Source organism: Mycolicibacterium sp. MU0053 (assembly GCF_963378095.1).
Taxonomy (GTDB): Bacteria; Actinomycetota; Actinomycetes; order Mycobacteriales; family Mycobacteriaceae; genus Mycobacterium; species Mycobacterium burgundiense.
In genome coordinates, this window is sequence record NZ_OY726397.1 from 4,607,966 (window position 1) to 4,834,352 (window position 226,387).

The following is a 226,387-nucleotide window of genomic DNA, read 5'->3' on the forward strand; positions in this document are numbered from 1 at the left end:
TTCCAATCCGGGAAGGCGTTGGTCCACTTGCGCCATGCCGACGAGTCCAACGGCTGCAGGGCGTCGAGGCGGTCCCGCGCCGACACTGCAGCAAGGAACCTGCGAGCCGCAGCCACCGCGGGAGCGCAGTCGAAGCCGTTGTCCTCGAGCGAGTAGAGACCGGGTATCGCGTGTCCATCGGTGGTTATTCCCACCCAAGGCTCTTCGGCGTTGTCGACCACCGGCGGCAGCGAGTGATCGCCAATGAGTTGGGCTAGAGCTGTGAGGTCACCGGACACGTCCAGCCGTCCGTCACGGAGCGGAATCAACCCCGTCTGCCGAGGCAGGTAGTGCCGCAGACGGTTTCGTGGACCTGACGACGTTCGACGGGGATCAGGGCGACCGGCGTCGCCTTCGACCGGGTCCAAACTCATAATGCTGCGCCCTTCGTGATGGCGTGTTGTGAAACGACCCCGATCCGCGGGGTCGCCAGGAGCTTTCTGCGCGGCCATCTCGATGAATCAGCAATGGGCAGCCGAGCGCGAGGACGATCGTTGGACGTCGCCAACCAACCTGAGGACTTAGCGAATCGCCACGCCTCTATTGCAGGCGAAGGGCCGCAACCGGGCAAGCCAGCACCGCGCTTTCCAGGACTGCTTCATCGCCGTCCGAAACCTCGGTAGCAAGAACCGTCAAATTTCCATCGTCGTCGACCGAGAAGTAGTCGGGTGCGGTCGCCTCGCACATACCGTGACCTTCACAGCGATCGCGGTCCAGCTCAATTCTCATCAGTCCTCCCGACCCGTAAGGAGCACGGGGACTGATCTGACTCTTCTGATCAGCGGGCCTTCGCATTTCGTCCATCGGGCGCCCGGTGCCAGCGTCATATCGGGGTAGGCGTCGAGCAAGGCAGCCACCGCAGCGTGCGCCTCGAGACGTGCCAACGGCGCTCCGATGCAGGCATGAATTCCCCTTCCGAACGCAAGGTGTCCAGCTGCGCCGGGGCGATCGATTCGAAACGTTCTCGAATCGCCGCCCCATCTGCGCTCATCATGGTTAGCCGACTGGATATTGAGGTATATCTTCTTGCCCGCCGGGATTGGGCACGATGCGACGGTGACGTCTTCGACGACTGAGCGCACCATGAACTGAGCCGGGGAATCGCGGCGCAGCGACTCCTCGATGGCATTTGACAATATCGACCGGTCAGCCAGCACCTGCTCCCACAAGTCACGATGCTCGAGTAGCCGGTACAGCAGGTTTGCGATAAGTCCGCGAGTGGTGTCAGTCGCAGCGACCACCAGCTGCATAAGGTGCATGATGACTTCAAGGGTCGACATCTCCGCTTCATCGGTGCCGGCAAAGCAAAGGTTGTCCAACACGTCCTCATGGCGGTCATCGGGTCGTGCCCGCCGGTCCTCGACCAGTTGGCTCAAGTAGCCCGTCAACGCGCCGAACTCGGGAAGGTCTTCTGACCGTCCCGCGAGCCCGCTGACCAGAACGTCCGACCATTCTTGAACGTCGGTCCATGCGGACTGAGGAACACCGATCAGCGAGAACAGGACCGCGGCTGGGATGAAGTGGACGTAGTCCGCGTACAGATCCGCCCGGCCCGACGACGGCAGCGCATCAATCGCTCGGCCCACCACATCATCGACTCGAGGTGCCAATCTGCGTAACCGCGCAGGCGCAAGGTCTTTCAGGAGCCGCCGTCGAAGCACAGTGTGCCCCGGAGGATCAGCCATGGTGACCGCGATGACGGGAATAGTTCGGTCCTCGGCCGTGAGGGAGAAGTTTCCGCGGTTGGAGAAGTGAGCCGCGTCGTCGAAGACCTCCCGGACCGCCGCGTCCGTGTTGGCTGTGAAAAGGAAATCGTTGACCTGCCCTACCGGGCAAGCTGATCGGGACGCATGCATATAGTCATCGGGATCAGCGATACACTCCGGATCCAGGGGATCGAATAGCCGATGAGACTTGGACAATATCGCCACGACGTGTTACCTCTCAGAAGCTGAATCTGTGCTGTGCTCTCGAAATCAGTCGCGCACATTGGCAGAATAGGCTTGCGTCGCACATCAAGTGAAGCAATGTCTATCGATAGCAACTATCGGTTTCGTCAATGCAGTGGAGTGCAGCGGCGAGTTTTCCACGATGAGGGGTCCACCTTCTGACCCATCAAACGGCGTCTGGAGGCGAGAAGTGGTCGATCTCAATAACGTTGACCTCAATCTGCTGGTGGCTTTCGATGCCCTCATGACCGAGCGCAGTGTCACCCGGGCCGCCGATCGTCTACATATTGGCCAGTCCGCGATGAGTTCGACTCTCGGACGATTGCGCAAACTCCTCGATGACCCCATTCTGGTACGCGAAGGCCGCGGCATGATGTCTACTCCTCTGGCCGATACCCTGGTGGGCCCGGTCCGAGATGCCTTGTCAGGAATCGAAGCTGCGCTGTCTCATCATGGCTTCCACCCCGAGTCGGACCATCGGACGTTCTCGATTATCGCCACTGACCGAACAACACTCACATTCTTGGGGCCTCTCATCAACGGCATCGACACCGAAGCGCCCCATGTCCAGCTGGAGATCATGCCACCCACTGAGGACTACGCGGCGCGCCTGCACAGCGGACAGGCCGATGTGTTGATAATCCCGCGAGAAGTCTTCTCGGATCATCGCAACTTTCCCCACGAGGTGTTGTACCGCGACCGATTGGTGTGTGCAGTCGACAGCGCCAACACCGCGGTCGGTGACACCCTGACTGTTGAACAGTTCAATACAGCGCCATTTCTCGCAACCAATATCGTTGGCACTCCATCACTGTCGGAGATGCAGTTGGACTTTCTCGGCATCGGCCGCAACACCAGGGTCATCGCCGGCTTCGGCTTGGCCCACCTACTCATTCGCCGCGGTCCGTTCCTCGCGCTGATTCATGAGCGACTGGCACGAGCCCTCAACTTCGATGATGGACTCAGACTGCTGGAGCCGCCATTTGAACTTGCCCCGATCACGGAGATAATGGTGTGGTCGCCACGATCCGAGCGCGACCCGGCCAACAACTGGCTGCGCGAGCGACTACGCCGTTTGGCGGCAGATATGCCACCGTTGATTCACCCGTCAAAGGGATTCTCGGGCGTTCATCCCTCATCGCGCTCGAGGTCGACGCAGTCGCCCACCAGCGACGAAGCGAAGATCGTTTGAACACACCGCTTCTGGCGGCACGCGACAATGTGTTACGGAACGGCTGAAAATAGAGCTTGCGGCAGCACACCCAATGAGGCAGTGTTACACCGCCGCAGGACCCGTCAGGCCGAAGCGCCGGAACACGTCGTTGAGAGTGGCACCGCGGCGTAACACCGCATGGCAGTCCCGGAGGAGGTCACCATGACCACACGACGCCGCGCCGTGAAATGCGGAACCGTCGGTGAAAAGCGCAACAAAGTCGCCGTCTAGGTGGCCGTCGATCACGAGTACTTCATCCCCCGGATACCTACTCCCACAACAGCTGTACTGCCGGCCATACTGAGTAGTCGAGACGTACGGCAGGTGTCTGAACGGCACTCGCTCGTTGCGCGCCAGGTTACGGGCAACATGACGGCCGTGCTCGACGGCACCAGCCCAATGCCGGCTGAGGTTGCCAGCACTTCGGACCGCGTCACCCGCGGCGAACACCTTCGACACCGATGTTGCGCCTGCTGCATCACACACAATCCCTCGATCGATGGCCACGCCTGATCTTGAAAGCCAATCCGTGTCTGGCTCAGCACCGACGGCCGCGAGGACGTAGGCGGCCCGATAGCCACGACCATCACCGGTGACGATGCGGTAGGAACCCGGCCCACCGCGTACTTCAACTACCGGACTGCTCATCTGCATAACCACGCCGCGATGCCTGTGTAGCTTCAGCGAAGTAGCCGCGACTTCGGGCCCAAAAGTCTCCACTAGCGGCAAGGGCTGGGCTCCGAAAACCGTTACCTGCACCCCACTCTCTTGGAGGACCGCGGCGACTTCAAGCCCGATGAAACCCGCCCCGATGATCGCGATGTCATCGCAGGTCGCCGCTATGGCTCGCAGCGCCACCAGGTCATTCGTTGTGCGCAGAACAGGCAGCGGCGAACCTCCGGACGTTCGGACCACACGCGCACGAGCGCCGGTCGTAACGATCGCCGCGTCATAAGGAATTGGTTCGCCGTTGGTGGTGATCACGTTCTGGCGATCGATGTCCAGCGCTGTGGCGGCCTCCCCCAGCCGCAGGTCAATTTCTTGGCTGGCAAAGTGCTCGCTCGTACGCAAGGGCGGGGGGTGTTGATCGCCTACCGCGGCAAGTAGGTTGTTCGACAACGAGTGCCGCGCGTAGGGCGGAACGTCCTCCCCCGAAAGGATGGTAATTCGGCCCTCGAAGCCCGCGTCACGTAGACCATCCGCAGCCGAGATTCCGGCCGCGGATGCGCCGATCACTGCTACGTGTTGTAGCGCGCTCATTGCCTATTGGCGGCAGTGCCGGTGGGATGATTCGCCAATGCACTGTGGTTCGATCGAATCACGCGCACTCTTTCTTCCGCTCACAAAAATACGCCCAAATTCGGTGTCGCCAAAACCGTCTCGGTCAGGATGACCTCACGCCAAACCAGTTGTGGGCTGGGCGTCAGTTGGATCTTGTCGTACCGACGGGCCGGGATAAGGTGAAAATGCGGATCTATACCGCGTTGACGGTAAAGCAGCAGTGCGCTACTTACGTCAACAACGTCGCCATCGAAGCCGGTCACCTCAATGCTCCCCACGACCCGAAGAGTGCGTGACGGTGGAACTTCCGCATAGGCGAAGCCCGTGTTGAGGCGTTCCACGCGTTTGGCGATGGTGGCCTTGTTCTCTCGCAATCGAAAGGACGTTTTGCTGATCTCGTTAGAGCGCGGCTCCGTGGCTTGCCGGACCGGCACCACGTATTGCAGCTGCTCACCTAGCAGGTCCAGCCACTCCTCTTCGCGACCCTCGTCAAGTAGTCGTGCCTCAAGACCGAGAAACTGTGTGGCAGTTGCCAACAACGCTTCCAAGCGCACCTTATCCTCAGCAAGGGTCCCAGTCATTCGGATGCCTCCACTCTCGTTCGCTCGGCGCCGTGAGCGCAGATGATCGCCGCACCGCTACTTCGTCGAACATGCTGGCGCAGACCACTTCTGCACGCGCAAATGTCTCGCGAGTGCAGCAGCCGCCCGAGCACGTAGCGGGTCGCCGATCAGACGACGGTAACTTTCAGGCCTCATCATCGGAAGTGAATATCGTCGATCTTTGGCATTGATTACATCGATGTCGCGGAAGCCTTTACACATCGACACGATCAATATTAGAGATCGAAAAACATCACTGGTCACGATGCCAAACTGTTCGTAACGTCGGGGCAGCACAAACCGGCGATTTGGAGGACTGATGACGGACATCCTGGCACCGCAACTGCCTAGCCGCCTCGATGACATCCTGAACCGGGTCGAGGCCGGGCTCGGCCAAGACCTCGTGCCGGTTGACATCTTTAATGACCCTGGCGTCTTCGCTGCCGAAATGGAGCGTATCTTCCTCAGGACTTGGGTATACGTGGCTCACGAGACCGAGATTCCGAATCCCGGCGACTTCGTTCAGCGGCGTATCGGAGTGGACCCCGTGATCGTCACCCGAGACGGCGACGGCGACATCCACGTCCTGTCAAACTACTGCCGCCACCGTGGAACCCAAGTCTGCCAGACTGATCAGGGTAACTCGCGCTTCTTCAAGTGCCCCTATCACGGCTGGACGTACTCCAACAACGGCGACCTCATCGGCACGCCATTCATGAAGCGTGCCTACGGGGTTCGCCTGGACAAGTCGGAGTGGGGCCTCTTGAAGGCCCCACGCGTCGAGTCCCGCCATGGCTTGATTTTCGCCTCCCTATCGCCCGACGTGGGCTCGCTAGAGGATTACCTCGGCGGTGCCGGCTGGATGCTCGACACACTCCTCACCTTGCACCCCGACGGAGTACGCGTCGTAGGGCCGCCCGACCGTTATCGCGTCCAGGCAGACTGGAAGACTGCCGCAGAGAACTTCTGCGGCGATGTGTATCACGTCCCGACACTCCACAAGAGCGGGCCAGAGATCGGGTTGTCCGGACCTATTGACTTCGTGTGTGAAGCCGCTCGCCCGTATGAGTTCGAAAACGGTCACTCATTCCTCGGAATCGCCTGGACGACAATTGACCCGAACATGACGCTGTGGGGCTATCCGCCTCACATCAAAGATGCGTTCGAGCTATCCCACCTCGACGAGTCACAGCTTTATGTGGCGACTAACGATGGCCCGATTGTCGGCACGATCTTCCCCAACCTGAGCTTCGTTCGATCCGCGTCCGGAGATGGTGCCGGCTCGATGTCGATCTCCACCTCATTTCGACAATGGCAGCCGATTGGGCCCGGCGAACTCGAAGTATGGAGCTGGCAGATCGTGTGGAAATTTCAGAACGACGATTCCTCGAAAGAGGATGCAAGGCTGGGCCAGATGGCGTTTGGCTCGGGAGGCGTGATTGAACAGGACGACACGGTCGCATGGGAAGGAGTCGCACGGGCCGCCTCCAGCCCTTGGGCTAGGCAACGCCAGATGCAACTCCATTTTCAGCAGGGCAATGACTCACCGGTCGATCAGTCTCCTGACCCCGACTGGAACGGCCCCGGTATCCGACGGCGGACCGGCTACGGTGAACACCTCCAGCTGAGCTTCTATCGGCAATGGCTGCAAGCTATGCGGGGCTGATCGCTGTCAGCGGGCCTACGTGGTGCGGCCGGGCGGATCGATCGTGGGATCAAAACTCATGGGGTGGCGCAACGGGCGTCGATCGAATCGATCAATCCGCATTGCTCAAAAAGGCTGCAGCAGTACAGAAATTAAATATTCAAGGCCGGGCTCTCCATCGCAATCGCGACCGGCAGACTCGCTTCTCGAGCGCCCCAGATGTCACGTCGTGGCGGGCGGCCGAAGCAGGGAGAATCTCCGCGCAATACCGCAACGCAGGCTGCTTGGTACAGGAAAGGACGCGTTCATGAAAATGCTCGATGGAGACGTTGCATTGATCCTCGGTGGCGGATCAGGTCTAGGCCTAGGCATCGCTCGGCACTTCCTCAGCGAGGGCGCTGAGGTCGCAATTTTCGAAGTGTCGGAACAGAAGCTACGTGACCTCGAGGACGAATTCGGCGACAAAGTGTTGCTGGTCCGCGGAGATGTCACCAATGTGGATGACCTAACCGAGTGCCGGGAAAGAATCGTGCATCGCTGGGGGAAACTGAATTGTCTCATCGGTGCGCAAGGAATCTTCGACGGCAACATTCCGTTGCGAGACGTACCGGTCGAACTGGTCGGCGGCCTCTTCGATGAGCTGTTTCACGTCAATGTTCTGGGTTACTTCCTAGCCAGCAGGGTGTTCTTGGAGTTACTGGAAGCCGAGTTGGGAGCGATCGTATTGACATCCTCCGTAGCCGCCTACGCGGCCGATGGCGGTGGATTGATGTACACCGCGTCCAAAGGCGCTGTCGTGAGCGCCGTGCGGCAGTTGGCCTTCGAGTTCGCGCCGAAAGTGCGAGTTAACGGTGTCGCGCCCGGCGCCATCGCTGACAGCCAACTGCGGGGGCCCGCGACTTTGGGTCTCCAAGACGCAAAGCAATCGGACATCCCCAAGGAGGCAATGGAAGCCAGCTTCGAAAGCATGTCGCTGATGCGGCGGCTTCCAACACCTTCCGACTATGCCTATGTGTATTCGCTGTTGGCGTCACGACACAACGCTGTGACGACAGGCCAGACCGTGCTCCTGGAGCAAGGCGGCCTCAATCGCGCGATTCTGAGCGACCCGCACGTATCAGGCGGAATAGGCGTGTAGCTCACTGCCCTTACCAACGGCACACACCCCCGCGTTGCGACTCTTCCGTCCGATGAGTTGCGGTAGCCCCCAGAACACGAGAGCAGGTAAGCATGACCGTGGTCAACACTTCGACCGGGCCCGAGAAACAAACACTGGAAGGCGCCAAAGAGTGGCTTCGAAACCACCTTGAACTTCGGCGATATCCAATGAATTTCGACGACGTTGAGGCTGCCAGCCGCACCATAGATGAGTTGGCTGGGATCGATCCTGTGTCGTGGAGTAGGGGCTGGCTTGCCACTGCGTCGGCGTTTTCTTCGGAGGCGCAAGCCGCAGCTGATGCAGGTGACATCACGGCTGCCCGCGCCGCATGGTGGAAGGCGTACCAGTTCGCGTTCCTAGGCCGCTACCCGGTGCCGAACCATCCCGCGAAGGCCGATGCATACGACAGGGCCCGCGAATACTTCTTCCGCGCTAGGTCGCTGGATGACCCACCCCTCGAACGGGTCGAGGTTCCGTTCGCGGGCAGAGAGGGCGAAGGTGACACTGTCGCGTTCTACGTAGTCCGGCCGAAGGCGGTGAACAACCCCCCAGTACTGATCTACTGGGCGGGAATCGATGGCTGGAAGGAAGAATCACTCATCGGCTGTGAGCGGTTCTGGAGCCTGGGTATCGCCACAATACACACCGACATGCCCGGGGTTGGGGAGTCGCCAGTCCTTGCCGGAATCGACGCCGAGCGGATGTGGGATCCCATTTTTGAATGGATCACCAACAGTGATTTGGACGCGAAGCGTGTGGCGGTGATGGGTGGATCGTTTGGCGGGTATTGGGCTACGAAACTGGCGCACACTCACCGCGATCGGCTTGTCGCGGCCGTCAACTGGGGAGGCGGAATCCACCTGACGTTCCAACCATCGTGGCAAAAGAAGTCCCGCAACGCCTCGTCGTATCTGATGGACTTGATGGCCGCGCGGGCGCGGATCTTCGGCGGCTCGACGTTCGAAGACTACGTCGCGCGTTGTCCCGAGTTATCGCTTCTTGACCAAGGCGTGCTCGATACGCCGTGCTGCCCACTGCTGCTGGCGAACGGAAAGGATGACCTCCAGAACTCGTCGGCAGATATCACGCTGGCGCTCGAGCATGGTGATCCTAAAACGGCTCGGTTGTACCCGGGGGGCCACATGGGGGCCGACATGAAATCGATCCGAGATGTCATCGCCAACTGGCTTGGCGGACACCTCATCGGGACCGGCAAAGGAGTTCACGAATGAATACGTCGCCCATCACGCACCTACGGCATGTCGACCTTGCGATGCCCGAGCTCGAAAGACAACTCGTCTTCTACCGCGATGTCTGGGGACTGACAGAGGTCGCCAATGATTCCGGCGTTCACTTCCTGGCTGCGGAGGGCTCACCTGAGCACTACATCCTGCGGCTCCGACAGGACGATTTGAAGAGGCTCGACCTGATGTCCTTCGGGGCTGAGTCAGCTGCTGACATCGACCGGTTGACGAATTACCTTGTCGGACAAGACGTAAACCTCGTACATGAGCCGCGCGCACTGGACACCCCGGGAGGCGGGTACGGCGTGCGATTCTTCGACTGCGAGGGGCGGGTGATCGAGGTGTCTGCTGACGTCGCCGTGCGAGACCATCGGAAGATCGAGGCTCGCGAGTCTATTCCTGTACGTCTGTCACATTTCGTAGTCAACTCTCCGACGCCCGAGACAACCGTCGACTGGTACCAGAAGCACCTGGGCTTCCGACTCTCGGACACCATGGCGCTGCCGAACGTAGGGGGCTTCATGTGGTTTCTGCGTTGCAACCAATGGCACCACAGCATCGCAATAGCCCGCGGCCCTCACGTAGCGAACAACCATATTTCATTTGAGATGCGCGGGCTCGACGAGTACATGCGCGGTACCGGCCGCCTCTTACGGGCGGGTGTGGAGAAAGTGTGGGGCCCGGGGCGACACAAGGCCGGCGACAACACCTTCAGCTACTTCCTGGATCCAGTCGGCAACGTTGCCGAATACACCACCGAACTTACCGTGATCGACGAAGACAGCTGGCACCCATCGACGTTCAACGCGGCCGAGCCAGATGTTTCCGATCAGTGGGGCACAGCGAACCCGGCCGACGAGCTCGTCGCCGCAAAGTCGTTCAACGATCCGGACAAAGGACTCTTTATTGCGCCGCCAATTTGACACCTAAGGAAGAAATGGCAAACCTCTCTTACGACTTCTCGGGTCAAACGGTCATTGTCAGTGGCGGGGCACGTGGCATCGGCTTGGAGCTGGGGCGACGCTTCGTGAAAGCCGGTGCGGATGTGTTCCTTGTTGACCATGACCACGTCGAACTGGGCTGTGCCGCAGCCGAAGTAGGCGCGATAGCGGCTTCTGTCGACGTCACCAATACCGATGCGGTCACCTCCATCGTTGGGCAAGTGATCGCCGAAACCGGTCGGATCGACGTAGTGGTCGACAACGCCGGAATCCTTCGGGACAAGACGCTCTGGAAGATCAGCGACGAGGACTGGGATCAAGTTCTTGCCACGCACCTCGGTGGAACGTTCAAGCTGACGCGTGCGTGTGTGCCACACTTCCGAGCTCGAGGCTTTGGTCGCGTCGTCAACGTCACTTCGTTCACCGGCCTACACGGCAACATCGGTCAAGCAAACTATGCCGCTGCCAAGGCAGGGATTGTCGGGTTCACCAAGACCGCGGCCAAGGAGCTTGCTCATTTCGGCGTGACCGTGAATGCGATATCGCCCAACGCTGAAACGCGCATGATCGCGTCCATACCGGACGACAAGAAAGCTGAGCTGGCCGCCCAGATCCCGATGGGCCGATTCGCCGAGCCGGCTGAAATGTTCTCTGCGGTAGCCTTTCTGGCCTCGCGAGAAGCCGGCTACGTCACGGGTGTGGTACTGCCGGTCGACGGCGGAATGTCGATGTAACGACCCGTCAGAAGAATGCCACTACAACACTTGAGTTCGGGTGATTCGTCATGACCAATATGTCTGATTTCGCCGCGGTCGACGCTGGTCAGGATAGCCCCGGACCGCTGGCCGGCCTTGTGGTCGTTGACTTGAGCCGGGCGCTGGCCGGCCCCCACGCGGCAATGATGCTCGGTGACCTCGGGGCGGAGGTGCTCAAGGTGGAAAGCACTATTGGTGGTGATGACACGCGGAACTGGGGACCACCGTTCATCGAGCCGAAGGGTGCAGATCGAGAATCCACATACTTCCTCTGCGCGAACCGCAACAAGAGATCTGTCACCCTCAATCTGAAGGCGCAGTCGGACCGTGAGGCCTTGCACACGTTGCTGGGTAGTGCGGACGTTCTCATCGAGAACTTCCGACCGGGAACCATGGACCGACTCGGCCTCGGCGAAGCGACTCTAAAGAAACTCAACGAGCGCCTGATCACATTGTCCATCAGTGGTTTCGGCCATGACGGTCCAGAAGGCGGTCGCGCCGGGTACGACCAGATCGCTCAGGGCGAAGCCGGTCTCATGGCGGTGACCGGTGCCGGACGGCACGATCCCCAACGCGTCGGGGTTCCTATCGCAGATCTGCTTGCCGGCATGTACGGCGCCTTCGGCGTCCTAGCGGCGCTACACGAACGCGAGCGCACGGGCTGCGGCAAGATGGTCCGCACATCACTGCTATCGGCTGTGGTCGGGGTGCACGCCTTCCAAGGTACGAAATGGACCGTGGCCGGACTGCCGGCAGAGCCTTCAGGCAACCACCATCCCTCGATCTGCCCGTACGGAATGTTTGATACCGCAGACGGCAAGATCCAGATCGCAATAGGCAGCGACGGCCTGTGGAGACGATTCTGTGAAAGATTCGGACTCGACCCGTCGGCAGAAGGAATGGCGTCCAACCCGGAACGTGTTGCGAATCGAGACCGGGTGAACGACGTGGTCCAGCGTAAGTTCGCCTACTGCCCGACCGATCGACTGCTCGCTACCCTCGATCGAATCGGTGTTCCCGCCGGAAGGATCCGCAGTATTCGTGAGGTTTACGAGTGGGAGCAGACGCGATCACAGGGGTTACTCGTGGACGTTGAACATGCGACGCTCGGCACGATCACTCTACCTGGCCCACCAATTCGATTTTTCGATGTTGCCGGTCCAGAACGAACGCGGCGCACGCACACTGCGCCCCCGACGCTCGGATCGGACAATAGCCTCATAAGCGAACTCCGAGCGGGTCGTCGATGGTTGCCGTGACCGCACCCGAACTGATCATCGCTGTTCGCAGACCGCCTGCGCAATCCAGGCATCACGACACCGCCACGCCTCAACACCGGCCGGCCCGGCCTGGTCCGCGTCCCAACCCTCGTGGCGGTCGACTTTCACCGCACGATGGCCGATGGCCGGGGCAATCTGTGCGGGTCAGCGGACTACTAGCCGCAGGTAGATGCTCGCTCCATGCTCCGCTCGACTCGCCTATTGGGGCGTCGACTGAGTACTATGCATAATGTTGATACGGTGGTGAGAACTGCGAGGGAACCGGTGAACACAACATGGCCCAATTATTGCGATGGCATTCATTAGTACAACGGTGTTTCCAACCCCCCAGACCCGCAAGAAAGACTCAAGCGCATGAGTGACGTGATTCTGCCACGGACCATGTCGAACATGATCGCCGAGGCGCTCCGAGATCAGATACTTTCCGGTGAAATCCCCACCGGTACGCGCCTACAACAGAACGATATTGCCGCGCGATTCCGAGTAAGCAGCACCCCCGTGCGCGAGGCGTTCGCTGAGCTACGCCGACAGGGCCTGGTTTCGGGGCACGAGCACCGCGGGGTGCGCGTCGCTCGCCCCACGCTCCACGATGTAATCAACACCTCAGATGTACTCGAGTTACTCGAGAAGCCGTGCATTGTGGCCTCGGTACCGCATCTCACCGATGAGGATCTAGCCAAAGCGCGAGATCTTATGAGCGCGCACCGAAGCGTCCCGGCGAACGAGTGGCGCCGCCGACTCGACCTTGACACAGCCTTTCATACCGCGCTTCTCGTCCGGTGTCCTAACACCAAACTCAAAGAACTGTCAGCGGAATGCCACCGAGAATCTGCCGCGCACAAGCTGATGACCTCCGCCCTCGAAGGCGAGGACCTGATGGAAACGGTGTACGCCCAGCACGAGGCCATCATGGAGGCCTGCGAGGCACGGAACGCCAGACAGGCGGGTGCTCGTACTGTCGATCACATCCGTTGGGGCCGTGAGGCTGTTCGCATGGGGCTCAAGTAGCAGGGCAGCACTGACTGAAACGCTCATTTCATCTCGGAACTCGCCGGTGTCGCAGGATCGCTCTGTGACACCGGATCGCACCCAGCCTTGATGGAGTGACCTCTCTGGCTGCCGTCCCGCACCTCGACGCCCACCGTGGCCGATCAACTATTCAGGCTCAACCGCCGGACGGTGTGGTTTCTTGCTGTAGTCGTCGGCATGCGAAATCGACGTACCAGTCTACGATTTCGGGGTTGTCGGTCGCGCTCGGATCGACGACCGACGCAGGGATCGCACCTTGCATGAGTCGTTTGACAGGGACTTCTAGTTTCTTTCCGGTGCGCGTGTGCGGGATGCCAGGTGCAGCGATGATTTCGTCCGGTATATGCCGTGGTGATGCATCGCGACGTATCGCATCGATGATGCGCTCGCGCATCGGTCCATCAAGCTGGCTCCCAGGGGTCGGAACAATGAACAGTGGCATCCAATAGCTGCCGTCGCTGTTCTCAACTCCCAAGACCAGAGCCTCTTGGACCCCGGGCAGGACTTCCACCGCGTCGTAGATGTCGGCGCTGCCCATCCGCACACCGCGGCGGTTCAGCGTGGCATCAGACCTGCCGTGCATGATCACCCCGCCGGTGTCGGTGACAGTGATCCAGTCTCCCTGTCGCCACACCCCCGGGAACGTCGCAAAATAGGTGTCTCGGTAGCGTTTGCCGTCGGGATCACGCCACAACCTCAGGGGCATGGACGGCATCGGCGACGTGACGACAAGCTCTCCTACCGCCCCACGGACGGACTGGCCGTCGTCATCAAAGGCGTCGACAGCGACCGCAAGGCACGGAGCAGAGATTTCTCCAGCCCGGGTCGGCAAATTCGGCGCGCTGCCGACGAGTCCGCTGACAACATCGGTTCCGCCGCTTACCGAAGAGACGCGCACATCTGGCCCCAGCGCTTCTGCTAGCCACCGAGCGGTATCCGGGGGAAGCGGGGCACCCGTGACGCCTACACTTCTCAAGCCCGAAAGCGGTCGACCGTCATCACGCAGCGTGCTACCACTCTTCTGACACCTCATCAGGTGTCCCGGACTCAGCCCCAACACCGTCACACCCAGTTGGTCCGCGAGATCCCAGAGCCCTCCCTCAGCCGGGAATCCCGGACTGCCGTCGTAGCAAACAATGCGGGCTCCGACCAGAAGACCACCTACGACGGTGTTCCACAGCATCCAACTCGGCGTCGTAAACCAGAAGAAGGTGTCCGCAGCCCCGATGTCAAAATGAAGTCCAAGGGACTTGAACTGCTCGAGCAGCACGCCGCCGTGCCCGTGGACCATTCCTTTCGGGACACCGGTGCTTCCGGATGAGAAGACCACCCATAAGGGGTGATCGAACGGTACGGCGACAGGATCAACTGCGACGTCCCCCTCCGTCGCTTGAGACCATGACATCGCGCCGGGAACGCCGCATCCGAGTCTCTCGATGGCAATTGTCAGACGGACGCTGGGCATCGCGGATGCCAGCGAAGCAACCGCTTCCGACCGATCCTGTGCCACGCCGTTGAATCCATAGCCATCGGCGACTATGAGTACCGCAGGTTCTAGCTGTCCAAGCCGCGCCAGCGCTGCCGTGGCAGCGTAGTCTTGGCCGCACCCGGCCCAGATGGCCCCGATGCTGGCAGTAGCCAAGAAGGCTATGACGGCCTCCGGCACATTCGGGACATAACCAACTACACAGTCCCCGGATCCGACGCCATGGTCCGTAAGGGTATGTGCGAGGGCGCCAACCTGTCGACGTAGTTCGCGCCAGGTAACAGTCTGATGCGCCGTTCCAGGTTCGCCACCGCCGACTATTGCGATGTCGTCATCATTTCCGTGCCGGAGCACATGATCCACGTAGTTCAAACGGGCATGAGGGAACCACGACGTCGACGGCATTCGCAGGTCGGCGATTGGCGGACCCGGCTCACTTGTCGATGACACTGAGAAGAAGTCCCAGACCGCCTGCCAGAACTCATCCAGTTGCGTAACGGACCACCTGTGCAGATCGCGATAGGTGGGAAGTTCAATGTGATGGCGGTCCTCGACGAACTTCGTAAAGTGCGCAATTCGCGATTCGGACATCGCCTCCGGGTCGGGTTGCCAAATGATGTCGGTCATGACCGACCTCCTTGCGGTTGGGTGGGGACCAAGGGTGTGCTCGAAGCTATTGAGACGAGCGGGATTTGAAGAGACGCTGGCTTCACCGGTCTAGAACCAGCGCTCTTCCATCTCCACAGTCGTTCGATCAAGCTGTTCTAGTAGGTCAAGCTGTGCAGCGGTTCTGGGCAGTTCATACTTGAAGAAGTATCGCGCAGCTTGCCTCTTGCCAGCGTAGAAGTCACCCTCGCCTCGATCGGCAACATTCCTTTGTTGCAGCCAGACCCACGCGACAATGATGTGCCCGAAGGCCTCCAGATACAACGAACTGTTGGCCAGCGCTACGCCCCGGTTATCGCAAGACACCAAGACCTGACTAACCGCCGCCAGCCTTTCCCAATGAGCCGCCAGCTCAGTAGCCATTTCTGCCGCCTCGCCTCCGGTCGCAATGGCACTCACGATCGTTTCAGTGACAACCGATGTGAGCCTTTCGAACAGCGCCCCGCGGTCCTCAGACACTTTGCGACCGAGGAGATCCAGACCTTGAATCCCGTGTGTACCTTCATGAATCGAGTTCAGCCGGTTGTCGCGAAAGTGCTGCTCCACGTCATACTCGCGGGTGTACCCACATCCCCCGTGCACTTGAATCGCCAGATTGTTGGCCTCCAGGCACCACTGCGAGGGCCAACTTTTGGCAATCGGTGTGAGAATGCTCAACAGCTGGTTGGCGGCAGCGGCTTCCGCATCACCGCGTGGGCTAGCCGCGATATCTACCAATCGCGCACAGTAGAGCAGCAGACCAAGAGCGCCCTCAGCGTATGCTTTCTGCGCCAGCAGCATTCGTTTCACGTCCGGATGTCCGATGATGGGCATCTGGGCGCTCGCCGGCCCAGGGCGATCCAGCGGACGACCCTGTGGGCGTTCACGTGCATACTGAATTGATTTGAGGTACCCGGTGTAACCCAGTGCCGTAGCACCCATACCCACAGCGAGGCGTGCCTCGTTCATCATGTGGAACATGTAGCGCAAGCCATAATGGCGCTCCCCCACCAGGTAGCCGATTGCGCCGGCGCCACCCTCTGGCGTGAACCGACCTTCGCCGAAGTTCAGTACGGTGTTGACGGTCCCGCGGTATCCCATCTTGTGATTGACACCCGCGAGAACAACGTCGTTGCGATCCCCGAGAGCACCATCCCTGTTGACAAGATATTTCGGTACGACGAAGAGCGAGAGACCGCGAGTACCTCCGGGCCCGCCTGGAATCCTGGCCAATACGAGATGGATTATGTTCTCGCTGAGGTCATGATCACCGCCTGAGATCCACATCTTGGACCCATAGAGCTTGTAGCTCCCGTCGTCTTGGGGTTCAGCCCTGGTAGTGATGTCCGCAAGTGACGATCCGGCATCTGGTTCTGAGAGGCACATCGTTCCCAGGGCCCGTCCCGCCAGCATCGGCTTGACGAACAGGTTGACCTGGTCTCGTGAGCCAAATCTGGAGATCAGATTGGCGTTGGCGAGAGTCAGCAGCAGGTAGCCAAAGGTGCTTACATTCGCCGCTGCGAAATACGCGAAAGCAGCCTGCGATACCACCCGAGGTAGCTGCGATCCACCAACACTGGAGTCCATGCCTACACCGAGAAGTTCCGAGCGGTTGAACGCGTCAATCGCTTCTTTGACCTCGCTTATCACTTGCACTGACTCACCATCGAAATGCGGGTCGTGGATGTCACTCTTCTTGTTGTGCGGCGCAAAGCGTTGTTCAGCGAGTCGCTCGCACAGGTCCAAGGTCGCCTCGAAAGTGGAGCGGTCGTGCTCGGCATAGCGAGCGCGGTCGGTGAGCGCGTCCACCTTGAGCCATTCGAAGAGGAGGAAGTCGAGATCCCTCCTGGACAACAAGGTTGACTTCATCGGTGGTCTTCAGGTGTCCATTGGACCCGCGGCCGCACATCGTCATCCAATGTTACTTCCCGACAACAGATTCGACCGATGTCCCAGTAAACCTCGGAAACGGTCATGTAGAAAGAGGTCCCGTGGCTCGGATCGGCAGTCCATCATGATTGACGCCGTTGACTGCGAAGTCGACGCCGATGTCCCACGGTTGCCCCTCCTCGGGGACCGGCGTAAGGATCGCAAGATGCTTCTCCGTGACGGCGCCTTCGTTGTACTGGCGATGTGGAACTCCGGCCGGCAGAACCACGAGGGTGTTCGCCGCCACCGTTTGGCGTTTCATCGCAACCTCGACGGTCAGCTCACCTTCGAGGACGAAGTAGTATTGATCGAATTCATGGATATGCGTACCGGGTCCGCTCTTACCGGCATCCACCTCGGCCAAACTGATCACGATATGGTCAGAGCCCGAAGCCGGCGAGGCGAGTGGTGTCATCCTGAATCCTGGCATTGGTTCGCTTGTTTCGACATCCTGGGCCGACACGACGTAGCCTCGACGCTCCGTCCGGTCCTCGACCGGCACGTCCGCGACATTGTCGACAAAGTGGACGATGGGCTGTACCGGGGAAGGCGCCGGCACAATGATCTCGAAGTGGGTCTCGGCACCTGGCCCATCGTTCCAGTTGCAGTGCGGCAGCCCAGCCGGAATGAATACCAGCGAGCCGGGCCCCGCGACATACTCCTCGTCACCGAGACGCACATTGGTGGAACCGCTCACCATGTAGTAGATCTGGTCGACGCGGTGATAGTGCAGGCCCGGGCCACAGCCCCCTTCGCCGATATGGCTAGCCAACATGAGCGCGCTCTCGAGATTGGACAAGATCTGAGCGTGATACTTGGGGAAGCCCGTGTCGTATGTCTTTGTCGCGTCGAGGCGACGAACGTATTCCATCACAGCCATTTGATTACCTCCTGTTTGTTTCTGCTATTGGTACCGCGCGCCAGCCATCCTCAGTTGGCCTTTCCTCCAATCATCCACGCGTTCAGTGAGACTCAAGTGATTGTGAGCCCGCCGTCGACAACGATGGTTTGGCCAACCACATAACCGGCCGCTGGAGATGCCAGCCAAACCGCGGTCGCCGCGAGTTCTGTTGGATCACCCATTCGGCCAAGCACCGTGCGCTGCTGCTGACTGTCCAGGTAGCCCTGCTGATACGCGCCGGTCATCTCTGAGTGAAAGAATCCCGGGGCCAGAGCGTTGACACGGATGCCTTTACGAAGGCCCCATTGCTGGGCCAGGTCTCGGGTCAAGCCCATGAGGCCGGCCTTGCTGGCGCTATAGGCGGCTTGCGGAAGCCCACCAGTCGTGATGCCTAAGATGCTGGCAATGTTGATGATCGAGCTTCCCGTCCGCATCACGCGCCCGCATGCTTGAGCCATCCAGTAGGCGCCGTTGAGGTTCACATCGATGACGGAACGAAACTGCTCCGGCGTCTCACGGGTAGCGGGATGTGCGGATCCGACGCCAGCATTGTTGATCAACACGTCAACGGCGCCGAACGCAGCGATGGCTTCGCTCACCACTCGATCGCATTGACCGGGGTCTGCCACATCAGTTACTACGCAAAGCGCGCCGCGCCCGGTCGCCTCGATCGAGACGGCGGTCTCATTCAGTCCGTCAGCACGTCGAGCGGCCAGAACGACATCGGCCCCTGCTTCGGCCAGGGCTTGCGCAAAGGCGACTCCCAATCCAGATGACGCGCCTGTGACCAGCGCGACCTTGCCGTCGAGCCTGAAGGAGTCGAGAACTTGATGAGTCGTCGTCGGCGCCGGCAGACGGCCGTTCGTCCCATGCGTCAGCGGTAACTCGCTATCGACACCCCAGACGTAGTCGTGTATCTGTTCGACTTGACGGAGGCGCCTCCTTGGGGGTTCGGGGCGCTCCCCGTGCTCCCCGCCTGGGACTACTTTCCGCCTGAGCGGGTGGTGAGCACTCGTCATCACACTTCCTCTGACATCTCTTGCGCGGACGTTCTACCGATTATGCATAATGGGTTGTCGTTAGTACATTGGCAAGTTAGTATGAGTATGAAAGCGAAAGGAAGCCAGCATGGAAATCGGGATCTTTGGAGGCGCGGACTATCAGAGCCCTGCGATGCCTCACGGCTGGCCGCGGCGGCCCCGCTTCTACGAGCCAGAGCTCGCGCGCAAGGCACACGAGGACTCAATGATGCTGTACGAGTTGGCGGACGACATCGGCTTGGACTTCGTGACCGTCTCCGAACATCATTACGGCGGACCGGGGCTCGAGCCGAACTGTCACATTACGGCCGCCGTTCTCGGCGAGCGGATGAAGAACGCCAGAATTGCCCTTCTCGGACCCAACCTCCCAATGAACAATCCCGTACGGCTCGCAGAGGAAATTGCTCAACTTGATCTCCTGAGCGGCGGGAAGATCTACGGAGTTGCGTTGCTGCGTGGGACACCGAACGAGGTCATCACCTACTTCAACAATCCTGCTGAGTCGCGTGATGTTTGGGAGGAGAGCGTCCAGCTGATTTTGCGTGCGTGGAAGGAGCCCGAGCCCTTCGGTTGGGAAGGCGTTCACCACCGCTTCCGCACTATTGCCGTATGGCCGAAATTCCTGGACGCGGCACCCCCACGAGTCATGCTCTCGGGCAACAGTCTGGAATCGGTCGACTTCGCTTTGAAGATGGGCAGCGATATCGCCATCAGCTACGGCACTCCCGAAGCAACGGGTCGTTCCATCGAACGGTTCCACGATGGGGCCGCCGCGCTCGGTCGTGAGGTGGGACATGGGAACGTTCTCTACCGCAACTTTGTGTACGTCGCGGAGACCGAGGAACGCGCACGCCAAGAATGCGCTGAGCACGGCTTCGGATCAATGACGTTCTTCCGCCCGCCAACTGCCGCAGCCGCTGCGGTCTTTCAAGAATCGGTGAAAGGCTCGTACGGCGATTCTGCCGGAGTCACGCGGGAGTCCCTCGAAAAGCCGCTAGGCACCTGGGGCGCTCCGCGTTTCGTGGGCACTCCGGACCAGGTTTTCGAGGCCATCCGCGAGTACCACCAGCTCGGCGTTGGAGCGATGGATTTCAGCTTCGGCGGATTCGGCCTGCCGACGGAACTCGCGAAGAAGAACCTCGAGATGTTCGCTCGGCACGTCCTGCCTGAGGTTCACAAATTGCCAAACAGCGTTAACACCAAGGCCAATGCAAACGCCTGACCAAAGACCAGGCTTTAAGGAGACAACGTGACACATGGCCATCCCAAGCTGAGGGGTTTCACAGAGCACTCGGTAACCGCCAACGGATTCGAAATCCGATACTGGGAGCGTGGCGACAGTGACCAGCTACCCCTCGTTGCGGTTCACGGCGCTGGCGGACCCGATGGTCACGCCACCGGGCCGGCATTCGAGATACTGGCTCAACGTCGACGCGTAATTGCGCTCGAACTGCCCGGATTCGGTGGCTCTCCCGCTAACAACCGGACAACCAGTGGCCGCGAGATGGCGGCGACATTGGCCGCAGCGGTTGCCGCGGTGGGCATCGAAAAGTACGCCTTGACCGGGACGTCGATGGGTGCCATCGTAGCCCTGTGGTGGGCCGTCGATTTCGCGGACAACGTGGCGTCGGTCTCGGTGGAAGCGCCTGCGGCGTTCCGCTGCTGTACAACCCGTCCGGCCAATCTTCTGACCGACCGCGATGTGTTCATACGAGCGTTCAACGCACGGCCCGAACGAAAGCCATGGCTATCCGACTACAGTCCTCCGGCACTCCCGGAGATCTATCCGAGAATAATGGGCCCTGATGTCGATGAGTCTCTGGTTGACGCTCTGCGCTCACTCGAGATCCCGGTTCTGGTCCTGTTCGGAAGCGATGACGGAGTCATTTCTCCAGACGAAGCACATCATTACAAGGAAACAATTCGGGACTGCTGGACGATGATCGTCTACGACGCCGCCCACGATTTGAAGGGTGACCGCCCGGAGGCATTCGCCGAGGTGGTAGACGATTTCCTCACGTACGGCTCAAAGTTCCTTGTCAACCACCACAGTACGGTCCTAACACCCTAGGTGTGACGTCCATGTCACGAATTTCAGCCCAGACCACCGACGACGCCCCTGCGGTCGGCTGTCGATGCGCGCAAATGGTGTGCAGTGCCGGTTCAGCAGGGAAGCGTTGTCGTTACGGGCGGTGGCGAGAGCCATGACATCGGTACCACCTCTAATCGTGTGGCCCTCGTTGCGCATAGCTGCCCGCTGCGGGAAAGGGAGCCTCCGCGAACGACTTAAGAGCCTCTGCTTCACTGACTCTGGAGGTGACATGTCACATCGAATTCCCAATGGCGCCGCCCGCCCGACCGCGCTGCAAGCAGACTTCCGCAGGATGATGGCTTCGGTCTGTACGCCCGTCTCGGTCGTCACCACGATGGCGGGCGAGCGTCCCCACGGAACAACCGTCAGTGCCTTCGCATCCCTGTCCATGGCGCCACCAATGGTCCTGGTGTCTTTGGATCGCGAGTCCGAACTTCTCGAAATGGTGCGGAGAACTGGCGTCTTTGGACTCAACGTTTTGAGCAGCACACAATCTGGACTCGCCTTAGCCTTCGCGCGCAAGGGTGGCGCAAGCAAGTTTGCCGATGTCAGCTGGGACGACGATTCAGGGATCCCACGCCTTGCCGGCTCCGCTGCATTTCTCGTCAGCGATCTAGCCGATGTCGTCGATGGAGGCGACCACGTCGTTCTACTGGGGTCCGTCCGGGCGGTTGAGCACAGCGAAAGGCCACCGCTTACCTACCATCAACGCACTTTTGGTACCCATGCGGCACTCACGGACAATCCGCCATGACGCGAAACACACCCGCTGAGGCGGTCGGCGCAGCTATCGACGGTCTGCTCGCGGGCCGAATGATCATCGTGACCGATGATGCGGAACGCGAAAACGAGGGCGATTTGGTAGTTGCCGCTGAGTTCGTCACCGAGGCACAAATGGCGTTCGTCGTTCGCCACACGACTGGAATAGTCTGCGCGCCAATGCCGGCCGCCAGAGCGGACGAATTGCGCCTTCCACCGATGGTCAACACAAATTCTGACACCCACAGTACCGCCTTCACTGTCACCGTTGATCTGACCGGAACAGGTAGCGGCGTGTCGGCGGCGGCACGTACCGCAACGGTTCGGGCCCTCTCAGACCCTGGCCTGCGACCAGACCGACTCAACCGTCCCGGCCATATCTTCCCTCTTCGCGCGCGAGGGGGCGGAGTTCTGGAGCGAGCCGGTCACACTGAGGCCGCGGTTGACCTATTGACTCTTGCCGGGCTGTCGGGCGTCGGGGTCATCGGTGAGCTGGTCAATGACGACGGCACTATGAGAACCGGCGCGGAACTCGCTGACTTCGCTGCTGAGCACGGCCTCCCGGTGCTTGCCATCGCGGATCTCATTCGGTATCGCGGCGCCACCGAGCGGATGGTCGAGCCAATCGCAAGCTCCTCGATGCCAACGGAATTCGGGGACTTCCGCGCGGTGGCGTATCGAAACCGCGTCGACGGCACCGAGCATCTCGCGTTGACAATCGGTGACATCACTTCGGCAGGTGCCAGCAGCAGCGGAGCACTCGTGCGGGTGCACAGTGAATGTCTCACCGGTGACATCCTAGGTTCTCTCCGGTGTGATTGCGGTGCCCAACTAGAGCTCGCACTCCAGACGATTGCAGCCGAGGGCTGTGGTGCACTGGTATACCTACGCGGGCATGAAGGGCGCGGCATCGGCCTGGCCCACAAAATTCGTGCATACGCCCTTCAGGACGCCGGGATGGACACCGTCGAGGCCAACAGCGCCCAAGGGCTCCCGGTTGATTCACGCAGCTACGGTATCGGAGCCCAGATCCTTGCCGACTTGGGGATTCGGCGTATCCGCTTGATCACCAATAATCCGGCGAAGTACCGGGGACTCGACGGGCACGAGGTCGAATTGGTTGGCCGAGTGGCACTTCCAACGGTGCCCACCCCCCACAATGTCCGGTACCTTCGAACCAAGCGGGACCGCATGAGCCACCAACTTGGCGCCCTGACCGCCCAGACTTTCCCAAGAGTCGCGGCCGCTGACAGCTAGTTGTCGCGCCAGGCAACGACCCACGATCGTCACGTCGCAAACGGTGCGGATCTAGGTCTCGACCGTTTCGGTTCCTACCATGTTGAGCTCTAGGTGCTTTCAGGAAGTCGGCGGCAAGATCAGCGACTGCCACGTTTGGCCATCACGCGCATGTGCGTCCAGATTGCTCTGGGTGTAGGTCTTCCCGTCAGGGCCGATGTAGCGGCCGGTTTCCGGATCGTATTCGGCCGCGGCCACCGGTACCGGCGCATCGCCGACATGGCCCTGGGACGGCATACCCGGCGCCAACTGCGGCACATCTTGACCCGACATTGTTGCGTTCGGGTCGCCTTTCCAGTTGAAGCCGTCGTTCAAAGGCACATAGTTCTCGTTGCTTTCGCACATTTTTGCCGTCGGTGCCCGCTTACCTGGCCGGCCGGCGCACGGGATATTTCGCGCGCCACGGACACCGAACATCGAGTCTTGCGGTATCCGGCAATAAAGATCGCCCTCGGGACGGTCCGGGTGATCGACTTCGCTGACGGACCGCATCTGCTCGGCAGGCAGGTAGCCCGTCATGCATGGCGGTGGCAGATTGAAGTTGAGATTGAAGTCGATGTTGATGCCACGATAAGGCGAATCAATCTGAGAGTCAGCAAGTGTCGCTGCCTGGACCATCTCCACTGCTTTGGGAAGTAGCACCAACATCTGCTCCACGTTCGGCTGATAGGTGAGCAGTACGGGAGCCACGGTTGCGAGGTTGGCGAGCAGAATCGGCAGCGTAGGCCGGAGACGATCAAGCAGCGCTCGGCCTTCTTCGAGCGCTGCGGGACCGTTGATCAGCACACCGGCCAGGTCATCGTTTCTGGCTTGTAGCTGTCCGGTGATCTCCGCCGTGTGTGCGGCCCACGCCCGTACCGAGTCTGAGGTTTCAGTCTGAGTATCAAGGATGGGCGCGGCATTATCCACCAGGTTTGTCAGATCACTTAGATGTCGTTGCGCGCCTTTGATCAGCGTCGTGGAACCCCTCACGAAGCGGGAAAGTTCCGGCCCCAGGCCGCCGAACGCGATGGCCGATTCGTCGATGACTGTCTTCAGACTGTCCCCCGGAATAGCCGTCAGCCCCCGGTTGGTCGCGTCGAGTAACGAGTTGATGTCTGGCGGAACCGATGCCCGGTCTTGTGGGATGATGTCACCATCGCGCAGCGGCGATGAGGTGTTGTCGCGCGGCGACAGCTCGACGTACTGCTCCCCCACGGCGGTTTGGCTGTGTACTGACGCGTCAAGATCGGACGGGATGGGAACATCCGACTTGAGCGACAGAATCGCTTGCACTCCGTCGTCGGTCAAGTGAACCCGCTTGACCTTGCCGACCTCAACCCCCCGGTAGTTGACGACGGCGCGCTCGTAGAGGCCTGCCGAGTTCGAGAGGTCAAGCGCTACGTCGTAATGGTTCGCGTTGAAGAGAAGCCACGGCAACCGCATATAGCTCAGCGCCATGACGCTCGTCGCGACTATCGTTATGACCGAGAAGACGGCCAGCTGGACTACGACCCTTCTCCGAAGGTGCAGTGTCGGCATCACGGCTCCTGGTGGTAGGGGGCGAGAAGCGGATTCCCCGAGGTATACGGACTGGGAAGCTGCCCGATGGTGCGGCCCCACTGAAGTTCCAGCTTGGTGAGTGCGCCTTCAAAGCGTGTGCCGGTGAATAGCCCCTGGTCAATCCGGCTCAGAGTGAAATCGAAAACAGTCACTGCGTTGGCCAGATCGCCTCTGAACCAGTTCGGAATATTCTCTTTCACCCACGGGAATGTCGTCAGGACACTGAGCGATCGCGTGAGCGCTGGCCCCGAGTCGGCCAGTGATCTCAGTACAGGCCCGAGCTGATTGAGCTCGCTGACCAAGCTCTGCTTGGTCTGATTTACGGAATCGGCTGTGAGCGCCGCGAATTGAGCAGCCGTGTCGATAGCGCTAGCCAAGTTCTCTCTATGGTCTTTCAATACCCGCAGCGCCGTAGGTATCGTTTGGAGAGCTCTATCAAGCGCCGGCTTCTGATCGGCGACCTGGCCGACCAGCCTATCCAGACTCTCAGTGGCAGCGATGATCTCATCAATCTGGTCGTTGAGGGACGCGACGAACATGTCAACCTGTCTCATCAGCGAACGTAGGTCGTTTTCGCGGCCCGCTAGCGCCCCGCTCAACGTCTCGGTGATGTCTTGAATCTGGCCGATACCACCACCGTTGAGCAGCAGCGAAACTGCCGCCAGCGTCTGCTCAGTTGTCGGGTAGGCAGCTGCGGCATCCAGCGGAATGAGCGATCCGTCGTGCAACCTACCTTCTGGCCTGTCACTCGATGGTGGTGCGAGCTCGATATGCCTCGACCCGAGCAGGCTCGTCTGACCCACGGTGGCGGTGGCGTTGGCAGGCAGCCTGACTTCGCCGTTGATCGTCATGGTGAGCAGAGCGTGCCAACCCTGACGCTCGATCCGCGCGACGGTACCGACGGTGACGTCGCCGACCCGTACTCGTGAGTTGGGAGCGATATTGTCGACATCCGGGATCTCAGCCTGGATGGTGTAGGCGCCCGCCCCTCGTCCTTGGGTGCCGGGAAGAGGTAACGATTCAGGTCCCCGCCAGCCGCACGACGACGCTGCCATGGTGACGGCAAGTCCGATAACAGCTGCTCCGATGCGATGCGCAAGGGTCATGATCCGGTACCGCCGGGAATCATCAAGCCGGGGAGTCCGGCTGCTGGGTCTGGGCGTGTCGGCTCAGTCGGCACGGGCGCCGACTCTGGTGCCGGACTGGCTCCCGCCTCCTTTGACAGCGCCCCTTCCGCTACTGGAGGGGGACCCGGGGTACTTGGCTGCGAGGCCGACGGTTGAGGAGGCACATAGTCGGGGCGCATCCAATCTTCGCTGTAGCTAATCTCGTTGGGGCGGGCGATCTGTCCGACGACCGGATTGACCCCGACGGGCGGGAAGTTGATCTGACGATTCTTGACGATCGGCGCCAAGTACTGCACGCACAGTTTGGCTGATTGTTCTGCGTTGAGTCGCGATGCGGCCTGGATCGCCCCACAGACGAACGTAATCGGATTCTGTAGTGGATTGAGCACCATAGCGCCAGAAATCGCGCCCTTCGATGGGCGGTAGATGTTGGTGAAGTTCTGAAACGTGTTGGGCCCGATGTGCAAGGTTTGCTTGAGATCGTCGAGACTTTCCGCTACGGCAGCACTGATGGAAGCGAGTTTGTCTGATGTCGTGGCCACTGTGTCTCGGTTCTGACTTACGAACTGCTGCACGTCGGCAACGATGGAGTTGATGTCGTGTACGGCGTCGCCCACTTCCTCGGGATCGTTTGCCAGCACACCTGTTGCGGCCGCCAGATTTTGGTTCAGCTCACGAACTGCGTTGGTACTGTCGCCGAGCGCTGATACCAGCACCGAAAGACTGTGGACGGTACCGAAGATGTCGTTGCTGTGGTCGCCAAGTGCCGCGAATGCCCGCGAGAGTCCGATCAGGGTCCTTCGCAGATTCGCCCCTTGGCCCCGCATGTTGTCTGCCGCTGTATTGACCAGTGCGCCGAGCGTGCTCACACCCCCCGGCTGAGTAGGCTGCAGCGTCGCGCTAAGTCGTTCGAGCTGGATGCGCATATCGTCCCACTCGACCGGCACGGCCGTTCGCTCCAGCGGGATCACCGCATTGTCGGCCATCAACGGACCGCTCCGATAGGCGGGCGTCAATTGAAGTGCTCGTGCAGGCACTAGCGTCGGCGACACGATGACGGCCTTTGCGTCAGCGGGCACCTGGTATTTGGCGTCATACCAGAAGCTGATCTTGACCTGTGTGCCTTGGGGTTCGATCCTGTCAATCTTGCCGACCGGGATGCCGAGGATGCGTACCTCGTCGCCCTGGTAAACGCCTGTGCTGCTGGTGAAATAAGCCACCATCCGAATTCGAGCCGCTACCTCCTCGCTGCGCAATCCAGCCACCAACCCGCCGGTGATCGCCACGGCCAAAGCGGCAGCGACGAATATGCGCAGCCGATGGCGTGTCATTGTGCAGGCCCTTCGTGTATGGGTGCGCTTCCAAGGTCGTGCGTCTGGGCAGACGGTTGGCCGGCATCTGGACGTGGCAGGTCAGAACCGGTGGGCGTGATCGCCGGGGGCCCTGGTGGTGGCCCACCGGGAGCCGGTGCCGGCATTGGAGCTCGATATGGGTAACGGGGATCACCGGGTGTGCCGGTGATCGCGTCTGGCAGCGACAGGTTCGGAGGGCCTCCCTGACCTGTACGCGGGTACGGGACGGGCAGGCCCGGTGTTGCCCGTTGGCCGACCTGAGGATCCGTACGCTGCGAAGGCAGTAACACGTTGGGGTCAAGTCCGAGGTCGGAAAACGCTGCATCAATGAACGGCTGCAAAAACTGGCCAGGGATAAGATTGCCGATATACGCCTTGAAGAATGGTCCTGACGACACCGACTCACCGAGTGTCATCAGGTAGGCGTTGAGTTTCGTAATCGAAGACTGCACCTCCTTTTTGCGCGTGTCTATGATCGCCAGAAGGCCGTTGAGCTTCTCCAGAGCCGGCTTGAAGGTGTTCCGGCTCTCCTCGATGAACCCTCCGATTTGCTTGGCCAACGCCGATACACTTACCGACACCTGGTCCAGCGCCGCTCCCTGTTCCACTAGCGCAGCCAATACTGCGTCGGTGTCATGAACGAGCTGCACGATCTGGTCGCTTCGTTCTCCCAACACTGTGGCTGCCTTATTGGCGTTAGCCAGCAGCGTGCGCAGACGCTCATCCCGTGCGTTGAGCGTCTCGGAGAATCGCGAAACTCCCTGCAGCGCCGCGCTCAACGCCGGCGGCGTGTCCTTGAACGTTTCGGACAACACTGTCAGCGAGCGCGACAATTGGTCCGTATCAAGGCCACTGATAGTCAACGTCAGATCCCCGAGCGCGTCCGGTAGCTGATAGGCGGACTGCGTCCGCTCAACGGGTATCGGACTGGTGAGTCTGTTCTCCCCTCTAGGCGTCAGTTCCAAGATCTTCGCGCCTAGAACGGTTTTGGTCTTGACTGCTGCCTCGCTTCTGTCACCGACCATCACGCCCCTATCGACGTTGAACCTAACGAGCACCTGCGGGCCGTCCAGGTTGAGGGCCTCGACTTTACCGACCCGAAGTCCGGACACCTGGACTGCTGCACCTGGATTGAGCCCTCCGGCTTCGGCCAGGTAGGCGGTGTACGACGTGGTGTCATCGACAAGCGGCAATCGGTCGTAGTTCAGCGAGGCCAAGGTGATAATCGCCGTCATCCCGACGCCGACGGCACCTATCACGACAGGATTTCGCTCGGAGAATGATTTCACTTTGGCGCACACCGTCCTGTCGACTGACCGGCTATCTTGATAAAGACCGGCTGGCCACCCTTGCCGTTGACTTTGAACAGCAGGTCACAGATATAGAACGCAAAGAAATCCCCGTAAAGACTTTGCCTACCGAGCATTTGGTATGCCTCCGGGAGGGTAGCCAGGAGGTCATCGACATAGTCGTGATCAGCTACCACAATTCCCGCCGCTCGGTCTCCCTCGTGCAGGACGGTTTTCAGTGGTTCTCGGCCCTGAGCTAGCAGATCGGCAACCGATCCTGCCGCGCTGTTGGCGGACGCCACTGCGTCGCTCAGCCCAGCTTTATGGTCGGTCAGCGTTGCCATGAGCTGACTGAATGAGTCAACGGCTTCGGCGAATTGAGCGTTCTGATCACCGAGCGACGTTAGGACGGCATTGAGATTGCCGATGACATCTCCGATGAGCTGATCGCGGTCCGCGAGCATGCTGGTCAGCGAGGCGACGTGGGTGAAGAAGGAGTTGATCGTGGCGCCCTGCCCTTGGAATGCGTCGATGAGCTGGCTCGACAACGCGTTGACCTGGTCAGGGTCGAGCGCACGAAATAGCGGTTTGAATCCACCGATTAGCGCATCAAGGTCCAGGGCTGGTGAGGTATTCGCGAGGGGGATGGTCTCACCAGGCCGCAAAACCGTGCCGTTGCCCGCTCCCTCTTCAAGGCTCAAGTAGCGGCCACCGACCAGATCGGCGTAGCGGATGACGGCTCTGGTGCCGTGGGTTACCACAACCGACTCTTCAGTGCTGAAAAGGACGGTCACCGTCGCATCGCGATGAAGTGAAATGTCCTTGATCTTGCCCACTTCCACGCCAGCGATGCGGACGTGCTGTCCTTCCTCAAGCCCCGAAACGCTGGTGAAATCAGCCGCATAGGTGTCCTCGGAGTTGAACCGGATTTGCGCAAACACCACGAACATCGCAGCGACGAAGAACAGCGCCACGACCATGAACACCGTGAGGCGCCAAAGAATGCCTCTCAACCCCGTTCTCATCCGTGAGGCCCGCCCGCTATCTGCGGCTGCGACTGTTGAACAGCGGAAGTGCCCGCGGCAGGTGGCGTTGGCGGCATCTCCGGGGGTGCGGCCGGCTCAGCACCCGGCGGCAGGTGCGCCGGGTCCGGTGGTGGTGTGTCGAAGGGCCTACCTGGCGGCAGCCCGGGAAACAGCGGCGTTCCGTCGGGCGCATACCACGGTGCACCGTATGGCGGACCCCCGGGGGTGGCCGGCGCCGGACCTGGGGCCGGCCCTCCCGGATGACGGATGCTCGGCGGCTCAGGAACCCCACGGGTCACCGGAAAGTAGTTAGCCCAGCCCGGAAAGCCGATCCCGGGGTTCGGGCGTATGTCCAAGCCGGTTCCCCAGCCGGTATTAGTGATGAGCATCTTGGCGGGCCATTTTTTAGAGACGTCCGGTAGCGAACCACAGCCTGGTTTGCCGTCCGGACCACCCTTGGCGCCGATAATCGGCAGGTGCTCGGGGTACTTGTAAGGGTCGTCACCCCACTGGAAGGCGCCTGAAATAGTGCCGGCGTAGCCGTTAGCAGCGTTGGGCCCGGCAAGCCCGTACTTCGTCAGGGCCAGGTGGGCGCCCACAATTGAACAGGTCAATGATGGGTTGTATCTCAGCAACAGAGCGGTCGTTGGCTCGAGGTCGTTCACCGTGCGGACGAAGTCGGCACGTGCGGGACCGAGGGTCTCAACTCCACTGCGTGTGAAACCGATTGTGCTGAGTAGCAATTGGTCGAGTTGCTTTGCGTTGCCACCGATAGTTTCGCTCGTCGTGCTGGCGGCGGTAAGAGTATTCATGATGTTCTGTGCGGCATCACTGTAGGTATCGCTGAAGTTCTTCAGCGATTGCCAGTCGCGGCCGAGATTGTCGACGCGCCCATTGAGCTCGAGCACTACGTTGTTGGCGTCCGTTATTGACTCGCCGATACTTGGGCCCTGCCCTCGGAGTCCTTCCGCGAACGCGGAGAGCACGCCGTTGAGTTTGGCGGGGTCTATGTGGTTGAGCAGGTCGACCAAGTTTTGGAATACGGTATCGACCTCGGTTGCAACATTCTGCGATGCGATGACCGCTCCGCCGCTGAGTCGCCTTTCGCTGGGGTGGTCTGGGTAGACCAGTTCGACGTACTTGGCACCGAATGCTGTTGACGCCCTTATCCTGGCTGCGACATTGGCTGGTATGTAACGGAGTTGATCGGGATCGATCGCGAGATTCAACGTTGCCGCGTCGGGGCGCAAGCCGATGTCATCCACCTGGCCGATTTGAACGCCGCGCATCTTGACCTTCGCGCCGGGTTCCATGACCAGACCGGATCTTTCCGATGTCACCACCACTGGAACACCGGACGCGAACGTGCCCGTGAAGCGCGACATGGTCAAAAACACCAGGCCGCTGATGACCCCGACAAAAGCGAGGGCCCACCAAGCGGGCTGCAATCTACGGCGTCGGTTCAGCATGGCCTATCCCGAGAAGTTGAAGTTGCCGGAGGGGCCGTAGACAGCCAGTGACGCAAGAAGCAATACGGCGACCAACACCACTAGTGAGGATCGGACGGCCCGTCCGACGGCCTCACCGACACCCGCTGGACCGCCGGCCGCGGTGAACCCGTAATAGGTATGGAGGAGCATCACAACGACACCGACCACAACCACCTGCAGGAACGACCACAACAGGTCAATCGGGTTGAGAAACGTGTTGAAGTAGTGGTCATAGACCCCCGACGACTGGCCATACACCGTGGTCATGCCCACCCGGGTGGAGGTGTAGGCCATCAACGCCGCGACAGTGTAGAGGGGGATCACCACGATCACTCCCGCCACAAGCCTTGTCGAACAAAGGTAAGCGATGACGCGGATTCCCATTGCCTCGAGCGCGTCGATCTCCTCACTGATCCGCATGGCACCCAGTTGCGCAGTTGCACCGGCACCGATCGTTGCGGCCAGTCCGATACCCGCCACCAACGGCGCCAGGAAACGTGTGTTCAGAAGCGCAGAGATGAAACCCGATAGAGCATCGACGCCGACCTCTTCCAGCTGCGGATAGAGCTGGATGGCCACGATCGATCCAGTCGACATCGTGAGGAATGCGACGATGACCACTCCACCGCCAATGAGCGCCAGCGCCCCCACACCCAGACTCATTTCGGCTATCAGCTTCAACAGTTCACTCGGATAACGGACCACGGCGTATCCGCAACCTGCGATCGTGTCGGCGCAGAACTCGATCTGGCGTCCGAGGCGGTTCCACGCGTCCACGGTCGTTTGAGCCCTACGGCGCAACGCCGGGTACATCGTGCTCGGCGCGGATACAGTCATAACGTTGCCTTCACGCCGATGGCGGTCACGAACACGTCGATCACGAATAACGCCAAGAAGGTATAGACGACAGTCTCGTTGACGGCGTTGCCCACCCCGGCCGGTCCACCACCAACCGAAATGCCCTTATAACAACCGATGAGCCCTCCGGCGACGCCGAAGAGAGCAGCCTTCACTAGACAGATCACGACCTCCGGCAGCCCGACGAGCAACGGTAAACCGGCCACGAAGGCGCCGGGGGTGATGTGCTGTAGAAAAACCGAGAAAAAGTACGCCGCCGTAATACCAGTGATGGTCACTATCGCTGAAAGCAGGACCGAAACAAGTGTTGTGGCGAGTATCCGAGGAACCACAAGTGCCTGGATTGGGTTGATGCCCAACACCCTTAGCGCGTCGACTTCTTCCCTTATGACGCGAGACCCGAGGTCTGCGCACATTGCCGTGGCTGCGGCACCTGAAATGACGAGTACCGAAACAATCGGGCCGCCCTGGGTGACTACGCCAAGTGCGACGCCTGCACCCGAGAGGTCAGCCGCACCGAATTCGACAAACAGGATGTTCAGCGTGTAGCTGGCGAGCACGACGAACGGGATAGCCATGAAGATCGTGGGCCAGATTGACACGCGTACGACGAACCATGTTTGGGAGAGGAACTCCCTCCACGCCCATGGCGGACGGAAGCTAAGCACCAGAGCGTCTAGGGCCATCGCAAAAAAACCGCCCACGGCCCCCACAGGTGCCGCAATTCGTCCCGCGATTGTCATGTTGTTTCCTCGGGTACGCCCGAGTCGCAGCTGTCTGCCATCTCGCAAACCTCCCTGCGTGACCCGGGCGATGCAGCCCTGCGATTGTGATGTCCGCCTCAGGCTAGCCGATCGAATCGATTATGCACAAGGCATTGACGACTATGGTTGCTGATGATTTGATGGGTCGCTGTAAGAAACGGTGCTCTCAGTTCGTGCCGCTAGCCGGATGCCGTTATCACGAGCAGCGAGTACAGGTCCCGCGACGGGCAGGGTTGCGACCCCTGATCGCGTCGTCTAACGACGAACTGCAAGGAGACACAGAATGTCAGCGAAACCAGAGGTTCTACACGCCGAGGTCGTTGGTTCGTTACATCGACCCCAAGAGCTGGTCGATGCCCGCACGCAGTTCCGCGCTGGGCTGCTTGGTGCGCAGGAGTATCAAGCAATAGAAGATTCGGCGGTCAATGACGCCCTAGCACTGCAAGAAGACGTCGGGCTAGAGGTTCTCACTGACGGTGAGATACGCAGAGATTCGTTCATGGACTTCTTCGTTAGTGGTATGAGCGGGCTAACCCCCGCACCAAGCTCCACGATGACCTTCCACAACGCCGAGGTCGACACAACAGAGGTCGTGTTTCCGTTCTCCGTTACCGAGAGGGTGCAACCAGGGGCATGCCCAGGTGTCGAAGAATTCCGCTATGCGGCACAACGCACGGACAAACTGATCAAGGTCACACTTCCCAGTCCCATGCTGGCGCTTTCGTTCTACGGGCCCGCGTCCCGCGATGCGTACCCAAACCCGTTCGACTTCGCTGCAGACTCAGCCGAAGCCATTAAGGGCTGGATGCGCCAACTGGCCGATGCAGGATGTCGCTACATGCAAATTGACGCACCGGAAATGTGTGGCGTCTATGTGGACCAGCGAATGCGAGATGCATACCGAGAGAACGGTATTCCCGCAGAAGACTTCATTGCAGTAGGCACGGAGCTTCTTGCCGATATTTCAACGATTCGGCTTCCCGGTGTACGCAAAGCGATGCATGTCTGCAGGGGCAACGGCGTGCAATCCTGGCTCGCTGAGGGCGGCTACGGGGATTTCACGAAGCACGTTTTTCGGCGCCTTGAGGGATTCGATGTGTTCCACATGGAGTACGACGACGAACGCTCGGGGGATTTCGCACCCCTTTCCCATCTTCCCGACGACAAGGTTGCGGTGTTGGGCCTGGTGTCCACCAAGTGGTCAAAGCTCGAGGATCCAGATGACCTCGTCGCGCGCATTGGCGATGCGGCGCAGTACCACCCGCAGGAACACCTGGCGATCGCGCCGCAGTGCGGCTTCGCCAGTGGGCCAGATACCGCCGAAAGTCGAAAAGTTCTCCCCACAACCCAGCGGGACAAATTGCAGCTAATCACGTCGGTCGCACGACGAGTCTGGGCCTAGCTCCGCGGACTGCCGTTGCTCCTCAAAGGATGGGGGTCGTGCGGGCAGCACGTACGCCGTCGAGGAAATCGCCGCACCCTGGATGCAGAGCTTGCCGACCTCTGCATCCAGGGCATCGCAGATGAACCAGGGTCGTTCCGTACCGACTGGGCGGGGCCCTCGATGAATTCGGCGCCGATGCGCAGACACCGTCTACCCGGACGAAATGACCCGCATCAAGTGCTAGTCGCGAAGTGACGCAAGCACCAGAGTGAAACCCGACACGGCAACACACCATCTCGGCAGTTCCGCACACCCATTGGTGCGTAACCTTTTTCATTTCTCAGCATTGGGGCCGCCACAGCGCCTATCGGGCAATCCTGGGCATCAGCTAACGCAGCGTGCCCGCATCCGCGGTATTGCGCAACAACATCGCGATCGTCATCGGGCCGACCCCGCCGGGGACCGGCGTGAGCACGCCCGCGACAGCGCGAACGGCACCGTTGACGTCGCCACACAGCCCGTTGGCTGTTCGATGGATGCCGACGTCGATCACCGTCGCACCGGACTTGACGAAATCAGCGCCGATGAGCCCCGGCACTCCCGCAGCGGCCACGAGGACATCGGCCTCACGGCAGACGTCCGCTAGGTTTCTCGTGCGCGAGTGGCACACCGTGACCGTGCAATCGCGTTGTAACAGCATTTGTGCCACGGGCTTCCCGACCAGGTTTGAGCGGCCTACAACCACCGCGTGTGCACCGGCTAACGAGGTGCCGATCGAGTCCAGAAGCGCCAGGATGCCCGCCGGAGTACACGGGCGCAGCCCGGGTCGCCCGAGCGTGAGCCGTCCTGCGCTGGCCTCCGTCAGCCCGTCGACATCCTTGTGGGCCGGGATGCGGTCGATCAGCGCGGCTGCGTCGAGGTGCGGCGGCAACGGAAGCTGCAGCAGGATTCCGGTGACTCGCGAATCCGCGGCGAGTTCGTCTAGGACCTCGGCGGCCTGGATCTGGGACACGTCCACGGGCAAGTGCCGGTGGAGATCACGCATTCCCACCTCGATACAGCGTTTCCGTTTGTTGCGCACATAGATCGCTGACGCGGGGTCATCACCAACGAGTACCGTGGCCAGCCCGGGCGGTTCGTCCAGAACCCCGACCGCAGCTGCGACCTGCTTGTGGACTGTGCTCGCCTCTGCCGCGCCGTCGATGAGGATCGCGGTCAATCTGAGCCCACTAGATCCCGGCGCAACACTGGCGCGATGCGTTCCGAGGCATGCTCACCGTAAGTGCCTTCCAGTCGACCGAGCGCCGCATCGATGTCCAGATGCCACTGCTGGGTACCGGAGGTCTCCAACACCAGCGTTGCAATAAGCGAACCGAGCTGTGCCGCGTGAACACGCTCGAGGCCGCTGCTCACACCGGTGAGAAAGCCCGCACGGAACGCATCACCGACGCCGGTGGGATCCACGATGACCCGGGCGGGGACGGCACCGACATGATTCTCGCCCCCGTGACGGTCGGCGAGCACGCAACCATTGCCCGACAGGGTGGTGATCCGCAGCCCAACACGCTCGGTGATCTCGCCGGCGCTCCACCCGGTCTTACGGGTAAGCAGCTCCCATTCGTACTCGTTGGTGAACAGGTACTCGGCACCGTCTATCAACGCACGGCAGTTGTCGCGGTCCAACATCGGCAGCTGCTGTGACGGGTCGGCGGCAAACGCTATCCCCAGGCGCCGAGCATCTTGGGTGTGAACCAGCATCGCGTCGGGGTCATTGGCGCCCACAAGCACCAGCGCAATATCGTGTGTACCAGCCACTGGATCGAGGCTGATGCGGGCGGCCTCGCTCATGGCACCCGGGTAGAACGACGCCAGCTGGCACTGGTCGTCATCGGTGGTGCAGGTAAAACGCGCGGTGTGCGCGGTCTCCGAAAAGTGCAGGTGGGTGCAGTTCACCCCGGCGCCTTCCAGCCAGCGCAGGTAATCGTCGAAGTCGCTGCCGACCGCGCCGACCAGCAGCGGACGCTGACCCAGCACACCCAAGGCGAAGGCGATGTTGGCGCCCACTCCCCCTCGCCGTATGACCAGGTCGTTGACGAGAAAGCTCAGGGATAGGCGGTCCAGGTGAGTATCGACGAAATGCTCAGCGAACCGGCCCGGAAACCTCATCAGGTGGTCGGTGGCGATAGAGCCGGTCACGGCTATTGATCCTGTTGACATTGCCAGCCTTTCTAGAAGACGACGGTGGTCCGGCCATTGACGAGAACCCGGTCCTCGCAATGCCATCCGACGGCGCGCGCCAGCACGGTGCGTTCGATGTCGGCGCCACGCCGCATCAGTTCACTAGTGCTGGCGCGGTGCGATACGCGCTCGACGTCCTGTTCGATGATGGGACCCTCGTCGAGGTCCTCTGTCGCGTAATGGGCGGTGGCGCCGATGAGTTTCACCCCACGTTCCTTGGCCCGCTCGTAAGGTCCCGCACCGGCGAATGCCGGTAGGAACGAGTGGTGGATATTGATAACCGGTACCCCGATGAGGTCGAGGAAATCACCAGACAGAATCTGCATATACCGAGCCAGCACCACCAAATCGACGCGGTCCCTGAGGAGTTCGAGCTGCCGTTGCTCTGCCTCCGCTTTGGTCTGCCGTGCCACTGGAATGACCTCGAACGGAACCCCGAAACTAGTGACATCATCGGCTAGATCCGGGTGATTCGACACCACCTGAACGATGTCCATGCGAAGTTCGCCACGGCGGGCTCGCCATAGGAGATCGAGCAGACAGTGGTCGTAGCGGGACACGAATACCGCCACCCGTGTCGTCGCTGCGGCGTCGCGGAAGCGGAAGGTGCCACCCAGCTCGGCGCCGATCTCGGCACCGAAAACGGTCTCGAGTTCCGGCAATCGCGATGCCAGGTTGGGCAGATGAAACTCCACTCGCAAAAAGAAGCGACCGCCGACAGATCCGGTCGAGTACTGATCGGACTGAATGATGTTGGCGCCATGACGATGTAGAAAGGTGCTGATCCGCGCCACGATTCCAGGACCGTCCAGACAGGACACCAGAAGTCGCCCGATGTCGGCGCTGCGCTCGTCGCGCGCGATGCCCACGGAGCGGGGCAGCGTGCCGGTGTTTGACATCATCCATCCTCAGTACCGGTAGTGATCCGGCTTGTACGGGCCTTCGACGTCGACGCCGATGTACTCGGCCTGCTCCTTGGAGAGCTTGGTCAGCGTCCCACCGAGAGCCTCGACGTGGATCTTGGCGACCTTCTCATCGAGGTGCTTGGCCAGCCGGTAGACCTCGTTGTCGTATTCATCGTTCTTGGTCCACAACTCGATCTGGGCGATCACCTGGTTGGAGAAGCTGTTGCTCATCACGAACGACGGGTGACCGGTGGCGTTGCCGAGGTTGAGCAGCCGGCCCTCGGACAGCACGATGATCGCCTTGCCGGTGTCACCGAAGGTCCACTCGTCGACCTGGGGCTTGATGTTGATCCGGGTGGCACCCGAGCGCTCCAGACCGGCCATGTCGATCTCGTTGTCGAAGTGACCGATGTTGCCCAGGATCGCCTGGTTCTTCATCGCCTTCATGTGATCCAGGGTGATGATGTCCTTGTTGCCGGTCGAGGTGATCACGATGTCGGCGTTGCCGATGGCCTCCTCGACGGTCACCACGTCGAAGCCGTCCATCAGCGCCTGCAGCGCGTTGATCGGGTCGATCTCGGTGACCTGGACCCGGGCACCCTGGCCGGCCAGCGACTCCGCGCACCCCTTGCCGACATCGCCGTAACCGCAGATCAGCACCTTCTTGCCGCCGATCAACACGTCCGTGCCGCGGTTGATCCCGTCGATCAGCGAGTGCCGGGTGCCGTACTTGTTGTCGAACTTGGACTTGGTCACCGAGTCGTTGACGTTGATCGCCGGGAACACCAGCGTGCCGGCGGCCGCGAACTGATACAGCCGCAGCACGCCGGTGGTGGTCTCCTCGGTGACGCCCTTGACCGACTCGGCGATCTTCGTCCACTTGGACTTGTCGGTCTCGAACCGCTCCCGCAGCAGGCTCAGGAACACCTTCCACTCGGCGGGATCGTCATCCTCGGCGGGCGGCACGACGCCGGCCTGCTCGAACTCGGCGCCACGCAGCACCAACATGGTGGCGTCCCCGCCGTCATCGAGAATCATGTTCGCCGGCTCACCCTCCCAGGTCAGCATCTGCTCAGCGGCCCACCAATACTCCTCGAGCGTCTCGCCCTTCCAAGCGAACACCGGCACACCCTGGGGCTCCTCGGGCGTCCCGTGCGGCCCGACCACGGTCGCGGCCGCGGCATGATCCTGGGTCGAGAAGATGTTGCACGACGCCCACCGGACTTCAGCACCGAGGGCAACCAGCGTCTCGATCAGCACCGCGGTCTGCACGGTCATGTGCAGCGAGCCGGAGATGCGGGCACCCTTGAGCGGCGCAACCTCGGCATACTCCCGACGCAGCGACATCAGACCGGGCATCTCGTGCTCGGCCAGGCGGATCTCCTTGCGGCCGAACTCGGCCAGGGAAAGGTCAGCGACCTTGTAATCGATGCCGTTGCGGACGTCGGCCCGAGGTTCGGCGACCGACACTTGGTTGGTCGCGCTGTTCATCAGTGTTGTCATCTGTATTCCTCCTGCTAGATCAGTGCGTCGGTGAAGAGGCCGGCCTGCTCGGCCAGGAAGCTGGCCCGATCGGTGCGCTCCCAGGGCAGGTCGACGTCGGTGCGTCCAAAATGCCCGTAGGCCGCCGTCGGTGAATAGATGGGCCGGTGAAGGTCGAGGTATGCGCGAAACGCTGCGGGCCGAAGATCGAAGTGTTCGTCGACAAGTGCTTCGATCGTGCGGCGTTCAACGCGCTCTGTGCCGAAGGTGTCGACCAATACCGAGACGGGACGAGCAACACCAATGGCATATGCCACCTGGACTTCGGCACGAGTAGCCAGCCCGGCCGCTACTAGGTTCTTCGCTACGTAGCGCGCCGCGTACGCAGCCGAGCGGTCCACCTTTGACGGATCCTTACCTGAGAATGCGCCACCACCGTGACGCGCAAAGCCGCCGTAGGTGTCGACGATGATCTTTCTGCCCGTCAGTCCGGCATCCCCGACCGGTCCGCCGATGACGAATCGACCGGTCGGATTGACCAGCAAATCCTTTCGCAGCCGATCGGCATCGTAGAAGTCGTCGTCCAGCTCGGCCTGAACGACGTGTTGCCACATGTCTTCGCGGATCTGCTCGGTGGTCACATTCTCGGCATGCTGTGTCGAAATGAGCACTCGTTCGACGGCGACCGGCACACCGTCGATGTAGCGCACCGATACCTGTGTCTTGCCGTCTGGCCGCAGGTACGGCAGTGTCCCATCCTTGCGCACGGTCGATAGCCGGCGAGAAAGGCGATGTGCCAAAGCAATCGGCATCGGCATGAATTCGGGGGTTTCGTTGGTGGCGTAGCCGAACATCATGCCCTGGTCACCCGCGCCGGCGAAGTCCAAGTCGTCGCCCGAGGCGCCAGTACGTGTCTCATGCGCTCGGTCGACGCCCTGGGCGATATCCGGCGACTGCTTGTCCAGTGCCACCAGGACCGCGCAGCTATGCCCATCGAAGCCGTAGTCGCCGTTGTCGTAACCGATACGGTTGACCGTGTCGCGAACGATCTGGGTGTAGTCGAATGTCTGCGGGCAGGTGATTTCGCCCGCGAGGACCACCATTCCCGTCGTAATCAAGCTCTCGCAGGCGACACGCGAGTACGGATCGGCGGCCAACGCGGCATCCAGCACAGCATCGGAGATCGCATCGGCGATCTTGTCGGGGTGCCCTTCGGTGACAGACTCGGAGGTGAACAAGAATTCGTGCGAATCGGACTGGGTCATCTCATGCTCCTTGAGTAATGGGATCTGGCGCTACTTCGTCGGTAACGACTGGCAACTGATCAACAACGGGCGTTTGGTCTACCAGGCGTCGTGCGGCAACGGCACCTTCCACCATGGCCCCCAACTTGGCTCGAGCCACGGCTCCGGACAGGTTGCGCAAGCCACAATCGGGGTTGATGACCAACTGTTCGGCGGGCACAAGTTCAAGCGCCGCACGTATGCGGTTGGTGACCACGTCGGCAGTTTCTACTTGCTGGGATTTCACATCAATGACACCCAGGCCGATCTTGCGGTCCCACCCGAACTTCTCGATCACGGGCAGATCCGCATAACCCTTGCGCGCGAACTCGAGTACCAGCTGATCCACATTGGCATCGAGCACCGCGGGAAACAGGAAGTCATAGTGCCCCTCCCACAACGGGCGTGCATACCGGTTGCCGTAACAGACGTGCAGTGCCCAGCTGACATTCACTCCCGCGGTGACGACGTTGATGGCGGCAACTGCGTCCACGACTTCGCTGGGCTGCCCAGCCAGGAAAGGCTCGTCGATCTGCAAGAGGGTGGCACCGCGGGCAGCCAACGCATGAGCGGCGGCGTTGAGCCGGTGTGCGATCGCCTCCATGAGCGCGCGTCGATCGAGCCCTGATGTGTTGGTAATTCGACAAGCGAGTGAGAATGGTCCGGTGAACGAGAACTTGATGGGCTTGCCGGTATGCGAGGCCGTGAACGCATAATCGTCTGCAAGCCAACTGAACTCCTGCCCCGACTGCGGGGGTAGCGGCTTATCGAGAGCCACGTCGTAGTAATCGAAGTAGAAGTCTTTGGCCCGTTGAGCGATACACAGTCCGGGAAGCTTTGCCAGGAAGTAATCAATGTCGTTGTCGCGTCGCAACTCGCCGTCCGACACGATGTCGACGCCTGCCAGCTCCTGATCCCGTAGCGCTGCCTTGATCGCCATCTCGTGGATGTCGGCCAGTTGCACTGAACTCAACCGCCCACGCAGACAATCCGTCTTTAGACGCTCCATCCACTCCGGAACAGGATAGGAGCCCACAACCGCGGTGGGCAGGATAGGCAGTTGCTCGTGCATCTCAATCCCTGACCTGAGCTGTCAACGTGACGATGCTGCCGCCGCCACCGTGCCGAAATGGTTGATGATGAACGTCAAATCCCCGGCGGCGACCGACGTGCGACAGCAGGGGTCCGTTGACCCAATTGACGACCGAACCGTCGTACTTCCCCGGACCACGAAACGCGCTGTGGTAGCCCGCGATATCGGTGACGAACAGGTCGTGACATACCAGCTTGCCGTAGGGATGAAGCAACGCGAGAGTGTCATCGAAACTGGCGACTGCCCCATTGCTGACATGCATACGAACGTCGGCACCCGACTCCAAAAGTGGCCTCAGCGCCTCCCCCGTCACCGTGTCGGTGATTCGATAGCTGTCCAGCCCGCTCACCGGCACATATCGCTCTTCTAGGCGCAGCGCAGACCACGTGCCTTGCCAGAATCGCACCGCCGTCTCGACATCGGGGAAGTGAGTAGGGCAGGCGTCGACGAGCAGCCCGGGCGCCAGCCGCAACAGCTTGTCCACCAACCCGGGTAGGTGATCAATGTCCGCCGTGATCGACTCAGCCAAGTCCTTCGCTTCTTGGCCGGGCAAGTAAGCGCGGGTCTGAACCTGATAGGTGCGCCCACCCAGTTGTGCGATCTCGTCGGTCGGCAGGTTGTCGTACACGTTGGAGATGTAGACAAGAAATACCTTCTGCCGCAGGAAGCTCAGTGCGGTACGGGGCTTGGTCGCGTCGAGGGCTAGCGAGCTGATCCGCTCGCTGTGCTCACTGACCGTCTCACGTGCTAGATCCAAGACGTGCAACGAGTAGTCGCACATCAGGTAGTGCAGCCGGCCGTAATATCCCTTGCCGTGTCGACGGTCCAGTTCACGGAACTCGTCAAGGAACACCTTGGCCTGGTTGCCATTACCCACCCCGAGTTCGACGACATAGAGCTCCTCCGGGAGTGCGTTCACCTGATCGAGCCGGTCCCACACGGCCATTAGTTCACCGACGAGGTCCGCCGCGGCAGCACGGTTGCGCGCGTCGCTTTCCCCGCCGGGTAATGCCTGCTCGTAGTTGCGGCCAGTCGCCTTCTCCCACAACTCAAGTGCCGACCAGTAGAGCGAGTTGAACCGCCAGATACAGCTTTGGCTGCCGTCTACCCAGTCTTCGAGGAATACGCGCGCAGTACTTTCGCGTAGCAGCGAGGTGGTCATCTCGCTCAGCGACATACCGGGGGCACGCCGGACATCGACTGCCACTTCCATGCCGCCCCCCAGCGCATCCAGTGCCGCCGGCACTGCGCCCGAGGCGGCGCTGCACAGGATTGGGCGGATATCGACCGCCTCGCGAAAGTTGCTGCGGTACTGGACCCAATCGCATACCACCCGGACCCGTGACAGATCGGCGGTGCTGTCGCTGAGAGCACTGACCACAGGCAGCACTGCAGCACCTAGGTCAGCGGGACGCTCGGCCCGCAGTCGCGCGTGCGGCCGGAAGTCGATCAGCATTCGAGTTCCGCAGCCTCGAGCAGGCCTTGATGCAACCGTGGCGTCAAACCGGCCCGGGTGAGAATCTCGGGAACTCCGTGCTCAAATCCGAACGCCATGACATGCACGCCCGCGACGCCGGGAATCTGCGTGAGCTGCTCGATCGTCTCCGCGCACACGCGCATACCCTCTTCGGCCACTCGATCGGAGGGCACACCGCGCAACCGCTGCTCGATCCCGCCCGAAACATTTACGCCTGGAACTTCGCAACGCAGATACTCCAGCACTCGAAGCGATCGGATTGGACCGACCCCGGCCAGCACGGCGCACTTCTCAGTGACACCCATGTCTTGCAAACGCGAGATCCACTGGGCGAACACATCCACGTCGAAGACGTACTGGGTTTGGGCGAACTCGGCACCTGCTGCGACCTTCTTGGCCAGACGTTCGGCGCGCAGGGATAGCGGTGGCGCGAAGGGGTTTTCAACCGTCCCGATCATCCATTGCGGCGACACCGAGAGGGCCTCGCCGGACATCAGCACGCCATCTTCACGGAGCGTACGGGCGAGCCAGGTCAGCTGCACGCCGTCCAGGTCGAAGACAGGCTTGGCTTGGGGATGGTCACCCGCCCGTGGGTGGTCACCCGTCAGCAAGAGTACGTGCGGGATCTCCAGCGCACCGGCGGCAAGCAGATCGGCCTGCAACGCCATGCGGTTGCGGTCTCGGCACGTCAATTGCATCACTGGTGAAAGCCCGGCACGCTGGGCGATCACTGCTGCGCCCAAGCTCGACATCCGCACGCGGGCACCTTGATTGTCGGTCACATTGACCGCGTCCACCCAGCCGCGGAGGTGGGCGGCCTTCCGTATCAACGCATCTGCGTCAGCGCCGCGGGGTGGACCGAGCTCGGCGGTAACCGCGAACCGGCCTTCGGACAGGGCGGCTTGCAGCCCGCCGCCAGGATGTGCTTCGGCGCTCACGACGACACCGCTCCGCCGGTTGCCGACAAGGGTATCTGCACGCCCGCGTCTACTGCCATCGTCGCATCTCGACCCTGCCAATAATTGATCCAGGAACTTCGCCCCTGTTCCCGGTGATCAACAGGCTGCTGCAGCAACGCGAAATCGCCACGGCGGCCCGCGGCCTCGGCGCGCTCGTAGGCGAGGACCCAGACGCAACGAACATCGGGATGCACCTCGCAGCGGCCATCGGAGGAGACACCGCCGCAAGGACCGTTGCGTAATTGCTTCGGACATGTCATGGGACATGCGTAACCCGCGGTCGGCAGCTCACATTGGCCGCACATCTGGCACCCGTAAAGCCGTTCCTTGGACGCCTTCTCGACCGCCGAGAACGCGGCGTACATTGCCGGCCTGGCCTCCAGAAACGCTGCCATCCACCGATAGAAACGGTTCTCGCCAAGTAGCGGGTGGAGCCGGTAGGACTGTCGGGCGGATAGCCGTGGCCGAAATGGCTTTGGCCATCGGCTCGAGTGGTCCACCGTCATTGCTTCTCCCGATTCCGTTGGCGGAGCGCTTATTACGCCTATGAACGCTACGGGGATTCGGCTGATGCGTCTTCAGTCTCGAGAACGGACAATGCGACCGCTAGATTGTGCTCGCAGGCCGAGCCGACAGCAGAACGACGGACTCCCACGAGGTGATCTTGTGCTCGCGCACATTCCATCAGCCTGCGGGACACACGGCTCAGCCGCGTGCCGCCGCGAGAAGTTGTTGTGCGACTCCGAAATCATCGTCGACGACGATGACGATGCCGTCAGCCAGCGAAGGCCCATGATTCACGACGTAGGTCACGAGATATGTGGCGATTCGTGCACCGACCTCGCGGTCGAACGCGCCTGCAGCGGCCAGCTCCGCGAGGGTCTCGGGCGGAATATTCACATCGGGGACTTCATACGCGAGGTACTCGGCCTCGCTATACCCGCTCAGCGCAGAGAGCGTGATCAGAATCGGCACGCGTTGCCGCCCGAGTCCGCCCACCAAGCGGCGAAACCCTTCGAGTTCGTAGACAGGCCGGGTGACTAAGAATTGCGCTCCTGCTGCGATCTTTGCTCGCGTGCGGTTGATCTCCGCGTCGAGGTCGTCGGCACCCGGGTTGCAGCGAGCACCTATCTGAAACGACGTCGTGGTGGCCAGTCCCAGTCCGTTGCAATCCTTGCCTACATTGAGTCCGGCGAGTATCTCGATGAGATCGACGGAGTCGAAGTCCCAGTGGCCGTCCGCAACTGGATAGTCGCCGACAACGGTGGGATTCCCCGTCTCGCACAACACCCTTCGGGTGCCCAACGCGTGCGCTCCCAGCAGGTCAGCCTGTAACGACATTATCGTTTTATCCCAGGTGGTGAAGGTCGCAATAGTTTCGACACCGACTTGTTGCTGTAGCTGCAGCGCCACGCTGGCGAGGGACAGATGTGCACCGGCGCTCGATGGGGGGGACACCAGTACCAGGTCAATGCCCGGTGCCCGCAGCGCGGTCGCGATCTCGGCGGAGGTGTCGGCGACTCGGGCGGCCGGCGTGATCTCGGTGCCGACGACGAACCCGCCTCCGGTGAGGAGGTCGGCAACGTTGTCTGGGACTGGTCGTACAGATGGGTGGACAGGAGCGGGCCCGACCGATCGCTGCACAGCAGCGGTCAGCGCTCGGATATGGGTGGGAGTGGTGCCGCAGCATCCCCCAACGATGGTCGCACCTGCAGCGATGCATCGGCGGGCATACCTGACGAAATAGTCATGGTGGAGTGGGTATTCGAAGCGTTTGCCAACTGTGCGCCGCGGCAAACCTGCGTTCGGTTGGGCGCTGATCGGCAGTGTGGTGCTGCGCCGCATCTCCTTGACGATGTCATGCATGCGCTGCGGCCCGACCGTACAGTTGGCTCCGAGCGCGACGATCTTCAGTTCCGAAAGCGCTGCGGCAACCTCGTACGGAGTGTCCCCACCCAGAGTGTGCCCGTCGGGCGTGAACGTCGCTTGGGCAACGATCGGCAGATCGGTGATCTCAGCGGCTACTTGTACGGCCTCAACGAGCTCCTCCAGGTAGCCGAAGGTTTCGAAAGCGAGGAGATCCACCTCTGCCGCGGCAAGTGCCGCGATCTGTTCGGCCACCGCCTCGACACGCGCGGCGGCGGTTACCTGAGGGCGTTGGGAGGCGCTGGCCGCCGGTGCGACCGATCCTCCGACAAAGACCGTCCTGTCGGCGGCATTTGCCGCCTGCCGGGCGAGACGCACACCGGCGGAATTAATTTCTGCAACGTCGTCCGCGCAACCATGCTCGGCCAACCGTAGCCGCCCCGCGCCGAAGGTGTTAGTGAAGATTATGTCGACGCCGGCAGCCACGTAACTGTCATGGATCGTGCGCACGGAATCGGGTTGGGACAAGTTCAGCTCGGGCAACGCCCGGTCCAGCGAGTTGCCTGCCGCGTGGAGCATTGTGCCCATCGCGCCGTCGCATACCAAGAGTCGCTCGCCGAGCGCTTCGATGAAGGCCGTCATGAGGTCGCCGCCATTACATCCATCATGTCGAGGATCTCTAGTGCAACCTGGGCCATCAGTCGGTCGCGGTAAGCGTGGAAGTCCAGCCCCGTCAATTCCTCTACCCGACGTATCCGGTACGTAACCGTGTTGCGGTGCATGTGGAGTTCTTCGGCGGCCCGCTGCGGACTGTTGTTCACCCGAAAATAGCTGGCCAGCGTCGACAGATACTCCATCGCGGTGTCATTGCCTTGGGCAAGGAGCTTGCCGAACACCTCCTGCGCGAAGTTGCGCAATTCCACGATATCGGGCACCTGCAGCAACAACCGGTGAATCCCTAGATCTTCGACGGCGACTGTGGTGCCGATCCGACCGAGCCGGCTGGAGATCTCCGCGGTACGGCGCGCGTCCTCGTAGGAACGTGCGACGTCTAGCGCTGAGTGGCACATCCCGCCTATTCCGGCGTTGATCGGGGCGTGACCGAATGACTCGGCGATCCGCTTGATGCACTGTGTGGTCAGCTGCGCGGTTCGCGCTCTCGCCGGATTCGGTTCCGGCATCACAATGACGACCTCCCGCTCGCGCTGCGTTGTGATGGCGTCGGGGGCCTGCGTCGTGAAGAATCTCTCCACGGCTGCGGGTACGCGCTTTCTGTCCTCGCTGTCATACCCATCAAGGAGCACCACGGTGACGACCCGGTGGTGGTGGCGTTCGTCGTAGCCGAGATGAACGGCCCAGCGCCGTATTTCGTCATTGTTGCTGCCCCTGCCGGAAAGTAGTCCTTCAACCAGGTTCTGGCGGGCCCTTGTTGCCGCTGCCGCCACTACTCGCTCACGGCCGAGGATGACACCGCACACCGTCGCCGCGTGCTCGGTGAGCAGCAGCCTCATTTCTCCGCCCGCCTGTTCGTCACCGTCGTCGAGAGTTAGCAGAAACGCGGGGATGTCCTCGCCAACGGGGATGGGCGCCACGATCATCGGAGCAACCCGGGCGATCGCGGGGATGCGCAGGGCGCGGCGAGTGGGACCGACGACGCCAAGCACCTGCGCCAATCGCGGATGATTGAGTTGCTCGCCAAAGAATCGTGCCGCCTCGGATCGCGCACCGCCGGACGCCACTAGCACCGCCAGTCGCTCGTCCACGACGGCGGCAGCGGTATCGGCCCGGTCGGCGACGAACTCGACAACGGATTCGAGGCCGGCGTCTTGGACAGCAAGGCTGGACAGGTGTTGCAGCGCCGCCACCAGTTGGCGAAGCTCGGCGTTCTCTCTTCCGATGGCATCGGTCGCTGCGCTTTTCGACACTGAGACTTAGTTCCTCGGATACGAATTCACAGGACGCAGCTCGACCGATCTCAACTGGAGCGAGTGTTGTGATGAAAGGCAGCACGAGGCATTGACGTCGTCAATTAGTATGACCCGGTGGCTGACAAACACGTCGATCTGCGCCGGATCGACCTGAATCTGTTGGTTGCCTTTGAAGTATTGGTCACGGAACGCAGCGTGACCCGAGCGGCTACGCGTCTCAGCGTCGGCCAGTCGGCCATGAGCTCCACCTTGGCGCGGCTGCGCAAACTGTTGGGAGACCCTGTGTTGGTCAAGGACGGCCGCGGACTGGTCGCCACACCCTTGGCGGAGTCTCTGCTCACGCCCGTCAGAGACATCCTGGGCAATATCGAGCAGGTGCTTTCCCAGCGCGACAACTTTGACCCGACGACCGATGCGCGAACGTTCTCGGTGTTGGTCACGAACTATCACCTGACCTATACCTTCTTGCTTCCGCTGCTCGCTCGCTTGGACGTCGAGGCGCCGCGAGTTCGGCTGCACATCGAGCCGACTGGTGACGACTTCGCTGACCGACTTCGCCGTCACGAAGTCGACCTGTTGATCACCCCCCGAGAGCTCTTCCCGGATCACCGCGATCTGCCACACCGCGCCCTTTTCAGCGACGGGCTTGTGGTTGCCGTCGACCGAGACCATCCCGAAATCGGTGACGAGATCACCTACGAGCAGTTCTGTAGCTTGCCGTACATTGCAACCTGGATGGGGCAGCATCCGTCGCTGTCGGAATTGCAACTCGACCACCTTGGAGTGCCCCGGAATGTAGAGGTCACCACCGAATTCGGCATTGCCTGCTTTCTCCTTCAGGGCACGCGGCTCATTACCGTGGTTCATGAGCGACTCGCGAACATGGTGGCCGACACGGCCAACCTGAGGCTGCTGAGGCCGCCCATCGAAGGCCTGCAACCCGTCACCGAGATCATGGTGTGGACGAACCGAACCGACGGCGATGCCGCGCATCGCTGGCTACGCCAACGCCTGTTGGAGCTGGCCGCAGAAGTTATGTAGTGCCGGCGGACGGGACGCGTCGACTCCACCCCCTGAGGTCCTGTGCAAGATGGTCGCCATGTCGTTTACCTCCGCGGCGTAGCAATTCTCGTCTACCGAAGGCTATGAAACCCAAGACATTATGGGAAGCGATGATTATCGTTTCGTAGTACCGATCAAAGCCATGTGTAGGCGATGCCGGGCCTTAACTCTTCGGGAAGAGCGAATCGACCTCGCCGGCCTTGAACTGAGCCATCCGCTCGCGCGCCCAATCCGCAGTCCAATAGAGTTCCGTGTAAGAGCCGACCTGCTCCCGTGTGTCCCAGTAGGACCATCCGCACACACCGTCGGCCAGACCGGCCATGGCTTTGACCAGTCCACGTCCGGCGTATACCTCACACGCCTCCTCGTACTGGTCCGGGTCATCCAGCAAGAAACCGATGTGATGCGGTCCGCGTTGCCCCTCTGCGAGCCAGTCGCCATAGAGACTCGGCCCCTGCTGATGCACCGCGAGTTCGACCATGACGTTGCCGCAGGCGCCGTACGCGCACGAGTAGCCAAAGTCGGCAGGCTGGCCCCAGTATTCCTTGTTTACCAGCCGATCCGATATGCCTTCGACATAATCCCAGACTCTGACTCCATTGACGCGAGTCCAGTAATCCATCGCCTTTTCGAGATCATCGACCACGTAACACACTTGATCAAAATTTTTGCCGATGAAGTATGGCACTTCCGTGTTGTTCATTGCGTGGCCTCTCGGTCGGATTCTTCGCTACTTACAATTCTTTGGCGTTCGCCCCGTGGTTCGCCAGAACTTCGGGCAGCAGCTCAGGGTCAAGCCGGCCGAAACCGCAGACCGAACCGATTCCGAAATCGGCGAGATGTTTGCGCGCGAGATCACGGCGCCGACGGAATTCCTCGACGCCGTCCGTGTGGTGCACAATCCCGAGAAATACGCGGGTGTCGCCGACGGCGAGGCGATCGAGCGGCGCGAAGAACGCGTCGTCGGCCTCGGCCGCGACTGGCATGTGGACGTAGTCGAGTCGACGACCCGCGCGCTTCTTGGCTTCGTTGGACATTCGCACGCACAGGTCCAGATCGGTCATCGCGGTCATCGGCCATCCACCCCAGGTGCCGTAGCACCAGTGATAGCCGAGCAATGCCTCCTCAGGGATGCCCTTCCAAAGCTCATCGAGCTGCTCCACGTGGCGCGCGAACTTTTCCTCCAGCGGCAACGTCGGCCACGAAGCGAAATACCTTCGGTTGTCACCGAGACCCATGTCGATGAATTCCAGCGCCAGGTCCCACTGGAAGACCAGGTCCGCGGCAGGTACCACTTCGAGTATCTTGCCGATTTCGCGGCGAATGCCCTCCAGGTAAGCCGCGTAGAGCTCGGGCCACTGGCCAGGGTCTTCGAAGGCCGAGTCGATCGCGCTGTGCGGCGAAGGCAAGCACACCTGAAAGCGCATGTGCTCGGGAATGACTCCCTCGTCGCGAAGCCTGGAGAACGTCGACCATGATTCCAGCGCGAACGTTCCGTACGCCAAATCCTCGAAGTGTGCATCGTGCCCCTCGCGCAGCTTCCAGGTCCAGACCGCCGGCAGGTCCTCGGCGGGAGGCGTGCCCGCCTCGGTCTCGGGTTGTTCGAAGGTGTCCGGCGCCTTGGTCTCCACCACGCAGGGCGTGTTGGGAAAAACGACCAGCGGCAGCATCGCCACCCATCCGGCACGGGGGCCGACTTCGCCGTCGGTGACCCAACCAAGGTGTTGGCCCAGGTTGCCGGCGGCGGCACGCATGGCTTCTTCGGCGGTTCCGAATGGCATTGAGCCAACTAGCAGGACATCGGTCTCAGAAACAGGTTGCGATCCTTTGGACATTTCTCGATCCTTTTCACGTTGGCCGATTTATCGGCGGGTATAACCGAGCTTGTCGAACGTGGCGGCTTCCACATAGCCGAAAATGGTTTCAGCGGGGGTCTCACCGGACACGCGAAGGCCAGACCACGTGCCGGCTGGAATGTGCAGCAGTGTTCCTTCGGACACCTCGCGTTCGCCGTCTTCCGACAGTGCCGTCGCGGTGCCCGAGAGTAGATAGACGAACTCGTCGACCTCAATCTTGTGGAGCTTGTGAAGCCCACCGTTCGCCCGAAATTGCGTGTGGCCCACCAGCAAGTTCTGTGATTCGACGATTCCGGCCATCACAAGAGGCTTGGAGACGACGTTGTAGATGCCCATCGCGTCATCGTTTGCATCCATCCCGGCTACATCGTCGATCGCTGTCACCGAGATAGTGGATCCGTCCGTCCGGCGCTGCGCCTGCTCCAGTTCGTCGGGCGAGGAGACGCCTGCGAAGATCTGCAGGAACCGCACGTGCTGCGGCACCGTCAACCGGTATCCGGAAGCACGCGGAACGAAGACGATATCGCGGGCCCCGACCGTATGCGCCGCATCACCTTCGAGTGTCATCTCCCCCGACAGGACCAGAATCGCTTGCTCCACATCGGCGTAACCGACTACGTCATCTGCATACCCGGCGTCTATCTCGACGCAGGCGATCAGCCCGCCACGGAGTCCTCCACGATCGGAAGACGTGAGCCACCACGCTCGGCGATCAGGGGCAGAGACGTCAGGCTCAACGCCGTCAATTATGTTGGTGTTCATTACAATCCCTCTTCGGCGCCGTCCATCGCGGCGCAGTCGGGATCGAATTTAACAGCGACAATCAATCACGGGAAACGATTATTAATGATTCGTCGCATCGATCAAGTCGATACACCCGCCGCCGAACACCGAGGCGGCTCGCCAACACCGCTCCGAGATCGATTGGTTCGCAGCCGCGCGCAGGCGCGCGCTCAGTTCGCGGCCCGCGGCTGGAAAGTCCCGGCGCCGGAAGCCCTGTCGCCACCCTCGCCCCCGGCCGTCACCTCGTCGGGTTCCGCGGTGATCACCGGACCGGGGTCGGTTTCCATTGCGGCCGCTTGCCGCTCGGTTTCGGCCTCCGGATCCCGGGCCAGCAACACCCGAATCGCGCTGTTGAGGAACGCGATGATCGGAACTGCCAGCAGCGCGCCGATGATGCCGGCCAGCACACCACCGGCGGCGATGCCCAGCACCACCCCGAGCGGGTGAATCGAGACCGCCCGCCCCATCACCAACGGTTGCAGCACATGGGCTTCCAACTGCTGCACCGCCAGGATCAGCCCCAGCGTGATCAACGCATAGATGAAGCCTTTGGCGAGCAACGCCACCACGACGGCCAGGAAGCCGGTCACCACCGCGCCGATCAACGGGATGAACGCACCGAGGAACACCAGCGAGGCCAGCGGCAACGCCAACGGGACACCCATGATGGCCAGGCCGGCACCGATTCCCACGGCGTCGACGAGGGCCACCAGGAACGTCGCGCGGACGTAGCCGATCAGCGAACCGAAGCCGGCCGCGCCGGCCTCGCGGACCCGCTCCCGGTAGTCGATGGGGAACGCCTTGGTGACGAACGCGAAGATGTTGCGCCCGCCGTGCAGGAAGAAGATCAGGGTGAACAACACCAGCAGCGCGCCGGTGACGATCTCGGTGAGCGTCGCCGCGGTCGACAGCGCCCCGCTGGTCACCCGGGACTGGTTGTTCTGCAACGCCTCGATGGCGGCGTCCCCGGCATGGTCGATCTGCTCGCGGCTCAGGTGGATCGGCCCCTGGATGAGCCAGTCCGTGAACGAGTCGATGCTGCGGGTCACCTGTTCGACCAGATCGGGCAGGCCCTCGATGAACTGGGTGACGACGAAGGCCATGATCCCGCCGAGGATCGCCAGCCCGCCCAACAACACCGCGGCCACCGCGCCGCCGCGGTGGAAGTCGTGCTTGTCCAGCCAGTCCACCGCGGGCAGCAGCAGCGCGGTCAGGATGGTGGCGATCAGCACCGGCACCACGATCAGACTGACCTTGGCGAGCACCCACACCACGGCCACCACCGCGGCGAGGATCACCAGCATTCGCCACGACCAGGCCGCCGCCTTGCGCACCAACGGGCTGACGGCTTCGTCGGCGACATCCGACCGGATTGGCATGGCGCCAGCGTAATCGCCGGTGGCGGCATTCATGGCCCGCAGCGCATAACCCGACCCGCGAACTTCCCGACCGTGATTGGATCGGCCCATGCCGCCCCGTGTGCTGTCCCGCCTGCTCCCGCTCGCCGCGTCCTTGGTGGCGGCGGCGACCGTCGCGGCCTGCGGGTCCGCGCCACCCACCGAACCCGAGGCCACCACCCCGAGTGTGCCGCCGGCCGTACCCACCCCGCTGGTGGGTTCGGCGATCGCGGACCCCATCCCGGTGCCGGCCACCGACGGCCGCACCCACCTGGTCTATGAGCTGCTGCTGACGAACTCGCTGTCGGGCAACGCCACGTTGAACGCGCTGACCGCGCGCGCCGACGACCGCAACCTGCTGACGCTGTCGGGCGACAGCCTCAAGTACTGGACCCGCACCCTGGGCGACAACGCCGTCGGTACCAATGTGCTGGCACCGGGCCAGAGTGCGGTCATCTGGCTCGACGTCGTCATCGACGGTGGCGCGGCCCCGCCCACCGAGATCACCCATTCGGTCGACTTGTCCGTCAGCAGGCCCTTCCCGGGGGTGGTGCCACCGCGGCTGACCCAGGAGGTGGCACCGGTCACGGTGTCGGACGCCAAGCCCGTCGCGATCTCCCCGCCCCTGGACGGTCCGAATTGGTTGAGCGCCAACAGTTGCTGCGATATGACAGCGCACCGAATGGCGGTCAATCCGCTCGACGGGCAACTGTGGCTCGCGGAGCGATTCGCGGTCGACTACCTCCAGCTCACCGAGGACTTCCGGTTGTTCTCCGGCGATCCGACCAAGTTGGCCGCCTACGCGTACTTCGGCGCGCCCGTCCATGCGGTCAAGGCCGGCAAGGTCGTCACGGTCGTCGACAATCTGCCCGAGCAGGTCCCGACCAGGACGCCGGTCGGGCTTCCGCTGGACCAGTACGGCGGCAACCACGTGGTGCAGGACATCGGCGACGGCAACTACGCGTTCTATGCGCACCTCAAACCCGGCAGCATCACCGTCAAGGAGGGCGACGAACTGACCGCCGGGCAGCAGATCGGCGAACTGGGCAACTCGGGCAACTCGGACGCCCCGCATCTGCACTTCCACGTGATGGACAATCCGCATCCGCTGGCCTCCAACGGATTACCGTTCGTCTTTGATTCGTTCCGGCTCGATCAACGGGTGGCCGCCACCGAGGGCCTGGAACGGCTGTTCACCGGCCAGCCCGCCCCGCTGCAGCCCGGTTTCGCCGCCCGGGACGAATCCGGGGTCACCCCGTTGGTGCGCGACATCATGAATTATGCTGTCGGACAGTGAATCACGATAGGACGAATCGACGCGCGGTGGCCGGTGCGGTGGCCGCCGACACCGTGGCCGTGCTGGTGTTCTGCGCCCTCGGCAGACGCAGCCACGACGAGGGTGTGGACATCTCCGGTGTCGCCGCCACCGCCTGGCCGTTTCTGAGCGGCACCGCGATCGGTTGGCTGCTGTCGCGGGGCTGGCGGGCACCCAGCGCGCTGCGGAGCACGGGGCTGACGGTGTGGTTGTCGACGGTGGTCGTCGGGATGTTGATTCGATGGGCCACCTCCGCGAGTGTGGCCCTGCCGTTCGTCGCGGTGGCCTCGTCGGTGACGGCGGTGCTGCTGCTGGGTTGGCGCGCCGTGGTGGGCCGCGGCCGCCTTACTGGGGCTCGATAGCCACGGTCAGGGTGACCCGCAGACCACCCAGCGGGCCGTCGGCCAGGTCGACCTGACCACCGTGCAGCGCGGCCTGCTGCGCCACCAGCGCCAACCCCAGCCCCGAACCGCCCTGGGTTGCGGTGCTGCCGCGGACGAAGCGACCGAGCACCGTGCGATGTTCCTCGACGGGCAGGCCGCGGCCGTTGTCGTCGACGACGATCTCGATCCGCGTGCCCACTCGCCTGGCCGCCAGCACGATGCGGGTGGCGCGGCCGTGCACGATCGCGTTGCGCACCAGGTTGTCGACCGCGAGCCGCAGCCCGCCCGGCCAGGCCATCACGACCCCCTCTGCGGGCGTGCCGAATTCGGTGCGCACCTCGAACTCGGGACCGTCGGGCCGGTCGTTCTCCCGGACCACCCGGTCCAGCAGTTCCTCGATGTCGACCAGTTCGCGGTCCTCGGCCTGGGCCAGCTGCCCCGAGGCCAGTTGGCCCAGCGCGGTGATCGTCGCCTCGACCCGCCGCTGCGCGCGGGCCAGATCGGCCACCACCTCGGCGCGCTCCGCCGCGGGCAGGTCATGGATCCGCAACGTGTCCAGGTCGGCCCGCATCGCGGTCAACGGCGTGCGTAATTCGTGCGCGGCGTTGGCCGCGAAATCCTGGGCCGCCTGCAATGAGCGGGTGGTGGCCTCCTGCGCCGTGGCCAGCCGGTGCAGCATCACGATCATGGCCTCGGACAGGTCCTCGGCCTCCTTGACCCCGTGCACCGGTTCGATCTCGTCGGCCCCGCCCTGGCCGAGCCGACGGGTCTGCTCGGTGAGCCTGCGCAGCGGCCGGGTCGCGGCGCCGCCGAGCAGCCAGCCCAGGCCCAGCGCTATCAGCAGCGCCAGCACGCCCACCGCGATGTACAGCGGCATCCGGGCGCGGCTGAGCAGGATGCTGTCGGCACGGATCCCGACCGACATGTTGACGCCCTGGCCCTCCAGCGTGATGGTGCGGACCCGGTAGTCGATGCCGTTGACCCGCACCGTCTCGGTGCCCACCGGCAGTTTCGGAAGTTGCAGTCCCCGCTGGAAGAGCACCTCACCGGTGCTCACCGATCGACCGGTGGACAGCACCGAGTGGGTGGGGGTGCGATCCTGGCCGGGCTCGGTGCTGGCGTCGATGATGGCGTCGAGCCGACGGTCGAGTTGCTCGGCGTCGTTGCCCGCCAACGCGATCGAGGCCAGCACCATCAACGCCGCGACGACGGCGGCGGCCGCGACGGCCGCCGCGATCGCCACCCGCACCCGCAGCGACGCCCGCACCTGGGGCCACCATCGGGCGAACCGCGCACGCATCAGGGGCCGGTCCGGAGCACGTATCCGATCCCGCGCACGGTGTGGATCACCCGCGGCACGCCGTCGCGTTCGAGTTTGCGGCGCAGATAGCTGACGAAGACGTCGGCCACATTGGTGTCGACGTCGAAGTCGTAACCCCAGACCAGTTCCAGCAGTTGCTGCCGAGACAGCACCACGCCCGCGTGCTCGGCGAGCACCGCCAGCAGATCGAATTCGCGCTTGGTCAAATCGGCCCGCTGCCCGGCGACGAACACCAGCCGGCGGGTGGTGTCGATGGTCAACGGCCCCACCGTCATCGATTCGGAGGGTTCGGGGCGCTGGCTGGCCCGGCGCAGCAGCGCGTGCAGGCGCGCCACCAACTCGCCGAGATCAAACGGCTTGGTCAGGTAGTCGTCGGCGCCGGCCTCGAGCCCCGCGATGCGGTCGTTGACCGTGTCGCGGGCCGACAGCACGCAGATCGGGATGTCGTTGCCCAGCGCGCGCAGTGCGGTCACCACCGCGACACCGTCCAACTCGGGCATCTGGACGTCCAGCACCACGGCGTCGTGGGTCTCGCTGGACAGCAGCCGCAGGGCCTCCTTGCCGCTGGCGGCGACCCGGACGTCGAACCCGGAGTGCCGCAATCCGCGCGAAACCGAGGTGCGAACGTCTGGGTCGTCATCGACCATCAGCACCGTTCGACCCGTCTCCCGCGCGGGCTCACCGGCCCCCGCGGGCACTATTCGTTGACCAGCGCCGGGTCGTCGTGATGCCCGCAGCGGTTCTTCAGGTCCATCAGCGGCTGGCGGATCCCGGTGAGCTCGGCCTTCACCTGCGGGTTGGCGTCCATGTACGCGCGCACCTCGGTCTTGATGGCGTCGCGGTCCTTGCCCTCGAGGCTGGTGAAGAACCCGTTGACCTCGGGATGGGTGAACAGGTACGCCGAGGTCGAGGCCGACACTCCGGAGGCGACGCCGGCCAGGTCTGCCGCGGTGCAGTTCGGCGGCGGCGCGGCCACCGCCGAGGATGCACCGAACAACATCGCACCGGTCAACGCACCGGCGCCCAACGCGCCGACAACCATGCGACGGGCGGAAAGCATCATGGACGGACTCCTTCAGGTGGGGTGAAGAGGCTGTCGGGACCACGAAGAGCGGCCGACACCGCCAATCCAATCAGATCGGCGGCACTCTTACTTGCCCAGTGGTCAGGCAATTCCGAAATTGCCCCGACGGATCCGGTGTGCCCGGAGCCGTGGGATTACTGGGCCGAGGCCGCCGCGGCGGGCTTCGGGACCGGTTTCGGGGCGGCGGGACCCGGTGCCGGGCCGGTACCGGCGGCGCCGGTGGCCGCTCCCGAGACGGCCTGCGCGGCCCCGGGCAGGTCGGCGCCCTGGGCGGCCTGCATCAGGCCCATCACCTGCGGCAGCGAAATGGGCAGATCGCACTTGTTGGCCAGCGTGGTCAGCGGCTTCTGGATGTCCTGCATGTCCTTGGCGGCATCAGGGTTGCCGTCGAAGTAGGTCTTGAGGGCCACCAGCGACTGCGGGCCGGCGGGCTGGCGCGAGATCCGGGTCAGCGCCGAATTGGTCTCCGGATGCGTGTCGAGGTAGACACCGGTGTTGTTGGCCACGGTGCCGATGGTGCGCGCCACCGAGCTGGCCGCACACGGATCGGGCGCCGCCGACGCCGAGGGGCCCAGCAGCAGGACGGCGGCGACGCCGCCCACCGCGGTCGCCGTGAGCGCCGCGCCGACCGCGCGGGCCGGGCGAGGGATCGAGTGTTCGGTGTTACCCATGGGGAATCAAACTCCTTACGGTTCGCGAACATATCGGTCCGCACACCGCCGACGTTTCACTGCCGGGTCTGGCGGAAGTCCCCGACCAAGTAGCGGCCGCCGGCCATTTTGCCACCGTGGGCGGGGCGCTGGCGAATTCCGCAACGCACCGACCTGGTGATTTGGCGGTTATGCCCGCACCCGCCCACGCCGGCGAAGACCCGACCCGGTTGTGCCGTATCTAACAGGTCCATGCAGCTCAGGAGGCCGGAACCCGGCAGCGGTGGCATCGCTGCGGTAGGCTCGAAACCACCCAATTCAGCTCAAGGATCGGGGAGCCCACCATCCAGCAATTCATGATGCGTCTGAGCAGCACGCTGCGCAGGTTTCGCTGGCTGGTGCTCACCGCGTGGTTGCTGGCCCTGGTCCCGTCGGTGTATCTCGCACTGACGAACTCGAGCAATCTCACCGGCGGCGGCTTCGAGGTCGCCGGTTCGCAGTCGCTGCACGTGCAGTACCAGCTCGAGGACCACTTCCCCGGTGAGGGCGCGTCCCCGCTGGCGTTGGTCGCCGCCCCGCGCGCCGACGCGACCTATGCGGACATGACCGACGCCGTCGCGACGCTCGAGCGCATCGCCGCCGAGGTGCCCAGCGTGCAACTCGTCCCCAACCCCGCGCAGTCGGCGCCCCGCCCGGACCGCCCCTTCGTCGTGTCCCTGCAGCTGGACTTCGAGAACAGCGGGGCCGTCGACGTCGCCAAGCAGTTGCGCGAGCGGGTCGGTGTCGCCGATGAGGAACCCGGCGAACTCCGGGACGGGCGGGTGCGGGTGTACGTCATCGGCCAGGGCGCGCTCGGGGCCGCGGCCGCCGAGGCGACCAAGAGCGACGTCGCCGACGCCGAGAAGTGGAACCTGCCGATCGTCCTGATCGTGCTGCTGGCCGTGTTCGGCTCGTTGGCCGCCGCCGCCGTCCCGCTGATGGTCGGGCTGTGCACCGTGGTGGTGACCATGGGGGTCGTCTACCTGCTGTCCACGGTCATGACGATGTCGGTGTTCGCCACCTCCACGGTGTCGATGTTCGGGATCGCGCTGGCGATCGACTACTCACTGTTCATCCTGATGCGGTTCCGCGAGGAACTGCGCGCCGGGCGCGACGTCCAGCAGGCCACCGACGCGGCGATGGCGACCTCCGGGCTGGCGGTGGTGCTCTCCGGCATGACGGTGATCGCGTCGGTGACCGGGATCTATCTGATCGACACCCCGGTGCTGAACTCGATGGCCACCGGGGCGATCCTCGCGGTGGCCATGGCCGTGCTCACCTCGGCCACCCTGACGCCCGCGGTGCTCGCGACGTTCGGCCGGTCGGTGGCCAGACGGTCGCGGCTGCTGCATTGGGGCCGCGGCTCCGAGGCCACCCAGTCGCGGTTCTGGACGCGCTGGGTGGGCGGGGTGATGAAACGGCCGTGGGTCTCGGCGACGGCCGCCACGGTGTTCCTGGTGTTGATGGCCGCACCGGCCTTCTCGATGGTGCTCGGCAACAGCATGCTGCGGCAGTTCGACTCCACCCACGAGATCCGCGGCGGCGTCGGCGCCGCGGCCGAGGCCCTGGGCCCGGGTGCGCTGGGCCCGCTGCGGGTGCTGGCGACCTTCCCCGAGGGCAACGCGTCGGCCCCGGCGAACACCGCCGTCGTCGACGCGTTGGCCCGCCGGATGGACGAGTCGACACACATCGTCTCGGTCGCGCCGCCGGTCTTCTCCGACGACAACCGCAGCGCACTGCTGTCCGGCGTGCTCGCCGTCGACCCCGAGGACCTGGCCGCCCGCACCACCGTGGACTGGCTGCGCGCCGAACTCCCCCGCACCCCCGGTGCCGAGAACGTCAGCATCGACGTCGGCGGGCCGACCGCCCTGATCAAGGACTTCGACGATCGGGTGGCCCACACCGAACCCTGGGTGTTCCTCTTCGTCGCGACCATCGCGTTCGTGATGCTGCTGATCGCGATCCGGTCGCCGGTGCTGGCCCTCAAGGGCGTCATCATGACCGTGCTTTCGGTGATGGCCGCCTACGGCAGCCTGGTCATGGTCTTCCAGTGGGGCTGGCTGGAAGCGCTCGGTTTCCAGCGGATCAGCTCGATCGACAGCACCATCCCGCCGCTGGTGTTGGCGCTCGCGTTCAGGCTGTCGATGGATTACGAGATCTTTCTGCTCACCCGGATCCGAGAGCGCTTCCTGCAGACCGGTGACACCCGCGACTCGGTGGCCTACGGCGTGAGCACCAGCGCCCGCACCATCACCAGCGCGGCGCTGATCATGATCGCGGTGTTCATCGGGTTCGCGTTTGCCGGCATGCCGCTGGTGGCCCAACTCGGGGTGGCCTGCGCGGTCGCGATCGCCGTCGACGCCACCGTGGTGCGGCTGGTCCTGGTGCCCGCGCTGATGGCGATGTTCGACAAGTGGAACTGGTGGCTGCCGCCCTGGCTGGCGCGGGTCCTGCCGGCGGTGGACTTCGAAAAGCCGCTGCCCAAGCTGGATCTGGGTGACCTGGTGATCATTCCCGACGACATCTCGACGTTGACGGCGCCGGGCTCGGACCTGCGGATGGTGATCAAGTCCGCGGCCCGGCTCAAGGAGATGGCCCCGGACGCGATTTCGGTGGCCGATCCGCTGGCGTTCTCGGGCTGCGGCCACCTCACCGGGAAGGTCAAGGGCGGCGACGACGCGCGCACGTCGCGGCTGGCCCGCAACGGTGGCCGGGCGGCAAGGCCGGTACATCCGGTCACCCGCTGGCGGGGTCGGCTCGAGGTGGCCCTCGATGCCCTGGAAACCGTGGCCGACGTGGCCTACGACGACGTCGAGTTGCTGCATCGCGAGGTTCCGATGGAGACCACCACGGTGCAGTTGTCCACCGGGGACCGGTTGCAGATCCCTACCGGCGCCGAGACCCTGCGCCTCAAGGGCTATCTGATCATGGCCCGCAACAGCAGCCACGATTTCGCGGAATTCGCCGACCTCGTCGATGTGATGAACCCGGAGACCGCGGCGCTGGTGCTGGCGAGTATGGACAGGTATTACTGTGGGCAGACGTCCGAGCGACATTGGGTCGCCACTCAACTTGTCCGTCGCCTCGCCGATCCCCGACCGCATGACGCGGACGATGAACAGTGGTCGGGACCCGACGGCGCGGAGCGGTGGGACGTCGTCCGGCAGCGCTGCCTGTCGGTGGCCGTGGCGATGCTGGAGGAGGCGAGGTGACTTTGGCCGCGAGAGAGACGGGCAATCCACGCCCGAACCGCGTGCGCGAATCCCCCGCACGCGTCCATCGGCCGGAGGACCGCCCGGTGGAGTTCTGGCCTACCTCGGCGATCCGCTCGGCGTTGCAGTCCGGGGACATCGCGGTGTGGCAGCGCATTGTCGTGGCGATCAAGCGTGATCCGTTCGGCCGGACCGCCCGTCAGGTCGAGGAGGTGCTCTCGCGCCGCGAGCCGGTGGGGGTCTCCAAGGCGCTGGAAGAAGTCATCGTCCGCAGCCGCGAACACCTCGAGGCCAACGAGCGCGCCGAGGCCGCGCGCCACATCCGGATGCTGCTGGACCGCTCCGGGCTCTCCGAGCAGGAGTTCGCCTCCCGGATCGGGGTGCCGACCGAAGATTTGGGGCGGTATGTGAGCGGCGAGGTCAGCCCGCCCGCGTCGCTGATGATCCGCATGCGCCGGCTCTCGGAACGGTTCGCCAAGAGCCGCACGCCACGGCCGGGGGGCTGACATGGAGCTGACCCGGATCCTGCGGGACACCAAGACCATCGCGGTCGTGGGCGCCTCGGCGAACCCGTCGCGACCGAGCAACGAGGTGTACCGCTATCTGCGGGCCACCGGCGACTACACGCTGTATCCGGTCAATCCGACGATCACCGAACTCGACGGCGACCCGGCCTACGCGAGCCTGGCCGAGCTGCCGGTCGTCCCCGATCTGGTGGACGTGTTCCGGCGGAGCGAGGAGTTGCCGGCGGTGCTGGCCGAGGTGCTGGCGCTGCCGACCCGGCCGAAGACGCTTTGGCTGCAGCTGGGCCTGATCGACGAGCAGGTCGCCCGCGAGGCCCGCGCGGCCGGGATCGAAGTGGTGATGGACCGCTGTCTGAAGGTCGATCACCAGCGATTGCGGTAGTCGCCGGGGCCACCACGGCGTCAGATTGCAGTGGTGCGCCTGAGATTGCAACCCGGGCGGGATTTGCACCCGATTCCCGCCACCAGGGCAACCTGAACGCCACCAAGGCAATCTGGCCGCCCGGCCGCCCGCCCGAAAGTGCTACGCCGCCGGGGCGTTGATCGGCGCCACATCGACCACCAGCCACCGGTCGTCGGGCTTGGCCAGCGCCACGCGCAGGGCGAGGACGGCGCGGCCGGTCTGCTGCCCGGGCGAATGTTGGGTGGACCGCAGCACCACCGCCACGCTGGCGGCATCGGGCCCCAGCACCTCCACCCCCGCCGAGATGGTCTGGGCCTGCGCCGAGATGTTCTTGCGCGCCAGGTCTTCGGTGGACTTGCCGAAGTTGGCCTTGAATGCCTCGGCCTGCTCGGGGGCCATCAGTTCGGCGGCCCGGTTGATCGAGGACGTCGGGTCCTGCGGCGAGAACGTCGCGGTGGCCTCCGAGACCGCACTGGCCAGCCGGACCACCTCGTCCGCGTCCCGGTTGAGCCGCTCATCCGGCAACGTCAGCCCGGTGTAGCCGACCAGCACGGCCGCGGCCAGCGCCGCCGTCGTCAACCCGACGGTGGTCAACCGCAACCCGGCACCGTCGTCGTCGGTACCCACGGTGACCTTGTCGCGCCGCCACAGCACGACGTTGACGATCATGGCCTGCACGATCAGCAGACACAGGATCGAGCACACCGAGACCCACCACCGCGGCCAGCCGAGGAAGACGCCGATCATCAGCAGCGCCGCGATCGCGGTCAGCGGCGCGACGACGTCGAACGCGACGACCCGCAACAGGTTCCTCATCGCAACGACTCCAACTGCGAGATCAACAGCGTGTCGTCCACCTCGGAGACCCCCAGCCGCAGATTCCAGCGCACCGTCTGCGGTTTGCCGCCGACGTTCTCACTGACCGACGACGCGACCACCAGCACGGTATCGGTGCGCGCCGACATCTCCGCCGGCAGCGCGGGCGGCGGCGGTGCGCTGCCCGGCTCACGGTCGAGGTCGTTGTGCAGCGATTCGAACGCCACCGATTCGATCTGCCCGGCGGTGCGCGACTGCAGGGTCTGCACCACCTCGCGGTACGGCCGCACCGCGGCATCGAAGTCGACGTTGAGCTGGCCGACGGTGCCGTCCTGCAGCGTCTGCAGGCTGGCATCGACGTTGCCGGCGTTCATGTTGATCAGCACGTTGGTCCAGTCCACCGCGGCCTGCATGACGCGGGTGCGGTGCTCGAGTTCGGCGGATTGCTCTCGGTGGCCGGACCAGATCAGCGCGACGAGCACGACCGCGCAGACCGCGACCACGGCCAGTACCGCCGAGGCGATGCCGTAGACGGAGATGGTCCCGTCCGCGGCGTCGTCGGGGCGGGCGTCGTCAGCGTCGTCGCTGTTGGGCATGGCCGTGAGGGTACCTGCCGGACCCGGCCGCACACGCATCACAAATCGTCGGGTCCGGGTTTTCTGGTAAGGATGGCAGGGTGACGGTAGAAGCTATTCGCTCGGGCCTGGACCTGAGCCATGTCGACGAACAAGCCCGCCCGCAGGACGATCTGTTCGGCCACGTCAACGGCCGCTGGCTGACCGACTACGTCATCCCCGCCGACCGGGCCACCGACGGCGCCTTCCGGTCGCTGTACGACCGCGCCGAGGAACAGGTCCGCGATCTGATCTTCGAGGTCGCCGCCGCGAACGCCGCCAAGAACACCGACCAGCAGCGCATCGGCGATCTGTACGCGAGTTTCCTCGACGAGCAGACCGTCGAGAGTCGCGGCGTGCAACCCCTGCGCGACGAGTTGGTGCCGATCGACACCGCGGCCGACGCCGACGCGCTCGCGGCGGTGCTGGGGAGCCTGCAGCGCACCGGTGTCGGGGGCGGCGCCGGCGTGTACGTCGACACCGATTCGAAGGACTCGACCCGCTACCTGCTGCACGTCAGCCAGTCCGGGCTCGGGTTGCCCGACGAGTCCTACTACCGCGACGACGCGCACGCCGAGATCCGCGCCGCCTACCCGGCGCATATCGCCGCGATGTTCGCGCTGACCTACGGCGGCACGGCCGACGACTACGCGGAGACCGCCGCCCAGATCGTCGCTTTGGAAACCAAGCTGGCGGCCGCGCACTGGGATGTGGTCAAGCGTCGCGACGCCGACCTGAGCTACAACCTGCGGCGCTTCGCCGAGTTGGCGCAGGAGGCCCCCGGCTTCGACTGGGCCGGTTGGGTCACCGCGCTGGGCAGCACGCCCGAGCGCGCCGCCGAGGTGATCGTGCGCCAGCCGGACTATCTGAGCGCGTTCGCCGCACTGTGGGCCTCCGAACCCCTTGAGCTCTGGAAGAATTGGGCCCGCTGGCGGCTGATCCACGCCCGCGCCGGACTGCTCACCGACGACGTCATCGCCGAAGACTTCTCGTTCTACGGCCGCACGCTCAGCGGCACCGAGGCGATCCGCGAACGGTGGAAGCGCGGGGTGTCGCTGGTGGAGAACCTGATGGGCGATGCGCTGGGCAAGCTCTACGTGGAACGGCATTTCCCGCCCGACCACAAGGCCCGGATGGACGTCCTGGTGGCCAACCTGCGGGAGGCCTACCGCGTCAGCATCAGCGACCTGGACTGGATGACCCCGGAGACCCGGCAGCGTGCGCTGGCCAAGTTGGACAAGTTCACCGCGAAGATCGGTTATCCGAAGCGTTGGCGCGACTATTCGGCGTTGGTGGTCGACCGCACCGACCTGTACGGCAACTACCGCCGCGGCTACGAGGTGGGCTACGACCGCGAGTTGGCCAAGCTCGGCGGGCCGGTGGACCGCGACGAGTGGTTCATGACCCCGCAGACGGTCAACGCCTACTACAACCCGGGCATGAACGAAATCGTGTTCCCCGCAGCCATTCTGCAGCCGCCGTTCTTCGACGCCGAGGCCGACGACGCCGCCAACTACGGCGGCATCGGGGCGGTGATCGGCCACGAGATCGGCCACGGCTTCGACGATCAGGGCGCCAAGTACGACGGCGACGGCAACCTGGTCGACTGGTGGACCGATGCCGACCGGGCCGAATTCGGCGTGCGCACCAAGGCTCTCATCGAGCAGTACGACGAGTTCGTGCCGCGGGAACTCGCCGGCGACCACCGCGTCAACGGGGCATTCACCGTCGGCGAGAACATCGGCGACCTCGGCGGGCTCTCGATCGCCCTGCTGGCCTACCAGCTTTCGCTGGGCGGCGCGGAGGCCCCGGTCATCGACGGCCTCACCGGCGTGCAGCGGGTGTTCTTCGGCTGGGCCCAGGTGTGGCGCACCAAATCCCGTGACGCCGAGTCGATTCGGCGTCTTGCGGTGGACCCGCACTCGCCGCCGGAGTTCCGCTGCAACGGCGTGATCCGCAACATGGATGCGTTCCACGATGCGTTCGACGTGGGCCCCGACGACGCGCTGTACCTGGAACCCGAGCAGCGGGTCCGCATCTGGAGCTGATGCGAGAACTCGCGCCAGCAGACGCAAAATCGCCCGAAATCATGTGATTTCGGGCGATTTTGTGTCTGCTCGCGGTAGGGGTTAGAACATCTGCCAGTCGGACGCACCGTCGGGCAGGTCGTAGAGCGCACCCTGGGTGTTCTTGATGACCACGGGGTCACCGCTGCCGAAGTTGTCGAAGAACCACTTGGCGTTGGCCGGACTCAGGTTGATGCAGCCGTGGCTGACGTTGCGCTTGCCCTGATCCCCCACCGACCACGGGGCGCCGTGCACGAAGATGCCGCTGTTGTCGATGCGGACGGCGTGTTCCACGTCGACCTTGTAGCCCTCGGAAGAGCTGACCGGGACCCCGTAGGTGGAGGAGTCCATCACCATCTCGTCGAACTTCTCCAACACGTAGTAGGTGCCGTTGCGGGTTTCGTGCTTGCCGTCGTGCTTGCCCATCGACACCGGGAAGGTCTTCTCCAGCTTCCCGTCGCGCCGGATCTCCATCTGCTTGGTGCTGTCGTCGATGGTGGCCACCAGGTAGTCGCCGGTGCGGAAGCTGGACTTGGTGCCCGCGGCGTCGATGTTGACGACGGTGTTGGCCGGCCAGAAGTCCTGCGGCCGCCAGCGCAGCTGCGTGTCGGTGACCCAGTAGAAGCGGCCGGGCACCGGCGGATTCGACGAGATCCTGATGGCGTCCTGGGCCATCTGCCGATCGGCGATCGGCACCGCGAAGTTGATGTAGATCGGCTTGGCCACGCCCACCATCGAACCGTTGACCGGGTTGAAGCTCGGCGGCCGGAACGGCGGGGTGCCCTCGAACGGGACCGTGCTCTGCCCGGCGACGGGGCCGGTCGTCGGCGTCGCGGAGACGCCGTAGTTGTTCACCGGTTCGGGCGCCGCGACCGGGGTTGCCGGCGCCGGGGGCGCGAACGGATCGAACGGCGCGGGTGGGGCCGGCGGCGCGGGAATGGGCGGCGCCGGGGGCGGGGGTACCGGGTCGGCGGCGGCGGGCGTCACCGCGAACGGCAGCACCGCGACGGCACCGGCCAGGGCGACCCACGTCCGGACGGATCGACGCCGGGAATGGTTCGCCAAACGGCTGGGCATATACAACCTCCAAGTCATTTGCTCGTCCCAGTGTCGCACAGCCGGCACATCAGCTACCCGATCACGCCTTCGGTCCGACGGCTCGGGCCGCCGCTCACGGGACGGGCGGAACTGTCGAAGGTATCGATATGACCTCGGGTTTTGTTACCGCACGACGCGGTCTTGCGGCACGTCGAACAGCCCGCGGCTGGCCGCCACCCCGACCGAAGCTCCCATCACCAGCAACGCGGAAATGCCGATCATCGCGGCAATTCCCGCGGCGTTGTAGAGGAATCCGCCCGCCAGCGAACCCGCCATGATCCCGGCCTGGAACGCTGCGACATACAGCCCGGAGGCGGCATCGGGATCGGCCGGGGCCACCCGCATCGCGGCGGACTGCAGCATCGGGGGCAGCGCGGTGGCCATCGCACCCCATAGCGTGATCGCCACCGCCCCGATCACCAACACCACCGTGCCCTGCGAGCCCGGCGCCACCCACGTCGCCAGTCCCGTGAGCGTGATCAGCGCGGCCGACATGCCGCACAGCCCGGCCAGCATCGTCGTCTTCGGGCGGCGATCCAGCGGCTGGGCCATCAGGGCCATGGCCGCCAGCCCCGCCACCCCATACGCCACCAGCAACCACGCCAGCCGCGCCCCGTGCACGCCGAGCACGTCGCGGATGATCACCACGATGAAGGTGTAGGCGATGAAATGGGCGGTGACGCCGACGACGGTGAGCCCGCACAACGTGTGCAGCCGGCGGTTGGGACGACGCCGACGACGGGATTCGGCCACCGCGCCGGGTGCGGTGGGCATCAGCGGGATCAGCAGCCGCGCCGCCACGGTGACCGCGGCGGCCGCGACGGCAATCACCGCGAAGGCGGGCCGCCAGCCCCACAGCTGGCTCATCGCCGCGGTCAGCGGGCTGCCCACCACCAGCGCCAGCGCCGAGCCGACATAGACCGCCGTCGTCGCGCGTCCGGCGTGGCTCGGCGGCACCAACCGCACCCCGATCGGCGCGATCACCGACCACATCAGCCCGTGGGTCAGCGCGGCCGACACCCGACCGGCCCCCAGCACCAGGAAGTCCGGCGCCACCGCCGAGACGGTCTGCGCCACCGTCAGTGTGGTCAGGGTGACCAGCAGGACCCGTCGCCGCGGCCAGTGCGCGGTCCAGCGCACCAGCGGCACCGTCATGACCGCCGCGACCAGGGCGTAGCCGGCCACCAGGGTGCCGACCAGGGCCACGCTGACGTCCAGATCGTCGGCGATGGCCGGTAACGCCCCGACCGGTGCGAGTTCGGCAGTGACGTAAATGAACGCGGCTGCCGCCAACACGGCCAGCTGCACCGCGACACGCGGTGTCCACGGGTTTACGGCCGTGCTGCGGGTGGTGCCAGTCATCTGCTGGCCACGGTAACGCCTCCGGCGTGCTTTACCCGGTCAGGACCGCACGAGCCGCGCGATCGCGGCGGAGGCCTCCGCGAGCTTCGCCTCGGCGTCCGAGCCCCCGGCGGCCACGGCGTCGCTGACGCAGTGCCCGAGATGCTCGTCGAGCAACGCCAGCGCCACCGACTGCAAGGCGCTGTTGACGGCGCTGATCTGGGTCAGCACGTCGATGCAGTACTTGTCGTCGTCGATCATCTTGGCGATCCCGCGGACCTGGCCCTCGATGCGCCGCAACCGCTTGGCGTAGTTCTCCTTGTTCGGGGAGTAGCCGTGCGGCCCCGACGGCGCGGTCATGACCCTTCCAGCATGGATTTCATCTGGGCGATCTCGGCCTGCTGGCCATCGATGATGGTCTGCGCCAGCGCCTTGGCGTCCACGTTGGAGCCGTTGGCCAACTCGTCCTCGGCCATCTGGACCGCACCCTCGTGGTGGGCGATCATCGACTGCAGCCACAGCGTGTCGAACTCGGGACCGCTCAGCGTCGCCAGCCGCGTCATCGTGGCCTCGTCGACCATGCCGGCCATGCCCGCGTGGTCCCCGTGACCGCCCTCGCCGGTCGCGTCGTCGGGGTTTTCCTTCCACTGCACCAGGAACGCCTTCATGGTGTTGATCTCCGGGTCCTGCGCCGCGGCGATCTGGACCGCCAGTTCGCGAAGCTCGGGGTTGGAGCTGCGGTCCGGGACCAGCTCGGTGAGCTCGATGGCCTGCTGGTGGTGTGGAATCATGTTGTCCGCGAAGCTGATATCGGCCGCGTTGAAGCCGGCCGGCTCGCCGGTGACGGTGATGGTCTCCTCGGCGTGGCTGTGATCGGTGTGTCCGTCGTGCGCCTCGTCCGAGGACGTATTCGAACACGCGGACATGAACACGGCGGTCGCCAACGCGGCCAGGATGGCGATCAGTCGGGTACGAGTCATGTTCCCCACCGTACCGCATACCCCTGGAGGGTATGCGGAAATTATTTTGGTCGACCCTACCCAGCGGGCCATACTTGCAGGCATGCCCTCAGATTCGCAGCCTGACATCAAGCCCAGAAGTCGCGACGTCACCGACGGCCTCGAGAAGACCGCAGCCCGCGGGATGCTGCGGGCCGTCGGCATGGGTGACGACGACTGGGTCAAACCGCAGATCGGCGTCGCCTCGTCGTGGAACGAGATCACGCCCTGCAACCTGTCGCTGGACCGGTTGGCGAAGGAAGTCAAGAAGGGTGTGCACGAGGCCGGCGGTTTCCCGATGGAGTTCGGCACCATCTCGGTGTCCGACGGCATCTCGATGGGCCATGAGGGCATGCACTTCTCCCTGGTCAGCCGCGAGATCATCGCCGACTCGGTGGAGACCGTCATGCAGGCCGAACGCCTCGACGGGTCGGTGCTGCTGGCCGGTTGCGACAAGTCGCTGCCCGGCATGCTGATGGCCGCCGCGCGGCTGGATCTGGCCAGCGTGTTCCTCTACGCCGGGTCGATCATGCCGGGCCGCGCCAAGCTGTCCGACGGCACCGAGCGCGACGTCACGATCATCGACGCGTTCGAGGCCGTCGGCGCGTGCTCCCGGGGCCTGATGAGCCGCGAGGACGTCGACGCCATCGAGCGCGCGATCTGCCCGGGCGAGGGCGCGTGCGGCGGCATGTACACGGCCAACACCATGGCCAGCGCCGCCGAGGCGCTGGGGATGTCGCTGCCCGGATCGGCGGCACCGCCGGCGCCCGACCGTCGTCGCGACGGTTTCGCGCGCCAGAGCGGGATCGCCGTCGTCGACTTGCTGCGTCGCGGCATCACCGCGCGCGACATCCTGACCAAGGAGGCGTTCGAGAACGCGATCGCGGTGGTGATGGCCTTCGGCGGATCCACCAACGCGGTGCTGCACCTGCTGGCCATCGCGTTCGAGGCCGGCGTCAAGCTGACGCTGGAGGACTTCACCCGGGTCGGCGAGAAGGTGCCGCACCTGGCCGACGTGAAGCCGTTCGGCGCCTACGTGATGAACGACGTCGACCGCATCGGCGGGGTGCCCGTGGTGATGAAAGCACTGTTGGACGCTGGCCTCCTCCATGGGGATTGCCTGACGGTCACCGGAAAGACCATGGCCGAGAACCTCGCTCACATCGCGCCACCGGATCCCGACGGCAAGGTGCTGCGCGCGCTGTCGAAGCCGATCCACCCGACCGGCGGCATCACGATCCTGCACGGGTCGCTGGCACCGGAGGGCGCGGTGGTCAAGTCGGCCGGCTTCGACTCTGACGTGTTCGAAGGCACCGCACGGGTTTTCGAGCGCGAGCGGGCCGCCCTCGACGCGCTCGAGGACGGCACCATCACCGCCGGCGACGTCGTCGTCATCCGCTACGAGGGCCCCAAGGGCGGGCCGGGCATGCGCGAGATGCTGGCCATCACCGGCGCGATCAAGGGTGCTGGGCTGGGCAAGGACGTGCTGTTGATGACCGACGGCCGGTTCTCCGGCGGCACCACCGGATTGTGTGTGGGCCACGTGGCGCCCGAGGCCGTCGACGCCGGACCCATCGCGTTCGTGCGCGACGGCGACCGGATCCGGCTGGACGTCGGCAAGGGCACGCTCGATGTGCTGGTGGACGCGGATGAGTTCGAGTCCCGCAAGGCCGATTTCGAGCCGTTGCCGCCCCGCTACACCACGGGCGTGCTGGCCAAGTACACCAAGCTGGTCGGCTCGGCCGCCGTGGGCGCGGTCTGCACCTAGCCCCTACGCGCGGCCCCACCGTCCCCGCGAGCGGGCGCGTCCCCGGCCGACACGCCGCGACATTTCCGTGGTCTGCGCACCCTCGCGCTGGCTAATCGGTGCCGCGGCCCGGTCGCACGATACGCGCCGGCGCGGGTTCGCTCGGCGCTTCGGTTGGCACCTTCCCCGGCACGACGATCGCCGGAGCGGGTCGCTCGGGGTCCGCGGCGGGCGCGGCAGCGGGCACGGGTGCCGGTCTTTGAACCCGCGCGACCTTGACGGGTCGTGCCCGGCGCCGCGGTGCCAGGACCGCGATCACCAACGCCACCAAGGCCAGTACTGCCAGCGTCACGTCGAAGGTGCTGGTGATCTGCTGGGCCAGGGCGTTCCCGAACACCTCGCTGGCCTCGCCGGGTCCCAGCGGTTGCACGTGCGGCACCAGCACCACCCCGACGACCAGCCGGCACACAGCCGCCGCGAACAAACCGACGAACAGCGTGATCATCAGACGCCCCGGTGCGCCCCGGCCCGCGCTGTTGGTGAACAGCCAGAGTGCCAGCACCGCGGTCAACAGGTCGAAGGCCATCAGCGCGGTCCCGTTGTACGGCGGCGACGGCAGGTCCAACACCCCCGACAACGTCACGTCGGCGATGCGTAGCGCCGCCGTTCCGAAGCACCAGATGGCGATCAGCAGCAACCCCCTGCGGGCCGCACCGCGCCAGGCCGCCGCCGGCTGCCGCGTCCCGAATACGGCTGTGGCACCGACGATTGCGGCCGCGGCCACCCACGCCAGGTAGCCCTCGAAACCCACACCGGAGGTGCCGGTGTTCTGCGCGATCCCCCGGAAGGCGTCGAGATCGCGGCCCACCGGCAGCACCCACACCACCACGCCGGCGACCAACGCCGAAGCGCCGAGCAGGACCGCCGCCAACCGCGCCTCGAGGTGTCTCGACCGCAGCCAGCGATACCCGATCACCACCGGGATCACGGCCACCAGCGCGTAGAGCACCGCGGTGACGGCGGTCGCCAGGTTCGCCGTGCCGACGTCCGGGTCACTGATGCCGGGTAGGACGAAACGGGTGCGCCAGTACAAGTTGAACACCGATGCCGCCAGGCCCAGGACCAGCGACACGGCCGCCAACAGCGAGCAGAGCCGTTCCGCCGCAGCACCGCCCATGGCCGGCGCGGCCAGTAGCAGTGCCCCTGCGACACCCAGCCAGGCGCCGGGACCGAGACCCGGCGGTATCGCTGCCGATCCCCCGTACCGGACCGCCTGAACCACAGCCCACAGCACAAAGCCCAGCACCACAACGAAATACGGCGCGGTGAGGATCAACCGCAACCGCGGGATCGTCACCGCCGTGACCGCCAGCGCCGTCGCCAGGACGAGGACCAGCCACGCCCAACCGGGGGTGGTGGCGACGCCGAGACCCACGTGGATGTTCCAGGGCAGCAGCAGACCCAGGATCAGCAGGACCGCCGCGGTCGTGGTGCGCAGCGTGTTACGTCGATCCGGCGCAGGGGCGTTGGCGGTCACAGCACCTCGCTCGCTACTCGTCCTCGGAACCTGATGACCCGGATCCAGACCCGAATCCGGACGGCAGTTCGACCGTGGGCGGAACCGTCACGGCCGGCGCCTCGGGCTCGACCACCGCGGGGGCGCGTTCGACGGGCGCCTGGGTGATCGCCGGCTCCGGTGCGGGGGCGACGGTCGGGACGGGTTCCGGTGCGGGGGCGACGGTCGGGACGGGTTCCGGTTCCGGTGCGGGCACGACAGGCTCGGCCGGCACGGTTCGAGTGGGCGCCTGCGTCTGCGTCGGCACCTGCGTCGGCGTCGGGGTGGGCGCGACGCTTGTCGGTGTCTCGATCTCGACGCTGCGCTCAACCGTTGGAGTCGACTCCGGCACAGTCGATTCCGCGCTCGGTGGTGCACTGGTCGTGGCGGTGGGCTCGGGACCGGTAGTCGGGCTGGGCTCCGCGCTGGTCGTCGCGTCCGGATCGGTGCTCGGCGCCGTCGTCTCGGTCGTGGGATCCGGGCTCTGCGTGGTTCCGTCCGGATCGGTGACCTCGTCGGTGGCGTCGGTGTCCGCCTCGGCCGGCTGGGCCGGGGCGGGTTCGGCGCTCTCGAGGGTGGCCGCGTCGGGATCGAGGAGCACCTCACTGAGCGCCTTCGGCGTCTCCGCGGCGTCGGTCGCGCCGGGCAGCGTGTCGATCAACGCAGTCCCCGGCGGCAGTGCCTGGGCTTTGTCCAACGCGCTCTTGTCGGTGGCGAACAGCGACGGCGGGATCACGTTGGCCGCGGTCCCGGACGTCGTGCTGAACAGCGCGCCCTGGTCCTTGGGAACCACCGCGAGCACGCCGATGTCATCGAGGCTGCGATCCAACACCGACGGCACCGCCGCGTTGAACGGGATGAGTTGCGGCAGGTTGGCGAGGAAGTTCAGCAACTCGATCATCGAGATGACCGAGAAGTCCGGGATGAGACGGGTCGCGAAATCGGCGAAACTCGGGAATGTCGGCACGATTCCGGGGTTCAGCGGCGCCGCGATGTTGGGCAACACCGGTGCGGCGGCATTCGCCAGTCCGACGGTGCCGTCCTTGTAGAGGTTGACCACCGCCGGTGCGGCCTGGGTCGCCTGCGCAGCGCCGTCGCGGGCAGAACTCAGCATCCGAGTCTCGAATGTCCTTACCTCACTGGGGATTCCGGGCGGTGGAAGCTGCTCGATCATCGTCCAGTTCGGACCGTCGGGCTGCGCACCCTGCCCGGGCGCGACCGGAAACGCCTTGCCCGGAACCGAATCCTCCTGCAGCCGGATGGCTTGCTGGCTCGCGGTGGGCTGGACGGTGACGGCGACGCTGACGGCCAGGGTGGCGAATCCGATCACGGCCAGCGAGCCGACGGAGCTGCCGATCAGCACCTGCCGGCGGCGCACCTCACTGTCGGGTTCAACCTCGTAGACTTCGTCGTCGTAAGAGTCGTCGGACTCGTAGAGGTCGTCATAGGCCGCGCCCGGATCGGTGAGGTCGACCGCGTCCTCGTCGCCAGCCTGTGAGTAGGCCAGCTGCTGACCGACGACGGTGTTGTGGTCCAGCGGCGTGGCCGCAGTCTGCGGGTCCTGCGATGCCACCGGCGCAGCCATCGTCGCGTCCGACGGGACCGCCGGGGCGGCCATGGTGGCGTCCTGCGGCACCGCCAGGGCGGCGCTGGCCCTCGTCTGGTCCTGCGCCACACCGGCCAAAGCCGCACCGCGCGCCAGCGCGAATTCCGAATCGTCGGGGAAGCGCACCGGCACCGGGGAGGTCTGGACCACCTCAGCGGGCAGCCCGTCGTCGTCGAGGGAGCCCATCACGATGACGCCGGTGGCCTCGCCGGGCGCGGTGGCCAACCGCTGCAACAGCGTCCGGTACGCCGCGTCCGCGTCACCCGCGTCGATGGACTCGACGGCGATCTGCGAGGTCGCCCCGCTGGCGTCGACCATTGACAGCGCGACGGTCTGGCCGTCGTTGACCAGGGTGGCGACGGGATCGGCCCCGGCCAGGGTGCGCACCGCCGCGGTGGCGGCTTCCTGGATCGGGACGACGGCCACGTTGGTCAGGTGCGCCTCGGCCAGCGCGTTGACCAGCTCGGTCGCCTGGTCGGCGTCGGAGCCGCACAGCGTGGTGCCGACGAGCTCGTGTCCCGCGCTGGTCAACGCCTGCGCGGTCGCGGTCAGCGTCGAGACCACCGCGGCCAGCGGCTCGGTGGCCAGATCGATCTCGGTCTGGTCGATCATGGCGTTCGGCGGCGCGGCGTCCAGCAATGCGACCCGCGCCTCGGCGGGGTCGACGAAGACCCCAAGCGTGACGTTCATTCAAAGGCCCCTCTCGAACCGCGGCACCTCCCCGCCCTGCCGCGGTTAACTTCTCCTACTCTAGGAGTTCGTCCCGCGGGTACCGAGGGTTACCAAAAGGGCGTTATGCCGTCAGCGAACCCCGCCAGATCGCCCGGTTTCGTCAGCGGACCCCGCCCGATCGTCCGCCTCCTCACCGGCCTCGTACCTCGCCCGGTTTCGTCACCGGACCCCGTCCGATCGTCCGCCTCCTCACCGGCCTCGTACCTCGCCCGGTTTCGTCACCGGACCAAAGCCAGCGCGAACCCGTCCCAGCCCTTGCCGCCCACCGTCTGGATCGCCGCGGCATCCAACTCGGGGTGTTGCCCGATGAACTCCAGGCTCGCGCGCACCGCCTGGGCCTGCCCGTCGTTGTCGGCCGGTGCGAACATGCGGCCGTCGCGCACCACGTTGTCGAGCACGATCACCGTGCCCGGCCGGCCCAGGTCGATCGCCCACTGCAGGTAGGCCAGGTTGTTCTCCTTGTCGGCGTCGATGAAGACGAGGTCGAAGGTGCCCGACAGCGTCGGCAGCGTGTCCAACGCCGCGCCGACCACGATCTCCACGCGGTCACCGACGCGGGCGCGGGCCAGGTTGGCCGCCGCGACCTCGGCGTGCCGCGGTTCATACTCGAGCGTGACGACGCTGCCCTCGGGCCCCACGGCCCGCGCCAGGCTGATGGTGCTGTAGCCGCCCAACGTGCCGATTTCGAGGACCCGCCGCGCACCCGACATCCGCACCAGCAGGCCCAGGAACTTCGCGGTCTGCGGGGTGACTTCGATGGGCGGTAGTCCTGCCGCGGTGCTGGCGGCGAGGGCCTCCGTAAGCGCGGGATCATCGTCCAGCAGCACACGATTGAGCAGGTCATCGACTTCTTGCGGGGTTGGCTTGGTCACCCCGCCGAGGTTAGTCGCACCGCTCACCGCACGCCCTCCTTCGCGTAGACCACCCGCAGCACGTGGCCGACCTCGGCGCCCATCACCACCTCGGCCAGCGCACCGAACGTCGCCACGAACTCGGTGCCGTGGGCGGGCTCCGCGGGACACAGGTGGTGCGCGATCTCGTGCAACAGCACCAATTCCCGCAACGCCCAGCGGGAACTGCGTTCGGGCACCGCGATGACGGCCCCGGCGTCCCCGCTCTCGTAGTGCGCCGCGGTGTGGCCCCGCCGGACCCGCACCGCCAACGGCGCAATGGGACCCCACCGCTCGGTCACGGCCGGCATCGCGAGCACCTCGTCGACGTAGCGTTGCACCGACTCCACCGAGGCGAACCGCGCCTCCGGCGGCAGCGTCAACGCGGTGCCGAAGAAGTCGATGGCGCGCGAATGATGTTCTGCCGCACGGTCGAACATGGTGCGGACGAACTGTTCGGCGGCATAGACCTTGGACCGCTGGACGTCGCGGGCCATCAGCGCTGCAGCGGGGTGCGCGCGCCCGGCAACTCGGGGCCGGCACCGAGCCGCGCGTGCTTGCCCGCTCGATCCCCGGCCCGCCGCGCCGCCGACGAATAGCCCGCCGAGGCCCGTGCGGCCTGCCAGGTGCCGCGCGCCTTGGACGTGGCGCGGTAGTGGTCCTGAAGCTCAACTTCCTTGCTGCGCAGGGCAAGTGCGGTCCCCGTTTCCGGCCGGTCCGCCTTGGTGGCCTCGCGTTGCGCCTCCGCCCGGGCCCGCGCGAGCCGCTGCCCGATCCGCGCCCCGAACGCCAGTTGGAAGTTGAGCCGGGCGGTGATCGTCGGGGTGGGCCGATGCGCACCGGTCGCCAGGTAGGCATCGCAGGTCTTGACCATCTGTACCACCAGGCTGGCGTACAGCGCGTGGGTGGAGTCGAGGTCCTCGGGGAAGCCGTAGGCGTACACATAGGCCGAATTCGAGGCGACGTCGCAGCGCACGTCGTTGGCCGCGGCAATCACCGCGAACAGCTGCACGTAGGTGCGCAGGCCCTTGGTGCCGGGCTCGCCGATGGTGATGGTGCGTTGCGTCGGCGCTTGCGCGGCTTCACGTTTGGCGCTATGCGAGCGGGCGACCGCCAGGTCGATCGACGTCGCGGTGGCCAGTCGCTGCGCGGCCGCCATGAACGCCTCGGCCTCGTGGGCGTTGTCGGTGCCTTCGGCCTGGCGCAGCAGCGCGGCGATGCGCGCCAGCATCTTGTCGTCTGTCATGGGCGTCAGGCTAAGGAACCAGTACGACTTTCCCGCGCGCGTGCCCGGACTGCAGATACCGGTGCGCATCGGCGGCCTCGGCCAGCCCGAACATCTTGTCCACGGTCACCCGCAGCTGCCCGGCCGCGGCCAACTTGATCAATTCGGGGCGCGACGCGTCGCGGATGGCCTGCCCCCCGTCGGCTTCGCTGAGGGCTGCGATCCCCAACTCGCCGGCTCGGGCGAATCCGACGATCGTCGCGATGCGAGTGCGGTCGGCGACCAGCTCAACCGAGGTATCCAGCGCTTCGTCGGTGCCGACCAGGTCCAACGCCACGTCGATCGGCGTGCCGAGCGCGCGCACCCGGTCGGCCAGTCCCGGGCCGTATTCGACGGGTTCGGCACCGTGATGCCGAAGCTGATCGTGGCGGGCGGCGCTCGCGGTGCCGATCACCCGGGCCCCGCGTGCAACCGCCAACTGGACCGCCATCAGACCCACTCCGCCGCCGGCGCCGTGGATCAGCACGGTGTCGTCTGTCCCCACCTTCGTCTCTGTCAACAGGTGCCAGGCGGTGCCGCCGGTCAGCAGCAGGCCCGCGGCCTCCTCGAAGGTCAGCGTGGCCGGTTTGTGCCCGACGTCGGCGGCGTCGGCCACCACCTTGTCGGCGTACGCGCCGCGGATGTTGGTCACGATCACCACGTCGCCGATCTTCAGGGGGCCGGTGTAGCCCTCGGCGCGCGCGGGCGCCTCGACGACGATGCCCGCGGCCTCCATCCCCACCGGCATCGGCAGTGCGTGGGGGTCGTCACCCATTTGCCCGCTGTAGAGCTTGTAGTCGACGGGATTGGCGCCTGCCGCGCGGACGTCGACAACCACCTGACCAGGGCCGACCGCGGGAAGCGGGATGTCGTGGATGGCAAGAACTTCCGGCCCGCCGTAACGTTCGGCGACAACGGTCTTGGTCATGGACCCGAGCTTAGTCACGGGTTCGCGACTGGGTCCGGCCCCCGCGGGTGGGCGACGCCACCCGCGCGCCACGTCCGAGGGACGGGTCCCGTGTTGCCCGCACATCCACTCCCGAGCCGCTCGAACCGGGGGCACACGCAAAAGCGCCCTACCCGATGAACTCGTCCAGCGCGGAGGTCAGCTGCTCCGAGAGCGGGCCGCCATTGGCATAGTTGGCCACGTTGTCGGTGGGGTCGTCGCGCAACACGTGGTTGACGCCCTCGAACTCCACCAGCGTCAGATCGGTGTGCGCGAGCGCCTCGGCCAGCGGCGCCACGGCGTCGCATCGGGCCTGGCCGTCGGCATCCGAGCAGGTCAGCAGCACCGCCATGCCGTCGGGCAGGGCCTTGGACTGCGCCAGCGGGTCAATGGCATCGGCCTCCACCACGGCCGTGACGTTGGCCGGGTTGAGGATCGCGCTGAGCCCGTCGGGCAGCGGCCGCGGATCCACCGCGCCCTCATCGCGGGCCTGTCGCACCGCGGCGGCCCAGGCGGCCAGCACCTCGTCGGCCTGCTGCGGCGTCTTGGCGCCCTGCTCGACGGCGGCGGCGACGTCGGTGCGCACCCGCTGCGTGATCAGGTCCAGGTAGCGCCCCGACAGGGGCTGCAACAAGCCCACCGCGTGCAGGTCGCCCCCGTCGGCCAATGCCAACGCATGCGTGGCGCCCTCGCCCAACCCGTAGGCCGAGAGCCGCTGCGGGTCGGATCCCGGTTGTTCGGCCAGGAACCCGAACGCCGCCCTGGCGCCCGCGGTGTAGACGGCGCTGCCGACCGCGGCGGGGTTCGCGGCGTAGGGCCCCAGCCCGGTGGCGCCCGTGCCGACCTTGTCGTAGCGCAGGCTGGCCACGCCGCGCTCCGACAGCTCCTCGGCGAGCAGACGCATGTTGCCCACCGGGCCCGCGACGGCGTTGTCACCGTTGCGGTCGGTGTTGCCGCTTTCGGAGATCAACAGCGCGGCCGGACCGGCCTCGGCGTCGGGCCGGTGCCGGTAGGTGCCGTGGATGGTCAGCCCGTCGGCGACGAAGCTGACCTCGTCCTCCACCCAGGACGAAGCCGGCGCCGACTCGGTCTCCGAGGCGCACCCCACCAGGACCGCCATCGAAACGATCAGCGCCGCAAGCCTTCTCACAGGCGTGACTCGATCCAGGACACCACGTCGTCGAGCACGCGATCGCGCTCGGGCTCGTTGAACACCTCGTGGTACAGCTCGGGGTAGATCTTGAGGTGGACGTCTTCGGAGGCCACGCATTCCACCAGCCGCGTGCTGCCCTTGGCCGGGATCAGCCGGTCCACCTCACCGTGCACCACCAGCAGGGGCTTGGCGATCGTGCGGGCCCGTTGCGGCATGGTCTCTCCGACGAGCAGCAGCGCGCGGGCGACGCCGGCCGGCACCTTGCCGTGCCACACCAGCGGATCGGCGTTGTAGTCCGCGACCACCTGCGGGTCACGCGAGACCGCGTTGGCGTCGAGTTGCTGTACCGGTACCCCGGGCAACACCGCGCCCAGCGTCTTCCCGACGAACCGCAGCGTGGGTGGGACGTCCTCCTGCGCCGCGATCGCCGGGCCCGACAGCACGATCAGGTCGTAATCGCTCTGGTGTTCGGAGGCGTAGGCGAACACGATCCCGCCGCCCATGCTGTGCCCGAGCACCACCTTCGGCAACCCGGGGTGTTCCCGGCCGGCGATCCCGACCAGCGTGCCGAAGTCCCCGGTGTACTCCGAAAGGTCCTTCAGATAGACCCGCTTGCCGCCGGAGCGGCCGTGGCCGCGGTGATCCAGCGCGTAGGTCACCAGTCCGGCCGCCCCGAACCGGCGCGCCACATGGTCGTAGCGGCGGGCATGCTCGCCGAACCCGTGCGACAACACCACGACGCCTCGGGGTTCGACGTCCGGGGTCCAGGTGTCGTAGACGATGCGAACGCCGCCCACACCGTCGAAGGTTCGCTCGTCGTGAGCAGTCTCTATCGGCATGGCAGCAGCGTATCCAGGTTGTCAGGGTTCGTGCGTAAGCTCTGTCGGTGTGAGCGTGCTCGCCGAAGACCCGGACACATTTCTCACCGATGCGCAGCAGTATCAGCGGGAACTCCTGGCGCACTGTTACCGCATGACGGGGTCGCTGCATGATGCCGAGGACCTGGTGCAGGAGACCTATCTGCGGGCCTGGAAGGCCTACGACCGGTTCGAGGGCAAATCATCGGTGCGCACCTGGCTGCACCGCATCGCCACCAACACCTGCCTGACGGCCCTGGAGGGCAAGGCGCGACGGCCGTTGCCCACCGGGCTGGGTGCGCCGAGTTCGGATCCCGCGGGTGAACTCGTGCAGCGCACCGAGGTCCCGTGGCTCGAAGCGCTGCCAGACGAGTCGGATCCCTCGCACATCGTCGGCTCGCGCGAATCGGTGCGGCTGGCGTTCATCGCCGCGCTGCAGCATCTGTCCCCGCGGCAGCGCGCGGTACTGGTGTTGCGCGACGTGCTGCAGTGGAAGGCCGCCGAGGTCGCCGAGGCCATCGACACCTCCACCGCGGCGGTCAACAGCCTGCTGCAACGGGCCCGCGCGCAACTGGCCGCCGTCGGGCCCAGCGAGGATTCCACGCTGACGGACCCGGAGTCCCCGGCGGCCCGCGAGTTGCTGACCCGTTACATCGCGGCGTTCGAGGAGTACGACATCGAGAAGCTGGTGACGATGTTCACCGAGGAGGCCATCTGGGAGATGCCGCCATTCGTGGGCTGGTACCAGGGTGCCCACGCCATCGGTGAGCTGATCCACCACAACTGCCCGGCCGAGAAGGCCGGCGACATGCGGCTGCTGCCACTGACCGCCAACGGCCAGCTCGCGGCGGCGATGTACATGTGGGACAAGGACTTAGGCAAGCACGTGCCGTTCCAACTGCATGTGCTCGACGTCGTCGACGGCGCGGTCACGCATGTCGTGGCGTTCCTGGACACCTCGGAATGGGCGAAGTTCGGGCTGCCCGATTCGCTTTAGGCGCGCACCGTGGCCCAGACCCGCCGCAGCGTGGCCGCCGAGTCCCGCAGACCGTCTGCGTGGCACGAGCACTCGCCCATCATCGCGCGGTGGGCGCGATGATGGGCGCCGAATCTACTTCGGTGGCATCCGGATGCCGCCGTCGACGCGGACCACCTCGGCGTTCATGTAGGAGTTGGTGATCAGTTCGATCACCATCGAGGCCAGCTCCTCGGGCTTGCCCAGGCGGTGCGGGAACAGCACCGACTCGCCGAGCTTGGCCTTGAACGCTTCGGAGGCCTCGCCCTCGCCGTAGATCGGGGTGTCGATCAGGCCGGGTGCCACGGTGTTGACCCGGACGCCGACCGCGGACAGATCGCGGGCCACCGGCAGCGTCAACCCGACCACGCCGCCCTTGGACGACGAGTACGCGGCCTGGCCGATCTGCCCGTCGAAGGCGGCCACGCTGGTCATGTTGACGATCGCACCGCGCTCGCCGGAATCGGTGGGGTCCAGCCGGCTCATCGCCGTGGCGGCCAACCGGATGCAGTCGAACGTGCCGACCAGGTTGATGGCCAGCACCTTCTTGTAGGCATCCAGGCTGTGCGCCGAGGCGAACTCGCCGTCCTTGCCGATGGTGCGCTGGGCCCAGCCGACGCCGGCCGAGTTCACCAGCGACCGCAGCGGGCCGAGGTCGACGGCCGTGTTGACGGCGTCCTCGATCTGCTCGGTGTTGGTGACGTCGACGGACACATAGGCCCCGCCGATCTCCTGTGCGAGCTCTTGCCCGCGGTCTGCCTGCAGGTCGGCGATGACGACCCTGGCGCCCTTGGCGGCCAGCTGGCGGGCCGTGGCCGCACCGATGCCGGACGCGCCACCTGTGACGATTGCGCTGGTTCCATTGATATCCACGGCCACAGACTACGACCGCACCCCCGCCGCGCCGCCTCGGTACCCTGAGTCCCGAGCCCAAGGAGTGATGTTGATGACCGCACCCGTGACCGACATCCGGCGTGCTGAGGACCGTCTCAAGACCCGGATCGACTGGTTGGACTCCAAGCATTCATTCTCGTTCGGCCAGCACTACGACCCCGCCAACACCCATCACGGGCTGCTGCTGGTCAACAACGACGACATCGTCACCCCCGGGCAGGGCTTTGACACCCATCCGCACCGCGACATGGAGATCGTCACCTGGGTGCTGCGCGGCTCGCTGGTGCACCAGGACTCCACCGGCAACTCCGGCGTGATCTACCCCGGTCTGGCGCAGCGGATGTCCGCCGGGACCGGAATCCAGCATTCGGAGAAGAATGACTCGTGGCGACTGACTGGTGAAACCCACAGCGAGCCCGTGCATTTCGTGCAGATGTGGGTGATTCCCGACGAGTCGGGCGTCGACCCCGGCTATCAGCAGCTCGAGATCGACGACGAGCTGCTCAAGGGCAATCTGGTGACCATCGCCTCCGGGCGGGCCGAGCATCGCGAGCAGGCCGCGATCGGCATCCGCAACCGACACGCCGCGCTGCACGGCGCGCGGCTGCAGCCCGGCCAGTCGGTGCAGCTGCCCGAGGCGCCGCATCTGCATCTGTTCGTCGCCCGCGGTTCGGTGTCGCTGGAGGACGCGGGGGTGCTGCACACCGGCGACGCGGTCCGGTTCACCGCTACCGGCGGCCAGCGGATCGCCGCCGTGGACGCCGCCGAGATCCTGGTTTGGGAGATGCATGCGAGCCTGGCCGCGTAAGTGCCTGGCCGCGGTGGCCGCGCTTGCATTGGTGACCGCCTGCGGCAACGCGCCCGATCCGGATCCGACGCCGGACCGCGAACCGCAGCCGACTGCGGCGCCCCCACCGCCCGGGCTGGCGCCCGTCACCGTAGCGGTGGGCGAGAACATGCGTCAGCAGCCGTTCAATACGGAGCGCCAGGCGCTGGTGCCCGCGGGCTGGACGATGTCGGTGTACGCGCGGGTAGTGCAACCGCGGCTACTGGCGTGGGCTCCCGACGGCGTACTGCTGGTCTCGGTCCCGTCGGCCGGGGAGGTGCTGCGAGTCGGCACCGACGGCCAGACCTCGTCGCTGCTCACCGAGCTCACCGAGCCGCACGGGCTGGCGTTCGACGGCTCGGATCTGTATGTCGCCGAGAGCAATCAGGTGTCGGTCTACTCCTACGGTGCCGGGCAGGCCACCAACCCGCGGGTGATCGCCCCGGGACTGCCCGACGATTCCCTGGCGGACCTGCGCGGCATCTATGAGCACGCGCTGAAGAGTGTGGCGCTGGGCCAGGACGGTTCGGTGTACTTCTCGATCGGCTCGACCGGCAACATCTCGGCCGAGGACCGCGACGCCGTCCCGCCGCGCGCGACCATCATGCGGATCCCGCCCGGTGGCGGTGCGGCCGAACCGTTTTCGACCGGCGTGCGCAACGGCACCGGTCTCGCGGTCGCTCCCGACGGCGGGGTGTGGACGGCGGTGAACAACCGCGACAACGTCCCCGATCCGGACGGCGAGGTCCGCACCGGCTATGTCAACGAGAACCCACCGGAGTCGCTGGCGCTGCTGACCCCGGGACGCGAATTGGGCTGGCCGTTCTGCAATCCCGACCGCGGCACCGCCGACGTGGGCTTCCTGCGCGACATGCAGACCAATCCCGACGGCAGCCGAATGGACTGCGCGACACTGCCGCCGCTGGAACGCACCCTGCCCGCGCACTCCGCACCGCTGGGCCTGAGCTTCGCCGAACTCCCGCCGCCGTATGGCACCGGTGCGCTCATCGGGGTGCACGGCTCCTGGAACCGCAACCCGCCGCGCGCGCCGGAGGTGTCGTTCTTCGGGTGGCGCGACGGTTCTCTCGGCGATCAGCAGACCCTGGTGGGCGGCTTTCAGTACCCGGACGGGACCCGTTGGGGCCGGCCGGTTTCCGCGGTCAGCGGGCCTGACGGCGCGGTCTACATCAGCGACGACTACGCCGACGCTGTGTATCGGTTGGCCCCGCCGGGTTAGTTCTGCAGTTTGGCCGCCTTGGCGGTGTCGGCGTGCATTTCGGCGTCCACGCACTTGCCGTTGCTATCGAACTTCAGGATGTGTGCGAATCTGCCTTCGGCCGAACCCTTGTCGTTGGTGAGGGATTGCGTTCCCCGGACCACCACGTAGTCCCCGGCGTCGATGAATTCCGTGGGATTCACGCTCATCGAAGTCCAGTTCTGCGGAATCTCGCCGATCATCTGCATGACGGCCTCGATTCCCGTGCGGTCACCGCCCGGTTGCGCCTCCTCCGAGTTCCACCAGTGGATGTTGTCGGCCCAGACTCGCCGCATCCCGTCCACATCACCGGCGCTGAAAGCCTTGTACGCCCCGCGCGCGGTATCCACATTCGACATGTTGACCCCCTCGATCACATGGTCACCGCCCCCGTGGTGACGTAGAAAGTGTGCGCTTCAACGGGCGCGTGCGGAAGGGTATGCGACTACCCCACTTCCAGGTGCTGCCCAGATTCTCGGCGGCGACAGCAAACCTACACGGGCCGAACGTGATTCGTCGTCTCCCAAACCGTCACCCATCCGTTACCAAAGTTGACAGTGTGAGCTGTGGGCTTATTGTGATTATTGTCGTGTCCGCAGTGGATTGCCGAAAGGGGCATGCGTGATGACCCCTGCAGCCGCAGTCCGGCGGCGCCTCGGCGCCCTGATTGCCAGCGCTCTGATGTGCGCGTCCGTGGCGCTCGCCACCGGCCCCGTGGCGTACGCCGCGGACGCCCGCGAATTGCTGGCCAATGCGATCGCCAACACGCGGGGCTCCTATCTGGTGTACAACTTCGGCGGTGGCGCGCCCGCACCGATGCTCAACGCCGGCGGCGGCTCGTACGAGATGAGCAGCGGCGGGCGCCTGATGATCATCAAGGCGGCCTCGCAGCGGCTGACGCCGCGGCTGTTGGTCGATTCACATCAGGGCTATCAGTCACGCTGCGAACGGACCCCAGGCGCCCGCACCGGCGAGGGCCTGTGGCAGGCCTCGGAGATCTACACCCCGATCGCGGCGTGGCAGGCGCTCGGGCAGCCGACCATCGCGATCAACGCCAATTTCTTCGACGTCCGCGGGCAGAAGGGCGGGTCGTGGAAGACGACCGGCTGCAGCTCACCGCTGGGCGCCTACGTCGACAACACCCGCGGCCAGGGCCGGGCCAACGCTGCGGTCACCGGCACCCTCGCCTATGCCGGCAAGCAGGGGTTGTCCGGCGGCGGCGAGCACTGGAGCGCGCTGACCACGATGATCCTGCCGGTGTCCGGCGCGCCCTTCGTGGTGACGCCGAAATCGCCGACCGACTTCGACGCTGCGACACCGGTGATCCAGGGCCTGATGGACAAGGGCACCCGGTTCGTGGCGGTCGCCGGGATCGGTCTGCTGGCACCCGGGGACACCGGACAGCTCAACGACGGCGGCCCGTCGGCGGCGCGCACCGCGATCGCCTACTCGCGGGAGAAGGACGAGATGTACGTCTTCCAGGGCGGCAGCTACACCCCGGATCAGATCCAGGACCTGTTCCGCGCGTTGGGAAGTGACACCGCAGTGCTGCTCGACGGCGGCGGCTCGTCGGCCATCGTGTTACGCCGTGACACCGGCGGCATGTGGGCCGGCGCCGGTGTGCCCAAGGGCTCCTGCGACACCATGCAGGTGCTGTGCGACTCCAAGGAGCGGGCGCTGCCAAGCTGGTTGGCGTTCAACTGATCCCGCACCCCGCTTAGCTGGTGTCCTCCGGCCTCGGGGCCATGATGTTCTCCGGGTGGTGGTACTCGTTCACCCGTGTCGACCCGTCGTCCAGATGCGGCGGCGGGATCCATTCGCAGCGGCCGTCGGCTCGGCGCATCCGGGTTTGCCAACCCCCGGGTTTGACCTTGCGGTTGTCGGTCCCACAGGCCAAGGTCAGGTCGTCGATGTCGGTCTGGCCGCCGTCGACCCAGTCCCGTTCGGCGTGATGGACCTGACATTGATAGGCCGGGGCGGTACAGCCCGGGGCGGTACAACCACGGTCCTTGGCGTACAGCACAATTCGTTGCCCCGGCGACGCGGTGCGTCGGCCGCGCCCCAGATGTAGCGGGACACCCTTGCCGTCGAAGACCACCAGGTACTGATACGCATGGCAGGCCATCCGCAGCACATCGGCCATGGGCAGCAACGACCCACCCGCGGTCACGGCGTGGCCGGTGGCGGCTGTCAACTCCTTGAGGGTGGTGCTGACAATGACCGTCACGGGCAACCCGTTGAGCTGACCGAGGTCCCCGGTCGACAGCACAATGCGTCCCGCGGCCAGCAGCGCGTCGTGGTTGCGCTGGGCCGCGGTTCGCAGATCCCCCTTGACCTGCGCGTCGCTGGGAGCCCCCTCCACACAGGGGGTTTCGTCGTCGAGGTTGCACATCCCGGGCGCGGCCAGCTTGGCGAAGATCGCCTCGAACACCGCGCGCGCCTCCGGCGTGAGCTGCCCGGAGATCGGGGACATGCCGTCGGCGCCCTGGCGACCGAGGGTGACGCCGCGGCGACGGCGCCGGTCAGCGTCGGTGTATGTCCCGTCCTGATCGATGAGCGCAAGCAGCCGGTCGGCAACCTTTCGGAACGCCTCAGGGTCCAGGTTGGCCGCGTGCCGAGCCAGCTCCCGTTCGGCGGAGAGCTTGGTATCGAAGTCCACGCTCACCGGCAACTGGGTGAAGAACTTGCGGATCTTCGCTATGTGCTCGGCCCCGATGGCCCCCTCGGCCTGTCCGCGGGCGACATTCGGCATCAAGGGCTCCAGCGGTTCGCCGGTAAGCGCGACCCGCGGTCCGAGGTCTGCGGCCTCCTCCACGCGACGCTTGGCATCGGCGGGGCTGATCCGCAGCCGCATCGCCAACGCCCGGGGCAGCTTGGCCCCGAGCTCCTCGGCGGTGGCCTCGGCGGCCAGGCGGTTGAGCAGCCGGTGTTGCAGCACCGGCGCCTTGCGGGCCAGAGTTTCCCGCCGCGCGAGCACCGCCAGCATGTCTGCCGGACTCAACGCGTCCAGCGAGACCGCGGCCAGCTTGTCCTGGACCGCCTCGTACTCGTCGAGAAGGGAAAGTATCCCGTCCCGATCCGAGGCGACGTGCACGGCCATGCCTCGCACGCTAGTGCGAGGGTGTGACAAAAATCGGATGCCTCCAGCGACCCGGTGCACTAGCCTCGCCGCCGTGGGTATCGCCAGCATCGCCGTCGTGCGGATCCGCCGCTTCTAGCGGCGGTCGACTTCCAGCTCCGCCGCTCAGCTGTGTCAGCCGGGCGGATTCGTCCTGCCCGAAAGATTCCATCTTCGCGGAGTTCCCCATGCCTACCTATCGCGGCGGCCGGCACGAGTACGGCCAGAATTTCCTCAACGACGCGGCCACCGTCCGCGCCATCGTCCAGACGGTCGCGGCCACCCGCGGTCCGATCGTCGAGATTGGGCCTGGCCGGGGTGCGTTGACCTTCGACCTGCAGCGACTGCGGCGTTCCCTCACGGTCGTCGAAATCGATCCGCGGCACGCGAGGTGGCTCGAGCAGAAGGTCAAACCCCATGTGCGCGTGATCAATACCGACTTCATCCGGTGGCAGCTACCGGAACACCCGCACGTCCTGGTCGGGAATCTGCCGTTTCATCAGACCACCGCGATGCTGCGCAAGACACTGCACGCCCCCGGGTGGACCGATGCGGTGCTGCTGGTGCAGTGGGAAGTCGCACGACGACGGGCCGGGATCGGCGGGGCGAGCATGATGACCGCCCAGTGGTGGCCGTGGGTCGACTTCACCGTCGGGCAACGAGTACCCGCCTCGGCGTTCACGCCGCGCCCGTCGGTGGATGCGGGGCTGTTGGTGATGTCGCGGCGGCCCGATCCGCTGCTCCACTGGAACGAGCACCGCCGCTACCGCAGTTTTGTCCACGCGGTGTTCACCGGACGCGGACGCGGGCTGCCGGCGATCCTCACCAAAGTGTGCGAAAAGCGCACGCACACCCCGATCCGGGCCTGGCTCGCCGCGCACCGATTGAGCAATTCCGCTCTGCCCAAGCAGTTGTCGGCCGCGCAGTGGGCCCAGCTGTTCTTGATCGCGACGCGCCGCTGATCGCTAGGTGTGCGGCTCCAGACCGAACTCGAGTCCCCGCAGCGGCAGCGTCGCGGCCACATCGCGCACCTGTTCGGACACGTAGCGACTGGCCAAGATCCGCGCGGCCTCCGCCGCCGCGTGCAGGTCGGCGTTACCGCTGTGGCCGGCCAACAATGCCAGTGACCCACCCGCGCAACAGAAGTCGGTGCGTAGCTTGGCCAACTGCACCAATAGCTCCGCGGCGACATCACCCAACTGTTCCTCTGCAGTGCAACCGTCATGACTCAACAGCTGTCACGCCCCCGATCATGTGACATGTGGGCGCCCCAAGACATGCTTGAGCACCCGACCCCGACCCTTCTGGGCGTTTAGCCTAGGGGTTCACCTGGCTATTTGCACACCCGTGCAGAAAATGTTGCGCAGATTACAAACGGTCAGCCGAGTGTCAACGCCTTGCGCGCGGCCACGTGGGCCTGGTGTGCGTACCCGCTACCGAATATCGCCACGTGCGCGAGCAACGGGTACAGCTGCCGCATCCGAATGCGCTCACGCCAACCCGGCAGCAGCGGGTGTACCCGCTGGTAGCCGTCCACGATCGCCTCGAGGAACGGACAGCCGAACAGGTGCAACATGGCGATGTCGGTTTCCCGGTGGCCGCCATAGCTGGCCGGGTCGATCAGGACCGCACCCTGCTCGGTCCAGACGATATTGCCGTTCCAGAGATCACCGTGCAGTCGCACCGGCACGTCTTCGTCGTCGAAATCACCTGCTCGACAACGAGTTATGGCGCTCTCGATGTCGCTGATCGCGTCGGCCCCCAGCGCTTTTCGGGCCAGGCCGAGCATGGGCCGCAGACGCTCCTCGGCGTAGAACTGCCCGCAGCTGTCATGATCGGCGAAGGTCATCGGCAGCGGATGCCGCAGCGGACCGAAGAACCCGTGGCCGTGCCAGCCGTCGGGCGCCGCACCCCAGCTACGTGCTCCGGCGTCGTGAGTCTTGGCCAGCGCCGCTCCGAAGGCGCGCGCGGCGCCCTCGGTGGCGGCGACGGACTCGAGTCGGACCAGTGTCAGGCTGGTGTCGTCGTGCGCCACGACTTCGGCGCAACGCGCGCCGTGGGCATCCGAAAGCCAGTGCAGGCCAGCGGCTTCGCAGGCGAAGAAACCCGGCGGGGCGGCCAGGTTGCGTTTGGTGAAGGTCCGCACCCGTCGAGTATGCACGCCGACCGCCCGGTTTCGGTGTGAGAGAAATATCTGGCCCGCCGGGTCGACGCCGGTTAGCGTCGAGGTCATGGCTGAGCCCGACCTCCAACAGCTTGCCCGGTCGCTGTACCGACTCCGGATTCCGGGCGGCCCCGCTCACCTGCTCAACAGCTACCTTTGCGTCGACGACGACGGTGTCACGTTGGTCGATACCGGCTGGCCCGACAGCGCCGCACTCATTGCGGATGCCCTGCGCGCGTTGGGTAAACGGCGTCGCGACGTCGTCCGGATAGTTCTGACCCACTTCCACGAGGACCACTGCGGGTCAGCCGCCGAGATTGCGGACTGGTCCGAGGTGGAAGTGGTTGCCGGCGAGGGTGACGCGGCCTTTGTGCGCGGGGATGTCGCCGGTCCGTATCCGGTGCTGACCCGACTGGAGGAATCGATCCGTTCCGGCGATGAATGGTCGCTGCATGGACCGCCGTGTCGGGTTGACCGGGCGGTGCGCGACGGCGATGTCCTGGGCTTCGGCGGTGGTGCTCGCGTGCTGGAGGTCCCCGGTCACACGCCGGGCAGCATCGCGGTACACCTGCCCGCGCTCGACGCCGTACTCACCGGCGATGCAGTCGCCGAATTCCACGGTCAGGTGATTCTCGGCGTTTTCAACGTGGACCGACAGGCAGCCGCCGAATCGATGCGCCGGCTGGCCGCCACCGGGGCCCGCCGCGCTGGGTTCGGACACGGCGAGGCCGCACTCGAGGGTGCCGCCGAGCGGATGGCCCCAGCCGTCGACGTCTTCAGCGATGACACGGCAGCCGGATAAACCCGAGAGAAGAACGGGCCCCCGCGCGTGCGGGGGCCCGTCCTAGCGGCGGATCACTCGTCCGCTGTCGACTTCTTCTCGGCCTTCGGCTTCGGGGTCACCGCCTTCTTCAGCTTCTCGGTGGTGTCCTTGACCGACTTCTTGATGTTGTCACCGGCCTGCTTGACGCCGGCACGGACGTTACTGACCGCCTTCTTGGTGGCGGCCCGCCGCTCGGTTGCGTCGGCCTTCACCTTGGCGCGGAGTTCGCTCACCCCTTCTCGCAGCTCGCCGCCGCCGAAGATCGATCGTTTCGCGGTCTTCGCGACACCGGCATTCGGCTCGTCGTCGGCGGCGGTCAGCGCGAGCGGCGCTCCCTCGTCCGGCACCGGACCCTGGATGGCCGCACCCGCGCCCTCCACGGCGGCCGTGACTCCAGCACCAATCTGCCCGGCGGTCTGGATCACCGGGGCAACGACCTTGCCGACCGCGCGCTGTCGTTGCGCCAGGGCCTCCTGACTGCGATCGAAAGGCGACTCCGGCAGGTGCGGCCCGATGGCGGCCAGGGCTTGCGAGACGCCGTCACCGACGTCACGGCTGACGGTCGTGATCGCGTCACCCGGCACCCGAAGTAGCTGCGCAACCTCGGGGGCCACCTCCGCCTCGATGCCGATCTCGTTGAGTAGCTCGACAACGCGCACCAGCGTTCGCTCCAGGACGTCGGTCATCTCGTCGCCCACCCCCTTGCCGAGGACGGAGATCAGATCGCCGGGCAGGTACAGCGCAGTCTCGCGATCCAGCGTCTGGGTTCCGAACAGGGTCTGGACGTGGTGCTCGAGATGCGTCCGGTCATAGGTGATTTCACCGGTGACCGGGTCCACGTTGCGGACCACGTCGGCGTAGGCGATGTTCGTCAGGACCTTCAGCAGCGGCTCGATCGCGTCGGCACCCGGGGTGTTGATGTCCTCGCCCGTGACCAGACCGAAAAGCTGAGCCGGCAGCCGGAACGGGGCCAACAACGGCAACTGCGACTGGGTGAGCGTCGCGTAGATCGTGCCGTCGGGAGCCACGTAGGTCTTCACACCAATGGGCGGGTCCGCGGGATCGACAGCGCCGGAACCCAACTCGAGCAGACCGCCCAGCAGGTTGAAGACCAAGAGCGAAGACGCTGCGGAGTTGGCCCAGGCAACGGGATTAGCGGTCAGCGGGGCATCGGAGAGCAGATCGTACTCCCAGGTGGCGTCGGCCTTGATGGTGATGAGGATGGGCTGACCGTCCGCATTCTCCAGGGCGGCTATCAGCGTCTCCAAGGAGATGTCGTCGATCGGTTCGCCGCGAAGAAGCTTCGCGACCAATTCGGGATCAACGCCATCGGGCAGGACGTCCTGGCGATCCGGAGTGACGGGGTTGGTCCCGGTGATCTCCTGGTAGATCGGCGCGAACTGCGAGTACAGCCCGCCGCCGGGCCGGCCCGGATTCCGCAGCAGGATCAGCGACAGCAGTGTCGCGTCGATGACACCGCCGGGAGTTACCTCGAGGTCAGGCTGCGCCGTCGGATTGGGCATCGGAACTTGGTGGCCGATGCCAGGGATGTTCAGGGCATAAGCCGCTGTCGCCAGTTCGATGATGTTCGAGAATGTCTGGCTCTGCGTCGTCCGGCCGGTGGGGTCATTCGCGCCGACAATGACAATCTGCCTGGGCCCGGTGAGGGGGTCTCCCACCGTGACCGGGTCATACCCTTCGGGGGTTTGACCCTTGAAGTTGTCGACGAGGGCCTGGTATGCCTGTCCCGCAGCGATCGCCCCGTCGCCGTAGGCGATGAGGTTGACGTTCTGGAGATAAGCCGTCCAGTTGACCAGCGGCGCCAATGCTTGGGCCAAATCGCCGCCTCCCGCGACGTAGGCCACGATCGCCAGCGGATCGGCGCTGGTGAGGTCGGTGGGCGACACCCATTGGCCCCACGTCGTCGTCGTCCAGCCACCCGAAAAGAGCGGTATACCGAAAAGTCCTGTGCCAGTTCGGCTGTAACCGAACGACATGGTGCTCGGGTTGTACCAGGTCTGCCAGGCCGGGGCCGCCGCGTTCACCGGCGTTGCGCCCCAAGCGATCAGCGGGTTGTTGTCCTTGACGCCGACGACGGCATTGTTGATGGCCTTCGGATCGGACGGCAGCGTCGGTACCCCGCCAACCAGGTCGGCCGGCAACCACGACGGCAACCCGATCACGTAGGTTTCGCTCGCCACGGCGTTGGCGATCGGCGGCGCCAACCCCACCGACACCGCGGTCGCGACTGCCGCCCCGACCAGCACCGCCTTCTTGGTCTTGGTGCCGGCAATCCTGCGACGACGCGCTCGCGCGCCTTCATTCTTTGCTACTCGTACCGTGCGCATACAGCTCCCCCTACTGAACAGTGCATGGATACTGCACTCCTGGAGGGCTGCGGCGAGCGAGCTCGTCTCAGCCCTTTCTCAGGTTCAACTCAGAGTTATGTGGGCTGCGTGTTGTGCTGCGGTATAGATCGGTCCCGCCAGAAATACGGTCCCGCTGGGTGTTTACCCAAACCGGGTGATCACAAGCGACGGCTTCGACGGCAACCGCACCGGCTGGGTGCTCCAGCCGAACTTCTTAACCCCCGCCCCCCACCTCAGGTAACTCTCAGCTTCCCCTGGCCAACAAGCTACACGGAGATCGCGCCGCGCGCAGGCCATATCGAACCGTTGCTGAATGTACCCCCCGTTGCATAAACGGCCGCTGCGCAGCCGCCCCCGGGAAGTAAGTCGCCCCCTCCCGATCGGGAGGGGGCGACTGTCCGTTTTTTACTTGCACGCGCACGCCGCTAACGCGGCCTACTCATCTCCGCCGCGCACCTTCTTCTCGGCCTTCGGCTTCGGAGCCACCGCCTTCCTGACCTTCTCGGCGGTGTCCTTGACCGACTTCTTGATGTTGTCACCGGCCTTCTTGACATTGGCCTTGGCGTTGTCGCGGGCCTGCTTCACATTGGCGCGGACCTCGTCGCGGGCGTCCTTCAAATCGGCCCTGGTCTTGGTCAGCGAGTCCTGCAGACGCGTCTTGCCCACGGCGCCGGCGGATTCCGACGTTGCGGGTTGCTGCTCGGCCAGAGCCACCTCGGCATCGCTGTCTTCGCCCGATGCCGGTCCGCCCTGGACCTCATCGGTGGCGGTCGCCGGATCGACCACGTCCCCGTCGAGGTCCTTGACCGGCTTCACCTCCCGGTCCGTGTCGCGTTGAGCGGCGGCGAGTTGCGTCTGCCGGTCACCGTTGGAACGTTGCTGCAGCGCATCGGGTTCCACGGCGTCCACCGCACCGCCGAGCACCGTGCCCACACCCGCGCCGACCTTGGCGCTGACCTCCGTGATGACGCTGCCGAGCCGCGGCACGGTCTTCGTCCAGGCCTCCTTCAGCTCGGCGGGCAGCGCCACGTCGATCTCGCCGAGGAGCTTCTCGGCCCCGGCCAGGAACCGGCCGTTGATGTCGGTGATCTCGGCACCCAACCCGGCGCCGAGGATCGCGATGACGTCGCCGGCCAGTTGAGCGCGTTCGGCCGTCGTCATCGTCGGAGTGCCGAAAAGGGTCGGCACGTGCATCTGATCCAGCGTGCGGTCATAGGAGACGGTTCCGTCGGGATTCTCCACCCGTACCCAGTCGGTGTAGGCAACGTTGGTCAACGTCTTCAACAGCGGCTCCAGGGCATCGACGAGCGGGGTGTTGATGTCCTCGCCGGTCGCGGTCTCGATCGCCCCGGCCAACAGCCGGATGGGTGACAACAGCGGCAACTGACCGAGCGTGACGGTGCCGTAGATGGTGCCGTCATCGGCCACGTAGCTCTCGAAGTCCAAGTCACCGTCGTCGTAGGTGACCAGTGCGGAGGCCACGTTCACCGCCAGCAGCGCGGCCGCGGCAGAGTTGGCCCACGCCAACGGATTCGCAGTCACCGGAGCGTCGGACAGCAGGTCGTACTGCCACGTCAGGTCCGTCTTGATGGTGATCACCATGGGCTTGCCGTCGGCGTCCTCCAGCATCGCGACCAGGTTGCCGAGGTCATCGATCGTGATGTCCGGCGCGCCACCCTCGCCGAGCAGCAGCTTGGCGATGTCCAGACCCTCCAGCCCCGCCGGCAGGACATTCTGGCTGTCCGGAGACACCGGGTTGTTGCCGGTGAGTTCCTCGTAGATGGGCGCGAACCGGGCGTACAGACCACCGTTGGCACGCCCCGGATTACGCAGCAGCGCCAGGGTGAACAGGTGGATGTCGAGCACGCCGCCCGGGATCTCGCTGTAGGCCGGCCCGTCCGCGGGCAGGTCCGGGAACACCAGGTCGCCGGGCAGTGGGTAGGACGAGATGACCTCGTCCCAGCCCCCGTCACCGGTGGTGTGGTTGACCTCCCGCACCACCCGGTTGCCGTCCTCGTCGGTGGTGATGACGATGTAGCGACCATCGGTCTGCGGCGCCCCGGCCTTGATCTCGCCGGAGGTCACCGCGTCGATGAACTTCTGATACGCCAAGCCCGCCGCGATGGCTCCGTCGCCGTAGCCGATCAGGTTGGTGTTGTGGAAATAGGCGGTCCAGTTCAGCAGTGGGGCAAGGAATCCCATATCGCCGGACAGGTAGTACGCCAGATCCCGGGTGGTCAGCCCGGTCAGGGCACTCAAGCTCGACAGATCGAAGTCCCCGTTGAGCAGCGCGGCAAGATCCAGATCCTGCAGTCCGAAGATGTCGTCGGTCGGCGAGACCCACTGCCCGAACGTAGTGGTGGTCCACCCGCCGGGAATCCAGCCGTACGTGGGTTGATCTTCGGAGACCTGCTTCGGAATGCTGGGATCGACCAGCGCTGCGGCCCGGTCGTCCCAGCTCGCCCCGGGCAATCCGAACATCGTGCGGTTCAGGTTGTAATCGATGTCGCCGACGTCGATGGTCCCCATCTGATTCGTCAGCCAGTTCCAAGCGCCATCCCAGGCGGCGCCGCGGCCAGGCACCCACGACGGGAGTGGGTTGGCCGGCTTCTTCAGGCCCAATTCAGCGGGGTCGATCTGCACGGGATACGCGCCCTGGTACACACCGGTTTCCAGGAAGTCGTCGAGCGCCGCGGGATCGCCCTGGAACGGGTTGTCGATGGAGACTGTCGTCGTGATCGGCGCACCAACGGACTGGCCGGCGATCTTCTGCTGGTCCCAGCGTCCCAGCAGGCTGGCAAGGCTCACCGACCCGAGAACCGGGATCGAGTAGCCCGAGTTCCACCAGCTCGGTTGCGCCACCGTGTAGGAGATCGTGACGTTGATGGTGTCCGCGACGAGGATCGCTTCTCGATCCTCCTGCATGACCGCGGCGAGCGCATCCTCGAAAGCTTGCTGGTACTCCGGGTTGTCGACCAGCACCGGTTCCGTGCCGATCTGACCCCACTCCCGCGGCGTGTAGTACTGGTCGCGGTCCGAATTGGTCAGCTCATTGAGGTCGAGTTGCCCCAGCAAGGCCGTGATGTCAGCCGCGGACAGGTCCCCGAGGTCGATGTCGCCGAGGTTCAATCCGCCCAGGTTCGGGTTGTACCACTGCACCCACTGCGGGTTGAGTGCGACTCCGCCGGTACCCCACCCGATCAGGGTGGCAGCCGGCTTCTTCCGATCGTCGACGATCGCGTTGTAGAGCGCGTTGGCGTCGTTCTCGAAGTTGTTGACGCCCAGCCAATCCGGCGCCCCGACGATGTAGGTCGCGGCCTCCGCGGTAAACGGTGCGACGCTCACGGCGACGGCGCTGAGCACAGCCACGCCGCTGAGCGCGACCTTCGCTGCCGCGGTGCGGCCCAGCCGACGACGGCGCGCCCGCGCCCCCTCCTTGTTTGCTGGCATGAACGTGCGCATACAACTCCCCCATCTCGTCGGTGTCAGTGCTCGCCGAAATCGGCGATCGGCCTCAGCTTCAGCTCAGGTTGGTGCGGGCCTGCTCCCCGCGAGCCAGTGCATAGCTACTGGCTTGAAATACTCTGTCCGGCTCCATATTCCGAGCCTCAACGCTGCGGGGGGCGGCTACCGCCGCTTAACCCACGCGTTGTTTCAGTCGCTGCTCATCGACGTCGACCCCGACCTCTCAGGTAAATCTCAGGCTATTCACCCCGAAGCTACACGGCGATCGCGTCCCGCGCACCCGCAATTGCCGGTTGCTGACCAAACTCATTGCAGACGCAAGCATTCACGTTGACGTCCACGTAAGCCGAACCCGCCGACTTGTCGCCCCACGCAGCTTCGGGCCCGAAAATTCTTGGCCCGCTTAAAGATTGCTATGTGTGCAGCGGCTGACGGTTTGGCGAGGTCACGCTGATCAGGTCCAGGTCAGGGCTGGTTGCCTCTTTGGTCGCATCGGGCGACCGCGGTTGCCCGGGCCGCCCGAGACCCCACCGTGCACCGCCGACTGCGGCTGGGCGACGCGGCGCGAAATTTCGTGTCAAACCTCGACACGGCGCAGACCGGTGCGGGCGGCCCCGAAAACGGGACACCGCCCCCGGCCGAAGCCGGAGGCGGTGTCTCCCCCACGTCGTACGCGCGGGTTACGCGGCGTCGCTCTTGTTCTTGTTCTTGCTGTCGTTGTCCGACTGGGTCGCCGCGCCGTTCCCGTTGTTCTTCTTCTCGCCGCCGCGCAGCTTGTTGACGCCGTTGTCGACGTCCTTCTTCAACCGGTCGACACGGTTCTGCACGTTGGCGCCGACCTGCTTGGCCGCGCCCGCGACGTCACCGTCGCGGAGCTTCTCGCCCACCAACGCCGCACGCTCATTGGCCTTGCGCAGGCTGTTCTGCGTCTTGGTCACCCGCTTCTCGACGCGCTCGTTCGCATCGGCGGCCGCGGCCTGCAGGGCCTTGCGCGGGTTGAGTGCGTCGGCGACCTTCACCGCACGGTCGAGACCTTCGGTGTTCGTGAACAAGTCGGTGACCACGCTGCCCTCGGGGATGGGCTGCGTCTCGACGTCGGCAACTTCATCCGCTGGCGCTGTCGCGCGGGTGGCGGTCGAGGACCCCTCGTTCTGATCTTCGGCGACCCCAAGTCCGGAAAGACCGCCCAGGTCCCCTGCCGCTCCGGCCGGGTTTCCGCCGACGAGGTTGTTGAACGCCCGGTTGCCATCCATCAAGGGACCGGAGAGATCGATACCGAGATCCCGGATACTGTCGCCGGCGCTCGCGAGGAGGTTGTCGGCTTCCTTGGTCGCCTCGTCGAGCTGCTTCGCGAACGCGACCAGTGCCTCGTTGCTGTCGACCGCATCGAACAGCGGGTTCAGTTGCGTCTTCAGCTCTAGCAGCGCCTCCCGCACGAAGCCCGCGACCGCGACGGTCAGCGCATTGCGGTACACGGCGTCGCCGATGGCGGAACTGCCGAACAGGGTTAGATCCTGGGCTTCCGGGTTGAACAGGTTTCCGGTGAGACCCGTCGAAACCCCGTCGCCGATCAGCGCATTGAACAACGCCTGGGGCGCCTGCAGGCCGGCTTCGAAGCTCACGGGGTTGGTCCAGAACTTCGCCTGGGTGCCCGCCTCGTCAAAGCCGCGGACGAAGGTCGGGATCTCCCCGACCCCGGCGCCGGTCAGGTTCACATCCTGGTAACCCATTGCAACCAGCTGAGTCAGGAAATCGTTGAAGGATTCGCTGCCCGGCGTAGAGATGTCGAAGCCGGGGAGATAGCTGATGGTCCGCGGCAGGAATTGGAACGGCTCGAGCAGCGGCAGGTTTCCGGAGTCGTAGGTGATGTACATGTTGCCGTCGGCGGCATCGGTGTCGATGTGGAACAGGTCGGTGATGTTGCCGGCCGCCAGCAACTGCAGCACGGTGTCCAAGCCGATGTCGCCGCTGACGATGTCCTCGATCACGCCGGCGAACTGCTCGACGTTCTGCGGGATCAGGTACGTGGGCATGAACGCTCCGGTGACGGAGTTCGCCCAGGCGGCCGGACTGAAGACCGTCGACGGTGCATCGGACATGATGTCGTAGGCCGCGGTGATGTCCCAGAACGTGACGTTGCCGTTGCCCTCGCGGCCGTCGACGTTGGACATGTTGATGCCGACCAGGCTCGACAGCGGGGTCAGCATCGCCAGCATGCCGCCGCCCGGCCGCGACGTGTTCCGGATCGGGATGATCAGGACGACGGTCTTCGCGAACTGCGATTCATTCAGGAACGACGGTGCGGTGATCGCCGCGTTGGTCCCGCCCAGGCCGAAGGTCGGGATGATCGCGATGCGGTCGGCCGAGGAGAAGAAGAGGCTGAGGTCCAGAAGGGTGATCGGCGGGATGAGCGGCGGCAGACCGGGGATCGTGACGTCGATATCGGTCGTCGCCCCCGGAACGTTCAGCGGCACGTTCTGCAGCAGATCGACCAGTGCAGCCAGGTCGTCGGGCAGCACCCCGCCCGGAACCAGGTCCAGCAGGTCCGTCCCGAGCATCGCATTTTTGAGCACCGTTAAAAGCAATTGAGTCGAGAGGTCGCCCTGCAGGCCGGCAACTGCGTCATACGTTCCGGCGGGACCGAGAGCGGGGACAGCGATCTCCGGCAAGCCGATATTGATGCCGGCCCCCAGCGCCAATGCGGGGATATTGATCCCGTTGGGGAGTAGTGGAGGAATTGGCGGCAGGTTTACGGCCGGAAGATTGGGCAGCAGACCCGCCGGCAGCACCTGAATCCCGCCCTGCGCGGCCTCGAGCGCCGCGGCCAGCGTATTCAGGGTGGCGCGGAAGGCCTCACCCTGTTCGCCGGGGATCAACGCAGCCATGGCGCCCAGGGTCCGGAGCGCGCCCTCGGGCGTGCCGGCACCCAGCATCCGGGCGATCTGCGCTCCCGGTCCCACGGGGTAGATCCCGATCGACGCCGACAGCGAGACGTCCTCGGTCAGCGACGCGGCGATCGTCTGGTCGCGATCGGCCAGCACCGCGGTGGACGCGGCCGTGGTTCCGCCGATGGTCAACGCAGCCGTGGCGGCCATCGCGGCGGCGGTGACCGCCGCAGCTTTGGCCTTGCGCAGCTTGGGCGGGGTGGGTACCGAGGTCGTCATTGACCCTCCTGGCAGAGTGTGAGCTGGATTACAAACTGTCGACACTGTAGCAAATAGGTCTCAGCTAAATCTCAGCATAGCCAGCTTCCACTCAGAAACACGAAAAATACCTGGTGGGAGGATCGTTAGCGCCCGCTAAGGAATCGATGGAGCAGGCCCGAATATCCCCACTTAGTAGAATGCGCAATATTTCAGCAAAATCTTAGACGGCGACGAAATCCGTAGCTCAGATCCGCGGCGGTCGGGCGCGTTTCCCGGCCGGGACGGGTCGCGGGCCACCGCTCGGCGACGGATTTCACCCTCGCCGCCGTCGCCCTGGCCCGGCGGCGGCGGGCACGCGGAGATCGAGCCGGCCCGGCATGCCCCACAACGGGCACCGCCTCCGGTCCGAAGACCGGAGGCGGTGTTCCTCCCCCCGTGTGTTTTGGATGCTTAGGCGCTGACATCCCCCATACGCTGAGACTCGGAGCCGTGGCCCTCCCAAACCCGGTCCGACGTGGCCGTCGCCATACCCCCGGCCCGGCAGGCTGACATCCATAGTTCTGACATGTCGCCCCCTCCCGCCCGGCTGTGAGCTGCATCACGCAACGACACAACTGTAGCAAATTTTTCAGGTGAATCTCAGCATTGACAGTTTTCTCTCAGGAAACTCCATATCACCTGGCAGCGGCGTTGATGTAGTTCATTTTCGTCAGCGTAAATGAGTCTAGGCCAACTCAATGTGCGCCGAAACCCGCTTTCCAGCAAAAATTACCGGCACCACGGATTCCGAAGCTTGGCCCGCTAGGGCTGTCCGAACAGTCTGCGCACCAACACGTCCGATACAAACGGGGGCACATTTGTCATGACGGCCATTTGCACCGACTGCGCCAGACCGGTCGCGTAGCGCGCCGACGGGCGCTTGGCGGTCAACGCCTCCTCCACCACCTCGGCCACCGTGTGCGGCTGCGCGGCCAGCCGCTGCGACAGCGGGATCATCTTCCTAAATCCCGCAACATGTTTCGCGTACAGCACACGCTGCTCGGCGCTCATCGCCGCCTCCAGATCGTCGGCGGTCTGGGGCGCGGTCTCCCACATATCGGTCGCGGTCTGCGCCGGCTCTACGACGCTGACGTCAATGTGCCACGGCCGCAACTCCATTCGCAACGCATCCGCGGCGGCCTCCAACGCGAACTTCGACGCGCAATAAGCACCGAGCAGCGGCACCGAGATACGGCCATTCACACTGGAAATGAATACAATTCGCCCGCGGGATCGACGCAGCCGCGGCAGCACGGCCTGCGTCACCGCCAGCTGACCGACCACATTGACCTCGAGCTGGCGGCGCAGGTCGGCCATGCCGATGGTCTCCAGCGGACCACCCACCACCACACCCGCATTGTTGACCACCGCGTCCAACCGCTCGGGTAATCCGTCGTCCAGAGCGGCTATATGTGCGGAATCCGTAACGTCGAGCGTCACCGGGGTGACTCTGGGCATCGATCCGATGGCGGCCGCGTCGGCCGCGCTGCGCACTCCCGCCACAACATCCCATCCCAAGGTGGCCAGGTGCGCGGTGATGGCTCGGCCGATCCCGCGAGCGGCCCCGGTCACGAGTACGGCAGGCATGTTCTCGACACTAGCGGACCACGGATTCCGTAGCCCCATGCCAAAAGGTTTATGCCTCGGCCCCCGGCCCGTACCGAAAGATCACCATTGCGGCCAGCACCACCACGGCCGCCAACGCGATCACCGGCGCCACCGTGAACCGCGTCATCGTCGCGCCGATCACGGCTCCGCCTAGCATGGTGAAAATCACTGTGTAGCGCAGCTTTTCGCGATCACCGGTACCGCCGGCCAGGCGCGAGTCGACCCCGATGCCGACAATCGTGGAGGTCAGCACCGTGGTGCTGAGTTCCTGCACCCCGAACTGGCGCGCGGCCGCGTTCTGCGAGCCGAAGGCCATCGCCAGCCCGGCGATCAGGATCAGCTTGCCGTTGTCGTTGTAATCCAGCACCCCGGCGCCCGCCAGGATCGAAAGCGTCAGCAGCAGCACCGCCTCGACGCCCAGGGCGACCGTGAGCCACAGCCGCGTCTCAGCCGCCAGATGCCGCGCGAACCGGCCGCTCAGGATCGTGCCCGCAAGGAAGCCTGCGAACGCCACGACCGCGGCGGTCAGATCCACGCCGGAGTGCGGGACGAACCAGAACCCCAGGAAGATCACATTGCCGGTCATATTCGCGACGAACACATGCCCGAGGATCAGGACGCTGACGGCGTCCACCAGACCGGTCGCGAACGTCAACAGCAGCAAGGCTGCGGTGGTGAGCTTGTCAGACACCGGGGAGGCGACGCCCATGCTGCCCAGTATCGCCTGCCCGGTGTCCACCCCCGACCTGGTTGGGACGAACCCGCGAACATCCGGGCCGCTGGCGCCACCCGAGCCGTCCGAAGTCCGTCCTGTGCAGCTCGCGGTTAGGAATGTACACGCGCGTGACCAGAAATATTGACGCTTGGTGATATTAATTATTCAGCTGCGCAAATCCAGCGGGGCACGACCATCTCGGAGGCCGTTCACGTGACCACTATCACCGCCGCTCGATGCCAGCATTAATTAGCACTACTACTAGTGTCATCGGGATGGGTCGGGATCCCCTCGCTAACAATGCCGTGCGCGCCTCCGTTGACGTCAGCGTCGAGGACTATGTCGGCGACGACGGCACCATCGTCATACCGGACGGCGTCACGTTGACTTCGTTCCTGGACCGCAACCGCGCAGCGTTCGGCGATCAGCCGTCCTACCGGTTCCTCGACTACTCCAGCGACGCCGACGGCCGGGTCGTCGAACTCAGCTGGAACGGCTTGTGGACGCGGGTATCCGCCGTCGGAGCCCGCCTGCAGCAGGTCACCCAGCCGCGCGATCGGGTGGCGATCCTGGCCCCCCAGGGCGTCGACTATGTCGCCGCATTCTTCGCGGCCATCCACGCGGGCAACGTCGCGGTGCCGCTGTTCGCGCCGAGCCTGGCCGGACACAACGAGCGACTGTCGGCCGTGCTGGCCGATGCCCAGCCCACCGTGGTGCTCACGACCAGCAGCGCGGCCGAATCGGTGCGCAACATCCTCAAGCAGATCCCGGCGGCGTCGCGGCCGCGGGTGATCGCCGTCGACGCCGTGCCCGACAGCGTGGCCGACATGTTCACGCCCCCGACGCTGAACACCGACGACGTCGCCTACCTGCAGTACACCTCGGGTTCGACGCGCACGCCGGCCGGCGTGCAGATCACGCACCGCAACGTGTGCACGAACGTGATCCAGATGATCCTGACCGGCGACCTGGACCTGGGCGTGCGCAGCGTCAGTTGGCTGCCGCTGTACCACGACATGGGTCTGATCATGATCATGTTCCCCGCGCTGTGCGGCAGCCACATCACGCTCATGGACCCGATGGCGTTCGTCCGGCGCCCCTACCGCTGGATCAAGCAACTCGGCATCGAGGCCGCGCACGGGCGCACCTTCGCGGCCGCACCGAATTTCGCGTTCGAACTCGTCGCCGAGCGTGGACGCCCGCCGCAGGGCGAAACCCTGGATCTGACCAATGTCGTGACCCTGCTCAACGGATCCGAACCCGTGACCATGACGGCCATCGAGAAATTCACGACGGCCTTCGCGCCCTACGGTCTGCCGGCGACGGCCATCAAACCGTCCTACGGGATGGCCGAGGCCACCCTGTCGGTCGCCAGCATCTCGTCCTCGGACGCGGCCAGCGCGCGCTACTTCGACCGGGACCAGTTGAGCGACGGCCGCGCTGTCACCGTGGACGCCACCGACCCCGGCGCGGTCGAGCATGTGTCGTGCGGCAACGCGATCCCGAACCAGTGGCTGGTGATTACCGATGGCGACGGCAACGAGGTTCCCGAGGGCAGGGTCGGGGAAATCTGGCTGCACGGCAACAACGTCGGCCTCGGCTACTTCGGGCGGCCCGACGAGACCGAACGCGTCTTCGGAAACAAGCTGCAGACCCGGCTCGAGACGGACAGTCATGCCGTGGGCGTCGCCGACAACGCCTACTGGTTGGCGACCGGCGATCTGGGCACCTACGTCGACGGTGTGGTGTACCTGACCGGCCGCATCAAGGACATGATCATCGTCGACGGCCGCAACCACTACCCCACCGACATCGAGACCACGGTGGGACTCGCGTCCCCCGCGGTGCGCTCCGGATACGTGGCGGCCTTTGCCATTCCGGGTGACCGCGGCGAGCAACTGGTGATCGTCGCCGAACGCGCCGCCGGGGCCGGACGGACCGAACCGGGTGCCGTCGTCGACACCGTCCGCGCCGCGGTGTCCCGCCGTCATCAGGTCCGCATCGCGGATCTACGGTTCGTCGCGGCCGGCACCATCCCCCGGACGACGAGCGGAAAGCTGGCTCGAAGCGCTTGCCGGGCCGAGTATTTGGCGGGGCGCTTCGACCGCTACGCGACCGCGCAGCCGGACCGTCCGTAGCGGGTCCGCCCTCAGATCTGCGGAGTGAGGTCCAGGTTGGTGATCGCGCTCATCCCGGTCACCAGCCAGTCGCCCGAGTCCTGGTGCAGCGTCAGCCGGTAGGAGATGTACTTCAGCGACGGGATGTCCTTGGTCAACGGGCTCGTCGAGGTGGAGTTGGTGTAGACGATCGCGGTGGCGTCCGGACCGTCGAGGCTCTCCACCGCGGCGCCGACGACCTCGGTGGAGTTGCTGACCTGCGCCTGCCGGTTGGTCGGCACGATCGCGTCGATGTACTTGCGGTACTCGGCCTGAAAGTCGCCGGCCAGGAAGCGCGCCGACCGGTTGGCCAGCTGATCCATGTTCTCCGGGGTGTAGGTCCACAGCGTGGTGATCGCATCGGCTGCGGTGCGGGCAATCTCGACCTTGGTCTGCACTGCGGCACGCTCGGCGATGTAGGGCTGCGCCATGGCCCCGGCGAAGGCGCCGGCCCCGATGAACAGCGCGGCCGCGATCCCGATCACGATGGGGGCACGCCGGCCCGGCGGGGTGCGCTCGACGAGCACGACCGCCTCGGCCGGGGACTGCTCGGGAGCCTCCGGTGCCGCCGGTTCGTCGGGTTCGGCGTCGGGGTCGGCGGCGGCCCCCGGGCCGGGTGCATCCTCGCCGGGCGGCGCCGTCGCGGCGGCCCGTCGCCGCTTGCCCTGCGGCACCCGCGGGCGGCGCTGGGTCGCCTCGGACTCCTCGACCGGCGATCCTTCGGCGGCGTCGCTCAGATCACCGGAACCAGTTCGCTGATCTTCCATTGGCCCCCCTCCTCGATCGCGGTGACCACCCAACGGTTGCCATTCTCCACCCGGTTGCCGTCCGGCATGACGGTGACGGTCTTGGTCACCACCACCACCGTGGCGCTGTCGTCGTCGTTGAACCGTTGCACGCCGGCCTCGACCACCTCACCGGTGGTCGGCTCCGACCGTGCCACGGTGACCGCCACCTCGTTGATGCGGGATTGAAAGTTCTCGGCGAATTTGCCCGTGGCCTGGGCCAGCACGCCGTCGGCGTAGGCGTTGGCGTTGAACGGGTCCGGCGAGGTGAACTCGGTCATGAACGACCGCACGAAGCCGAGGGTCGCCACCGTGCGCATCGCCTCCCGGTGTTGCTTCTGGTGCGTGAACAGCACCACGGCGCTGACGGCCACCGCGGCGACGATCAACACGAGCGCCGCGGCCAACACCGCGGTCAGCCCGCGAGTCCGGGGCGGTGGCGCCGGCAGCTCGGTGAAACTTGTTGCGGCCGAGAGATTTCGACGCGGACTCATCCGCCACCCCCGGCCGGGTCGGGTTTGGCCAGCACCGTCAGGTTGTCCACCTTCCACTGGCCGTCGCTGCGCGCGAAGTCGACCTGCACCGTGGCGGAGATGGTCCGGAAGTCCGGCGGCACTCCACGCTGGCCCTGCAGCAGCACCAACATCGTGCCGCGATCGGCGGTCGCGGTCAGCACGGCGGCGTTGGGCGACCAGTAGTCGTTGTCGACGACGGAGTTGTCGCCCGCGGCCCGCCGGATGGTGTTCTGCTGTTCCTCCAGTTGCGGGCGGTAGGAATCGGTCACCACCGCGGCGGCCCGCTCGAAGTCCTCCTGCAGCGAGGCGGCCTGATAGCTGAGCATGTCGGTCACCAACTTCGGGCCCTGCACCGCCAACTGCTCACGGGTCTGGGCCAACCGCTGATCGGGTAGGTACACCGTGCTGTATCCCAACGCCGCGGCGGCGACCGCGATGATGGCACCGGCCGAAACCGCCTTCACCACGGTGGCTTTGGCCCGCCGCGGTTTGGGGGTGCGCACCCTGACCTCGGTGCGCGCCAGGATGTCGGCGACCGTCCGGTTGCGGCTGTCCCACAGCGGCCACAACCAGCCCAGCAGCAGGGCCGCGGTGTCGACCAGGTGCGCGGCGTCGCGGGCCAGCAGGCGCCACGGCCCCAACTCGGTCGTGGCGGTGCCGTCGCGGCCCACCACCGCGATCCCGAACAGCGCCCGGCCCATGCTCCATCCGGTCAGTGCCGGGAGCAGCAGGCGATTGGCCGTCACCGCCAGCAGCACCACGGCCGCGGCGATCACCGTCACCCACCACAGCCATCCGCCCCCCGGGGTCGACCACGCGACCAACCCCAGGGCGGTGAGCACGCCGAGTCCGGCCAGCACGTCCAGCCCGAAGGCCCCCGCGCGGGCCGGCCAGGACGCCAGCGTCACCTCGGCGGGATCGGCTGCGGCCGTGGGGGTATCGAGGTCATCGCGGGTCGGCAATTCCGTCACCGGGTCACCTGGTCGAGCTTGGCGATCTTGTAGGTGCCGTCGGTGGGAGCCATCTGGACCCGCAGCCGATAGCCGGTCTCCTGATCCTGGACCGTGCTGTTGCTGACCTTGACGCGCAGCGCCACCAGCACGTCCACCGAGCCGTCGTCGTGGTGGCGTTCGGCGGCCGCGCGAATATTGGTCACCCGGACCTGGGCGTTGGCGGCCTGGTAGGCGTCGACCAGGATGCTGCTGTAGAGCACCGCCTGAGCGCCGAAATCGCCTGTGCCGCATTCGATGATCTTGCGCTGGCTGGCCTCCATGGCCGCCAGGTCCGGGGCCTGGGTGGCGATCACGCAATCCTTGGCCGCCTGCACCGCCGCCGCCTCGGCCGCGTTGCGGTCCCCCATGTCCTCGTCAGCGGACTTGGCGAGTACGCCGGCCCCGGTGATCAGCAGCGCCAGCAGCAGCAGGGTCGCGCATACGCCGACCACCCAGCCCCGGCTGTACAGCCGGGAACGCTGCTGCGGTTTGCCCACCTCCGAGCGACTGTCAGCGACGATCTCGGCGCCCTCGTCGCCCTGCCGCTCGTTGTCGCTGTGAGGTGGGCAAACCGCATCGGCATCTTCGACCGCGAGCTCGCCGCCCTCGTCCTCGGGTGGGGTCAGCCGGCCGGAGCCAGCATCTCCTTCCATCCGTCGTCTCCTGTGTTGGTCGAACTGTCGACGGTGTACTTCACGCCGTCGGGCCCGACGACTTCACCACGTTGCGGGTTGTACACCGCGGCGGTGCTTGATGTCGGAGTGTAGATACACGGGTTGGGTTGCTGGCCACTGCACTGCACCGTGCCGCTGCCCGGCGGGGACAGCGGATCGCTGACGATCGGCGCCGGCGGCGGCAACTTGTCCGCGGGCAGCGGGTTGAGGCCGGTGTTGATCGACGGCGCCGGAATCACCCGGCCCGGGTCCACCGGCTGATCGCAGCGCGCGCCGGGCGCGGGGCAGTTCAGCATCTGATTCGGATCGCCGTACCAGGGGTTGGTCCCCATCGGCACGTACGGTTCCTCGGACCGGCATTCCCGCGGCGTCGCGGCGCGCTTGCCCGGCACATCGGCGCACGGATAGTTGCGGGCACCGCGCACCACATTCGGCGCATCCTTCGGGATCTTGCAGTAGGTGCCGCTGGGCAGCGGCGCCGTGGTGGTGTCCGCCGGCGCCCGCCACTCGCTGGCCGGCAGGAACCCGGTCAGGCACGGCGGCGGCTGGTTGATGGTCAGGCTGAAGTTCAGCGCCGCGGCATTTTCGAACGGCGCCGCAACGGCCTGGGCCACCGAGGCACCCTGCGGCAAGACCACCAGCGTCTGCTCGAGGCCCTTGTTGTAGCGCTTGAGCATGTCGAGCACGATCGCGAGGTTGGCCAGCGTCTGCGGCAGCGCCTCCCGCACGTCGCTGAACACCGCCGCGACGGCGTCCGCGGTGGGCGCGGCGTTGGTCAACGTGTTGCGCAGCACCTGGTCCTGAGCCGCGGTCTGGGTGGTGATGCTGTTCAGATTGCGTGCCCACCTTGCGATCTCGTCACCGGAGTTGACCTGGCTGTCGATGATCGGCGCCGAGTTGTCGACGATGTCGTTGATGTCGTTGATGTGGGTCCGGAAATCACCGACCACCGCCTGGGTGCCGTCGACGAGCCGCTGCAGCGCCGGGCCGAGTCCCCCGACCGCGATCGCCGTCTCGTCCAGCAGCGCCGAGATCTTCTCCTTGGGTAGCACCGCCAGACCCCGGTTCGCGGCGTCCAGGGCCGGGCCGATCTCCTGGGGCACCGTACCGTCGGTGATGGTCTGCCCCGGCGCGAAGTACTGGTCGCCGCCGCCCTCGGACACCAGATCCAGATACTGCTCACCGATCGCGGACACCGAGTGCACATTGGCCGTGGCGTTCACCGGGATCCTGTAGTTGTCCGCGATGCTCATCGTCGCCAGGGCGCCGCGTTCGGTGGGCTCGACCGAGGTGACCTTGCCGATCGTGATGCCGCGGTAGGTGACGTTGGCCGTGCGGTACAGGCCGCCGGAGGCCGGCAGGTCCGCCTTCAGCTGATACTGGCCGATGCCGGCCATGCTCGGCAGCCGCAGGTAGTACCACCCCAAGGTGACGAGCGCGACCAACGTGAGCACCGTGAACAGCACCAGCTGGATCCGGATGAAACGGGTCAGCATGACCTACTCCCCCCTCTCGACCAGCGGGCCGCCGGCAACCGAGTTGGGGTTGGGCGTGAACCGGACATCGGGGATCATCGTCGCGGGGTCGCGGCCCCACGACTGCTCGAGGGCCCGCAGCATGCCGGAGACCCCGGTCCCGGTGAGGAACGCGTTGTCCAACGTGCTCAGCGTCAGGTCGAACGTCGCGGAGGTGTTGATGTAGTCACCGCGCACCACCTTCGGCACGTTGTCGATGTTGAACGGCGCGGTCAGCAGCAGCCTGAGCGAGTCCACCAGGTACGGCGAGGCCTTCGCCAGCTGCTTCAGCGGACGCTGCAGCAGCTGCAGGTTGGTCTCCAAGTTCGCCCGCGCCGCCGACAGGGTCTCGTCGGTGATCGCGGAGAACCGGCCCAGCGAGGTCACCGCGTCGGCGAATACGTCGCGCTGGTTTGCGAAATACTCGATCAGCGGCGGGATTTCGGTGAGCACCCGATCCAGGGTGTCGTTGCGCTCGGCGACGATGGTCAGCAACTCGTTGGTCGAATCGATGGCGCGGGTCAGGTCCTCCCGCTGCTCGTTGAGCTCCCGGGTGAAGGTGTCCAGCTTGCCCAGGAACGCCCGGATTTCGCCGGCGTTGCCGTCGAGGATGTTGCTGACCTCGGTCTGGATCACCTCGAGATTCGGGATGCCGCCGCCGTTGAGCACCGTGGCGATGCTGGCCAGCGTGCGCTCGGTGGTGGGGTAGGCCGTCGAATTCTTCAGCTCGATGGTGTCGCCGGTGCGCAGTTGTTCGGGCGACGGATCCGCCGGCGGGGCCAACTCGATGTGCTGGCTGCCCAACAAGCTGGTCTGACCGATCCGCGCCGTCGCGTTCGCGGGCAGCGCGATGCCCGGTTCCATGTCCAGGGTCAGCGTGGCGACCCAGTTCTTCAGCTCGATCGCGCGCACCGAACCGACGTTCACGTCGGCCACCCGGACCTTGCTGTTGACGTTGAGCGCCAACGTATCCGGCATCTGGACGTAGATCCGCATGTTGTCCGCTCCGGTGCCCGGGCCGCCGGGCAGCGGGACGTTGGCAATGCCGCGCCACCCGCACGAGGCCAGCATCAACGTCGCGGCCAGCAACACCAGCCCGCGCCAGGCGACGCGACGAGTCAACCGCAGTGCCTGCATCATCGACCACCCACCTCAGCCGGCAGCGGCGGACCGGCCGATGCCGGCGGCGCTGCCGGCGCCGGACCCTGCTGGGCCGGGTTGGTGCCCGGCAACTGCTGCGACACCGGCAACGGGCCGGGGACCACCCCGGGATCCGGTCCCGGCGGTGGGCCGGGCTGCGGGTACCACGGCGGCGGCAGCGGATTGTTCTGGTCGTAGGCGTTCGGCGGGGCGCCGCCACGCGGGCCACCCGGCGACAGCACCGGATCGGGACCACCCATCAACGCGGCCAAGGAATCCGGCGTCAGCATGTTCTTGGTGAACTGCTGGACCTGCACGCCCTGCATGCCCGGCGCCACCACCCACCCCGGCTCGTGGTTGCCGTGCGAGAACAACGTGTCGCGGGCGAAGATGCCCGGCACGGTGGTGTCCTTGTACCCCGGCGGCGGCCGCAGCCGCTCCTCGGAATAGGCGACGGTCTTGGGTTGGGTTGCCGCCGTGGAAATCTGGTTGATGCCGAACGGCGGATAGTTGAACTTGATCGCATCCATCACCGGTGCCAGGTACTGCGCGCACAACTCCGCGGACTCCTGATAACCCAGCCGGCTACCGGCCTGAATCGAGCTGCAGATGAACTGCATGGGGTTGGCGAAGCTCGCGACCACCGGGATGGCGGTGAGCGAACCGCTGGTGGGTTCGTAGATGCTCACCAGGTTGGCGGCCAAGTTCGGGAACACGTGCAGCGCGGTCTCCAGACCATCGCGGGGCTCGGGCTGCAGCAGCGCGGTGGTGGCCTCGCTCAGGTTGTTGATGTCGTGCGCCAGCACCTCGCCGTTCTCGTCGACGAAATCCCTTGCGGTGACCAGCAACTGATCGACCTGCTGCAACGTCTCGGACAGCTCGGTGTCGGTCTGGTTGAAGCTGCCGGTGAACTCGGCGAGGTTCGAGTTCAGCGCGACGAACTGCTGATCGCTCTGGTGCAGCGCGTTGACGAACAGCGCCAGACTCTTGGCGACGGCGAAGAAGTCGCCGCGGCCGTCGTTGAGCGCGGTGATGGCCTCCGACAGCGACGTCAGGGTGGTGTTGAGCTGCTCCCCCTTGCCGGCGAAGCCGTCGGCGAAGGACTCCAGCACGTCACCGAACGGGCCCTTGGGCTGCTCGGGGGTGGGCCCCAATTGGCTGACGATGTCGGTGATCTGGTTGCGTAGGTCGTCCCATTCGACGGGCACCTGGGTGCGCTCGATCGGGATGACGGCGTTGTTCTTCATCACCGGGCCGCCGGTGTAGGCCGGCGAGAGCTGGATGGTGCGGGAGGCCACCAGGCTGGGATTCAGGATCGAGGCCGTCGCGTCCTCGGGCACCTTGTACTTGTTCTGGTAGTGCATGGTGACCCGCATGGTGTCGCCCTCGGGTTCGATCTTGTCGATCGCCCCGACCCGCACACCCATGATCTGTACCTTGTCGCCGGGGTACAGCGCCAGCGCCTGCGGGAAGTAGGCCACCACGGTGTTGGTGGTCAACCGTTTGTACAGCTGCCAGCCGACCAGCCCACCAACGAGGCCGAGCACGATCAGCAGCGCGCCGATCACCACCGCCGTCCGGGAGACGTTCGGCAGCTTGATCTTTCGGAAGTCATAGATCGTCGACACCGCCTCAGGTACCTCCTGTGTCGGGGACGAGGAACGGCGGGTTGCCCGGCAGCGGCGCTACGGTGTTCGGCGACAGTTGCTGCTCGGGACCCGGCGGCGGGGTGCCCTGCTCGCGCGGCACCGGCGGCACCGCCACCGGCGCGGGACCGGGGCCCGGCGCCGGACCCAACGGCGTGGTCCGCGAGTTGATCGGAGCGTCGGGCAGCGGCACCGGAGCGCCCGGCAGCGTCGGCGCGGGCTGACCGGGAATCCCCGAGCCCGGCAGCCCCGGCGCCGGCGGCGGCGCGTTCGGATTGGGGGGCGAGCTGAGCACTCCGGTCGGTCCCGGATAGTTCGGGCCGTACGGGTTGTCGCCGAACGGGCCCACCGTCAGGTCGGCGCACGGCAGCGGGTTGCCGGGCGACGGGATGCCGTCGGCGGGCGGGGTGTAGGAGCACGGCGAACCGGGCGGCACGGCCGGGCCGGGATGATCCGGGGTGCCCTCGAGGACGCGCGGCGCGGCCGGCGGGGCACCGTTGGCGTGCCGCTCGCCGTTGGGGTCCGGGAACTGGAAGGCCGGCAGACCCGCGTCGCGCCAGAACTTCTCGGGGTCGATACCGCGATTCTTGAATGCCGCGTCGATGAACGGTTGCAGCACCTGACCGGTGAGCAGATTGACGACCATCACCTTGAAGTACGGGCCCGAACCCAGCGCCTCGGCCAGCGAGGCGGTGAACTTGCTCAGCGTGATCAGCACGTCCTGTAGGTCGAACTTGTGCTTGACCAGCAGGTCGGTGACGATGCGCAGTTGCTCGAGCAGGTGGTTGAGGTTCGGGTTGTCGTTGATCAGGCCCTGGAACTGCGCGGAGACCAACTGCACGTTGGCCAGCAGGTTGTCGATGGCCTGGCCGCGCTGGTTGACCGCGGCCAACAGCGTCTTGCTGTTGACCAGCAGGTCGTTGACCTGACCGCTGCGGTCCCCGAGCACCTTGGCCACCTTGTTGGCGTTGGCCAGCAGCTTGGTGAACTGCTCGTCGCGCTTGCCGATGGTGTCGGAGAACCGGGCCACCCCGTCCAGCGCGGCGCTCAGGTGCGGATAGGTCTGATCTACGGTCTCGGACAACACGTTCAGCGACTGCTTGACGGTCTGGATGTCCCAGCCCGCGGCGGCCTTGGTGACGTCGAAGAACGCGTCGTAGATCTGGTACGGCGTGGTGCTCTGGCCCAGCGGCAGCTCGCCGTTGGCGCGCAGGATCTCGCTGCCGCGCGGCTCGACCTCGAGGACCTTCTTGCCCAGGATGGTGTCGGTGCGGATGGCGATCCGGCTGTCGGTGCCGATCTGGTTGGGGCCCAACGAGAAACCCATCACCACGTGATCACCGTCGATCTTCAGCGAGTTCACCGTGCCGACGTCCATGCCCGCGATGCGCACCTTGTCGCCGACGAGGATGCCGCCCGAGTCACTGAACTGCCCGTAATAGTTGGGCTGCGCGAACAGCATCGGGACGCTGGAGAAGCTCTGGCCCACACCGATCACCAGGATGGTGATCATGATGCCGACCAGGCCGTTGCGGATCCGGTTGTCGCCTTCGAGAGTCCTCATTGTGGTGTGCACCTACCCGTCGGCTGGGTGAACACCTTCACCGTGCGCACCGGCCCACCCGGCTGCGCGCCGTTGAGCTTGAGCGTCAGGTCGCACAGGTAGTAGTTGAAGAAGTCGCCGTAGACACCGCCGGCGCGGCCGATGATCTTCAGCGCCTGCGGCAGCTTGGTCAGCACGTCGTCGACCTCGGCCTGCTTGTCCACCAACGGCTGCGCGACGTTCTCGAGGTGGGCGATGGTGTCCTTGAGCACCGGCCGGTTGTCGGCCAGCAGATCGCCCAACGTGCCCGCGGCGCTGCTGATGTTGGCCGTCGAGTCGGCAATCGGATCCGCGCGGTTCTTCAGCCCGGTGATGAGCACTTCGAAGTTGTTGACCGTCTCGTCGAACTCCTTCTGGTGCTTGACGGTGGTGTCCAGCACCGTGTTCAGGTTGCTGATCACCTCGCCGATGGCCTGGTCGCGGTCGGCCAGCGCCGACGTCAGCTGGGCGGTCTGGTCCAGGATGTCGCTGATGGTGCCCCCCTGGCCCTGAAACACCGTGATGATGGACTGCGCGATGTTGTTGACCTTGTCCGGGTCCAGCGCGCGGAACAGCGGCTTGAACCCGCCGATCAGCGCGTCGAGGTCCAGCGCCGGGGTGGTGCGCGAGGTGGGGATCAACCCGCCGGGCTCGAGGATCCGGTCCGAACCCTCGCCCTGGCCGCGCTGCAGGTCCATGTACCGGTTGCCGATCAGGTCCTGGTAGCGGATCTGTGCGGTGGTCGACTGGTACAGCGGCAGCGTGCGGTCCACATTGAAGATGACCCGCACCTTCTGCCCGCCGTCGACGAGTTGGACCTTGTCGACCTTGCCGACCTCCACGCCCGAGGCCCGGACGAACTGACCGGCGCGCAGTCCGCTGGCGCTGTCGAATTCCGCTGTGTAACTGCTGGTTCGGTCGAAGCGGATCTGGCCGAACACCACGATGATGATTCCCGTGAAGAGCAGCAGCACCGCCGAGAAGGCGCCGAGCTTGATTGCGGTTCCGGTGATTTTCATGGGTTGATCGTGTTCTCCCCGCCTTGCCGGCCCCAGACGTATTCGGTGAGGATCGGTTGGCCGAGTTCCAGGTGGTTGTACGGCGCGATCGAGGCGCCGGTGTCCATCACCAGATACGGTGCGGGCCACAGGTCGCGGTCGATGCTCTGCCAGCAGCCCGGCGCGCCACCGGGGCCGCCGCGGGCGTTGATGCGGGGCAGGTTGTCCGGATAGACGTACGGGTTCTCCGCGCCGAGGAATGTGGTGTTGGTGTTCAGCGAATACCCGTTGCCGCCAAGGGATGCCGCCACCTTGGGCGCCACCCCGGCGAAGTTGCGCACGGTGCAGAACAGCGACGGGCTGTAGGTGTTCAGTGTCTGGGCCGTGGGCACCAGGTCCTCGGCGCCCCGGACCAGATACGGCCCGCCGCGCTCGAACACGTCGGCGCCGGTGTTGCCGAACCCGGCGGCCGCCAGCAGCGCCGAGTCCAGGTCGCCGCGACGCTCGTTGAAGGTGCGCGAGGTGGTCACGGCCCCGTCCAGGGCGTTCCACAGATCCGGTGAGGCATCGGTGTAGACCTCGGTGAGCTTCGCCAATTGCTGGATGTCGTAACGCAGTTGGGGCATCCGCGGGTTGACCTCGTCGAGGATCGCGTTGCCGTTGACCAGCGACTCGCCGAACTTGTCACCCAGGCCGGTCAGCGATTCGGCCGCCGCGCTCAGCGTCAGGTTAAGCTTGATCGGGTCGATCTGCTCGGAGATCGAGGTGATGGTCTCGAACAGCGTGTTGAACTCCGTGGTCACCCCCGAGACGTCGATGACGTCGTCGGAGCTGATCCGTTGGGCCACCGGGTCCTTCGGCGAGGTGAATGACACGTACTTGTTGCCGAACACCGTGGTGGCCTGGATGTTGGCCTGCACGTTGGCCGGGATCAGATCGATGTAGCGGGGGTCGACGTCCAACGTCAACTGCGCCTTGGTGGTGCCGTCCTGCTCCAGCGGATTCACCGCGGCCACCCGGCCGATCTGGACGCCGTTGAACGTCACCTTCGAACCGGGGTCCATCACCAGACCCGCGCGCTCGGCGACCAGCGTCAGCTCGGTCTTGTCGTCGAAGCCGCCGCGGAACTGGATGTAGAGCACCGTGGCCACCAGCGCGGTGACCAACGCGAAGACCAGCCCCGCCAACTTGTACGGCGGGGTGCGCGGTTTGTTCTCGCCAGCGCGAACCTGATCCATCCGTGTCGTCATGGCGTCACACCGTGAGGTTGAAGTTCGGGTCGGTGCCGTACAGCGCCAACGATGCGAACAGGACGACCACGACGATGGCCACCAGCGAGGTGCGCATCGACTTGCCCACGGCCTCACCGACACCCACGGCGCCGCCGCTGGCGAAGTAGCCGAAGTAGCAATGGTTGAGCATCACGATCACCGACATGATGATCACCTGCAGGAAGGACCAGAACACGTCGTCGACGCGCAGGAACGTGTTGAAGTAGTGCGAGTAGGTGCCGACCGACTGCGCGTAGAAGACGGTGGTCACCACCTGGGCGGAGAAGAACGACAGCAGGATGGCCATCGCGTAGAGCGGGATGATCACCACGGTGCCCGCCAGGATGCGGGTCGACACCAGATACGAGACGGACTTGATGCCCATCACTTCCAGCGCGTCGATCTCCTCGCTGATCCGCATGGCGCCCAATTCGGCCGTGGCGCCGGCACCGACCGTGGCCGCCAGCGCCTGCCCGGTGACGATGGGCGCGACGACACGGACGTTGGCCAGGGCCGCGAAGAAGCCGGTGAACGCCTCCACCCCGATGTTGCCCAGCGAGGCGAAGCCCTGGATGGCGATCAGCGACCCGGCGGACAGCGTGACGAAGCCGATGATGGCCACGGTGCCGCCGATGACGGCCATGGCGCCGGTGCCCATCCCGATCTCGGCGATCAGGCGCAGCACCTCACGGCGGTAGAACCGCAGCGCGTGCACCACCGATCCGATGGCCTGCAGGCAGAACCAGGCAACGTGACCGAGGGTGTCCAGCGCGCGCGCCGGCCAGCTGACGAAGTCGGTGAACTCGCCGTAGGCCCGGGGGAAGCGGCTGCGCAGGACTTGAGTGGTCGACATGGCTTAGCCCTCAGCTCCCGGTTCCGAACCGCACGCCGATGGTGGTCAGCACGACGTTCACGGCGAACAGCGCGACCACGCACAGCACCAGCGTCTCGTTGACCGCGGTCCCCACGCCCTTGGCGCCGCCGGAGACCGTGAGGCCGCGGTAGCAGCCGACCAGCCCGGCGATCAGGCCGAAGGTCAGCGCCTTGATCACCGAGATGATGACCTCGGGTAGGCCGGTGATCAGCGTCAGCGTGGCGAGATACGCACCGGCCGAGACGTTTTGGATGTAGACGCCGAAGATGTAGCCGCCGACCAGGCCGATGGTGATCACCGCACCGTTGAGCAGGAAGGCCACGAACGTGGAGGCGACCACCCGCGGCAGCACCAAGCGGTGGATCGGGTCGATGCCCAGCACCTCGAGGGCGTCGATCTCCTCGCGGATGGTGCGGGCGCCCAGGTCCGCGCAGATCGCCGTCGAACCTGCGCCGGCGACCACCAAGACCGTCACCAGCGGACCCAACTGGGTGACCGCACCCAGCGCCGCCCCGGCGCCGGAGACGTCGGCCGCACCGAACTCGGCGAGCAGGATGTTGAGCGTGAAGATGATCAGCACCGTCAGCGGGATCGACACCGCGACGGTGGGCAGAAAGGCCACCCGCATGAGGAACCAGCTCTGCTCGATGAACTCCCGCCACTCGAACGGGCGCAGCACCGACTTGCCGGTGAGCACAGACATCCGAAAGAACCCGCCGACCAGTTCCAGGGGCGTGCGCAGTTGGTCGCGCACATAACCGGTCAAGTTCGTCGATGCAGTCACCCGGCCGCCTTCGGCTGGACACCGCGTGGCACGCCTCGAGCACTCATGCCCAGCAGCTGGCGGTTCTGCACGCCCCCTCCTCGGCCCGATCGCTCTGGTGTGACCGCTGCCTCCCTACTCCTCAGTAGTAAGCCAGCCCACAGGAATGTACCCGATACCGCTTGTCCCCGGCACTCCATCGGCACGATTAACTCTCAATTGAGACCGACGCCAATTTTCCCGGGCGTCAATCGCTGCGCCGGCGGCCCGAAATAGGCGCTGCCGAGGCGGTCAGGGGCGTGCGGCCGGTTATTTCTCGCCGCTAAACCGCTCCCGCAGTTCGGTTTTCAAAACTTTGCCGGCGGGGTTGCGCGGCAGAGCCTCGACGATCTCCAGGCCCTTGGGATGCTTGTAGCGGGCCAGCCGCTCGTTGAGGAACTCGCCGAGTCCCTCGAGGTTGATCTGCTCCTCGGAAACGGCGGCCACCGCGATCGGCACCTCGCCCCACTTCTCGTCCTTGCGGCCGATCACCGCCACCTCGACGATCGCCGGGTGCGCGGCGAGGACGTTCTCCACCTCGGCACAGTAGATGTTCTCGCCGCCGGAGATGATCATGTCCTTCTTGCGATCGACAACCCAGACATAACCCTCGTCGTCCATCCGCACCAGGTCACCGGAGTGGAACCAGCCGCCCGCGAACGCTTCTGCGGTGGCCTGCGGATTGTTCCAGTAGCCCGCCATCAAAGTCGGTGCGCGGTAGACGATTTCACCGACCTCTCCCACCGGGACGTCGTTCATGTTCTCGTCGACCACGCGCGCGGCCACGGTGGGAATGACCTTGCCCACCGAGCCCAGCTTCCGCAGCGCGTCCTCGCCGAGCAGCATGCACGTCACCGGGGACATCTCGGTCTGGCCGAAGGCCGCCAGGATCCCGGCATTCGGGAACACGTCGGCCATCTCGCGCAGCAGCGTGTCCGACGCCGGGGCGGCGCCCCAGGAGATGATCCGCAGCTTGAGGTTGCGCGGCGCGGCGCGCTGCACGGCGCACACGGCCTGCCACTGGGCGGGTACCAGGAATATCGAGGTGACGCTTTCGGCCTCCAGGACGTCGAGCAACTGGCCGGGATCGAACGCACCCAGCGGGTGGATCACGATCGGACGCCCGAGAGTCAAGCCGGTGAGCAGGTTGCCGATGCCGGCGATGTGGAACAGCGGGACGCCGATGAAGCCGACGTCGTTGTTGAGGTCCGCGCCGCTGGTGAACAGCATGGTCATGGTCTGACCGGTCAGGTTGGTATGCGTGAGCACCGCGCCCTTGGGGCGGCCCGTGGTGCCCGAGGTGTACATGATCAGCGCCGGGCTGTCGTTGGGGACGTCGGCGGGCGGCTGCGATTCACCCTCTTCGGCGACCAGGTCCTCGTAACCGAGCACGCCGTCCTCGGTGGGCGCGTCCGCCACGATCACCGACTCCAGCACCGGAGCCAGGTCGCGCACCGCGGTCGCGACGCCGGCCAGCACCGGTTCGGTGACCATCACGCGGGCCTCGCAGTCCTCCACCAGGAAGCCCAGTTCGGGTGGGGTGAGCCGGAAGTTCACCGGCACCGCGATCGCCCCGATCCGGTTGGCGGCCAGCATGGCCTCGACGAACTCGGTGCGGTTGAGCATCAGAATCATCACCCGGTCGCCGTAGCCGACGCCGTGGCGGCGCAGCGCGTCGCCGAGAGCGGTGACCCGGCTGTCGAGATCGGCCCAGGTGATGGTCCGGCCCGCATGCCGCAGGGCGGGGGCGCCGGGTTGCATCTGGGCGTGCCTGGCCAACTGGGTCACCCAGTTCTGCCGACGCGCGAGGTAGGGCTGCTCGGCGGGCGTCTGATTGGTAGCACCTTCGGCCAACTGCGCGGTCAACGGTCGCTCCCCTTTTGCTCGGACTTGCGTGAATCTTACATTTGATCAAACATTGAGTTGCTCTGGTCACACTAGGAGTTCGACGGGTATCAGACAAGCCCATCTGCGCGCGAAAGGTCACCGTGAACGCACCGGCTCATGCGCAACCCCCGGCGCGGCGCGCGTTGCGCCGCGAGCAGCTGTCCGAGGAGGTCGCGGCCCATCTGCGCACCGCCATCACCTCCGGTCAGTTGCGCCCCGGGACCTTCATCCGACTCGACGAGACCGCCGCCAGCCTGGGGGTGAGCATCACCCCGGTCCGGGAGGCGTTGTTGACGCTGCGCGGCGAGGGCATGGTGCAACTCGAGCCGCACCGCGGTCACGTGGTGTTGCCGCTGAGCCAGGGCGACATCGAGGACATCTTCTGGTTGCAGGCCACCATCGCCAAGGAACTGGCCGCCTCGGCGGTCGAACACATCACCGATGAGCAGATCGAGGCTCTGGTCGCGCTCAACGACGACCTGGCCCGCGCCGTCGACGCCGCCGATGTGGACGCGGTGCTCAACGCCGAGTTCGCCTTTCACCGCGCATTCAACCGCAGCGCCGAGCGGATCAAGCTGGCATGGTTCCTGCTGCACGCCACGCGCTATACGCCGTCACTGGTGTACGCCGCCGATCCGGTGTGGGGCGCCGAGGCGGTCGCGCACCACACCAAGCTCATCGAGGCGCTGCGCGAACGTGCTGTGGACGCCGTGGTCGAGCTGGCGGAATGGCAGTTCACCGACGGCGCGCGCCGCCTCACCGACATGCTCAAGAACAGCGGGATGTGGGACTGAGCGGACCGCTCAGCGGTCGCTGTCCCCGTCGGGGTAGCCGTCGTCGGACAGGTCGACCACCTCGCGCTGCTCGCTGTAGTCGACGGGGTCGGTTTCCAGCGGCACCTCGGTGACCGGCTCGTCGTCGTGGGCGGGGTCCTCCACGGCAGCGGCCTGCGCAGCCACGTCGGCGGGGTCCGCCTGCGGGAGCGGATCTGAGTTCGGCATACCTACGACCCTAATGAAGTTCGGGCCCGGGCGCCGGGACGCTATCCGGCCAGCGCCTCGGCGCGGGTCTTCAGGTTGTTCGCCAGGTGCTCGAGGGCCTCGTTGACGACCTTCTTGACCATGACCGCCGGCACCGGGAACGTCGTTTCGACATCCATGTCCACCGTCAGCAGCGCGGTCGGGCCCATGCCGACCACCGAGAACAGCTGCTCCTGCTTGGCGAAGTGCTCGCCCTGCTGCATCACGGTCTGGATCTGGTTCGGCGCCGGGTAGTACACCGCCTGGATATAGGTGCCCTCGTTGCCCTGCACCAGGGTGTCGAGCCGGATCTGGCTGGGTCGGCCGTCGTCGTAGCGATGCAGCACCCAGCAGCCCTTGACCTCTTCGTTCCACTGCGGATAGGCCTCGAAGTCGGCGACGATCGCCAGGATCACGGCCTCGTCGGCGGCCACTTCAACGGTCTTGCTCACGATCGGCATTGCGGAATCCTAACGGCAGCCACCCGGCGCCGAGGCGGCCCAGCCCCCGGCCTTATTAGCGCTCGGCGCCGGTCAGCCCCTCGCCCAGCGGCGACTCGGTGCGGGTCTTCTCATCGCGGATCAGGCCGCGCAGCAATGCGGTACTGAACTCCGCGGCGATCTCCTTCTCGCTGCGCCGGCCGTGCGGTCGCAGCCACCGGTAGGCGCCCAGCGTCATCCCGATGTAGCCCAGCGCCAGCACATGCGAATCGCAGGGATAGAACTCGCCGCTGGCGATGCCCCGGTCCAGCAGGCCGTGCACGTGCTCGTAGACCTGGGTTTCCTTCTCGCGGACCTGGGCGACCTGCTCGGCGGTGAACCACTCGGCGATGTAGGGCTGCTCCTGGAAGTAGACGGCGGCGCCCTCGGGGTTCTCGGCAATCTGTTCGAGCAGCCGCACCGTGTACTGGTACAGGGCTTCCCGGGCCGACCAGGACGGGTCGTCGTGGACCGCGGCCAGGGTGCGCTGGGCCGCCCGTTGATAGATGTCGAACAAGATCAGCGACTTGCTGGCGTAGTAGTGGTAGACGGTCGCCTTGTTCAGGCCCACCACGTCGGCGACGTCGTCCATCCGGGTGCCGTGATAGCCACGGGCCGCGAACAGCTTGGTGGCCACTGCCAGCAGCTCTTCGCGGCGTGTCTGCCCGTTCTCTGACGCCATTTTCTACTCTCTAGGTACGACGCTCGGCGCCGGCTGACCAATCAACTAGTTGGCCAGTGTATGCAATGGCCGCGATCGTTGCCGCGCCGGACTCGCCGCGGGCTACACTTCGCGCATGGATCCGAATCCCGACTACGACGCCAGCGACGAAATCGAGTATTTCTTCTCGTGGCTGCCGTGGGCCCTGCGCGGAAACTACCCGCCGCCGGCCTACCCGCCCGTTTAATCGCGGGTGCGCGCGCCCTCGCAATGCTGGCTCACGGACATGGACGGCGTCCTTGTCCATGAAGATCACGCGCTGCCGGGCGCGGCCGAGTTCCTGGCCGCCCTCATCGACAAAGCGCGGCCCTTTCTCGTTCTGACGAACAATTCGATCTTCACACCGCGCGACCTGTCCGCCCGCCTCGCGCGGTCCGGCCTGAAGGTGCCCGAGGAGTCCATCTGGACTTCGGCGCTGGCCACCGCGGCGTTCCTCGGCGATCAGTTGCCCGGCGGGTCCGCGTACGTCGTCGGCGAGGCCGGCCTGACCACGGCCCTGCACGAGGTCGGTTACACGCTGACCGACAACAGCCCGGACTTCGTGGTCCTCGGCGAAACCCGCACCTATTCGTTCGAGGCCATCACCAAGGCGATCCGGCTGATCATCAACGGCGCGCGGTTCATCGCCACCAATCCCGATGTCACCGGGCCCTCGGCCGAAGGGCCGTTGCCGGCCACCGGATCCGTGGCCGCCATGGTCACCAAGGCCACCGGCCGGGAGCCGTACTTCGTCGGCAAGCCCAACCCGATGATGTTCCGCAGCGCGATGAACCGCATCGAGGCCCACTCGGAGAGCACCACGATGATCGGCGACCGGATGGACACCGACGTGATCGCGGGCATCGAGGCCGGGCTCGACACCATCCTGGTGCTCACCGGTTCCACCGCCGAGGCCGACATCGCGCGCTACCCGTTCCGGCCGGGGCGGGTGCTGCCCTCGATCGCCGACGTCATCGAGCTGGTCTAACCCCCACCCCGTACGCCCAAAGGTGAGTCTGGGCCGCAAAGTGCGAGTGGCTTCCGGCATTTCGTCGAACTCGGGGCGACCGTTGCTAGATTTGGCACCATGGGCACCCGGACCGACCTCGGGCCGCAGTCCCTGCTCTGGCGCTGGGCCGGCGACATGCGCATCGCGTTCGAGGGCGGGACGGCCGGCCTCATGCAGACCATGCACCCGGCGATCGGGCAGGGCCTGATCGACCACTCCAACTTCTTCGACGACCCGGTGGACCGCGTGTTCCGTTCCCTGCCAGGGATTCTCGGCACGGTCTACGACGGCCCCGACGCCGGCCGGACCGGCACGCGGGTTCGCGATTTCCACCGCGACATCAAGGGCGTGCTGCCCTCCGGTGAGCGCTACCACGCCCTGACGCCGGAAACCTACTGGTGGGCGCACGCCACCTTTCAGATGATGGTGCACCGACTCGCCGAATATTGGGACAGCCATCGGCTCACCAACGCCGAACGAGAACAGCTCTACCTCGAGGGCTGTGAATGGTACCGCCGCTACGGGATGACGGAGTCGGTGCTCCCACCGACGTTGGCCGAGTTCAACCAAGAGTACGAACGCTACTGCGGCGAGGTGCTCCAGCCGAACGCGGCGTCGGACTATCTCATCGAGTTCATCCAGCGGCCCGTCATTCCGGATATGAGCGCCTCGCCGGACTATCCCACCCACCCGCTGATGAAACCGCTCACCGACCGGCTGCTGCCCAGCCTTCCGGTGCGCGCGGCGCTGGCCCCGCCCATGCGGCTGGTGATCTTCGGTGGGTTGCCGCCCATTGTGCGGGAGCGGTTCTCGATCCCGTGGCGGCGCATCGACGAACGCAGCTACCGCACGGTGCGAGCCACCATCAGGTCGGGTTGGCGCACGGTTCCGGCCGCGTTGCGGTGGCACGACGCCGCCCGCCGGGGCTGGCTTCGCGAACTGGGTCGGGTGCCGCGTTCGGTCTAGGACCGCGACCGACTTCCTCGGCGACCGCACCGGTCCAGACCGCGACCGGTGGTAACGGGGTGCACGACGGCATATTGGGGTTTCCTACACTGACATCTTTATCGTCACGCTGAGCCAACCAGATCGGACCGAAATCGATGATCATCGGGATACCGCGCGAGTCGCTACCTGGCGAGACGCGTGTCGCCGCCACCCCCGCGACGGTCGCACAGTTGATCAAACTCGGTTATTCGGTGCTGGTCGAGTCCGGCGCGGGCGCCGCGTCGAGTTTCGCCGATCCAGCCTACGTCGAGGTCGGCGCCGAGATCGGGTCGAGGCAGCAGGCCCTCGGCTCCGATGTCGTGCTCAAGGTGAACGCGCCGGACGACGATGAGATCGCCGCCCTGTGCGACGGCGCCACCGTGATCAGCCTGATCTCGCCGGGGTTGAAGCCCGAACTGCTGGAACGGCTGGCCACCCGTTCGATCACGGCGCTGGCGATGGACGCCGTGCCGCGCATCTCCCGAGCGCAGTCGCTGGACGTGTTGTCCTCGATGGCGAACATCGCCGGGTACCGCGCGGTAGTCGAGGCCGCGCACACCTTCGGCCGGTTCTTCACCGGCCAGGTCACCGCCGCGGGCAAGGTGCCACCGGCCAAGGTGCTGGTGGTCGGGGCCGGCGTGGCCGGGCTGGCCGCCATCGGCGCGGCCGGCAGCCTCGGTGCGATCGTGCGCGCCACCGACCCCCGCCCCGAGGTCGCCGACCAGGTCAAGTCGCTGGGCGGCGAGTACCTGGCCGTGGACCCCGCGGTGGCCGAGGTGTCGGCGACCGGCTACGCCAAGGAGATGGGCGACGACTACAAGGCCCGCGAGGCGGCGTTGTACGCCGAGCAGTGCAAGGACGTCGACATCATCATCACGACCGCGCTGATCCCGGGTAAGCCCGCGCCGCGCATCATCACCGCCGACATGGTGGCCTCGATGAAGTCGGGCAGCGTGATCGTCGACATGGCCGCGGCCAACGGCGGCAACGTCGAGGGCTGCGTCAAGGATCAGGCGATCGTCACCGACAACGGCGTGACGATCATCGGCTACACCGACCTGGCGGGCCGCCTGCCCGCGCAGGCCTCCCAGCTCTACGGCACCAACCTGGTGAACCTGCTCAAGCTGCTGACCCCGGACAAGGATGGGACTCTCCTCCTGGATTTTGACGACGTGGTGCAGCGCTCGGTCACCGTGGTCCGCGACGGACAGATCACCTGGCCCCCGCCCCCGGTGCAGGTCTCGGCCGCCCCGGCGGCCAGCACCTCGGCGCCGGTCGTCGAATCGACACCCAAGCAACCGATGTCGGCCGGCCGCCGGCTCGGCGTGACCTTCGCCGCCGCCGCGGTGCTGTTCGTCCTGATCGCGCTGTCACCGGCCGCGCTGCAGGTGCACCTGACGGTGTTCGCGCTGGCGATCGTGATCGGTTACTACGTGATCGGCAACGTGCACCACGCGCTGCACACGCCGCTGATGTCGGTCACCAACGCCATCTCCGGAATCATCGTGGTCGGCGCCCTGCTTCAGATCGGGCACGGTGATCCCGTCATCACCGCGCTGGCCTTCGTGGCGATCCTGGTCGCCAGCATCAACGTCTTCGGTGGCTTTGCGGTGACCCGCCGCATGCTGGCGATGTTCTCCCGCAGCTGAGCCTGCCCCCACTTGAGTTTGATCAACCGATCGGAACGAATGCCATGCTGCTAGAAACCGCTGCCACCTCGGCGTACGTCGTCGCGGCCCTGTTGTTCATCCTGGCGTTGGCCGGCCTGTCCAAACACGAGACCTCGAAGGTGGGCAACACCTTCGGGATCGCCGGTATGACCGTGGCGCTGGTCGCCACGATCGCGCTGGCGCTGGAACGCAAGATCGAGCCGCTGGGCCTGGGTCTGCTGGCCGTCGCCATGGTGATCGGCGCCCTGATCGGCTTGTGGCGCGCCCGCAAGGTCGAGATGACCGGCATGCCGGAACTGATCGCGCTGCTGCACTCGTTCGTCGGCCTGGCCGCGGTCCTGGTGGGCTGGAACGGCTACCTGCACGTCGAGCGTCACCTCGAGGGCGCCGAGGCGATCACGCTGAGCGCCGAGGGGCTGCTGGGCATCCACTCCGCCGAGGTGGTCATCGGCGTCTTCATCGGCGCGGTCACCTTCACCGGCTCGATCGTGGCCAACCTGAAGCTGTCGGCCCGGATGAAGTCGGCCCCGCTGATGCTGCCGGGCAAGAACCTGCTCAACCTCGGCGCGCTGGTGGTCTTCGCGGCGCTGACGGTCTGGTTCGTCATCGACCCGCAGCTGTGGCTGCTCATCGTGGTCACCGTGCTGGCGCTGCTGCTCGGCTGGCACCTGGTCGCCTCGATCGGCGGCGGCGACATGCCCGTCGTCGTCTCGATGCTCAACAGCTACTCGGGCTGGGCCGCGGCCGCCGCGGGCTTCCTGCTGGGTAACGACCTGCTGATCATCACCGGTGCGCTGGTGGGCTCCTCCGGTGCCTACCTGTCCTACATCATGTGCAAGGCGATGAACCGGTCGTTCATCTCGGTGATCGCCGGTGGCTTCGGCATGGAAAGCTCGGGGGCCGGGTCCGATGTGGACTACGGCGAACACCGCGAGATCACCGCCGAGGGCGCCGCCGAACTGCTCTCCTCGGCCGACACCGTCGTCATCACCCCGGGCTACGGCATGGCGGTGGCCCAGGCCCAGTACGGCGTCGCCGACCTGACCCGCAAGCTGCGCGAGCGCGGCGTCGACGTCCGGTTCGGCATCCACCCCGTGGCCGGCCGGTTGCCGGGCCACATGAACGTGCTGCTGGCCGAGGCCAAGGTGCCCTACGACATCGTGCTGGAGATGGACGAGATCAACGACGACTTCGACAGCACCGCCGTCGTCCTGGTCATCGGCGCCAACGACACCGTGAACCCGGCCGCGTCCGAGGACCCGGCCAGCCCGATCGCCGGCATGCCGGTGCTGACGGTGTGGAACGCCGACAACGTCATCGTGTTCAAGCGGTCGATGGCCTCCGGCTACGCCGGGGTGCAGAACCCGCTGTTCTTCCGGGAGAACACCCAGATGCTCTTCGGCGACGCCCGCGACCGGGTCAACGACATCCTCGCCGCGCTGTGATCTGCAGCGCCTGATCGGCGGTCACCTGCTCCGGGAGCGCCTCGGGCGGTGTCCTATGGTGGACGGCAGTGACCAACCAATCGGTTGGGTCAGGCTGCAATTCGAAGGGGCCACCAGGCATGGATTTCGCGATGTCGGCGAAGGCACAGGACTACCACCAACGGCTGACCGAGTTCATGGTCGAGCACGTCTTTCCGGCGGAGGCGGTCTATGACGCCTACCGCGCCGAGAAGGGACCGGGCGACTTCACCGTGCCGCCGGTGGTCGAGGACCTCAAGGCGCTGGCCAAGGAGCGGGGACTGTGGAATCTGTTCCTGCCCTCGGAGTCCGGGCTGACCAACCTCGAGTACGCGCCGCTGGCGGAGTTGACGGGGTGGAGCACCGAGATCGCCCCCGAGTCGATCAACTGTGCGGCACCGGATACCGGCAACATGGAGACCCTGCACCTGTTCGCCACCGAGGAGCAGCGCAAGCAGTGGCTCGAACCGTTGCTCGCCGGTGAGATCCGCTCGGCGTTCTCGATGACCGAGCCCGCGGTGGCCTCCAGCGACGCCCGCAACATCCAGACCTCGATTGTCCGCGACGGCGATCACTACATCATCAACGGCCGCAAGTGGTGGACCTCCGGCGCCAACGATCCGCGCTGCAAGGTCCTGATCGTGATGGGCCGCACCAACCCGGATGCGGCCAGCCACCAGCAGCAGTCGATGGTGCTCGTCCCCACCGACACCCCTGGCCTCGAAATCGTGCGCTCCACAAGCGTTTTCGGCTGGCAGGATCAGCACGGCCACGCCGAGATCGTCTATGACAACGTCCGGGTTCCGGTATCGAACCTGCTGGGCGAGGAGGGCGGCGGTTTCGCGATCGCGCAGGCCCGGCTCGGACCGGGCCGCATCCATCACTGCATGCGGGCGATCGGGGTCGCCGAACGCGCGCTGGCGTTGATGGTGGACCGGGTGCAGACCCGGATCGCCTTCGGCAAGCCGCTGGCCGAGCAGGGCATGATTCAGCACTCGATTGCGGTGTCGCGCAACGAGATCGACCAGGCGCGGCTGCTGTGCCAGAAGGCCGCCTGGGTCATCGATCAGCACGGCAACAAGGCCGCGCACGGGCTGGTTTCGCAGATCAAGGCCGTGGCCCCGCAGATGGCGTGCAACGTGATCGACCGCGCGATCCAGACCCACGGTGGCGCCGGCGTGTCCGACGACACCGTGCTGGCCCGGATGTACGGCTGGCAGCGCGCGATGCGCATCTTCGACGGCCCGGACGAGGTGCACCTGCGCACCGTCGCCCGCCACGAACTCGGCGCAGAGAAGAGCCCGTTCGCAGCCGCGGTCACCCCGAAGTGACAGTGCAACTCTCCGGCGGCTGGAACTTCCGCGACGTCGCCGCCTCGACCTCGGGCAAGGTGCGGCCCGGGCGCCTCTTTCGGTCCGGTGAGCTGACCAAGCTCGACGACACCGGCGTGGAGCAGCTTCGGGAACTGCGCGTCACCGACGTCGCCGACCTGCGCAGCGGGCGCGAGGTCGAGCGGCACGGCGCCGACCTGGTGCCCGACGGCGTGGTGGTACACCTGCTGCCGTTCGTCGACGCGGTGGCCGCCGTCGACGGTGCCGACGGCGGCGACGCGCCCCACGAACAAGCGTTCAAGCGCCTGATGACCGAGAAGCCCGACGACGAGTCGCCGCTGCATGCGGCCAAGCGCTACATGACCGAGGCGTACACGACCTTCGCCAAGGCGCCCGGGGCCGCCCGGGCGCTGCACCGCACGGTGACGCTGCTCGCCGACGGCGCCTCGGTGCTCACGCACTGCTTCGCCGGCAAGGACCGCACCGGGTTCTCCGTCGCGGTGATCCTCGACGTCGCCGGAATCGATCGCGACACCATCATGAACGACTATCTGCACAGCAACGCCGCCGCGCCGCAGCTGCGCGAGCAGATCATGGCGATGATCCGCAACCGCTACGACGGCGAGATCCCCGCCGAGGCAGCGCAGTTCACCGAGACCCGGCTGTCCGACGACGTGCTGGGCGTACGGCCGGAGTATCTGGACACGGCGCTGCGCATCGTGGCAGCCGACTACGGGTCGGTGCAGGGTTACCTGCAGTCCACCGGGGTCACCGACGATCAGCTCGCGCGGCTCCGCACGGCCCTGCTCGGGTGATTTGGGTGCGCCTGGGGGCGCTCAGCGCCTCCCGGCGCACCCAAATCACCAGAAAATGACGGCGCCGGCCCAGACGGCGGTGGCCAGCAGGGCGCCGATCAGCTCCACCCCGATGGACAGTGCCGCACCCTTGACCGCGTGCACGGTCGACGCCCACGCCCGGGTGGCGTCCCCACGCGAGGCGAACTCGGCCACGAACACCCCGGCCACGAAGCCGATCAACAGGCCGATGACGGGGATCACGAAGAACCCGACGATGCCGCATACCGCGCCGATCACCAGGATCGAGGTGCGCACGTCGGCCTGCCGCATGCGCTTGACCGGCCAGGCGTACTTGATCACCTCGGACGTCACGAACAGCACCGCGACGATCGCCAATGTCACCCAGGCCACGGTGTTGCGTTCGACCAGCGCCCACACCACGATGGCCCCGAACACCAGCAGCCCACCGGGCAGGATCGGGATGATGATCCCGGCCAGTCCGATGGCGATGGCCAGCGCGACCAGGGCTATCCCGAGGGTGCTCAAGCGGGTTCCAGCACCAGCTTGCCGAACACCGCGCCGTCTTCGAGCGTCTGTAGCGCCTTCGTACCGTCGGACAGCGGAAAACGGACCGGCGGTGGCGGTTTGAGACCCGCGGCGACCAGCTTGTTCAAGCCGGCCGCGAACACCTGCGCCGAGGCCGGGTCCCGGTTGATGTACTCGCCGTAGCCGACGCCGAGCACGCCGACGTTGCGCAGCAGCAGCCGGTTGACCTTGACGGTCGGGATGCCGCCGGCCGCGAAGCCGATCACCAGCAGCCGGCCGTCGGTGGCCAGCACGCGGATCGCGTCGTCGAAGGCCGGCCCGCCGATGGGGTCGACGACGACGTCCACGCCGCGGCCGTCGGTGGCATCGCGCACCGCCTGGGCCCAGCCCTCGGCGAGCGGGATGACGACGTCGGCACCCAGGGTTCCTACGTAGTCCAGCGCGCTTTGCCGGTTCACCGCCGCGATGACCCGCGCGCCCATCGCCTTGGCGATCTGCACGGCAGCCGTGCCCACCCCGCCGGCGGAGCCGAGCACCAGCACCGTCTCCCCCGGCCGCAGGGCGGCGCGGCGCTCGTAGGCGAAGTACATCGTGCTGTAGTTGACCAGCAGCGAAACCGCTTCCGCGTCATCGAGTTCGGCCGGGCTGGGGCGGACCGCGCTGACCGGCACCGCCACCTGCTCGGCGTATCCACCGAGCATGCTGGACGCCGAAACACGTTGCCCCACTGTCAGACCCGATCCCTCGGGGACCGCGGCCACCACGCCGGCGACCTCCATGCCCGGGATGAACGGCGGCGGGACCTTCATCTGGTACTCACCCTTGGTGAGCAACAGGTCGGGAAAACACACCCCGGCCGCTCGGACATCGACGAGGACCTGGTCGGGGCCGGGCGAGACGTCGGGCACATCCGTGTAGGACATGCCCGCCGGCCCGGAAAGCTCCTGTACTACGCAGGCTTTCATATGTCAGCGCAGATTGAAGCTGGCTTGTTTGGCGGCCGACAGGTCGTCGATCTCCGACCAGCGCGCGGCGATGTCGTCGACCGACGGCGGCGCGGTGAAGGTGACACCCTCGTTCTGGAACAGCGCGGTGCGCTGCACCTTGCCGCCACCGACGATGAACACCGACGCGGTGTCCGGAACTTCCTCGGTGCACAGGTAGGCGACCACCGGCGCGACGTAGTCCGGCGTGAGGTTCTGCAGCACCTCCGGCGGCAGGATGTCCTCGGTCATCCGGGTGGCCGCGATCGGGGCCACCGCGTTGGTCTTGATGTTGTACTTGGCGCCCTCTTGGGCCAGCGTGTTGATCATGCCGACCAGCCCGAGCTTGGCGGCGCCGTAGTTGGCCTGCCCGAAGTTGCCGAACAGCCCGCTGGTCGAGGTCGCGACCACGACCCGGCCGTAGCTCTGCTCCCGGAAGTGCGGCCACGCAGCGCGCACCACGTTGTAGCCGCCGTACAGGTGGACCTTGAGCACCGAATCCCAGTTCTCGTAGGTCATCTTGTGGAACGTGCCGTCCCGCAGGATGCCGGCGTTGCTGACCACACCGTCGACCTTGCCGAACTCGTCGAGCGCGGTCTTGATGATGTTCTCCGCGCCCTCGGGCTCGGCAACGCTGTCGTAGTTGGCGACGGCGCGGCCACCCGCGGCTTTGATCTCGTCGACCACCTGGTCGGCCATCGCCGAACCGGAACCACTGCCGTCGCGGGCGCCGCCCAGGTCGTTGACCACGACCGCGGCGCCCTCCTTGGCCAGCGTCAGCGCGTACTCGCGCCCGAGCCCGCCACCGGCTCCGGTGACAACGACGACACGATCCTGCACTCCGGGCATGAACTTCCTCTCTCGGATCCGACTCAGCTTGGTGCGTGGGACGCGCTCAGAACAGCCGGCGCGCCATCTTCCACGCCTTCTCTGTATACGGCGGGTAGATCATCGAGATTAAGTCGGGTCGGGTTGGCTTGGTCATCACGGTCTTGCGGTGGCTGAATTCCTCGAAGCCGAACTTGCCGTGGTAGGAGCCCGTTCCCGACGGGCCGACCCCGCCGAACGGCAGCTTGGTGGTGGCGAAGTGGAACAGCAACTGGTTGATCACCATGCCGCCGGCCGGTACCTCGCGGATGATCCGCTCCCGGACCGCCTTGGTCTTGGTGAACAGGTAGGCGGCCAACGGCTTGGGCCGAGCGTTGACGAAATTGATTGCCTCGTCGAGAGATTGCATCGTCAGCACCGGCAGGATGGGCCCGAAGATCTCGTCGGTCATCAGCGGCTCGCCGGGATCCGGGTCGACGACGACGGTCGGCTGGATCGAGATGCTGGCGGCATCGGACTGCCCGCCGAGCACAACCTCGCCCTTGGTGGCGGCCAGGGCGGTGGTCAACCGGGCGAAGTGCCGCTCGTTGACAATGCGCTTGCCGCCGGTGTTCTCCGCCTCGAACTTCTCGACGGACTTCCTGAGCTCGTCGACGAACTTGTCCCGGATCGACGCGTCGGCCAGCACGTAGTCCGGCGCGATGCAGATCTGGCCGGAGTTGATCAGCTTGGTCCAGGCGATGCGCCGGGCCGCGATCTCGATGTCGGCGTCGGCGGCGACGATCACGGGGCTCTTGCCGCCCAGTTCCAGGGTGACCGGGCTCAGGTGGGCGGCGGCGCTCTCATAGACCTTGCGCCCGATCTCGGTGCCCCCCGTGAAGAACACATGGTCGAAGCCCTGGGCGATGAGCTCCTGGCTGACCGCGCCGTCGCCCTCGACCACGACGATCGCCTCGGGGTCCAGGTAGCGCGGGACCAGTTCGGCCATTACGGCCGAGGAGGCCGGCGCCACCTCCGACGGCTTGAGCACCACGGTGTTGCCCGCGGCGATCGCGCCGACCGCAGGCCCCAGCGTCAGGGCGAACGGGAAGTTCCAGGCGCCGATGACCAGCACCGTGCCGTAGGGCTCGTATTCGACCCAGCCGCGACCGGGCAGCTGGGAGAACTCCAGCATGCGGTAGCGACGCTTGGTCCACTTCTTGACGTTCTTGGCGGCGTCGAGGGCCTCACCGACGGTGCTGGCGATGTCGGCCAGCCACGCCTCGAACGGCGCCCGTCCCAGGTCCTTGGCCAGCGCCTCGGCGATCATCGATTCGTTCTCGGTGAGCAGCTTCGCCAGGGCGGTCAGCTGCCGTTTGCGCCATTCGATGTCGCGGGTGCGGCCAGTCGCGAAAGCCTTGCGGGCGCCGGCGACGACTGCCGGCACATCCACGGCGGTCGCCGTCGGTGCGGTTTCTTTGGAGATTTCGGTGGTCACGGCCTGCCCTTCCTAGCGTTGCGGGCGCTTTGCGTCCTACGCGCCATGGTAGCCAACCACCCGGTTGGGCGACAGGCTGCGGGTGCGGCCGGGCCGACGGGTCAGCCGCGTTCGGCGACCACGAAGTGCGAGAACACGTCCTCGTCGTCGGACATCGGCACGCCGTCCACCCAGCGGTCGAGCCGACGCATCTCGTCGGTGGCCGGGGTCGCGGTGGCCTGCCAGCCGTGCGCATCGAGCCACTCGTCGAGTTCGGCGCGATCCGGGTCGTTGTAGACCAGGTCCGCGATATCGATGTCGGGCCGTTCGATCTCCAAGATCGCAGCCACCCGCTCGAAGCGCTCCTGCATCTCCTCGCGCCGGTCCATCGAATGCTTGCCGGCGGTTTCGGCGGCGATCCGGCTGCCGCGCGCGCTGAGCGCGGTGATGTTCTCGAACAGCCGGTCCTGAGCCTCGCCCGGCAGATACATCAACAGTCCTTCGGCGAGCCAGGCGGTGGGCACCGCGGGATCGAAGCCCGCGCTGCGCAACTCGGCCGGCCAGTCGAAGCGCAGGTCGACGGCCACCTCGTGGCGCTGCGCGGTCGGCTGCGCGCCGTGCTCGGCCAGCTTGGCGGCCTTGTACTCGAGCACCTTGGGCTGGTCGATCTCGAAGACCCGGGTGCCGGCGGGCCACGGCAACCGGTAGGCACGGGAATCCAGGCCCGAGGCCAAGATCACCACCTGACGGATGCCGGCGGCGGCCGCGTCGGTGAAGAACGCGTCGAAGAAGTGGGTGCGCACGGCCTGGTAGTTGCGCATGTGCCGGAAGATGGCGCCGGCCTCCGCGTCGACGCCGGCCACCCGCTCGATGATCGAATCCTCCAGCAGGTTCTGCCACGGCAGCCCCGAGACACCGTCGACGAGGGTGCGCGCGTACGGGTCGTTGATGAGCGGGTGCTGACTCTCGGTGTCGGCCGCGCGTGCGGCGGCCACCATGACGGCGGTGCTGCCGACGCTGGTCGCGATGTCCCAGCTGTCGTCCTCGGTGCGAAGTGCGCTCATGTCGATCCCGTCTGCGTGAATGGTTCGCACGCCATTCTACCGAATAACTTAGCTAGCCTATTCGTTGTCCGGCCGACGTCGGGGATCGCTTGCGGCGCAACCCTTTTCCGCGGTTACGTGGTGTTACTCGGCGGGGTTGAGCTGCCACAGCCGATGCTCGAGCAGCAGCCGCAGCTGATCGATGATCTTCTCCAGCTGCTCGTGATCGCCCACGAACCCGGCATAGAAGCCCATCCCCCACAGCACCGCGACGAGCATCTCCACCAGCGAGTTGACGTCGGTGTCGATGTCGAGTTCCCCGTTGCCGATCGCCTCCTTGACGGCCCAGGTCACGAACGCGCGCGAGCCTTCCAGCGAATTGTTGTCATCCTGGCGCAATTCCGGGTGCCGCTGCGACTCCAGCACCGAGGCCACCAGGAACGCGGCTGCGGACCGGTCCTCCGAGTCCGCCTGCACGGCAGCAAGCAAGAACGCCTCCAGCCGGCCGACCAGCGTCGTTTCCGTCTGGGCGCGTTCGGCGCCGGCGGCCACCACCAGCGCGTTGGTGCGATTGACCACCTCGGCGAACAGCGCGCGCTTGTTGGGGAAGTAGTGGTTGATCGCCGGCCGGGTCAGGTCAGCGCGGAGTGCGATGGCCTGAAAGGTCGCAGCGTCGTACCCCAATTCGCTGAAAACCTGACGGGCGGAGCGCAATATTCGCTCCCGCGTCTCCGCCGCTTTCGCTGCTGGCGGCCGACCCGGTCCCCGGCGACTAGCAATATGCGGCACAGTCAAAGTGTGCCACAGCTCACCGCCTGGAAGTTCCAAGGTTGACTGTCGCGTGAAAAATGACGGATTCGAAAGTGGATCCACCTGCAGTCAAGCAAAATCGACCGACCTGACCGGGTTTGCCGACTATTTCGGTATCCGCTGTACGCAGATTTAGCTGGGGGACCAGTTTCGGTCCCGCTCTGCGTCACGATCCGGTCATACTTTTGATTAGCGGCACTTCAATCCGGTTGCTCGGTCGGTTTGCCGCCGCCGAAGTGGGTGCGTAGGCACCCCGCGGCGAACTATGGTTCACGGAATGGCGACAGTCGTCTCCCGGGAAGCGTATTTCGACGTCGGCCTCGATGTGCTGGCCGAACTGGGGTACGGCGGGCTGAAGTTGGCGCAGGTGTGCGGCCGACTCGGCGTCACCACCGGATCGTTCTACCACTACTTCTCCAGTTGGTCGGCCTATACGACCGAGCTGGTGGAGCACTGGCAGAACGGGTTGACCGGGCAGCGGGTTGCGCGGTTGCGCGCCGAACCGGATCCGCGCCGCCGCATCGACGGCGTGGTCGATGTCGGGTTGGCGCTGCCGTATGGCGCCGAGGCCGCGATCCGGACCTGGAGTTCGATCGACCCCAAGGTCCGCAAGGCGCAGGAAGCCGTGGACGGGCAACGCTTCGAGGTGCTGCGCGAGGCCGCCTTCGAGATCCTGGGCCACGATCGCCAGGCCCAAGTGTTCGCGAGTTGGGCGGTCTACCTGTTGGTGGGCTACGAACAGTGCACCCTGCCCCCGGATGGCGCGGGGCTGGCGTGGATCGCCGGTCAACTGCTGGACGCGCTGGATTCCGGTCGGTTCGCGACTGTGCCCGAGTAATGCTGCGCTACGCCAGGATGCTGCGGCGCCGCCTGCGCGATCGGTTCGAAAGCCGCGATCCCGAACGCGATGCGCTGCGCCGCGCCGCCCGCGCCGGGTTGGTGATCCCGATCGCGGCCGCGGTCGGATTCGCCGTGGGCGGCGGGCAAACGCCGATGTACGCGATCTTCGGCTCCATTGCGCTGCTGATCACCGTCGACTTTCCGGGCAACCGGGCCGGCCGCGCGGTGTCCTATGCGGGCCTGGGGCTCATCGGCGCGGCGCTGATCACGCTGGGCACCCTGATCGCCGATCTGCCGTGGCTGTCGGTGGTGGTGATGTTCGTGCTCGGCGTGCTCGTCACGTTCGCCGGGGTGTTGAGCACCGCGATCGCCGCCGGCCAGCGCGCCACCCTGATGACGTTCGTGCTGCCGGCCTGCACGCCGACCGGACCGGTCTCGGACCGGCTACTGGGCTGGTGCATCGCGTTGGCGGTGTGCGTACCGGCGGCGCTGTTCGTCTTCGCGCCCCGCCACCACGACGATCTGCGCCGGTATGCGGCCCACGTCTGCGCGACGCTGGCCGACCGACTGGAGGGCCGCGCCACCGCCAAGGACGTCAACGCGGCGATGAACGCCTTGTTCGCGCACTATCTGGATGGCGACTTCCGGCCGGTGGGGCTGACCGCAGGCAGTCGCGCGCTGGTGCGGGTGGTCGACGACCTGGGCTGGCTGACCGATCGGGTGCGCGCCGACACCGCCGAGACCCTGGGGCTCATGAGCGAGCCGTCGGTGCGGGTATTGCGCGCCTGCGATCGACTGTTGCGGATCACCCGGGTACCCGACCGCGACGCCGGCCGCGTCGAACTCGACGAGGCGCTGGCCGACCTGCGCTCGGTCGCGCGCGGCCGGTACCGCGAAGACGTCGCCAAAGTGCTGCGGTCCGACTGTGACGACAGCGCGATCAAGGTCGGTGCGCGGCTGCTGGCCCGGCGCACGTTCGGGGCCACCGTGATGACCACCGGCCGGGTCATCGCCGGGGCGGCCGCCGCCGACGCGCGGCCGGTGCTGATGCGGGTGCTCGGCAGGCAGTTGCCGGAGACCGGCGCGGCTGTGCGGGTGCTCTCCGAAACCCAAGCGGTGGCGACGATTCCGTCGGGTTACGTGGCCACCCGGGCGGTGGTGGTGCGCAACAGCATCCGCACCGGACTGGGGCTGGCGGCCGCCGTCGCGACCACCCACATGTTCGCCGTCGAACATGGCTTCTGGGTGGTGTTGGCGGCGCTGTCGGTGTTGCGCAGCACCGCGCTGACCACCGGCACCAAGGTCTTTCGCGCGGTCAGCGGGACGGTGGTGGGGTTCGTGATCGGGGCGGTGCTGATCGAACTGCTCGGCGTCGAACCGGCGGTGTTGTTGGTCGCCCTACCGGTGGTGGCGTTCATCGCGGCCTACGTTCCCGAGATCGCATCGTTCGCCGCCGGCCAGGCCGCGTTCACCATGCTGGTGCTGATCGTGTTCAACCTGATCAACCCGAGCGGCTGGCAGGTGGGACTGATCCGGATCGAGGACATTGTCGTCGGCGGAGCCGTCGGCCTGGTGGTGTCGCTGCTGCTGTGGCCGCGCGGTTCCGGCCGGGCCGTGTCTGCGGCCATCGACGCCGCCTACGACGTGGGCACCCGCTACCTGCGCACCGCGGTCTCCCGCGTGACGCACGGCACCTCCGCGGCTGCCGTGGACGAGCTCAGCCACCAGGCGCTCACCGCCTCGCGCACCGTCGACAGTGCTGTCCGACAGTACCTTTCGGACAATGGCGGGCCGCGCGATCACCGAGCGCCGGTGATCCGCCGGGCCAACCGCGCGATTCGACTGCGCGGTGCGGCCGATCTGATCGCCGACATTCCCACGCTGCCCTCGCGCGGCGCCTATCCGAATGCCCGCACCGTGTTGGACGCGCACGCGACGCTGGTGGCCGACCGGATGTCGGGCCGAACCGACCATCCGCTCGGATCCAGCGGTCTGTCAGAGCATTTCGTGACCGCGCTGCGGGCCGAGTCGCATGAGGCCCAGCACCCGGTGGCCGATGCGCTGCCGCTGGTGACGGTGGCCGCCAGCCTCGGCGAGTTGCAACTGCTCTACCCCGCCAAGGCCTGAGCCCCCGTCCCGCCCAACGGTGAGTTTGGGCCGCAAAGTGCGAGTGGCTTCCGGCATTTCGTCAATCTCGGCGATCAGGTCATGCCGAGGCGACCAGCGAGCGAGCGTCCTCCTCACCGAACGAATCCTCCAGGTGCACCGGCGAATAGTCGACGTCGATCTCCTCGACCGGGCGGCCGCGGGCGCTGCTGATGGTGCCGAAGCGCCGCATGCCCTTGTCGGCGGAGTACTTCATGAACTCCTCCGGATCCAACCCGAACGGAATGTCGGAGCCGTACAACGCAAAGCCATCCTCGGTGAGGCCCAGCGCCAGCGGCAGCAGCTCGTTCATCCGCGTCTCGAATACGGCCCAGTTGGTGTCGTCGGCGGCCACATGCCGCCGACATGTGAAGGTGCCCCACGCCATGTGCCGTCGCTCGTCGTCGCCGATGCGTCGGACCAACTCCTGCATGCCGGGCAGGATGCCGCGGTCCACGCAAATCTTGTGCCACGCATAGTATCCCGTGAGCGCCAGCATGCCCTCGACCACGTGGTTGTACACCACCGACGCGCGGACCTGGGCGGCCGGCGAGGGGTCGACGTACAGCGCCTCCAGCGATTCCGGCAGCTCCTCGTAGAACATCCGCCGGTACGACGGTAGGTCGTCGAAGTAACCGTGCAGGTCGTCGGTGACCCCGACGGCGTCGAGCCACATCCGGAAGACCTGGGTGTGCTTGGCTTCTTCGAAGGCGAACTGCGTCAAGTACATCTCGTCACCGAGGCGGCCCTCGACCTGCATCGCGCGCATGAACGGCTGGATATCCTTGGTGACGGCTTCCTCACCGGCGATGAACTGGGCGCACAAGCGGGTGGCGTAGTCGCGTTCCCGCTCGGTCAGTGCCTCCCAGTCGGCCCGGTCGCGGGAGAAATCGATATCCGCCGGGTTCCAGAACTTCGCGTTGCCACTGGCAAATAGCCGCAGCGGCAAGCTGTCCCAGTTCAGGCCGCCGGCTCTCATGGATTCGAAATGGGTGTGCGACATGCGTTGACCTCCTCAGGTCCGTTGGGCTGCTGGATCTGCGATCGGGGAGAATGCGGCCGCCAGCACCGCGACGAGCCGGCGCACGGCCAGTGCCGGCTGCTCGGGGGTGGGGTCGTCGAGTCCGAGGACCGGATCGATGCCGCGCACGTACGGCGCCAGCGCCAGGTGCGGGAAGATCATCAACAGCAACGACAGCAGCGCACCGGTGTCGGCGTCGGGGCGTAGGTCGTGCCGCGCCTGGGCGTCGTGCACCAGCGGCCGCAACACCTCGAGGTAGTGGCGGTGCAAGACACTGCGCACGCTGACGCGGGCATCGGCGTCGACCTCCAGGCTGGCTGCGGCATGCAGCGATCGCTCGCGCGGATGGTCGGCGAAATAGGCCACCCAGTCGTCGAGCAGGTCGGTGAGGAATTCGAAGAACGGCCGGTCCGGACCGAGTTCGCGGATGCGCGCTTCCATGTAGGTCCGGACGCGTTGACTGCCGATGTCCGCGATGAACGCGTACAGGTCGCGCTTGTCCGCAAAGTATTGGAACAGACTGCCTTTGGCGACCCCGGCGCGCCGGGCGATGACGTTCAGGCTGCCGCGGGAAAACCCGTGCGCGCCGAATTCGGCCTCCGCGGCTTCGATTATCGCCGCGCGCCGCGCCGGATCGACGCGTGCCCATGTAACCGTTGGCATCGGACCTCCCAGCACTCGATGACCACTGGTCATATTACTGTGACGGGCACCACAGTCAAGCCCCCCGCAGCGGGCAGCCGCCGACGGCCGTCACCGTTGGCGACGAGCGCCGGCGAACCACAGCGCTACCCGCGCCCGGGCCTCAGCCCACCCGGTGCGGCATCAACGCGTCCGGGGGGATGCTGCCGAACCGCCCCGCCTGAAAGTCCTCGAGCGCCTGGATAACCTCCGACTTCGAGTTCATCACGAACGGCCCGTAGTGGAAGACCGGCTCACGGATGGGTCGGCCGCCCAGCAGCAGCACCTCCAGCGCGGGCCGGTGGGAGTCCTGGCCGGCGTCGGCCGCCACGGTGATCCGATCGCCCGGCCCGAGCACCGCGAGCTGGCCCTGCTGGATCCGATGACGCACCGGGCCGATCGATCCCCGGCCGGAAAGCACATAGACCAAGGCGTTGAAGTCGCGGTTCCAGCCGGTGTTCAGCTCGGCACCGGGCGCAATGGTGGCGTGCGCCAACGTGATCGGGGTGTGCGTCGCGCCCGGCCCACGCTGGACGCCGGCCTCGGTGCCGAATTCCCCGGCTATCACCCTGATCAGTGCGCCGCCATCCGAGGACGACAGCAACTGCACCTGCGCGCCCTCGATCGACTGATACCGCGGGGCGGCGAACTTGTCCTTCTTGGGCAGGTTCACCCACAGCTGGACGCCGTGGAAGGCGCCGCCGCTCTCGACGAGTTCGGCGGGCGGGGTCTCGATGTGCAGAATCCCGGACCCGGCCGTCATCCACTGGGTGGCACCGTCGGCGATCAGGCCGCCGCCGCCGTGGGAATCCTGATGCGCGAACCGGCCGTCGATCATGTAGGTGACCGTCTCGAAGCCCCGGTGCGGGTGCCAGTCGGTACCGCGTGGTTCGCCGGGCTGGTACTCGATCTCGCCCATCTGGTCCATGTGCACGAATGGGTCGAGGTCGGCGGCACTGACGCCGGCGAAGGCGCGGACGACGGGAAACCCCTCGCCCTCGACTCCACGCGGACCGGTCGTGATGGACCGCACCGGCCGCTCGGTGTCGCCGGCGCCGGCCGGGCGGACTCGCGACAGGCTCAAGGTGTCTGCGGTGATTGCGGGCATGTGAGTACCTCCAGGTAGGTCAGAGCTACCCGATATAACCGGACTGCGGTCCGATTATTCCAGCGAGTCAGCTCAGCGCCGCCAGGGCGGCGGCCCGTGCCTCGGCGGCGCTCGCGGTCGCGAGCGCGGCCGCACCGGCCCGCCGACACTGCTCCAGGGTGACCGTCGACAGCTTGGCGCCCACCGCCATGACCGCCGCGGCGGCCGCCGACAACGACGTGATGCCCATCCCGACCAGCACACACGCCAGCAGCGGGTCCGCCGCGGCCTCGCCGCACACCCCCACCGGCTTACCGGCCGCGGTCCCGGCCTCGGCCGTCATCGCGACCAGGGCCAGCACGCCGGGCTGCCACGGATCGGTCAACGTCGCCAACTCGGCGGACATCCGATCGGCGGCCATCGTGTACTGCGCCAGATCGTTGGTCCCGATCGAGACGAAGTCGACGTGTTCGAGAATCCGTGCGGCCAGCAGCGCCGCGGCGGGAACCTCGATCATCACCCCGGGGATGAGGCCGTGGGCCCGGACCTTCGCCGCGAAGTCACGCGCCTCCTCGGGCGTGGCGATCATCGGGGCCATCACCCACGGCTGACTGTCGGTCTGCTCGGCGGCGGCGGCGATTCCGGCGAGCTGGTTGTCCAGGATCGCCGGGTTGCCGAACGACACCCGGATGCCGCGCACCCCGAGCGCCGGGTTGGCCTCCTCGGGCTGGCCGGCGAATTTCAGCGGCTTGTCCGAGCCGGCATCGAGGGTGCGGATCACCACCTTGTGCCCGGAAAACGGTTGCAGCACTTCACCGTAGATGCGCGCCTGCTCCTCGACGCTCGGCTCGGTCTCGGCGTTGAGGAAGCACAGCTCGGTGCGGAACAGACCGATCCCCTCGGCCGGTGTCGCGCGCGCGGCCCGTGCCGCGGCCCCGTCCTGCACGTTGGCCAGCACCGCCACCGGATGGCCGTCGGCGGTCGCACCGGGGCCCGACCAGTTCGCCATCGCCGCGGCCGCCTGCCGGGCGCGTTCGACCGCGGCGCCGGCCGTGGTGGCGTCGGGATCCACCGCGACGGTGCCCAGGGTGCCGTCGAGCAGGATCTTCGAGCCGACGGCGACGTCGTCGAGGCCGGTCACCGCCACCACGCACGGAATGCCCAACTGCCGCGCGATGATCGCGGTGTGGCTGGTGGGCCCGCCGAGCGAGGTCGCGAGTCCGATGATCAAGGCCGGGTCCAGACCCGCCGTGTCGGCCGGGGCGAGGTCGTCGGCGCACAGCACCGAGGGGACGTCGGGCAGCGGCACGCCCGGCTCGGGCAGGCCGGCGAGCTCGGCGATCACCCGGTCCCGGATGTCACGCAGGTCGGTGACCCGCTCGGCCATCAACCCGCCCATCTTGGTGAACATCTCGACGAACTGCTCGACGGCCTCGGTGGTCGCCCGCACCGCGGGCGTCCCCGCGCCGATGCGTTTCTCGGCGGCGCCGAGCCAGGCCCGGTCGGTGGCCAACTGCGCGGTGGCCCCCAACACCTCCGAGGCCGCGCCGGTGGCGTGCGCGGCCCGGTCCCGCAGTCGGGTCGCCACGGCGTGCGCCGCGGCGCTGAACCGGGCGGCCTCGGCTTCCCGGTCGGCCTCGACCAGCTCCGTCGGTGCACTCAGGTCCTCGGGGGCGGGCGGTCGTCCGGGCCGGATCGCCGGGGCGTACGCGACGCCCGGCACCACCGGTACGCCCTGGAGCACGACACCGAGCGCCGCACCCTGTGAAGTCGCAGCAGTTGTGGGAGTCATGTGAACCAGGTTACATCCAAACCTTGACAAGACAACACAAACAAGCGTAAAACAACACGTATCAACATTGGAGTGCCGGTCGTGGCCCTCACGGCCACCCGATCCGTACCCAACCGACCCTAGTCCCGCCCCGACCTCGGAGTCCCCTCTTGTATCCGGAAGAGCGTCAGCAGGCCATCGCCGCCCTGGTGCTGGCGCGCGGGCGGGCCTCGGTGGCCGAACTCGCCGAGACCTACGCGGTGACCACCGAAACCGTGCGGCGCGACCTGGCCGTGCTGGATCGCTCCGGCCTGGTGCGTCGCGTCCACGGCGGCGCGGTTCCGGTGCGGGCGCTGCGCGTCGTCGAACCGGACGTCTCCGAGCGCGACAGCACCCGCGCCAGCCACAAGGACGCGATCGCGCTGGCCGCCGTGGGCTTCTGTCCGGTGGCCGGGGCCAGCGTGCTTTTCGACGCCGGCACCACCACCGCCCGGATCGCCGGACTGCTGCCCGCCGACCGCGAACTGGTGGTCGTCACCAACTCGGTGCCGATCGCCGCGCGCCTGGCCACGATGCCCGCCGTCAGCCTGCACCTGCTCGGCGGCCGGGTGCGCGGGGTCACCCAGGCGGCGGTCGGCGAACCGGTGCTGCGCGCGTTGGACACGTTGCGCGTCGACGTCGCGTTCATCGGCACCAACGGCATCAGCGTCGAGCACGGACTGTCCACCCCGGACAGTGACGAGGCCGCCGCCAAGAGAGCCATGGTGTGCAGCGCGAACTACGTTGTGGTGGTAGCCGATTCATCCAAGGTCGGGCGCGAGGACTTCGTCAGCTTCGCGCCGATCGAGAAGGTCGACACCGTGGTGACCGACAGCGAGATCAGCGACGTCGACCGCCGGGCGCTGATCGAACACGGAGTAGAGGTGGTTGTGGCATGACTGCGACAGCGGGGGATTCGGCCGTCGTCACCGTGACACCGAACCCGAGCATCGACCGCACCATCACCCTGGGGGGCCCGCTGACCCGCGGCGCGGTGCACCGAGTGCAATCGGTGTCCAACGAGCCCGGCGGCAAGGGCGTCAACGTCGCACGGGCACTCACGCTCGCCGGAGTCGAAGCCCGCGCGCTGCTGCCCGCCGCCCCCGATGACCCCTTTCTGACGGTGCTGGCCCCGACCTGCGTCCCGTTCGCCGCGGTGCCGGTCGCCGGCACCGTCCGAACCAACCTCGCCATCACCGAAACTGACGGCACTACAACGAAACTCAATGAACCGGGCGCCGAACTCGACGCGGCCTCGCTCACGGCGCTGACCGAAGCCGTGCTCACCCACGCCGCGGCGGCGCAATGGGTGGTGCTGTCCGGATCGCTGCCGCCGGGAGTACCGGAGGGCTGGTACGCCGAGGTGGTGGCACTGCTCGCCGGGCTGAGGTGCAAGGTCGCGGTCGACACCTCGGAGGGCCCGCTGTTGGCGCTGGCCGCCGGCTTCGAGCGCGCCGCCCCGGACCTGATCAAGCCCAACTCCGAGGAACTGGCCAGCCTCGCCGGCGCCGATCCCGAACTGTTGGAACAGGCTGTCCACCAGGGTGATCCGAGGCCGGTCGTCGACGCCGCCACCGCACTGGTCAACCGCGGCGTCGGTGCGGTGTTGGCCACCCTCGGCGCGGCCGGCGCGGTACTGGTCGACGGCACCGGCGCATGGCTGGCAGCGCCGCCGCCGATCACCCCACGCAGCACCGTCGGCGCCGGCGACTCCGCACTGGCCGGGTACGTGCGCGCCGCGATCGCCGGCGCCGAGGAACCGCGACGCCTGCAGATGGCGGTGGCCTACGGCAGCGGCGCGGCGGCCCTGCCCGGTTCGGCGTTGCCGTCGCCGGCCCAGATCGACCTCGACGCGGTGCGGGTGATCTCGATCAGCCCCGCCCCGAGCTAGCCGATTCATGTCAATCGCCGACCCCCCCGAGCCGTTTCGACGAAGGTGTCTCCTATGACCACAGCGCCCATCACCACCGCCGATCTGGTCCTGCTCGACGTCGACGCGGGGGCGGACAAGGAGGCCGTCATCGCGCGGCTCGCCGGAGCACTGGCCGCGGCCGGTCGCGCCACCGACACCGACGGCCTGGTCGGCGCGACCATGGCCCGAGAGGCCCAGTCCGCCACCGGACTACCCGGCGGAATCGCGATCCCGCACTGCCGCTCACCCCACGTCCAGACCCCCACCATCGGATTCGCCCGGCTCAGCCCGGCAGTGGACTTCGGCGCCCCGGACGGCCCGGCCGATCTGGTATTCCTGATCGCCGCGCCGGAGGGTGGCGGGTCCGAACACATGAAGCTGCTCTCGAGCCTGGCCCGCGCGCTGGTGCGACCCGAGTTCGTCGCATCGCTGCGCTCGGCGGCCACCGCCGAGGACGTGGTGGCATTGGTCGACGGCGTCGTCACGCCCGCGCCCGCCACGCCTGCGGCCACGCCGGCCCCGGCCGCACCTGCCGAGGCCGCACCTGCCGAGGCCGCACCGGCGCCCGCCGCGACCAAGACGATTGCCGCAATCACGGCCTGCCCCACCGGAATCGCACACACCTACATGGCCGCCGACGCGCTCAAGCTGGCGGCCGAGCGGGCCGGTGTCGAACTCGTCGTCGAGACCCAGGGCTCCTCGGGCAGCACCCCGCTGGGCGCCGCGGTCATCGCGGGGGCCGACGCCGTCATCTTCGCCACCGATGTCGGGGTCAAGGACCGCGGCCGCTTCGCCGGCAAGCCCGTCATCGCCTCCGGCGTCAAGCGCGCGATCAACGAGCCGGACACCATGATCGCCGAGGCGGTCGCCGCGGCCGACAACCCCAACGCCGCGCGGGTCGAGGGCACCGGCGCGGCCGCCGCCGACATCGAGGGCGCGGCCGATGTCGGCTGGGGCACCCGGACCCGACAGATCCTGCTCACCGGTGTGAGCTACATGATCCCGTTCGTCGCGGCCGGCGGCCTGCTGATCGCGCTGGGATTCCTGTTCGCCGGCTACGACATCGCCAACCCGCCCGCGGGTTTCGAGGCCCCCCTGGGCAACCTGATCGCGTTGGAGAACACCCTGACCGACCTGCCGCCGGGCGGCATCATGCAGTACCTGGGCGCGGTGCTGTACACCCTGGGCGGGCTGGCCTTCGGCTTCCTCATCCCGGCGCTGGCCGGCTACATCGCATTCGCGATCGCCGACCGTCCCGGCCTGGCCCCCGGATTCACCGCCGGTGCGGTGGCGGTGTTCATCGACGGCGGCTTCATCGGCGGCATCGTCGGCGGCCTGATCGCCGGCTTCGCGGCGCTGTGGATCAGTCGGATCGGCGTGCCGCAGTGGTTCCGCGGCCTGATGCCGGTCGTCATCATCCCGCTGTTCGCGTCGCTGATCGTCGGACTGCTGATGTTCCTGCTGCTCGGGCGCCCGCTCGCGGCGATCCAGGAGGGCCTGACCAACTGGCTGAGCGGGATGACCGGGACCTCGGTGATCATCCTGGGCGTCATCCTCGGGCTGATGATGTGCTTCGACCTCGGCGGCCCGGTCAACAAGGCCGCCTACGCATTCGCCACCGTCGGACTCAACGTCGCCGACCCGTCGTCGCTGCGCATCATGGCCGCGGTGATGGCGGCCGGCATGGTGCCGCCGCTGGCGATGGCGCTGGCCACGGCCGTGCGGCCCCGGCTGTTCAGCGAGCCCGAACGCGAAAATGGCCGCGCCGCATGGCTGTTGGGTGCATCCTTCATCTCGGAGGGGGCCATCCCGTTCGCGGCGGCGGACCCGCTGCGGGTGATCCCGTCGATGATGGCCGGGGGCGCGGTGACCGGCGCGCTGATCATGGCGTTCGACGTGACGCTGCGCGCGCCCCACGGCGGCATCTTCGTGTTCTTCGCGATCGGCAACCTGTTGTGGTTCCTGGTCGCCCTGGTCGCCGGGACCGTCGTCGCGGCACTGGCGGTCGTCACCGCCAAGCAGTTCAGCGCCACCCGATCCCTGGCCCAAACTCCCCTTTCGGCCGCATAGTTCGAGTAGACATCTCCATAGCGTCGATTTCGGCACAACCCAAAGGAGCACCCCGCATGCACAGCAAGACCGTGATCGTCGGATCAGCCGTCGGCCTGCACGCCCGTCCGGCCGCCATCATCGCCGAGGCCGTCGAGAAAGCCGGTGTGCCGGTGACCCTGTCGATGGACGGCGGCGACCCCGTCGACGCCGGATCCGCGCTGATGATCATGACCCTCGGCGCGGGCAAGGGCGCGTCGGTGACCGTGGCCTCCGACGACGAGGCCGCGCTCAACACCATCGCCGGGCTGGTCGAGCAGGACCTCGACGCCTGACGACAAAGCACCGAGGTTGAACCCCGCTAGGCCGACGGGCGGGGTTCGCAGATCAGCAGCGGGATCTCGCGGTCGGTGTTGCGCTGGTACCCGGCGTAGCCCTGGTAGGTCTTGACCACCGTCGGCCACAGTTCGGCGCGCTCCTCGGCAGTCGCGGCGCGGGCCCGCATCGGCACGGTGGCCCCGTCGATAGTCAGGCTCACGTCCGGATTGGCCAGCGCATTCTTGTACCAGTCCGGGTGATCGGTGTGGCCGCCCTTGGACGCGACCAGCACCACGCGGTCGTCGTCGTGCAGCGGGCTGGTCAGCAGATTGGCGTACGGCTTGCCCGATTTGCGCCCCACCGTGTGAAGTTCGACGGTCAGCATGCCCATCACCGTGCGGGGAAATCTGCCGCCGGTCAGCGCCAGCAGCGCCCGGTGACCGTTCTCCAATAACCATGCGCCACCCTCGGCAACGCGATCCGACTTCGACATCCGGGCCCCCTGTTGTGCCGTCGCTGCTGCCACGCTAGCGGACAACGACCTCCGGACGCAGATCCAAGCGGCGCAGCAGCTGGGCGTTGAGCGCCACCACCACGGTCGACAGCGACATCAGCAGCGCTCCCACCGACATCGGCATGACGAACCCGACCGGCGCCAGCACGCCGGCCGCCAGCGGCACCGAGATCAGGTTGTAGCCGGCGGCCCACCACAGGTTCTGCCGCATCTTGCGGTAGCTGGCCTTTGACAGCTCGATCACCGAGACCACCGAACGCGGATCCGAGCTGGCCAGAATCACTCCGGCGGAGGCGATCGCGACGTCGGTGCCCGCGCCGATCGCGATGCCGACGTCGGCCTGCGCCAGCGCCGGGGCGTCGTTGACGCCGTCGCCGACCATGGCCACCACCCGGCCCTCGGCCTGCAGTTCGACCACCTTGGCGGCCTTGTCCTCGGGACGCACCTGCGCGTACACCCGGTCGATACCAAGTTCGGCGGCGACCGATCGGGCCACGCTTTCGGCGTCCCCGGTGATCATCACCACCGCACTGCCGAGCCGGTGCAGCGCATTGATCGCTTGTGCCGACTCTGGCCGCACCTCGTCGGCCAACGCCAGCACGCCGAGCACCTGCCCATCGGCGAGGACGTGCAGCACCGTCGCGTGGGCCGGCATTTCGTGGGGCGGCGGCGCAATGCCGGTCTCCTCGAGCAGCTTCGGCCCGCCGACCCGGATCTCGCGGCCGTCGACCGTGGCCGTCACACCGACCGCCGCCGACGAGGTGAACGCGGTCGCCGCCGGGATGGTCAGCCCGCGCTCGCGGGCCGCGGCGACGATGGCCCGGGCCAAGGGATGCTCGGAGGGCAGTTCGGCCGCCGCCGCCAGCGCCAGCACGTCATCTCCGCCGGATACGCCGATCAACGCCGGCTCCCCCTTGGTCAGGGTCCCGGTCTTGTCGAACAACACGGCGTCGACGGTGCGCATCCGCTCCAGCGCCAGCCGATCCTTGACCAGGACGCCGCCCCGGGCGGCCCGCTCGGTCGCGATCGAGACCACCAGCGGGATCGCCAGGCCCAGCGCGTGCGGGCAGGCGATGACCAGCACCGTGATGGCGCGGATGACGGCTTGGTCGGGCAGGCCGAGAACACCCCAGATCGCGGCGGTGAGCAGGGCGGCACCGAGGGCGAACCAGAACAGCCAGCCCGCGGCCCGGTCGGCCAGTCGCTGCGCGCGGGAGGACGAATTCTGCGCCTCGGTCACCAGCCGTTGAATCCCGGCCAGCGCCGTGTCGTCGCCCACCGCGGTGACCTCGACGCGCAGGGCCGAGTCGGTGGCTGTGGTGCCGGCGACCACGCTGTCGCCGACGCCACGCCGCACGCTACGCGATTCTCCGGTGACGATCGACTCGTCCAGCTCGGCGACACCGTCGCGGATCCGCCCGTCGGCCGGAATTCGGCCGCCGGGGCGCACCAGCACCAGGTCCCCGACCCGCAGCTCGACCGGCGCCACGGTCTCCAGCGTCTCGCCGGTGATGCGTTCGGCCTGATCGGGCAGCAGCGCCGACAACGAGTCCAGCGCCGAGGTGGTCTGTGCCAGCGACCGCATCTCGATCCAGTGCCCGAGCAGCATGATCACGATCAGCAGCGCCAGCTCCCACCAGAACTCCAGCTGGTGATCCAGCACTCCGAGGCTCGCGCCCCACGACGCCAGGAACGCGACCGTGATCGCCAATCCGATCAGCAGCATCATTCCCGGTGCGCGGGAACGGATTTCACTGACGGCCCCGGTGAGGAACGGCCGTCCACCCCACAGGTACATCACGGTGCCGAGAACCGGCGCGACCCACCGGGAACCGGGGAAGACGGGTATCTGATAACCCACGATCATCGCGAACATCCCCGACATCGCGACCGTCGGGATCGCCAGCACCAACATCACCCAGAACAGCCGGCGGAACTCCGCCACATGGTCCCCGTGCCCGGCGTGTCCGTGCCCGGCATGGTCATGCCCGGCGTGTCCGTGTCCTGGGTCTTCGTCGGGGCGGTGTTCGGGGTGCGGGGCATGCGTCGTCCGGCCGGATTCGGTCATAGCCCCCATCATATACCCCATGGGGGTATATGCACAGCCCCGCCGACCCCGCGACAATCATGCGATGAAACTGCGAAGGGTACGCACCACAGCCGGACTTGAACTGCAGGAACTCGACGGTACGCAGTGGCGCGCACTCGCGGGGCCGTCGCCACTGGGCCCCGCTGCGTTCAGCGCCGAGTGGGAGCTCGCCACCGCCGACCGGCATCTGCAGGACACCGACGCGGTGCTGCCGTTCACGCCGCTGTCGTTCCGGGATTTTCTGCTGTCCGAACAGCACAACACCGCCGCGGCCCGCGGCATGATCAACCGGTTCCATCCTTGGACGGCGCGGATCACCAATACCTACGAAAAGCTCACGCACAGAACGTTTCCCGCCTTCAAGCCCAGGACGCTCTTCTACCAGCAGCCGATCTATTACATGTCCAACGCGATGACCATCGTGCCCAGCGGCACCCCGGTCGCCTGCCCCGACTACTCCACGGCCCTGGACTTCGAACTCGAGATCGGATTCGTCCTGGCCGCACCGCTGTACAACGCCACACCGAGTGAGGCCGCCGCCGCGGTCGGCGGCTTTGTGCTGGTCAACGACTTCAGCGCGCGGGATGTGCAACGCGCCGAGATGTCCAGCGGGATGGGACCGCAGAAGTCCAAACACTTCCTGTCCTCGATGTCGACCACGGTCGTGACCGCCGACGAGATCCTGCCTCGCCTCGATGCGTTGACCGGCGCGGTCGAACTCAACGGGCGCACCGTGAGCCGGGTCAACAGCGCGGGCCTGCAATGGACCGTCGGCGAGGTGCTCGCGCATGCCTCGCGCGATGAGCAGCTATTGCCCGGCGAATTGTTCGGGCTCGGAACACTGCCCGGCGGCTCGGGAATGGAGACCGGGAACTGGCTGAGTTCCGGCGACACCCTGCGATTGACGTTGGACGACATCGGCGAGGTGGAGCACCGCATCCGCTGACGGCCCCGGCGGTTAACCGACCGCGGTGGTGCCGCGGCAGTAGCATCCGGCTCATGGCGCACGCCGAGGGCCCACCCGAGACCGCTGCCGGACCGGGCGCGGTCGTGCGCAATGCCGGCTATCTACGCAAGTGGCTGATCCTCGGCGTCGCCATCGGCGTCATCGCCGGTCTCGGCGCCGTGACGTTCTACCTCGCCCTGAAGTACACCACCGACTTTCTGCTGGGCCACCTCGCCGCCTACGACGTGCCCACCGCCTACGGCGACGGCGGCAACCCCGGCTCGTCGGGGTTCTCCCGAGCCTGGGCCATCCCGGTGGTGACCACGCTGGGCGCGCTGGTCTCGGCGGCCATCGTCACGAAGTTCGCCCCCGAGGCCCAGGGGCATGGCACCGACGACGCCATCGAGGCCGTCCACACCGATCCGCGCGCCATCCGCGGCCGCGTCGTGCTGGTGAAGATGGTCGCGAGTGCGCTGACCATCGGCTCGGGCGGATCCGGCGGCCGGGAGGGACCCACCGCACAGATCTCCGCGGGATTCGGCTCGCTGCTGACCCGCTGGCTCAACCTGTCCGACGCCGATGGCCGCGTCGCGGTCTCGATGGGCATCGGCTCGGGCATCGGGGCCATCTTCGGGGCGCCGCTGGGCGGCGCGGTGCTCGCGGCGTCGATCATCTACCGGCAGGACTTCGACTATCGGTCGCTGATCCCGGGTTTCATCACCTCGGGCACGGCCTACGCCGTCTACGGCTCGGTGTTGGGATTCGAACCGCTGTTCGGTCAGATCGTGACCGACTATGTCTTCGACCCGATGCAGTTGCCGTGGTTCCTGCTCCTCGGAATCGTGTGCGCGGCAATAGGTTACCTGTATGCCCGCACGTTCTACGCCACGGTGCAGCTGTCGAACCGAATTCGGCTCCCCGGCGGCGCGGTGCTGAAGCCGGCGCTGGGCGGTTTGCTGGTGGGACTGCTGGCGTTGGCGATTCCGCAGATCCTGTCCAGCGGCTACGGCTGGGTGCAGCTGGCCGCCGACGAGGCCACCTTGCTGGCGATGCCGTTGTGGATTGTGGTGGTCCTGCCGGTGGCCAAGATCGTGGCGACCTCGCTGTCGATCGGCACGGGCGGATCGGGCGGCATCTTCGGGCCCGGTGTGGTGATCGGATGCTTTGTCGGCGCGGCGATGTGGCGCCTGGCGGAAGCGGCGGGCGCTCCGGCGCTGCCCGCCGGGCCCGGGGTGTTCATCGTCATCGCGATGATGGCCTGTTTCGGCAGCGTCGCGCACGCGCCGCTGGCGGTGATGATCATGGTGGCCGAGATGACGGGATCGTTCGCCGTCATCCCGGCCGCCATCATCGCCGTCGGGCTGGCCTACCTGTTGATCTCCCGCACCAATGTGTCGATCTACCAGGCGCAGCGGCTGGACCGGGAGGCGGCCGCGGCCGAACGCGCGGGAGTGCTGCCGCCCGGATCCGCCGCGCGTTAGCTACTTGCTGGACCGCGCCTTGCTGGCGGCACCTTTTTCGGTGCGCTTGCCGGTGTGCGGCAACTCGCCACCGGAGTTCTCCAGGTGCGCGCGGACGAACCACTGGAACTTCTCGAGTTCGGCGGAGTGGGAGATCAGGATGTCCTCGGTGATTGGGTCGAGATCCTCGACCTCCGAAATACCCTTGCGCACGTCCTCGATCACTCCGGTGTACACCAGGTCGAGGGCGGCCAGATGGGCCTGCACGGTGTCGCGGCCCACCGAGTAGTCGTCCCAGTCGCGGTCACGGCAGATGGCACCGGGGGTCCCCTCCGGCGAGAAGCCCAGCGTGGCGATGCGCTCGGCCACCTCGTCGGCATAGCCGCGCACCAGCATGACCTGCGGGTCGATCATCTCGTGAACGCCGATAAAGTTCGGGCCCACCACATTCCAGTGCACATGCTTCAGCGTCAGATGCAGATCGTTGTAGGTGCTCAATTTGCGCTGCAGCACCTCCGCGATCTGCGCGGCCTTCTTGTCGGTCAGGCCCGGGACGGTGTATTGGCTGGGCATCATTCCTCCTTCAATGGTCGGAGGACGGCATACCCGGACACCGCCGTTGTCAACCACTACAGCTCACGGATGTTCTGCACCGGCAGCCGCGCGCCGCGGCGGGGTTCCTGGGCCAACCGGCTGACGTACAGCAGCCGGACCACCCGATGCCGGTGCGGGCGCATCGGTTCCAGCAGTTCGACCATGGCGTCGTCGTCGACCGGTCGGCCGACCAGCGTCCAACCGATCATCTTCGAGAGGTGGTAGTCCCCGATCGACAGCGCGTCGGCGTCGCCGAACGCCCGCTGGGCCACCTCGGCGGCCGTCCACACCCCGACCCCGGGCAGTGCAGTCATCGCGGCGCGCGCCTGCGCCGGCGACCGGGTGGCCAACCGTTCCAGGGCGACCGCACGCCGGGCGCACCCGACCACGGTGCGGGCCCGGCCCGGATCGACGTTGGCCCGGTGGAACTCCCAGGACGGAATGCGTTGCCAGACCTGCGCGGCAGGGAACACCCGCATCCGAGCCGGGGCCGGGCCCGGTGCGTCGGTGCCGAATTTGGCGACCAGCGTCCGCCAGGCCCGGAACGCGTCGACACCGGGCACCCGCTGCTCGAGCACCGCCGGGATCAGCGCCTCGAGCACCCGGTCGGTGCGGCCCAGCCGCAGGTGTGAAGCCAGCCGAGCGGCCCTGGCCACCAGCGGATGCGACGGCTCGAACTCCGACCAGTCGTCGTCGGCACCGAGCTGGCGCGGCAGCGCCTCGATGAACTCCGGTGCGCCGTCGCCCCAGGCCTGGGCGCGGACCGCGGACGGCCCACTGCGCTCGATGCGCGCCGTCACCGGCCCCGACTCCAGCAGGCTGGTCCGCCAGATCGCGCCGTCGGCCCCGAACTGGAATGTCGGATCCCCCGGGCCGCGCCGCAACGGGGACAGCGTCGCGCCCGGACTCACCGGTCCGGGGAAGGTGACGATGCGGATCAGGCCGTCGGTGTCGATGCCAGCCAGGCTAGCCACCGTTGACGACATCGGCGTCAACGGTCAGGATGAGCCACGTGATGACGCCGTTCGACGACCCGCAAGCCGAGCAGGCCTGGATGTTTCTGCAGACGCTCAGCGCCGAGGGCGACCTCGACGAGGGTTTCGGACTGCTCAGCGAAGACTTCACCTACTGGACCAACGCCACCGGACGCACCTACGACAAGGCCGAACTGCGTCGCATCACCGAGCGCGCCCGCGAGTCCCTCGTCTTGCACTTCGACCTGGTGCGCTGCCTCAATGACGGCGAGAGCGTGGTCGTGGAGGCCCAGCACGACGGGGTCAACAGCGACGGGGTGCGCTACGACAGCCCGGTCGCATTCATCTTCGACATGCACGACGGATTGATCGTCTCGCTGCGGGAGTACTGCGACACCCGACTGTTCGGTGAGGTCTTCGGCGCTATTCCGGACTGATCGTGATCTGGGCCTTGTCGGGGTAGAACGCGACATGCTCGGCGATCGCCGCGACCGCCGGATACGGCTGCGGATAAAACCACACCGCGTCGTCGACCACGACGTGCTCGCCCGCCACGCTGAAATAGCCCGCCTCCCCCTTGTACGGGCAATAGGTGACGGTCTGGGTGCGCCGCAGCAGCTGCTGGTTCACGTCGGAAAGCGGAATGTATTGCACCGCAGGGTAAGTCGACTCCTGCAGGGTCAACGCAGATCGGCTGTCGGCGACGACGTCGCCGTTGACACGCACCACCACCCGACCCGCGGTGGGGGCAATGCTGATCGGATGCTCGGCAGTGGGTGCTTTGACGGGACGCTCGGCCATGCCACCTGCAACGCGTGGCGGCCCGTCCCAGTTCCCTACACTGCAGCCATGGCACAGCAAGCAGTACCCGCAGCGACCGCCGAGGTCACCATCTCCGCGGCTCCCGATGCCGTCTACCAACTCATCACCGACCTGTCGACGCTGGCCGAATTGGCCTCCGAGACCACCGCGATGAGCTGGCAGCGGGGTGACTCGGCCCGCCCCGGCGCGGTGTTCAAGGGCAGCAACCGCAACGGGAGCCGGACGTGGACCACCACCTGCACGGTCACCGAAGCGGCGCCGGGCAAGGCGTTCGCCTTCGACGTGCGCAGCCTGGTGATCCCGGTGGCGCACTGGCGCTACGAGATCATCCCCGCCGACGGCGCCTGCCGGGTGGTCGAGAGCACCTGGGATCAGCGGCCCGGCTGGTTCCGCAAGGTCGCCGGCTACGCCACCGGCGTGCACGACCGCGATGCGGCGAACGCCGAGCACATCCGGGCCACGCTGGCCCGGCTCAAGGAGCGCGCCGAACGCTGACGTATTCGCCGAGAGTTGGATTGTTGTACGCGTTTCGCGAGTAGGCCCGCGAACAACTCAACTCTCGGCGCGGGATTTACGCCGAGCCGAGCGCATCTGGGCCCAGAACCGCGCCGCTGCCCGGATCGAGTCCTCCACCGGGCGGGGCTGCCAGCCCAGCTCGCGGCGGGCCTTACCACAGTCCACCGGCGCCTCGGCGCGCATCAGCCGCACCGATTCCAGCGTCAGCTGTTGGTCGGTGCGGCGCAGTCGGGCCCGCACCGAGCCCAGCGCCCCCATCGCATAGAGCACCGGGACCGGCACCGAGCGTCGCGGCGCCACCACCCCGGCCTCGTCGGCGGCGATCCGGATCACCTCGCGGTTGCTGATCATCCGCTCCGAGATCAGGTAGCGCTGCCCGACCCGGCCGCGCGCACCGGCCAGGATCATCGCGTCCGCTGCGTCCTCGATCCCGACCGCCTCCAGCGAGATCTTGTCGAGCACGAACGGCAGCTTCTCGAACACCGTGCCGGCCACCAGCGCCCCCTGCGGGGTCATGCCGTGGTCGCGGCCGCCGTAGGTGGTGGACACACACATCGCCACCGCGGGCACGCCGCGCTCGCGGGCGTACTGCATCACCAGGTCTTCGGCCTGCACCCGAGACCGCACGTAGGCGGTCAGCCGGCCGCGGTCGATCAAGTCGTCCTCGGTGGCCACCCGGCCCTGCCGGCGGCCGACGGTCGAGTAGCTGCTGGTGAACACGAACTTCTCGAGCGTGCCCGCCGCGGCCAGCTCGGCGGCCACCTCGAGCACGCCGCGCAACCCCTCTACGTTGGTGCGAAACAGCGGCGCCGGGTCGCGGAGCCAGGCCCGCGCGTCGACCACGCAGTAGTAGACGACGGCGCAGCCGGTCATGGCCTCGCGGATGGTGTCGACGTCGAAGATGTCGCCGACGAACCGGGTGACCGGTAGATCGTCGATGCCGGCGGTGTTGGCGCCCGCACGCACCGTGACGCGCACGTCGTCGCCGGCGGCCACCAGCGCTCGGGTGACGTGCGAGCCCAGGAAGCCGTTGCCGCCGATGACCAGTTTCGGTGCGCTCATGACGCCGTGCCCACGCGTTGACCGTGTGTGCGGAACCAGGCGGCGGCCTCGTCGTCGAGCGTGCCGAGTGCCTCGGCCTTGCGGCACCACTTGATCGCGGCACTCAGGAACCGCAACGGGTTGTAGATGTCTTCTTGCCGGCACCATTTGCCGTCGCCGGCGTAGGTGACGATCGAGATGTTGGTGGCAGTGATGACGGTGCCGTCGCCCGGGTCGCGCATGGGGTTGTCCAATTCGCAGATCACCCGTCCGGTCGGTTCGTCGATCACCGTCCACAGCGCCGGGAACGAGACCATGTAGCTGCCCGGGAACGTCGACATGGTGCGGCGGATCCAGGTGCGCACCTCGTCGCGGCCGTGCATGGTGCCGGCGGCGTGTTCGACGTAGACGACGTCGTCGGTGTAGTGCTCGACCCAGACATCCCAGTCCTGGGTTTCGGCGGCCCGGGCAACGGTCTGTTCGAACGTCCCGAAGGCCGCGACGAGCTCATCGCGGGTGAATGTAGGGCGTGTCACACCCAGACTAGAACACGTTCTACTGCGGTTTGTCGACCTTCGGCGCGAGCACGGCGCGCTCGCCCAACGGGGCGTGCAACGGGACCTCGAGGGTGCCGGTCACGCCGAGCATGATGCACGCCTGGTTCAACGCCTGCGGCGGCGTGCCGCCGAGCAGATCGACGATCACCGCCTCGGGAGTTTCGCGCACCGTCGCGTGCACGCCGTGGCATTGCGGGACCCCGGTGGTGAAGAACAGTCGCACCTCGGCGGGGTCCGCGGTCCGGGTGAAGAACTCGATGGCCAGCGGGTGCGGGTTGCGGATCGACGGGTCGTCGACGAATGCCTGCCCGGGGGCGGCGGGATCGCCCTCCGGAATAGCGATGGTCTCGTCGTTGTTCTGGTGGGCCGTCGCCAGCGGTGCGGTGCACAGCGCCAGCAGGAGTGCGGCCATCACGGCAAGGACGCGCATGGCTCCACGGTAGCGCCGACGCGCACAATGGATGAAGACCCAGCGTGACGACCTAGAGGAAGGACGGGCATATGGCCGACTATCAGAGGGCGATCCTGGCCGGAGGCTGCTTCTGGGGGATGCAGGATCTGATCCGCAAGCAACCCGGGGTGGTCTCAACCCGCGTCGGCTACACCGGCGGTCAGAACGACAATCCGACCTACCGCAATCACCCCGGTCACGCCGAGGCCATCGAGATCGAGTTCGACCCGGCCCAGACCAGCTACCGCGACATCCTGGAGTTCTTCTTCCAGATCCACGATCCGAGCACCAAGGACCGCCAGGGCAACGATGTGGGCACCAGCTACCGGTCGGCCATCTTCTACCTCGACGATGAGCAGCAGCAGGTCGCCGAGGACACCATCGCCGACGTCGACGCCTCGGGTCTGTGGCCCGGCAAGGTGGTCACCGAGGTGGCCCCCGCGGTGGACTTCTGGGAGGCCGAGCCCGAGCATCAGGATTACCTCGAGCGCATCCCCAACGGCTACACCTGCCACTACCCGCGGCCCGGCTGGAAGCTGCCCAAGCGGTCCACGGTCTAAGCTCCCCCGCCCGTTCCGCGAGCGGGCGCGTCGAGATTGCATTGCTGGCAACGAGATTGTCGTGGTGGCGATTACGCGGCGAATTTCCCGCCGCAGGCGCAATGTCGCCGCCCTGGATGCAATCTCGAGCCAGGATCCCGGCTGCCCAAAATCCGTATTCAACCAAAGGGTTGACAACCCGGGACCCGCAGCGCGACACTGGAGGCGTATTCAACCAATTAGTTGAGGAAGTGGAATGGTCGATCAGCTGTCAAAGGTGTTCGCCGCGTTGGCCGATCCCCTCCGCAGGGACGTGGTCGCCCGGTTGACCGCCGGCGACGCCACGGTCAGCCAACTCGCCGCCCCCTACGACGTCAGTTTGCAGGCGGTCTCCAAACACCTGAAGGTGCTCGAGGACGCCGGCCTGGTGACCCGGAGTCGGGACGCCCAAACCCGGCCCGTCCACCTGGAGGCCGAGGTGTTCGACCTGATGACCAAGTGGATCGAGCGTTACCGCCGCCGGGCCGAGGAGCGCTACCGGCGCCTGGATGCGGTGCTCGCGGACATGCAGGACGACGCCCCGGCCGCCACTGCCCCACGGCGCAAAGGAAAGGTCTCATGAAAGCCACCGAAGCCGCGATCGAAGCGGCCACCGATGTTCCCGTCATTCGAATCACCCGCGATTTCAACGCGACACCGGCACAGTTGCTCAAGGCGCATACCGACCCGGAACTGTTCATCCGCTGGGTCGGGCCCGAGGGCATGGTCAACCGAATCCTCGAGTGGGACGCCCGCGACGGCGGTTGTTGGCGCTATGTCGCCAGCCAGGACGGGCAGGAGTACGGCTTCCGCGGCTGCTTCCACACCGTGGGCCCGGACCGAATAGTGCAGACCTTCACCTACGAAGGCATGCCCGACGAGGTGTCGCTGGAGACGCTGCGGTTCGAGGACCTCGGTGACGGCCGGACTCGGTTGCACGCGCAGTCGCTGGTGGACAGCTTCGAGGGCCGCGACGCCTGGCTGGCATCCGGGATGGAGACCGGGGTCAACGAGGGCTATGCCAAACTCGACCGGCTGGTCGCCGATGGCGCGCTGTGAGCCCTATTTCCCGTGCGCGCGCAGCTGATACAGCCCGTGCGTCGTGGCCACCGTCTGACCATTGGCATCGGTGACGACGGCGTCCAGCCGGTAGTCGGCCTTGCCGTTGTCGGCGGCCTCGGCCGCAACCCGGTCGATGGTGTCGGAGTCCAGACCGGCCTCCGCGCGCAGGTCGGTTGACGCCATCCCGACGAACTTGATGTCGAGGTTCTTGACCAGCGGGAAGTACTTGGTCGCGTCGAAACTCGTTAACGCGATGGCCCCGCCGAGGATCTCGGCCACCGTGAACTGCACCCCGGCGTAGACCACCCCGAAGTGGTTGCCGTTGCCCGCTGCCGGCACCGTGGCGGCCGCAAATCCGCGCCGTGCCTCGACAATCCGGACACCCATCTGGTGGGCGATCGGGATGGTGGTCGCCATCCCCTGATTCATCGCATCGGCGATCGCGTCAGTCACGTCCTCGATCGTCGCATGTCCGACCGCGCGCCCGCACGATGGTCGGCCTAATCGCGACGCAACACCGTGATCCGTCCACCCTTTTTGGGCGTGAACGCCACGCCGCGCGAATGCCATTTCTCGCCGGGTCGATCGGTGGTCGCAATGGTGAAGTGGCGCAGCACGGTTCGCAACACCACATCCATCTCCATGTTGGCGAAGGCGGCACCGACACAGCGCCGGGTGCCGCCACCGTACGGAATCCAGGCCATCACGTTGGGCCGCTCCCCGACGAAGCGGTCGGGATCGAAGCGGTCGGGATCCGGGAATTCGTCGGCATTGGCATGCACCCGGCCGATCGCGACGGTCACCGAGTACCCGCGCGGAATCCGCCACTGCCCCAACTCGAACGACGGCGCATAGACGTGCCGGCCCGCGAAGTCGATGACGGTGCGGTTGCGCTGCACCTCCAGGATGGTGGCCTGCCGATACTGATTGCCGTCGGTGGCGGACTCGGCCACCAGCTTGTCGAGCACCTCGCGGTGGCGCGAAATCCGTTCGAACGCCCACGCCAAGGTCGAGGCGGTGGTCTCGTGGCCGGCGGCGAGCAGGGTCAGTAGTTCATCGCCGATCTCGCTGGCGGACATCGGAGTTCCGTCTTCGTAGGTGCTGCGCAGCAGCAGCGCCAGCACGTCGGTGCGCTCGTCGAAGCGGGGATCGTTCTTCACCTGATCGATCAGCACGTTGACGGTTTCGTTGTACTGCCGGCGATAGTTCGCCAACCGTCCCCAGGGGGTGTAGCGGCCGTAGTTGCGCTCCGGGGTGGGCAGCACGGCGGCGCGCGAACCCAGCGTCACCCAGGGCGGAATGATCCGGCGCAGCGTCTCCAGCTCCGCGCCGTCGGCGCCGAAGATCGCCCGCAGGATGATGTTCAGCGTGATCCGCATCATCGGCTCGAGGGTCTCGAACTCCCGGCCATGCGGCCAGGACGCCGATTCGCGCAGGGTTTCCTCTTCGACGATCTTCTCGTACTTCTTCATCGCCTTGCCGTGGAAAGGCGGCGTCAACAGCTTGCGCCGCCGTCGATGCTCGGCTCCGTCGAGAGCGAAGACCGAACCCGGCCCGAAGATTCGGCTCAGATTGGGCTGAATGTTGCCCAGATCGTCGGTGCTGGCGGTGAATACCTGCTTGACCAGGCTGGGATCGGTGACCACGACCATGTCGCCGAACAGCGGTACCCGCAGCCGGAAGGCCTCGCCGTACCGCGCGGTCATCGCGTCGATGACCTGCCGCCGGAAGAACCCGTAGCCGATGCCCTGCACCAGAGTGGGCAGGCGCGGTGCGGGTGGCAGCTTGATCGACTCCACGACTGCGGGATCGACGGTGGTTTCGGTCATGGCGCGCCTCCAAACTCCGCGACGGTACCGACGCGTACCGCGGTGGTGTGGAGTACGGTACCGGTAAGTACCAACCGTGGCAAGGGTCGTAGGGAGAGTCATGACCGCCGGAACCGTCGCGTCCACCGAGGTGGACCCCGTCGGCGACGACCCGTTCCGCCACCGACTCTTCGAGGGTTTGTCGGGGTCGATCAACGAACGCGGCTACCGCGACACCACGGTGGCCGACATCGTGCGACATGCCAAGACGTCGAAGCGCACGTTCTACGCGCACTTCGCCAGCAAGGACGACTGTCTGCTGGAACTGCTCGACGTCGACAACATCCGCACGATCGCCGGCATCCGCGCGGCAGTCGATCCCGAGGCCGACTGGCGCACGCAGGTCGAGCAGGCGATCGACGCCTACATCACCGCCATCGAGGCGCATCCGGCGCTGACGTTGACGTGGATCCGGGAGTTCCCGGCACTCGGCGACGCCGCCCGACCGGTGCAGCGCCGCGGGATGGACCGCTTCATCGATCTGTTGATCGAGATGACGGCCGGTCCCGGATTCAGCCGGGCCGGTCTGCGGCCCGTGCAGCGCCAGACCGCCTTGATCCTGCTCGGTGGGCTGCGGGAACTCACCGCCCACACCATGGAGGACGGCGAAGACATCCGCGGGATCGCCGATGCGGCGGTGCGCGCCTGCGTCGGTCTGGTCAGCTGAAGGGCCGCACCGGCAGCACGAAGGCCAGCGGCCGCCGGAAACCCATCCCGGCCAGGCTCGCACCCCGGATCTGATCGGCGCTCACGCGCAGCGTCTGGCCGGATGACGGTTCATAGCAACGGAATCCGTCCTCGCGCCAGCCCGTCAACAACACCCAGTGCCGCGGGATCGTGTTACCCACCAGCATGGGAACCGGCCAGCCCAGCAGCACCGCCTCGCGTACCTCCAGCAGCCGGTCCCGGCGCGGCCAGGCCAGGCGCCAGCGGTACTGGCGGGCGCTGTGGGCGTTCAGTGCCGCGGCCATGCCCCTCGGCGTGGTGCCCAGCGCCCGCGGCCAGCAGCGGTTGAGTCGACGATGCAGCCGCCCCTGTTCGGCGGCAAACCATTCGGGAGCGGCCAGCCGGTCGGCGTAGTCGGGGTCGAGTGCCGCCGCGGCCACGATCGCCACGGTCGGACCGCAGGTGACGCCGTCGCGTTGCCGCCATCGCGGGTCCAACCGAGGCATCGCTCGTCATCCGCCGAACAGCAGATAGAGACCCGTGAACGTGTAGGCCACCATGACCACCATCATCGCCAACTGACCGGTGAGCTGATGCCGCTTGGGCAGCAGCCGCAACGCCGCATCGTGCGCCGCGATCACCCCGGCCATGTGGCCGACGACCACACCGGCAACCTTGAGGGTGGCCAGCACGGTGGGATGCATCGACAGCAGGTAGCTGACCTCGGCGTTGCCGAGCCCCAGCAGGTTCCAGCCGCGATCGAGCGGATCGGCCAGCGCGATGAGGGTCTGCTGACCGCGCTCGATCAGATACGACAGGTAATGCGCGAACACGTACCCGAGGACGATCGGGACGAGCGAGTGCGCGAGCAGGCCCGGCAGGGCACGGCGCTGTGCCCGGTCGACGCCGCCGGTGGCGCGCGCGGCGAACCAGAAGGTGGTCGCGACAGCGCCGATGAACCCGATCAGGCCCGCGGTGTTCACGGCGGTCGCGGCCCACCCGCCGTCGGCGAGGCGTTCGACGAACCCGCGCCACTGCGGCATCGCGGAGAAACTATCGAAGGCCGTGGATCCGAGCAGCACGGCCAACACCGCGACCGTGCCGGATCGAACCGGCAGCGACGGCAGGTGATCGAATGGGTTGCCCACCACCAGGTTTCCGGCCGGATTGCGGCGAAACGGCGACACTCGCGAGGCGACCATGCTGTACACCTCGAACGGGTCCGCCCGGGCAAACCACCGGGTCCCGAACAGCGCGGCGCCGGCGAACGCGAGGACGACGTAGCACAGCAGCCACGTCTTGATCGCGGACAGGGCGCCCGGATTCGGGCTCGCGAGCTCCAACCACACGAAGGCGAACAACCCCAGCGCCGCAGGTCGATACCCCCAGCCGGCGGGGTAGGCGCGCAGCCCCGTCGTCCGGTCGCCCCGCACCAGCCGCCACAGGGTCCGCGGCGGGGAGAACGCCCGCCACACCGGACCCACCAGCACCGAGACCGCGACCAGCCCGACCCACAGCAACACGTAGAACGCGCCGGGCAGGGCATTGCGCGCGTCCTGCGGGCCGAAGACCGCGGCCAGCACCACCCAGAGCGCGAAGGCCAGCGTCAACAGACCCAGCGCGAGGCGAACGGCCGACGAGTCGACCAGCCGGGCCACCCAGCGCGGCAACCGGTGGCCGGGCGCGGCAGGATCGAATCTCGGTGTGCGCCAGGCCAGCGCCACCACCGCGAACGTCAGCGTCAACGCCCACGCCGCGCCGATCAACGCATAGGTGTACGGGATGGGCAGATCCGTGGAGCCGCCGACCCCGTGCGCCAGCAGCGTCACGGACGCACGTGAATGGTCGCGACGACCCGTCCCAGATCATGTAGTTCCACCTCGACGCGACCCGGCACGTCGACCGTGAAGGTGAACTCCTGATCCGTGGCAGGCTGCACCGCAAACGTGTGCTCGGGCACCGCATGCACATGCAGTTCGTCGGCGGCATCGCTGTCCACCCGCAGCATGATCGGCTCTCCCGCCGTCGCCTGCAGCGTCTCGTTGACCGGCGTCACCATGCCCTGCGAGATGGTGACGTCGACGATGATCGGCTCGACTGCCGGCGCGGACTCCGCCGGGGCCGGCGCCGAGGACTGGGCGGCCTCGGGAGCCGTCGTCTCCTGCGCGCCGCCGCAGCCCGCCAGCAGCACCGTGCACGCGAGGACCGCCCCCACCCGAATCACCATGATCGCTCGTCGCTTTCGTCAGAATCGTCGGCTTGGTCGGGGTCCTCGGGGGTGCGGCGGTCTCGCATCGCCACGAACAGCACCACCCCGGCGACCACCACGGCCGGGGCCAGCGCGGGCAGCGCCAACAGCAGCGTGTGGTCGGCCAGATAGCTCGTCGACGCTGTCACGACCGCGGCTTGACCTTCGGCTTCGGGGGCATCAGACCCGCTGGGGCAGAATCGCTTCGGTTGATCCGACCGGCCCCCCAGGTCAGTGCCGCGATCAGCAGCAGCGTGCACACGAGCACCACCAGCGATGCCACCCCGAACAGCCACGACGGGTGGTCGAAGTTCCGTTCCCGCTGCAGGATGGTGACTTCGGGAACGAAGTCGCGGGTAAATGCCGCCTCGGCAGGCATCCCCGGGGCCCCGATCCCGGGATCCTCGGGCAGGAAGATCGGCACGCCGGCCATGATGCGGCCGTCTTGCACCCGTAGCAGCGCCTTCCAGGATCCCCAGACCGGGATCGGCTGGGTGGAGCGGTACTGCCCCGGTTCGATCCGCTCCAGCCGGTCGACCACCAGGCCGCGATCGTTCTCCAGGCCGCCCTGCCACGCCAGGATCGTCACCCACTCGGGATCATCGCCGATCAGATCCGCGGGCTGGATCCGCACCTCGGCCGACACCATCCGCTGGCCCGGATCGGCCGGGAGATCAGTCAGGGTGATTGCGGCGGAGGCGTTTTCGGGAACCTCCAGGCGCAGCCCATTGGCCACCGCGCCGCCGATCGCCAGCACCGTCAACAGCACCCAGGCGATGCCGACGGCGGGCCTGGGCAGCGGTGTGCCGGTGAGCACCATGGCCAACATCGCACCGCAGATGCCCATGAACACCGCCACGGGCACCGCCATCGCCAGCGCCTCCGGCCACATGCTCATCGGCCACGGGTAGCGGTACACCGCGGCGATCCAGAACGACTCGAGCCACAGACCGACGGTCCCCACCGCCAGACCGCAGACCGCGCCGAACGCGATGTGGCGCTTGAGCAGCGGGGTCAGGGCCAGCACCTCGACGACAACCGCGGCACCGAGGTAGAGCGGGAACCAGTTGATGGGCGCACCCAGGCCGGGGCCCACCACCAGGGCCACCGCGCCACGCAGCAGCACCGACAGCACGGCGGCGGCGATCGCGGCGCCGGGTCCGAGGACCAGGCGGGCGGCCACCAGCGCCAGCGCGGCGGCGCCCGCGATCATCATGGGCTGCAGCACCAGCCGGAACTGCTCGACACCGAAGTCGTATTCGATCTGATAGACCGACAGGCCGACCACCAGGCCGCCGAAGGACAGGTACCGCAGAAACGCGATGCCCTTGCCGTCCCGCGGTGGTGCCGCCTCGGCATCCGATTCGGCGGCCTGCTGCGCCATCGCCCGTCGGCCCTCGTACTCCAACAGCAGGACGGCGATCAGGGACAGTCCGGCGCCACCGATCAGCATCAGATGCGTCGGTCCCCACAGCGTGACGTCCTGACCGAAGATGCGGTGCCAGATGTCGTCCAGCGGGAACCCGATCAGCGCGTACAGCCCGCACACGGTCATGAGCAGTCCGCCCACCGGCGCGTACCACGTGCGGGTGATGCGTACCGCCGAGGATCCCGGTTTGTCGTACGGCAACACCACCGCCGAGGCGCCGGCGATGAACAGCATGAACAGGCCGACCAAAATGAAGTAGTGCGCGGGGTTGGCCAGCGGGCCGGAGTCCCGGCCGTTGCCGATGTGCAAGCTGACATCCCAGATGAACCCGAACAACGCGCAGATCAGCGTCGCGGTGAACAGCAGGATCTGCAGCGCCACCCACGGCGGGCGTTTGAACCGGTGCCCGAGGCGCTCGGCGAGGTTGTTGAGCCAGGTGATGCGTCGGGTCCGGTGCTGGTAGCCGATCCAGAGCAGGGCCACCGTCACCACCGTGGCCGCGACCGACAGTCCGATCACCTCGTCGATCGCGGCGCCGCCACCTTCGGGAGTTTGCGCCAGCAGTGTCACGTCCACGTTTTCGAGTATGGAGGTTCGGCGCTAAGTTCTCCGGGGTTCGTGGCGATTCACCGCGTCGACGGCACCGTTTTTCGGCGACGGCAATTGCCGAGCGAGCTACCGAGCGACGAGGTGCAGTCCGGGTTCGTGGTCGCCGCGCAGTATCGCCAGCGCGGCCTCGACCGATCCCGCGCTCAGCAACTGACCGGCCGGGTCGCAGACCCGGAGCGCACGCGCCACCGCCGGACTCGACACGATCACCCACGCGGTGTCGGCGAGCTCGGCCTGGATGCGGTGCAGCGCAGAAACTCCTTGCGTGCCAAGGAATTTCAGCCCTGACAGATCCACCACCAGGAACTTGCAGTGCGGTACCAGACCCAGCACGTAGTCGCCGAAGCGTTCTGCGTTGGCGGCGTCGATCTCACCGTGGGCGCTCACCGCGGCGGTGTGGAGATCCAGCCACCGGTGGCGCACGTTCACCGTGCGAAATTCCACCGGTCGCTCGGTTTGGGCTTTGGTTATTGAAGACATGTGATGTCCCGTCAGTAGTCGAAATTCGTACTGCGGACTGCGTCGTTTCGAGATGCGCCACTGGCGACCACAGGAATTCGGGCCTGCTCGTTACCCAGGTGTTGCTGACGGTTCCGGCGGCTGTGAACTCAACCTGGGTCCAAGGTTAACGCACTTCGGCTCCCCGTGGCGACTTCCTCACGAAACTCTCAGCCCGCATCTGTGCTGGTGGTCATGGTGTACCGCACGGCGACGGCGGGAACTCGCTACGTTTAAGCGTGCACAGTGCGCGCAGGAAACGAGAAGTGGGTGAAGCACAACGTGACGAGTTCAGCACCGGTGACAGTGACTGAGGTGTGGCCGGGAAAGGCCTATCCGCTCGGCGCGACCTATGACGGGTCGGGTACCAACTTCGCCCTGTTCAGCGAGGTCGCCGAGCGGGTCGAGTTGTGCCTGTTCGACGACGACGGCGCCGGCGGGCTGCGGGAGACCCGCATCAAACTGCCCGAGGTCGACGGATTCGTCTGGCATGGGTTTCTGCCGGGGGTGGAGTCCGGGCAGCGCTACGGCTACCGCGTACACGGGCCCTACGATCCGGGCAGCGGCCACCGGTGCAACCCCAGCAAGCTGCTGCTCGATCCCTATTCCAAGGCCATTGACGGCAACTTCAACTGGGATCAGTCGCTGTTCGGCTACAACTTCGGCGACCCGGACAGCCGCAATGACGACGATTCGGCGGCGAGCATGCCGAAGTCGGTGGTGACCAATCCCTATTTCGACTGGGGCAACGACCGCCCGCCGCAGCATGAGTACGCCGATACCGTCATCTACGAAACCCACGTCAAGGGACTCACCCAGACGCACCCCGATATTCCGGAACAAGCGCGCGGCACCTACGCCGGCATCGCGCACCCCGCGATCATCGACCACCTCACCTCGCTCGGGGTTACCGCGGTCGAGTTGATGCCCGTGCACCACTTCGCCAACGACTCGACGCTCATCGACAAGGGGTTGGCGAACTACTGGGGGTACAACACGATCGGCTTCTTCGCACCCGATGCCAAGTATTCCTCGAGCACCACCCCCGGCGGTCAGGTGCAGGACTTCAAGGTGATGGTGCGCGCCCTGCACGAGGCGGGCATCGAGGTGATCCTCGACGTGGTCTACAACCACACCGCCGAGGGCAATCACCTCGGCCCCACGGTGTCGATGCGCGGTATCGACAACGCCGCCTACTACCGCCTGGTCGACGATGACAAGCGGTACTACATGGACTACACCGGCACCGGCAACAGTCTCAATGTCGGGCATCCGCATTCGTTGCAGCTGATCATGGATTCGCTGCGGTACTGGGTGACCGAGATGCACGTCGACGGGTTCCGGTTCGATCTGGCCGCCACGCTGGCCCGCGAGTTCTACGACGTGGATCGGCTGAGTACGTTCTTCGAACTCGTCCAGCAGGACCCGACGGTCAGCCAGACCAAACTGATCGCCGAACCCTGGGACCTGGGCCCCGGCGGCTATCAGGTGGGCAACTTCCCGCCGCAGTGGACCGAGTGGAACGGCAAGTACCGCGACACCATGCGCGATTTCTGGCGCGGCGAAGCCGCCAGCCTCGGCGAGTTCGCGTCCCGGCTGACCGGATCGGCGGACCTCTACGAGCACACCGCGCGCCGACCGGTGGCATCGATCAACTTCGTCACCGCACACGACGGGTTCACGCTGCGAGACCTGGTGTCCTACAACGACAAACACAACGACGCCAACGGCGAGGACAACAACGACGGCGAGTCGCACAACCGGTCGTGGAACTGCGGGGTCGAGGGCCCCACCGACGATCCGGAGATCACCGAACTGCGGGCCCGTCAGCAGCGCAACTTCCTGACCACGTTGCTGCTTTCCCAAGGTGTGCCGATGATCAGCCACGGCGACGAACTCGGCCGCACCCAGGGCGGTAACAACAACGGTTACTGCCAGGACAACGAGATCACCTGGGTCGACTGGGAGCAGGCCGACGCCGACCTGTTGGCGTTCGTCCGCAAGGTGTCCGCGCTGCGCGCCGACCATCCGGTGTTCCGTCGGCGCCGGTTCTTCACGGGCCGGCCGGTGCGTCAGCGCGGGTCCACGGGCCTGCCGGACATCTCGTGGTTCCGGCCCGACGGGTCGGAGATGACCGACGACGACTGGGACTCCGGGTTCGGCAAATCGGTCGCGGTGTACCTCAACGGTCAGGGCATTCCCGGCCTGGACCGGCGCGGCCACCGCGTCGTCGACGACTCGTTCGTGCTGTGCTTCAACGCTCACCACGAACCCATCGAGTTCACGCTGCCGCCCACCGAACTCGGCGACCGTTGGCAGGTGGTCACCGACACCGCGGTACCGGAGAACGGGCACGGCGACGCCACCATGGCCGCGGGCAGCACGGTGATCGTCGAGGGACGTGCCCTGGTGGTGCTGCAGGCGGCCGACGAACCGCAGACCACGTAGTAGACACTTTCGCGCGTCTGTTCACCGTCGTCGCGGTGATCGGTTAGCCTCGGCGCATGCGCAACCCGCACGCCGGTGTGCCGTTCGCCAGCTCCGACGCCGAAATCGCCGCCGCGCTGGAGGACGTGTCGATCCCCACGCTGCTGCTGTCGTGCGTGCACATGAGCGGGGATCCGACGCTGCTCGACGGTCCGCTGCGCCCGGCCGGGTTGTTCCTCAACGAGGTTCAGGGCTACCTGTCCGAAGCGGACAAGACCGCCGCCCGCCGGCTCGCGCTCGACATCATCCGGGACTACCGCGACCGCGGCTGCCCCGAGCCCGCGCCGATCGGCCCGGAGCTGCTCAAGCGGATGATGGACTGGCTGGTGTGCGCCGAGGTCCCCGACGAGTACGTCCCGATGCTGCTCGAGGAGATGGAACTCGACGGTCGCGACAGCCGTGACCCCCGCCCCTCGGCCCCCGCGACGGACCGGGCGGACTTCCCGGTGGTGGTGATCGGGTGCGGGCAATCCGGACTGCTGGCCGCGATCCGGCTGCAGCAGGCCGGGATTCCCTACACCGTCATCGAGAAGAATTCCGGCGTCGGCGGGACCTGGTGGGAGAACACCTACCCCGGGGCGCGGGTGGACGTCGGAAACCACTTCTACTGCTACAGCTTCGAGCCCGACGACCACTGGACGGAGTACTTCGCGCAGCAACCCGAACTGCAGGCCTATTTCCAGTCCGTGATGGCGCGGCACCGGATCACCGAACGGGTCCGGTTCGACACCCGGGTGCTCGACGCGACGTGGCAGGAGGCCACGGCCAGTTGGGCCGTCCGGATCCAAGGTGCCGACGGCGCCGAGGAGACCCTGCGGGCCCGCGCGGTCATCAGTGCCGTCGGTCAGCTCAACACCCCGCTGGTGCCCGAGTTCGCCGGCGCCGAGTCGTTTGCCGGGCCGGCGTTTCACACCGCCCGCTGGGATCACGACGTGAACCTCGACGGGAAGCACGTCGCGCTCGTGGGCGCGGGCGCCACCGGTTTCCAGGTCGCCCCGGCCATCGCCGACAAGGTCAAGAGCCTCACCGTCTTTCAACGCACGGCGCAGTGGATGTTTCCCAACCCGAACTATCACGAGGCGGTGGGCCCCGGCGTCCGGTGGGCGCTGCGGCACCTCCCGTTCTACGGCCGCTGGTACCGGTTCCTGATCTTCTGGCCGGGCTGCGACACCGGCCTGGCCGCGGCCAAAGTCGATCCCGACTGGCCCGATCAGCAGCGCGCCGTCAGCGCGGCCAACGACCTGGCCCGAATGATGTTCACCGAAGCCAGGTCGACGGCGACCCCGACCTGCTCGACAAGGTGATTCCCGACTACCCGGCCACCGGCAAGCGGACCCTGCAGGACAACGGCAGCTGGCTGCGCACGCTCACCCGCGACCACGTCGAACTCGTTCGCACCCCGATCGATCGCCTCGAATCGGACGCGGTGGTCGCGGTGGACGGCACCCGCTATCCCGCCGATATCCTGGTGTACGCCACCGGTTTCCGGGTCAACGACATGCTGTCCTCGGTCCAGATCTACGGCCGCAACGGAATCGAACTGCACGAGGCCTGGGGACAACGACCCGCGGCCTATCTCGGCATCACGATTCCGGATTTTCCGAATTTCTTCTGCATGTACGGTCCGGGGACCAACCTGGCCAGCGGCGGCAGCCTGATCTTTCACTCCGAATGCCAAATCCGTTACATCATGGGATGTCTGGACCTGCTGCTGAACCTCGGAGAGCGTGCGATGGAACCGCGCCGGGACCGCTACGACGACTGGTATGCGCGCTCGCAGGCCGAACTCGACACCATGGTGTGGTCCCAGCCCAGCATCAAGCACAGCTTCTACCGAGACGACCGCGGCCGGGTGCATTCGTTGAGCCCGTGGCGCCTGGTGGACTACTGGGCGTGGACCCGCGCGCCGGATCGGGATGATTTCGCGTTTTCTTGACCCCCGCCACGGCGAGCGCTACGAAGGAGGGTGATGCGCACCGTTGTGATAGACGCCCCAGGTCAAATCCGTATCGACACTCGGCCCGATCCGGAGTTGCCCGGACCGGACGGCGTCGTGGTCGAAGTCGTGGCCACCGCCATCTGCGGATCGGATCTGCACTTCTATGAAGGCGACTATCCGTTGTTCGATCCCGTGGCACTGGGCCACGAAGCGATCGGCACGGTGGTCGAGAAGGGCGCCGAGGTCCGCACCGTCGAGGTCGGCGACCTGGTCCTGGTGTCCTCGGTGGCCGGCTGCGGCGCCTGCATCGGATGTGCCACCCGCGACCCGATCAACTGTCTGTCCGGACCGCAGATCTTCGGTGCAGGTGCCCTGGGTGGAGCGCAGGCGGATCTGTTGGCCGTCCCGGCGGCCGACTTCCAGCTGCTCAAGATTCCCGACGGCCTCGACACCGAGGAGGCGCTGCTACTGACCGACAACCTGGCCACCGGCTGGGCCGGCGCCCGCCGCGCCGACATCCCGCCCGGTGGCCCCGTCGTCGTGCTCGGCTTGGGGGCGGTCGGCCTGTGCGCCGTGCGCAGTGCCATCGCCCAGGGCGCCGGCACGGTCTTCGCCGTCGACCCGGTGGAGGGCCGCCGCGACCGGGCCGCGCTCAGCGGTGCGACGCCGGTGGCGCCGCCCGCGCTGGAGGCCGTCATGGAAGCCACCAAGGGCCGCGGCGTCGCATCGGTGATCGACGCGGTGGGCAGCGACGCCACGATGTCCGCGGCGCTGTCGTTGGTGCGGGCCGGCGGGACCGTCTCGGTGATCGGCGTACACGACCTGACCTCGTTCCCGTACCCAGCCACGATGTGTCTGCTGCGCAGCATCACGCTGCGCGGCACCACCGCACCGGTGCAGCAGACCTGGCCCGAACTGGTCCCACTGATTCAGTCCGGTCGGCTCAACACCGCCGGAATCTTCACCCACTCGATGGCCCTCGACGACGCCGCCGCCGGTTATGCGGCCGTCGCGGCCCGCACCTCGGATTGTGTGAAGGTGACGCTGACGCCGTGAGCAGGGTCGCGCGGGCGCTGGCAGTGCTGCGCGGCCGTGACGAGTTCGCGCAGGCGGCGTTGCCGCCGGGCGCCCACACCGACGGCAAGATCGCCGATCTGACCGGGCCCGGCATCACCGACCGCTGGGGGGTGACCGCCACCGACCTGGGAGCGGTGGTGCGCGCGGGCAACGGGAAACTCGTCGCGGTCTTCGGGGACACCTTCGCCGGGCCCAAGGTGGGCCGCGGCGACTGGCGCTCGCCGGTGATCCTGATCGGCGCCGGGGATGCCCGTACCCCGATCGTCTGGCAGCAGGCGGGCGGCCCCGATCCCGACTATGCCCGCCAGCTGCGCCACTACATCCACGATCACGGCCCGCACTGGAATCGCGGCGGCATCAGCACCGTGCTGCCGTCGGACCTGCTGCGCGTCGAGGACATGCTCTATCTGCACGTGATCGTCAATCGTGGTTTCCCCCGCGTGAGCTGGACCGAGATCTGGTCCTCCGCCGACAACGGCACCACCTGGGAACATTTGGGTGAATCGGCGAAGTTCCGGTCGAATCTCCACGACGGCCACGCGCAACTGTGGTCGTGGGACTACGACCCCGACGATGGCTGGGTCTACATCGCCTCGACGGGTTTCCAACGCGACAAGGGCATCATTGTGCGCCGGGTCCGTCCGGCGGCCATCGGTACGGCCTCGGCGTATCGGGCCTGGGGTCGACAACGCGGCGGCAGCTGGGGCTGGGGCGAGGCGGCCGAGGTGCTGACGCCGGCCGCGGAGCGCTGGGGGGAGTTGTCGCTGCGGCGGCTCGGGCCCGGCAAGTGGGTGCTGGGCGGGTTCCTGGCCTCGGAGTACGCACTGGGGTACCGCGTCCTGACCGCTCCGACCGCACCGCTGGCGAATATGCCCGTGCAACAGCCGATCTCGGGATGCACCTGGCCGCGGGAGAGCCACGTCGATTGCCGGGTCGCGCAACTATACGGTGGCTACCTGCTGCCCGGTTCCCAACTGGACGAACCGGGCGGGGTGGGGTTGGTCGTCTCGCACTGGAACACCAAGCGTGGCTGGCCCTATCGGGTCATGCAATTCCGGGTCACCCTGCGTGACACCACCGAAGCTCAGGGGCCGGCCAGCTGATCGAGGACGGCGTGCGCCGCGGTAATGCGGGCCGGGATCGGGACGTTCTTGTTCGCCAACATCACGATGCCGATCCGCTGCTCGGGGACAAAGGCCACGTAGGCGCCGAAGCCGTCGGTGGAACCGGTCTTGTTGAACAGCGTCGCGGTCGACGACTCCTGCGCCGACACCGCCGTCACGGGCTGCGGTTGGGCACTGACGGTGCTCGAGTTGCCCGCCAACAATGAGTCGAGTGAAACCGGGTACCGGTACTGCTCCCAACCCAGACCCTGCACCATCTCACCCACGGCGAAGTGCCGGGCGTGGGTGGCTTCGACCGCGCGGCGCAGTTCCGGTTCGAGGTCCTCGGGTCGCATATTGGCGTCGACGAAGCTGATCAGGTCGGCGGCGGTGGTCTTGACGCCATAGGCCTGCGCGTCGAACACCCCCGGATTGACCCGGACCGGCTCGCCTGCCTTGTTGTATCCCCAGGCGTACTCGGCGTTTTCGGCGTCGGGCACCTTGAGGTAACTGTGCGTGAGCCCCAACGCGGGAAAGAGCCCGGATTCGATCGCCGTCGCAAAGTCCTGATCCATGGCGGCCGCGGTGGCGTGGCCCAACAACCCGATGCTGGGATTCGAGTACTCGCGCACCCGACCCGGTGGCGCGGTCGGCGTCCACTGTTGGAAATAGGCCGTCATGCTGGCCTCGTCGGTGACCGTGTCGGGGAACTGCAGCGGCAGTCCACCCGCGGTGTAGGTACCCAGGTTGAGCAACGTGGCCTCGTCGATCGGGCGCTCACGCAGTTCGGGCAGGTGCGTGCCGGGATGGTCGGTGAGCGACAGCACGCCGCGTTCCTGCGCCAATGCCGCCAGCAACGCGGTGAATGTCTTGCTCACCGAACCGATTTCGAACAAGGTGTCGGCAGTGACCGCGGCACGGGTGGCCGTGGATGCCACGCCGTATTCGAAGAAGTGCTGCCGACCGTCCACGCTGACCGCGACGGCCAGCCCCGGCACGTCGTACTCGTCCAACAGGGGGCCGTACGCCGCGTCGACGGCCGAGGCGAGCCCGCCCGGCGGTGCCGTCCCGGGGTCCTCCTCGGTGCTGGGCGTACAGGATGCCAGCAGCAACGTCAACGCCAGCAACGCGGCGAGCGCAGGATGCGCAATGCGTCGACCGAACATCAAGGGACGGCGCGACTTCCGGTGAGACTGCCGAGGGCCACTGCCACTGACGCGGCCCCCATCGGCATCAAACGGAACAGGTGGCGCAAACCCGACTCCCCACGTGTTGGCGGTACTCAACCGGCGCGTGCTGGTGATCTCAGCAGCCTACCAACCCTCACCCGGCCTGAAACTCGTTGAACGCGTCCACCAGATCGCCGGGGACTCCGGCGGAACCGCAGCGATTCCGCAGATCCACCAGCGGCGCGGTGATGTTCTTCAGATCCATGTACTCCCCCGGGTTCGCGGTGAAGTAGTTGCGCACCGTCGTCCGGGCCTCTTCGCGCGGTTGGGTACGCGCGTCGCTGAGCACCCGGTCGGCGCCGGGATGCGCCGCCAGGTATTGGCTGGCGGCACCGGACACCGAACTGATGGTGCCGGCCGCTTCGCTGACCGAACAGGGTGCGGCCGAGGCCACCGGTGCGGCCAAGCCGGCCAACGCGATACCACCGACAACACAGCCGGCCAACGTCGCGCGGCGGCTTCGACGCAGGGTTTCAGAGGTCGAATTCATGTGGTTTCCTTCGGTCGCAAAGACTGGCTGGTAGGTGGATTGGGCTTACCCACGCCCGAAAAGGGCGAAACACCGCCTCATCCAGGCAGGCACTGCGCCGCCGAGACGATGCTGGCGCCCATGTTGCGCTCCATCATCGCCACCGCGGCACTGCCCATTTCCGCGTCGATGTGGGCGACGCCGTCGCGGACCACCACCAGTTCGAAATGTCGCACGTAGGCGTCGAGGGCGCTGTACAGCACGCATTGTTCGGTGACCTGCCCGACCAGCACCACCCGCTTGGTGTCCAGGCGGGATAGCAGATATTCGAGCGCGGTGGCGTAGAAGACGCTGTGGCGCACCTTCGTTACGAAGTCGCACCCCGGCGGCGGCACCACCGGTTCCACCAAATCGGGCCGCGCACCGTCCAGTGCGGCCCGCACCAGGTCGCTGGGCTGGGCGCTGAAGTCGCCGTAGTTGTCGTTGATGTACACCAGGTCGACGTCGTCGCGGTCATGAGCCCGCTTGATCACGTCGGCGACCGGGTCGATGATCTTGGCGACATTCGGTATCAGCAGGTCCGCATCCGGGTGCTGGTAGGCGTTCATCATGTCGATCACCAAGACCGCGGTGTCGGTCATCTGCCAACATCTCCTCTCACGGGCGCCGGCGCGGACGCGCACCGGCGGACCTCCCCCACATACCCACCTGCGGCCGCGCCCAACTCACCCGGGTGTCAACTGTGGGCACGCCGGGTAATCCGGGCTGGTGAGCGAGAACGTGGAGATGGAATTGGTCGCGCCGACCGCGATCGTCAAGGGCGACGTCATCGAGGACCCCGCGGGTGGGCGCTGGTTGACAGTTACCGAAACTAAGATGCTCACTGATGCGGCCGACGGCGCCTACAGCTTCTACGGCTCGGGGCCGGACGACCGCGTGACGTACGAGGGTTCCGAACTCGTGAAACGCAAACGACGATAGTGAGTCAGCCATCTCGAACCACGACCAGCCCGCGGGGCCCACGCCGCTGGGGCTACCCCGCAGCGTCCGCGCCTGCCTGTTCGACCTCGATGGCGTCTTGACGGACACCGCCAGCGTGCACCACAAGGCCTGGAAGACGATGTTCGACGAGTTCCTGCTGTCGGTCGACACCGGTCAACGGCCGTTCGACGACGCCGACTACCGCGCCTACGTCGACGGTAAGACGCGTGACCGGGGTGTCCTGAGCTTCCTGACGAGCCGGGGCCTGACGCTGCCCGGCGGCGCCGCCGACGACGGCCCCGACGCGGTCACGGTGCACGGCCTGGCCAACCGCAAAAACGTCGTCTTCCAACGCCTGCTGCGTTCCGACGGGGTGACCGTTTTCGAGGGTTCGCGGCGCTACCTGCGCGCGGTGCGCGACGCCGGGGTCGCCATCGGCGTGGTGTCCTCGAGCGCCAACGCCGCGGCGGTGTTGGACCTCGCGGAGCTGACCCGGTTCGTCGACTGCCGGGTTGACGGGGTCACCATCCGCACCGAAGGAATGCCGGGGAAACCGGCGCCCGACTCCTTCCTGCGGGCCGCCGAACTGCTCGGGGTCGCGGCCGTCGATGCGGCGGTGTTCGAGGACGCGATTGCCGGCGTTCAGGCCGCCCGCGCCGGCGGCTTTGGCATCGTGGTGGGCGTGGACAGAATCGGAGACCCCGAAGCACTGCGCGAGAACGGCGCGGATCTGGTGGTCGCCGATCTGGCTGAATTGCTGGGATCGCGGTGAACGCCGATCCGCGGTTTCCGGTGGAACCCTGGCAGCTCCGCGAGACCAGTCTCGATCTTGATCTGCTCGCCCGCTCCGAGTCGCTGTTCGCATTGTCCAACGGGCACATCGGATTACGGGCAAACCTCGATGAGGGTGAGCCGTACGCCCTGCCCGGCACCTATCTCAACTCGTTCGTAGAGCAGCGTCCGCTGCCGTATGCCGAGGCCGGCTACGGCTATCCGGAGACGGGCCAGTCGATCATCGATGTCACCAACGGCAAGGTGCTGCGACTGCTGGTCGACGATGAACCATTCGACGTCCGCTACGGCGAACTGCTCGAACACGAGCGGACCCTGGACCTGCGTGCCGGCACCCTGACCCGGCGGGCCCGCTGGTGTTCGCCGGCCGGCAAGAAGGTCGCCGTGCGCTCCACCCGGTTGGTGTCGCTGCCCCAGCGCGCCATCGCCGCGATCGAGTACATCGTCGAAGCCGTGGACGAATACTGCCTGATCACCGTGCAATCGGAGTTGGTGGCCAACGAGGATCAGCCCGAACCTTCGGCCGACCCGCGCGTCGCGGCGATCCTGCGGAAGCCCTTGGAATCGGTCGCGCACGAAGGTTCCGGGCACGAAGCCGTCTTGGTGCACCGGACCCGCGTGAGCGATTTGACGATGGCCGCGGCAATGGATCACCTGGTCGAGGTGCCCGGCCGCGTCGAGGTGTCAACCGAGAGCAGCCCGGATCTGGCCCGCACCACCGTGATCTGCGGGCTGCGGCCCGGCCAGCAGTTGCGGATCGTGAAGTTCCTGGCCTACGGCTGGTCCAGTCTGCGGTCCCGACCGGCGCTGCGCAGCCAGATCGCCGCCGCGATCTCGGCGGCGCGCTACACCGGCTGGCAGGGTTTGCTCGACGCGCAGCGCAATTATCTCGATGACTTCTGGGACTGCGCCGACGTCGAGGTCGAGGGCGATCCGCCGCTGCAACAGGCGGTCCGGTTCGGACTGTTCCACGTGCTGCAGGCCAGCGCCCGGGCCGAGCGCCGCGCCATCCCGGGCAAGGGCCTGACCGGCACCGGCTACGACGGGCACGCGTTCTGGGACACCGAGGGATTCGTGCTCCCGGTCCTGACCTATACCGCGCCGGATGCCGCGGCCGACGCCCTACGCTGGCGCGCTTCGACCTTGGAACTGGCCAAGCAGCGCGCGGCCGAACTCGATCTGACCGGTGCCGCGTTCCCGTGGCGCACGATTCGCGGTGAGGAGTGCTCCGCGTACTGGCCGGCCGGCACCGCGGCCTGGCACATCAACGCCGTCGTCGCGATGGCGTTCGAGCGCTACCGATTGGTCACGGGCGATCACTCGTTGGAGGCCGAGTGCGGCGTGGCGGTCCTGGTCGAAACCGCGCGGCTGTGGAACTCGCTGGGCCACCACGACCGACACGGTGTCTGGCACCTCGACGGCGTCACCGGACCCGACGAGTACACCGCCATCGTCCGCGACAACTTGTTCACGAACATGATGGCGGCGCACAACCTGAAGGCCGCCGCGGGGGCATGTAGACGCAACCCCGAGATTGCCGAACAGCTCGGGGTCACCGGCGAAGAGGCCGAAAGTTGGCGTGCCGCAGCCAAAGCGGTAGCCATCCCGTTCGATCACGAACTCGGTGTGCACGAGCAGAGCGAGGGCTTCACCCGGTTGCGGGAGTGGCCGTTCGACGAAAACGCCAAATATCCGCTCCTGCTGCACCAACCCTACGTCCGGCTCTATCCATCGCAGGTCATCAAGCAGGCGGATCTGGTGTTGGCCATGCACTGGCTGGGCCATCAGTTCACCGATGAGCAAAAGGCGCGCAATGTCGACTATTACGAGCGTCGCACCACCCGCGACTCGTCGTTGTCGGCCTGCACGCAGGCGGTGATGTGCGCCGAAGTGGGTCATCTGGAATTGGCACACGCCTACGCCACCGAGGCGGCGCTGATCGACCTTCGCGATCTGCACCACAACACCGGCGACGGGTTGCACATGGCCTCGCTCGCCGGCGCGTGGACCGCGCTCGTCGACGGCTTCGGCGGGCTCCGCGACGACGAGGACATCCTCACCTTCAAGCCAGCTCTGCCACAGCGCATTTCACGATTGGCGTTTCGCTTGCGTTGGCGCGGATTCCGACTCAAGGTCGACATCACCGCTGACACCACGACCTACACGCTGCGCGACGGGCCCGACGGCCGGATAAAGATCCGGCACTGCGAGCAGGAGTTGGAGTTGACCACCCGCGGCGCGGTAACCGTACCGACGCACCGCCGCGAGCCCATGCTGCCGCCGCCGTCACAACCGCCCGGACGTGCGCCGATCTACCTTCGCGACTAGCGCTGGCGTGGGCGGGACCACACCGCCAACGCCGACGGGGTGTTTGATCCGTCCCACGGTGGGGAAAGAACTGTCCCGACAGATTGGGGAGGGTCCCCACGCGCCTTGGCGTGCACACCTGAAGGAAACCGAGATGGCGGACAACAACAGCGGGCCCGCGGAAGCGGTCAAGGGCGTCGTCGAGGGCGTCAAGGGCAAGGCCAAGGAAGTGATCGGCACCGTCGCGGGCCGTGACGATCTGCAGCGCGAGGGGCAGGCCCAGCAGGACAAGGCCGACGCCCAGCGCGAGGCTGCGCAGAAGGAAGCCGAGGCCGAGAGCGCCCGCGCCACCGCGAAGGCGAACGAGGCCCGCCAGCGGGCCGAACAGGGGTAGGTGCCGGCCTGACATTAACGCCGTAGGGCCCGCTTCCCCGCCGGGAGGCGGGCCCTTGCGGGCGCGGCCCCGGCCCGGCCGCGGTTTTGAGACGCGCCTGGGCGGGTAGCCGATGGCCATGCCCGACACCGGACAACCGTTGCAAGCGCTCGCACTGGTATGCAGCCTGAAACCCAGTCCGGCGCCCTCGAGTAGTGCGCTGATCGCCGAGCACGTCTTCGAACACCTGCGCGCCTCGGGAGTCGAGTGCGAGGCGGTCCGTTGCGTGGACTTCGATATTGCCCCCGGTGTCGAAACCGACATGGGCGGCAGCGATCAGTGGCCGTCGCTGCGGTCGAAGGTCCTCGCCGCGGACATTCTGTTGCTCAGTACCCCGGTGTGGCTGGGGCATCCCTCCAGCATCACGCAGCGGGTGTTGGAACGGCTGGATGCCGAATTGTCCAACACCGACGACGCCGGTCGACCGGTCCTCGCCGGCCGGGTCGCGATAGTCAGCGTCGTCGGTAACGAGGACGGTGCGCACAAGGTCATCGCCGACGTGCTGCAGGGACTCAACGATGTCGGGTACAGCGTTCCGGCGCAGGGCAGCACCTACTGGAACGGCCGGGCGATGGAGTCCGTGGACTACCAAGATCTCGATGAGGTGCCGCCGCCGGTGGCCTCGGCCACCGCTGCCGCCGCCCGTAACGCCGTGCACTTGGCCGGTCTGCTGCGACAGGCGAAATACCCCGCCTACCAATGAGTTTCATTCCCAATCAATGCACTCTCAGGAGAGGACAGAACAATGGGTGACACAACTCATGACCCGGTCGATCATGCTCGCACCACCCGGCCGCGCGCCGGCGAGGCGATGAAGGATGGCAAGAACCTGCCGGGGCTGATCACGATGGGGCTCGGCGTGGCTGCGCTGGTCATCTGCCTGTTCCTGTTCGCGGCGGGGCACCCGACGGCCGGAATCGTGGCCGCCGTGGCGGCCGCGCTCCTCATGGGCGGCGCGCTGACCTGGATGTTCTTCACCCACCGCCGGGTGAGCCGACTGCAGCACCAGTGGGCGGCCGAACATCCCGAGGCAGCCGAGCCGCCCAGGACAAGCTAGCCGCTCGCCCCGCCGGCCAACTCATCGCGAGGCGGCTCAGTCGGGCGGTTCCGGCACCTCGCCGGAGGATTCGGCGTCGGGGATGTCCTCGCTGGGCGTCTTGGCCGCCTCCTCGACGCGGCGACGCTGCGCTTTGTCGTCATCGCCCTCGTCGTCATAGATTCCACGTCCGCGCGGCATGCATTCCTCCGTTGCTGGTCGTCTCGGACCCACCCCGTTCGGACATACCCTCCCACCGCGACCCTCAACCACGGCCCCGGTTTTGGTCCGCGCGCGCGCGGGCACTCTGTCCGCAGCACAGACAACGAACAAGGAGGTAGGACCATGCCGAACTCGTCGATCAAGAACGAGAAGCTGTACGAGGACCTGCGCGAAGACGGCAACTCCAAAGAGAAGGCGGCGCGGATCGCCAACGCCGCGGCGGCCCGTGGCACGTCCGCGGTCGGCCGTAAGGGCGGCAAGTCCGGATCGTACGAGGACTGGACGGTTCCCGAGCTCAAGAAGCGGGCCAAGGAACTCGGCATGTCGGGTTACTCCGACCTGAACAAGGACAAGTTGGTCGCCAAGCTGCGCAACCACTGATCCGTCCGGCGCACTATGACAGGAGGAGCCGCCATGGCCCCCGAGGACGACAAGAAAACCGAATCCGACGTCGAACCCGACGACAAGGTGGCCCAGTCCCGGGCCGGAGAAGACGCGGACGGCGCCTACGTCGGTCAGGCGTCCTCCGACGACGATTTCGACAGCGGTGAGACCGGTGCCGAGGCGCGTTCCGGCCGCACCTGAGCCGCTACCGGATGTCGACCACCAGCGGACGGTGATCGGACAGCAGTGCCGGCGGCGCCGCACATCCGGCGGCGCGCAGGTCGGGCGCGTCGGTCAGAATGTGATCCAACTGGTGCTGCGGCGCGTGGCCGGGGAAGGTGTGCGCGCTCGCCAGAGCCCGCATCCCGGACCACCGGCGCGCAGCGGCCGGCCCCAGGTTCAAATCGCCGATGAGGAGCCGGGGTCCGGGCAGCGCTTGCAGTTCCCGGACGAGGTGGCGCAATTGCCGGCGGTTGGAACCGGGAATGAACGACAGATGCGCGGTCGCCACGGACAGCGCTCCCAGCGGCGTGTCCATCCTGGCGATCACCGCAGTGCGGGGCTCCTCGTCCACCATGGTGATCCGGTTGGGTCCGCGCAGGAACAGCGGCAGCCGCACCGGGATTCGCGGCAACCGCACCACCCGCCAGTCGGTCACGGGGTATCGGCACAGCAGCGCGATGCCGTATGCCGCGGTGCCGGGTTGCTCGAGGCCGGTGGCCGCCATCCAGGTCGCTCCCGGGGTGCCGGCGATCGCGGCCACGAACCGGTGCGCCACCGCCCCCATCGCCTCCGCAGCCACCTGGGTGAGATCGATCCGGCCGGAACGGTGTTGGTGCAGATCCACCTCCTGCAACGCCAGCACGTCGGGATCGAGTTGTTGCACGCACGCCCGCAGTCGCTCGGGGTAGACACCGTCGCCGACGGTGCGGCCGTGCAGGATGTTGAATGTCGCAACCCTCATCGCTACCGACTACCCACCCGTCGGCGATCTCATGGCAGGACCCTGCCGTGACCCCGGAAAAGGAGGCGTTGCGCCAGGCCCTGCGCGGCGCCGCCTCGGCACTCAAAGATGGTGGTCCTCCGTTCGCGCTGGCCGGAAGCTACAGCCTATGGGCTTACGGCGCACCCGAACCGGTGCACGATGTGGACTTCGTGGTTGCCGAATCCGCCACCGAGGCCGCCGTCGCGACGCTGCGGGAGGCGGGTTTTGTCATCGAACGCCCGCCGGAGGACTGGCTTTTCAAGGCCCACCCGGACGGTGCCCCGGACGTCACCGTCGATGTTCTGCATCGGGTCAACGGTCGGCCGATCGGCGTCGAGGAACTCTCGGAAGCACAGGAGCGTGATGTGCTGGCAATTCGCATGCCCGTGCTGCCACCCAGCGCAGTCCTGATCCAGAAACTGCGCGCGCTCGGTGAGCATGACTGTGACTTCGCCGCGCTGCTGCCGGCGACCCGGGCCGTCCGCGAACAGCTGGACTGGGACCGGATCGAGCGAGAAACCGTCGACAACCACTATGCCGCAGCATTTCTCATGCTTACGGTGCGGTTGGGACTGCGCGTCAAGGATGAGGTGTGAGATGCCCACGCGCAGCGCCTTCCGAAAACGTCTCGACGCGCTCACCGAGGACACCAGCGCCATGTGCGCCCTCGCCGGTTCCGTGATGGCGCAGGCGACCACGGCGTTACTGCGGTACGACGAATTCGACTCCGCCGCAATGCAGGACGATCTCGCCGAGCTGCACATGAAGCACCGCAAGGTGGAGAGATCGGCACTGGTGACGTTGGCCTGTGAGGCCCCGGTCGCCCGCGATCTGCGCTACGTGGTGTCCGCTTTGCACATCGCCTCGGACGCCGATCGGATGGGTGAACTCGCTGCGCATGTCGCGCGGACCGTGCATCGTCGTCGGCCCGCACCCGTGGTCACCGAGTCGGTGGCCGGCTACTTCGAAGCGATGGGCCGGCTGGTCGTCGACCTCGCCCACGCGGCGGCCGCCGTTGTTGTCGACGGCGATATCGTCCGCGCCGACCGGATCCGGCAGACCGACGACTCCGTCGACGAGTTGCATCGGCGACTGTTCGCGGTCTTGATGAGCCGGGATTGGGACGGTGGCGTACAGCAGGCCGTCGACCTGATCCTGCTGGGCAGGTTCTACGAGCGGTTCGGTGACCACGCCACCGCGATTGCGGATTGGATCGAGTTTCGCACCACCGGAAACAGCCCGTTGCGTGGCGACACCGCCTGCTGATGCGGGCTGCTCTCGTCGGCCATGTTTAGGCAGAACCGGATCGAGGAACCCCACGCCCACGAGCCGTTTCTGGGCTTGTGGACAAATCGTAGAGATCCGCGGGAGGAGTGCATATGGCCGACAACAGCGGTCCGCAAGAAGGCATCAAGGGCATCGTCGAGGACGCAAAAGGCAAGGCCAAGGAAGCGGTCGGCACGGTGACCGGTCGTGACGACCTCACCAAGGAGGGCAAGGCCCAGCAGGACAAGGCCGACGCTCAGCGCGACGTCGCGCAGAAGGAGGCCGAAGCCGAGTCGGCGCGCGGGGCCGCGAAGGCCGCCGAGAAGCGCCAAGAGGCCGAGCAGTAATTCGGACCCGGCAACCAGCCCCATTGAAGGCCCGGCTCACCCAGCCGGGCCTTCAATGGCTTCCGGGAGGAGAACATGAGCGACAACCCAGCAACCGCGCCCGCCCCGCACCCCTCGGCCGCCAACCCCGTTCGTAATTGGGTACTGGCGCTGAGCACCCTGCTGGGCGCCGCCGCGGTGGTGATCTTCGCGTTCGTCCAGGTGATGGGGACGGCGGGCTGCAGTAGCGATCAAACGTGCCCGCGGCCGGGTTTCGGCGAGTTGGGCTTCACCGTGCTGGTGTACGGCGCGCCCGCCGTCGCGGTGGCTGCGATAGCGCTGTCCTTCGTCACCGCCCGCAAGCCGTACGGTCACTGGGTCCCGATCGGCGCGTGGGTGCTCATTCTGCTGGCCTTCGGCGTGCTGGCGCTGACGTTCCCCTAGGTGCGCTGGGTGCGCGTCACCGGGCCTGCCGGGCACTCGTCGGCGATAGTGATCGAACTGTTATGCATGCAGGTCAGCGGGCCGAATACGGCGATTCAGGAGCGCTTGTTACTCGTCAGTAACCCGGCTGGCAGGAGGGGCGGCTATCGTCGCGCACATGGACCAAGTTCGTTACCTCGACCTGCATGGCGACCGCATCGCCTACCGGGATTCCGGTGACGCGGGCGGAGCCGAGACACTCCTGCTCGTCCACGGCATGTCGGGTAGTTCCGCGACGTGGCGCGACATCATGCCCGCGCTGGCCGAGGGGCGCCGCGTCGTGGCTCCCGACCTGCTCGGCCACGGACAATCCGACAAGCCGCGCGGCGACCACTCGCTGAGCGCATCGGCGGTGTGGCTGCGCGACTTTCTCGACGCGCTCAAGATCGCGCGGGTCACCCTCGTCGGGCACTCGCTCGGCGGCGGGATAGGGATGCAGTTCGCCCACCAGCACCGCGACCGCTGCGATCGGGTGATCCTGATCGGCTCCGGCGGGCTGGGCCGGGAGCCGAGTTGGATGCTGCGAGCACTGGCCGCCCCGGGTGCCGAATACCTGCTCCCGGCGGTGACGCCCAGGCCGGTGCTGACCGCAGGCAACGTCGTGCGCGGCTGGCTTGCCGGCGCCGGCGTGCGCTCGCAACGCGGAGCGCAACTGTGGAGCGCCTATTCCAAGCTTTCGGATGCCGACACCCGCCACGCCGTCCTGAGCACCGTGCGCTCGGCCGCGGACGTCCGCGGCCAAGCCGCGGCGAGCGCGCTCGACCGCCCGCAGCCGTCGTCGCAAATGCCGGTGCTACTGCTGTGGGGTGAGCAGGACCCCGTCGTCCCCGTCGCGGACGGGCACGCCGCACACCAAGTCCTGCCCAACAGCCGGCTGGAGGTGCTGCCCGCGGCGGGCCACGCACCGCACGTCGAAGTCCCCGATGAGGTGGTCGACCTCATCGAGGACTTTCTCGCCACTACCGAGCGGCGATCGGTGATGCTGACCCGCTGCTAGGAATCAGTAGGCGATGAACAGGATTTCGTCGCGGCTGTACTCGTGCTCCGGATGGTTCGCCGCCAGGTGCTTCTGGGTCTTCTCGACCAAGTCGTCCTCGTCGGTCCCGACGATGGACTCTCCGCACGGACAGTTCAGGTGAGTCTTCATGCGTACAGGTCTACCTCACCGCGGCAATCTGCGGTAGACACGGAGGCGCCCGGCCGAACACCGACAGGACGGTGATCCACTATGTGGGATTTCGGAACCGACCCCGAGTACCAGGAAAAGCTCGATTGGGTCGACGAGTTCATCCGTTCCGAGGTCGAACCGCTGGACTTCCTGCCGCTGGACCCCTACGACAAATGGAACCCGGTGGTGATGGCCGCGCTGCGGCCGCTGCAGCAGCAGGTCCGCGACCACGGGTTGTGGGCGGCGCACCTGACCCCGGAATTAGGAGGGCAAGGCTACGGGCAGGTGAAGCTCGCTTTGCTCAACGAGATCCTGGGGCGTTCCCGGTGGGCGCCGTCGGTGTTCGGCTGCCAGGCGCCGGACTCGGGCAACGCCGAAATCCTGGCGCTGTTCGGCACCGACGATCAGCGGCGGCGCTACCTGCAACCGCTGCTCGACGGCGAGATCAGCTCCTGCTATTCGATGACCGAACCGCAGGGCGGCTCCGATCCGGGCCTGTTCGTCACCCGCGCCGAACGGGACGGCGGATCGTGGGTGATCAACGGCGAGAAGTGGTTTTCCTCCCACGCCCGCCATGCCAGCTTCTTCATCGTCATGGCCGTCACCAACCCGGCTGCGCGCACCCGCGACAAGATGTCCCTGTTCATCGTGCCGGCCGAAACCCCGGGCATCGAGATCGTCCGCAATGTCGGAGTCGGATCGGAATCCGCCGACCACGGCACCCACGGTTATGTGCGCTACACCGATGTCCGCGTGCCGCTGGACCATGTGCTCGGCGGTGAGGGCCAGGCCTTCGCGATTGCCCAGACCCGGCTCGGCGGCGGCCGGATCCACCACGCGATGCGCACCATCGCGTTGGCCCGCCGCGCCTTCGACATGATGTGCGAGCGCGCGGTGTCGCGGCAGACCCGACAGGGTCCGCTGGCGAACTTCCAACTGACGCAGGAGAAGATCGCCGACAGTTGGATCGAGATCGAGCAGTTCCGGTTGCTGGTGCTGCGCACCGCGTGGTTGATCGACAAGCATCACGACTATCAGTTGGTGCGGCGCGACATCGCCGCGGTGAAGGTCGCGATGCCGGGCGTGCTGCACGCCGTGGTGCAACGCGCGATGCATCTGCACGGCGCGCTCGGGGTCTCCAACGAGATGCCGTTCGTCAAGATGATGGTGGCCGCCCAGTCGCTGGCCATCGCCGACGGCCCCACCGAGGTGCACAAGCTGACGCTGGCGCGCCGAACCCTCAAGGAGTACGAGCCCGTCGACACCATGTTCCCGTCGGCGCACCTTCCGACCCGCCGCGCGGAGGCGCAGGCCCGGCTGGCCGAGCGCCTCGAGATCGAGGCCGCCGAACTGTAACTTCCCCCCTTCCACCGCCCCCTCCCACCGCCCCCCTTCCACCGCCCCCCTCCCAGCGCGAGCGGGCGTGTTCCCGGCCGACACGCCGGGTGTTTGGCCGGGATCGCGCACGCTCGCCGCGCACTGGCGGGGTAGGTGTGGCACGCTTGCCGCCGTCATGCGTGCCACGAGTCCACCTCCGCTTCGATGAATGCCCTCCTGCTGTTCGTCGCAGGCGTCGCCGGCGGCCTCACCGGAAGTGTCGCGGGGCTGGCGTCGGTGGCCACTTATCCCGCGCTGCTCGCCGTCGGATTGCCGCCGGTGACGGCCAACGTCACCAACACCGTCTCGCTCGTCTTCAACGGCGTCGGCTCGGTCCTGGGTTCGCGGCCGGAACTCAAAGGGCAAGGGCCGTGGCTGCGCAAAGTCTGGCCGATGGCCGCGATCGGTGGCGCGGCCGGCGCGTTCCTGCTGCTCTACACCCCCGCGGAGAGTTTCGAGCGGGCCGTGCCGATCCTGCTCGGCGGTTCGGCGCTGGCCATCCTGTTGCCTCGACGCCCGCGATCGCCCGAGGACAAGCCCCGACGTCGTCGGCAGGTGCAGATTCTTGAAGCCATTGCGATCCTGCTGATCGCAATCTATGGCGGCTATTTCGGCGCGGCGGCAGGAGTGCTGCTGTTGGCCGTTTTCCTGCGCGCCGGCGGGGCGAGCCTGGCGCACGCGAACGCGTCGAAGAACCTGCTACTGGGTATCGCCAATCTTGTCGCGGCAGTGGTGTTTGCGGTGCTGGCTCCGGTGGCGTGGGCCGCCGTCGTCCCGCTGGGCCTGGGTTGCCTGCTGGGGTCACGGCTGGGACCGGTGGTGGTGCGTCACGCCCCCGCCACTCCGCTGCGACTGCTGATCGGCGCCGCCGGCCTGGCCGTCGCCATCAAGATCGGCCTCGACACCTACTGACCCTGCGGGATTGCGCTGCCGGCCTTGGAATTGCACTGTTGGCGTTGGGATTGCAATCACGCTCTCGAGATTGCCGGGATGGCAGTACTTCGGCCGAAAAACCGCCGTGAGTTCAATCTCGAAGCCACCAACGCAATCTCGAGCGAAGCGCGCGCGGCGAGGCGAGCGAAGCGCGCGCGGCGAGGCGAGCGAAGCGCGCGCGGCGAGGCGAGCGAAGCGCGCGCGGCGGGGCGGCGCGGCGGGGGCGGCGCGCGGGTTGAGGCCGCACAAGGCGAGGCCCGCTAGCGGCGAAGAGCCTCCAGCGTGCACGCTATCCGCTCCAGCAGCTCTTCGACCTCGTCCTCGTTGTAGCCGCGCTTGCCCACCGGCGGCTTTCGCAACCGGGTCTCGCGCACCTCGGCGGCCGTCAGCGTGCCGCGTCCCTCCAGGCGCGCGACCACCTCCTCGAGCAGCTTGTCGACCTGGTCCTCGTCGTAGCCGCGGCGGCCGAATCGGGGCTTGCGGAAGCGGGCATCGCGGACATCGGCGGCGGTCAATAGTGCGCTCATGGGTCGATCGTAAAGACCACGAGGGCGCCGAGCACTTCACTTATGCGACGCGAGCGTGCGCAGTCCCGGCCAAACACGCGGCGTGTCGGCCGGGGACACGCCCGCTCGCGGAAATCGGAAGCTGCGCCGATCAGAAGATGTAGCGCAGGATGCTCTCCGCGACGCAGGCGGGCTTGCTGCCGCCCTCGATCTCGACGGTCGTGGTCACCGTCAACTGCAATGCGCCGTCGCCGAGGTCCTCGACCTTGGTCAGCGTCGAGGTACCACGCACCTTGGCGCCCACCAGTACCGGCGCCGGGAAGCGAACCTTGTTCAGCCCGTAGTTGATTGCGAGCTTGATGCCCTCCACCGAGTAGATCTTGTGCATCAGCACCGGCAACAGCGACAGCGTCATGAAGCCGTGCGCAATGGTGCCACCGAACGGTCCGGCGGCCGCCTTCTCCGGATCGACGTGGATCCACTGATGGTCGCCGGTGGCGTCAGCGAACAGGTTGACCGCGTCCTGCGTGATGGTCACCCAGTCGCTGGTGCCGAGTTCCTCGCCCTGGGCCGCAACCAGATCTGAGGCCGAAGTGAACTTCCGCATGCTGATTCCTCCTACTTTGTTGTTGTGCTTGAGCTTTCACGCTCGGCGATCAGGCCTTCCTGAACGAGCGTCGCGCAGATGTCGCCGTCGGCCCCGAGCAGACTGGCGGTCACGACACCGCGGCCCCGTGCCCCGGCGGGCGAACGCGACTCCACCAGGTTCCACCGGTCCGCGTGCACACGTCGATGAAACCAGACCGCCGCGTCAGTGGTGCCGCTGCGGTGCGTGCGTGCCCGCATCGAATGGCCGTGCACCTGCAGCGCCGGGTCGATCATGTAGACGTCGGTGACGAACAGCATCGCGCAGGCATGCAGCAGGGCGTCCTCGGGCAGCGCCACCGTGGCACGCCACCACAATCGGCGCACGAACTCCGGTCCCGCACCCTCGTCGGCAACCCGGATGTCGAGTTCGTCGAGCGGCAGGCCCGGCGCGGGACCCGGCGGCCCGGTGCGATCGAGTTCGGCGGGGTCGTGCGGCAGTGCTCCGCGGTTGCCGTGCTCGGGACCGGGCAGCGGCCGGGAGAACGACACCGTCGCGGTGGTGAGAATCTTGCCGGCTTGGCGCGCCACCACGCGGCGGGTCATGGCGGTCCGTCCGTCGTGGGTGCGTTCCACGGTGTACTCGGTGGGTTCGACGGCCTCGCCGGTGCGCAGGAACTGCAGATGCAGGCTGGTCGGGGCGACGTCGGCGGCGGGGTCGGTCAGGCTGGCGGCCGCCGCGGCCAGCGACTGCGCCAGAAACTGCCCACCGAATGCGCGCTTGCCCGCCGGACCGTACCCGAAACCCACCCACACATCGGCGCCGACAGATTCCAGTTCCAGGACTTTGCGCAGCGCGCTCACTGACGACTCATATCGTCGGATGATGTTGCTACTGCGCCGCTTTCACGCAACCGGGCGGTCTCCTCTGCCGAGATCCGCAGGTGTTCGCCGAGCACCGATTCGGTGTCGTCACCGAGCGCGGGCGACGCCACGGCTGGGTTCCGGCTGCCGTCGAACTCCAGCGGCAGGCTCGGTGCCAGATACTCCCCGATGCGTGGCTGATTCAGCACGGTGAACAAGGGGTTCTGCGTCACCTTCGGATCCGCGCTGGCCTCGGCGAAGGTGCGGTAGCGCTCCCACAGGATCGACGTGCCCGCCAGTCCGGCGGCGACCTGCTCGCCGGTGTGGTCGGCAAACCAGACGCTGAACAAACCGGTGAGCGCGTCGCGGTGCCGGTATCGCTGCCCTTCGTCGGCGAAGTCGGCATCGAGTGCCTCGGCAAGGGCGGCAACGGCTTTGGTGGTTCCGGTCAACTCGGCGAGGTCGCGGAAGTGCCGGGGGGTCAGCGCCACCAGCATGAACGAAATGCCGTCGCTGCTGGTGAAGTTGGCGCCGTACTGGCCGTAGAGCGAGTTTCCGAGCCGCTGCCGTTGCGATCCGGTCACCATGGGCTCGGTCAGGAAACCGAGGTTTCCGGCGGTGGCCAGTGCGACGTCCTCCAACGGCAACCGGATGCGGCTGCCGGCGCCGGTGGCGTCGCGGTGCCGCAGCGCACTCACGATGCCGAGCGCGGCGTACAACCCGCAGGCCACATCCCAGGCCGGCAGCACGTGGTTGACGGGCCCGGACTCGGTCGCCGGCCCGGTGACCAACGGGAATCCGAGGCCGGCGTTGACGGTGTAGTCCACCCCGGTGCCGCCGTCGGCACGACCGGAGACCTCCAGGTGGATCAGGTCGGGGCGCCGGGCGACCAGCGCGTCGTATCCATGCCACTCGCGCCCGGCGACGTTGGTGATCAGGATCCCGCCCTGCGGCCCGCTCTCGGCGACCAGCCGGGCCACCAGTTCCTGCCCGTCGGGGCTGCGCATGTCGACCGCGACCGACCGCTTGCCCTTGTTCAGGCCGGCCCAGTAAATGCTCTCGCCGTCCTCGGTCAGCGGCCACCGGCGGTAGTCGGCGGCGCCGCCGATGGGGTCCACCCGGATCACCTCGGCGCCCAGCTGAGCCAGCGTCATCCCGGCCAGCGGCACCGCCACGAAACTCGAGACCTCGACGATCCGCACCCCGGCCAGCGGGGTGGCCGAACCCGACGTTCCGATCATTGCGCGCCCTTTCTGGCCCGACGTCGTTCCGGCGTCAGTCAACCAGTACCGCGACAACGGCTGCCATGCCGGTGGTGTTGATGCCTATCCTTTGCTCGTGAGGTCTCGGATTGACGCGGCGATTGAGCGGGCGCTGGATGCCCGTCAACGGGAGGCCGCCGAGGAGGTCGACCGGATCCTGTCGGCGGCGCTCGGCGTGATCGAGCGGACCGGCCCGGCGCCGCCCAGGGTCAGTGACATCGTCGCCGCGGCCGGTACCTCCAATGCCGCGTTCTACCGCTACTTCACCGGCAAGGACGAGTTGCTGCTCGCGGTGATGGAACGCGGCGTCAACATCACCGCGGCCTATCTGAGCCGGGAGATGGCCGCCCAGGACAGTCCGGTCGCCAAGATCCGGGCCTGGGTCATCGGGGCGCTCGGCCAGGTCGGCGAGCCCCGCCGCACCGCCCGCAGCCGCGCGGTGCTCAGCCAGTTCAGCTCGGTCCCGGACGGGCAGATCACCGCCCCGATGCGAGACCTGTTGGTCGGGCCGTTGACCGACCTGGGCTCCGCGGACCCGGCTCGCGACGCCGACGCGCTGTTCACGACGGTCAGCGGCGTGCTTCGCCAGCACGCGGCCGAGCAGTCCGAACCCGGACGCGACGAGATCGAGCAGGTGGTGGCGTTCTGCCTGGCCGCCGTCGACGCCGGGCAGGTGCGGCGGTGACGATCAGTCCGGCGCTGCTGTCGCTGACCGGCCGGGTGGCCGTGGTCACCGGGGGTGGCGCCGGGATCGGTCGCGGGATCGCCGAGGGGTTGCGGGCGTTCGGCGCCGAGGTGGCGATCTGGGAACGCAATGCCGAAACCTGCCGGGCGACAGCCGAAGCCATCGGTGCGCTCGGGCTGACGGTCGATGTCCGCGACGGCGAGCAGGTGGATGCCGCGCTGGCGCGGACGGCCGACGAGCTGGGCACGGTGAGCATCCTGGTCAACAACGCCGGCGGGGTGTTCCACTCGCCGCTGTTGGAAACCACGGAAAACGGTTGGGATGCGCTCTACCGCAGCAACCTTCGCCACGTCCTGCTTTGCACGCAGCGGGTGGCCCGGGCACTGGTCGCCGCCGAGGAGCCGGGCAGCGTCATCAACGTCACCTCGATCGAAGGGGTGCGGGCCGCGCCGGGGTACGCCGCCTACTCGGCCGCCAAGGCGGGCGTCATCAACTACACCCGCACGGCCGCACTGGAGTTGGCCGCTCATGGCATCCGAGTAAACGCGCTGGCGCCCGACATCACGCTGACCGAGGGGCTGGCGGCGCTTGCCCAGCAGGACCATTCCGCGCGACTGGCGCAGATCGTGCCGGCCGGCCGCGCGGGCCACGTCGACGACCTGGCCGGTGCCGCGGTCTTCCTGGCCTCCGAACTGGCGAGCTACATCACGGGCCAGACGTTGCACGTCGACGGCGGCACCCAGGCTGCCGGCGGCTGGTACCACCACCCGCAGTCCGGTGACTACGTGTTGGGCCCCAGCTGATGCGGCTGCTGCTGATCTCCGACACCCACGTCCCGACGCGGGCCAAGGACCTGCCGGCGGCGGTGTGGGCGGCGGTCGACCGCGCCGACGTCGTCGTCCACGCCGGCGACTGGATGGCCCTCGAACTGCTCGATGCGCTCGAGCAGCGCGCGACGCGGTTGGTCGCGTGCTGGGGCAACAACGACGGGCCGGAGTTGCGGACCCGGTTGCCGGAACGCGCGGATGTCACGCTGGCCGGGCTGCGGTTCACGGTGACCCACGAAACCGGCGCGGCCGCCGGGCGGGAGGCCCGCATGGCGCGGCGCTATCCCGACACCGATGTGCTGGTGTTCGGCCACAGCCACATTCCGTGGGACACCACCTCGGCCACCGGGTTGCGGCTGCTCAACCCCGGTTCGCCGACCGATCGGCGCCGACAGCCGTACTGCACCTACATGACGGCCACCGCGGCCGACGGCACGCTGTCCGAGGTGACCCTGCACCGCCTGCCCTGAGCGATTTCGGTGCGCCCAGAGGCGGTCAGCGCCGCCCAGCGCACCGAAATCACCGGAGAATACCTCTGACGCAGAGGTATTGTGGCGGCGTGACCACCCACTCCGACCTGACGGCCGACCTGTTCGGGACGGTCGGCCGGTTCCGACGCCAGGTGCGGCGCACCGCCGGCCGCGCGTTCGACACCGCAGGCCTGACCGAATCCCAAGCCGAACTCGTGCGGCTGATCGGGCGGCACCCCGACATCTCGATCAGCGCCGCGGCGGCCGAACTCGGTTTGGCCGCCAACACGGCCTCGACGCTGGTGTCCAAGCTCTCCGGTGACGGCCTGGTGATCCGCGACGTGGATCCGGCCGACCGCCGGGTGGGCCGGTTGCGGCTCAGCCCCGAGGCGCAGCGGATCGCCGACGACTCCCGTCGGGCGCGACGTGCGGCCCTCGCGGTCGCCTTCGATCAGCTCTGCGACGACGAGATCGACGCACTCACAGCAGGATTGGCGGTATTGAACAAGATGACCCAGCTGCTCGACGAAGGACAGCCGCAATGACCACCGAGCTGGCGATCGACTGCCGCGACCTCACGCATCGCTACGGCGACGTCACCGCCGTCGACGGGCTGAGCCTGCAGGTCCGCCGCGGCGAAACCATGGGACTGCTGGGCCCCAACGGCGCGGGCAAGACCACCGCGGTGCGGGTACTGACCACGCTGACGCCACCGCAGCAGGGCCAGGTCCTGATCTTCGGCCTGGACACCCGGACCGACACCATGGCCATCCGCTACAACATCGGCTATGTGCCACAACAACTCTCGATCGAGTCCGCGCTGACCGGCCGGCAGAACGTGCAGTGGTTCGCCAGGCTGTACGACGTGCCCCGCCGCGAACGTGCCGGCCGGGTGGCCGACGCGCTGGCGACGATGAACCTCACCGAGGTGGCCGACAAACCCGCAGCGACGTACTCCGGCGGCATGGTCCGCCGCCTCGAGTTGGCGCAGGCACTGGTCAATCGGCCCGCACTGCTGATTCTCGACGAGCCCACCGTCGGACTGGACCCCATCGCCCGCGACGACGTCTGGGCGCAGGTGCAGCAGATGCAGGACGAGTACGGCATGACGGTCCTGCTCACCACGCACTACATGGAGGAAGCCGACGCGCTGTGCGACCGGGTCGCACTGCTCCACCAGGGCCGATTGCAGACCGTCGGCGCCCCCGATGAACTCAAGGCCACCGTGGGACCGCAGGCCAGCCTCGAGGACGTCTTCCGGCACTACGCCGGCTCCCACCTGGACGACGACACCTCCAAGCGGGGGCTACGCGAAATCCGTTCCAGCCGAAGGACTGCCCGCCGTGTCAGTTGAATCCGGCCCCGCCCCGGACCTGATGCGGGCACCACGCGGGTGGCGCCGGGTCCGCGGACTGCTCGAACGCATGCTCACGTTCGCGGCCGTCGAACTACAGAAACTGCGTCACGACCGCACCGAACTGCTGACCCGCATGGTCCAGCCCGCGCTGTGGCTGCTGATCTTCGGGCAGACGTTTTCGCATCTGCGGATCATCGACACCGGCTCGGTGTCCTACCTGGCGTTCCTGGCGCCCGGCATCATCGCGCAGTCGGCACTGTTCATCTCGATCTTCTACGGCATCCAGCTGGTGTGGGATCGCGATGCGGGCATCCTGGCCAAGCTCATGGTCACCCCGACGCCGGCCTCGGCGCTGATCACCGGCAAGGCCTTCGCCGCCGGGGTCCGCTCGATCGTCCAGGTGATCGGCGTCTTGGCGATCGCGTATCTGCTGGGCGTGACCATGACCGTCAACCCGCTGCGGATCCTGGCCGCCATGGCGGTGGTGGTGCTGGGCTCGGCATTCTTCGCCTGCCTGTCGATGACGCTGGCCGGCCTGGTCCGCAACCGCGACCGCCTGATGGGCATCGGCCAGGCCATCACGATGCCGCTGTTCTTCGCCTCCAATGCGCTGTATCCGGTGGACATCATGCCGGAATGGCTGCGGTGGCTCTCGGCGATCAACCCGCTGAGCTATCAGGTGGACGCGCTGCGCGGATTGTTGCTGGGAACGCCGTCGAACCTGCTGCTGGACCTCGCGGTGCTGGTGGTGGCCGCGGTGCTCGGCGTCATCTCGGCCTCGGCCCTGCTGCGCCGCCTGGTCCGGTGATTTCGGTGCGGTTGGGCGCGCTCAGCGCCACTGAGCGCACCCAAATCGCCATAAGGGGTTGACAGATCGTTGGGTTTTCCCAACGCTTGGTTGGGTGAGTCCGGTCCGACGGGGTGCCTCGCTGCCCATCTACAACCGTATCGGCGTGCTGCGCGCTGAACGGCGGCTGAGCCGGGCTGACTTGGCGAACCTCATCGCGGTGAACCCGCAGACCGTGGGGGCGCTCGAACGCGGCGACCACTATCCCAGCCTCGATCTGGCACTGCGGATCTGCGCAGTATTCGACCTGCCGGTCGAGGCGGTGTTCTCCCGTACGGAGTTCACCCCGCTATCGGCCGAGGTCTACCGCCGAAACCCTCGAACCTGAAGGAGGCGACATGCCTGAACAGGCAGCCACCGACAACCGCAACGTCTTGCAGCGCTATCAGGATTTCCGCACCCGGCGCTTCCTCAAGAACGAAAAGACCTGGTCCGCAGCGCTGCCCAGCTGGCGCACCCGCCGGCGACGCCACAGCCTGGTCATCGCGGTGGCGCTGTCGTTTGTCGTGATGGCGACGACGGCGGTGCTGTGCGCCCTCGGCGTCCCGTTGGCCGCATTGCTGTGGCTCGTCGCCTGTGCGCTGTTCTTCCCGAGCTGGACCGCACTGCAGATCGTGTCGAGCCGGCAGGGCGACGCCCCGGAGGCCGCGCTCGACGAGTTCGAAGTCGCCCAACGCAACAACGCGCGTTCCATCGGATTGACCATCACGCAGTATCTGATGCTCATCCCGATCGGCTATCTGCTGATCGGCGCGATCCACGGTCTCGGCGAGGTCGAGGTGGTGGCCTATGCAGGCGCCCTGATGGTCCTGACGGTCCTGATGATCGGCGGCTGTTCGCCGGCGATGATCCTGGCCTGGGTGCGGCCGGACCCCGATCCCGAGGACGATCCGCGGCGCTGAGCCCGGCGCGGGCAGCCGGCGACGTCAACCGTGACGCCCGCCCCGACGCAGCCCTGCTAGCACCCGGCTGAGCTGCGGCGAACACCGCGGCGTCGCGGATCGCCCGGACCCCGACACGCCGGGGTTCGGTCACAACGCGGTGACGAATCGGCGTCCGTGACGACGCGTAATCGTTAGGCAACCGCGACCGCTCAGGGTGGTTTCCGGGGCCGCTCAACGGAAATCCCATGGTTCACTTGCGTCACACAGGTAACACAACCTTGTAATTACGACCATGGAGGAGCGACAGTCGTGAGGCTCGCAGAAGAAATCCGCCGGAAGGTGCGCGGTACGGCCAGGGCATCCCTGCGCCGGCTGTCGGTCGCCGCGATCGCGGCCGCCGTGTTGCCGGGACTGATGGGCGTTGTCGGGGCCACGGCACCCGCGGGGGCGTTCTCGCGTCCAGGACTACCCGTCGAATACCTGATGGTCCCGTCGCCGTCGATGGGACGCGACATCAAGGTGCAGTTCCAGGGCGGCGGACCGCACGCGGTCTACCTGCTCGACGGCCTGCGCGCCCAGGACGACTTCAACGGCTGGGACATCAACACCCCGGCGTTCGAGTGGTTCCACAACTCGGGCCTGTCGGCGATCATGCCCGTCGGCGGCCAGTCCAGCTTCTACACCGACTGGTACCAGCCGTCCCAGGGCAACGGTCAGGACTATACCTACAAGTGGGAAACGTTCATGACCCAGGAGCTGCCGGCCTGGCTCGCGGCCAATCGCGGTATCTCGCAGACCGGTAACGCCGCGGTGGGCCTGTCGATGGCCGGCGCCGCGTCACTGACCTACGCCATCTGGCATCCGCAGAAGTTCGTCTACGCGGGCTCGATGTCGGGCTTCCTCAACCCGTCCGAGGGCTGGTGGCCGACCCTGATCGGGCTGGCGATGAGCGACGCCGGCGGCTACAGCGCCACCAGCATGTGGGGCCCGTCGTCCGACCCGGCCTGGAAGCGCAACGATCCGATGGTCAACATCAACCGCCTGGTCGCCAACAACACCCGCGTCTGGATCTACTGCGGTACCGGCAATCCGTCGGACCTCGATGCGGGCGCCAACGGCGGTAACCTGCTGGCCGCGCAGTTCCTCGAGGGGCTGACGCTGCGGACCAACGTCACCTTCCGGGACAACTACCTGGCTGCCGGTGGCACCAACGGTGTGTTCAACTTTCCGGCCAACGGCACCCACAGCTGGGGCTACTGGGGCCAGGAATTGCAGCACATGATTCCCGACATGCAGCGGGTGCTCAACGGCGCGCCGCCCGCCGCCTGATCAATCCCCACACGGTGGCCCCCGCTTCGGCGGGGGCCACTGTACTTTGCGCCCCCTGTACTGTGCGCCCAAACTCCCCTTTGGGCCGCAAAGTCCGGCATTTCGTCGATCTCGGCGTGGCCGGAGCTCTCGGCGTGACGGCCGGAAGTTCAGCTCTGCTGTAGCCGCCGCCGCAGTCCGGTGGCGCGCACGACCCGACGCGCCAGTGCGGCGCGCACCTCGGCCTCGGTCCCGACCACCCGGACCTTGTGTTTGGCCCGGGTGACGGCGGTGTAGAACAGTTCGCGGCTCAGCAACCGGGAGTCCTCGGGCGGCAACAACACCGTGATTTCGCCGGCTTGGCTGCCCTGGCTCTTGTGAATCGTCATGGCGTGCATGGTCTCCACCTCCGCGAGGCGGCTGGTGGCGAAGTCCACCACCCCGGCGGCACCGGCGATGGCGACCCGCAGCATCCCGTCGGCCAGCACCGTGACGCCGGTGTCACCGTTGTACAGGCCCAGTCCGTAGTCGTTGGCCGTCACCAGCACCGGACGCCCGACGTACCAATCGGTCCAGATCAGCTCCCCGGTGTGCTCGACCAACCAGCGCTGCACCTGCTGGTTCCAGCGCCGCACCCCGTGCGGGCCCTCCCGATGCGCGCACAGCAGCCGATGCTCATCCAACGCCGCCAACGCCGACGTGGACGACCGCGCCGCCGCCGCGCGCACCGCCAGCGCGTGCGGCATCAGCACCTCGCGCAGCGCGTCCACCGGATCGGCGGTCTGCACGAACTCGACGTGGTCCCCGCCGGCGTGCAACACCTCGAGTACCGCGTCGGCGTCGCCGCGCTGGATCGCGCCGGCCAACACCCCGATCGTGTGCCCGAACCGGTGCGAGGTGGTCAGCGCGGCCACCCGGCCCTGCCCGCCCAGGCCCTCCACGAGATCGGCCAGCACCGCACCCGCTTCGACGGAGCTGAGCTGATCGGGGTCGCCGACCAGAATCAGTCGGCTGTCCGGGCGGATCGCCTCGAGCAGTCGGGCCATCATGGTCAACGACACCATCGAGGTCTCGTCGACGACGATGACGTCGTGCGGGAGCCGATTGCCGCGGTGATGCCGAAACCGCGACGACGTGTCCGGCCGCGAGCCCAGCAGCCGGTGCAACGTGACGGCCTGCAATCCGGTCAACCGCGCCCGGTCGGATTCGACGAGGTGGCCGATCTCCAGTTCGACCGCCTCCTGCAGGCGCGCCGCGGCCTTACCGGTGGGCGCGGCCAGTGCGATCCGCAAGGCGGGCCGACCCGCCAACTCGGCCTGCTCGGTCAGCAGCGCCAACAACCCGGCCACCGTCGTGGTCTTGCCCGTGCCCGGCCCGCCGGTGAGCACCGTCGTCAGTTGGGTCACCGCGACCTCGGCGGCGGCCCGCTGCTCGTCGGAGCCGGACCGGTGAAAGACCCGGTCCAGCGCGGCCGCCAGCGCCGGACCGTGCGCCGGTACGGTGCTGGTGAGCCGGCCCAGCAGATCGACGCACACCTGCTCCTCCTCCCGCCAGTAGCGGTCGAGATAGAGCAGGCCCTCGCCCTCCAGATGCAGGACCGGCGGCGTGGCCAGCAGCGGGCTGGCCCGCACCGCGGCCACCCACTGCGCCGGCTGCGGCCAATCCAGCTCGGGCGCACCGGAGTCCGCGGCCACGGTGGTGAGGTCGACACACACCGAGCCGGCGCGCACCGCGCGCACCGCCAACGCGACTGCGAGCGTGACGGTTTCGTCGACGTCCTCATCGCAGAGCTGCGCGAGCCGGGCGGCGACGTGCACATCGGCGGCCTCGAGCACGCCGGCGGCGTTGAAGTCCCGCAGCAATCCCGCCGCGCCCAGCACCAACCGCCGGTCGACCGGGTCGCGGGATTCGGTCACCGAGGGCGCGGTCATGCGGCCGGCCTTCCCGCGGCCAGCAGATCCGAGAGCGCGACCACCAACTGCGGCGGCGGGCGCCACCCGAACACCCCCGCGGGCTGACCCTCGTGCACGGGAGTGTCCGGACCGCACATCCCCCGCACGAACAGGTACAACACCCCGCCGAGGTGGCGCTCGGGGGTGTAGCCGGGTTGGCGCCACCGCAGAAACCGGTGCAGCACCACGGAATACAGCAGCGCCTGCAGCGGATAGTCGGCGTGCAGCATCGCCTGCACCAGCTGCGGCAGCCGGTAGTCCGCCGAGGTCACCGGCCGCTCCGGCGCGCCGAGGCGGTTGGTCTTGTAATCCACCACCAGATAGCGATGATCGCCGCCGGCCCCCGGCACCCGCAGCACCACGTCGATCGATCCCGACAGATAGCCGCGCAGCACCTGTCCACCGAGGTCGGTGCTGCGGAGCCGCTCGGCGTACCCGGCCAACGGATCCCCCGGGTCCAGCTGCTCACCGAGCAGCCGCCCCATCTCCGAAAGCCGGATATCGGCGACCTCGGTCGCCAGATCGCCTCCGGCCAACGGGATCTCGAAGTCCAGTTCACGCAGCCGGTCGGCGAACCCGATATCGCGCAGCGTCAACCCGTTCGCCAACGGTCCCAGCGGGGTGTCGTGCATCGGCACCAACGCCGCGGCCAGTTCCGTCGGCGCGGCGTCGACGGGCCACCACACCTGATGCTCGCGGACCTGCTCGGCCAGTTCGGCGGCCAGGTCGGGGGCGTGCGGGTCGGCGTGTTCGAGGACCGCGTGCACCAGCGAACCGAACGCGGCGCCGGCGGGCAACTCGCTCATCGGCGACACCATCCCGGCGGCCTGCTCCGCCGGGCGTTCACCGGACTCGGTCAGCTCGGGGCCCTCATCGTCCTTGCCCGCGGTATCCGGCTCACTGGACACCCCGGGCGCCGGCGCATCGGCCGCCCCCCGCAGCAGCGCCGAGTACGAGGTGCGACGCCACGTGGTGTCGATCGACCGGTGAAAGTGCCTGGCGCGCAGATCCTTCGGCAAGTCCGGTCGCGGGATGGCGACGGGCGCGTGGAGCACCGACGCCTCGACGGTCGGGCCGCCGGCCGCCTGCCAACCGGCGAAGATCTGCTGCGCCTCGTCGTCGGAGGGCACCGGCCCGCAGCGCTCCGGCACGCCGCGTTCCCCCACGCCACGGCCCCGCAGCAGCCGCGACAGCCCGCCGTTGGGTTCGTCGTAGGACGGTGCCCACCACGCCACCACCTGCGACTGGGCCCGGGTCAGCGCCACATAGGTCAACCGGATGTCGTCGTTGGCGGCCTCCATCTTCCCGAGGCTCTCGACGGCCCGGTAGTCCGGGCTGTCCGCACCGCCGATGTGCAGGCATCGGATGTCGTTGTCGTGGAACAGCACGAAGTCCCGGGACTGCAGGTGGCGATTGAACGCGAACGGCAGATACACCACCGGGTACTGCAACCCCTTGCTCGCCCACACCGTCATGATCTGCACCGCGGTCGCATCGCTGTCCAGGCGGCGGTTGCGTTCCCCCTCCGGGGCGCTGGCCCCGACCCGGGCGGTGCGTTGGGTGCGGAGCCAATCCCGCAGCGCCGGAAGGCTGTAGCGCTCCCGGTGGCCGGTCTCGTGCAGCAGTTGCGTCAGGTGCGCCAGGTCGGTCATGTCCCGCTCGCCGCCCTCGACGGCGAGCACCCGCCGGGACATGCCCGCCAGTTGCGCGGCCTCGAACACCGCGGCGATCCCCCGCTCGCGGCCGTGATCGGCCCACTCGCGCAGCGTGTTCGCGACCCGGTCGGTCAGCGCGTCGCCCCCGACGGCCAGCGTCTCGGCGGTCTCACCGAAGAACATCGTGGCCGCCGCGGCCCGCACCAGCCCGCTGCGGTTCGGCTGATCGAACGCCTCCAACAGCACCAGCCAGTCCTCGGCGGCGCGCGAGGCGTAGACGTCGGTATCGCCGTTGTACACCGCGGGGATGCCGGCCTGGGTCAGGGCGTCATGGCAGGTGCGGGCGTCGCGGTGGGTCTCGACGATGATCGCGACGTGCGCGGCCCGCACCGGCTCGCCGTCGAAAGTTGCGGTGCTGGTGATTAATTCACTGATATCGGCGACCAGGTCCGCGGTGATGTGTTGGCGGAGCCGGTCCATCGCCACGGTCTTGTTCTGCCGGGTGCCGAAGTCGTCGCGGCGCACGACCCGCAGCCGCAACGGATCGTTGTTCGGCGCGCCGACGAGTCGATGCCCGCGGTGGCGGGCCTCGACCTCGTGCACCACGATGTCCTCGTGGCCCAGCGCCGCGCCGCGCAACAGCACCTGCAGCCGGTCCACCAGCGCGGCGTCACTGCGCCAGTTCTCGGCCAACGTGAGGCGCTCGTCGGCGGTGCGGGCGGCCTCCAGGTAGGTGACGATGTCGCCGCCGCGGAACGCGTAGATGGCCTGTTTGGGGTCACCGATCAGGATCAGGGTGGCCCGGCCCGCGAACGCCCGCTCGATGACCTGCCACTGGACCTGATCAGTGTCCTGGAATTCGTCCACCATGACGATGGCCCAGCGTTGCGCCATCCGGTCCGCGGCCGCGGTGGTGAGCGCGTCACCGTCCGGCCGCAGCGCATTGGCCAGCCGGGACAGCAGGTCGTCGTAGCCGAGGATCCCCAGCCGACGCTTCCGGGTCTCCAGTTCGTCGACCACCTCGGCGGCGAAGCTCAGTCGCGCCGCGGCCTCGGTGTCGGGAGCCGGGTCCCGGGGGCGCAGTTGCGTGCCGGGGTTGGCGACCACCTGGCGTGCCAGTTGCAGAGCGACCTCGCGGGTGAACGGCGGATCCTCGGGTTGCTGCCCGAACCGCGCCAGGTACAGGTCGTCGACGACCTCGGTGAGCACATCCTCCAACCCCTCGACCAGGCGCACCCCCGAGTCGGTATCACCGGCTACGCCCAGTGATTTCAACACCATCTGACAGAACTGGTGGATCGTGGCGATGGTGGCCGCGTCGAATCCGGACAGCGCGTCGCGCAGACGTTGTCGACGGTCCCGGAGGTCCTCGGCGGAGCCGGCGCGCAGGGCGGTGACGATGTCGTTGTCGGTCGACGCCGCCGGCCGGTCCAGGGCCTCCACGGTGTCGCGGATCTGCCCGCGGACCCGCTCCCGCAGTTCCTGGCTGGCCGCGCGACTGAAGGTGATCAGCAACATCTCGTCCAGCGTGGCCACCCCGTCGGCGAGGTACCGGGTCACCAATCCGGCCAGCGCGAAGGTCTTTCCGGTGCCGGCACTGGCCTCCAACACCGTGGTGGACCCCGGGATCGGCAACGGCCCGGTCAGGTCGAAACGCTCCATCACGGCTCCCCCCGCTCGGCGCGCAGCAGCGGTAGCCACAGCCGCGCGGCATAGGCCCCCAGCCGGGTGGGCTCGCCGTCGACCTCCTCGCCGGGACGGGTGGGGGCCAGCAGCGCGTCCAACCGGGCATGGGGACCCCACACCTTGACGTAGGCGTCGTCGGCCTGCTCACCGGGAAACCTGTTGGTGTTCCAGCGGAATCCGGCCTGGCGTTCGGGGTCGCCGCCGCCGAACCGCGCCTCGGCCCAGGCGTAGGACGTCTTCACCGGAAGCGGCAACGGTTCCCGCCGCCCGGCGTCGTAGAGCGCCACCAGGTCGCGCAGCACGTCGACCGGCGCACCGTCGGGGGTGCCCAGCACCCGGATCGCCACCTCGCCGGCCCGCCGGTCCCGGCCGATGCACACCGCGATCAGGGGGCCGCGCGGCCGATGTGCGGCCACCACCAGCAACCGGATCCACGCGTCGATGAGCTGCTTGGGTCCCAGTCTCGAATAGGTCACCGAGACAATGCGATCCGCGTACACGCCGGAGACCGTCCCGATGAGCCGACGGTCGCCCAACTCCACATCGACGTCATAGGCGGCCGCCGACGAGTCCCGGTAGCGGCGGGCGGCCAACGCCAGTTCCCGGGCCTGATCGCGGATCTCCTTGGCCTTGCGCATCCCCAGCCGGCCCGGCGGCAGGGCACCGCGGCGCCATTCGGCGTTGGCCGCGTCGTCGGGGTGCATACCGCGCAGCATGTCCCCCAGCATCCGGTCCCCGACTCCCCACTCCTGCAGCGCGTTGACCTCCACCGGCATCGCGTCGTCGATGCCGTCGACGTCCCAGGGCAGGGTGTAGTCGAGCGCCCGGAAGAACCCCCGCACCGGGTCCCGGAAGAATCCCAGCAGGTCGGCGATCGACACGTCGTCGCGCGGCGGTTCGGGCAATGGTTCGGCGCAGAACTCGGGCCGGGGTGGTCGCTCGCCGGCCGCGGCCCGCGCGGCCACCAGCGCCGTGGTGTCGAACGTGAAGGACTCCGTCGGCGCCGCCCCCAGCGCGCCCGGGGTGACGTTCTTGACGTCGAAGGGCTGCAACGGTTGCCGCACCACGATGCGGTCCCGCACCGGGTGCTCGGTGGTGCGGTCCAACGCGTCGAGCAGTTCCATCAGCGGCACCGCGGGCGGCCGGACGGCACCCGAATGCTCGTTGCAGCCGGTGTAGGTGACCACCAGTTTCTCGGTGGCCGCACAGATCGCGTCGAGCAGCAATTGCCGATCCTCGGACCGGATGTCGCGCTCGCCGGTCAGCGGGCGACGCGCCAGCACATCATCGCCGTCGACCAGGCCCAGCCGCGGGAACAGTCCGTCGTCGAGACCCACCAGGCACACCACCCGGTGCGGCACCGACCGCATCGGGACCATGGTGCACACGGTCAACGTCCCGGTGCGGAAGTTCACCCGGGTGGGCCGCCCGGCCAGGTGGTTGCCGAGCAGTGCGCGAATATCGCTGAGCCGCAACGCCGTATCGGCGTAGTCGGCCGCGTCGGCGAGCACCCGGGCGAACTCCCGGTGCAAATGACCCGGCTGCCACGCGTCGTCGCCGCCGACCCGGGTCAGCGCGGTGACCCCGTCCTGCAGGGCCGTCAGCCACTCCGCCAGCGTCCGGGTGCCGGTCAGCGCTTCGATGCGGTGGGCCAGCCGGTCGACGAACTCGGCGAAGCGGCCGGCCAGTTCGACCCGGTTGCTGCCGACGTCATCGAGCGGCAGCGTGGTGCCGATCCAGGCGCGCGAATCATCGGACATCGCCACCCCCGACAGCACCCGGTCCAGACCGAAGCGCCAGGTGTTCTGCACATAGCCCTGCAGGCGGTAGGGCTCGCGATGCGCCTTGTCGAAGCCCCATCGCACCCCCGATTCCCGCACCCAGGTGGTGATCGTGTCCAGGTCGTCGTCGGTGAAGCCGAACCTGGCGCGCACCGGTTCGGCGGTCGCGAAGTTCAGCACCTCGCCGGCGGTCGCCCGCCCGCCGGCCAGCGCCAACAATTGCGCCGCCACCCCCAGCAGCGCATTGGTCTGGGTGAGCGCGCGATCGGCCAGGCGCACCCGCAGTTGGTGTGCGGGGTGGCGGCCCGGGGCCACCTCGCCGAGGCCGAACCCCGCGGCGATCAGCGGCGCGTAGGTCTCGATGTCAGGGCACATCACCAGGATGTCGCGTGGCTCCAGTGTCGGGTCGTCGGCGAGCAGGCCGAGCAGCACCTCGCGCAGCACGTCGATCTGGCGCGCCGGTCCGTGGCAGCTGTGCACCTGGACGGAACGGTCCGCATCCGCGAGCACCCGGGACTGCGGCCGGACCTTGTCGTCGCGGATATCGGACTGCAACCAGCCCAACAGGGTCTCGGGGTGGGCGGCGGGTTCGGCGGCGTCGTCGACGGCCGGCTCCGCCGCGGCCTGCAGGCTGGCCTGCAGTTCACGCAGGTCGCGGCCCAGCGTTGCGAGCAGGGGGTGCGCCACCCGGTGGTGGCTGAGGTCGTCGCGCCGCCGGATGGGACCGCGGGCATCGGACAGCACCCGCCACAAAGCGTCGCTGGGATGCGGCAGCCACAGGTGCAGGTCGTGCTGCGTCGAGAGCGCGCCCAGCAATTCGATATCGGTGACCGACAACCGGGTATGCCCGAACAGCGAGATCCGCGCCGGCAGGTCCGACGGTGAGTCACGCAGGCGCGCAACGGCTTTGTGATGCCGGACCGGAGGCGGATCGGCGTCCACCCGGGCACACACCGCGCGCCACAGCTGCGGTTGCCAGTCCAGGTCGGCATCCAACGACCCGCCGGCACCGTCGGTGTGTCGCCCCGCCGACCAGTCGGCGAGCAATTGCGGACGCTGCGCGGCATAGGACGCGAACAATCCGGCGATGCGCCGCGCCACCGCGTAGCGCCGCCCGCGGCGCAGGTCGGCCTCCCCGGCCGGCAGGTCGTCGACCCGGCCCAAGTGGGTGGCCAGGGTACGGCACCACGGCTCGTCGACGGCGGCGTCGATGGCGGCCAGCAGCGGCCAGGTGAGCATCTCCGGCGACCAGGGGTCGGCCGCTGCCGTGTCGGTCAGCTCCGCGATCAGCGAGCGCGGGGATCGCAACGACACCCCGGCGCACACGCCGTCGTTCCCCCCGCCCCGCCCCAGCACGTGCGACAACCGCTGGGACAGCCAGCGCTCGACACCGCGGGCCGGCACCACCACGAGTTCCGTCGCGAACGGATCGGGCAGGGGCGTGGCCAGCAGCCGGCCCAGCCCGTCGGCGAGCAGGTCGGTGCGTTCGGCACGGTGGAGGTGGAAGGTCATGGCAAGCCCAATCTAGAGTGCCCCGCCGACAGCTTTGTTCCAGTCGGGCGCTTTACCGGCGATCTCGTTGGTAGCGTGGCACCAGGAGGCCCACATGACTGCCCACACCACTCCACGGAGGCCGGCCGCCGAGCGCGTTCCGATCCGCTGCGTGGATTCCGACGTTCATCCGATGCCCCGCACCGGGGAGTTGATGCAGTACATCCCCGAGCCGTGGCGCACCAAGTACTACTCGTCACATAAGTTCGGCGACCTGATTTATTACGACGCCCCGGATTACGCGCACTCCTATGCGATGCGGCTGGACACCTTCCCGCCCGACGGCGAATTCGCCTGCAGCGATCCGGATCTGGCGTTCAAGCAGTTGATCATGGATGCCGGTGCCGATATCGCGATCCTGGAACCCGGTGCGTATCCGGCGCGGCTGCCCGAGGCCGATCACGCGATGAGCCAGGCCCTGAATTCCTGGCAGGACAATCACTGGCTGGATTCGCACAACAACTGGCATGAACGCTGGCGCGGCTCCATTTGCGTGTCCATCGAGGCGCCGGAGTTGGCGGCCGCCGAAATCGAGAAGTGGGCCGGCCATCCATACATGGCACAGGTGTTGATCAAGGCCGAGCGGCGCCCCTCGTGGGGTGACCCGATGTACGACCCGGTGTGGGCCGCAGCCACCAAACACGACATCACCGTGTCGTGCCACCTGTCCCGCAGCCACTTCGAGGAATTGCCCATTCCGCCGGTCGGTTTCCCGAGCTACAACCACGACTTCATGGTCAGCTACTCGCTACTGGCGGCCAATCAGGTGATGAGCCTGATCTTCGACGGTGTCTTCGACCGCTTCCCGACCCTGCGGATCGTGTTCGTCGAACACGCCTTCACCTGGATCCTGCCGCTGATGTGGCGCATGGACGCCATTTACGAGGCCCGCAAACAGTGGCTGGACCTCAAGCGCAAACCCAGCGAATACGTCAAGGACCACATCAAATTCACCACCCAACCGCTGGACTACCCGGAAGACAAGACCGAGCTGACCCGCGCGTTCGAGTGGATGGAATGCGAAAAGATCCTGCTGTTCTCCAGTGACTACCCGCACTGGACCTTCGATGACCCCCGCTGGCTGGTCAAACACCTGCCGGAACACGCGCGCGAGGCCATCATGTTCCGCAACGGCATCGAAACCTACAAACTGCCCGACACCGTCCCCGCGTTGGAAGGGCAGCTTCGAGTCTTCTGATCTCAGCCCGGGGTCCAGGCGACCGGCAGCCGCTTGATGCCGTGCACGAACGCCGAGTGCAGGATTGCCGGCTCCTGGACCGCGACGATGTCGGGGACCTCGCGGCGCAGCTCCTCGAACAGCACCCGGATCTCGCGGCGGGCCAGATTGGCGCCGAGGCAGAAGTGCGCGCCACCGGCGCCATATCCGATATGGGGTTGGGGTTTCGGCGGACGTCGAAGGTCCACGGGTCGGCGAACTTCGTCTCGTCGCGGTTGGCCGAGTTGTACCACATCGATATCTTGGCGCCGGCCCGCAGCGGGACGCCACCGACCTCGACATCGCGGGTGAGGTTGCGCCGCATGAAGATGATGGGCGACGCCCACCGCACGATCTCCTCGACCGCGGTGGGCGCCACCCCGTCGAAGTCGTTCCACCACTTGGCACGTTCCTCGGGGTAACGCGTCAAGGCCACCATGCCGTGGCTGATCGCGTTGCGGGTGGTCTCGTTGCCCGCGGCGGTCAACAGTAAGAAGAACGACCCGATCTCGGCCGACGACAATGTTTCACCGTCGACCTCGGCCTGCACCAGATTGGTGGTCAGATCGTCGGTCGGGTGCGCGCGCCTCGATTCGGCCAACTGCACCCCATACTCGCCGAGTTCGAGCACCACCTTGACGATCTCGTCGTAATCCCCCGAGGCCTCCTCGTCCCCGCTGCCCATGATCACCGTGGTCCAGTGGAAGACCTTCGCCTCGTCCTCCGCCGGGATGCCCATCAGGTCGCAGATGATCTGCAACGGCAGCGGACCCGACAGCGACTCGACGAAGTCCGCGTGGCCGTCGGGGTGGCCGGCCCGCAGCTCGGCCACCAACTGTCGCGACCGGTCCCGGACGCTCTGCTCGAGGCGCGCCAACACCTTGGGGGTGAAGGCCCGGTTGACGATGCCGCGCAGCCGCAGGTGCCGCGGGTCGTCGAGGGTGATCATCGACCCGAGGTATTCGGCGATCTCGGGCGCGACGTCGTTGAGCGAGGTGCTGGTCGGGCTGGAACTGAACAGATCCGGGTGCCGGCTGGCGAAGTGCACGTCGGCGTGTCGGGTCAGCGCCCAATGCCCGGCGCCGGTGGGGAAGCCGGCCACGAAATCCGGGGCTTCGAAGTATTTGACCGGGGCCTCACGGCGCAGCGTGGCGAACGCGCCGTCGCGGTAGTCGTCGTCGGCGGCCCAGAAGTCGACGGATCCCAGGTCGACATCCGCCAGCGGTACTTGCGGCGGTGGCAGTCCGTTCTCGCGGCGGTCGATGGCGGTATTGGTCGTTGCAGTCATGAGCGAACCCCCCACATCAAAGTGTGACACTCGTCACGTCATCCGCCAACGCACCGCGCCAACAGGCACTTCACCACGGGGCTCGGCGTGTCACTACCCCGATTCCGGCCGCGACGGGTGTATACGCAAGTGAAACGGGAGACATTTGGGGTTCGGTCTGCCAGTCTCTATCGGATGAACCCGACTGTGAGTGCTGGTCGCCGGCTGGCCGTCGTCGCCGCCGTCGTGGCGCTCGTCGCGGGGGTGATCGTCGCGGTGATGGCGCTGGACCGCGCGCGGGATGCGTTCGTCGCCCAGCACGCGCGGCCGCTGGCCGTCGGGGACTGTGTGGCGGTGGATTCCGCGGTGGCGGGTGCGGAGTCCGTCGAGGTCGAGGCTCGCCGCGCCGCGTGCAGCGCGGACCCCAGCTACACCGTCGGCGCCCTGGCCACCTCGGCCGGCGACTGCCCCAGCGACGAGTACCAGCACTTTCCGGGCCCGGCCGCCGACCGCGTGACCGCCAGCCTGTGCCTGGTCCCCAATCTCGTCGCCGACCACTGTTATCGCTTGGGCGTGCCGATCGGGCTGGTCGAACGCGCGGACTGCGCGGCACCATCCGGCGATCTCGACAGCGGCCTGCTGGTGCAGATCACCCGCCGCCTCGAGGTGCGCGACCAACACGCCTGCCCGTCGGTCAACGGCCAGTACGCCTGGCCGTACCCGTCACCGGCGCGCACGTATTGCACCGTCACCGTCTTCTGAAGACCGCCCAACCTCACCTTCGGGCCGCAAAGTTCGAGTGGACGACGGCAGAACCTCGGTTTCGGCGCGCCGCACCACGCTCAGCCCGGTTGTTCGACGACGTCCTTGATCCGGTTGAGCGTCTTGGTCATATCGCGAATGTTGCGTCGCTTGCGCAACTGTCCCCCCAGCAGACCGAACAACGTCGTGAGGACCCCCTGCTGCATCCGGAAAGACTCGGTGACGTCGGTGCCGTCGCCGGCCGGTGCCAGCTGGTAGCGCCAGTTGTTGACCGCCCGGTCGCCGATGAGGACCTCGAAGCCGAAATCGCGGCCGGGCTCGCACGAGGTGACCCGGCAGGTGGTCCAGTAGACCGGCCCGATCTCGTTGCGCCGGACGTGCCCGCGGAACTTCGCGCCGACGGCGGGACCGGTGGCGCCGTCGAGCCACTCCGCCTCGAAGGTCTCGGGGCTGAACTTGCCGGTGTTGCGCACGTCGGCGATCAACTCCCAGATCTGATCGGCCGGCGCCTTCATATGTACCGTCACCGAAGCTTCCATGCTGGTCCCCTGTCTCGTAGGTGGTGTCAGTCTGGTCCAGTCGCGCCGGTCAGGGTCCCGATTGACCGCAGCGGGATGGGCAACCAATCCGCGCGGTAGCGAGCCTCATAGGCAGTTTCGTAGACCGCCTTGTCCAATTCGTAGGCCGCCAACACCTTGGCGGCCTGGCGCGGATCGAACCCGGCCAGGTCAGCGTAACCATCGCAGAATGCCCCGCGGTTGTGCCCGCTCCACTCCAGCGCCGCCGAAATGTCCTGTCCGCCGCGACCGACCAGCGGTTGAAACGCCGCATACTCGTAGGACCGCAACATCCCTGCGACGTCGCGCAGCGGCGAATCCGGCCGGCGCCGTTCCTCCAGGGGCGCCCCCGGCTCACCCTCGAAGTCGATCACCAGCCAACCCGTGGGGGTGCGCAAAACCTGACCGAGATGCAGGTCGCCGTGGATGCGTTGCACCACGATCTCTTGGCCCGCAACGCTTTTGAAGATATCGGCGATCCTCGGCTGATACGGCGACAGTTCCGGCACCTCGGCGCATGCGGAGTCCAGTCGGGCCAGCGCGGAGTCCACCGGGAAGGTGCCCGACGCCGTTCCCAGCTCCGCCGCGAGCGCGGCGTGCACCGAGGCCACGGCCTGTCCGAGTTGGTGTGAGGCCTCGGTGAAGTCCCCGGCGCCCCCCGCGTAATGCCGGCCGGCGGCCGCGGTGCCCAGCGCCCAACCCTCCGCTGAGCCAGCCGCGAAGACCGTCACCATGCCGAGCGGACACGGCTGCCCGTCCCAGGTGGTCTCGAACGAGGCCAGCAGACGCGCGACGTGACGGTTGCCGATGTTGCCGAGGACCCGATTGAGCTCGATGTCGGGGTTGATGCCGACGTTGACCCGGCGAAACACCTTCAGGATCGCCTGATCGCCGAACACCACGCTGGTATTGCTCTGCTCGGCACCCGAGACCCGCGACGGCGCGTCGACGGGCAACCCGACCCCCGGTTCGACGCTGAACGCCACGTCCCCGCGGGTCGCCCCGGCTCCACACAACTCCAGCAGATGCCGCACCGACGCTGCGTCGTAGAGCGCGTCGTAGGCCGTGCGGCCCCGCACGGCGCCGATGGTGGCGATATCGGGATAGTCGGTGCGCTTCTCGGCGGACCACAGCACCACCACCTGATACCGCTCGGTGCTGCCGTCGGCGTAGCTCACATCGAGCAGCACCAACTCCAAGTCCGCCCGCAGCGCGGTGATCGCCGCCGCACTGACCGCGGTTTGGCGCCGGTTGCGGCCGGCATACCAGCGTTGCCGCGGCAGCCATTCGGCGAACGGCAGGGTTATCGGCTTGACGTCCTCCCGGCCCTGAAGGGTCGGGATTCCTCCTGCGAACCTGCGGCTCGCTGCGGTGGGTTCCTGTTTCACTGAGCCGTGCTCTCCGCTAGGCGGAGAGACTGACCGGCTCTCCGCAGGCGTTTAGCCTCTCCGCACGTCCTGCGGCGAGGATGTTCCTGGCTGCGTTCAAGTCTCGGTCGTGGACCGCGCCGCACCGGCACGTCCACTCCCGAATACTGAGCGCTTTCTTGCCGTCCACCGCGCCACATGCACAGCACAGTTGCGACGACGGGAAGAATCGGTCCACTTGGCCGAAGGTCCGGCCAAACCTGTTGGCCTTCTCCTGCAGTAGCCGGGTGAAGATCGCCCACCCGGCGTCGTGGACCGACTTCGCCATGCGCGTGCGCGCTAAACCTGTGACGCACAAGTCCTCGACGTAGACCGCTTGGTTCTCGCGGATGATCTGCATCGAGTGCTTGTGCGCCCAGTCCAGCCGGGAGTCCCGCACTTTGGCGTGGGCCTTGGCGACCGCGACGCGTGCCTTGGCCCGGTTGTTGCTGCCCCGCTGCTTGCGGGACAATTCCTGCTGCGCCTTCCGCAATTTGCGTTCGGCACGACGAAAAAACCTCGGTGAACCAATCGTCTTGCCGGAGGACAGGACCGCGAACGTGGTCAGTCCCAGATCGATGCCCACCTCGGAATCCACCGGGGGCAGTGGCGCGTCGTCGAGCTGCACCACGAACGACGCGAAGTAGCGGCCGGCGGCATCCTTGATGATCGAAACGCTCGACGGCTCCGAGGGAAGCTCCCGCGACCATGCGACTTTGAGTTCGCCGATCTTCGCCGCATACAGCTTCCCGTTGGGGCGCAGGCTGAATCCGTTGCGGGTGAGCCGGATTGCCTGCCGGTTGTCTTTGCGTGACCGGAACCTGGGAGCCCCGAGTTTGCGGCCCTTGCGCTTGCCTGACAGCGAGTCGAAGAAATTGCGGTACGCCACCCTCGCGTCCTGACACGCCTGCACCAGCACCACCGACGACACGGCGGACAGCCAAGCCCGCTCCGATGTGGCCTTCGCAACGGTGACCACACGCTTCTGCACATCGGTATCGCTGATCTTCACCCCGGCCGCATGCGAGGCCTGCCGAAGCCGGATGCAGTCGTTGAACACCACCCGCGCGCACCCGAACGCCTGAGCCAGCGCGCCGCGCTGGCTCGGCGTCGGATAGAGGCGGTAGTTGTATCGCAGCTGCACACCCCAAAAATACCTTCGCTCTATGACACCAGATCCGGAATTTCGACGCGGTCCCAGCGTAGTTTCCATGCTTCACGTTCATTTGGTCTTCGTCACCAAATACCGGCGCGGCGTACTCACCGACGAACTGCTCAACCTCTGCGAAGAAGTGCTGCACAACGTATGCCTGGACCTCGAGGCCGCCCTGGTGGAGATCAACGGCGAACACGACCACATCCACCTTCTGATCGAATACCCACCCAAGGTCGCTATCACGAAACTCGTGAACAGCCTCAAAGGCGTCTCCGCCCGCAAACTGCGCGATGAACTCCGCTACTGGACCAACCAGCACAGCACGAACGGACACCTGTGGAGCCCCAGCTACCTCGCAGCCTCCTGCGGAGGTACCCCGCTCAACGTTGTGAAGCAATACATCGAAGACCAGAAACGGCCCAGTGCCCCCGAGAAAGGAAAATTGATACCCTAACCCGGCACTGAAGGACCAGGCTTGCGCGCTACATTCCTCGGTCATGGCGTCCATTGTCGCCTCGCGTACCCACCCACGCGCACACTCAAGCTGTCTAGTCCGCCACCACCAGGACGGGCACCGGGTCGACCCGCACGTCGACCCGGGTCCCGGCGCGCAGCTTCCGCGCCCGCGCCCCCGACATCTCCGCGACGACGTGCACCCCGCCGAGCAACCGGACCCGGACCCGCGAGACCGGGCCCAGAAATGCCACGTCGACGACGACGGCCTCGCCCGCCGGATCCACCACCAGTTGCACGGCCTCCGGGCGCACCAGCGCCGTCCCGGACCCCCGGACCGAACCCGGCAACGCCGGCACCCGCACGCCCAGCACCTGCACCCCCGCGTCGGTGACCCGCGCCGCGATGCGGTTGCTCAGCCCGACGAACTCCGCGACGAACGGCGAGGCCGGCGCGGCGTAGAGATCGACCGGGGTGGCGATCTGTTCCAGCCGCCCGCGGTTCATCACCCCCACCCGATCACCGACGGCCAGCGCCTCCTCCTGGTCGTGCGTGACGAACAGCGTGGTGATGCCGACTTCGCTCTGGACCCGCCGGATCTCCGCGCGGAGTTGCACCCGCACCTTGGCGTCGAGCGCCGACAACGGTTCGTCGAGCAACAGCACCCGGGGTTCGATGGCCAGTGCCCGGGCCAGCGCCACCCGCTGCTGCTGCCCGCCGGAAAGTTGGTCGGGGAACTTGTCCCGGTGCGCCAGGAGCCCGACGAGTTCGAGCATCTCCAGCGCGCGGGCGTCGCGTGCTGCCGGAGATCGGCCGCGCAGCTTCAGCCCGAACGCGACGTTGTCGAGCACGGTCAGATGCGGGAACAGGCTGTAGGCCTGGAAAACCATGCCCATGTCGCGCCGGTTCGGCGGCACCGCGGTAATGTCCCTGCCGGCCACCGAAATCCGACCGGACGTCGGCTCGTCGAGCCCGGCCAAGATTCGCAGCGCGGTCGTCTTTCCACATCCGGACGGGCCCAGCAGCGCGACCAGTTCGCCGGGCTCCAGCTGCAGACTCAGCCCGTCCAGGGCCCTGACGTTGCCGTAGTCCCGCGTGAGGCCGGTGAGGTCGACGGCCACCCCGGCCGCCCGCGCGCTCACCCGGGCACCCCCGCGACCGGGGCCGCCGCGGCCGTCCGGTTGCGTCGACTCCGCCGGGCCGGCAGCGAAAGCGCCAGCAGCAGAACGAAAGCGAACAGCAGCACGGCCAACGATGCCGCGACCGAGGTGGGTCCGTCGCTCTTGCCGATCGCCACGATCTGCACCTGCAAGGTTTCGTAGCCGGACAGCGCGGCGATGGTGTACTCGCCGAGCACCACCGCGATCGAGATGAACGCGGCCGAGAGCACGCCGGTCCAGATGTTGGGCAAGACCACCCGCAGGATCGTGGTGGTCCAACCCGCGCCCAACGAGCGGGCCGCCTCGCTCAGGGTGCGCAGGTCGATCGACGACAGCGCGGAATCGAGTGCGCGGTAAGCGAAGGGCAACACCAGGACGACGTAGACAAAGGTGAGCACCAGGGCGGACTCGCCCAGCAGGTAGGTGACCCACAGGTAGACGTTGCGCAACCCGACCACGATCACCAGTGCCGGAATGACCAGCGGTAGCAGGCACAGGAATTCGACCAACCCCTTGGCCCACGGCGCCCGCAACCGCACCCAGATCATCGTCGGCACCAGCAGCACCAGCATCAGCGCGACGGTCAGCAACGCCAACAGCACCGACACCACAATGGCCGAGAACAGTGCGTTATCGCGAACCAGATTCGACCACGCCGCCAGCGTCCGCCCCTCGCCGAGCAGGTTGCGGGTGGAGAAGTCGGCCATGGCGTAGATCGGGAACAGGAAGAACACGCCGAACGCGCCCGCCAGCGCGGCCCGAACGGTCTTGGGGCGCACCTTGGTTGAGGTCATCGCAGCCACCTCGCGGTCCGCCGCATCAGCAGGTTGTACCCCGCCATCACCAGCGCGACGACGACGATCATCTCCAGCGCCAACGCGTAGGCGAAGCCGGCCTGACCCAACACCACCTCACTCGTCAGTGCCGACCGGATCAACAGCGGCACAATGGGGCTGCCCTGGCTGACCAACGCCGCGGCGGTCGCATACGCGGCGAAGGCGTTGGCGAACAACAGCAGAGCCGAGCCGAGGAAGGCCGGGGCCAACAGCGGAAAGCCCACCTCACGCCAGTACTGCCAGTCGGTGGCACCGAGGCTCACCGCGGCTTCGCGCCACTGCTCGCGCAGGCCCTCGAGAGCGGGCAGAAAGACGATGACCATCAACGGGATCTGGAAATAGGTGTACACCAGGATCAGCCCCGGCAGACCGTAGAGCCAGCCACCGTCGGCCAGGTTCACGCCGAACAGGTCGACCACCCACACCGTCAGCACGCCGTTCAGGCCGATCATGGCCAGAAACGCGAAAGCCAGCGCGACACCGCCGAACTGGGCCAAGACGCTGCAGAGCGCGAGCACCATGCGGCGCACCACCGAGTCCGACGGGCGGTGCAGGATCAACCACGCGAGCACCGCTCCGAAGGCCGCGCCCAGGACCGCGGTGGTGCCCGAGAGCACCACGCTGCGTCCCAGTGCCAGCAGTGCGGTGGGCGAGAACAACGCGCCGATCCGCTCGAGGGTGAAACCGCCGTCGGCGATGAACGCGTTGGCCACCACCGTCACCGTCGGGATGATCAGGAAGATACCGACGAAGACGAGGAACGGCAGCAGCGGAAGTCCGGCGCGGAGTCGGCGTCCGGCGGTGATCAGATCAGCCAATTGCCGTGGCCCAGTTCTCCGCCAGGTACTTGGCCGCGGCCTCGGTCTGCTCGTGGGTGGGGATGACGACCATCCCGTCGATGGGTGGGAGCCGGTCGAAGGCTGCCGGATCGAAGGTGGTGGCGTGGATCATCGCGTCGGCACGCACCGGACGCACGCCGCCCCGGGCGAACAGGTTCTGGCCCTCGTCGCTGAAGAGGAACTCCTGCCACAGCCGGGCCGCGGCCGGGTGCGGCGCATCGGCGTTGATCGCCTGGTAGTAGAAGCCGGCGACGGCCGCGTCGTTGGGCACGAACACCGTCCAGCCGGGTATCCGTTCGCTTTCGATGCCGTTGAGGTAGTTCCAGTCGATGACGACCGGGGTCTGGCCGGAGGCAATGGTGGCCGGTGTCGGATCGACCGGCAGGAAGTTGCCGGCCTCGTTCAGCTTCCGGAAGAACTCCACCCCGGGCGCGATGTCGTCAGCCGATCCGCCCTGCGACAACGCCGCCATCAGGACGCCGGAGAACGCGGCGCCGGCCTGAGTTGGATCGCCGTTGAGCGCGACCTTGCCCTTGAACTCGGGCCGGAGCAGATCATCGATGCCGGTCACCTCCGGCAGCGAGGTGGCGTCGTACCCCACCGACATGTAGCCGCCGTAATCGTTGACCCAGGCGCCGTCGGGGTGCTTCAGCTGCGCCGGGATCTCGTCGAAGGTCGCCACCTTGTACGGCGCGAACATGGCGACGTTGGTCAGTGCCACCGACTGGCCGAGATCGAACACGTCGGGCGCGCTGCTCTTGCCCCGCTGTTGTCTGGCGGCGTTGATCTCCTCCTGGCTGGAGGCGTCCGGCTGCAGCGAATTGACCTCGATGCCGTAGGTCTGACTGAACGCCTCGATGATCGCACCCCAGTTGGCCCAGTTCGGGGGTAGCGCGATGACGTTGAGCTGCCCCTCGGCCTGCGCGGCCTCGATGAGTCCCGCCATGCCGCCGAAGTCCGCCGCGGAGGTGGCTTTCGCGGCCGTGCTGTCGCCGGTCGCCTTCTCCGGCGGCGCGCAGCCGGCCGCCATCGTGAGCGCGAACGCAGCGGCGGCGAGGACGAGCGGCCAGGGTGTCTTCATGGGGACAAACCTTCCGATGAGCACACAACGATGTGCTGTCGCGACGATGACCACCGCCCGAACAGGAACCGACAATGCCGGTCAAAGGCTACCGACAGCGCCCCCACAAACACGAAATCCCCCAGCGCTTGCTGGGGGATTCCGTGCTACGGAGTCGTCGATCAGATCAGGTGAGCCTGCAGGTCCGGGATCATGGACTGCAGCTCCCGGCCCCAGTACGCCCAGTTGTGCGTGCCGTTCGCCGGGAAGTTGAACACACCGTTGGTGCCGCCCGCGGCGAGGTAGTTGTCGCGGAAGGTCTCGTTGGTGCGGATGGTCAGGCCCTCCAGGAAGGTGGCCGGCAGGTCGCCGCCGCCCAGCTCGTTGGGCTGGCCGTTGCCGCAGTAGATCCAGATCCGGGTGTTGTTGGACACCAGGCGATCGATGTTGACCATCGGGTCGTTGCGCTTCCAGGCGCTGTTGGGGTCTTCGGTCTTGCCCCACATGTCGTCGGCCTTGAAGCCGCCCGCGTCACCCATCGAGATGTTGATCAGGAACGGCCACCAGCCCTCGGACGGGTTCAGGAAGCCCGACATCGAGCCGGCGTAGGTGAACTGGTTCGGATGCCAGATCGACAGGGTCAGCGAAGCCGAACCCGCCATCGACAGTCCGATCGCGGCGTTGTTCGTGGAGCGCACCGCGCGGTTGGCCGACAGCCACTGCGGCAGCTCGGAGGTCAGGAAGGTCTCCCACTTGTAGGTCCGGGTCGGACCCTTGTTGCGGGCCGGTGCATACCAGTCCGAGTAGAAGCTGGACTGGCCGCCGACCGGCATGACGAGCGACAGGCCGGAGTCGAGGAACCACTCGAAGGCCTGGGTGTTGATGTCCCAGCCGCTGAAGTCCTCCTGAGCGCGCAAACCGTCCAGCAGGTAGACCGCCGGTGAGTTCTCGCCGCCACTCTGGAACTGGACCTTGATGTCCACCCCCATGGACGGCGACGGCACCATCAGGTACTCGACGGGCAGACCCGGCCGCGAGAACGCACCGGCGGTGGCGGTGTTCCCGGCGAGGCCGATCAGCCCAGGCAGCGCAGCGGTCGCGATTGCGGCCACACCCACCCGACGGGCCCAAGTCCCGCGTAGTTTTTGAATGAACTTCATACTTGTTCCAGCCAATCTGTGTGTACGACGCAATTCCGCCGTGCTTTGGACTCAGCCGCGTCCCACCGCGGCGGACAACGTCTTCATCGCGGCATCCGACACATTCATTACGTCATCGATTCGACACATGAGTTTCCCCTCGACGGGTGACCCTACAGGCAGACCACCCGCTTCGATAGTCGAGGGGGTGTCGAAACAGTCAATCCTGCACCCTAGACGACGCGCGCGCCGCGACGCCCCTCAGGTGTCTGTCCGTGACATTCACCTAGCCTGGCGCTAGCGTGACAATATGGTCCGACCAGCGCAAACGCTGCGCAGTGAGCGCACCCGAGCGGCATTGCGGCAGGCCGCGCAGGTCCGGTTCCTGGCCCAGGGCGTCGAAGCGACGTCCGCCGAGCAAATTGCCGCCGACGCCGGGGTTTCCCTGCGGACGTTTTATCGCCATTTCACTTCCAAACACGATCTGCTATTCGCCGATTACGACGCCGGATTGCAATGGTTCGCCACGGCGCTGGCGGCCCGCCCCGATGACGAACCGGTCATCACCGCGGTGCAGAACGCGATCTTCGCGTTCCCATTCGACAACGAGGCGGTCACCAAGATCGCGGTTTTGCGGGCCGCCGAATTGGACCCCGAGCGCATCGTGAGCCACCTCCGGCAGGTCGAGGCGGACTTTGCCGCGGCGGTACAGAAGCGGCTCGCGCGCACCCACGGCGCGACCCTGACGCGGCCCGACGGCGCTCTGCACGTCGCGGTGGCCGCCCGGTGCATCGCCGCGGCGATCTTCGGCGCCATGGAGGTGTGGATGCTGGACGGCTCGGCCGGCGAGCGCTCGCTGCCGGAACTGGCTCGGATGTGCCGCGAAGCGGTGACATCGCTGGAAACCGGCATCCTCGCGCCCCTTGTTTTGTCATAATTGACAAAACTTTCGTTGGCTGGCCGGAAAGGCGCGCTATGGCGGATTCGACCGACTACGACGCGATCGTCATCGGCGCCGGTCACAACGGGTTGACCGCGGCGGTCCTGGTTGCGCAGGCCGGCCTGCGCACGCTGTGTGTGGATGCGCAGCGCTACGCCGGCGGCATGGCCTCGACCGTCGAACTCTTCGAGGGCTACCGATTCGAGATCGCCGGCTCGTTGCAGTTCCCCACCTCGCTGACGGTAAGCAGGGAACTCGGGTTGGACGGGTTGCCCACCATCGACCTCGAGGTGATGTCGGTTTCGCTGCGGGGCATCGGCGACGCTCCTGTCCTCTATTACTCCGACCCGATGAAGATGCTGGCCCATCTCGGCGAGGTGCACGGCGCCGACGCCGTCACCGGGATGGCCAACCTGATGGCCTGGAGCCTGGCCCCGACCCGCGCTCTGGGCCGGTTCGAGGCGGGCGTCGGGCCCAGGACCTTCGACCAGATGTTCTCCGGTGCGACGACTGCCGCGGAGCGCGCCGCGGTCAACGACCTGCTGTTCGGGTCGGTCACTGACGTCCTGGACCGATATCTGCCGGACAAGGACAGGCACGGCGCGCTGCGCGGCATGCTCGCCTTTCTCGCGGTCAACACCACCTACCGGGGTCCGGCGGTGCCGGGGACCGCCGCCGCGCTGGCCTACGGCCTGGCGGTTCCCGACGAGAACGCCGCGTTGATGAAGAAGCTGCGCGGCGGCATCGGCGCGCTGACCACGCACCTGCGCGAGCGGTTGCAGTCCCACGGTGGCCAGGTGCGGCTGCGCAGCCGGGTCGAGCAGATCACCGTGGCCGACGGACGCGTGAGCGGTGTCCGATTCGAGGACTGCTCGACGCTGACCGCCCCGGTCGTCATCTCCAGCCTGGCGCCGGACCTCACAGTCAACGGTCTGCTGGACCCCGCCGCGGTGCCCGCCGAGGTCCGCGACCGGTTCGCCCGTATCGACCACCGCGGCAGCTACCTGCAGATGCACTTCGCCCTCGACGGCATCCCGGAGTTCGCCGCGCCGTACGAGGTCCTCAACGACCCGGCGATGCAGGCGGCGATCGGCCTGTTCAGCACCCCCGAGGAATTGCAGGCCCAGTGGGAGGCCAGCCGCCACGGGGTGCTGCCGGCGGACCCCGCGATCGCGCTGCAGATCCCGTCGGTGCACGACCCGGAGCTGGCGCCGGCCGGCAAGCACGCCGCCTCGGCCTTCGCGCTGTGGTTTCCCATCGAGGAGCAGCACGGTCGCTACGGCGAGTTGAAAGCGGCCATGGGGCAGCGGGTGATCGAGAAGATCACCCGCCTCGCACCGAACTTCGAAGGGCTGATCAGCCGTCACACCACGTTCACGCCCAAACACATGGGCACCATGTTCGGTGCGCCCGGCGGCGACTACTGCCACGGCCTGCTGCACTCGGATCAGATCGGCCCCAACCGGCCCGGGCCGAAAGGCTTTGTCGATCAACCCATTCCCATCGACGGGCTCTATCTGGGCGGCGCCGGCTGCCACGGCGGGCCGGGGATCACCTTCATCCCGGGCTACAACGCCGGCCGTCAGGCGCTGGACGACGGCCGCTGAGTCGGCATACTTGATGAATGGCTGAGACCAAGCCACCCATCCTGTTCCTGCACGGGGTCTTCGGTCGCCCGGCGCTGTGGCGACCGTGGACCGAATTCTTCACCAGCGCCGGATACAGCTGTCATGCGCCGACGATGCCCGGCCGGGACCCAACCGATGACCAGGTGCTGCGCCGAACCGGTATCGCGGACTGTTTCGAAGTGGCGGTCCGGGCTTTCGACGAGATCGACCCCGAACCGGGGGCGCCGGGGCACCGCCCGGTGGTCATCGGACACAGCATGGGCGGACTCTTGGGCCAGCGGCTGGCCGCGGTCCGGGATCCGGCGGCACTGGTGCTGCTCGCCTCCATTCCGCCCGGCGTGTTGTGGCCGCAGCCCAGGGTCATGCACAACCTGCTTCCGGTGCTGCCGGCGATCATGGCGGGCCGCCCCATGCTGCCGTCGGAACGGACCATGCGCACGGTTCCGCTGAGCACCTTGTCGCGCGACGAGCAGGACGACCTGCTGCCGCGGCTGGCCCGCGACTCCGGCCGGGTGTTCCGGGAGATGTCGCTGGGCGCCAAATCCACTCGGGTCGATCCCGAGCAGGTCCGCTGCCCGGTGCTGTGTGTCAGCGCCGGCGCGGACCGCAACGTGGCGCCGTGGATCTCCCGTCGGATCGCCGCGCGCTACCGCGCCCAGCAGCAGGTGCATCCGGGGCTGCCGCACTGGATCATCGCCGAATCCGCGCTCGATCAGGTCGCACCGCCGGTGCTGAGTTGGCTGGAGCAACAGTTGCAACGCGAAACCGAGCCGGCCTAGCCGATTTTGCAGCGCCGGAACCTGGTTGCTGCCGGATCAGGATTCGGCGATATCGGATTCGTGGAAGTGCCGCCATAACCGAGCGCCGCCGGCGAATGCCACCAACACTCCGATGCCCCCGATGACGATGCCGGTGAACAGCGCCAGGAACATCGGGTCGACGGCGTCACCGGGCGCCCCCGCGCCGAGAATGCTCCCGACCAGAAAGCCGAACAGCGGTGCCAGCACCGCCGCGCCACCCCCCAACAACACCCGCCAGGAGCCGGGCGGAGAGGGTACGAGCACGATTCGGCGGCCGGGCTCGGGGACGCCGGCCGATTCGTCGGTCTCGGCCGCGGCTGCACCCGTGGCCGCCCGGTCAGGCGCTGCACTACTCATCGGACCTCACCCTTCGGATGCGTGGGACGGCATCGCCGACGTCGGGCGCGTCGTCGGTCTGGCTCCGCGGCCTGCTCTCGAGGAACGGTCGGACGATGTCCATCGGAATCGGAAAGACCACCGTGGAGTTCTGGTCGGCGCCGAGTTCGAGCAGGGTTTGCAGGTAACGCAATTGCAGCGACGCCGGGCTCTCGCTCAGCGTGATCGCCGCGTCGCGCAGTTCCGTGGACGCCTGCAACTCACCGTGCGCGCTGATCACCTTGGCGCGCCGCTCCCGCTCCGCCTCGGCCTCGCGGGCCATGGCCCGCTGCATCATTTCTGGGATCTCGACATCCTTGATCTCGACGACCTCGACCTCCACCCCCCACGGCTTGGTCTGCTTGGCGATCGAGGCGGCGAGATCCTCGTTCAGGTCGGCGCGGTGCGCAAGCAAGGTGTCGAGGTCGGCCCGCCCCACTACCGACCGCAGGGTGGTCTGGGATATCTGGGACGTGGCGACCGCGAAATTCTCCACCGCCATCACCGAATTCATCGGATCGGTGACGCGGAACAACACGACCGCGTTGACGCGAGCGGTGACGTTGTCACGGGTGATGACTTCCTGCGGCGGAATGGTCAATGTCACCGTACGGAGGTCGACGCGGACGAGCTTGTCGACGCCGGGGAGCACCACCACGAGGCCGGGTCCCAGTGGTCCGCGTAACCGACCGAGCCGAAACGCCACCCCGCGCTCGTACTCCTTGATGACCCGCAGCGAACCGAACGTCAGCCCCGCGGCCAGCACCAGCAGAACGAGGATCACCGCCCATGCGGCCATCAGGGCAGCCTCCTCGCTCGTGGTGTGGCCTGCTCGCGCCGGTCGGACGCGTAGGAAGTGCGACGACGAATTTGTGCCTCGGCCAACAGGTTTCGTTCTTCGATGTTCGCGTCAAGGGTTTGAAAGGCGACCCCGTCCGGCACCGCGCGGGTCCGGCGCAGGTGCGACCACAGCGGCAGCGACACCACACCGATCGCGAGGGCACCGCCCACCAACAGCAGCGTCTCCATCGCGGTCGGCGCGGCGATCGCCATGGCCAGCGGCCACACCACGGCGATGACGGTGACAACGCACGCGATCCCGCGGTGGAAGCGGGCCGCCTCCGACGCCGGCCAGCTGTCGATGGTGCGGCTCACCTCACGCCCGTCGAGCGACGTGGTGCACGTGTCCTTGACCGGGCAGGCATTGCAGATGGCCGGTTTTCCCCGGTACCGCATGACTCGGTTGTCAGGGTCAAATGATTTGGGCCACAACCACTGGTCCTCCGGGCACTGCCAGGCGTCGTGGTCTTCGTGGTAGACGAACGCGCCGGACCGATGCTGCTCCACCTTGGCCGCCGAGCGGCGAGCGAAGGTATCGATACCGTAGGCGACCATGACGAGCGCGGCACCGTACCCCAGCGTCAGCCAGGTCGCGATCCCGATGCCGGCGGTCACGGATCCGCCTCCGGCGCGCCGTCGCTGGACAGCGGGCGACGGTCGGATGCGTAGCGTGACGGGCCACCCCCGGTCGTGGCCGTGAGCCCGGTCCGGTCCTCCGCCGCCTCGGCGTGCTCCTCCACGAACAGCGTCTCGGCCGGCAACGTGTGCGTCGTCGCCTTGATCCCGTGCCGCACGCCCAGCCACGCGATCCAGACGAACGGCAGTACGCCGCCCAGGATGAACAGGAAGTCACCGGGCATCCGCAACCACTCCAACACGGCGTTGCCGGGTTGGGTGATGTAGCCCAGGGTCCGGGCCTCGTAATAGCCGTCGTTGACCGAATGCCAGAGCTGAAGGACCCCGAGCGGCAGCAGGGTTGCGAAGACCATCCAGGCCAGACCGATGTTCAAGCACCAGAAGGAGACCTTCGCCAGCTTCTCCGGCCAGCGCTGCGGCGGGATGATGTAGCGCAGGGCGAACAGCGCCAGACCGACGGCCAGCATCCCGTAGACGCCCATCATCGCCCCGTGCGCGTGGTTGGCGGTGAGCGCGGTACCGATCTGATAGTAGGAGACGATCGGCAGGTTGATCAGGAACCCGAATATCCCGGCCCCCACGAAGTTCCAGAAGCCGACGGCGACCAGGAACATCACTGCCCAGCGGTGCGGGAACGGCGCGCTGCTGCGGGACTGCTGCCGCGACCCCAGCTGTAGGAACGTCCAGGCCTCGACGGTGAGGAACGTCAGCGGGATCACTTCCAGCGCGGAGAAGAATGCACCGAGGGCCATGTGCTCCACCGGTGTTCCGGAGAAGTACAGGTGGTGCATGGTGCCGATCACGCCGCCCATCGAGTAGAGGATGACGTCCAAGAAGATGAGCTGAATCGCGATCTTGCGTCGCACCACGCCCAGCATCACGAAGATGTAGGCGACCATGACGGTGGTGAACAGCTCGAGGAAGTCCTCGACCCAGAGGTGCACGACCCAGAACCGCCAGAACTCGGCGACGGTGAGGTGTGTCTCGGTGCCGGCGAGCATGCCGACGGCGTAGAACGCGGGGATCGCCAGTCCCGCGTAGAAGAACAGCCACGGCATGTTGAGCTTGCTCTCGGTCTTCAGCCGGGACCGGATCGAGCGATAGATGATCGCCATCCACAGAAACAGCCCGACGACGAGCAAGATCTGCCAGAACCGCGGCAGATCGAGGTACTCCCATTGCTGGTCGAAGAAGATCGAGCCCTTGGCCCAGTCGACCCCGAAAGTGCTCAGCGCCGTCCCGACCAACGTCCCGGCAACCACGACGAACAGCGCGCCGAGTAGGGCGTAGGCGAGCCAGGACTGCCGGCGCGGTTCCCGCCCGGAGATGATCGGCGCCAGGAAGATTCCGGCGGCGAGGAAAGACGCCGCCGTCCACAACAAAGACAGCTGCACGTGCCAGGTGCGCGCCAGATTGAACGGCAGGATCTGGGCCAGATCGATGCCGAAGAAGTTGCTCAGGTCGGCCCGATAATGCTCAATGGCGCCACCGAGCACCGCTTGGCCGAGGAAGAGCACCGCCACGACGAGAAAGAACCAGGCCGTGGCTTTCTGCGCCGGCGTGATGGCCACCTCACCGGGCTGCCGGAATGCCAGCGACGGGGTTTCGGCTGCGTGCCAACCGATCTTGCGGCTCCAGCGACCGTAGAGGGCGAACAGTGCCCCGAGGCCGGCCAGCAGCGCAATGAGCGACATGGCCGACCAGACCAGGATGTCGGCCGTCGGCGTGTTCCCGACCCGCTGCTCCGGTGGCCAATTGTTGGTGTACGAGTACTGATGGCCGTCCCGCTCTGCCGCACTGGCCCAGGCGGTCCAGCTGAAAAATGCGGTCAGATCATGGATTTCCTGCGGGTCGGTGATCATCCGCGGCAGTAATCCGTGCTCGGTCGAGTCGGTGCCGAAGTAGTCCGCATAGTAGGCGCGGATCGCTTCGAAGGCGCTCACTTGCGCCGCGGTGAACTCCAGGGTTCCGGTGGCCTCGTCGTAGCGGTTGGTCCGCATCATCGTCACGAGATCCGCGGTGGGGTCGGGCGACCCCTCGGTCCGCAACGTGTCGGCGACGTGATCGGCGGACAGCCGCAGGTATTCGGCCGTGTAGTCCGGTCCGAGGTAGCCGCCGTGCCCCATCACCGAGCCGTACTGCTGCAGGCCGCGACGCAGGAAAATCTGCTGGCCCGAGGCGATCTGCTGTTCGGTGTACAGCGCGTCACCGGTTGGACCGACGACGCGCTGCGGCAGCGGCATCGAGTCGGAGTACGTGCGGACCGCCAGCAGTCCCATCACGAGGAAACCGAAGACCATGACCAGGGCCACGCCCTGGACCCACCCTTTTGAGATCGCGAGCTCAGACTTCGCTGCGTTCGCCTCCGAAGACTGCTTTGCCATCGCCCGCCCCCCCGGTGATATCGCCCTATCGCAGCATCTCTGGTCAAGGTAGCGAAAAGCCGCCCGGAAATCGTGCGATGCGCCAAATTGCGTCACCCCGCGCCGGTCAGAGCAGCGGGTGCCATCCAGTAGACAACCCCGGCACGGGGCTTCCGCGCGAGAACTGCCGCGTCGGTGGGGCGGTATGGTGCGGACGTGGCTATCCGCGACCATGGCGATCCCGGCGACGCCCCGAGCGTCCCACCACCGTTGACCGAGGTGGTGAATTCGGTCCGCCCGTCGGCCGCCGAAGAGGCCCGCACCATCGCTGCGTCCACCAACGTCGGCACCCTGGCCAGCCTGACCGCCACCGGCGATCCGTGGGCCTCGTTCGTCACCTACGGCCTGCTCGACGGCGCACCGGTGCTGTGCGTGTCCCACATGGCCGAGCACGGCCGGAACCTGGCCGGGGACCCGCGCGCCAGCATCGCGATCGTGGCACCGTCCACCGAGGCCGACCCGCTGGCCAACGGCCGCATCACGCTGGCGGGCACGGTCGAGGAACCCACCGGCGCGGAACTGGCCGCGGCGCGGGACGCCCATGTGGCGGCAGTGCCCGCGGCGAAGTACTACATCGACTACAGCGATTTCACCGTGTGGGTGCTGCGGGTGGACCGGGCGCGCTGGGTGGGCGGCTACGGCCGGATGGATTCGGCCACCGGTCCGGCCTATTCGGCGGCCCGCCCGGACCCCGTCGCACCGCATGCCGCGGGTGCGATCGCGCACCTCAACGCCGACCACGCCGACTCGCTGGCGTTGCTGGCGCGCACCCTGGGCGGCTTCCCCGACACCGACACCGCGCTGTGCACCGGTGCCGACCGGTACGGTCTGGATCTCAAGGTCAGCACGCCCCGCGGGGTCGCGTACACGCGGATCGGCTACTCGGACCCACTGGATTCCGCCGACCAGATGCGCACGGCAGCTGTGGAATTGGTCGGTCGGGCACGCGACCTCAGCTAGCTCGCCTACCCTGGGTGAGGTGGCCGAGTCGATCAGCGAGGCAGTGCTGCAGGCGTTCAACGATGCCCGCGTCGCGCGGCTGGCGACCGTGGATGCCACCGGCCAACCGCACCTCGTCCCGATCGTGTTCGCCCTCAACGACCAGCACATTTACACCGCCGTCGACGGCAAGCCCAAATCCGGTACGCGACTGCGGCGGCTGGCCAACATCGCCGACCGGCCCGCCGTCAGCGTACTCGTCGATCACTACAGCGAGGACTGGGCACTGCTGTGGTGGGTGCGCGCCGACGGTCGGGCCGCGGTGCACGACGACGGTCCGGTCGCACACACCGGACGCGACCTGTTGCGTGCCAAATACGCCCAGTACGACACCGTCTCGCTGGACGGCCCGGTGATCGACATCGAGGTGCACACCTGGGCCTCCTGGACCGGCGGCTGAGGCCCCACGCGCACGAATGGCGTGACATTTGAGCGGCAATCTGTAAAGTCAGCGTGGTGCCGGTTCCAGCGTGATCCGGCACGCCACGCCGATCCAGAGAGGCCACTGCATTGGGCATCGTGACCACCAGTTCCGCGACGACGTTCCAACACTCCCCGGAGGTGGTGTACGACTTCGTCACCAACCCGAACAACTGGACCAAGACCTACCCGGGGAGCAAATACGTCGGCAAGCTCGACGATCTGCCGCTCGAGGTCGGTGACACCTGGGAGGAGGCCGGTCCCGACGGCGCGCACATCTACACCTGGCACCTGGCGATCGCCATGCGACCCCGGCTGTGGATGTTCAACTCGGTCGGACGGCTCGGCCACGACCGCGACGGCAACGGCGGGTTCGACGGCCGGATCACCGTGCAGTACCACTTCAGCGAGCCGGGCCACGGGACGCTGTTCACCCGCACGATGACCATCGAGGCCTACCGCGATGCGCCGATGCCCGACAAGTTCTTCCAGATCGTGAACCCCGCGTTCATCGATCGCTACCACGCCGCGATCACCCGGGAACTCGACGCCGTCGCGGCGGGTGCCTAGCGGTGCAGCGCCGCGCGCAGCGCCGCCCCCTGCAGCGCGAACAGCTGCCGGCTGACCTCCCAGTCGGGCAGCATGGAATCGAAGCCGTGGCAGGTGCCCGCCAGCACATGTAGTTCCGTGCTGACGCCGGCCCACAGCAGCCGCAGCGCGTAATCGATGGCCTCGTCGCGCAGCGGGTCCAGCTCGGAGCAGCTGATGAACGCCGCGGGCAGGCCGGTGAGATCGTCGGTGCGCCCCGGCACCGCGGCCGCCGGACGCACCGCCGCATAATGGCGCCACATCTGTTCGGCGGCCGGACCGTCGAAACCCGGTGTCGCGGTGAACTCTTGCTTGGCGGGGCTGAGCCCGTCGTCGAGCACCGGCTGATGCAGCAGCTGGAACACCAGCGGCGGCACCTCGCCCCGCGCGGCCGACTGCGCCAGACCGGCCGCCAGGGCGCCGCCGGCGCTGCTACCCGCCACCGCGATCCGGTCGGCGTCGATGTCCAGTTCGTCCGCGGTGTCGACAGCCCACTGCAGTACCGCGGCGACATCCTCGACGGCGGCGGGGTATGGGTGCTCCGGGGCCAGCCGGTAGTCGACCGAGATCACGGTGCATTCGGCGCGCCGCGCCAACTCCACGCACTGCAGATGGTCGGTGTCCAGGTTGCCCAGCACGAATGCGCCGCCGTGGCAATACACCACGGCCGGCGCCGAGGCTGGTCCGGCGCGGTAGATCCGTACCGGAATCGTGCGCCGCGCACCCGCGACCCGGACCTGCCGATCGACGATGTCGATCCCGAAGGTATCCAGTTGGGCGGCCGCCTGTCGACGCCGCTCGTTGAGCGATTCGCGCACCGCGGGAAGCAGTTCGGCGCTGAGGTCGGTCCGGAACTCGGCCAGTGGCCGCAACGCCGGCCGGAGCCGGTCATTGGGGTCCGCACCGGCCGGGGGCGGCGACGCGGTCACTGCGCGGCCGCCGAATGCGACCGCAGCTGCAGCGGTTCGGCAGCTTCGGGTTCCGGCTCAAAGGTGTAGTCCCGCAACTGGAACCGGCGTGTCATCGCCCAGAACGCCCGGGCGCTGCGCGGCCACTGCGTGACGACGCGGCCGTTGGCGGCCCGAAAGTAGTTGCTGCAGCGCGTGGTCCACACGGTGCCGACCATCCACCGGTCGATCTTGGCGACGTAGTCGGCGGTGGCATCGCGGCGGACCGCCAGGTAGGACTTGCGTTTGCGCCGCATCTGCTGCAGCGCCCGGACCACGTAGCGGGCCTGCGCCTCCAGCACGAAGATCACGCTGTTGGAGCCGACGTTGGTGTTGGGCCCGTACAGCATGAAGAAATTCGGGAAGCCGGGCACCGCCATCCCCAGGTACGCATAGGCACCGTCGCGCCAGGTGTCCTGCAGCGCCACCCCGCCTTCCCCGCGCACGTCGATCTGCCCGAGGTAGTCCGCCACGGCGTAGCCGGTGGCGCACACCACCACATCGACTTCGAGGTCGGTGCCGTCGGCGGTGACCAGCGACCGCGCCCGCAGCGCCTTGGCCGGGGACGAGACCACCTCGACGTTCTCCTTGGTCAACGCCTGCAGGTAGTCGGTGGCGAACACCAACCGCTTGCAGCCCAGGGGGTGATCCGGTGTCAGCCGGGCCCGCAGTTCGTCGTCGGGCACATTCGCGTCCAGTGCCGTCAGCGCGAGCGCCTTGAACTGCTGGGTCTTGTCGCTGCCGTGCTCGATCACCGCGATGTTCGATTCGCTGCGCCACCACAGCCTGGTGCGGTACATCCGCTTCGCGAGCGGGACGTGCCGGAAGATCCACTTCTCCCGGTCGGTGTAGGGACGGTCGGGCTTGGGCAGGATCCAGGTCGGCGAGCGCTGCACCGAGTACACCTGCGCGGCCTGCCGCGCGATCTCCGGAAGAACCTGGGCGGCAGTGGATCCGGTGCCCAGCACCGCGACCCGGGCCCCGGCCAGCTCAACCGAGTGGTCCCACTTCGCGGTGTGCATGACGGTACCCGCGAAGGGTTCCTCTTCGACCAGGTCGGGCGCCAGGGGTTGGTTGAACACCCCCACCGCCGAGACGACGACGTCGAAGACGTGTTCGTCGCCCGCCCCGGTCGTCAGGCGCCAGGTGCGGGTCAACCCGTTCCAGGTGGCCGCCACGATCTCGGTGTTCAACTGCAGATGTGCCTGCAGCTGGTGGCGGCGCGCGCAGTCCTCGAAATAGCGCAGGATCTCGGGTTGATCCGACCACAGCCGCGACCAGTGCGGGTTGAGATCGAACGAGAACGAGTAGAGGTGCGACTTCACATCGCAAGCCAGGCCGGGATAGGTGTTGGTGCGCCACGTGCCGCCCACCCCGTCCTCGCGGTCGAAGATCGTGAAGCGCTCGAAGCCGGCCTTCTTCAAGAAGACCCCCAGCGCCAGGCCGCCCGGGCCGGCGCCGATGACGCCCACCGACAGGCCATTC

General features: G+C 66.7%; 214 protein-coding genes and 3 pseudogenes (2 of these 217 cut by a window edge). 87 read left to right on the top strand and 130 right to left on the bottom strand.

What is annotated here, in order from left to right:
* From RCP80_RS21915 to RCP80_RS21925, 3 genes are all read right to left on the bottom strand, one after another.
* Positions 1–278 carry the beginning of a DUF3500 domain-containing protein gene (locus RCP80_RS21915; RefSeq protein ID WP_308479679.1) on the bottom strand. It extends 895 nt beyond the left edge of the window, so only the first 278 of its 1,173 coding nucleotides appear in the window; it begins with the start codon at positions 276–278; its stop codon lies beyond the left edge, outside the window.
* Positions 279–579: 301 nt separating this feature from the next.
* Positions 580–768, bottom strand: coding sequence for a ferredoxin (locus RCP80_RS21920; protein WP_308479680.1), 189 nt, complete (start codon positions 766–768; stop codon positions 580–582).
* The gene (locus RCP80_RS21925; protein WP_308479681.1) at positions 768–1,970 is read right to left on the bottom strand and encodes a cytochrome P450; all 1,203 of its coding nucleotides are present in this window, start codon (positions 1,968–1,970) and stop codon (positions 768–770) included. The genes RCP80_RS21920 and RCP80_RS21925 overlap by 1 nt, the downstream gene beginning before the upstream one ends.
* A 208-nt stretch (positions 1,971–2,178) precedes the next feature.
* Between RCP80_RS21925 and RCP80_RS21930 the strand changes: the two genes are divergently transcribed.
* The gene (locus RCP80_RS21930; RefSeq protein ID WP_308479682.1) at positions 2,179–3,180 is read left to right on the top strand and encodes a LysR family transcriptional regulator; all 1,002 of its coding nucleotides are present in this window, start codon (positions 2,179–2,181) and stop codon (positions 3,178–3,180) included.
* Between the two features lie 84 nt (positions 3,181–3,264).
* Here RCP80_RS21930 and RCP80_RS21935 read toward each other — a convergent pair whose 3' ends face one another.
* Both RCP80_RS21935 and RCP80_RS21940 read right to left on the bottom strand, forming a co-directional pair.
* The gene (locus tag RCP80_RS21935) at positions 3,265–4,437 is read right to left on the bottom strand and encodes an NAD(P)/FAD-dependent oxidoreductase (RefSeq protein WP_308479683.1); all 1,173 of its coding nucleotides are present in this window, start codon (positions 4,435–4,437) and stop codon (positions 3,265–3,267) included.
* A 104-nt stretch (positions 4,438–4,541) separates the two neighbouring features.
* Positions 4,542–5,063 carry an aromatic-ring-hydroxylating dioxygenase subunit beta gene (locus RCP80_RS21940; RefSeq protein ID WP_308479684.1) on the bottom strand — a complete coding sequence of 174 codons (522 nt, stop codon included), beginning with the start codon at positions 5,061–5,063 and terminating at the stop codon, positions 4,542–4,544.
* 340 nt (positions 5,064–5,403) lie between these two features.
* Here RCP80_RS21940 and RCP80_RS21945 point away from each other — a divergent pair, with 340 nt between their 5' ends.
* The 7 genes from RCP80_RS21945 to RCP80_RS21975 all read left to right on the top strand — a co-directional run bounded on the left by RCP80_RS21945 (position 5,404) and on the right by RCP80_RS21975 (position 13,116).
* Positions 5,404–6,750: an aromatic ring-hydroxylating oxygenase subunit alpha gene (locus RCP80_RS21945; protein ID WP_308479685.1), complete on the top strand. Its 1,347-nt coding sequence runs from the start codon at positions 5,404–5,406 to the stop codon at positions 6,748–6,750.
* A 286-nt stretch (positions 6,751–7,036) separates the two neighbouring features.
* Positions 7,037–7,867, top strand: coding sequence for an SDR family oxidoreductase (locus tag RCP80_RS21950; RefSeq protein WP_308479686.1), 831 nt, complete (start codon positions 7,037–7,039; stop codon positions 7,865–7,867).
* A gap of 92 nt (positions 7,868–7,959) precedes the next feature.
* A complete protein-coding gene (locus RCP80_RS21955) occupies positions 7,960–9,120 on the top strand; it encodes an alpha/beta hydrolase family protein (RefSeq protein WP_308479687.1) in 1,161 nt (386 codons plus the stop codon).
* Entirely contained in the window at positions 9,117–10,055 is a 939-nt protein-coding gene (locus tag RCP80_RS21960) for a VOC family protein (RefSeq protein WP_308479688.1), read from the top strand. Before RCP80_RS21955 ends, RCP80_RS21960 begins: the two co-directional genes overlap by 4 nt.
* Before the next feature lie 14 nt (positions 10,056–10,069).
* A complete protein-coding gene (locus RCP80_RS21965) occupies positions 10,070–10,807 on the top strand; it encodes an SDR family oxidoreductase (RefSeq protein WP_308479689.1) in 738 nt (245 codons plus the stop codon).
* 50 nt (positions 10,808–10,857) lie between these two features.
* Positions 10,858–12,087, top strand: a complete 1,230-nt coding sequence (locus tag RCP80_RS21970; RefSeq protein WP_308479690.1) for a CaiB/BaiF CoA transferase family protein — start codon at positions 10,858–10,860, stop codon at positions 12,085–12,087.
* A 375-nt stretch (positions 12,088–12,462) separates the two neighbouring features.
* Positions 12,463–13,116 (top strand): GntR family transcriptional regulator, encoded by a 654-nt coding sequence (locus tag RCP80_RS21975; RefSeq protein WP_308479691.1) that lies wholly within the window; start codon positions 12,463–12,465, stop codon positions 13,114–13,116.
* Positions 13,117–13,273: 157 nt separating this feature from the next.
* On the opposite strand, the gene RCP80_RS21980 is transcribed toward RCP80_RS21975, so the two are convergent.
* From RCP80_RS21980 to RCP80_RS21995, 4 genes are all read right to left on the bottom strand, one after another.
* Complete coding sequence (locus tag RCP80_RS21980; RefSeq protein ID WP_308479692.1) at positions 13,274–15,250, bottom strand: acetoacetate--CoA ligase; 1,977 nt, start codon at positions 15,248–15,250, stop codon at positions 13,274–13,276.
* A gap of 90 nt (positions 15,251–15,340) precedes the next feature.
* Positions 15,341–17,137: an acyl-CoA dehydrogenase gene (locus RCP80_RS21985; protein WP_308479693.1), complete on the bottom strand. Its 1,797-nt coding sequence runs from the start codon at positions 17,135–17,137 to the stop codon at positions 15,341–15,343.
* Between the two features lie 103 nt (positions 17,138–17,240).
* Positions 17,241–18,077, bottom strand: a complete 837-nt coding sequence (locus tag RCP80_RS21990) for a cupin domain-containing protein (protein ID WP_308479694.1) — start codon at positions 18,075–18,077, stop codon at positions 17,241–17,243.
* 92 nt (positions 18,078–18,169) lie between these two features.
* Positions 18,170–18,952 (bottom strand): SDR family NAD(P)-dependent oxidoreductase, encoded by a 783-nt coding sequence (locus tag RCP80_RS21995; protein ID WP_308482975.1) that lies wholly within the window; start codon positions 18,950–18,952, stop codon positions 18,170–18,172.
* A 274-nt stretch (positions 18,953–19,226) separates the two neighbouring features.
* Here RCP80_RS21995 and RCP80_RS22000 point away from each other — a divergent pair, with 274 nt between their 5' ends.
* From RCP80_RS22000 to RCP80_RS22015, 4 genes are all read left to right on the top strand, one after another.
* Positions 19,227–20,360, top strand: coding sequence for an LLM class flavin-dependent oxidoreductase (locus RCP80_RS22000; RefSeq protein WP_308479695.1), 1,134 nt, complete (start codon positions 19,227–19,229; stop codon positions 20,358–20,360).
* Positions 20,361–20,387: 27 nt separating this feature from the next.
* Positions 20,388–21,209 (top strand): alpha/beta fold hydrolase, encoded by an 822-nt coding sequence (locus tag RCP80_RS22005; protein WP_308479696.1) that lies wholly within the window; start codon positions 20,388–20,390, stop codon positions 21,207–21,209.
* 250 nt (positions 21,210–21,459) lie between these two features.
* Positions 21,460–21,984, top strand: coding sequence for a flavin reductase family protein (locus tag RCP80_RS22010; RefSeq protein ID WP_308479697.1), 525 nt, complete (start codon positions 21,460–21,462; stop codon positions 21,982–21,984).
* Complete coding sequence (locus RCP80_RS22015) at positions 21,981–23,246, top strand: bifunctional 3,4-dihydroxy-2-butanone-4-phosphate synthase/GTP cyclohydrolase II (RefSeq protein WP_308479698.1); 1,266 nt, start codon at positions 21,981–21,983, stop codon at positions 23,244–23,246. The genes RCP80_RS22010 and RCP80_RS22015 overlap by 4 nt, the downstream gene beginning before the upstream one ends.
* 99 nt (positions 23,247–23,345) lie before the next feature.
* Here RCP80_RS22015 and RCP80_RS22020 read toward each other — a convergent pair whose 3' ends face one another.
* The 8 genes from RCP80_RS22020 to RCP80_RS22055 are packed head-to-tail and all read right to left on the bottom strand — an operon-like array spanning position 23,346 to position 32,711.
* Complete coding sequence (locus RCP80_RS22020) at positions 23,346–24,797, bottom strand: MCE family protein (protein ID WP_308482976.1); 1,452 nt, start codon at positions 24,795–24,797, stop codon at positions 23,346–23,348.
* A gap of 8 nt (positions 24,798–24,805) precedes the next feature.
* Positions 24,806–25,933, bottom strand: a complete 1,128-nt coding sequence (locus RCP80_RS22025; protein ID WP_308479699.1) for an MCE family protein — start codon at positions 25,931–25,933, stop codon at positions 24,806–24,808.
* Positions 25,930–27,285 (bottom strand): MCE family protein, encoded by a 1,356-nt coding sequence (locus tag RCP80_RS22030; protein WP_308479700.1) that lies wholly within the window; start codon positions 27,283–27,285, stop codon positions 25,930–25,932. The genes RCP80_RS22025 and RCP80_RS22030 overlap by 4 nt, the downstream gene beginning before the upstream one ends.
* A complete protein-coding gene (locus tag RCP80_RS22035) occupies positions 27,282–28,595 on the bottom strand; it encodes an MCE family protein (protein ID WP_308479701.1) in 1,314 nt (437 codons plus the stop codon). The genes RCP80_RS22030 and RCP80_RS22035 overlap by 4 nt, the downstream gene beginning before the upstream one ends.
* Complete coding sequence (locus RCP80_RS22040; RefSeq protein WP_308479702.1) at positions 28,592–29,620, bottom strand: MCE family protein; 1,029 nt, start codon at positions 29,618–29,620, stop codon at positions 28,592–28,594. Before RCP80_RS22040 ends, RCP80_RS22035 begins: the two co-directional genes overlap by 4 nt.
* Positions 29,617–31,089, bottom strand: coding sequence for an MCE family protein (locus tag RCP80_RS22045; RefSeq protein WP_308479703.1), 1,473 nt, complete (start codon positions 31,087–31,089; stop codon positions 29,617–29,619). The genes RCP80_RS22040 and RCP80_RS22045 overlap by 4 nt, the downstream gene beginning before the upstream one ends.
* Before the next feature lie 3 nt (positions 31,090–31,092).
* On the bottom strand, positions 31,093–31,947 hold the full coding sequence (locus tag RCP80_RS22050) for an ABC transporter permease (RefSeq protein WP_308479704.1): 855 nt from the start codon (positions 31,945–31,947) through the stop codon (positions 31,093–31,095).
* On the bottom strand, positions 31,944–32,711 hold the full coding sequence (locus RCP80_RS22055; protein ID WP_308479705.1) for an MlaE family ABC transporter permease: 768 nt from the start codon (positions 32,709–32,711) through the stop codon (positions 31,944–31,946). The genes RCP80_RS22050 and RCP80_RS22055 overlap by 4 nt, the downstream gene beginning before the upstream one ends.
* Before the next feature lie 304 nt (positions 32,712–33,015).
* Here RCP80_RS22055 and RCP80_RS22060 point away from each other — a divergent pair, with 304 nt between their 5' ends.
* Positions 33,016–34,134, top strand: coding sequence for a cobalamin-independent methionine synthase II family protein (locus RCP80_RS22060; RefSeq protein WP_308479706.1), 1,119 nt, complete (start codon positions 33,016–33,018; stop codon positions 34,132–34,134).
* Positions 34,135–34,504: 370 nt separating this feature from the next.
* Here RCP80_RS22060 and RCP80_RS22065 read toward each other — a convergent pair whose 3' ends face one another.
* The 11 genes from RCP80_RS22065 to RCP80_RS22115 all read right to left on the bottom strand — a co-directional run bounded on the left by RCP80_RS22065 (position 34,505) and on the right by RCP80_RS22115 (position 47,344).
* Positions 34,505–35,335 (bottom strand): bifunctional 5,10-methylenetetrahydrofolate dehydrogenase/5,10-methenyltetrahydrofolate cyclohydrolase, encoded by an 831-nt coding sequence (locus tag RCP80_RS22065; protein WP_308479707.1) that lies wholly within the window; start codon positions 35,333–35,335, stop codon positions 34,505–34,507.
* On the bottom strand, positions 35,332–36,333 hold the full coding sequence (locus tag RCP80_RS22070; RefSeq protein ID WP_308482977.1) for a carbohydrate kinase family protein: 1,002 nt from the start codon (positions 36,331–36,333) through the stop codon (positions 35,332–35,334). Before RCP80_RS22070 ends, RCP80_RS22065 begins: the two co-directional genes overlap by 4 nt.
* A gap of 11 nt (positions 36,334–36,344) precedes the next feature.
* Positions 36,345–37,253, bottom strand: a complete 909-nt coding sequence (purU, locus tag RCP80_RS22075) for a formyltetrahydrofolate deformylase (protein WP_308479708.1) — start codon at positions 37,251–37,253, stop codon at positions 36,345–36,347.
* A gap of 9 nt (positions 37,254–37,262) precedes the next feature.
* Positions 37,263–38,750, bottom strand: coding sequence for an adenosylhomocysteinase (gene ahcY, locus RCP80_RS22080; RefSeq protein WP_308482978.1), 1,488 nt, complete (start codon positions 38,748–38,750; stop codon positions 37,263–37,265).
* Between the two features lie 26 nt (positions 38,751–38,776).
* Positions 38,777–40,006, bottom strand: coding sequence for a methionine adenosyltransferase (gene metK / locus RCP80_RS22085; protein WP_308479709.1), 1,230 nt, complete (start codon positions 40,004–40,006; stop codon positions 38,777–38,779).
* Between the two features lies 1 nt (position 40,007).
* Complete coding sequence (locus RCP80_RS22090) at positions 40,008–41,096, bottom strand: uroporphyrinogen decarboxylase/cobalamine-independent methonine synthase family protein (protein WP_308479710.1); 1,089 nt, start codon at positions 41,094–41,096, stop codon at positions 40,008–40,010.
* A gap of 1 nt (position 41,097) precedes the next feature.
* The gene (locus RCP80_RS22095; RefSeq protein ID WP_308479711.1) at positions 41,098–42,573 is read right to left on the bottom strand and encodes a hypothetical protein; all 1,476 of its coding nucleotides are present in this window, start codon (positions 42,571–42,573) and stop codon (positions 41,098–41,100) included.
* A complete protein-coding gene (locus tag RCP80_RS22100) occupies positions 42,567–43,532 on the bottom strand; it encodes a methylenetetrahydrofolate reductase (protein ID WP_308479712.1) in 966 nt (321 codons plus the stop codon). The genes RCP80_RS22095 and RCP80_RS22100 overlap by 7 nt, the downstream gene beginning before the upstream one ends.
* Positions 43,529–43,948, bottom strand: coding sequence for a methylenetetrahydrofolate reductase C-terminal domain-containing protein (locus RCP80_RS22105; protein WP_308479713.1), 420 nt, complete (start codon positions 43,946–43,948; stop codon positions 43,529–43,531). The genes RCP80_RS22100 and RCP80_RS22105 overlap by 4 nt, the downstream gene beginning before the upstream one ends.
* Before the next feature lie 310 nt (positions 43,949–44,258).
* Positions 44,259–46,061: a bifunctional homocysteine S-methyltransferase/methylenetetrahydrofolate reductase gene (locus RCP80_RS22110; RefSeq protein ID WP_308479714.1), complete on the bottom strand. Its 1,803-nt coding sequence runs from the start codon at positions 46,059–46,061 to the stop codon at positions 44,259–44,261.
* Positions 46,058–47,344, bottom strand: coding sequence for a PucR family transcriptional regulator (locus RCP80_RS22115; RefSeq protein WP_308479715.1), 1,287 nt, complete (start codon positions 47,342–47,344; stop codon positions 46,058–46,060). The genes RCP80_RS22110 and RCP80_RS22115 overlap by 4 nt, the downstream gene beginning before the upstream one ends.
* A 117-nt stretch (positions 47,345–47,461) precedes the next feature.
* On the opposite strand from RCP80_RS22115, the gene RCP80_RS22120 reads away from it, so the two are divergent.
* Positions 47,462–48,388, top strand: coding sequence for a LysR family transcriptional regulator (locus RCP80_RS22120; protein ID WP_308479716.1), 927 nt, complete (start codon positions 47,462–47,464; stop codon positions 48,386–48,388).
* 184 nt (positions 48,389–48,572) lie between these two features.
* Here RCP80_RS22120 and RCP80_RS22125 read toward each other — a convergent pair whose 3' ends face one another.
* From RCP80_RS22125 to RCP80_RS22140, 4 genes are all read right to left on the bottom strand, one after another.
* Positions 48,573–49,112 (bottom strand): VOC family protein, encoded by a 540-nt coding sequence (locus RCP80_RS22125; RefSeq protein ID WP_308479717.1) that lies wholly within the window; start codon positions 49,110–49,112, stop codon positions 48,573–48,575.
* A gap of 31 nt (positions 49,113–49,143) precedes the next feature.
* Entirely contained in the window at positions 49,144–50,244 is a 1,101-nt protein-coding gene (locus RCP80_RS22130) for a hypothetical protein (protein ID WP_308479718.1), read from the bottom strand.
* Positions 50,245–50,271: 27 nt separating this feature from the next.
* On the bottom strand, positions 50,272–51,027 hold the full coding sequence (locus RCP80_RS22135; RefSeq protein ID WP_308479719.1) for a cupin domain-containing protein: 756 nt from the start codon (positions 51,025–51,027) through the stop codon (positions 50,272–50,274).
* Positions 51,028–51,218: 191 nt separating this feature from the next.
* On the bottom strand, positions 51,219–52,427 hold the full coding sequence (locus RCP80_RS22140) for an AI-2E family transporter (RefSeq protein ID WP_373693392.1): 1,209 nt from the start codon (positions 52,425–52,427) through the stop codon (positions 51,219–51,221).
* Between the two features lie 88 nt (positions 52,428–52,515).
* On the opposite strand from RCP80_RS22140, the gene RCP80_RS22145 reads away from it, so the two are divergent.
* Positions 52,516–53,742 (top strand): M23 family metallopeptidase, encoded by a 1,227-nt coding sequence (locus RCP80_RS22145; protein WP_308479720.1) that lies wholly within the window; start codon positions 52,516–52,518, stop codon positions 53,740–53,742.
* Positions 53,739–54,122 carry a DUF3054 domain-containing protein gene (locus RCP80_RS22150; protein ID WP_308479721.1) on the top strand — a complete coding sequence of 128 codons (384 nt, stop codon included), beginning with the start codon at positions 53,739–53,741 and terminating at the stop codon, positions 54,120–54,122. Before RCP80_RS22145 ends, RCP80_RS22150 begins: the two co-directional genes overlap by 4 nt.
* Here RCP80_RS22150 and RCP80_RS22155 read toward each other — a convergent pair.
* The 4 genes from RCP80_RS22155 to RCP80_RS22170 all read right to left on the bottom strand — a co-directional run bounded on the left by RCP80_RS22155 (position 54,106) and on the right by RCP80_RS22170 (position 57,219).
* On the bottom strand, positions 54,106–55,443 hold the full coding sequence (locus tag RCP80_RS22155) for a HAMP domain-containing sensor histidine kinase (RefSeq protein WP_308479722.1): 1,338 nt from the start codon (positions 55,441–55,443) through the stop codon (positions 54,106–54,108). The two genes, RCP80_RS22150 and RCP80_RS22155, sit on opposite strands and share 17 nt — an antisense overlap.
* Complete coding sequence (locus RCP80_RS22160; RefSeq protein ID WP_308479723.1) at positions 55,443–56,111, bottom strand: response regulator transcription factor; 669 nt, start codon at positions 56,109–56,111, stop codon at positions 55,443–55,445. Before RCP80_RS22160 ends, RCP80_RS22155 begins: the two co-directional genes overlap by 1 nt.
* Positions 56,112–56,161: 50 nt before the next feature.
* A complete protein-coding gene (locus RCP80_RS22165; RefSeq protein ID WP_308479724.1) occupies positions 56,162–56,527 on the bottom strand; it encodes a heme-binding protein in 366 nt (121 codons plus the stop codon).
* Positions 56,528–56,682: 155 nt separating this feature from the next.
* Positions 56,683–57,219, bottom strand: a complete 537-nt coding sequence (locus RCP80_RS22170; protein ID WP_308479725.1) for a hemophore — start codon at positions 57,217–57,219, stop codon at positions 56,683–56,685.
* A 335-nt stretch (positions 57,220–57,554) separates the two neighbouring features.
* On the opposite strand from RCP80_RS22170, the gene RCP80_RS22175 reads away from it, so the two are divergent.
* Genes RCP80_RS22175 through RCP80_RS22185 form a run of 3 tightly spaced genes read left to right on the top strand, consistent with a single transcriptional unit; the run spans position 57,555 to position 61,355 of the window.
* Positions 57,555–60,449, top strand: coding sequence for an MMPL family transporter (locus RCP80_RS22175; protein ID WP_308479726.1), 2,895 nt, complete (start codon positions 57,555–57,557; stop codon positions 60,447–60,449).
* A gap of 41 nt (positions 60,450–60,490) precedes the next feature.
* Complete coding sequence (locus tag RCP80_RS22180; protein ID WP_308479727.1) at positions 60,491–60,955, top strand: helix-turn-helix domain-containing protein; 465 nt, start codon at positions 60,491–60,493, stop codon at positions 60,953–60,955.
* A 1-nt stretch (position 60,956) separates the two neighbouring features.
* Entirely contained in the window at positions 60,957–61,355 is a 399-nt protein-coding gene (locus RCP80_RS22185) for a CoA-binding protein (RefSeq protein ID WP_308479728.1), read from the top strand.
* Positions 61,356–61,496: 141 nt separating this feature from the next.
* On the opposite strand, the gene RCP80_RS22190 is transcribed toward RCP80_RS22185, so the two are convergent.
* Positions 61,497–62,192 (bottom strand): hypothetical protein, encoded by a 696-nt coding sequence (locus RCP80_RS22190; protein WP_308479729.1) that lies wholly within the window; start codon positions 62,190–62,192, stop codon positions 61,497–61,499.
* Positions 62,189–62,788, bottom strand: coding sequence for a hypothetical protein (locus RCP80_RS22195; protein ID WP_308479730.1), 600 nt, complete (start codon positions 62,786–62,788; stop codon positions 62,189–62,191). Before RCP80_RS22195 ends, RCP80_RS22190 begins: the two co-directional genes overlap by 4 nt.
* Positions 62,789–62,868: 80 nt before the next feature.
* Here RCP80_RS22195 and RCP80_RS22200 point away from each other — a divergent pair, with 80 nt between their 5' ends.
* Positions 62,869–64,854, top strand: a complete 1,986-nt coding sequence (locus tag RCP80_RS22200; protein WP_308479731.1) for a M13 family metallopeptidase — start codon at positions 62,869–62,871, stop codon at positions 64,852–64,854.
* 81 nt (positions 64,855–64,935) lie between these two features.
* Here RCP80_RS22200 and RCP80_RS22205 read toward each other — a convergent pair whose 3' ends face one another.
* From RCP80_RS22205 to RCP80_RS22220, 4 genes are all read right to left on the bottom strand, one after another.
* On the bottom strand, positions 64,936–65,949 hold the full coding sequence (locus RCP80_RS22205) for a L,D-transpeptidase (RefSeq protein WP_308479732.1): 1,014 nt from the start codon (positions 65,947–65,949) through the stop codon (positions 64,936–64,938).
* Between the two features lie 144 nt (positions 65,950–66,093).
* A complete protein-coding gene (locus tag RCP80_RS22210) occupies positions 66,094–67,332 on the bottom strand; it encodes an MFS transporter (RefSeq protein ID WP_308479733.1) in 1,239 nt (412 codons plus the stop codon).
* 39 nt (positions 67,333–67,371) lie between these two features.
* Positions 67,372–67,671 (bottom strand): copper-sensing transcriptional repressor RicR, encoded by a 300-nt coding sequence (gene ricR / locus RCP80_RS22215; protein ID WP_308479734.1) that lies wholly within the window; start codon positions 67,669–67,671, stop codon positions 67,372–67,374.
* Complete coding sequence (locus RCP80_RS22220; protein WP_308479735.1) at positions 67,668–68,291, bottom strand: DUF305 domain-containing protein; 624 nt, start codon at positions 68,289–68,291, stop codon at positions 67,668–67,670. The genes ricR and RCP80_RS22220 overlap by 4 nt, the downstream gene beginning before the upstream one ends.
* An 82-nt stretch (positions 68,292–68,373) precedes the next feature.
* Between RCP80_RS22220 and ilvD the strand changes: the two genes are divergently transcribed.
* Positions 68,374–70,077, top strand: coding sequence for a dihydroxy-acid dehydratase (ilvD, locus tag RCP80_RS22225; protein WP_308479736.1), 1,704 nt, complete (start codon positions 68,374–68,376; stop codon positions 70,075–70,077).
* A gap of 91 nt (positions 70,078–70,168) precedes the next feature.
* Here the strand turns inward: ilvD and RCP80_RS22230 are convergent, their stop codons facing one another.
* From RCP80_RS22230 to RCP80_RS22265, 8 genes are all read right to left on the bottom strand, one after another.
* On the bottom strand, positions 70,169–71,593 hold the full coding sequence (locus RCP80_RS22230) for a DUF7937 domain-containing protein (protein WP_308479737.1): 1,425 nt from the start codon (positions 71,591–71,593) through the stop codon (positions 70,169–70,171).
* 13 nt (positions 71,594–71,606) lie between these two features.
* Positions 71,607–73,907 (bottom strand): DUF7159 family protein, encoded by a 2,301-nt coding sequence (locus tag RCP80_RS22235; protein WP_308479738.1) that lies wholly within the window; start codon positions 73,905–73,907, stop codon positions 71,607–71,609.
* 260 nt (positions 73,908–74,167) lie between these two features.
* Positions 74,168–74,821, bottom strand: a complete 654-nt coding sequence (locus RCP80_RS22240; RefSeq protein ID WP_308482980.1) for an O-methyltransferase — start codon at positions 74,819–74,821, stop codon at positions 74,168–74,170.
* A 23-nt stretch (positions 74,822–74,844) separates the two neighbouring features.
* Positions 74,845–75,336 (bottom strand): TIGR04338 family metallohydrolase, encoded by a 492-nt coding sequence (locus RCP80_RS22245; protein WP_308479739.1) that lies wholly within the window; start codon positions 75,334–75,336, stop codon positions 74,845–74,847.
* Positions 75,336–76,085, bottom strand: a complete 750-nt coding sequence (locus RCP80_RS22250; RefSeq protein WP_308479740.1) for a DUF2786 domain-containing protein — start codon at positions 76,083–76,085, stop codon at positions 75,336–75,338. The genes RCP80_RS22245 and RCP80_RS22250 overlap by 1 nt, the downstream gene beginning before the upstream one ends.
* 10 nt (positions 76,086–76,095) lie before the next feature.
* Positions 76,096–77,031 carry an NADP-dependent oxidoreductase gene (locus tag RCP80_RS22255; protein WP_308479741.1) on the bottom strand — a complete coding sequence of 312 codons (936 nt, stop codon included), beginning with the start codon at positions 77,029–77,031 and terminating at the stop codon, positions 76,096–76,098.
* A gap of 148 nt (positions 77,032–77,179) precedes the next feature.
* A complete protein-coding gene (locus tag RCP80_RS22260; protein WP_308479742.1) occupies positions 77,180–78,199 on the bottom strand; it encodes a hypothetical protein in 1,020 nt (339 codons plus the stop codon).
* Positions 78,196–79,041 carry an alpha/beta hydrolase gene (locus RCP80_RS22265; RefSeq protein ID WP_308479743.1) on the bottom strand — a complete coding sequence of 282 codons (846 nt, stop codon included), beginning with the start codon at positions 79,039–79,041 and terminating at the stop codon, positions 78,196–78,198. Before RCP80_RS22265 ends, RCP80_RS22260 begins: the two co-directional genes overlap by 4 nt.
* Between RCP80_RS22265 and RCP80_RS22270 the strand changes: the two genes are divergently transcribed.
* Positions 79,040–80,056 carry a sigma-70 family RNA polymerase sigma factor gene (locus RCP80_RS22270; protein WP_373693393.1) on the top strand — a complete coding sequence of 339 codons (1,017 nt, stop codon included), beginning with the start codon at positions 79,040–79,042 and terminating at the stop codon, positions 80,054–80,056. The two genes, RCP80_RS22265 and RCP80_RS22270, sit on opposite strands and share 2 nt — an antisense overlap.
* A 114-nt stretch (positions 80,057–80,170) precedes the next feature.
* Here RCP80_RS22270 and RCP80_RS22275 read toward each other — a convergent pair whose 3' ends face one another.
* Positions 80,171–80,947: an SDR family NAD(P)-dependent oxidoreductase gene (locus RCP80_RS22275; protein ID WP_308479745.1), complete on the bottom strand. Its 777-nt coding sequence runs from the start codon at positions 80,945–80,947 to the stop codon at positions 80,171–80,173.
* A gap of 73 nt (positions 80,948–81,020) precedes the next feature.
* Here RCP80_RS22275 and RCP80_RS22280 point away from each other — a divergent pair, with 73 nt between their 5' ends.
* Both RCP80_RS22280 and RCP80_RS22285 read left to right on the top strand, forming a co-directional pair.
* On the top strand, positions 81,021–81,776 hold the full coding sequence (locus RCP80_RS22280) for a pirin family protein (protein WP_308479746.1): 756 nt from the start codon (positions 81,021–81,023) through the stop codon (positions 81,774–81,776).
* Complete coding sequence (locus tag RCP80_RS22285) at positions 81,757–83,031, top strand: PQQ-dependent sugar dehydrogenase (RefSeq protein WP_308479747.1); 1,275 nt, start codon at positions 81,757–81,759, stop codon at positions 83,029–83,031. Before RCP80_RS22280 ends, RCP80_RS22285 begins: the two co-directional genes overlap by 20 nt.
* Here the strand turns inward: RCP80_RS22285 and RCP80_RS22290 are convergent.
* Positions 83,028–83,408 carry a nuclear transport factor 2 family protein gene (locus RCP80_RS22290; protein WP_308479748.1) on the bottom strand — a complete coding sequence of 127 codons (381 nt, stop codon included), beginning with the start codon at positions 83,406–83,408 and terminating at the stop codon, positions 83,028–83,030. The two genes, RCP80_RS22285 and RCP80_RS22290, sit on opposite strands and share 4 nt — an antisense overlap.
* A 265-nt stretch (positions 83,409–83,673) precedes the next feature.
* Between RCP80_RS22290 and RCP80_RS22295 the strand changes: the two genes are divergently transcribed.
* Positions 83,674–84,753: a phosphodiester glycosidase family protein gene (locus RCP80_RS22295; RefSeq protein ID WP_308482981.1), complete on the top strand. Its 1,080-nt coding sequence runs from the start codon at positions 83,674–83,676 to the stop codon at positions 84,751–84,753.
* Between the two features lie 13 nt (positions 84,754–84,766).
* Here the strand turns inward: RCP80_RS22295 and RCP80_RS22300 are convergent, their stop codons facing one another.
* Positions 84,767–86,149, bottom strand: coding sequence for an HNH endonuclease signature motif containing protein (locus RCP80_RS22300; RefSeq protein WP_308479749.1), 1,383 nt, complete (start codon positions 86,147–86,149; stop codon positions 84,767–84,769).
* 206 nt (positions 86,150–86,355) lie between these two features.
* On the opposite strand from RCP80_RS22300, the gene erm reads away from it, so the two are divergent.
* Positions 86,356–87,129, top strand: a complete 774-nt coding sequence (gene erm / locus RCP80_RS22305) for a 23S ribosomal RNA methyltransferase Erm (protein WP_308479750.1) — start codon at positions 86,356–86,358, stop codon at positions 87,127–87,129.
* A 3-nt stretch (positions 87,130–87,132) separates the two neighbouring features.
* Here erm and RCP80_RS22310 read toward each other — a convergent pair whose 3' ends face one another.
* Positions 87,133–87,366 (bottom strand): hypothetical protein, encoded by a 234-nt coding sequence (locus RCP80_RS22310; RefSeq protein ID WP_308479751.1) that lies wholly within the window; start codon positions 87,364–87,366, stop codon positions 87,133–87,135.
* Between the two features lie 179 nt (positions 87,367–87,545).
* The gene (locus tag RCP80_RS22315) at positions 87,546–88,400 is read right to left on the bottom strand and encodes a fructosamine kinase family protein (RefSeq protein ID WP_308479752.1); all 855 of its coding nucleotides are present in this window, start codon (positions 88,398–88,400) and stop codon (positions 87,546–87,548) included.
* On the opposite strand from RCP80_RS22315, the gene RCP80_RS22320 reads away from it, so the two are divergent.
* Positions 88,399–89,133 carry an MBL fold metallo-hydrolase gene (locus RCP80_RS22320; RefSeq protein WP_308479753.1) on the top strand — a complete coding sequence of 245 codons (735 nt, stop codon included), beginning with the start codon at positions 88,399–88,401 and terminating at the stop codon, positions 89,131–89,133. The genes RCP80_RS22315 and RCP80_RS22320 overlap by 2 nt on opposite strands.
* Positions 89,134–89,186: 53 nt before the next feature.
* Here the strand turns inward: RCP80_RS22320 and RCP80_RS22325 are convergent, their stop codons facing one another.
* The 5 genes from RCP80_RS22325 to RCP80_RS22345 all read right to left on the bottom strand — a co-directional run bounded on the left by RCP80_RS22325 (position 89,187) and on the right by RCP80_RS22345 (position 100,490).
* Positions 89,187–91,502: an alpha/beta hydrolase family protein gene (locus RCP80_RS22325; protein WP_308479754.1), complete on the bottom strand. Its 2,316-nt coding sequence runs from the start codon at positions 91,500–91,502 to the stop codon at positions 89,187–89,189.
* 456 nt (positions 91,503–91,958) lie between these two features.
* On the bottom strand, positions 91,959–94,973 hold the full coding sequence (locus RCP80_RS22330; RefSeq protein ID WP_308479755.1) for a PE-PPE domain-containing protein: 3,015 nt from the start codon (positions 94,971–94,973) through the stop codon (positions 91,959–91,961).
* Positions 94,974–95,668: 695 nt separating this feature from the next.
* Positions 95,669–98,152 carry a PE-PPE domain-containing protein gene (locus RCP80_RS22335; protein WP_308479756.1) on the bottom strand — a complete coding sequence of 828 codons (2,484 nt, stop codon included), beginning with the start codon at positions 98,150–98,152 and terminating at the stop codon, positions 95,669–95,671.
* 783 nt (positions 98,153–98,935) lie between these two features.
* Positions 98,936–99,760, bottom strand: a complete 825-nt coding sequence (locus tag RCP80_RS22340; protein ID WP_308479757.1) for an SDR family NAD(P)-dependent oxidoreductase — start codon at positions 99,758–99,760, stop codon at positions 98,936–98,938.
* Positions 99,761–99,809: 49 nt separating this feature from the next.
* Positions 99,810–100,490 (bottom strand): YoaK family protein, encoded by a 681-nt coding sequence (locus tag RCP80_RS22345; protein WP_308479758.1) that lies wholly within the window; start codon positions 100,488–100,490, stop codon positions 99,810–99,812.
* Between the two features lie 281 nt (positions 100,491–100,771).
* Between RCP80_RS22345 and RCP80_RS22350 the strand changes: the two genes are divergently transcribed.
* Positions 100,772–102,634, top strand: a complete 1,863-nt coding sequence (locus RCP80_RS22350) for a fatty acyl-AMP ligase (RefSeq protein WP_308479759.1) — start codon at positions 100,772–100,774, stop codon at positions 102,632–102,634.
* Between the two features lie 11 nt (positions 102,635–102,645).
* On the opposite strand, the gene RCP80_RS22355 is transcribed toward RCP80_RS22350, so the two are convergent.
* The 13 genes from RCP80_RS22355 to fadD5 all read right to left on the bottom strand — a co-directional run bounded on the left by RCP80_RS22355 (position 102,646) and on the right by fadD5 (position 117,311).
* Positions 102,646–103,419, bottom strand: coding sequence for a mammalian cell entry protein (locus RCP80_RS22355; protein WP_308479760.1), 774 nt, complete (start codon positions 103,417–103,419; stop codon positions 102,646–102,648).
* Positions 103,386–103,931 carry an Rv1363c family protein gene (locus RCP80_RS22360; protein WP_308479761.1) on the bottom strand — a complete coding sequence of 182 codons (546 nt, stop codon included), beginning with the start codon at positions 103,929–103,931 and terminating at the stop codon, positions 103,386–103,388. Before RCP80_RS22360 ends, RCP80_RS22355 begins: the two co-directional genes overlap by 34 nt.
* Positions 103,928–104,923, bottom strand: a complete 996-nt coding sequence (locus RCP80_RS22365; protein ID WP_308479762.1) for an RDD family protein — start codon at positions 104,921–104,923, stop codon at positions 103,928–103,930. Before RCP80_RS22365 ends, RCP80_RS22360 begins: the two co-directional genes overlap by 4 nt.
* Positions 104,920–105,597: an Rv1363c family protein gene (locus RCP80_RS22370; protein WP_308479763.1), complete on the bottom strand. Its 678-nt coding sequence runs from the start codon at positions 105,595–105,597 to the stop codon at positions 104,920–104,922. The genes RCP80_RS22365 and RCP80_RS22370 overlap by 4 nt, the downstream gene beginning before the upstream one ends.
* Entirely contained in the window at positions 105,567–107,114 is a 1,548-nt protein-coding gene (locus tag RCP80_RS22375; RefSeq protein WP_308479764.1) for an MCE family protein, read from the bottom strand. Before RCP80_RS22375 ends, RCP80_RS22370 begins: the two co-directional genes overlap by 31 nt.
* Positions 107,115–107,117: 3 nt before the next feature.
* Complete coding sequence (locus RCP80_RS22380) at positions 107,118–108,269, bottom strand: virulence factor Mce family protein (protein WP_308482982.1); 1,152 nt, start codon at positions 108,267–108,269, stop codon at positions 107,118–107,120.
* Positions 108,269–109,900, bottom strand: a complete 1,632-nt coding sequence (locus tag RCP80_RS22385) for a virulence factor Mce family protein (RefSeq protein WP_308479765.1) — start codon at positions 109,898–109,900, stop codon at positions 108,269–108,271. Before RCP80_RS22385 ends, RCP80_RS22380 begins: the two co-directional genes overlap by 1 nt.
* A gap of 4 nt (positions 109,901–109,904) precedes the next feature.
* Positions 109,905–111,482, bottom strand: a complete 1,578-nt coding sequence (locus tag RCP80_RS22390) for an MCE family protein (RefSeq protein ID WP_308479766.1) — start codon at positions 111,480–111,482, stop codon at positions 109,905–109,907.
* Complete coding sequence (locus tag RCP80_RS22395) at positions 111,479–112,519, bottom strand: virulence factor Mce family protein (protein ID WP_308479767.1); 1,041 nt, start codon at positions 112,517–112,519, stop codon at positions 111,479–111,481. Before RCP80_RS22395 ends, RCP80_RS22390 begins: the two co-directional genes overlap by 4 nt.
* Positions 112,516–113,748, bottom strand: coding sequence for an MCE family protein (locus RCP80_RS22400; RefSeq protein WP_308479768.1), 1,233 nt, complete (start codon positions 113,746–113,748; stop codon positions 112,516–112,518). The genes RCP80_RS22395 and RCP80_RS22400 overlap by 4 nt, the downstream gene beginning before the upstream one ends.
* 4 nt (positions 113,749–113,752) lie before the next feature.
* Positions 113,753–114,622, bottom strand: a complete 870-nt coding sequence (locus tag RCP80_RS22405) for an MlaE family ABC transporter permease (RefSeq protein WP_308479769.1) — start codon at positions 114,620–114,622, stop codon at positions 113,753–113,755.
* A gap of 10 nt (positions 114,623–114,632) precedes the next feature.
* The gene (locus RCP80_RS22410) at positions 114,633–115,427 is read right to left on the bottom strand and encodes an MlaE family ABC transporter permease (protein ID WP_308479770.1); all 795 of its coding nucleotides are present in this window, start codon (positions 115,425–115,427) and stop codon (positions 114,633–114,635) included.
* 288 nt (positions 115,428–115,715) lie between these two features.
* A complete protein-coding gene (gene fadD5 / locus RCP80_RS22415) occupies positions 115,716–117,311 on the bottom strand; it encodes a fatty-acid--CoA ligase FadD5 (RefSeq protein WP_308479771.1) in 1,596 nt (531 codons plus the stop codon).
* A gap of 122 nt (positions 117,312–117,433) precedes the next feature.
* Between fadD5 and RCP80_RS22420 the strand changes: the two genes are divergently transcribed.
* A complete protein-coding gene (locus RCP80_RS22420; protein WP_308479772.1) occupies positions 117,434–118,126 on the top strand; it encodes a GntR family transcriptional regulator in 693 nt (230 codons plus the stop codon).
* Between the two features lie 9 nt (positions 118,127–118,135).
* On the opposite strand, the gene RCP80_RS22425 is transcribed toward RCP80_RS22420, so the two are convergent.
* The 3 genes from RCP80_RS22425 to RCP80_RS22435 are packed head-to-tail and all read right to left on the bottom strand — an operon-like array spanning position 118,136 to position 119,512.
* Positions 118,136–118,333 carry a hypothetical protein gene (locus RCP80_RS22425; protein ID WP_308479773.1) on the bottom strand — a complete coding sequence of 66 codons (198 nt, stop codon included), beginning with the start codon at positions 118,331–118,333 and terminating at the stop codon, positions 118,136–118,138.
* Positions 118,334–118,374: 41 nt separating this feature from the next.
* Positions 118,375–118,812, bottom strand: a complete 438-nt coding sequence (locus RCP80_RS22430) for an SRPBCC family protein (RefSeq protein WP_308479774.1) — start codon at positions 118,810–118,812, stop codon at positions 118,375–118,377.
* A 55-nt stretch (positions 118,813–118,867) separates the two neighbouring features.
* Positions 118,868–119,512: a TetR/AcrR family transcriptional regulator gene (locus RCP80_RS22435; protein WP_308479775.1), complete on the bottom strand. Its 645-nt coding sequence runs from the start codon at positions 119,510–119,512 to the stop codon at positions 118,868–118,870.
* 118 nt (positions 119,513–119,630) lie between these two features.
* Between RCP80_RS22435 and RCP80_RS22440 the strand changes: the two are divergent.
* From RCP80_RS22440 to RCP80_RS22470, 7 genes and pseudogenes are all read left to right on the top strand, one after another.
* A pseudogene (locus tag RCP80_RS22440) lies at positions 119,631–119,738 on the top strand (hypothetical protein); the annotation flags it as partial.
* A gap of 39 nt (positions 119,739–119,777) precedes the next feature.
* Complete coding sequence (locus tag RCP80_RS22445; protein ID WP_373693394.1) at positions 119,778–120,518, top strand: HAD-IIA family hydrolase; 741 nt, start codon at positions 119,778–119,780, stop codon at positions 120,516–120,518.
* Positions 120,519–120,617: 99 nt separating this feature from the next.
* Positions 120,618–121,505, top strand: coding sequence for an oxygenase MpaB family protein (locus tag RCP80_RS22450; protein WP_308479777.1), 888 nt, complete (start codon positions 120,618–120,620; stop codon positions 121,503–121,505).
* A gap of 137 nt (positions 121,506–121,642) precedes the next feature.
* A complete protein-coding gene (locus RCP80_RS22455; RefSeq protein ID WP_308479778.1) occupies positions 121,643–123,175 on the top strand; it encodes a Re/Si-specific NAD(P)(+) transhydrogenase subunit alpha in 1,533 nt (510 codons plus the stop codon).
* A gap of 44 nt (positions 123,176–123,219) precedes the next feature.
* Positions 123,220–124,641, top strand: a complete 1,422-nt coding sequence (gene pntB / locus RCP80_RS22460; protein WP_308479779.1) for a Re/Si-specific NAD(P)(+) transhydrogenase subunit beta — start codon at positions 123,220–123,222, stop codon at positions 124,639–124,641.
* A 131-nt stretch (positions 124,642–124,772) separates the two neighbouring features.
* Positions 124,773–125,990: an acyl-CoA dehydrogenase family protein gene (locus RCP80_RS22465; RefSeq protein WP_308479780.1), complete on the top strand. Its 1,218-nt coding sequence runs from the start codon at positions 124,773–124,775 to the stop codon at positions 125,988–125,990.
* The gene (locus tag RCP80_RS22470; RefSeq protein ID WP_308479781.1) at positions 125,987–126,805 is read left to right on the top strand and encodes a tyrosine-protein phosphatase; all 819 of its coding nucleotides are present in this window, start codon (positions 125,987–125,989) and stop codon (positions 126,803–126,805) included. Before RCP80_RS22465 ends, RCP80_RS22470 begins: the two co-directional genes overlap by 4 nt.
* Before the next feature lie 45 nt (positions 126,806–126,850).
* Here RCP80_RS22470 and RCP80_RS22475 read toward each other — a convergent pair whose 3' ends face one another.
* The 6 genes from RCP80_RS22475 to RCP80_RS22500 form a co-directional block, all read right to left on the bottom strand.
* Positions 126,851–127,333, bottom strand: a complete 483-nt coding sequence (locus RCP80_RS22475; protein ID WP_308479782.1) for a DUF456 domain-containing protein — start codon at positions 127,331–127,333, stop codon at positions 126,851–126,853.
* Positions 127,330–128,298, bottom strand: a complete 969-nt coding sequence (locus tag RCP80_RS22480; protein WP_308479783.1) for an NADPH:quinone oxidoreductase family protein — start codon at positions 128,296–128,298, stop codon at positions 127,330–127,332. The genes RCP80_RS22475 and RCP80_RS22480 overlap by 4 nt, the downstream gene beginning before the upstream one ends.
* Before the next feature lie 3 nt (positions 128,299–128,301).
* Positions 128,302–129,165 (bottom strand): SDR family oxidoreductase, encoded by an 864-nt coding sequence (locus RCP80_RS22485; RefSeq protein ID WP_308479784.1) that lies wholly within the window; start codon positions 129,163–129,165, stop codon positions 128,302–128,304.
* A gap of 46 nt (positions 129,166–129,211) precedes the next feature.
* Positions 129,212–130,621: an aldehyde dehydrogenase family protein gene (locus RCP80_RS22490; RefSeq protein ID WP_308479785.1), complete on the bottom strand. Its 1,410-nt coding sequence runs from the start codon at positions 130,619–130,621 to the stop codon at positions 129,212–129,214.
* 101 nt (positions 130,622–130,722) lie between these two features.
* Positions 130,723–131,664 (bottom strand): SAM-dependent methyltransferase, encoded by a 942-nt coding sequence (locus tag RCP80_RS22495; protein ID WP_308479786.1) that lies wholly within the window; start codon positions 131,662–131,664, stop codon positions 130,723–130,725.
* A gap of 123 nt (positions 131,665–131,787) precedes the next feature.
* Positions 131,788–132,432 carry a TetR/AcrR family transcriptional regulator gene (locus tag RCP80_RS22500; RefSeq protein ID WP_308479787.1) on the bottom strand — a complete coding sequence of 215 codons (645 nt, stop codon included), beginning with the start codon at positions 132,430–132,432 and terminating at the stop codon, positions 131,788–131,790.
* 298 nt (positions 132,433–132,730) lie between these two features.
* On the opposite strand from RCP80_RS22500, the gene RCP80_RS22505 reads away from it, so the two are divergent.
* Both RCP80_RS22505 and RCP80_RS22510 read left to right on the top strand, forming a co-directional pair.
* Positions 132,731–133,291, top strand: a complete 561-nt coding sequence (locus tag RCP80_RS22505) for a TetR/AcrR family transcriptional regulator (RefSeq protein ID WP_308479788.1) — start codon at positions 132,731–132,733, stop codon at positions 133,289–133,291.
* Entirely contained in the window at positions 133,291–135,420 is a 2,130-nt protein-coding gene (locus RCP80_RS22510; RefSeq protein WP_308479789.1) for an FUSC family protein, read from the top strand. The genes RCP80_RS22505 and RCP80_RS22510 overlap by 1 nt, the downstream gene beginning before the upstream one ends.
* Before the next feature lie 79 nt (positions 135,421–135,499).
* Here the strand turns inward: RCP80_RS22510 and RCP80_RS22515 are convergent, their stop codons facing one another.
* The 4 genes from RCP80_RS22515 to RCP80_RS22530 all read right to left on the bottom strand — a co-directional run bounded on the left by RCP80_RS22515 (position 135,500) and on the right by RCP80_RS22530 (position 140,019).
* Positions 135,500–136,441 carry a R2-like ligand-binding oxidase gene (locus RCP80_RS22515; protein ID WP_308479790.1) on the bottom strand — a complete coding sequence of 314 codons (942 nt, stop codon included), beginning with the start codon at positions 136,439–136,441 and terminating at the stop codon, positions 135,500–135,502.
* 12 nt (positions 136,442–136,453) lie between these two features.
* Entirely contained in the window at positions 136,454–137,122 is a 669-nt protein-coding gene (locus RCP80_RS22520; protein ID WP_308479791.1) for a TetR/AcrR family transcriptional regulator, read from the bottom strand.
* 142 nt (positions 137,123–137,264) lie between these two features.
* Positions 137,265–138,248 (bottom strand): pirin family protein, encoded by a 984-nt coding sequence (locus RCP80_RS22525; protein WP_308479792.1) that lies wholly within the window; start codon positions 138,246–138,248, stop codon positions 137,265–137,267.
* Positions 138,249–138,315: 67 nt separating this feature from the next.
* Positions 138,316–140,019: a phosphoenolpyruvate--protein phosphotransferase gene (locus tag RCP80_RS22530; RefSeq protein ID WP_308479793.1), complete on the bottom strand. Its 1,704-nt coding sequence runs from the start codon at positions 140,017–140,019 to the stop codon at positions 138,316–138,318.
* Positions 140,020–140,168: 149 nt separating this feature from the next.
* Here RCP80_RS22530 and RCP80_RS22535 point away from each other — a divergent pair, with 149 nt between their 5' ends.
* Genes RCP80_RS22535 through RCP80_RS22550 form a run of 4 tightly spaced genes read left to right on the top strand, consistent with a single transcriptional unit; the run spans position 140,169 to position 144,333 of the window.
* On the top strand, positions 140,169–140,936 hold the full coding sequence (locus RCP80_RS22535; protein WP_308479794.1) for a DeoR/GlpR family DNA-binding transcription regulator: 768 nt from the start codon (positions 140,169–140,171) through the stop codon (positions 140,934–140,936).
* A complete protein-coding gene (locus RCP80_RS22540; RefSeq protein ID WP_308479795.1) occupies positions 140,933–141,928 on the top strand; it encodes a 1-phosphofructokinase family hexose kinase in 996 nt (331 codons plus the stop codon). Before RCP80_RS22535 ends, RCP80_RS22540 begins: the two co-directional genes overlap by 4 nt.
* Before the next feature lie 54 nt (positions 141,929–141,982).
* Positions 141,983–144,019: a PTS fructose transporter subunit IIABC gene (locus tag RCP80_RS22545; RefSeq protein WP_308479796.1), complete on the top strand. Its 2,037-nt coding sequence runs from the start codon at positions 141,983–141,985 to the stop codon at positions 144,017–144,019.
* Between the two features lie 56 nt (positions 144,020–144,075).
* Complete coding sequence (locus RCP80_RS22550; protein ID WP_308479797.1) at positions 144,076–144,333, top strand: HPr family phosphocarrier protein; 258 nt, start codon at positions 144,076–144,078, stop codon at positions 144,331–144,333.
* Between the two features lie 26 nt (positions 144,334–144,359).
* On the opposite strand, the gene RCP80_RS22555 is transcribed toward RCP80_RS22550, so the two are convergent.
* Together RCP80_RS22555 and RCP80_RS22560 are read right to left on the bottom strand one after the other, a co-directional pair.
* Positions 144,360–144,809, bottom strand: a complete 450-nt coding sequence (locus tag RCP80_RS22555; protein ID WP_308479798.1) for a nitroreductase/quinone reductase family protein — start codon at positions 144,807–144,809, stop codon at positions 144,360–144,362.
* A 34-nt stretch (positions 144,810–144,843) separates the two neighbouring features.
* Positions 144,844–146,907, bottom strand: a complete 2,064-nt coding sequence (locus RCP80_RS22560) for a copper-translocating P-type ATPase (RefSeq protein WP_373693395.1) — start codon at positions 146,905–146,907, stop codon at positions 144,844–144,846.
* A gap of 55 nt (positions 146,908–146,962) precedes the next feature.
* Between RCP80_RS22560 and RCP80_RS22565 the strand changes: the two genes are divergently transcribed.
* Together RCP80_RS22565 and RCP80_RS22570 are read left to right on the top strand one after the other, a co-directional pair.
* Positions 146,963–147,865 carry a fumarylacetoacetate hydrolase family protein gene (locus RCP80_RS22565; protein WP_308479800.1) on the top strand — a complete coding sequence of 301 codons (903 nt, stop codon included), beginning with the start codon at positions 146,963–146,965 and terminating at the stop codon, positions 147,863–147,865.
* A 53-nt stretch (positions 147,866–147,918) separates the two neighbouring features.
* Positions 147,919–149,346 (top strand): chloride channel protein, encoded by a 1,428-nt coding sequence (locus tag RCP80_RS22570; RefSeq protein WP_308479801.1) that lies wholly within the window; start codon positions 147,919–147,921, stop codon positions 149,344–149,346.
* Here the strand turns inward: RCP80_RS22570 and RCP80_RS22575 are convergent, their stop codons facing one another.
* Positions 149,347–149,898: a Dps family protein gene (locus tag RCP80_RS22575; RefSeq protein ID WP_308479802.1), complete on the bottom strand. Its 552-nt coding sequence runs from the start codon at positions 149,896–149,898 to the stop codon at positions 149,347–149,349. It lies immediately after the preceding gene.
* Positions 149,899–149,954: 56 nt separating this feature from the next.
* On the bottom strand, positions 149,955–150,905 hold the full coding sequence (locus RCP80_RS22580; protein ID WP_373693396.1) for a DNA-3-methyladenine glycosylase family protein: 951 nt from the start codon (positions 150,903–150,905) through the stop codon (positions 149,955–149,957).
* 29 nt (positions 150,906–150,934) lie between these two features.
* On the opposite strand from RCP80_RS22580, the gene RCP80_RS22585 reads away from it, so the two are divergent.
* Complete coding sequence (locus tag RCP80_RS22585) at positions 150,935–151,330, top strand: nuclear transport factor 2 family protein (protein WP_308482984.1); 396 nt, start codon at positions 150,935–150,937, stop codon at positions 151,328–151,330.
* Here RCP80_RS22585 and RCP80_RS22590 read toward each other — a convergent pair.
* Positions 151,317–151,694 (bottom strand): DUF427 domain-containing protein, encoded by a 378-nt coding sequence (locus RCP80_RS22590; protein WP_308479803.1) that lies wholly within the window; start codon positions 151,692–151,694, stop codon positions 151,317–151,319. The genes RCP80_RS22585 and RCP80_RS22590 overlap by 14 nt on opposite strands.
* A 48-nt stretch (positions 151,695–151,742) precedes the next feature.
* Between RCP80_RS22590 and RCP80_RS22595 the strand changes: the two genes are divergently transcribed.
* Positions 151,743–152,210 (top strand): SRPBCC family protein, encoded by a 468-nt coding sequence (locus RCP80_RS22595; RefSeq protein WP_308479804.1) that lies wholly within the window; start codon positions 151,743–151,745, stop codon positions 152,208–152,210.
* Between the two features lie 57 nt (positions 152,211–152,267).
* Here RCP80_RS22595 and RCP80_RS22600 read toward each other — a convergent pair whose 3' ends face one another.
* Genes RCP80_RS22600 through RCP80_RS22610 form a run of 3 tightly spaced genes read right to left on the bottom strand, consistent with a single transcriptional unit; the run spans position 152,268 to position 154,259 of the window.
* A complete protein-coding gene (locus RCP80_RS22600; protein WP_308479805.1) occupies positions 152,268–153,293 on the bottom strand; it encodes an NAD-dependent epimerase/dehydratase family protein in 1,026 nt (341 codons plus the stop codon).
* Entirely contained in the window at positions 153,290–153,808 is a 519-nt protein-coding gene (locus tag RCP80_RS22605) for a nuclear transport factor 2 family protein (RefSeq protein ID WP_308479806.1), read from the bottom strand. Before RCP80_RS22605 ends, RCP80_RS22600 begins: the two co-directional genes overlap by 4 nt.
* A gap of 19 nt (positions 153,809–153,827) precedes the next feature.
* A complete protein-coding gene (locus RCP80_RS22610; protein ID WP_308479807.1) occupies positions 153,828–154,259 on the bottom strand; it encodes a hypothetical protein in 432 nt (143 codons plus the stop codon).
* A gap of 71 nt (positions 154,260–154,330) precedes the next feature.
* Here RCP80_RS22610 and msrA point away from each other — a divergent pair, with 71 nt between their 5' ends.
* The 3 genes from msrA (at position 154,331) to RCP80_RS22625 (ending at position 155,917) form a co-directional block, all read left to right on the top strand.
* Positions 154,331–154,840: a peptide-methionine (S)-S-oxide reductase MsrA gene (msrA, locus tag RCP80_RS22615; RefSeq protein WP_308479808.1), complete on the top strand. Its 510-nt coding sequence runs from the start codon at positions 154,331–154,333 to the stop codon at positions 154,838–154,840.
* Positions 154,841–155,075: 235 nt separating this feature from the next.
* The gene (locus tag RCP80_RS22620) at positions 155,076–155,441 is read left to right on the top strand and encodes an ArsR/SmtB family transcription factor (protein WP_308479809.1); all 366 of its coding nucleotides are present in this window, start codon (positions 155,076–155,078) and stop codon (positions 155,439–155,441) included.
* Positions 155,438–155,917 (top strand): SRPBCC family protein, encoded by a 480-nt coding sequence (locus RCP80_RS22625; RefSeq protein ID WP_308479810.1) that lies wholly within the window; start codon positions 155,438–155,440, stop codon positions 155,915–155,917. The genes RCP80_RS22620 and RCP80_RS22625 overlap by 4 nt, the downstream gene beginning before the upstream one ends.
* A gap of 3 nt (positions 155,918–155,920) precedes the next feature.
* Here the strand turns inward: RCP80_RS22625 and RCP80_RS22630 are convergent, their stop codons facing one another.
* Positions 155,921–156,349 (bottom strand): YiiD C-terminal domain-containing protein, encoded by a 429-nt coding sequence (locus tag RCP80_RS22630; RefSeq protein WP_308482985.1) that lies wholly within the window; start codon positions 156,347–156,349, stop codon positions 155,921–155,923.
* A 71-nt stretch (positions 156,350–156,420) separates the two neighbouring features.
* Entirely contained in the window at positions 156,421–157,749 is a 1,329-nt protein-coding gene (locus RCP80_RS22635) for a cytochrome P450 (protein ID WP_308479811.1), read from the bottom strand.
* Between the two features lie 100 nt (positions 157,750–157,849).
* Here RCP80_RS22635 and RCP80_RS22640 point away from each other — a divergent pair, with 100 nt between their 5' ends.
* Positions 157,850–158,455 carry a TetR/AcrR family transcriptional regulator gene (locus tag RCP80_RS22640; RefSeq protein WP_308479812.1) on the top strand — a complete coding sequence of 202 codons (606 nt, stop codon included), beginning with the start codon at positions 157,850–157,852 and terminating at the stop codon, positions 158,453–158,455.
* Here the strand turns inward: RCP80_RS22640 and RCP80_RS22645 are convergent.
* The 6 genes from RCP80_RS22645 to RCP80_RS22670 form a co-directional block, all read right to left on the bottom strand.
* Positions 158,448–158,960 (bottom strand): hypothetical protein, encoded by a 513-nt coding sequence (locus RCP80_RS22645; protein ID WP_308479813.1) that lies wholly within the window; start codon positions 158,958–158,960, stop codon positions 158,448–158,450. The genes RCP80_RS22640 and RCP80_RS22645 overlap by 8 nt on opposite strands.
* Before the next feature lie 6 nt (positions 158,961–158,966).
* Positions 158,967–160,283: a hypothetical protein gene (locus RCP80_RS22650; RefSeq protein WP_308479814.1), complete on the bottom strand. Its 1,317-nt coding sequence runs from the start codon at positions 160,281–160,283 to the stop codon at positions 158,967–158,969.
* A complete protein-coding gene (locus tag RCP80_RS22655) occupies positions 160,280–160,681 on the bottom strand; it encodes a hypothetical protein (RefSeq protein ID WP_308479815.1) in 402 nt (133 codons plus the stop codon). The genes RCP80_RS22650 and RCP80_RS22655 overlap by 4 nt, the downstream gene beginning before the upstream one ends.
* Positions 160,675–160,851, bottom strand: coding sequence for a hypothetical protein (locus RCP80_RS22660; protein ID WP_308479816.1), 177 nt, complete (start codon positions 160,849–160,851; stop codon positions 160,675–160,677). Before RCP80_RS22660 ends, RCP80_RS22655 begins: the two co-directional genes overlap by 7 nt.
* Entirely contained in the window at positions 160,848–162,701 is a 1,854-nt protein-coding gene (locus RCP80_RS22665; RefSeq protein WP_308482986.1) for a hypothetical protein, read from the bottom strand. The genes RCP80_RS22660 and RCP80_RS22665 overlap by 4 nt, the downstream gene beginning before the upstream one ends.
* 105 nt (positions 162,702–162,806) lie before the next feature.
* Positions 162,807–163,184: an STAS domain-containing protein gene (locus tag RCP80_RS22670; protein WP_308479817.1), complete on the bottom strand. Its 378-nt coding sequence runs from the start codon at positions 163,182–163,184 to the stop codon at positions 162,807–162,809.
* A 354-nt stretch (positions 163,185–163,538) separates the two neighbouring features.
* Here RCP80_RS22670 and glgX point away from each other — a divergent pair, with 354 nt between their 5' ends.
* From glgX to RCP80_RS22690, 4 genes and pseudogenes are all read left to right on the top strand, one after another.
* Positions 163,539–165,686 (top strand): glycogen debranching protein GlgX, encoded by a 2,148-nt coding sequence (gene glgX / locus RCP80_RS22675; RefSeq protein WP_308479818.1) that lies wholly within the window; start codon positions 163,539–163,541, stop codon positions 165,684–165,686.
* A 56-nt stretch (positions 165,687–165,742) separates the two neighbouring features.
* A pseudogene (locus RCP80_RS22680) lies at positions 165,743–167,661 on the top strand (flavin-containing monooxygenase).
* Between the two features lie 33 nt (positions 167,662–167,694).
* Positions 167,695–168,720, top strand: coding sequence for a zinc-binding dehydrogenase (locus RCP80_RS22685; protein WP_308479819.1), 1,026 nt, complete (start codon positions 167,695–167,697; stop codon positions 168,718–168,720).
* Positions 168,721–168,779: 59 nt separating this feature from the next.
* Positions 168,780–169,844, top strand: coding sequence for a glycoside hydrolase family 183 protein (locus tag RCP80_RS22690; protein WP_308482987.1), 1,065 nt, complete (start codon positions 168,780–168,782; stop codon positions 169,842–169,844).
* Here RCP80_RS22690 and ampC read toward each other — a convergent pair.
* The 3 genes from ampC to RCP80_RS22705 form a co-directional block, all read right to left on the bottom strand.
* Positions 169,826–171,010: a class C beta-lactamase gene (gene ampC, locus RCP80_RS22695; RefSeq protein WP_308479820.1), complete on the bottom strand. Its 1,185-nt coding sequence runs from the start codon at positions 171,008–171,010 to the stop codon at positions 169,826–169,828. The two genes, RCP80_RS22690 and ampC, sit on opposite strands and share 19 nt — an antisense overlap.
* Before the next feature lie 157 nt (positions 171,011–171,167).
* Entirely contained in the window at positions 171,168–171,563 is a 396-nt protein-coding gene (locus tag RCP80_RS22700) for a heme-binding protein (protein WP_308479821.1), read from the bottom strand.
* A gap of 77 nt (positions 171,564–171,640) precedes the next feature.
* A complete protein-coding gene (locus RCP80_RS22705) occupies positions 171,641–172,183 on the bottom strand; it encodes a cysteine hydrolase family protein (protein WP_308479822.1) in 543 nt (180 codons plus the stop codon).
* A 127-nt stretch (positions 172,184–172,310) separates the two neighbouring features.
* Here RCP80_RS22705 and RCP80_RS22710 point away from each other — a divergent pair, with 127 nt between their 5' ends.
* The 6 genes from RCP80_RS22710 to usfY all read left to right on the top strand — a co-directional run bounded on the left by RCP80_RS22710 (position 172,311) and on the right by usfY (position 177,112).
* Positions 172,311–172,523 carry a hypothetical protein gene (locus RCP80_RS22710; RefSeq protein ID WP_308479823.1) on the top strand — a complete coding sequence of 71 codons (213 nt, stop codon included), beginning with the start codon at positions 172,311–172,313 and terminating at the stop codon, positions 172,521–172,523.
* A gap of 10 nt (positions 172,524–172,533) precedes the next feature.
* Positions 172,534–173,295, top strand: a complete 762-nt coding sequence (locus tag RCP80_RS22715) for a beta-phosphoglucomutase family hydrolase (RefSeq protein ID WP_308482988.1) — start codon at positions 172,534–172,536, stop codon at positions 173,293–173,295.
* Positions 173,292–175,643: a glycoside hydrolase family 65 protein gene (locus RCP80_RS22720; protein WP_308479824.1), complete on the top strand. Its 2,352-nt coding sequence runs from the start codon at positions 173,292–173,294 to the stop codon at positions 175,641–175,643. The genes RCP80_RS22715 and RCP80_RS22720 overlap by 4 nt, the downstream gene beginning before the upstream one ends.
* Before the next feature lie 133 nt (positions 175,644–175,776).
* Positions 175,777–176,016: a microaggregate-binding protein 1 gene (gene mbp1 / locus RCP80_RS22725; protein ID WP_308479825.1), complete on the top strand. Its 240-nt coding sequence runs from the start codon at positions 175,777–175,779 to the stop codon at positions 176,014–176,016.
* 118 nt (positions 176,017–176,134) lie between these two features.
* Positions 176,135–176,758: a flavodoxin family protein gene (locus RCP80_RS22730; protein WP_308479826.1), complete on the top strand. Its 624-nt coding sequence runs from the start codon at positions 176,135–176,137 to the stop codon at positions 176,756–176,758.
* A 42-nt stretch (positions 176,759–176,800) separates the two neighbouring features.
* Positions 176,801–177,112 carry a protein UsfY gene (usfY, locus tag RCP80_RS22735; RefSeq protein WP_308479827.1) on the top strand — a complete coding sequence of 104 codons (312 nt, stop codon included), beginning with the start codon at positions 176,801–176,803 and terminating at the stop codon, positions 177,110–177,112.
* A 36-nt stretch (positions 177,113–177,148) separates the two neighbouring features.
* On the opposite strand, the gene RCP80_RS22740 is transcribed toward usfY, so the two are convergent.
* Positions 177,149–177,292 (bottom strand): hypothetical protein, encoded by a 144-nt coding sequence (locus tag RCP80_RS22740; RefSeq protein WP_308479828.1) that lies wholly within the window; start codon positions 177,290–177,292, stop codon positions 177,149–177,151.
* A 144-nt stretch (positions 177,293–177,436) separates the two neighbouring features.
* Between RCP80_RS22740 and RCP80_RS22745 the strand changes: the two genes are divergently transcribed.
* Positions 177,437–177,694 (top strand): DUF7218 family protein, encoded by a 258-nt coding sequence (locus RCP80_RS22745; protein ID WP_308479829.1) that lies wholly within the window; start codon positions 177,437–177,439, stop codon positions 177,692–177,694.
* Between the two features lie 33 nt (positions 177,695–177,727).
* Positions 177,728–177,898: a hypothetical protein gene (locus tag RCP80_RS22750; RefSeq protein WP_308479830.1), complete on the top strand. Its 171-nt coding sequence runs from the start codon at positions 177,728–177,730 to the stop codon at positions 177,896–177,898.
* A gap of 4 nt (positions 177,899–177,902) precedes the next feature.
* Here the strand turns inward: RCP80_RS22750 and RCP80_RS22755 are convergent, their stop codons facing one another.
* On the bottom strand, positions 177,903–178,661 hold the full coding sequence (locus RCP80_RS22755; protein ID WP_308479831.1) for an endonuclease/exonuclease/phosphatase family protein: 759 nt from the start codon (positions 178,659–178,661) through the stop codon (positions 177,903–177,905).
* Between the two features lie 47 nt (positions 178,662–178,708).
* Between RCP80_RS22755 and RCP80_RS22760 the strand changes: the two genes are divergently transcribed.
* From RCP80_RS22760 to RCP80_RS22780, 5 genes are all read left to right on the top strand, one after another.
* Positions 178,709–179,278, top strand: coding sequence for a hypothetical protein (locus tag RCP80_RS22760; protein ID WP_308479832.1), 570 nt, complete (start codon positions 178,709–178,711; stop codon positions 179,276–179,278).
* Position 179,279: 1 nt separating this feature from the next.
* The gene (gene phoU, locus RCP80_RS22765; protein ID WP_308479833.1) at positions 179,280–179,948 is read left to right on the top strand and encodes a phosphate signaling complex protein PhoU; all 669 of its coding nucleotides are present in this window, start codon (positions 179,280–179,282) and stop codon (positions 179,946–179,948) included.
* A gap of 113 nt (positions 179,949–180,061) precedes the next feature.
* Positions 180,062–180,295 carry a microaggregate-binding protein 1 gene (mbp1, locus tag RCP80_RS22770; RefSeq protein WP_308479834.1) on the top strand — a complete coding sequence of 78 codons (234 nt, stop codon included), beginning with the start codon at positions 180,062–180,064 and terminating at the stop codon, positions 180,293–180,295.
* 75 nt (positions 180,296–180,370) lie between these two features.
* On the top strand, positions 180,371–180,718 hold the full coding sequence (locus RCP80_RS22775) for a hypothetical protein (protein WP_308479835.1): 348 nt from the start codon (positions 180,371–180,373) through the stop codon (positions 180,716–180,718).
* A gap of 157 nt (positions 180,719–180,875) precedes the next feature.
* Positions 180,876–181,754, top strand: coding sequence for an alpha/beta fold hydrolase (locus RCP80_RS22780; protein ID WP_308479836.1), 879 nt, complete (start codon positions 180,876–180,878; stop codon positions 181,752–181,754).
* A gap of 3 nt (positions 181,755–181,757) precedes the next feature.
* Here the strand turns inward: RCP80_RS22780 and RCP80_RS22785 are convergent, their stop codons facing one another.
* Entirely contained in the window at positions 181,758–181,904 is a 147-nt protein-coding gene (locus RCP80_RS22785; protein WP_308479837.1) for a DUF1059 domain-containing protein, read from the bottom strand.
* Between the two features lie 81 nt (positions 181,905–181,985).
* On the opposite strand from RCP80_RS22785, the gene RCP80_RS22790 reads away from it, so the two are divergent.
* Together RCP80_RS22790 and RCP80_RS22795 are read left to right on the top strand one after the other, a co-directional pair.
* Complete coding sequence (locus tag RCP80_RS22790; protein WP_308479838.1) at positions 181,986–183,281, top strand: acyl-CoA dehydrogenase family protein; 1,296 nt, start codon at positions 181,986–181,988, stop codon at positions 183,279–183,281.
* Positions 183,282–183,467: 186 nt separating this feature from the next.
* Positions 183,468–184,214 (top strand): sulfite exporter TauE/SafE family protein, encoded by a 747-nt coding sequence (locus RCP80_RS22795; RefSeq protein WP_308479839.1) that lies wholly within the window; start codon positions 183,468–183,470, stop codon positions 184,212–184,214.
* Positions 184,215–184,495: 281 nt separating this feature from the next.
* Here RCP80_RS22795 and RCP80_RS22800 read toward each other — a convergent pair whose 3' ends face one another.
* The 4 genes from RCP80_RS22800 to RCP80_RS22815 all read right to left on the bottom strand — a co-directional run bounded on the left by RCP80_RS22800 (position 184,496) and on the right by RCP80_RS22815 (position 187,431).
* Positions 184,496–184,762 carry a DivIVA domain-containing protein gene (locus RCP80_RS22800; RefSeq protein ID WP_308479840.1) on the bottom strand — a complete coding sequence of 89 codons (267 nt, stop codon included), beginning with the start codon at positions 184,760–184,762 and terminating at the stop codon, positions 184,496–184,498.
* A 130-nt stretch (positions 184,763–184,892) separates the two neighbouring features.
* A complete protein-coding gene (locus tag RCP80_RS22805; RefSeq protein WP_308479841.1) occupies positions 184,893–185,348 on the bottom strand; it encodes a MaoC family dehydratase in 456 nt (151 codons plus the stop codon).
* Positions 185,349–185,359: 11 nt separating this feature from the next.
* On the bottom strand, positions 185,360–186,190 hold the full coding sequence (locus RCP80_RS22810) for an acyl-CoA thioesterase (protein WP_308479842.1): 831 nt from the start codon (positions 186,188–186,190) through the stop codon (positions 185,360–185,362).
* Positions 186,187–187,431 carry a CoA transferase gene (locus RCP80_RS22815; protein ID WP_308479843.1) on the bottom strand — a complete coding sequence of 415 codons (1,245 nt, stop codon included), beginning with the start codon at positions 187,429–187,431 and terminating at the stop codon, positions 186,187–186,189. Before RCP80_RS22815 ends, RCP80_RS22810 begins: the two co-directional genes overlap by 4 nt.
* A 97-nt stretch (positions 187,432–187,528) precedes the next feature.
* Between RCP80_RS22815 and RCP80_RS22820 the strand changes: the two genes are divergently transcribed.
* From RCP80_RS22820 to RCP80_RS22860, 9 genes are all read left to right on the top strand, one after another.
* Entirely contained in the window at positions 187,529–188,137 is a 609-nt protein-coding gene (locus RCP80_RS22820) for a TetR/AcrR family transcriptional regulator (protein ID WP_308479844.1), read from the top strand.
* Positions 188,134–188,940 (top strand): SDR family NAD(P)-dependent oxidoreductase, encoded by an 807-nt coding sequence (locus RCP80_RS22825; RefSeq protein ID WP_308479845.1) that lies wholly within the window; start codon positions 188,134–188,136, stop codon positions 188,938–188,940. The genes RCP80_RS22820 and RCP80_RS22825 overlap by 4 nt, the downstream gene beginning before the upstream one ends.
* Complete coding sequence (locus RCP80_RS22830) at positions 188,940–189,434, top strand: metallophosphoesterase family protein (protein ID WP_308479846.1); 495 nt, start codon at positions 188,940–188,942, stop codon at positions 189,432–189,434. The genes RCP80_RS22825 and RCP80_RS22830 overlap by 1 nt, the downstream gene beginning before the upstream one ends.
* An 89-nt stretch (positions 189,435–189,523) precedes the next feature.
* Positions 189,524–189,979 (top strand): MarR family winged helix-turn-helix transcriptional regulator, encoded by a 456-nt coding sequence (locus tag RCP80_RS22835; protein WP_308479847.1) that lies wholly within the window; start codon positions 189,524–189,526, stop codon positions 189,977–189,979.
* Positions 189,976–190,788 carry an ATP-binding cassette domain-containing protein gene (locus RCP80_RS22840; RefSeq protein ID WP_308479848.1) on the top strand — a complete coding sequence of 271 codons (813 nt, stop codon included), beginning with the start codon at positions 189,976–189,978 and terminating at the stop codon, positions 190,786–190,788. The genes RCP80_RS22835 and RCP80_RS22840 overlap by 4 nt, the downstream gene beginning before the upstream one ends.
* A 22-nt stretch (positions 190,789–190,810) precedes the next feature.
* Positions 190,811–191,599: an ABC transporter permease gene (locus tag RCP80_RS22845; protein ID WP_373693552.1), complete on the top strand. Its 789-nt coding sequence runs from the start codon at positions 190,811–190,813 to the stop codon at positions 191,597–191,599.
* 94 nt (positions 191,600–191,693) lie between these two features.
* Complete coding sequence (locus tag RCP80_RS22850) at positions 191,694–191,966, top strand: helix-turn-helix transcriptional regulator (protein WP_308479850.1); 273 nt, start codon at positions 191,694–191,696, stop codon at positions 191,964–191,966.
* A 10-nt stretch (positions 191,967–191,976) separates the two neighbouring features.
* Positions 191,977–192,540, top strand: a complete 564-nt coding sequence (locus RCP80_RS22855; protein ID WP_308479851.1) for a hypothetical protein — start codon at positions 191,977–191,979, stop codon at positions 192,538–192,540.
* 291 nt (positions 192,541–192,831) lie between these two features.
* Positions 192,832–193,851 carry an esterase family protein gene (locus tag RCP80_RS22860; protein WP_308479852.1) on the top strand — a complete coding sequence of 340 codons (1,020 nt, stop codon included), beginning with the start codon at positions 192,832–192,834 and terminating at the stop codon, positions 193,849–193,851.
* 149 nt (positions 193,852–194,000) lie between these two features.
* On the opposite strand, the gene recD is transcribed toward RCP80_RS22860, so the two are convergent.
* From recD to recC, 3 genes are read right to left on the bottom strand one after another with little or no spacing between them, the layout of a single operon-like run.
* Entirely contained in the window at positions 194,001–195,761 is a 1,761-nt protein-coding gene (recD, locus tag RCP80_RS22865) for an exodeoxyribonuclease V subunit alpha (protein WP_308479853.1), read from the bottom strand.
* Complete coding sequence (locus RCP80_RS22870) at positions 195,758–199,099, bottom strand: UvrD-helicase domain-containing protein (RefSeq protein WP_308479854.1); 3,342 nt, start codon at positions 199,097–199,099, stop codon at positions 195,758–195,760. Before RCP80_RS22870 ends, recD begins: the two co-directional genes overlap by 4 nt.
* Entirely contained in the window at positions 199,099–202,416 is a 3,318-nt protein-coding gene (gene recC / locus RCP80_RS22875) for an exodeoxyribonuclease V subunit gamma (protein WP_308479855.1), read from the bottom strand. Before recC ends, RCP80_RS22870 begins: the two co-directional genes overlap by 1 nt.
* Positions 202,417–202,510: 94 nt before the next feature.
* Here recC and RCP80_RS22880 point away from each other — a divergent pair, with 94 nt between their 5' ends.
* Positions 202,511–203,653, top strand: coding sequence for an amidohydrolase family protein (locus tag RCP80_RS22880; RefSeq protein WP_308479856.1), 1,143 nt, complete (start codon positions 202,511–202,513; stop codon positions 203,651–203,653).
* A 2-nt stretch (positions 203,654–203,655) separates the two neighbouring features.
* Here RCP80_RS22880 and RCP80_RS22885 read toward each other — a convergent pair.
* Positions 203,656–204,959: pseudogene (locus RCP80_RS22885) on the bottom strand (cytochrome P450).
* A gap of 174 nt (positions 204,960–205,133) precedes the next feature.
* Between RCP80_RS22885 and RCP80_RS22890 the strand changes: the two are divergent.
* The gene (locus tag RCP80_RS22890) at positions 205,134–205,700 is read left to right on the top strand and encodes a hypothetical protein (RefSeq protein WP_308479857.1); all 567 of its coding nucleotides are present in this window, start codon (positions 205,134–205,136) and stop codon (positions 205,698–205,700) included.
* An 80-nt stretch (positions 205,701–205,780) separates the two neighbouring features.
* Here RCP80_RS22890 and RCP80_RS22895 read toward each other — a convergent pair whose 3' ends face one another.
* The 3 genes from RCP80_RS22895 to RCP80_RS22905 form a co-directional block, all read right to left on the bottom strand.
* Positions 205,781–206,239, bottom strand: coding sequence for an SRPBCC family protein (locus RCP80_RS22895; RefSeq protein WP_308479858.1), 459 nt, complete (start codon positions 206,237–206,239; stop codon positions 205,781–205,783).
* A gap of 26 nt (positions 206,240–206,265) precedes the next feature.
* Positions 206,266–207,564 carry a maltokinase N-terminal cap-like domain-containing protein gene (locus tag RCP80_RS22900; RefSeq protein ID WP_308482989.1) on the bottom strand — a complete coding sequence of 433 codons (1,299 nt, stop codon included), beginning with the start codon at positions 207,562–207,564 and terminating at the stop codon, positions 206,266–206,268.
* 97 nt (positions 207,565–207,661) lie between these two features.
* Positions 207,662–208,807 carry an RNA-guided endonuclease InsQ/TnpB family protein gene (locus tag RCP80_RS22905; RefSeq protein ID WP_308479859.1) on the bottom strand — a complete coding sequence of 382 codons (1,146 nt, stop codon included), beginning with the start codon at positions 208,805–208,807 and terminating at the stop codon, positions 207,662–207,664.
* A gap of 22 nt (positions 208,808–208,829) precedes the next feature.
* Between RCP80_RS22905 and tnpA the strand changes: the two genes are divergently transcribed.
* Positions 208,830–209,273 carry an IS200/IS605 family transposase gene (gene tnpA / locus RCP80_RS22910; RefSeq protein ID WP_308479860.1) on the top strand — a complete coding sequence of 148 codons (444 nt, stop codon included), beginning with the start codon at positions 208,830–208,832 and terminating at the stop codon, positions 209,271–209,273.
* Positions 209,274–209,367: 94 nt separating this feature from the next.
* On the opposite strand, the gene RCP80_RS22915 is transcribed toward tnpA, so the two are convergent.
* The 5 genes from RCP80_RS22915 to RCP80_RS22935 all read right to left on the bottom strand — a co-directional run bounded on the left by RCP80_RS22915 (position 209,368) and on the right by RCP80_RS22935 (position 214,327).
* Complete coding sequence (locus tag RCP80_RS22915; protein WP_308479861.1) at positions 209,368–210,414, bottom strand: ABC transporter ATP-binding protein; 1,047 nt, start codon at positions 210,412–210,414, stop codon at positions 209,368–209,370.
* Positions 210,411–211,226 carry an ABC transporter permease gene (locus tag RCP80_RS22920; protein WP_308479862.1) on the bottom strand — a complete coding sequence of 272 codons (816 nt, stop codon included), beginning with the start codon at positions 211,224–211,226 and terminating at the stop codon, positions 210,411–210,413. The genes RCP80_RS22915 and RCP80_RS22920 overlap by 4 nt, the downstream gene beginning before the upstream one ends.
* Entirely contained in the window at positions 211,223–212,077 is an 855-nt protein-coding gene (locus RCP80_RS22925; RefSeq protein ID WP_308482990.1) for an ABC transporter permease, read from the bottom strand. Before RCP80_RS22925 ends, RCP80_RS22920 begins: the two co-directional genes overlap by 4 nt.
* 1 nt (position 212,078) lies before the next feature.
* On the bottom strand, positions 212,079–213,188 hold the full coding sequence (locus RCP80_RS22930) for an ABC transporter substrate-binding protein (protein ID WP_373693397.1): 1,110 nt from the start codon (positions 213,186–213,188) through the stop codon (positions 212,079–212,081).
* Between the two features lie 161 nt (positions 213,189–213,349).
* On the bottom strand, positions 213,350–214,327 hold the full coding sequence (locus tag RCP80_RS22935; protein WP_308479863.1) for an esterase family protein: 978 nt from the start codon (positions 214,325–214,327) through the stop codon (positions 213,350–213,352).
* 289 nt (positions 214,328–214,616) lie between these two features.
* On the opposite strand from RCP80_RS22935, the gene RCP80_RS22940 reads away from it, so the two are divergent.
* Genes RCP80_RS22940 through RCP80_RS22950 form a run of 3 tightly spaced genes read left to right on the top strand, consistent with a single transcriptional unit; the run spans position 214,617 to position 217,653 of the window.
* Positions 214,617–215,243: a TetR/AcrR family transcriptional regulator gene (locus tag RCP80_RS22940; protein ID WP_308479864.1), complete on the top strand. Its 627-nt coding sequence runs from the start codon at positions 214,617–214,619 to the stop codon at positions 215,241–215,243.
* Positions 215,244–215,281: 38 nt separating this feature from the next.
* Positions 215,282–216,853: a phytoene desaturase family protein gene (locus RCP80_RS22945; RefSeq protein ID WP_308479865.1), complete on the top strand. Its 1,572-nt coding sequence runs from the start codon at positions 215,282–215,284 to the stop codon at positions 216,851–216,853.
* Between the two features lie 17 nt (positions 216,854–216,870).
* Entirely contained in the window at positions 216,871–217,653 is a 783-nt protein-coding gene (locus RCP80_RS22950) for an alpha/beta hydrolase (protein WP_308479866.1), read from the top strand.
* Positions 217,654–217,689: 36 nt separating this feature from the next.
* Here the strand turns inward: RCP80_RS22950 and RCP80_RS22955 are convergent, their stop codons facing one another.
* From RCP80_RS22955 to RCP80_RS22970, 4 genes are read right to left on the bottom strand one after another with little or no spacing between them, the layout of a single operon-like run.
* Complete coding sequence (locus RCP80_RS22955; protein WP_308479867.1) at positions 217,690–218,031, bottom strand: hypothetical protein; 342 nt, start codon at positions 218,029–218,031, stop codon at positions 217,690–217,692.
* Positions 218,024–218,848, bottom strand: coding sequence for an SPFH domain-containing protein (locus RCP80_RS22960; protein WP_308479868.1), 825 nt, complete (start codon positions 218,846–218,848; stop codon positions 218,024–218,026). The genes RCP80_RS22955 and RCP80_RS22960 overlap by 8 nt, the downstream gene beginning before the upstream one ends.
* Complete coding sequence (locus tag RCP80_RS22965) at positions 218,848–219,504, bottom strand: hypothetical protein (RefSeq protein ID WP_308479869.1); 657 nt, start codon at positions 219,502–219,504, stop codon at positions 218,848–218,850. Before RCP80_RS22965 ends, RCP80_RS22960 begins: the two co-directional genes overlap by 1 nt.
* Positions 219,501–221,909: a nitric-oxide reductase large subunit gene (locus RCP80_RS22970; RefSeq protein WP_308479870.1), complete on the bottom strand. Its 2,409-nt coding sequence runs from the start codon at positions 221,907–221,909 to the stop codon at positions 219,501–219,503. Before RCP80_RS22970 ends, RCP80_RS22965 begins: the two co-directional genes overlap by 4 nt.
* A gap of 195 nt (positions 221,910–222,104) precedes the next feature.
* On the opposite strand from RCP80_RS22970, the gene RCP80_RS22975 reads away from it, so the two are divergent.
* The 3 genes from RCP80_RS22975 (at position 222,105) to RCP80_RS22985 (ending at position 223,937) form a co-directional block, all read left to right on the top strand.
* On the top strand, positions 222,105–222,908 hold the full coding sequence (locus tag RCP80_RS22975; protein WP_308479871.1) for a HugZ family pyridoxamine 5'-phosphate oxidase: 804 nt from the start codon (positions 222,105–222,107) through the stop codon (positions 222,906–222,908).
* 19 nt (positions 222,909–222,927) lie between these two features.
* On the top strand, positions 222,928–223,347 hold the full coding sequence (locus tag RCP80_RS22980; RefSeq protein WP_308479872.1) for a TIGR03668 family PPOX class F420-dependent oxidoreductase: 420 nt from the start codon (positions 222,928–222,930) through the stop codon (positions 223,345–223,347).
* Between the two features lie 110 nt (positions 223,348–223,457).
* The gene (locus RCP80_RS22985; protein WP_308479873.1) at positions 223,458–223,937 is read left to right on the top strand and encodes an SRPBCC family protein; all 480 of its coding nucleotides are present in this window, start codon (positions 223,458–223,460) and stop codon (positions 223,935–223,937) included.
* Here RCP80_RS22985 and RCP80_RS22990 read toward each other — a convergent pair.
* A complete protein-coding gene (locus tag RCP80_RS22990) occupies positions 223,934–224,884 on the bottom strand; it encodes an alpha/beta hydrolase (RefSeq protein WP_308479874.1) in 951 nt (316 codons plus the stop codon). The genes RCP80_RS22985 and RCP80_RS22990 overlap by 4 nt on opposite strands.
* On the bottom strand, positions 224,881–226,387 hold the 3' portion of the coding sequence (locus RCP80_RS22995) for a flavin-containing monooxygenase (RefSeq protein ID WP_373693398.1). Its footprint extends 14 nt past the window's final position; the window shows 1,507 of its 1,521 coding nt (coding positions 15–1,521); its start codon lies off the right edge, out of view — the gene reads right to left on this strand; its stop codon occupies positions 224,881–224,883. Before RCP80_RS22995 ends, RCP80_RS22990 begins: the two co-directional genes overlap by 4 nt.

Excerpts from the sequence above, each read along its gene's own strand:
- RCP80_RS21920 (WP_308479680.1), bottom strand. The coding sequence starts at position 768 with ATGAGAATTGAGCTGGACCGCGATCGCTGTGAAGGTCACGGTATGTGC.
- RCP80_RS21940 (WP_308479684.1), bottom strand. The coding sequence starts at position 5,063 with ATGACTGGGACCCTTGCTGAGGATAAGGTGCGCTTGGAAGCGTTGTTG.
- RCP80_RS21945 (WP_308479685.1), top strand. The coding sequence starts at position 5,404 with ATGACGGACATCCTGGCACCGCAACTGCCTAGCCGCCTCGATGACATC.
- RCP80_RS21950 (WP_308479686.1), top strand. The coding sequence starts at position 7,037 with ATGAAAATGCTCGATGGAGACGTTGCATTGATCCTCGGTGGCGGATCA.
- RCP80_RS21955 (WP_308479687.1), top strand. The coding sequence starts at position 7,960 with ATGACCGTGGTCAACACTTCGACCGGGCCCGAGAAACAAACACTGGAA.
- RCP80_RS21960 (WP_308479688.1), top strand. The coding sequence starts at position 9,117 with ATGAATACGTCGCCCATCACGCACCTACGGCATGTCGACCTTGCGATG.
- RCP80_RS21965 (WP_308479689.1), top strand. The coding sequence starts at position 10,070 with ATGGCAAACCTCTCTTACGACTTCTCGGGTCAAACGGTCATTGTCAGT.
- RCP80_RS21970 (WP_308479690.1), top strand. The coding sequence starts at position 10,858 with ATGACCAATATGTCTGATTTCGCCGCGGTCGACGCTGGTCAGGATAGC.
- RCP80_RS21975 (WP_308479691.1), top strand. The coding sequence starts at position 12,463 with ATGAGTGACGTGATTCTGCCACGGACCATGTCGAACATGATCGCCGAG.
- RCP80_RS21980 (WP_308479692.1), bottom strand. The coding sequence starts at position 15,250 with ATGACCGACATCATTTGGCAACCCGACCCGGAGGCGATGTCCGAATCG.
- RCP80_RS21985 (WP_308479693.1), bottom strand. The coding sequence starts at position 17,137 with ATGAAGTCAACCTTGTTGTCCAGGAGGGATCTCGACTTCCTCCTCTTC.
- RCP80_RS21990 (WP_308479694.1), bottom strand. The coding sequence starts at position 18,077 with ATGGCTGTGATGGAATACGTTCGTCGCCTCGACGCGACAAAGACATAC.
- RCP80_RS22000 (WP_308479695.1), top strand. The coding sequence starts at position 19,227 with ATGGAAATCGGGATCTTTGGAGGCGCGGACTATCAGAGCCCTGCGATG.
- RCP80_RS22010 (WP_308479697.1), top strand. The coding sequence starts at position 21,460 with ATGTCACATCGAATTCCCAATGGCGCCGCCCGCCCGACCGCGCTGCAA.
- RCP80_RS22015 (WP_308479698.1), top strand. The coding sequence starts at position 21,981 with ATGACGCGAAACACACCCGCTGAGGCGGTCGGCGCAGCTATCGACGGT.
- RCP80_RS22025 (WP_308479699.1), bottom strand. The coding sequence starts at position 25,933 with ATGACCCTTGCGCATCGCATCGGAGCAGCTGTTATCGGACTTGCCGTC.
- RCP80_RS22030 (WP_308479700.1), bottom strand. The coding sequence starts at position 27,285 with ATGACACGCCATCGGCTGCGCATATTCGTCGCTGCCGCTTTGGCCGTG.
- RCP80_RS22040 (WP_308479702.1), bottom strand. The coding sequence starts at position 29,620 with ATGAGAACGGGGTTGAGAGGCATTCTTTGGCGCCTCACGGTGTTCATG.
- RCP80_RS22045 (WP_308479703.1), bottom strand. The coding sequence starts at position 31,089 with ATGCTGAACCGACGCCGTAGATTGCAGCCCGCTTGGTGGGCCCTCGCT.
- RCP80_RS22050 (WP_308479704.1), bottom strand. The coding sequence starts at position 31,947 with ATGACTGTATCCGCGCCGAGCACGATGTACCCGGCGTTGCGCCGTAGG.
- RCP80_RS22055 (WP_308479705.1), bottom strand. The coding sequence starts at position 32,711 with ATGACAATCGCGGGACGAATTGCGGCACCTGTGGGGGCCGTGGGCGGT.
- RCP80_RS22060 (WP_308479706.1), top strand. The coding sequence starts at position 33,016 with ATGTCAGCGAAACCAGAGGTTCTACACGCCGAGGTCGTTGGTTCGTTA.
- RCP80_RS22070 (WP_308482977.1), bottom strand. The coding sequence starts at position 36,333 with ATGTCAACAGGATCAATAGCCGTGACCGGCTCTATCGCCACCGACCAC.
- purU (WP_308479708.1), bottom strand. The coding sequence starts at position 37,253 with ATGTCAAACACCGGCACGCTGCCCCGCTCCGTGGGCATCGCGCGCGAC.
- ahcY (WP_308482978.1), bottom strand. The coding sequence starts at position 38,750 with ATGAACAGCGCGACCAACCAAGTGTCGGTCGCCGAACCTCGGGCCGAC.
- metK (WP_308479709.1), bottom strand. The coding sequence starts at position 40,006 with ATGACCCAGTCCGATTCGCACGAATTCTTGTTCACCTCCGAGTCTGTC.
- RCP80_RS22090 (WP_308479710.1), bottom strand. The coding sequence starts at position 41,096 with ATGCACGAGCAACTGCCTATCCTGCCCACCGCGGTTGTGGGCTCCTAT.
- RCP80_RS22095 (WP_308479711.1), bottom strand. The coding sequence starts at position 42,573 with ATGCTGATCGACTTCCGGCCGCACGCGCGACTGCGGGCCGAGCGTCCC.
- RCP80_RS22105 (WP_308479713.1), bottom strand. The coding sequence starts at position 43,948 with ATGGCAGCGTTTCTGGAGGCCAGGCCGGCAATGTACGCCGCGTTCTCG.
- RCP80_RS22110 (WP_308479714.1), bottom strand. The coding sequence starts at position 46,061 with ATGACGGCCTTCATCGAAGCGCTCGGCGAGCGACTCTTGGTATGCGAC.
- RCP80_RS22125 (WP_308479717.1), bottom strand. The coding sequence starts at position 49,112 with ATGAACAACACGGAAGTGCCATACTTCATCGGCAAAAATTTTGATCAA.
- RCP80_RS22130 (WP_308479718.1), bottom strand. The coding sequence starts at position 50,244 with ATGTCCAAAGGATCGCAACCTGTTTCTGAGACCGATGTCCTGCTAGTT.
- RCP80_RS22135 (WP_308479719.1), bottom strand. The coding sequence starts at position 51,027 with ATGAACACCAACATAATTGACGGCGTTGAGCCTGACGTCTCTGCCCCT.
- RCP80_RS22140 (WP_373693392.1), bottom strand. The coding sequence starts at position 52,427 with ATGCCAATCCGGTCGGATGTCGCCGACGAAGCCGTCAGCCCGTTGGTG.
- RCP80_RS22145 (WP_308479720.1), top strand. The coding sequence starts at position 52,516 with ATGCCGCCCCGTGTGCTGTCCCGCCTGCTCCCGCTCGCCGCGTCCTTG.
- RCP80_RS22155 (WP_308479722.1), bottom strand. The coding sequence starts at position 55,443 with ATGCGTGCGCGGTTCGCCCGATGGTGGCCCCAGGTGCGGGCGTCGCTG.
- RCP80_RS22160 (WP_308479723.1), bottom strand. The coding sequence starts at position 56,111 with ATGGTCGATGACGACCCAGACGTTCGCACCTCGGTTTCGCGCGGATTG.
- RCP80_RS22165 (WP_308479724.1), bottom strand. The coding sequence starts at position 56,527 with ATGATGCTTTCCGCCCGTCGCATGGTTGTCGGCGCGTTGGGCGCCGGT.
- RCP80_RS22170 (WP_308479725.1), bottom strand. The coding sequence starts at position 57,219 with ATGGGTAACACCGAACACTCGATCCCTCGCCCGGCCCGCGCGGTCGGC.
- RCP80_RS22175 (WP_308479726.1), top strand. The coding sequence starts at position 57,555 with ATGATGCGTCTGAGCAGCACGCTGCGCAGGTTTCGCTGGCTGGTGCTC.
- RCP80_RS22185 (WP_308479728.1), top strand. The coding sequence starts at position 60,957 with ATGGAGCTGACCCGGATCCTGCGGGACACCAAGACCATCGCGGTCGTG.
- RCP80_RS22190 (WP_308479729.1), bottom strand. The coding sequence starts at position 62,192 with ATGAGGAACCTGTTGCGGGTCGTCGCGTTCGACGTCGTCGCGCCGCTG.
- RCP80_RS22195 (WP_308479730.1), bottom strand. The coding sequence starts at position 62,788 with ATGCCCAACAGCGACGACGCTGACGACGCCCGCCCCGACGACGCCGCG.
- RCP80_RS22205 (WP_308479732.1), bottom strand. The coding sequence starts at position 65,949 with ATGCCCAGCCGTTTGGCGAACCATTCCCGGCGTCGATCCGTCCGGACG.
- RCP80_RS22210 (WP_308479733.1), bottom strand. The coding sequence starts at position 67,332 with ATGACTGGCACCACCCGCAGCACGGCCGTAAACCCGTGGACACCGCGT.
- ricR (WP_308479734.1), bottom strand. The coding sequence starts at position 67,671 with ATGACCGCGCCGTCGGGGCCGCACGGCTACTCCCCGAACAAGGAGAAC.
- RCP80_RS22220 (WP_308479735.1), bottom strand. The coding sequence starts at position 68,291 with ATGACTCGTACCCGACTGATCGCCATCCTGGCCGCGTTGGCGACCGCC.
- ilvD (WP_308479736.1), top strand. The coding sequence starts at position 68,374 with ATGCCCTCAGATTCGCAGCCTGACATCAAGCCCAGAAGTCGCGACGTC.
- RCP80_RS22235 (WP_308479738.1), bottom strand. The coding sequence starts at position 73,907 with ATGAACGTCACGCTTGGGGTCTTCGTCGACCCCGCCGAGGCGCGGGTC.
- RCP80_RS22245 (WP_308479739.1), bottom strand. The coding sequence starts at position 75,336 with ATGGCCCGCGACGTCCAGCGGTCCAAGGTCTATGCCGCCGAACAGTTC.
- RCP80_RS22250 (WP_308479740.1), bottom strand. The coding sequence starts at position 76,085 with ATGACAGACGACAAGATGCTGGCGCGCATCGCCGCGCTGCTGCGCCAG.
- RCP80_RS22255 (WP_308479741.1), bottom strand. The coding sequence starts at position 77,031 with ATGACCAAGACCGTTGTCGCCGAACGTTACGGCGGGCCGGAAGTTCTT.
- RCP80_RS22270 (WP_373693393.1), top strand. The coding sequence starts at position 79,040 with ATGGCAGCAGCGTATCCAGGTTGTCAGGGTTCGTGCGTAAGCTCTGTC.
- RCP80_RS22265 (WP_308479743.1), bottom strand. The coding sequence starts at position 79,041 with ATGCCGATAGAGACTGCTCACGACGAGCGAACCTTCGACGGTGTGGGC.
- RCP80_RS22280 (WP_308479746.1), top strand. The coding sequence starts at position 81,021 with ATGACCGCACCCGTGACCGACATCCGGCGTGCTGAGGACCGTCTCAAG.
- RCP80_RS22285 (WP_308479747.1), top strand. The coding sequence starts at position 81,757 with ATGCGAGCCTGGCCGCGTAAGTGCCTGGCCGCGGTGGCCGCGCTTGCA.
- RCP80_RS22290 (WP_308479748.1), bottom strand. The coding sequence starts at position 83,408 with ATGTCGAATGTGGATACCGCGCGCGGGGCGTACAAGGCTTTCAGCGCC.
- RCP80_RS22295 (WP_308482981.1), top strand. The coding sequence starts at position 83,674 with ATGACCCCTGCAGCCGCAGTCCGGCGGCGCCTCGGCGCCCTGATTGCC.
- RCP80_RS22300 (WP_308479749.1), bottom strand. The coding sequence starts at position 86,149 with ATGGCCGTGCACGTCGCCTCGGATCGGGACGGGATACTTTCCCTTCTC.
- erm (WP_308479750.1), top strand. The coding sequence starts at position 86,356 with ATGCCTACCTATCGCGGCGGCCGGCACGAGTACGGCCAGAATTTCCTC.
- RCP80_RS22320 (WP_308479753.1), top strand. The coding sequence starts at position 88,399 with ATGGCTGAGCCCGACCTCCAACAGCTTGCCCGGTCGCTGTACCGACTC.
- RCP80_RS22315 (WP_308479752.1), bottom strand. The coding sequence starts at position 88,400 with ATGACCTCGACGCTAACCGGCGTCGACCCGGCGGGCCAGATATTTCTC.
- RCP80_RS22325 (WP_308479754.1), bottom strand. The coding sequence starts at position 91,502 with ATGCGCACGGTACGAGTAGCAAAGAATGAAGGCGCGCGAGCGCGTCGT.
- RCP80_RS22330 (WP_308479755.1), bottom strand. The coding sequence starts at position 94,973 with ATGCCAGCAAACAAGGAGGGGGCGCGGGCGCGCCGTCGTCGGCTGGGC.
- RCP80_RS22335 (WP_308479756.1), bottom strand. The coding sequence starts at position 98,152 with ATGACGACCTCGGTACCCACCCCGCCCAAGCTGCGCAAGGCCAAAGCT.
- RCP80_RS22340 (WP_308479757.1), bottom strand. The coding sequence starts at position 99,760 with ATGCCTGCCGTACTCGTGACCGGGGCCGCTCGCGGGATCGGCCGAGCC.
- RCP80_RS22345 (WP_308479758.1), bottom strand. The coding sequence starts at position 100,490 with ATGGGCGTCGCCTCCCCGGTGTCTGACAAGCTCACCACCGCAGCCTTG.
- RCP80_RS22350 (WP_308479759.1), top strand. The coding sequence starts at position 100,772 with ATGGGTCGGGATCCCCTCGCTAACAATGCCGTGCGCGCCTCCGTTGAC.
- RCP80_RS22355 (WP_308479760.1), bottom strand. The coding sequence starts at position 103,419 with ATGGAAGATCAGCGAACTGGTTCCGGTGATCTGAGCGACGCCGCCGAA.
- RCP80_RS22360 (WP_308479761.1), bottom strand. The coding sequence starts at position 103,931 with ATGAGTCCGCGTCGAAATCTCTCGGCCGCAACAAGTTTCACCGAGCTG.
- RCP80_RS22370 (WP_308479763.1), bottom strand. The coding sequence starts at position 105,597 with ATGGAAGGAGATGCTGGCTCCGGCCGGCTGACCCCACCCGAGGACGAG.
- RCP80_RS22375 (WP_308479764.1), bottom strand. The coding sequence starts at position 107,114 with ATGCTGACCCGTTTCATCCGGATCCAGCTGGTGCTGTTCACGGTGCTC.
- RCP80_RS22380 (WP_308482982.1), bottom strand. The coding sequence starts at position 108,269 with ATGCAGGCACTGCGGTTGACTCGTCGCGTCGCCTGGCGCGGGCTGGTG.
- RCP80_RS22390 (WP_308479766.1), bottom strand. The coding sequence starts at position 111,482 with ATGAGGACTCTCGAAGGCGACAACCGGATCCGCAACGGCCTGGTCGGC.
- RCP80_RS22395 (WP_308479767.1), bottom strand. The coding sequence starts at position 112,519 with ATGAAAATCACCGGAACCGCAATCAAGCTCGGCGCCTTCTCGGCGGTG.
- RCP80_RS22400 (WP_308479768.1), bottom strand. The coding sequence starts at position 113,748 with ATGACGACACGGATGGATCAGGTTCGCGCTGGCGAGAACAAACCGCGC.
- RCP80_RS22405 (WP_308479769.1), bottom strand. The coding sequence starts at position 114,622 with ATGTCGACCACTCAAGTCCTGCGCAGCCGCTTCCCCCGGGCCTACGGC.
- RCP80_RS22425 (WP_308479773.1), bottom strand. The coding sequence starts at position 118,333 with ATGCCGAACTCAGATCCGCTCCCGCAGGCGGACCCCGCCGACGTGGCT.
- RCP80_RS22430 (WP_308479774.1), bottom strand. The coding sequence starts at position 118,812 with ATGCCGATCGTGAGCAAGACCGTTGAAGTGGCCGCCGACGAGGCCGTG.
- RCP80_RS22435 (WP_308479775.1), bottom strand. The coding sequence starts at position 119,512 with ATGGCGTCAGAGAACGGGCAGACACGCCGCGAAGAGCTGCTGGCAGTG.
- RCP80_RS22445 (WP_373693394.1), top strand. The coding sequence starts at position 119,778 with ATGGACGGCGTCCTTGTCCATGAAGATCACGCGCTGCCGGGCGCGGCC.
- RCP80_RS22450 (WP_308479777.1), top strand. The coding sequence starts at position 120,618 with ATGGGCACCCGGACCGACCTCGGGCCGCAGTCCCTGCTCTGGCGCTGG.
- RCP80_RS22455 (WP_308479778.1), top strand. The coding sequence starts at position 121,643 with ATGATCATCGGGATACCGCGCGAGTCGCTACCTGGCGAGACGCGTGTC.
- pntB (WP_308479779.1), top strand. The coding sequence starts at position 123,220 with ATGCTGCTAGAAACCGCTGCCACCTCGGCGTACGTCGTCGCGGCCCTG.
- RCP80_RS22465 (WP_308479780.1), top strand. The coding sequence starts at position 124,773 with ATGTCGGCGAAGGCACAGGACTACCACCAACGGCTGACCGAGTTCATG.
- RCP80_RS22480 (WP_308479783.1), bottom strand. The coding sequence starts at position 128,298 with ATGAAAGCCTGCGTAGTACAGGAGCTTTCCGGGCCGGCGGGCATGTCC.
- RCP80_RS22485 (WP_308479784.1), bottom strand. The coding sequence starts at position 129,165 with ATGCCCGGAGTGCAGGATCGTGTCGTCGTTGTCACCGGAGCCGGTGGC.
- RCP80_RS22495 (WP_308479786.1), bottom strand. The coding sequence starts at position 131,664 with ATGAGCGCACTTCGCACCGAGGACGACAGCTGGGACATCGCGACCAGC.
- RCP80_RS22505 (WP_308479788.1), top strand. The coding sequence starts at position 132,731 with ATGGCGACAGTCGTCTCCCGGGAAGCGTATTTCGACGTCGGCCTCGAT.
- RCP80_RS22510 (WP_308479789.1), top strand. The coding sequence starts at position 133,291 with ATGCTGCGCTACGCCAGGATGCTGCGGCGCCGCCTGCGCGATCGGTTC.
- RCP80_RS22515 (WP_308479790.1), bottom strand. The coding sequence starts at position 136,441 with ATGTCGCACACCCATTTCGAATCCATGAGAGCCGGCGGCCTGAACTGG.
- RCP80_RS22520 (WP_308479791.1), bottom strand. The coding sequence starts at position 137,122 with ATGCCAACGGTTACATGGGCACGCGTCGATCCGGCGCGGCGCGCGGCG.
- RCP80_RS22525 (WP_308479792.1), bottom strand. The coding sequence starts at position 138,248 with ATGCCCGCAATCACCGCAGACACCTTGAGCCTGTCGCGAGTCCGCCCG.
- RCP80_RS22530 (WP_308479793.1), bottom strand. The coding sequence starts at position 140,019 with ATGACTCCCACAACTGCTGCGACTTCACAGGGTGCGGCGCTCGGTGTC.
- RCP80_RS22540 (WP_308479795.1), top strand. The coding sequence starts at position 140,933 with ATGACTGCGACAGCGGGGGATTCGGCCGTCGTCACCGTGACACCGAAC.
- RCP80_RS22545 (WP_308479796.1), top strand. The coding sequence starts at position 141,983 with ATGACCACAGCGCCCATCACCACCGCCGATCTGGTCCTGCTCGACGTC.
- RCP80_RS22550 (WP_308479797.1), top strand. The coding sequence starts at position 144,076 with ATGCACAGCAAGACCGTGATCGTCGGATCAGCCGTCGGCCTGCACGCC.
- RCP80_RS22555 (WP_308479798.1), bottom strand. The coding sequence starts at position 144,809 with ATGTCGAAGTCGGATCGCGTTGCCGAGGGTGGCGCATGGTTATTGGAG.
- RCP80_RS22560 (WP_373693395.1), bottom strand. The coding sequence starts at position 146,907 with ATGGGGGCTATGACCGAATCCGGCCGGACGACGCATGCCCCGCACCCC.
- RCP80_RS22565 (WP_308479800.1), top strand. The coding sequence starts at position 146,963 with ATGAAACTGCGAAGGGTACGCACCACAGCCGGACTTGAACTGCAGGAA.
- RCP80_RS22570 (WP_308479801.1), top strand. The coding sequence starts at position 147,919 with ATGGCGCACGCCGAGGGCCCACCCGAGACCGCTGCCGGACCGGGCGCG.
- RCP80_RS22575 (WP_308479802.1), bottom strand. The coding sequence starts at position 149,898 with ATGCCCAGCCAATACACCGTCCCGGGCCTGACCGACAAGAAGGCCGCG.
- RCP80_RS22580 (WP_373693396.1), bottom strand. The coding sequence starts at position 150,905 with ATGTCGTCAACGGTGGCTAGCCTGGCTGGCATCGACACCGACGGCCTG.
- RCP80_RS22585 (WP_308482984.1), top strand. The coding sequence starts at position 150,935 with ATGACGCCGTTCGACGACCCGCAAGCCGAGCAGGCCTGGATGTTTCTG.
- RCP80_RS22590 (WP_308479803.1), bottom strand. The coding sequence starts at position 151,694 with ATGGCCGAGCGTCCCGTCAAAGCACCCACTGCCGAGCATCCGATCAGC.
- RCP80_RS22595 (WP_308479804.1), top strand. The coding sequence starts at position 151,743 with ATGGCACAGCAAGCAGTACCCGCAGCGACCGCCGAGGTCACCATCTCC.
- RCP80_RS22600 (WP_308479805.1), bottom strand. The coding sequence starts at position 153,293 with ATGAGCGCACCGAAACTGGTCATCGGCGGCAACGGCTTCCTGGGCTCG.
- RCP80_RS22610 (WP_308479807.1), bottom strand. The coding sequence starts at position 154,259 with ATGCGCGTCCTTGCCGTGATGGCCGCACTCCTGCTGGCGCTGTGCACC.
- msrA (WP_308479808.1), top strand. The coding sequence starts at position 154,331 with ATGGCCGACTATCAGAGGGCGATCCTGGCCGGAGGCTGCTTCTGGGGG.
- RCP80_RS22620 (WP_308479809.1), top strand. The coding sequence starts at position 155,076 with ATGGTCGATCAGCTGTCAAAGGTGTTCGCCGCGTTGGCCGATCCCCTC.
- RCP80_RS22625 (WP_308479810.1), top strand. The coding sequence starts at position 155,438 with ATGAAAGCCACCGAAGCCGCGATCGAAGCGGCCACCGATGTTCCCGTC.
- RCP80_RS22630 (WP_308482985.1), bottom strand. The coding sequence starts at position 156,349 with ATGAATCAGGGGATGGCGACCACCATCCCGATCGCCCACCAGATGGGT.
- RCP80_RS22635 (WP_308479811.1), bottom strand. The coding sequence starts at position 157,749 with ATGACCGAAACCACCGTCGATCCCGCAGTCGTGGAGTCGATCAAGCTG.
- RCP80_RS22640 (WP_308479812.1), top strand. The coding sequence starts at position 157,850 with ATGACCGCCGGAACCGTCGCGTCCACCGAGGTGGACCCCGTCGGCGAC.
- RCP80_RS22645 (WP_308479813.1), bottom strand. The coding sequence starts at position 158,960 with ATGCCTCGGTTGGACCCGCGATGGCGGCAACGCGACGGCGTCACCTGC.
- RCP80_RS22655 (WP_308479815.1), bottom strand. The coding sequence starts at position 160,681 with ATGGTGATTCGGGTGGGGGCGGTCCTCGCGTGCACGGTGCTGCTGGCG.
- RCP80_RS22685 (WP_308479819.1), top strand. The coding sequence starts at position 167,695 with ATGCGCACCGTTGTGATAGACGCCCCAGGTCAAATCCGTATCGACACT.
- ampC (WP_308479820.1), bottom strand. The coding sequence starts at position 171,010 with ATGTTCGGTCGACGCATTGCGCATCCTGCGCTCGCCGCGTTGCTGGCG.
- RCP80_RS22700 (WP_308479821.1), bottom strand. The coding sequence starts at position 171,563 with ATGAATTCGACCTCTGAAACCCTGCGTCGAAGCCGCCGCGCGACGTTG.
- RCP80_RS22705 (WP_308479822.1), bottom strand. The coding sequence starts at position 172,183 with ATGACCGACACCGCGGTCTTGGTGATCGACATGATGAACGCCTACCAG.
- mbp1 (WP_308479825.1), top strand. The coding sequence starts at position 175,777 with ATGGCGGACAACAACAGCGGGCCCGCGGAAGCGGTCAAGGGCGTCGTC.
- RCP80_RS22730 (WP_308479826.1), top strand. The coding sequence starts at position 176,135 with ATGCCCGACACCGGACAACCGTTGCAAGCGCTCGCACTGGTATGCAGC.
- usfY (WP_308479827.1), top strand. The coding sequence starts at position 176,801 with ATGGGTGACACAACTCATGACCCGGTCGATCATGCTCGCACCACCCGG.
- RCP80_RS22740 (WP_308479828.1), bottom strand. The coding sequence starts at position 177,292 with ATGCCGCGCGGACGTGGAATCTATGACGACGAGGGCGATGACGACAAA.
- RCP80_RS22745 (WP_308479829.1), top strand. The coding sequence starts at position 177,437 with ATGCCGAACTCGTCGATCAAGAACGAGAAGCTGTACGAGGACCTGCGC.
- RCP80_RS22750 (WP_308479830.1), top strand. The coding sequence starts at position 177,728 with ATGGCCCCCGAGGACGACAAGAAAACCGAATCCGACGTCGAACCCGAC.
- RCP80_RS22755 (WP_308479831.1), bottom strand. The coding sequence starts at position 178,661 with ATGAGGGTTGCGACATTCAACATCCTGCACGGCCGCACCGTCGGCGAC.
- phoU (WP_308479833.1), top strand. The coding sequence starts at position 179,280 with ATGCCCACGCGCAGCGCCTTCCGAAAACGTCTCGACGCGCTCACCGAG.
- mbp1 (WP_308479834.1), top strand. The coding sequence starts at position 180,062 with ATGGCCGACAACAGCGGTCCGCAAGAAGGCATCAAGGGCATCGTCGAG.
- RCP80_RS22775 (WP_308479835.1), top strand. The coding sequence starts at position 180,371 with ATGAGCGACAACCCAGCAACCGCGCCCGCCCCGCACCCCTCGGCCGCC.
- RCP80_RS22780 (WP_308479836.1), top strand. The coding sequence starts at position 180,876 with ATGGACCAAGTTCGTTACCTCGACCTGCATGGCGACCGCATCGCCTAC.
- RCP80_RS22785 (WP_308479837.1), bottom strand. The coding sequence starts at position 181,904 with ATGAAGACTCACCTGAACTGTCCGTGCGGAGAGTCCATCGTCGGGACC.
- RCP80_RS22790 (WP_308479838.1), top strand. The coding sequence starts at position 181,986 with ATGTGGGATTTCGGAACCGACCCCGAGTACCAGGAAAAGCTCGATTGG.
- RCP80_RS22795 (WP_308479839.1), top strand. The coding sequence starts at position 183,468 with ATGAATGCCCTCCTGCTGTTCGTCGCAGGCGTCGCCGGCGGCCTCACC.
- RCP80_RS22800 (WP_308479840.1), bottom strand. The coding sequence starts at position 184,762 with ATGAGCGCACTATTGACCGCCGCCGATGTCCGCGATGCCCGCTTCCGC.
- RCP80_RS22805 (WP_308479841.1), bottom strand. The coding sequence starts at position 185,348 with ATGCGGAAGTTCACTTCGGCCTCAGATCTGGTTGCGGCCCAGGGCGAG.
- RCP80_RS22815 (WP_308479843.1), bottom strand. The coding sequence starts at position 187,431 with ATGATCGGAACGTCGGGTTCGGCCACCCCGCTGGCCGGGGTGCGGATC.
- RCP80_RS22830 (WP_308479846.1), top strand. The coding sequence starts at position 188,940 with ATGCGGCTGCTGCTGATCTCCGACACCCACGTCCCGACGCGGGCCAAG.
- RCP80_RS22840 (WP_308479848.1), top strand. The coding sequence starts at position 189,976 with ATGACCACCGAGCTGGCGATCGACTGCCGCGACCTCACGCATCGCTAC.
- RCP80_RS22845 (WP_373693552.1), top strand. The coding sequence starts at position 190,811 with ATGCGGGCACCACGCGGGTGGCGCCGGGTCCGCGGACTGCTCGAACGC.
- RCP80_RS22855 (WP_308479851.1), top strand. The coding sequence starts at position 191,977 with ATGCCTGAACAGGCAGCCACCGACAACCGCAACGTCTTGCAGCGCTAT.
- recD (WP_308479853.1), bottom strand. The coding sequence starts at position 195,761 with ATGACCGCGCCCTCGGTGACCGAATCCCGCGACCCGGTCGACCGGCGG.
- RCP80_RS22870 (WP_308479854.1), bottom strand. The coding sequence starts at position 199,099 with ATGGAGCGTTTCGACCTGACCGGGCCGTTGCCGATCCCGGGGTCCACC.
- recC (WP_308479855.1), bottom strand. The coding sequence starts at position 202,416 with ATGACCTTCCACCTCCACCGTGCCGAACGCACCGACCTGCTCGCCGAC.
- RCP80_RS22880 (WP_308479856.1), top strand. The coding sequence starts at position 202,511 with ATGACTGCCCACACCACTCCACGGAGGCCGGCCGCCGAGCGCGTTCCG.
- RCP80_RS22890 (WP_308479857.1), top strand. The coding sequence starts at position 205,134 with ATGAACCCGACTGTGAGTGCTGGTCGCCGGCTGGCCGTCGTCGCCGCC.
- RCP80_RS22895 (WP_308479858.1), bottom strand. The coding sequence starts at position 206,239 with ATGGAAGCTTCGGTGACGGTACATATGAAGGCGCCGGCCGATCAGATC.
- tnpA (WP_308479860.1), top strand. The coding sequence starts at position 208,830 with ATGACACCAGATCCGGAATTTCGACGCGGTCCCAGCGTAGTTTCCATG.
- RCP80_RS22920 (WP_308479862.1), bottom strand. The coding sequence starts at position 211,226 with ATGACCTCAACCAAGGTGCGCCCCAAGACCGTTCGGGCCGCGCTGGCG.
- RCP80_RS22930 (WP_373693397.1), bottom strand. The coding sequence starts at position 213,188 with ATGAAGACACCCTGGCCGCTCGTCCTCGCCGCCGCTGCGTTCGCGCTC.
- RCP80_RS22935 (WP_308479863.1), bottom strand. The coding sequence starts at position 214,327 with ATGAAGTTCATTCAAAAACTACGCGGGACTTGGGCCCGTCGGGTGGGT.
- RCP80_RS22940 (WP_308479864.1), top strand. The coding sequence starts at position 214,617 with ATGGTCCGACCAGCGCAAACGCTGCGCAGTGAGCGCACCCGAGCGGCA.
- RCP80_RS22945 (WP_308479865.1), top strand. The coding sequence starts at position 215,282 with ATGGCGGATTCGACCGACTACGACGCGATCGTCATCGGCGCCGGTCAC.
- RCP80_RS22950 (WP_308479866.1), top strand. The coding sequence starts at position 216,871 with ATGGCTGAGACCAAGCCACCCATCCTGTTCCTGCACGGGGTCTTCGGT.
- RCP80_RS22955 (WP_308479867.1), bottom strand. The coding sequence starts at position 218,031 with ATGAGTAGTGCAGCGCCTGACCGGGCGGCCACGGGTGCAGCCGCGGCC.
- RCP80_RS22960 (WP_308479868.1), bottom strand. The coding sequence starts at position 218,848 with ATGGCCGCATGGGCGGTGATCCTCGTTCTGCTGGTGCTGGCCGCGGGG.
- RCP80_RS22970 (WP_308479870.1), bottom strand. The coding sequence starts at position 221,909 with ATGGCAAAGCAGTCTTCGGAGGCGAACGCAGCGAAGTCTGAGCTCGCG.